The sequence below is a fragment of the Brevibacterium sp. RIT 803 genome (assembly GCF_016892625.1).
GTDB lineage: Bacteria > Actinomycetota > Actinomycetes > Actinomycetales > Brevibacteriaceae > Brevibacterium.
The window spans coordinates 975,313-1,204,230 of sequence record NZ_JAFEMW010000001.1; the positions used below are offsets into that span (position 1 = coordinate 975,313).

Annotated in this window: 210 protein-coding genes, 3 tRNA genes and 1 pseudogene (2 of these 214 cut by a window edge); 85 read left to right on the plus strand and 129 right to left on the minus strand. The window is 63.5% G+C overall.

Annotated elements, in window-relative coordinates; translation table 11 throughout:
* From JTF07_RS04430 to JTF07_RS04450, 5 genes are all read right to left on the minus strand, one after another.
* Window positions 1-989: the 5' portion of a long-chain-fatty-acid--CoA ligase gene (locus tag JTF07_RS04430; RefSeq protein ID WP_204233067.1), read on the minus strand. 643 nt of this gene lie to the left of the window's left edge; only the first 989 of its 1,632 coding nucleotides appear in the window; it begins with the start codon at window positions 987-989; its stop codon lies off the left edge, out of view.
* 160 nt (window positions 990-1,149) lie between these two features.
* Window positions 1,150-1,908, minus strand: coding sequence for an enoyl-CoA hydratase (locus JTF07_RS04435; protein ID WP_204233068.1), 759 nt, complete (start codon window positions 1,906-1,908; stop codon window positions 1,150-1,152).
* 129 nt (window positions 1,909-2,037) lie between these two features.
* On the minus strand, window positions 2,038-2,607 hold the full coding sequence (locus tag JTF07_RS04440; RefSeq protein WP_204233069.1) for a GNAT family N-acetyltransferase: 570 nt from the start codon (window positions 2,605-2,607) through the stop codon (window positions 2,038-2,040).
* Window positions 2,607-3,764: a trans-sulfuration enzyme family protein gene (locus tag JTF07_RS04445; protein WP_204233070.1), complete on the minus strand. Its 1,158-nt coding sequence runs from the start codon at window positions 3,762-3,764 to the stop codon at window positions 2,607-2,609. Before JTF07_RS04445 ends, JTF07_RS04440 begins: the two co-directional genes overlap by 1 nt.
* A 63-nt stretch (window positions 3,765-3,827) precedes the next feature.
* Window positions 3,828-4,745 (minus strand): LysR substrate-binding domain-containing protein, encoded by a 918-nt coding sequence (locus tag JTF07_RS04450; protein ID WP_204233071.1) that lies wholly within the window; start codon window positions 4,743-4,745, stop codon window positions 3,828-3,830.
* 86 nt (window positions 4,746-4,831) lie between these two features.
* On the opposite strand from JTF07_RS04450, the gene JTF07_RS04455 reads away from it, so the two are divergent.
* The 3 genes from JTF07_RS04455 (at window position 4,832) to JTF07_RS04465 (ending at window position 8,995) form a co-directional block, all read left to right on the plus strand.
* On the plus strand, window positions 4,832-5,968 hold the full coding sequence (locus JTF07_RS04455) for a YeiH family protein (protein ID WP_204233072.1): 1,137 nt from the start codon (window positions 4,832-4,834) through the stop codon (window positions 5,966-5,968).
* A 170-nt stretch (window positions 5,969-6,138) separates the two neighbouring features.
* Window positions 6,139-7,479 (plus strand): NAD(P)/FAD-dependent oxidoreductase, encoded by a 1,341-nt coding sequence (locus tag JTF07_RS04460; protein ID WP_204233073.1) that lies wholly within the window; start codon window positions 6,139-6,141, stop codon window positions 7,477-7,479.
* A 148-nt stretch (window positions 7,480-7,627) separates the two neighbouring features.
* Window positions 7,628-8,995 (plus strand): SLC13 family permease, encoded by a 1,368-nt coding sequence (locus tag JTF07_RS04465; RefSeq protein ID WP_204233074.1) that lies wholly within the window; start codon window positions 7,628-7,630, stop codon window positions 8,993-8,995.
* A 127-nt stretch (window positions 8,996-9,122) separates the two neighbouring features.
* Here JTF07_RS04465 and JTF07_RS04470 read toward each other — a convergent pair whose 3' ends face one another.
* A complete protein-coding gene (locus JTF07_RS04470; protein ID WP_204233075.1) occupies window positions 9,123-9,710 on the minus strand; it encodes a GNAT family N-acetyltransferase in 588 nt (195 codons plus the stop codon).
* A gap of 169 nt (window positions 9,711-9,879) precedes the next feature.
* On the opposite strand from JTF07_RS04470, the gene JTF07_RS04475 reads away from it, so the two are divergent.
* A complete protein-coding gene (locus JTF07_RS04475; RefSeq protein WP_204233076.1) occupies window positions 9,880-10,206 on the plus strand; it encodes a GNAT family N-acetyltransferase in 327 nt (108 codons plus the stop codon).
* Here JTF07_RS04475 and JTF07_RS04480 read toward each other — a convergent pair.
* On the minus strand, window positions 10,152-10,658 hold the full coding sequence (locus tag JTF07_RS04480) for a DUF2306 domain-containing protein (protein WP_204233077.1): 507 nt from the start codon (window positions 10,656-10,658) through the stop codon (window positions 10,152-10,154). The genes JTF07_RS04475 and JTF07_RS04480 overlap by 55 nt on opposite strands.
* Before the next feature lie 110 nt (window positions 10,659-10,768).
* On the opposite strand from JTF07_RS04480, the gene JTF07_RS04485 reads away from it, so the two are divergent.
* The 3 genes from JTF07_RS04485 to JTF07_RS04495 all read left to right on the plus strand — a co-directional run bounded on the left by JTF07_RS04485 (window position 10,769) and on the right by JTF07_RS04495 (window position 12,200).
* A complete protein-coding gene (locus tag JTF07_RS04485) occupies window positions 10,769-11,488 on the plus strand; it encodes a MerR family transcriptional regulator (RefSeq protein ID WP_204233078.1) in 720 nt (239 codons plus the stop codon).
* Between the two features lie 218 nt (window positions 11,489-11,706).
* Entirely contained in the window at window positions 11,707-12,039 is a 333-nt protein-coding gene (locus tag JTF07_RS04490; protein WP_252199276.1) for a DsbA family oxidoreductase, read from the plus strand.
* Entirely contained in the window at window positions 12,036-12,200 is a 165-nt protein-coding gene (locus JTF07_RS04495; RefSeq protein ID WP_204233080.1) for a hypothetical protein, read from the plus strand. Before JTF07_RS04490 ends, JTF07_RS04495 begins: the two co-directional genes overlap by 4 nt.
* A 14-nt stretch (window positions 12,201-12,214) precedes the next feature.
* On the opposite strand, the gene JTF07_RS04500 is transcribed toward JTF07_RS04495, so the two are convergent.
* The gene (locus tag JTF07_RS04500; protein WP_204233081.1) at window positions 12,215-12,637 is read right to left on the minus strand and encodes a winged helix-turn-helix transcriptional regulator; all 423 of its coding nucleotides are present in this window, start codon (window positions 12,635-12,637) and stop codon (window positions 12,215-12,217) included.
* Window positions 12,638-12,777: 140 nt separating this feature from the next.
* Between JTF07_RS04500 and JTF07_RS04505 the strand changes: the two genes are divergently transcribed.
* Both JTF07_RS04505 and JTF07_RS04510 read left to right on the plus strand, forming a co-directional pair.
* The gene (locus tag JTF07_RS04505; RefSeq protein WP_204233082.1) at window positions 12,778-13,416 is read left to right on the plus strand and encodes an FMN-dependent NADH-azoreductase; all 639 of its coding nucleotides are present in this window, start codon (window positions 12,778-12,780) and stop codon (window positions 13,414-13,416) included.
* Between the two features lie 337 nt (window positions 13,417-13,753).
* Entirely contained in the window at window positions 13,754-15,211 is a 1,458-nt protein-coding gene (locus JTF07_RS04510) for an NAD-dependent succinate-semialdehyde dehydrogenase (RefSeq protein ID WP_204233083.1), read from the plus strand.
* Window positions 15,212-15,253: 42 nt separating this feature from the next.
* Here the strand turns inward: JTF07_RS04510 and JTF07_RS04515 are convergent, their stop codons facing one another.
* Window positions 15,254-16,354, minus strand: a complete 1,101-nt coding sequence (locus tag JTF07_RS04515) for a zinc-dependent alcohol dehydrogenase (protein ID WP_204233084.1) — start codon at window positions 16,352-16,354, stop codon at window positions 15,254-15,256.
* Window positions 16,354-17,718, minus strand: a complete 1,365-nt coding sequence (gene shiA, locus JTF07_RS04520) for a shikimate transporter (RefSeq protein WP_204233085.1) — start codon at window positions 17,716-17,718, stop codon at window positions 16,354-16,356. The genes JTF07_RS04515 and shiA overlap by 1 nt, the downstream gene beginning before the upstream one ends.
* Window positions 17,719-17,918: 200 nt before the next feature.
* On the opposite strand from shiA, the gene JTF07_RS04525 reads away from it, so the two are divergent.
* Complete coding sequence (locus JTF07_RS04525; RefSeq protein WP_353843871.1) at window positions 17,919-18,716, plus strand: IclR family transcriptional regulator domain-containing protein; 798 nt, start codon at window positions 17,919-17,921, stop codon at window positions 18,714-18,716.
* Between the two features lie 60 nt (window positions 18,717-18,776).
* Window positions 18,777-19,289, plus strand: coding sequence for a putative immunity protein (locus JTF07_RS04530; protein ID WP_204233086.1), 513 nt, complete (start codon window positions 18,777-18,779; stop codon window positions 19,287-19,289).
* A 67-nt stretch (window positions 19,290-19,356) separates the two neighbouring features.
* Here the strand turns inward: JTF07_RS04530 and JTF07_RS04535 are convergent, their stop codons facing one another.
* The 3 genes from JTF07_RS04535 to galU all read right to left on the minus strand — a co-directional run bounded on the left by JTF07_RS04535 (window position 19,357) and on the right by galU (window position 23,011).
* Complete coding sequence (locus JTF07_RS04535; protein ID WP_204233087.1) at window positions 19,357-21,309, minus strand: hypothetical protein; 1,953 nt, start codon at window positions 21,307-21,309, stop codon at window positions 19,357-19,359.
* A 73-nt stretch (window positions 21,310-21,382) separates the two neighbouring features.
* Window positions 21,383-21,979: a GNAT family N-acetyltransferase gene (locus JTF07_RS04540; protein WP_204233088.1), complete on the minus strand. Its 597-nt coding sequence runs from the start codon at window positions 21,977-21,979 to the stop codon at window positions 21,383-21,385.
* Between the two features lie 129 nt (window positions 21,980-22,108).
* Window positions 22,109-23,011, minus strand: coding sequence for a UTP--glucose-1-phosphate uridylyltransferase GalU (galU, locus tag JTF07_RS04545; RefSeq protein ID WP_204233089.1), 903 nt, complete (start codon window positions 23,009-23,011; stop codon window positions 22,109-22,111).
* Between the two features lie 41 nt (window positions 23,012-23,052).
* On the opposite strand from galU, the gene JTF07_RS04550 reads away from it, so the two are divergent.
* A complete protein-coding gene (locus JTF07_RS04550; RefSeq protein ID WP_204233090.1) occupies window positions 23,053-23,733 on the plus strand; it encodes a 5-formyltetrahydrofolate cyclo-ligase in 681 nt (226 codons plus the stop codon).
* Window positions 23,734-23,955: 222 nt separating this feature from the next.
* Window positions 23,956-24,096: pseudogene (locus JTF07_RS20795) on the plus strand (FmdB family zinc ribbon protein); the annotation flags it as partial.
* A gap of 14 nt (window positions 24,097-24,110) precedes the next feature.
* Here the strand turns inward: JTF07_RS20795 and JTF07_RS20800 are convergent.
* A complete protein-coding gene (locus JTF07_RS20800) occupies window positions 24,111-24,374 on the minus strand; it encodes a hypothetical protein (RefSeq protein ID WP_353843903.1) in 264 nt (87 codons plus the stop codon).
* 89 nt (window positions 24,375-24,463) lie between these two features.
* Here JTF07_RS20800 and JTF07_RS04560 point away from each other — a divergent pair, with 89 nt between their 5' ends.
* On the plus strand, window positions 24,464-25,093 hold the full coding sequence (locus JTF07_RS04560; RefSeq protein ID WP_204233092.1) for an SAF domain-containing protein: 630 nt from the start codon (window positions 24,464-24,466) through the stop codon (window positions 25,091-25,093).
* Window positions 25,094-25,357: 264 nt separating this feature from the next.
* The gene (mscL, locus tag JTF07_RS04565; protein WP_204233093.1) at window positions 25,358-25,834 is read left to right on the plus strand and encodes a large conductance mechanosensitive channel protein MscL; all 477 of its coding nucleotides are present in this window, start codon (window positions 25,358-25,360) and stop codon (window positions 25,832-25,834) included.
* Window positions 25,835-26,214: 380 nt separating this feature from the next.
* On the opposite strand, the gene JTF07_RS04570 is transcribed toward mscL, so the two are convergent.
* Window positions 26,215-31,065: a PDDEXK-like endonuclease domain-containing protein gene (locus JTF07_RS04570; protein WP_204233094.1), complete on the minus strand. Its 4,851-nt coding sequence runs from the start codon at window positions 31,063-31,065 to the stop codon at window positions 26,215-26,217.
* A 107-nt stretch (window positions 31,066-31,172) separates the two neighbouring features.
* Between JTF07_RS04570 and JTF07_RS04575 the strand changes: the two genes are divergently transcribed.
* The 4 genes from JTF07_RS04575 (at window position 31,173) to JTF07_RS04590 (ending at window position 34,581) form a co-directional block, all read left to right on the plus strand.
* Window positions 31,173-31,245: transfer RNA gene (locus JTF07_RS04575), tRNA-Arg, on the plus strand.
* Window positions 31,246-31,384: 139 nt separating this feature from the next.
* Window positions 31,385-31,915, plus strand: a complete 531-nt coding sequence (locus tag JTF07_RS04580) for a DinB family protein (protein WP_204233095.1) — start codon at window positions 31,385-31,387, stop codon at window positions 31,913-31,915.
* Between the two features lie 356 nt (window positions 31,916-32,271).
* On the plus strand, window positions 32,272-33,888 hold the full coding sequence (locus JTF07_RS04585; RefSeq protein ID WP_204233096.1) for a hypothetical protein: 1,617 nt from the start codon (window positions 32,272-32,274) through the stop codon (window positions 33,886-33,888).
* A 66-nt stretch (window positions 33,889-33,954) separates the two neighbouring features.
* Window positions 33,955-34,581: a class F sortase gene (locus JTF07_RS04590; protein WP_204233097.1), complete on the plus strand. Its 627-nt coding sequence runs from the start codon at window positions 33,955-33,957 to the stop codon at window positions 34,579-34,581.
* A gap of 39 nt (window positions 34,582-34,620) precedes the next feature.
* Here the strand turns inward: JTF07_RS04590 and JTF07_RS04595 are convergent, their stop codons facing one another.
* The 5 genes from JTF07_RS04595 to pdxH form a co-directional block, all read right to left on the minus strand.
* Complete coding sequence (locus JTF07_RS04595; RefSeq protein WP_204233098.1) at window positions 34,621-35,685, minus strand: universal stress protein; 1,065 nt, start codon at window positions 35,683-35,685, stop codon at window positions 34,621-34,623.
* Between the two features lie 142 nt (window positions 35,686-35,827).
* Complete coding sequence (locus JTF07_RS04600) at window positions 35,828-36,328, minus strand: HNH endonuclease (protein WP_204233099.1); 501 nt, start codon at window positions 36,326-36,328, stop codon at window positions 35,828-35,830.
* Between the two features lie 408 nt (window positions 36,329-36,736).
* A complete protein-coding gene (locus JTF07_RS04605; RefSeq protein ID WP_204233100.1) occupies window positions 36,737-37,552 on the minus strand; it encodes a C40 family peptidase in 816 nt (271 codons plus the stop codon).
* Between the two features lie 465 nt (window positions 37,553-38,017).
* A complete protein-coding gene (locus JTF07_RS04610) occupies window positions 38,018-38,704 on the minus strand; it encodes an iron-dependent transcriptional repressor DtxR (RefSeq protein WP_204233101.1) in 687 nt (228 codons plus the stop codon).
* A gap of 253 nt (window positions 38,705-38,957) precedes the next feature.
* The gene (gene pdxH / locus JTF07_RS04615; protein ID WP_204233102.1) at window positions 38,958-39,629 is read right to left on the minus strand and encodes a pyridoxamine 5'-phosphate oxidase; all 672 of its coding nucleotides are present in this window, start codon (window positions 39,627-39,629) and stop codon (window positions 38,958-38,960) included.
* Window positions 39,630-39,807: 178 nt separating this feature from the next.
* Here pdxH and serC point away from each other — a divergent pair, with 178 nt between their 5' ends.
* Entirely contained in the window at window positions 39,808-40,965 is a 1,158-nt protein-coding gene (gene serC / locus JTF07_RS04620) for a phosphoserine transaminase (RefSeq protein WP_204233103.1), read from the plus strand.
* 165 nt (window positions 40,966-41,130) lie between these two features.
* Here serC and JTF07_RS04625 read toward each other — a convergent pair whose 3' ends face one another.
* The 5 genes from JTF07_RS04625 to JTF07_RS04645 all read right to left on the minus strand — a co-directional run bounded on the left by JTF07_RS04625 (window position 41,131) and on the right by JTF07_RS04645 (window position 45,082).
* Window positions 41,131-41,628, minus strand: a complete 498-nt coding sequence (locus JTF07_RS04625) for a DUF456 domain-containing protein (protein ID WP_143920551.1) — start codon at window positions 41,626-41,628, stop codon at window positions 41,131-41,133.
* Window positions 41,629-41,798: 170 nt separating this feature from the next.
* Window positions 41,799-43,058 carry an MFS transporter gene (locus JTF07_RS04630; protein WP_204233104.1) on the minus strand — a complete coding sequence of 420 codons (1,260 nt, stop codon included), beginning with the start codon at window positions 43,056-43,058 and terminating at the stop codon, window positions 41,799-41,801.
* A gap of 9 nt (window positions 43,059-43,067) precedes the next feature.
* Window positions 43,068-43,976 (minus strand): DUF3027 domain-containing protein, encoded by a 909-nt coding sequence (locus JTF07_RS04635; RefSeq protein ID WP_204233105.1) that lies wholly within the window; start codon window positions 43,974-43,976, stop codon window positions 43,068-43,070.
* Window positions 43,976-44,356 carry a cold-shock protein gene (locus JTF07_RS04640; protein ID WP_143920554.1) on the minus strand — a complete coding sequence of 127 codons (381 nt, stop codon included), beginning with the start codon at window positions 44,354-44,356 and terminating at the stop codon, window positions 43,976-43,978. Before JTF07_RS04640 ends, JTF07_RS04635 begins: the two co-directional genes overlap by 1 nt.
* A gap of 495 nt (window positions 44,357-44,851) precedes the next feature.
* A complete protein-coding gene (locus JTF07_RS04645) occupies window positions 44,852-45,082 on the minus strand; it encodes a hypothetical protein (protein WP_204233106.1) in 231 nt (76 codons plus the stop codon).
* 72 nt (window positions 45,083-45,154) lie between these two features.
* Between JTF07_RS04645 and JTF07_RS04650 the strand changes: the two genes are divergently transcribed.
* Together JTF07_RS04650 and JTF07_RS04655 are read left to right on the plus strand one after the other, a co-directional pair.
* The gene (locus JTF07_RS04650; RefSeq protein ID WP_252199280.1) at window positions 45,155-47,266 is read left to right on the plus strand and encodes a helicase-associated domain-containing protein; all 2,112 of its coding nucleotides are present in this window, start codon (window positions 45,155-45,157) and stop codon (window positions 47,264-47,266) included.
* Between the two features lie 58 nt (window positions 47,267-47,324).
* Window positions 47,325-48,959: a DNA repair helicase XPB gene (locus tag JTF07_RS04655; RefSeq protein ID WP_204233107.1), complete on the plus strand. Its 1,635-nt coding sequence runs from the start codon at window positions 47,325-47,327 to the stop codon at window positions 48,957-48,959.
* Window positions 48,960-48,979: 20 nt separating this feature from the next.
* Here JTF07_RS04655 and JTF07_RS04660 read toward each other — a convergent pair whose 3' ends face one another.
* The gene (locus JTF07_RS04660; protein WP_204233108.1) at window positions 48,980-50,659 is read right to left on the minus strand and encodes an ABC-F family ATP-binding cassette domain-containing protein; all 1,680 of its coding nucleotides are present in this window, start codon (window positions 50,657-50,659) and stop codon (window positions 48,980-48,982) included.
* A 29-nt stretch (window positions 50,660-50,688) separates the two neighbouring features.
* A complete protein-coding gene (locus JTF07_RS04665) occupies window positions 50,689-51,648 on the minus strand; it encodes an EamA family transporter (RefSeq protein ID WP_252199282.1) in 960 nt (319 codons plus the stop codon).
* Between the two features lie 289 nt (window positions 51,649-51,937).
* Here JTF07_RS04665 and JTF07_RS04670 point away from each other — a divergent pair, with 289 nt between their 5' ends.
* The 9 genes from JTF07_RS04670 to pspAB all read left to right on the plus strand — a co-directional run bounded on the left by JTF07_RS04670 (window position 51,938) and on the right by pspAB (window position 60,928).
* The gene (locus tag JTF07_RS04670) at window positions 51,938-52,525 is read left to right on the plus strand and encodes a CGNR zinc finger domain-containing protein (protein ID WP_204233109.1); all 588 of its coding nucleotides are present in this window, start codon (window positions 51,938-51,940) and stop codon (window positions 52,523-52,525) included.
* Window positions 52,526-52,840: 315 nt separating this feature from the next.
* A complete protein-coding gene (locus tag JTF07_RS04675) occupies window positions 52,841-53,596 on the plus strand; it encodes a response regulator transcription factor (protein ID WP_009881891.1) in 756 nt (251 codons plus the stop codon).
* A gap of 30 nt (window positions 53,597-53,626) precedes the next feature.
* Window positions 53,627-55,495 carry a sensor histidine kinase gene (locus JTF07_RS04680; protein ID WP_204233110.1) on the plus strand — a complete coding sequence of 623 codons (1,869 nt, stop codon included), beginning with the start codon at window positions 53,627-53,629 and terminating at the stop codon, window positions 55,493-55,495.
* Complete coding sequence (locus tag JTF07_RS04685; protein WP_204233111.1) at window positions 55,492-57,582, plus strand: trypsin-like peptidase domain-containing protein; 2,091 nt, start codon at window positions 55,492-55,494, stop codon at window positions 57,580-57,582. The genes JTF07_RS04680 and JTF07_RS04685 overlap by 4 nt, the downstream gene beginning before the upstream one ends.
* Window positions 57,583-57,763: 181 nt before the next feature.
* Window positions 57,764-58,051 carry a WXG100 family type VII secretion target gene (locus tag JTF07_RS04690; RefSeq protein ID WP_204233112.1) on the plus strand — a complete coding sequence of 96 codons (288 nt, stop codon included), beginning with the start codon at window positions 57,764-57,766 and terminating at the stop codon, window positions 58,049-58,051.
* A 202-nt stretch (window positions 58,052-58,253) separates the two neighbouring features.
* Window positions 58,254-59,000 carry a PspA/IM30 family protein gene (locus tag JTF07_RS04695; protein WP_204233113.1) on the plus strand — a complete coding sequence of 249 codons (747 nt, stop codon included), beginning with the start codon at window positions 58,254-58,256 and terminating at the stop codon, window positions 58,998-59,000.
* Entirely contained in the window at window positions 58,997-59,281 is a 285-nt protein-coding gene (gene pspAA, locus JTF07_RS04700) for a PspA-associated protein PspAA (protein ID WP_204233114.1), read from the plus strand. Before JTF07_RS04695 ends, pspAA begins: the two co-directional genes overlap by 4 nt.
* A gap of 87 nt (window positions 59,282-59,368) precedes the next feature.
* On the plus strand, window positions 59,369-60,277 hold the full coding sequence (gene htpX / locus JTF07_RS04705; RefSeq protein ID WP_204233115.1) for a zinc metalloprotease HtpX: 909 nt from the start codon (window positions 59,369-59,371) through the stop codon (window positions 60,275-60,277).
* Window positions 60,278-60,328: 51 nt separating this feature from the next.
* The gene (gene pspAB / locus JTF07_RS04710; RefSeq protein ID WP_204233116.1) at window positions 60,329-60,928 is read left to right on the plus strand and encodes a PspA-associated protein PspAB; all 600 of its coding nucleotides are present in this window, start codon (window positions 60,329-60,331) and stop codon (window positions 60,926-60,928) included.
* A gap of 181 nt (window positions 60,929-61,109) precedes the next feature.
* On the opposite strand, the gene JTF07_RS04715 is transcribed toward pspAB, so the two are convergent.
* The 3 genes from JTF07_RS04715 to JTF07_RS04725 all read right to left on the minus strand — a co-directional run bounded on the left by JTF07_RS04715 (window position 61,110) and on the right by JTF07_RS04725 (window position 63,089).
* Window positions 61,110-61,322, minus strand: a complete 213-nt coding sequence (locus tag JTF07_RS04715) for an RNA-binding S4 domain-containing protein (RefSeq protein WP_143920566.1) — start codon at window positions 61,320-61,322, stop codon at window positions 61,110-61,112.
* A complete protein-coding gene (locus JTF07_RS04720) occupies window positions 61,322-62,161 on the minus strand; it encodes a hypothetical protein (protein WP_204233117.1) in 840 nt (279 codons plus the stop codon). Before JTF07_RS04720 ends, JTF07_RS04715 begins: the two co-directional genes overlap by 1 nt.
* Before the next feature lie 178 nt (window positions 62,162-62,339).
* Window positions 62,340-63,089, minus strand: coding sequence for a sulfite exporter TauE/SafE family protein (locus JTF07_RS04725; RefSeq protein WP_204233118.1), 750 nt, complete (start codon window positions 63,087-63,089; stop codon window positions 62,340-62,342).
* A gap of 52 nt (window positions 63,090-63,141) precedes the next feature.
* Here JTF07_RS04725 and JTF07_RS04730 point away from each other — a divergent pair, with 52 nt between their 5' ends.
* Complete coding sequence (locus JTF07_RS04730) at window positions 63,142-63,915, plus strand: DUF1707 SHOCT-like domain-containing protein (protein ID WP_204233119.1); 774 nt, start codon at window positions 63,142-63,144, stop codon at window positions 63,913-63,915.
* Window positions 63,916-63,984: 69 nt separating this feature from the next.
* On the opposite strand, the gene JTF07_RS04735 is transcribed toward JTF07_RS04730, so the two are convergent.
* From JTF07_RS04735 to JTF07_RS04760, 6 genes are all read right to left on the minus strand, one after another.
* Complete coding sequence (locus JTF07_RS04735; RefSeq protein WP_204233120.1) at window positions 63,985-64,368, minus strand: nuclear transport factor 2-like protein; 384 nt, start codon at window positions 64,366-64,368, stop codon at window positions 63,985-63,987.
* A gap of 93 nt (window positions 64,369-64,461) precedes the next feature.
* A complete protein-coding gene (groL, locus tag JTF07_RS04740; RefSeq protein WP_204233121.1) occupies window positions 64,462-66,099 on the minus strand; it encodes a chaperonin GroEL in 1,638 nt (545 codons plus the stop codon).
* Between the two features lie 517 nt (window positions 66,100-66,616).
* On the minus strand, window positions 66,617-66,820 hold the full coding sequence (locus JTF07_RS04745) for a cold-shock protein (protein ID WP_009881874.1): 204 nt from the start codon (window positions 66,818-66,820) through the stop codon (window positions 66,617-66,619).
* Between the two features lie 313 nt (window positions 66,821-67,133).
* The gene (locus JTF07_RS04750) at window positions 67,134-67,721 is read right to left on the minus strand and encodes a LytR C-terminal domain-containing protein (RefSeq protein WP_204233122.1); all 588 of its coding nucleotides are present in this window, start codon (window positions 67,719-67,721) and stop codon (window positions 67,134-67,136) included.
* Window positions 67,722-67,723: 2 nt separating this feature from the next.
* Window positions 67,724-67,990, minus strand: coding sequence for a DUF3263 domain-containing protein (locus JTF07_RS04755; protein ID WP_204233123.1), 267 nt, complete (start codon window positions 67,988-67,990; stop codon window positions 67,724-67,726).
* A gap of 275 nt (window positions 67,991-68,265) precedes the next feature.
* Entirely contained in the window at window positions 68,266-69,732 is a 1,467-nt protein-coding gene (locus JTF07_RS04760; RefSeq protein ID WP_204233124.1) for an aldehyde dehydrogenase family protein, read from the minus strand.
* Window positions 69,733-69,895: 163 nt separating this feature from the next.
* Here JTF07_RS04760 and JTF07_RS04765 point away from each other — a divergent pair, with 163 nt between their 5' ends.
* Window positions 69,896-70,597 carry a uracil-DNA glycosylase gene (locus JTF07_RS04765; protein ID WP_204233125.1) on the plus strand — a complete coding sequence of 234 codons (702 nt, stop codon included), beginning with the start codon at window positions 69,896-69,898 and terminating at the stop codon, window positions 70,595-70,597.
* 117 nt (window positions 70,598-70,714) lie between these two features.
* Here JTF07_RS04765 and JTF07_RS04770 read toward each other — a convergent pair whose 3' ends face one another.
* Window positions 70,715-72,457 carry a threonine/serine exporter family protein gene (locus tag JTF07_RS04770; protein WP_204233126.1) on the minus strand — a complete coding sequence of 581 codons (1,743 nt, stop codon included), beginning with the start codon at window positions 72,455-72,457 and terminating at the stop codon, window positions 70,715-70,717.
* A complete protein-coding gene (locus JTF07_RS04775) occupies window positions 72,454-73,734 on the minus strand; it encodes an amidohydrolase (protein ID WP_204233127.1) in 1,281 nt (426 codons plus the stop codon). Before JTF07_RS04775 ends, JTF07_RS04770 begins: the two co-directional genes overlap by 4 nt.
* Window positions 73,735-73,936: 202 nt before the next feature.
* Here JTF07_RS04775 and JTF07_RS04780 point away from each other — a divergent pair, with 202 nt between their 5' ends.
* Window positions 73,937-74,731, plus strand: coding sequence for an SGNH/GDSL hydrolase family protein (locus JTF07_RS04780; protein WP_204233128.1), 795 nt, complete (start codon window positions 73,937-73,939; stop codon window positions 74,729-74,731).
* Entirely contained in the window at window positions 74,728-75,498 is a 771-nt protein-coding gene (locus JTF07_RS04785) for an alpha/beta hydrolase (RefSeq protein WP_204233129.1), read from the plus strand. The genes JTF07_RS04780 and JTF07_RS04785 overlap by 4 nt, the downstream gene beginning before the upstream one ends.
* 15 nt (window positions 75,499-75,513) lie before the next feature.
* Here JTF07_RS04785 and JTF07_RS04790 read toward each other — a convergent pair whose 3' ends face one another.
* From JTF07_RS04790 to JTF07_RS04805, 4 genes are read right to left on the minus strand one after another with little or no spacing between them, the layout of a single operon-like run.
* On the minus strand, window positions 75,514-76,317 hold the full coding sequence (locus tag JTF07_RS04790; protein ID WP_204233130.1) for a PaaX family transcriptional regulator: 804 nt from the start codon (window positions 76,315-76,317) through the stop codon (window positions 75,514-75,516).
* 44 nt (window positions 76,318-76,361) lie between these two features.
* Window positions 76,362-77,261, minus strand: coding sequence for a tryptophan 2,3-dioxygenase (locus JTF07_RS04795; protein WP_204233131.1), 900 nt, complete (start codon window positions 77,259-77,261; stop codon window positions 76,362-76,364).
* 49 nt (window positions 77,262-77,310) lie between these two features.
* A complete protein-coding gene (locus tag JTF07_RS04800; protein ID WP_204233132.1) occupies window positions 77,311-77,694 on the minus strand; it encodes a hypothetical protein in 384 nt (127 codons plus the stop codon).
* Window positions 77,691-78,815: a M4 family metallopeptidase gene (locus JTF07_RS04805; protein ID WP_204233133.1), complete on the minus strand. Its 1,125-nt coding sequence runs from the start codon at window positions 78,813-78,815 to the stop codon at window positions 77,691-77,693. The genes JTF07_RS04800 and JTF07_RS04805 overlap by 4 nt, the downstream gene beginning before the upstream one ends.
* 93 nt (window positions 78,816-78,908) lie before the next feature.
* Here JTF07_RS04805 and JTF07_RS04810 point away from each other — a divergent pair, with 93 nt between their 5' ends.
* Together JTF07_RS04810 and JTF07_RS04815 are read left to right on the plus strand one after the other, a co-directional pair.
* The gene (locus JTF07_RS04810) at window positions 78,909-79,520 is read left to right on the plus strand and encodes a winged helix-turn-helix domain-containing protein (RefSeq protein WP_204233134.1); all 612 of its coding nucleotides are present in this window, start codon (window positions 78,909-78,911) and stop codon (window positions 79,518-79,520) included.
* A complete protein-coding gene (locus JTF07_RS04815) occupies window positions 79,517-79,861 on the plus strand; it encodes a hypothetical protein (RefSeq protein WP_204233135.1) in 345 nt (114 codons plus the stop codon). Before JTF07_RS04810 ends, JTF07_RS04815 begins: the two co-directional genes overlap by 4 nt.
* 35 nt (window positions 79,862-79,896) lie before the next feature.
* Here the strand turns inward: JTF07_RS04815 and JTF07_RS04820 are convergent, their stop codons facing one another.
* The 4 genes from JTF07_RS04820 to JTF07_RS04835 form a co-directional block, all read right to left on the minus strand.
* On the minus strand, window positions 79,897-81,081 hold the full coding sequence (locus tag JTF07_RS04820) for a low temperature requirement protein A (protein ID WP_204233136.1): 1,185 nt from the start codon (window positions 81,079-81,081) through the stop codon (window positions 79,897-79,899).
* A gap of 108 nt (window positions 81,082-81,189) precedes the next feature.
* On the minus strand, window positions 81,190-82,602 hold the full coding sequence (locus JTF07_RS04825; RefSeq protein WP_204233137.1) for a hypothetical protein: 1,413 nt from the start codon (window positions 82,600-82,602) through the stop codon (window positions 81,190-81,192).
* 11 nt (window positions 82,603-82,613) lie between these two features.
* On the minus strand, window positions 82,614-83,756 hold the full coding sequence (locus JTF07_RS04830; protein ID WP_204233138.1) for an NAD-dependent epimerase/dehydratase family protein: 1,143 nt from the start codon (window positions 83,754-83,756) through the stop codon (window positions 82,614-82,616).
* The gene (locus JTF07_RS04835) at window positions 83,749-84,615 is read right to left on the minus strand and encodes an MTAP family purine nucleoside phosphorylase (RefSeq protein ID WP_204233139.1); all 867 of its coding nucleotides are present in this window, start codon (window positions 84,613-84,615) and stop codon (window positions 83,749-83,751) included. The genes JTF07_RS04830 and JTF07_RS04835 overlap by 8 nt, the downstream gene beginning before the upstream one ends.
* A gap of 161 nt (window positions 84,616-84,776) precedes the next feature.
* Between JTF07_RS04835 and JTF07_RS04840 the strand changes: the two genes are divergently transcribed.
* Together JTF07_RS04840 and JTF07_RS04845 are read left to right on the plus strand one after the other, a co-directional pair.
* A complete protein-coding gene (locus JTF07_RS04840; protein WP_204233140.1) occupies window positions 84,777-85,979 on the plus strand; it encodes a molybdopterin-dependent oxidoreductase in 1,203 nt (400 codons plus the stop codon).
* Window positions 85,976-86,455: a hypothetical protein gene (locus JTF07_RS04845; RefSeq protein ID WP_204233141.1), complete on the plus strand. Its 480-nt coding sequence runs from the start codon at window positions 85,976-85,978 to the stop codon at window positions 86,453-86,455. Before JTF07_RS04840 ends, JTF07_RS04845 begins: the two co-directional genes overlap by 4 nt.
* Here JTF07_RS04845 and JTF07_RS04850 read toward each other — a convergent pair.
* From JTF07_RS04850 to JTF07_RS04860, 3 genes are read right to left on the minus strand one after another with little or no spacing between them, the layout of a single operon-like run.
* Window positions 86,445-87,197, minus strand: coding sequence for a methyltransferase domain-containing protein (locus JTF07_RS04850; protein ID WP_204233142.1), 753 nt, complete (start codon window positions 87,195-87,197; stop codon window positions 86,445-86,447). The two genes, JTF07_RS04845 and JTF07_RS04850, sit on opposite strands and share 11 nt — an antisense overlap.
* Window positions 87,194-87,799 (minus strand): TIGR04282 family arsenosugar biosynthesis glycosyltransferase, encoded by a 606-nt coding sequence (locus tag JTF07_RS04855; RefSeq protein WP_204233143.1) that lies wholly within the window; start codon window positions 87,797-87,799, stop codon window positions 87,194-87,196. The genes JTF07_RS04850 and JTF07_RS04855 overlap by 4 nt, the downstream gene beginning before the upstream one ends.
* The gene (locus JTF07_RS04860; protein ID WP_204233144.1) at window positions 87,796-88,485 is read right to left on the minus strand and encodes a glycosyltransferase family 2 protein; all 690 of its coding nucleotides are present in this window, start codon (window positions 88,483-88,485) and stop codon (window positions 87,796-87,798) included. The genes JTF07_RS04855 and JTF07_RS04860 overlap by 4 nt, the downstream gene beginning before the upstream one ends.
* Window positions 88,486-88,608: 123 nt before the next feature.
* On the opposite strand from JTF07_RS04860, the gene JTF07_RS04865 reads away from it, so the two are divergent.
* The 4 genes from JTF07_RS04865 to JTF07_RS04880 all read left to right on the plus strand — a co-directional run bounded on the left by JTF07_RS04865 (window position 88,609) and on the right by JTF07_RS04880 (window position 93,870).
* A complete protein-coding gene (locus JTF07_RS04865; RefSeq protein WP_204233145.1) occupies window positions 88,609-89,328 on the plus strand; it encodes a response regulator transcription factor in 720 nt (239 codons plus the stop codon).
* Complete coding sequence (locus tag JTF07_RS04870) at window positions 89,328-90,479, plus strand: sensor histidine kinase (RefSeq protein WP_204233146.1); 1,152 nt, start codon at window positions 89,328-89,330, stop codon at window positions 90,477-90,479. The genes JTF07_RS04865 and JTF07_RS04870 overlap by 1 nt, the downstream gene beginning before the upstream one ends.
* A gap of 46 nt (window positions 90,480-90,525) precedes the next feature.
* On the plus strand, window positions 90,526-91,755 hold the full coding sequence (locus JTF07_RS04875; protein WP_204233147.1) for an MFS transporter: 1,230 nt from the start codon (window positions 90,526-90,528) through the stop codon (window positions 91,753-91,755).
* A gap of 99 nt (window positions 91,756-91,854) precedes the next feature.
* The gene (locus JTF07_RS04880) at window positions 91,855-93,870 is read left to right on the plus strand and encodes an ABC1 kinase family protein (RefSeq protein ID WP_252199285.1); all 2,016 of its coding nucleotides are present in this window, start codon (window positions 91,855-91,857) and stop codon (window positions 93,868-93,870) included.
* Window positions 93,871-93,901: 31 nt separating this feature from the next.
* Here JTF07_RS04880 and JTF07_RS04885 read toward each other — a convergent pair whose 3' ends face one another.
* The 4 genes from JTF07_RS04885 to JTF07_RS04900 form a co-directional block, all read right to left on the minus strand.
* Window positions 93,902-94,591 carry a hypothetical protein gene (locus tag JTF07_RS04885; RefSeq protein WP_252199287.1) on the minus strand — a complete coding sequence of 230 codons (690 nt, stop codon included), beginning with the start codon at window positions 94,589-94,591 and terminating at the stop codon, window positions 93,902-93,904.
* A 247-nt stretch (window positions 94,592-94,838) separates the two neighbouring features.
* Window positions 94,839-94,914 (minus strand) — tRNA-Thr (locus JTF07_RS04890).
* Window positions 94,915-95,078: 164 nt separating this feature from the next.
* A complete protein-coding gene (locus JTF07_RS04895; RefSeq protein ID WP_204233148.1) occupies window positions 95,079-95,939 on the minus strand; it encodes a DsbA family protein in 861 nt (286 codons plus the stop codon).
* Window positions 95,940-96,095: 156 nt separating this feature from the next.
* Entirely contained in the window at window positions 96,096-98,249 is a 2,154-nt protein-coding gene (locus JTF07_RS04900; RefSeq protein ID WP_204233149.1) for a serine/threonine-protein kinase, read from the minus strand.
* 65 nt (window positions 98,250-98,314) lie between these two features.
* Here JTF07_RS04900 and JTF07_RS04905 point away from each other — a divergent pair, with 65 nt between their 5' ends.
* On the plus strand, window positions 98,315-99,895 hold the full coding sequence (locus JTF07_RS04905) for an alpha,alpha-trehalose-phosphate synthase (UDP-forming) (protein WP_204233150.1): 1,581 nt from the start codon (window positions 98,315-98,317) through the stop codon (window positions 99,893-99,895).
* Between the two features lie 77 nt (window positions 99,896-99,972).
* Entirely contained in the window at window positions 99,973-100,944 is a 972-nt protein-coding gene (locus tag JTF07_RS04910) for a trehalose-phosphatase (RefSeq protein ID WP_204233151.1), read from the plus strand.
* 44 nt (window positions 100,945-100,988) lie between these two features.
* On the opposite strand, the gene JTF07_RS04915 is transcribed toward JTF07_RS04910, so the two are convergent.
* A complete protein-coding gene (locus JTF07_RS04915; RefSeq protein WP_353843872.1) occupies window positions 100,989-102,098 on the minus strand; it encodes a substrate-binding domain-containing protein in 1,110 nt (369 codons plus the stop codon).
* Window positions 102,095-103,075: a LacI family DNA-binding transcriptional regulator gene (locus JTF07_RS04920; protein WP_204233152.1), complete on the minus strand. Its 981-nt coding sequence runs from the start codon at window positions 103,073-103,075 to the stop codon at window positions 102,095-102,097. Before JTF07_RS04920 ends, JTF07_RS04915 begins: the two co-directional genes overlap by 4 nt.
* 296 nt (window positions 103,076-103,371) lie before the next feature.
* Here JTF07_RS04920 and JTF07_RS04925 point away from each other — a divergent pair, with 296 nt between their 5' ends.
* The 4 genes from JTF07_RS04925 to JTF07_RS04940 all read left to right on the plus strand — a co-directional run bounded on the left by JTF07_RS04925 (window position 103,372) and on the right by JTF07_RS04940 (window position 108,070).
* Window positions 103,372-104,142, plus strand: a complete 771-nt coding sequence (locus JTF07_RS04925; protein WP_143920600.1) for an ABC transporter ATP-binding protein — start codon at window positions 103,372-103,374, stop codon at window positions 104,140-104,142.
* A 3-nt stretch (window positions 104,143-104,145) separates the two neighbouring features.
* On the plus strand, window positions 104,146-105,414 hold the full coding sequence (locus tag JTF07_RS20805; RefSeq protein ID WP_204233153.1) for a DUF4032 domain-containing protein: 1,269 nt from the start codon (window positions 104,146-104,148) through the stop codon (window positions 105,412-105,414).
* Window positions 105,415-105,537: 123 nt separating this feature from the next.
* The gene (locus JTF07_RS04935; protein WP_213018581.1) at window positions 105,538-106,449 is read left to right on the plus strand and encodes an SDR family NAD(P)-dependent oxidoreductase; all 912 of its coding nucleotides are present in this window, start codon (window positions 105,538-105,540) and stop codon (window positions 106,447-106,449) included.
* A gap of 130 nt (window positions 106,450-106,579) precedes the next feature.
* Window positions 106,580-108,070: an amino acid permease gene (locus JTF07_RS04940; protein WP_204233154.1), complete on the plus strand. Its 1,491-nt coding sequence runs from the start codon at window positions 106,580-106,582 to the stop codon at window positions 108,068-108,070.
* Between the two features lie 100 nt (window positions 108,071-108,170).
* Here JTF07_RS04940 and rlmB read toward each other — a convergent pair whose 3' ends face one another.
* Both rlmB and cysS read right to left on the minus strand, forming a co-directional pair.
* Window positions 108,171-109,106: a 23S rRNA (guanosine(2251)-2'-O)-methyltransferase RlmB gene (gene rlmB, locus JTF07_RS04945; RefSeq protein WP_204233155.1), complete on the minus strand. Its 936-nt coding sequence runs from the start codon at window positions 109,104-109,106 to the stop codon at window positions 108,171-108,173.
* A gap of 78 nt (window positions 109,107-109,184) precedes the next feature.
* Window positions 109,185-110,636 carry a cysteine--tRNA ligase gene (gene cysS, locus JTF07_RS04950; protein WP_204233156.1) on the minus strand — a complete coding sequence of 484 codons (1,452 nt, stop codon included), beginning with the start codon at window positions 110,634-110,636 and terminating at the stop codon, window positions 109,185-109,187.
* A gap of 295 nt (window positions 110,637-110,931) precedes the next feature.
* Here cysS and JTF07_RS04955 point away from each other — a divergent pair, with 295 nt between their 5' ends.
* The 5 genes from JTF07_RS04955 to JTF07_RS04975 all read left to right on the plus strand — a co-directional run bounded on the left by JTF07_RS04955 (window position 110,932) and on the right by JTF07_RS04975 (window position 116,261).
* The gene (locus tag JTF07_RS04955) at window positions 110,932-112,500 is read left to right on the plus strand and encodes a sodium-dependent transporter (RefSeq protein WP_204233157.1); all 1,569 of its coding nucleotides are present in this window, start codon (window positions 110,932-110,934) and stop codon (window positions 112,498-112,500) included.
* Window positions 112,500-112,604: a methionine/alanine import family NSS transporter small subunit gene (locus tag JTF07_RS04960; protein WP_143920606.1), complete on the plus strand. Its 105-nt coding sequence runs from the start codon at window positions 112,500-112,502 to the stop codon at window positions 112,602-112,604. Before JTF07_RS04955 ends, JTF07_RS04960 begins: the two co-directional genes overlap by 1 nt.
* Window positions 112,605-112,909: 305 nt before the next feature.
* Window positions 112,910-114,001, plus strand: coding sequence for an S-(hydroxymethyl)mycothiol dehydrogenase (locus JTF07_RS04965; RefSeq protein ID WP_096159742.1), 1,092 nt, complete (start codon window positions 112,910-112,912; stop codon window positions 113,999-114,001).
* Window positions 114,001-114,672: an MBL fold metallo-hydrolase gene (locus JTF07_RS04970; RefSeq protein ID WP_204233158.1), complete on the plus strand. Its 672-nt coding sequence runs from the start codon at window positions 114,001-114,003 to the stop codon at window positions 114,670-114,672. Before JTF07_RS04965 ends, JTF07_RS04970 begins: the two co-directional genes overlap by 1 nt.
* A gap of 173 nt (window positions 114,673-114,845) precedes the next feature.
* Complete coding sequence (locus JTF07_RS04975) at window positions 114,846-116,261, plus strand: amino acid permease (protein WP_502710961.1); 1,416 nt, start codon at window positions 114,846-114,848, stop codon at window positions 116,259-116,261.
* On the opposite strand, the gene JTF07_RS04980 is transcribed toward JTF07_RS04975, so the two are convergent.
* From JTF07_RS04980 to JTF07_RS04995, 4 genes are read right to left on the minus strand one after another with little or no spacing between them, the layout of a single operon-like run.
* Window positions 116,231-117,304, minus strand: a complete 1,074-nt coding sequence (locus JTF07_RS04980) for a hypothetical protein (protein WP_204233159.1) — start codon at window positions 117,302-117,304, stop codon at window positions 116,231-116,233. The genes JTF07_RS04975 and JTF07_RS04980 overlap by 31 nt on opposite strands.
* A 7-nt stretch (window positions 117,305-117,311) precedes the next feature.
* A complete protein-coding gene (gene ispF / locus JTF07_RS04985) occupies window positions 117,312-117,836 on the minus strand; it encodes a 2-C-methyl-D-erythritol 2,4-cyclodiphosphate synthase (protein WP_204233160.1) in 525 nt (174 codons plus the stop codon).
* Window positions 117,833-118,942, minus strand: coding sequence for an IspD/TarI family cytidylyltransferase (locus tag JTF07_RS04990; RefSeq protein ID WP_353843898.1), 1,110 nt, complete (start codon window positions 118,940-118,942; stop codon window positions 117,833-117,835). The genes ispF and JTF07_RS04990 overlap by 4 nt, the downstream gene beginning before the upstream one ends.
* Window positions 118,900-119,382: a CarD family transcriptional regulator gene (locus JTF07_RS04995; RefSeq protein ID WP_009883639.1), complete on the minus strand. Its 483-nt coding sequence runs from the start codon at window positions 119,380-119,382 to the stop codon at window positions 118,900-118,902. The genes JTF07_RS04990 and JTF07_RS04995 overlap by 43 nt, the downstream gene beginning before the upstream one ends.
* A 284-nt stretch (window positions 119,383-119,666) precedes the next feature.
* Here JTF07_RS04995 and JTF07_RS05000 point away from each other — a divergent pair, with 284 nt between their 5' ends.
* Window positions 119,667-120,251 carry a hypothetical protein gene (locus JTF07_RS05000; RefSeq protein ID WP_204233161.1) on the plus strand — a complete coding sequence of 195 codons (585 nt, stop codon included), beginning with the start codon at window positions 119,667-119,669 and terminating at the stop codon, window positions 120,249-120,251.
* Between the two features lie 184 nt (window positions 120,252-120,435).
* Here the strand turns inward: JTF07_RS05000 and JTF07_RS05005 are convergent, their stop codons facing one another.
* Together JTF07_RS05005 and JTF07_RS05010 are read right to left on the minus strand one after the other, a co-directional pair.
* Complete coding sequence (locus JTF07_RS05005; protein WP_204233162.1) at window positions 120,436-121,119, minus strand: response regulator; 684 nt, start codon at window positions 121,117-121,119, stop codon at window positions 120,436-120,438.
* The gene (locus JTF07_RS05010) at window positions 121,116-122,501 is read right to left on the minus strand and encodes a sensor histidine kinase (RefSeq protein WP_353843874.1); all 1,386 of its coding nucleotides are present in this window, start codon (window positions 122,499-122,501) and stop codon (window positions 121,116-121,118) included. Before JTF07_RS05010 ends, JTF07_RS05005 begins: the two co-directional genes overlap by 4 nt.
* A 216-nt stretch (window positions 122,502-122,717) precedes the next feature.
* Here JTF07_RS05010 and phoU point away from each other — a divergent pair, with 216 nt between their 5' ends.
* Window positions 122,718-123,380, plus strand: a complete 663-nt coding sequence (gene phoU / locus JTF07_RS05015) for a phosphate signaling complex protein PhoU (protein WP_204233164.1) — start codon at window positions 122,718-122,720, stop codon at window positions 123,378-123,380.
* A gap of 20 nt (window positions 123,381-123,400) precedes the next feature.
* Here the strand turns inward: phoU and JTF07_RS05020 are convergent, their stop codons facing one another.
* Window positions 123,401-124,351, minus strand: a complete 951-nt coding sequence (locus JTF07_RS05020; protein WP_204233165.1) for an EamA family transporter — start codon at window positions 124,349-124,351, stop codon at window positions 123,401-123,403.
* Window positions 124,352-124,422: 71 nt separating this feature from the next.
* On the opposite strand from JTF07_RS05020, the gene JTF07_RS05025 reads away from it, so the two are divergent.
* The gene (locus JTF07_RS05025; protein ID WP_204233166.1) at window positions 124,423-125,358 is read left to right on the plus strand and encodes a LysR family transcriptional regulator; all 936 of its coding nucleotides are present in this window, start codon (window positions 124,423-124,425) and stop codon (window positions 125,356-125,358) included.
* A 51-nt stretch (window positions 125,359-125,409) separates the two neighbouring features.
* Here JTF07_RS05025 and JTF07_RS05030 read toward each other — a convergent pair whose 3' ends face one another.
* Window positions 125,410-126,153 (minus strand): phosphoglyceromutase, encoded by a 744-nt coding sequence (locus JTF07_RS05030; protein ID WP_143920617.1) that lies wholly within the window; start codon window positions 126,151-126,153, stop codon window positions 125,410-125,412.
* Between the two features lie 129 nt (window positions 126,154-126,282).
* Here JTF07_RS05030 and JTF07_RS05035 point away from each other — a divergent pair, with 129 nt between their 5' ends.
* Window positions 126,283-127,398 (plus strand): bile acid:sodium symporter family protein, encoded by a 1,116-nt coding sequence (locus tag JTF07_RS05035; protein WP_252199294.1) that lies wholly within the window; start codon window positions 126,283-126,285, stop codon window positions 127,396-127,398.
* Entirely contained in the window at window positions 127,395-128,042 is a 648-nt protein-coding gene (locus tag JTF07_RS05040; protein WP_353843875.1) for a GNAT family N-acetyltransferase, read from the plus strand. The genes JTF07_RS05035 and JTF07_RS05040 overlap by 4 nt, the downstream gene beginning before the upstream one ends.
* Window positions 128,043-128,045: 3 nt before the next feature.
* Here the strand turns inward: JTF07_RS05040 and JTF07_RS05045 are convergent, their stop codons facing one another.
* The 7 genes from JTF07_RS05045 to JTF07_RS05075 form a co-directional block, all read right to left on the minus strand.
* The gene (locus JTF07_RS05045; protein WP_252199296.1) at window positions 128,046-128,402 is read right to left on the minus strand and encodes an iron chaperone; all 357 of its coding nucleotides are present in this window, start codon (window positions 128,400-128,402) and stop codon (window positions 128,046-128,048) included.
* The gene (locus JTF07_RS05050; RefSeq protein ID WP_204233168.1) at window positions 128,399-128,917 is read right to left on the minus strand and encodes a YbjN domain-containing protein; all 519 of its coding nucleotides are present in this window, start codon (window positions 128,915-128,917) and stop codon (window positions 128,399-128,401) included. The genes JTF07_RS05045 and JTF07_RS05050 overlap by 4 nt, the downstream gene beginning before the upstream one ends.
* 34 nt (window positions 128,918-128,951) lie before the next feature.
* Window positions 128,952-130,403, minus strand: a complete 1,452-nt coding sequence (locus JTF07_RS05055) for a glycosyltransferase (protein WP_204233169.1) — start codon at window positions 130,401-130,403, stop codon at window positions 128,952-128,954.
* Between the two features lie 9 nt (window positions 130,404-130,412).
* Entirely contained in the window at window positions 130,413-131,258 is an 846-nt protein-coding gene (locus tag JTF07_RS05060; RefSeq protein WP_204233170.1) for an alpha/beta fold hydrolase, read from the minus strand.
* A gap of 21 nt (window positions 131,259-131,279) precedes the next feature.
* Window positions 131,280-131,609, minus strand: coding sequence for a DUF2516 family protein (locus tag JTF07_RS05065; RefSeq protein ID WP_204233171.1), 330 nt, complete (start codon window positions 131,607-131,609; stop codon window positions 131,280-131,282).
* 233 nt (window positions 131,610-131,842) lie between these two features.
* The gene (locus JTF07_RS05070; protein WP_204233172.1) at window positions 131,843-132,340 is read right to left on the minus strand and encodes an AzlD domain-containing protein; all 498 of its coding nucleotides are present in this window, start codon (window positions 132,338-132,340) and stop codon (window positions 131,843-131,845) included.
* Window positions 132,337-133,122 carry an AzlC family ABC transporter permease gene (locus tag JTF07_RS05075; protein ID WP_204233173.1) on the minus strand — a complete coding sequence of 262 codons (786 nt, stop codon included), beginning with the start codon at window positions 133,120-133,122 and terminating at the stop codon, window positions 132,337-132,339. The genes JTF07_RS05070 and JTF07_RS05075 overlap by 4 nt, the downstream gene beginning before the upstream one ends.
* A 65-nt stretch (window positions 133,123-133,187) precedes the next feature.
* Here JTF07_RS05075 and JTF07_RS05080 point away from each other — a divergent pair, with 65 nt between their 5' ends.
* Window positions 133,188-133,790, plus strand: a complete 603-nt coding sequence (locus JTF07_RS05080; protein WP_204233174.1) for a helix-turn-helix domain-containing protein — start codon at window positions 133,188-133,190, stop codon at window positions 133,788-133,790.
* A 14-nt stretch (window positions 133,791-133,804) separates the two neighbouring features.
* Here the strand turns inward: JTF07_RS05080 and JTF07_RS05085 are convergent, their stop codons facing one another.
* Window positions 133,805-134,953 (minus strand): FUSC family protein, encoded by a 1,149-nt coding sequence (locus tag JTF07_RS05085; RefSeq protein WP_204233175.1) that lies wholly within the window; start codon window positions 134,951-134,953, stop codon window positions 133,805-133,807.
* An 84-nt stretch (window positions 134,954-135,037) separates the two neighbouring features.
* Between JTF07_RS05085 and pepN the strand changes: the two genes are divergently transcribed.
* Window positions 135,038-137,866, plus strand: a complete 2,829-nt coding sequence (gene pepN, locus JTF07_RS05090; RefSeq protein ID WP_204233176.1) for an aminopeptidase N — start codon at window positions 135,038-135,040, stop codon at window positions 137,864-137,866.
* Window positions 137,867-138,249: 383 nt separating this feature from the next.
* Here the strand turns inward: pepN and JTF07_RS05095 are convergent, their stop codons facing one another.
* The 4 genes from JTF07_RS05095 to JTF07_RS20810 all read right to left on the minus strand — a co-directional run bounded on the left by JTF07_RS05095 (window position 138,250) and on the right by JTF07_RS20810 (window position 143,919).
* The gene (locus JTF07_RS05095; RefSeq protein ID WP_252199299.1) at window positions 138,250-139,341 is read right to left on the minus strand and encodes a C40 family peptidase; all 1,092 of its coding nucleotides are present in this window, start codon (window positions 139,339-139,341) and stop codon (window positions 138,250-138,252) included.
* Window positions 139,342-139,712: 371 nt separating this feature from the next.
* Entirely contained in the window at window positions 139,713-140,792 is a 1,080-nt protein-coding gene (locus JTF07_RS05100; protein WP_204233177.1) for an LLM class flavin-dependent oxidoreductase, read from the minus strand.
* A 165-nt stretch (window positions 140,793-140,957) separates the two neighbouring features.
* Complete coding sequence (locus JTF07_RS05105) at window positions 140,958-143,264, minus strand: HNH endonuclease signature motif containing protein (RefSeq protein WP_204233178.1); 2,307 nt, start codon at window positions 143,262-143,264, stop codon at window positions 140,958-140,960.
* A 208-nt stretch (window positions 143,265-143,472) separates the two neighbouring features.
* The gene (locus tag JTF07_RS20810) at window positions 143,473-143,919 is read right to left on the minus strand and encodes a cupin domain-containing protein (protein WP_204233179.1); all 447 of its coding nucleotides are present in this window, start codon (window positions 143,917-143,919) and stop codon (window positions 143,473-143,475) included.
* Window positions 143,920-144,168: 249 nt separating this feature from the next.
* On the opposite strand from JTF07_RS20810, the gene JTF07_RS05115 reads away from it, so the two are divergent.
* The gene (locus JTF07_RS05115; protein ID WP_204233180.1) at window positions 144,169-145,254 is read left to right on the plus strand and encodes an NAD(P)/FAD-dependent oxidoreductase; all 1,086 of its coding nucleotides are present in this window, start codon (window positions 144,169-144,171) and stop codon (window positions 145,252-145,254) included.
* A gap of 186 nt (window positions 145,255-145,440) precedes the next feature.
* On the opposite strand, the gene JTF07_RS05120 is transcribed toward JTF07_RS05115, so the two are convergent.
* The 22 genes from JTF07_RS05120 to JTF07_RS05225 form a co-directional block, all read right to left on the minus strand.
* Window positions 145,441-145,836, minus strand: a complete 396-nt coding sequence (locus JTF07_RS05120; protein ID WP_204233181.1) for a universal stress protein — start codon at window positions 145,834-145,836, stop codon at window positions 145,441-145,443.
* Between the two features lie 49 nt (window positions 145,837-145,885).
* Window positions 145,886-147,316, minus strand: coding sequence for an APC family permease (locus tag JTF07_RS05125; RefSeq protein WP_353843877.1), 1,431 nt, complete (start codon window positions 147,314-147,316; stop codon window positions 145,886-145,888).
* Between the two features lie 40 nt (window positions 147,317-147,356).
* On the minus strand, window positions 147,357-148,067 hold the full coding sequence (locus JTF07_RS05130) for a type 1 glutamine amidotransferase (RefSeq protein WP_204233182.1): 711 nt from the start codon (window positions 148,065-148,067) through the stop codon (window positions 147,357-147,359).
* Window positions 148,064-149,107, minus strand: a complete 1,044-nt coding sequence (locus JTF07_RS05135; RefSeq protein WP_204233183.1) for a dipeptidase — start codon at window positions 149,105-149,107, stop codon at window positions 148,064-148,066. The genes JTF07_RS05130 and JTF07_RS05135 overlap by 4 nt, the downstream gene beginning before the upstream one ends.
* Before the next feature lie 96 nt (window positions 149,108-149,203).
* The gene (locus tag JTF07_RS05140; RefSeq protein WP_204233184.1) at window positions 149,204-150,355 is read right to left on the minus strand and encodes a DUF819 family protein; all 1,152 of its coding nucleotides are present in this window, start codon (window positions 150,353-150,355) and stop codon (window positions 149,204-149,206) included.
* Between the two features lie 153 nt (window positions 150,356-150,508).
* Window positions 150,509-150,823: a DUF3870 domain-containing protein gene (locus JTF07_RS05145; protein ID WP_143920635.1), complete on the minus strand. Its 315-nt coding sequence runs from the start codon at window positions 150,821-150,823 to the stop codon at window positions 150,509-150,511.
* An 81-nt stretch (window positions 150,824-150,904) separates the two neighbouring features.
* Window positions 150,905-151,747, minus strand: a complete 843-nt coding sequence (locus tag JTF07_RS05150) for a serine hydrolase (RefSeq protein ID WP_252199301.1) — start codon at window positions 151,745-151,747, stop codon at window positions 150,905-150,907.
* 57 nt (window positions 151,748-151,804) lie between these two features.
* Complete coding sequence (locus tag JTF07_RS05155) at window positions 151,805-152,980, minus strand: S66 peptidase family protein (RefSeq protein WP_204233186.1); 1,176 nt, start codon at window positions 152,978-152,980, stop codon at window positions 151,805-151,807.
* On the minus strand, window positions 152,973-154,628 hold the full coding sequence (locus JTF07_RS05160) for an ATP-binding cassette domain-containing protein (RefSeq protein ID WP_204233187.1): 1,656 nt from the start codon (window positions 154,626-154,628) through the stop codon (window positions 152,973-152,975). Before JTF07_RS05160 ends, JTF07_RS05155 begins: the two co-directional genes overlap by 8 nt.
* Window positions 154,628-155,599, minus strand: a complete 972-nt coding sequence (locus JTF07_RS05165) for an ABC transporter permease (RefSeq protein ID WP_252199303.1) — start codon at window positions 155,597-155,599, stop codon at window positions 154,628-154,630. The genes JTF07_RS05160 and JTF07_RS05165 overlap by 1 nt, the downstream gene beginning before the upstream one ends.
* Window positions 155,599-156,678 (minus strand): ABC transporter permease, encoded by a 1,080-nt coding sequence (locus JTF07_RS05170; RefSeq protein ID WP_204233188.1) that lies wholly within the window; start codon window positions 156,676-156,678, stop codon window positions 155,599-155,601. Before JTF07_RS05170 ends, JTF07_RS05165 begins: the two co-directional genes overlap by 1 nt.
* Before the next feature lie 132 nt (window positions 156,679-156,810).
* Window positions 156,811-158,637: an ABC transporter substrate-binding protein gene (locus JTF07_RS05175; protein ID WP_204233189.1), complete on the minus strand. Its 1,827-nt coding sequence runs from the start codon at window positions 158,635-158,637 to the stop codon at window positions 156,811-156,813.
* A gap of 189 nt (window positions 158,638-158,826) precedes the next feature.
* Window positions 158,827-160,467: an N-acyl-D-amino-acid deacylase family protein gene (locus JTF07_RS05180; RefSeq protein WP_204233190.1), complete on the minus strand. Its 1,641-nt coding sequence runs from the start codon at window positions 160,465-160,467 to the stop codon at window positions 158,827-158,829.
* A 3-nt stretch (window positions 160,468-160,470) separates the two neighbouring features.
* The gene (locus tag JTF07_RS05185) at window positions 160,471-161,931 is read right to left on the minus strand and encodes a Na+/H+ antiporter NhaC family protein (RefSeq protein WP_204233191.1); all 1,461 of its coding nucleotides are present in this window, start codon (window positions 161,929-161,931) and stop codon (window positions 160,471-160,473) included.
* Entirely contained in the window at window positions 161,931-163,364 is a 1,434-nt protein-coding gene (locus JTF07_RS05190; protein WP_204233192.1) for a type III PLP-dependent enzyme domain-containing protein, read from the minus strand. The genes JTF07_RS05185 and JTF07_RS05190 overlap by 1 nt, the downstream gene beginning before the upstream one ends.
* 166 nt (window positions 163,365-163,530) lie before the next feature.
* Window positions 163,531-165,201: a PucR family transcriptional regulator gene (locus JTF07_RS05195; protein WP_204233193.1), complete on the minus strand. Its 1,671-nt coding sequence runs from the start codon at window positions 165,199-165,201 to the stop codon at window positions 163,531-163,533.
* A gap of 249 nt (window positions 165,202-165,450) precedes the next feature.
* A complete protein-coding gene (locus tag JTF07_RS05200) occupies window positions 165,451-166,146 on the minus strand; it encodes a response regulator (RefSeq protein ID WP_204233194.1) in 696 nt (231 codons plus the stop codon).
* The gene (locus JTF07_RS05205; protein WP_204233195.1) at window positions 166,143-167,441 is read right to left on the minus strand and encodes a sensor histidine kinase; all 1,299 of its coding nucleotides are present in this window, start codon (window positions 167,439-167,441) and stop codon (window positions 166,143-166,145) included. The genes JTF07_RS05200 and JTF07_RS05205 overlap by 4 nt, the downstream gene beginning before the upstream one ends.
* A gap of 347 nt (window positions 167,442-167,788) precedes the next feature.
* Entirely contained in the window at window positions 167,789-169,153 is a 1,365-nt protein-coding gene (gabT, locus tag JTF07_RS05210; protein WP_204233196.1) for a 4-aminobutyrate--2-oxoglutarate transaminase, read from the minus strand.
* Window positions 169,154-169,400: 247 nt separating this feature from the next.
* Window positions 169,401-170,537 carry a CAF17-like 4Fe-4S cluster assembly/insertion protein YgfZ gene (ygfZ, locus tag JTF07_RS05215; RefSeq protein WP_204233197.1) on the minus strand — a complete coding sequence of 379 codons (1,137 nt, stop codon included), beginning with the start codon at window positions 170,535-170,537 and terminating at the stop codon, window positions 169,401-169,403.
* 1 nt (window position 170,538) lies between these two features.
* Window positions 170,539-171,138: a nitrobindin family protein gene (locus tag JTF07_RS05220; protein WP_204233198.1), complete on the minus strand. Its 600-nt coding sequence runs from the start codon at window positions 171,136-171,138 to the stop codon at window positions 170,539-170,541.
* Window positions 171,139-171,388: 250 nt separating this feature from the next.
* On the minus strand, window positions 171,389-172,192 hold the full coding sequence (locus JTF07_RS05225) for an ammonia permease (protein WP_353843878.1): 804 nt from the start codon (window positions 172,190-172,192) through the stop codon (window positions 171,389-171,391).
* A gap of 187 nt (window positions 172,193-172,379) precedes the next feature.
* Here JTF07_RS05225 and JTF07_RS05230 point away from each other — a divergent pair, with 187 nt between their 5' ends.
* The 5 genes from JTF07_RS05230 to JTF07_RS05250 all read left to right on the plus strand — a co-directional run bounded on the left by JTF07_RS05230 (window position 172,380) and on the right by JTF07_RS05250 (window position 178,423).
* On the plus strand, window positions 172,380-173,195 hold the full coding sequence (locus JTF07_RS05230) for a class I SAM-dependent methyltransferase (protein ID WP_204233199.1): 816 nt from the start codon (window positions 172,380-172,382) through the stop codon (window positions 173,193-173,195).
* Window positions 173,196-173,360: 165 nt separating this feature from the next.
* Window positions 173,361-174,338 (plus strand): winged helix-turn-helix domain-containing protein, encoded by a 978-nt coding sequence (locus JTF07_RS05235; protein ID WP_502710957.1) that lies wholly within the window; start codon window positions 173,361-173,363, stop codon window positions 174,336-174,338.
* Entirely contained in the window at window positions 174,335-175,303 is a 969-nt protein-coding gene (mshD, locus tag JTF07_RS05240) for a mycothiol synthase (protein ID WP_204233200.1), read from the plus strand. Before JTF07_RS05235 ends, mshD begins: the two co-directional genes overlap by 4 nt.
* Window positions 175,304-175,307: 4 nt before the next feature.
* Window positions 175,308-177,452 (plus strand): RNA degradosome polyphosphate kinase, encoded by a 2,145-nt coding sequence (locus tag JTF07_RS05245; RefSeq protein WP_204233201.1) that lies wholly within the window; start codon window positions 175,308-175,310, stop codon window positions 177,450-177,452.
* The gene (locus JTF07_RS05250; RefSeq protein WP_204233202.1) at window positions 177,449-178,423 is read left to right on the plus strand and encodes an NUDIX hydrolase; all 975 of its coding nucleotides are present in this window, start codon (window positions 177,449-177,451) and stop codon (window positions 178,421-178,423) included. The genes JTF07_RS05245 and JTF07_RS05250 overlap by 4 nt, the downstream gene beginning before the upstream one ends.
* On the opposite strand, the gene JTF07_RS05255 is transcribed toward JTF07_RS05250, so the two are convergent.
* On the minus strand, window positions 178,357-179,286 hold the full coding sequence (locus JTF07_RS05255) for a class I SAM-dependent methyltransferase (RefSeq protein WP_204233203.1): 930 nt from the start codon (window positions 179,284-179,286) through the stop codon (window positions 178,357-178,359). The genes JTF07_RS05250 and JTF07_RS05255 overlap by 67 nt on opposite strands.
* Window positions 179,287-179,666: 380 nt before the next feature.
* On the opposite strand from JTF07_RS05255, the gene pstS reads away from it, so the two are divergent.
* From pstS to JTF07_RS05285, 6 genes are all read left to right on the plus strand, one after another.
* Window positions 179,667-180,767 (plus strand): phosphate ABC transporter substrate-binding protein PstS, encoded by a 1,101-nt coding sequence (gene pstS / locus JTF07_RS05260; protein ID WP_353843879.1) that lies wholly within the window; start codon window positions 179,667-179,669, stop codon window positions 180,765-180,767.
* Between the two features lie 236 nt (window positions 180,768-181,003).
* A complete protein-coding gene (pstC, locus tag JTF07_RS05265) occupies window positions 181,004-181,894 on the plus strand; it encodes a phosphate ABC transporter permease subunit PstC (protein ID WP_204233608.1) in 891 nt (296 codons plus the stop codon).
* Window positions 181,895-181,896: 2 nt separating this feature from the next.
* Window positions 181,897-183,036: a phosphate ABC transporter permease PstA gene (pstA, locus tag JTF07_RS05270; protein WP_204233205.1), complete on the plus strand. Its 1,140-nt coding sequence runs from the start codon at window positions 181,897-181,899 to the stop codon at window positions 183,034-183,036.
* A 64-nt stretch (window positions 183,037-183,100) separates the two neighbouring features.
* Window positions 183,101-183,880, plus strand: a complete 780-nt coding sequence (gene pstB, locus JTF07_RS05275) for a phosphate ABC transporter ATP-binding protein PstB (protein ID WP_143920666.1) — start codon at window positions 183,101-183,103, stop codon at window positions 183,878-183,880.
* A 305-nt stretch (window positions 183,881-184,185) separates the two neighbouring features.
* Entirely contained in the window at window positions 184,186-184,743 is a 558-nt protein-coding gene (locus JTF07_RS05280) for a PadR family transcriptional regulator (RefSeq protein WP_204233206.1), read from the plus strand.
* 63 nt (window positions 184,744-184,806) lie between these two features.
* The gene (locus tag JTF07_RS05285) at window positions 184,807-186,501 is read left to right on the plus strand and encodes an ABC1 kinase family protein (protein WP_204233609.1); all 1,695 of its coding nucleotides are present in this window, start codon (window positions 184,807-184,809) and stop codon (window positions 186,499-186,501) included.
* 49 nt (window positions 186,502-186,550) lie between these two features.
* Here JTF07_RS05285 and JTF07_RS05290 read toward each other — a convergent pair whose 3' ends face one another.
* The 3 genes from JTF07_RS05290 to JTF07_RS20815 form a co-directional block, all read right to left on the minus strand.
* Window positions 186,551-187,663 (minus strand): hypothetical protein, encoded by a 1,113-nt coding sequence (locus JTF07_RS05290; RefSeq protein ID WP_204233207.1) that lies wholly within the window; start codon window positions 187,661-187,663, stop codon window positions 186,551-186,553.
* 103 nt (window positions 187,664-187,766) lie between these two features.
* Complete coding sequence (locus JTF07_RS05295; RefSeq protein WP_204233208.1) at window positions 187,767-188,405, minus strand: response regulator; 639 nt, start codon at window positions 188,403-188,405, stop codon at window positions 187,767-187,769.
* Complete coding sequence (locus JTF07_RS20815) at window positions 188,402-189,703, minus strand: sensor histidine kinase (RefSeq protein WP_204233209.1); 1,302 nt, start codon at window positions 189,701-189,703, stop codon at window positions 188,402-188,404. Before JTF07_RS20815 ends, JTF07_RS05295 begins: the two co-directional genes overlap by 4 nt.
* A 149-nt stretch (window positions 189,704-189,852) precedes the next feature.
* Here JTF07_RS20815 and JTF07_RS05305 point away from each other — a divergent pair, with 149 nt between their 5' ends.
* Window positions 189,853-190,314 (plus strand): DUF4383 domain-containing protein, encoded by a 462-nt coding sequence (locus JTF07_RS05305; RefSeq protein ID WP_204233210.1) that lies wholly within the window; start codon window positions 189,853-189,855, stop codon window positions 190,312-190,314.
* A gap of 4 nt (window positions 190,315-190,318) precedes the next feature.
* On the opposite strand, the gene JTF07_RS05310 is transcribed toward JTF07_RS05305, so the two are convergent.
* From JTF07_RS05310 to JTF07_RS05320, 3 genes are all read right to left on the minus strand, one after another.
* The gene (locus JTF07_RS05310) at window positions 190,319-191,329 is read right to left on the minus strand and encodes an inorganic phosphate transporter (RefSeq protein WP_204233211.1); all 1,011 of its coding nucleotides are present in this window, start codon (window positions 191,327-191,329) and stop codon (window positions 190,319-190,321) included.
* A gap of 3 nt (window positions 191,330-191,332) precedes the next feature.
* Window positions 191,333-191,998 carry a DUF47 domain-containing protein gene (locus JTF07_RS05315; protein WP_235344617.1) on the minus strand — a complete coding sequence of 222 codons (666 nt, stop codon included), beginning with the start codon at window positions 191,996-191,998 and terminating at the stop codon, window positions 191,333-191,335.
* Window positions 191,999-192,276: 278 nt separating this feature from the next.
* A complete protein-coding gene (locus JTF07_RS05320; protein ID WP_252199305.1) occupies window positions 192,277-192,864 on the minus strand; it encodes a hypothetical protein in 588 nt (195 codons plus the stop codon).
* A 195-nt stretch (window positions 192,865-193,059) separates the two neighbouring features.
* On the opposite strand from JTF07_RS05320, the gene JTF07_RS05325 reads away from it, so the two are divergent.
* Window positions 193,060-193,998, plus strand: a complete 939-nt coding sequence (locus JTF07_RS05325) for a hypothetical protein (protein ID WP_353843880.1) — start codon at window positions 193,060-193,062, stop codon at window positions 193,996-193,998.
* Window positions 193,999-194,123: 125 nt separating this feature from the next.
* Window positions 194,124-194,196 (plus strand) — tRNA-Lys (locus JTF07_RS05330).
* Window positions 194,197-194,468: 272 nt separating this feature from the next.
* Here JTF07_RS05330 and JTF07_RS05335 read toward each other — a convergent pair.
* A complete protein-coding gene (locus tag JTF07_RS05335) occupies window positions 194,469-194,720 on the minus strand; it encodes a PspC domain-containing protein (protein WP_143920677.1) in 252 nt (83 codons plus the stop codon).
* A gap of 458 nt (window positions 194,721-195,178) precedes the next feature.
* Between JTF07_RS05335 and JTF07_RS05340 the strand changes: the two genes are divergently transcribed.
* Window positions 195,179-196,507, plus strand: a complete 1,329-nt coding sequence (locus JTF07_RS05340) for a PH domain-containing protein (protein WP_204233212.1) — start codon at window positions 195,179-195,181, stop codon at window positions 196,505-196,507.
* Here the strand turns inward: JTF07_RS05340 and JTF07_RS05345 are convergent.
* The gene (locus JTF07_RS05345) at window positions 196,504-197,814 is read right to left on the minus strand and encodes an FAD-dependent oxidoreductase (RefSeq protein ID WP_204233213.1); all 1,311 of its coding nucleotides are present in this window, start codon (window positions 197,812-197,814) and stop codon (window positions 196,504-196,506) included. The genes JTF07_RS05340 and JTF07_RS05345 overlap by 4 nt on opposite strands.
* A gap of 205 nt (window positions 197,815-198,019) precedes the next feature.
* On the minus strand, window positions 198,020-199,804 hold the full coding sequence (locus tag JTF07_RS05350) for a glycosyltransferase family 2 protein (protein WP_204233214.1): 1,785 nt from the start codon (window positions 199,802-199,804) through the stop codon (window positions 198,020-198,022).
* Window positions 199,805-199,914: 110 nt separating this feature from the next.
* Between JTF07_RS05350 and JTF07_RS05355 the strand changes: the two genes are divergently transcribed.
* Window positions 199,915-200,547 (plus strand): GNAT family N-acetyltransferase, encoded by a 633-nt coding sequence (locus JTF07_RS05355; RefSeq protein WP_204233215.1) that lies wholly within the window; start codon window positions 199,915-199,917, stop codon window positions 200,545-200,547.
* Here the strand turns inward: JTF07_RS05355 and JTF07_RS05360 are convergent.
* From JTF07_RS05360 to JTF07_RS05380, 5 genes are read right to left on the minus strand one after another with little or no spacing between them, the layout of a single operon-like run.
* Window positions 200,444-201,421: a BadF/BadG/BcrA/BcrD ATPase family protein gene (locus tag JTF07_RS05360; protein WP_204233216.1), complete on the minus strand. Its 978-nt coding sequence runs from the start codon at window positions 201,419-201,421 to the stop codon at window positions 200,444-200,446. The two genes, JTF07_RS05355 and JTF07_RS05360, sit on opposite strands and share 104 nt — an antisense overlap.
* The gene (gene murQ, locus JTF07_RS05365) at window positions 201,418-202,368 is read right to left on the minus strand and encodes an N-acetylmuramic acid 6-phosphate etherase (protein WP_204233217.1); all 951 of its coding nucleotides are present in this window, start codon (window positions 202,366-202,368) and stop codon (window positions 201,418-201,420) included. Before murQ ends, JTF07_RS05360 begins: the two co-directional genes overlap by 4 nt.
* Window positions 202,368-203,873, minus strand: coding sequence for a sodium:solute symporter (locus JTF07_RS05370; protein WP_204233218.1), 1,506 nt, complete (start codon window positions 203,871-203,873; stop codon window positions 202,368-202,370). The genes murQ and JTF07_RS05370 overlap by 1 nt, the downstream gene beginning before the upstream one ends.
* Before the next feature lie 49 nt (window positions 203,874-203,922).
* Window positions 203,923-205,107 carry an anhydro-N-acetylmuramic acid kinase gene (locus JTF07_RS05375; RefSeq protein WP_204233219.1) on the minus strand — a complete coding sequence of 395 codons (1,185 nt, stop codon included), beginning with the start codon at window positions 205,105-205,107 and terminating at the stop codon, window positions 203,923-203,925.
* Complete coding sequence (locus tag JTF07_RS05380) at window positions 205,104-205,877, minus strand: GntR family transcriptional regulator (RefSeq protein ID WP_353843881.1); 774 nt, start codon at window positions 205,875-205,877, stop codon at window positions 205,104-205,106. Before JTF07_RS05380 ends, JTF07_RS05375 begins: the two co-directional genes overlap by 4 nt.
* Window positions 205,878-206,026: 149 nt before the next feature.
* On the opposite strand from JTF07_RS05380, the gene JTF07_RS05385 reads away from it, so the two are divergent.
* Both JTF07_RS05385 and mgrA read left to right on the plus strand, forming a co-directional pair.
* Window positions 206,027-206,689: a 4a-hydroxytetrahydrobiopterin dehydratase gene (locus JTF07_RS05385; protein ID WP_204233220.1), complete on the plus strand. Its 663-nt coding sequence runs from the start codon at window positions 206,027-206,029 to the stop codon at window positions 206,687-206,689.
* A 189-nt stretch (window positions 206,690-206,878) separates the two neighbouring features.
* A complete protein-coding gene (gene mgrA / locus JTF07_RS05390) occupies window positions 206,879-207,919 on the plus strand; it encodes an L-glyceraldehyde 3-phosphate reductase (protein ID WP_204233221.1) in 1,041 nt (346 codons plus the stop codon).
* A gap of 26 nt (window positions 207,920-207,945) precedes the next feature.
* Here mgrA and JTF07_RS05395 read toward each other — a convergent pair whose 3' ends face one another.
* The 9 genes from JTF07_RS05395 to JTF07_RS05435 form a co-directional block, all read right to left on the minus strand.
* On the minus strand, window positions 207,946-208,986 hold the full coding sequence (locus JTF07_RS05395; protein ID WP_204233222.1) for a phosphotransferase: 1,041 nt from the start codon (window positions 208,984-208,986) through the stop codon (window positions 207,946-207,948).
* Window positions 208,986-210,233, minus strand: a complete 1,248-nt coding sequence (locus JTF07_RS05400) for a phosphotransferase family protein (protein WP_204233223.1) — start codon at window positions 210,231-210,233, stop codon at window positions 208,986-208,988. The genes JTF07_RS05395 and JTF07_RS05400 overlap by 1 nt, the downstream gene beginning before the upstream one ends.
* Window positions 210,230-212,086 carry an ABC transporter ATP-binding protein gene (locus JTF07_RS05405; RefSeq protein ID WP_204233224.1) on the minus strand — a complete coding sequence of 619 codons (1,857 nt, stop codon included), beginning with the start codon at window positions 212,084-212,086 and terminating at the stop codon, window positions 210,230-210,232. The genes JTF07_RS05400 and JTF07_RS05405 overlap by 4 nt, the downstream gene beginning before the upstream one ends.
* Window positions 212,083-213,318, minus strand: a complete 1,236-nt coding sequence (locus JTF07_RS05410) for a glycosyltransferase family 4 protein (RefSeq protein WP_204233225.1) — start codon at window positions 213,316-213,318, stop codon at window positions 212,083-212,085. The genes JTF07_RS05405 and JTF07_RS05410 overlap by 4 nt, the downstream gene beginning before the upstream one ends.
* Window positions 213,315-214,715 carry a glycosyltransferase family 4 protein gene (locus JTF07_RS05415; RefSeq protein WP_204233226.1) on the minus strand — a complete coding sequence of 467 codons (1,401 nt, stop codon included), beginning with the start codon at window positions 214,713-214,715 and terminating at the stop codon, window positions 213,315-213,317. Before JTF07_RS05415 ends, JTF07_RS05410 begins: the two co-directional genes overlap by 4 nt.
* Window positions 214,705-215,943, minus strand: a complete 1,239-nt coding sequence (locus JTF07_RS05420; RefSeq protein ID WP_204233227.1) for a glycosyltransferase family protein — start codon at window positions 215,941-215,943, stop codon at window positions 214,705-214,707. The genes JTF07_RS05415 and JTF07_RS05420 overlap by 11 nt, the downstream gene beginning before the upstream one ends.
* A gap of 69 nt (window positions 215,944-216,012) precedes the next feature.
* On the minus strand, window positions 216,013-216,672 hold the full coding sequence (locus JTF07_RS05425) for a response regulator transcription factor (protein ID WP_204233228.1): 660 nt from the start codon (window positions 216,670-216,672) through the stop codon (window positions 216,013-216,015).
* Window positions 216,669-218,222 carry a sensor histidine kinase gene (locus JTF07_RS05430; RefSeq protein WP_252199308.1) on the minus strand — a complete coding sequence of 518 codons (1,554 nt, stop codon included), beginning with the start codon at window positions 218,220-218,222 and terminating at the stop codon, window positions 216,669-216,671. The genes JTF07_RS05425 and JTF07_RS05430 overlap by 4 nt, the downstream gene beginning before the upstream one ends.
* Window positions 218,158-218,517 carry a hypothetical protein gene (locus JTF07_RS05435; RefSeq protein ID WP_204233229.1) on the minus strand — a complete coding sequence of 120 codons (360 nt, stop codon included), beginning with the start codon at window positions 218,515-218,517 and terminating at the stop codon, window positions 218,158-218,160. Before JTF07_RS05435 ends, JTF07_RS05430 begins: the two co-directional genes overlap by 65 nt.
* Window positions 218,518-218,665: 148 nt before the next feature.
* Between JTF07_RS05435 and JTF07_RS05440 the strand changes: the two genes are divergently transcribed.
* Window positions 218,666-219,406 carry a DedA family protein gene (locus JTF07_RS05440; protein ID WP_204233230.1) on the plus strand — a complete coding sequence of 247 codons (741 nt, stop codon included), beginning with the start codon at window positions 218,666-218,668 and terminating at the stop codon, window positions 219,404-219,406.
* Between the two features lie 47 nt (window positions 219,407-219,453).
* On the opposite strand, the gene JTF07_RS05445 is transcribed toward JTF07_RS05440, so the two are convergent.
* Genes JTF07_RS05445 through JTF07_RS05455 form a run of 3 tightly spaced genes read right to left on the minus strand, consistent with a single transcriptional unit; the run spans window position 219,454 to window position 221,550 of the window.
* A complete protein-coding gene (locus JTF07_RS05445; protein WP_204233231.1) occupies window positions 219,454-220,296 on the minus strand; it encodes a shikimate dehydrogenase in 843 nt (280 codons plus the stop codon).
* A gap of 55 nt (window positions 220,297-220,351) precedes the next feature.
* A complete protein-coding gene (aroQ, locus tag JTF07_RS05450) occupies window positions 220,352-220,798 on the minus strand; it encodes a type II 3-dehydroquinate dehydratase (RefSeq protein WP_204233612.1) in 447 nt (148 codons plus the stop codon).
* Window positions 220,799-220,800: 2 nt separating this feature from the next.
* Window positions 220,801-221,550: an IclR family transcriptional regulator gene (locus JTF07_RS05455; RefSeq protein ID WP_204233232.1), complete on the minus strand. Its 750-nt coding sequence runs from the start codon at window positions 221,548-221,550 to the stop codon at window positions 220,801-220,803.
* Between the two features lie 160 nt (window positions 221,551-221,710).
* On the opposite strand from JTF07_RS05455, the gene JTF07_RS05460 reads away from it, so the two are divergent.
* The 3 genes from JTF07_RS05460 (at window position 221,711) to JTF07_RS05470 (ending at window position 225,350) form a co-directional block, all read left to right on the plus strand.
* On the plus strand, window positions 221,711-223,033 hold the full coding sequence (locus tag JTF07_RS05460; protein WP_204233233.1) for an MFS transporter: 1,323 nt from the start codon (window positions 221,711-221,713) through the stop codon (window positions 223,031-223,033).
* A gap of 54 nt (window positions 223,034-223,087) precedes the next feature.
* Entirely contained in the window at window positions 223,088-224,965 is a 1,878-nt protein-coding gene (locus JTF07_RS05465; RefSeq protein ID WP_204233234.1) for a bifunctional sugar phosphate isomerase/epimerase/4-hydroxyphenylpyruvate dioxygenase family protein, read from the plus strand.
* Window positions 224,966-225,035: 70 nt separating this feature from the next.
* Window positions 225,036-225,350: an XRE family transcriptional regulator gene (locus tag JTF07_RS05470; RefSeq protein ID WP_204233235.1), complete on the plus strand. Its 315-nt coding sequence runs from the start codon at window positions 225,036-225,038 to the stop codon at window positions 225,348-225,350.
* A gap of 120 nt (window positions 225,351-225,470) precedes the next feature.
* Here the strand turns inward: JTF07_RS05470 and gap are convergent, their stop codons facing one another.
* Entirely contained in the window at window positions 225,471-226,466 is a 996-nt protein-coding gene (gap, locus tag JTF07_RS05475; RefSeq protein ID WP_204233236.1) for a type I glyceraldehyde-3-phosphate dehydrogenase, read from the minus strand.
* A 167-nt stretch (window positions 226,467-226,633) separates the two neighbouring features.
* Window positions 226,634-227,143 carry a MarR family winged helix-turn-helix transcriptional regulator gene (locus JTF07_RS05480; protein WP_204233237.1) on the minus strand — a complete coding sequence of 170 codons (510 nt, stop codon included), beginning with the start codon at window positions 227,141-227,143 and terminating at the stop codon, window positions 226,634-226,636.
* 110 nt (window positions 227,144-227,253) lie between these two features.
* Between JTF07_RS05480 and JTF07_RS05485 the strand changes: the two genes are divergently transcribed.
* Window positions 227,254-228,039 (plus strand): SDR family NAD(P)-dependent oxidoreductase, encoded by a 786-nt coding sequence (locus tag JTF07_RS05485; RefSeq protein WP_204233238.1) that lies wholly within the window; start codon window positions 227,254-227,256, stop codon window positions 228,037-228,039.
* 99 nt (window positions 228,040-228,138) lie between these two features.
* Here JTF07_RS05485 and JTF07_RS05490 read toward each other — a convergent pair whose 3' ends face one another.
* Window positions 228,139-228,918: the 3' portion of a GlxA family transcriptional regulator gene (locus JTF07_RS05490; protein WP_204233239.1), read on the minus strand. The gene runs 258 nt beyond the window's last position; only the last 780 of its 1,038 coding nucleotides appear in the window; its start codon lies beyond the right edge, outside the window; the stop codon is at window positions 228,139-228,141.

A 228,918-nucleotide genomic window follows, 5' to 3' on the forward strand; every position in this document is an offset into this window, starting at 1 on the left:
TGGATCACCTCGGCGCCGGTGATCTCCTTGAACCCGCGCATCATCGACAGCGGCGGTTCGGAGGATCCGGAGACGAGGCGGACTCCGCTCAGGTCAGGCGGCTGAGGCATGTTCTTCATCATCGCCAGCATCGGGGTGAAGATCGCAGGCGCACCATTGGCCAGCGTCACCTTCTCTTCGATGAAGGCCTGGCCGATGGCGCCGAACTCTTCGGCCGCGAACTTGCCAGGCAGGACGAGCTTGGCGCCTGCCGCCACCGCATTCTGCGGGAAGCCCCAGGAGAGGACGTGGAACATGGGGGTGATCGGCATGACGCAGTCGTCGAAGGTTGCCTGCAGTGCAGCCAGTCCGCCCATCGTGTGCAGGTAGATCGAGCGGTGGGAGTAGTAGACGCCCTTGGGTCGACCTGTGGTTCCGGTCGTGTAGCCGGCATAGGCGGCGGTCTTCTCGTCGACGACGGGCCAGTCGTAGGTCTCAGGTTTGTCGGCGATGAGGTCTTCGTAGAAGACGACGTTGTCCAGGGATGTCTCGATCTCTGATGCCGGCTTGTCGGTCATGACGACCCAGCCCTTGACGTCGAGCTTCGGGGCGAGTGCCTCGGCGACGTGGAGAAGTGATTCGTCAACGAAGATCCAGTCGGACTTCGAATGGCTGACCACGTAGGCGAGGTCTTCGGGGGCCAGACGCAGGTTGAGCTGGAGCATGGTTGCGGCCACGCCGGGGACCGAGAAGTACAGCTCGAGGTGACGGCGGGAGTTCCAGTCGATGACGCCGACCATGGAGCCTGCGCCCACGCCGAGTTCATCCAGACCGTGTGCCAGCTGGGCCATCCGCTTGTACTCATCGGCGTAGTCGGAGCGGCCCCAGGATCCGTCCGATCGGCGGTAGACGACCTCTGATTCGCCGAAGAAGGTCGCTGCATGGCGGATCAGGGTGGTGGTGTTGAGCTGGTAGCTGTCACCGAGAGTGGATGGAATGCCTGTAAGCATGAGACTCCTTTGGTCATGGTGGTCGTGCTGAGGTGGAGGTGCCGTGCAGATATCCGGACCATTTTCATCGTCAGACTATCCCGGCAAGTGATTCCGCTCACAACTTTCGCCGCAACGTTACCAATTAGAAACGTGTGGGCGTCGAGTTCCGGGCCGTCGGCTATTCGCCGCTGAAGTTCGCTCCGCGCTTCTCAATGAATGCGGCGACTCCTTCGGCGAAGTCCTGACTCGCCCGCAGGTCCGTCTGTCCTTTGAGTTCCCGATCGAATGAATCGTCGAGTTCGGTCAGTGTCGCCGCGTTGATGGCTTCTTTCGAGGCCGCGAAGGCCAGAGGTGCGCCCTGAGCCCACTGTGCCGCAATCTCCTGTGCCTGGCTCAGGTGCTCACCTGCCGGAGTGACCAGACTGGCCAGGCCCCAATCCGCGGCTTCCTTCGCCCACACCTTCTGTGCTGTCAGTGCCATCTTCATGGCCCGATGCCGGCCCGCCGAGGCTGCCACGAGTGCTGTCGCCCCGCCGTCGGGCATGAGCCCGATTTTGGTGAAGGCGAGCATCAGATAGGACTCTTCGCTCATCACGGTGTAATCGCAGGCCAGGGCCAGGGAGCAGCCGATACCCGCAGCCGGGCCGGAGACCGCGGCGATGGTCGGAATCGGCAGATCGATGAGCGATCGGATGATGGCATTGGCCCGATCAAGCCCGAGCCCTCCCCCTTGCACGGACCCCTGCAGGTCGGCGCCTGAGCTGAAGGACCGGTCATTTCCGGTGATGATGAGCGCACGGGCCGTGGTGGCCGCCTCGGCGACGGATTCCCCGACTCCTTCAAGAGTCTCCCTGGTCAGCGCGTTGAGGCTTTCGGGGCGATTGATCGTGACAGTCACGACCCCATCTCGCAGGTCGGTGAGAACACTCGAGGTCAAAGCGACTCCTCTTAGTTGGCGCTGGGTGACTGATCTTTCACCCCAACTTTAACGCACGATAAGTTGATCTGGGTCACACGTCTCTGCCGCCGACCTCGAGGTGATCAGCCCCCTCGAGCCACGGCCCTCTCAGATCAGCGCAGCCGCCAGCTGGGTCCCGGTCAGGGGCCGGTCGGCGTAGACCAGGCGCATCGCATGCGGATCGGGATTGCCGACATCGGGAGCTCGATGCTGCAGGCTCAGACCGACCTTCTCGACCACTTTCTGTGAGGCCGCATTGTGCTCGAGGAGGTAGGCGATGACAGGCAGTTCAGGTTTGAGTTCCTGGGCCCGAGCCACGGCCAAACGGGAGATCTCACTGGCATAGCCGCGGCCCTGGGCCTCGGGGCGGAAGCGGTAGCCAAGGTTCCAATAGGCCTCGATCCGATCCGGGTTCCATTCATCAGCCAAGGGCATGCGCCTGACACCGCAGCCGCACATCCCCAACACCGGGCCGTCCTCCGACTCACGGACGATCCATGATCCGAGCCCGTCGATCTCCCAATCAGCGATGCGGGTCAGCAGGTACGCCTCGGCCTCCTCCCGCTTGATCATCCGGCCGCTGGGAAAATGTGCCCACACGCGGGGGTCGCTGTATATCTCGAACACATCGTCCAGGTCCTGGAGCCCCGGGCGGTCAAGCACGAATGGCTCTGCCATCAGGCGCCGTGGGCAGCCCGGATGGCCGCGTCGAGGTCGTTCCACAAATCGTCGGCGTGCTCAATGCCCACGCTCAGACGCAGCAGCCCCTCGGGGACCGACTCCGGTTCCGAGGCATTGCGCCGACGCCGTTCGATGAGGGACTCCACTCCTCCCAGGGAAGTGGCCGGCGTCCACACCCGGACCGCCTCGGCGACGGCGGTGGCCTGCTGCGCGGTCTCCGTGCAGAAGGCGACCACCGCACCGAATCCCGACATCTGCGCTGCCGCGCGCTCATGCCCGGGGTCGCCGGGCAGACCTGGGTAACGGGTCTCGACGACATTGGGATGCGAACTCAGCCGTTCGGCGATCAGCGCGGCATTGGCCTGAGCTCGTTCCATTCGCACTGACAGTGTCCGCAGGCCCCGCAGCGCCAACCAGACCTCGAATGGTCCGGCGATGGCTCCGCGCAGTGAGCGTTCACTATGAAGCCGATTGTGAAGGTCTTCGTTGCTGGTCAGCGCCGCACCGAGGACGACATCCGAGTGCCCGGCGAGGTATTTTGTGACGGAGTGGACGACGACGTCCGCGCCCAGATCGAGTGGCGTCTGCAGGAGCGGAGTCGCGAATGTGTTGTCGACGACGGTCAGGATGCCGCGATCACGCGCGGCGGAGATGAGTGCGGGTGTGTCAGCGACTTCGAGCATCGGGTTGGTCGGAGATTCGATCCACAGCACCGCCGAGGCGGCACCAACGTCATCGAGTGCTCTGACGACGGCCGCAGTGTCGGCGATGTCGACGGTGACGAAGCCGAATCCGCTGCGCTCGGCGACCTCGCCCGCGGACTCAAGTGACCCCTGGTAGCAGTGCTGGGGCATGATCAGAGTGCCGCCGCGTGGAACCAGGCTGAGCGCGGCGGCGATCGCTGCCAGACCCGATCCGAAGACCAGTCCGGGCAGTTCGGCATGTTCGAGTTCGGCCAGTGCCTCTTCGAACGGGGTCCAGGCCGGAGTCGAGAATCGCCCGTAGACATGGTCGGAATGGTCGATCTCTCCGCTGCCGACGAAGGTCGAGGACAGTTCGATGGGAGGGTTCACCGACGAACCGTTCGAGCGTTTCGGACGACCCGCTTCGACGAGGACGGTTTCAGGTGCGTGGGAGAAATCTCGTGAGGTCATCATCCCAATATATGCCGAGTGCCGACCGCTCCGCACCGATGTCTCAGCCGAGGCAGTGACGTCTCAGTCGTGCACGCGCATCATGTGCTCGAGCAGCGCCCTGGCTCCGGCTGAGAGTCGTCGCCTGGGTGACCATACCGCGTGCAGCTCGCGTTCGAGGGCGACCTCGGCCTGCACCGGCAGCGGCACTAATCGTTGGGCCCGGAAGTCATCACGCAGCGCCAGCTCAGAGAGCACGACCGGTGCGATGCCGGTGGCCGCTGCGATCTTCAGCGCCGAATTCGACCCGTACTCCCCCGCCACATGTGCCCCACCGAAATGCGCCAACGCGGCGTCGAGAACTTCTCTCGTTCCCGAACCGACCTCCCTGACCAGCAGCGGAACTTCGGCCAGCGCCTCGGCGCTGATCGGGGCAGACCAGGCATCGGCGAAGGCGGGTGCGGCGGCGATCATGAGCCGGTCATGGCCGACCACCTCGGCGGGGAAATCCTGGGGCAAGGATACGGACTCGATGAGGCCGAGGTCGCAGCGCTGCTCACGCACTGCGGCGATGACTGTGGAGGAGTTTTCGACCGCCAGGCCCACATCGATGTCGGGGTGCGTCGCGGTGAACGTCGTCAAGTACCGGGGCAGCAGGTATTCGGCCACGGTCAGCGAGGCGGACACCCGTACAGTGCCGGCCCGCGCGTCTTGGATGGCTCGAGTGCCAGTGTTGAGATCGGCATAGGCGTCGATGACCTTCGTGGCCCACTGGGCAACGGCGTGACCTTCGGCGGTGAGCTGGGTGCCCTGCGGCGAGCGCCTCAGCAGCGGCACCTTGAGGTTCCGTTCGAGGTTGCGCAGACTGCGCGAGGCATTCGGCTGGGCAAGGCCCATCGCCTCGGCGGCCTGACCGATGGACTGGGCGCTCGCGCTCAGCGTCACCAGCAGCCCCAGAGCCGGGAGTTCGGGCCAGTCCTGCATTCTGCTGAGGTCTCGCATGCCCCGATTCTGCCATATCAGCGCCATATGGGTCGGTCGAACAATGCCGTCTACCGAAAACCCAGACCGATTGACAGACTGAACCCATGAACCGCATCGTCCGCCTCCTCCCAGGCTTGGGAGTCGCCGCAGCAGCCACAGCCATCGCGTGGCCCGTCTCGATGGTGGCTCCCATCCTCTCCCCGCTGCTCATCGCCATCGTCCTGGGAATCATCGTCGGAAATGTGCTCCCCGAATTGCCGCAGATCTTCCGTCCCGGTCTCGACTTCGCAGCCAAACCCCTCCTTCGTCTGGGCATTGTGGCCCTCGGCGCGCAGGTCGTGCTCGGCGATATCCTCGACCTCGGCTGGCTGGTCCTCGTTCTCGCCGCGGTCGTCGTCGCAGTCGGCATCGTCTCCGGTCTGCTGTTGGCGCGTCCATTCCGCGTCGATTCGAATCTCGCGCTGCTCATCGGCTGCGGGTTCGGCATCTGCGGAGCCGCCGCGGTCGCCGGGATCGAGTCGACGCTGAAGGCGAAGAAGGAGGATGTGGCCGCGGCGATCGGTCTCGTGGTCCTCTTCGGCACGCTGATGATCGCCGTGATCCCCTCGCTGAGCGTCGCCTTCGGGCTGGCCCAGGACACAGCCGGCATGTGGGGTGGAGCGTCCACGCACGAGGTCGCGCAGGTCGTCGCGATCGGCGGCATCATCGGTCCCGCAGCCCTGCAGGTTGCCGTCCTCGTCAAGCTCTCCCGTGTCATCATGCTCGCCCCGACCGTCGCCGTGCTCAGCATGGTGATGCGCCGCAAGGAGAGCCGCGAGCGGGCAGCGATGGCGTCCTCCGCCGCGATGTCACGGGACGAGGCATCGTCTCATTCCCCCGCCGAGGCGGCCCCTCAGTCGTCGTCGACATCTTCGCCGACAGCCGGGTCGTCGTCGACTCGGGTGCAGTCGACTGCAGGGTCCTCGGCACCTGCGACGAAGCGTCCACCCATCGTGCCGCTGTTCGTCCTCGGCTTCCTCCTCATGGCGGGACTGCGCACCTTCGGCCTGTTGCCGGACTTCGCGGTCTCCGGTCTGGGCTGGATCCAGACCGTGTGCCTGGCCATGGCGATGTTCGCCCTCGGCCGCGGGGTCCAATGGCGGTCCCTGCGCAACCTCGGCGCCGGTCCCATCGGCCTGGCAGCGACGACGACTCTCATCGTCGCCGTGATCGGGCTCGGCGGTGCCCTGCTGCTGACCTGAGCTCAGGGCTGTTCACTGAGCTGATCCGAGCTCTCGATGCTGATCTGAACACCGAACGCCGTCGTGAACGCCGGCTCGGTGCACACATGCTGGAAGCTCCCTCTGCAGACAATCCGTTCTGGTTACGATGATTGCGAAATTGAACCATGATTCAGGCAAAGGGTGCTGCAATGAGAGTGAACGCGATAGTCGTCGGCAGCGGCGTGATGGGGGCGTCGATCGCGTTCTCCTTGGCCAAACGCGGATACGCGGTCACCGTCGTCGACAAGAAATCCGGCCCAGCGCAGGGCTCGACCGGTGCCACCAGCGCGATCGTTCGCTTCACCTATTCTCTGCGGGACTCCATTGCCATGGCCTGGGAGTCGAAGCACCTTTGGGAGAACCTGCGCGACCAAGTTCAGGCACCGGAATCAGAGCCAGTCGCGGACTTCATCCGCACCGGCATGGCCGTCATCGACATACCAGGGCTGCTCCCGAGCACCATCCGCACAGACTTCGTGGATCTCTCGATCCCCTACGCCGACTGGGACGCGGCCGACCTCGCCCGGGAGCTGCCCGGCGTCGATACCTCGAACCACTATCCACCCGTGCGCCCCGATGATCCTGCGTTTCTCGACGACAGCGACGAGCCCGCGACGGCACTGTACACACCAGACGGCGGGTACATCTCCGATCCCGTCCTGGCCACGGAGAACTTCGCTCGCGCCGCGAAGCGACACGGTGCCCAGTTCCTCTACAACGCCGAAGTCATCGGCGTACACCGCAGTGACTCCGACATCCGCCCCGAAGAAGGCATCACCGCACAGCCAAGCGCGGCGTGGACGCTCAACCTCTCCGACGGTCGGGGTCTCGATGCCGACGTCGTGGTCAATGCAGCCGGACCCTGGTCATCGCGATTCAACGAGCTCGCCGGTGTCGGATCCGACCACGGAGTCTCCCTGACTCCCCTGCGCCAAGAAGTCCATACTCTGCCGGCGGAATCGACCGTCATCCGCAGCGACGACACTCCGATTCCTGCGCTCCTCGATGCCGGCATCGGCACCTATATGCGCGCCGAGGTGGGCGGTCAGCTGCTCATCGGAGGCTCGGAACCCGAATGCGATGAGCTGGAGTGGGTCGAGGACCCCGACACCGTATCGATGAGTGTTCGTCCCGAGCAGTTCGAGACGCAGGCTCTGAGAGCTGCGAAACGCTTCAACGACATCACGATTCCGAACCGAGCCCGCGGAGTCGTCGGCGTCTACGATGCCTCCACCGATTGGACTCCTATCTACGATCGCTCCGAGGCGGATGGCTTCTATCAGGCGATCGGGACCAGCGGCAACCAGTTCAAGAATGCTCCGATGGTCGGCGAGGCCATGGCAGAACTCATCGACGCCGTCGAGCGCGGTCATGACCATGACCGCGAACCGGTCCGGATTGCGCTTCAGCACACAGGAGGGGAGCTGAACCTGGGAACCTTCTCTCGCCTGAGGTCTCCGGCTGGAACAAGCGGAAACGTCATGGGCTGATCTCAGCGCTCCACATTCACGTGCCGATATTTGGGAAATTGCGGCCTTCCCCCTGGTGGTAACCGCGCCCGTCGCGACTGAGCTGGTAGTGTCGCTCAGCGAGTCATTCAGTTTCATTCAGCGAAATTTCAGCCTAAATGGGGAAATCATGCTCCTTCAAATCATTGCGTTGTCGATCTTCATCGCTCTGTTCGCAATCGGCGCGATCCGCGGTGTGCAGATCGGCGTGCTCATGCTCGTCGGCGCCGCCGGAACCGGCCTGTTCCTAGCAGACATGGCCGTCGACGACATCATCGCCGAGTTCCCGCTCTCCATCATGATCCTGCTGGCCGGGGTCACCTACTTCTTCGCCATTGCGCAGGAGAACGGGACTGTCGACAAGATCATCGACTGGGCACTGGAGAAGGTCGGGTCCTCTGCCGTCCTCCTCCCGATCGTCTTCTTCGTCATCACAGCCGGCATCGCTTCCATGGGTGCACCCCTGGCCGGTCTCGTGATGATGCCGGTGGGTATGCAGGTGGCCCGCAAGTACGGGGTCGACTATGCACTGATGGGCTTGGCGATCTGCTTCGCCATCGGCGCCGGCGGATTCGCCCCGACCAGCCTCTATGGCATCGTCACCTACAGCACCGCCCATGATGCGGGAATCGATCTGTCGCCGTTCCTGCTCTTCGGCATCGCCGTCGTCGTCTACCTCGTGATGCTCGCCGTCGCCTACTTCATGTTCGGTCGCACGCTCTTCGGGCGTCAGTCCGCCATGACCGCAGCCGGTTCGGCGCACTCCGGTTCGACGATCTCCCGCGGATCCGCCTCCGCGACGAAGGTGGCTTTCGGTGAGGACGAGGACGACGAAGCGCTCTTCGACTCATCCAGCACCTCGGCGAGTTCCGAATCGGGTCCCTTCTCCGCCGTGCAGATCCTCACCGTCGTCCTCATGGTCGGACTCATCGGTTCGGTCGTCGCTCTGGCCGCCTTCGGCAAGGAACCCGATATCGGCCTGCTGTGCTTCTTCTTCGGTGCGATCCTCTCGCTCGCGGATCCCAAGACCGGAAGGGCCGCGCTGCCCAAGATCGACTGGTCGACCGTTCTCCTCGTCGGCGGCATCATCACCTTCGTCGGCGTGCTGCAGACGATGGGTGCCGTGGACCTGCTCGGCGAGGGCGCCGAGGCCATCGGTTCGCCGCTCATCGCGGCCTTCGTGCTCTGCATCGTCGGCGGTCTGGTCTCTGCGTTCGCATCGACGACCGGCATCCTCGCAGCACTCGTGCCGCTGGCGCTGCCCCTCATCGCCGCCGGCGGAGTCCCCGGCTGGGCGCTCATCGCAGCCCTGGGCGTATGCTCGGCCGTCGTCGACGTCTCACCGTTCTCGACGCTGGGTGCCACGGTCGTGGCCACGGCTCCGCAGGATCACAAGGCTCGACTCACGCGCATCCTCGTGAAGTTCGGCATGTCGATGGTCATCATCGGACCCATCGTCCTCGTCGGCGGTCTCGTCGTCCCGGCAATGTTCTTCTGAGACTGTGGTCCGGGCCACTGAGTCACCCGGACCACAGTGACTGTTCTCAGCACGGTTCCCACGATGCAGATGGTGCCCAGCGAAATTCGCTGGGCACCATCTGCATCTGTCGCTGCGTCGATGTCTCTCAGCTCAGCGGCTTGACCAGAACGACGAATTCGAGGTCATCGACGAGCGGCACACCGAAGCGGTCGTCACCGTAGGGGAAGGGTTCGACCTCTCCGGTTCTTTCGTAGCCTCGGCGCTCGTAGTAGGCGATGAGCTCGGCGCGCTTGTTGATGACGCTCATTCGCAGCGAGTGAGCGTTCCAGCGTTCGATCACCCAAGCCTCGGCGAGGTTCATCAGTGCCGATCCCACGCCTTGCCCCTGCCCCAGCGGGGAGACCGCGAGCACGCCGAGGTAGGCGATTCCGTCGACGGGTTCGCGCAGGTAGACGCTGCCGACGGCCTGCCCTTCGGCAGACCGGACGAGGATCATCGACGCATCAGGCTCGGCGAGCATCTCGCGGGCCATATCGGCGTCGAGTCGCTGACCGCTGATCAGATCCGCTTCGGTCGTCCACCCCTGCTTCGAGGGTTCTCCACGGTAGGCGGAGGCGACGAGTTCAACGTAGTCGTCGATGTCGTCGAGGCTGAGTTCGCTGACTTCGAAACCTGTTTCGTGCAGGATCAGCTTGTGAGCATCGACCATGGTAGCGGGTGCGTAAGAGGACATAGGTCGGCTCCTTGAGGATGTCTGACCGTCGCCGTGTACGGCCGAAAGAACGGGTTGCTCAATAGGTTAGTCGCTCGAGGGGGAACCCAACTATAGTTTCATTTATCAGGACTGACTCATCCACGTATTGGCATAGGGATGACCGACACCTTCACCTTCAGGAGCGTTCATGGACCTCGAGATCTCGGACGAGACGTACACCTTTGCCCAGGACATCGCGGCGTCTCGCTTCACGGTGAGCCACGATGACAAGGTCATCGGACACGTCGACTACATCGACCGCGCAGCCAGCCCCGATGACACGTCCGAATCCGCAGTGCGCACATTCACCCACACCGAGGTGTCCCCCGCTTATGGTGGTCGCGGCATCGCCGCACATCTGGTGCGCTTCGCCCTCGAGACCAGCGCCGAGGCGGACCTGAAATTCCGTACAACATGCTCCTATGTCATGGAGTTCTTCCGCAAGAACCCCGAATTCGACGAGCTGCGTGCCTGAGCCGGCACAAATGTGAGAACGTAGCCGACCCAGACCGTAGCTGCGATGACGATTGCTGAAGCGGCGCCCCACAGCAGAACGGGATCGGCCACCGCCAGCTGCGGAATCTCCCTGCCTGGAACGATCGCGGCGAAGGCGCCCGCCGTCAGCGCGCCGAGCCATGATCCGACCATCATCCCGATGTGCCTGTGGATGTTTCCTCTCCGGATCGCGACGACTCCGACGGTGGTGGTGCCGAAGGTGAAGATCGCGAGCGCGTGGAAGATCGTGAAGCTTCCGCTGAGGGTGTAGATGAACATTCCGCTCACGCAGACGAGGTACATGAGGATGACCCATGATCGCCCGATCCATCTGTGCCGACGGTCCTTGGTCCGCCGGATGATCTGGACAGGGGCCAAGAGCACAACGCCAGAGGCGGCAAGAGCGTGGATTGCTATGAACATCGTCGTCATAGACCTAAGATAGTTTCACTAACCAAGGGTGGCAACGTAGATAGCAGAACCCGAATTGCTCACCAAGCCAGTTGCCTCCAGGCTCCTGCCTCCACCGATTGGGGATCCGCATGAAGCTCAGCGCCCTGGCCCGAGAATCCGGAGTCTCGACCGCCAGCATCAAGTACTACATCCACGTCGGCATCCTTCCTCCCGGCCCCAAGCGCAACGCGACCACGGCCGACTACTCCCAAGCTCACGTCGACCGCCTCAGCCTCATCACCTGCCTGCGCCGGGAGATCGGCTCCCCCATCGAGTCCATCACCGCACTCATTCGGGCCATCGATGACGAGTCATTGGAGAACATCGAACTGATGGGCATCTGCCAGAGGCTTGCGCTGGAGGCGAGCACTGTCCTGAAGTCCACAGTCGGCTCATCCTCGCATTCCGAGCCTGAATCTGAACCTCAACCTGCAACGACAGCGGAACTGGCACCGGCACCGGCACCGAAGACTATCGAGAGCGATATCCGTGACGTTCTGCAAGAGCTGGGCTGGCCGGACATCTCACCTACCGCCGTGGCATCGATGGCAGGCGCGCTCGAGGAGTTGAGGGCCTCAGGTTATCCCGTCGGGCGCGGCACGATCCTCCGCCACATTCAGGCATTGGCCGAGATCGCGGCCAGGAACACCACTCCGATCACCGACAGTCTGAGTAGAGATCGGATCTGCGTCGAGGTTGTTCGCGGGATCACGATGCACAACAGACTCCTGGTGGCGACCAGTGCTCTCGTCCATGCTTCACTGTCGGCCATGCCTCGAAACTCGAATTCAACCCCGCCCGGCGACTGAGGCGACCTGGCGGCTGACAACCTGTAGGTGCGGGGTGTTTCCAGCGATGCCGACGCACCTCAAAGTGCCTTTTGTAAGCCCTCCTTACCTCACTGATAATGATGTTACGAACTAATAGTGAGGTGATGAATGTGATTGATCAACCAACCCCGTCAGAGGGGACGCAGATTGTGATCGAAGTGTGGTCCGACCCGGGATGCCCAAGGTGGTATGTCGGAATGCACCGTCGCCAGGCCGAGCGCCAGATGCAGGCGATCGCACGCAAGGAAGGACCCGAGTTCTCCCTCAACCCACACGACCCGACAGCCCGCTCGGATATCGGACAGCCAGTGGGGCTGGACGCACTGCGAATCCGTGAGGTCCTCGCCAACGACGAATTCACCGAACGCGTGCGTGCGGACCGCAGCGAAGGACTCAAGCTGGGCGCGACCGGTGTCCCGTTCGTCGTCTTCGACCGCAAGGTGGCCGCCCCAGGTGCACAGAAGATCGGCGTCAATGCTCAGCTGTTGGACCAGATCGCCGGGTCGGTGTCGAATGAGCGCGCATCATGAACGGAACGACAGATGAGCTCCAGCTGGTGGCGACGCCCGCCCGCGGATGGTGCGACCCAGATACCGGCCTGTGCCACTTCAACGACACCGACGAGGCAGAAGCGGCAGCATCCAGGAGTGAAACAGCCACAGGTGACGCTTCTGAAGCGGCAGAACGATGAGCGACCCTGAGAAGTCAGGTCGTCGCGGCGTCGCCGGCAGCTCTGAGTCGGCCAACTCCAGTCAGTTCGCTGGAGGCCCGATTGCTGGCAATCTCACCGTGATGTTCTGCCGCCCAGCTCGCCATCGCCATCACAGCATCCTGCAAAGACCGGCCCAGGTCGGTCAGCTCATACTCCACACGGGGCGGGACTTCGGCGTAAGCGGTCCGTGTGATCAGCCCGTCGGCTTCCAAGTGCTTGAGTGTCTGGGTCAGCATCCGCTGGGAGATGCCGGGAATACTCGCCTGCAGATCTGAATACCGCAGCGAACCCGGGCTCAAGGTGCTGATGGTCAGCATCGTCCACTTGTCGCCGATCCGGTCGAGGACGTCACGAATGAAGGCGTTGTCCTCTGGCCATAACCGGCACGGACCGCTGATCTGCCGTACTGCCGCCATTTCGCTCTCCTCTCGTTAGGCCTGTAACCGCACTATCAGTATGCAACATCGAAACTACCGCCACCAACCACATCACGGTTCTGGCTCACACTTCGCTCATTCGAGCACACGTCAGAAACACTCCGAAAGGAAAGCCAACCATGTCCTACCTACTCCACATCGACTCATCTTCGCTTGGTGAGGCCTCAGTTTCCCGTCAGGTCGCCGAATCATTCCTTCACGGCTGGACCGGCAAGGTCGTACACCGTGACCTCGCTGCTGATCCTGTACCTCACCTCAGTGCAGCCGGGATCACCGCACGCGACACCGATCCTGCCCAGCACACCGAGCAGCAGGCTGCTGCCAGCGAACTGCAGGACGAACTCATCGACGAATACCTGGGTGCCAGCGCCTACCTGTTCACGGTGCCGATGTACAACCTGACCATGCCGTCCGTGTTCAAGGCCTGGCTGGATCAGATCATCGTCGTCGGTCGAACCGCAAAGTCCTCCCCCGCCGCCGGCCGCTCAGCTGTCTTGATCTCTGCCAGGGGCGGTGGCTATGGACCGGGAGCCCCCAACCATGGCTTTGACTTCGTGGTGCCCACCCTTGAAGCGGTGCTCGGTCGAGAAGAACTCCTGGGCCTCGATGTCTCCACCGTGATCCCCGAGCTGACTATGGCAGATCACGTATCTGCCATGGCGGAACTGAAACCTCTGTACGAGACGTCCTTGGCAAACGCCCACCACCGCGCCCGCGATCTCTCCGTGATCATCGCATCCGACGCAATGGCGGCCTGAAGGCCAACGGCTCAGTCGTCCACGGTGTTCAGGCGCTTCAGAACCTCAACACCGTGGACGACTGCATGTCCAGTCGATTCGGGCTCCCGCGCGTCCGGAGGCCGTGGATGACTGCGGTCCCGACCGACGAGTCCGAGTACACGTCCGCGCTCTCAGGTGAGCTCACGCATCCCGCAACTGGGTTCCCCAGCAGTGAAACGGCCAGTAGGGCACACGTATCCGTACCTCAGGCAACGAAATTCGTATAGTGACAGCGGCGTGATCCCCCTACACTGAACGTGATGCTGATCCAGACGCGCTCAGCCATGTCGTTCATACAACCAAAGGAGGATCTGTCGTGGACATCAACCCAATCATCGACAAGCTCAACACCGGACTGTTCATCAATGGCCAGTGGCGCGAGGCAGAGGGCGGAAAGACCATCGAGGTCGCGAACCCCGCGACCGGTGACCTCATCACCACGGTCGCAGACGGCTCGGCGGCCGATGCCGAGGAAGCCATCAAGGTCGCCGGTGACACCCAGGAATCATGGGCCGCCACCCCGCCGCGCGAACGCGCTGAGATCCTCCGCCGTGCCTTCGAGCTCCTCATCGACCGTGCCGACGACATCGCGGCAGTCATGACCGCCGAGATGGGCAAGCCCTTCGCCGAGTCCAAGGGCGAGGTCACCTATGGAGCAGAATTCTTCCGCTGGTTCTCCGAGGAAGCCGTGCGCGTCGGCGGCCAATACACTCAGTCCACCGATGGCAAGACCCGCGTCATGGTCTCCCGTGAGCCCGTCGGGCCCTGCATCCTCATCACCCCGTGGAACTTCCCTCTGGCCATGGGCACCCGCAAGATCGGCCCGGCCATCGCCGCTGGCTGCACCATGGTGTTCAAACCTGCGAAGCTGACCCCGCTGACCTCCCTCATGCTCGTCGACGTGCTTATCGAGGCCGGCCTGCCCGCCGGTGTCCTCAACGTCGTCACCTCCGAATCCGCTCGGCGCGTGGTCACCCCGTGGATGGAGTCCGGAATCGCCCGCAAGGTGACTTTCACCGGCTCCACCGAGGTGGGCGTGGGCCTGCTCAAGCAGGCTGCCGACAATGTCATGAAGACTTCGATGGAGCTCGGCGGCAACGCTCCGTTCGTCGTCTGCGAGGATGCCGACATCGACAAGGCCGTCACAGGTGCGGTCCAGGCGAAGATGCGCAACGGCGGCGAGGCCTGCACCTCGGCGAACCGACTGTTCGTCCACTCCTCCGTCGCTGAGGAGTTCTCGACGAAGCTGACCGAGCGCATCGGTTCGATGAAGGTCGGCAACGGCCTCGACGAGGGCACCGAGGTGGGCCCGCTTGTCGATCAGGATTCCCTGGACAAGGTCGCCGGCCTCGTCGATGATGCTGTGTCCAAGGGCGCGAAGGTCCTCACCGGCGGGTCGAAGATCGAAGGCAAGGGCTTCTTCTACAGCCCGACCGTCATGACCGAAGTGCCGATGGACTCCGAGATCCGCACCACCGAGATCTTCGGACCCGTCGCACCCATCGTCACCTTCGACACCGATGAGGAGGGCATCGCTTTGGCCAACGAGACCGAGTTCGGTCTGGCTGGCTACCTGTTCAGTGAGAACGTCGAGCGCGCCCTGAACCTGGCCGACAAGATGCAGGTCGGCATGGTCGGTCTCAACACCGGCTTGGTCTCCAACCCGGCCGCGCCCTTCGGCGGCGTGAAGAAGTCGGGCCTCGGCCGTGAGGGCGGAAGCGTGGGCATCGAGGAGTTCCTCGAGGTCAAGTACGTGGCCCTGCCTCGCGCCTGATCCCGCGCAATACCCGCGCACAGACAATGCGCATGTCGTGCATCAGTGCATGGCATGCGCATTGTGTGTGCGCAAGCGCATGTCCACCCACTGCTTGACCTCGGGTCTCGAGGTGACCTCGAGCAGTGGGGTGATCTCGAGCTGCGAGGTGACCTCGGACTGCGGGGAGGCACCCGGCTGGGAGTTCTCGCCCCGGTGCGACCCCTTCCCGGCGAACACCGCAGGCACATCGTCGAGAGCCAGCGCCGGACCCATGATCTTCTCTGTGGGCATCTCGTCGAGCAGCTCCACGGCCTCTGCCATGTCCCGAGGATGTTCGTAGATGAAAGACCCTTTGATGCGCAGCTGCTTCTGCACGATGCTGAAGCTGGAGGCGCCGAGGTGGTGGTGGTCTTCTCCGACCAGTGTGATCGCTGCGAACGGTGCAAGGTGGTCTACGACGGCTCCGAGTGCCTCAGGCACTCCGGCGGCGTCAATGACGACGTCTGGAGCGGGGCACTGTCGCGGTGTGAATACCCGGGCTCCGAGTTCGACCGCCAGCGCGCGACGTCCGCCGTCGGGCTCACTGACATATGGGCGATACCCCTGCGCGACGAGGGAGAAGATCGAGAGCAGCCCCTGGGCACCGGCACCGAGCACGAGGACGGTCTCCGTCCCGTCGAGTCCCGTTCGCCGGATCGCCGAGGCAGCGACGGCGAGAGGCTCGACGCACACTGCTCGTTCGAGCGCCATCCCCGGGGGCAGTCGATGACAGAACTCGCTGGGATGGTCGACCACCTCGGCGAGGAAGCCCGGCTGGGTGAGGACTCCCGCGCTCAGCCGCGAGGTGCAGGCGGAGGTCATACCGAGGCTGCAGTATTCGCACCGGCCGCAGGTGATGTTCGGCTCGAGAGCAACCCGATCCCCGACGGCGAATCCGTGAGTATCAGAACCAACCTCGGCGACTTCACCGATGCCTTCGTGGCCCAGCCGCCACGGAAGCTCGGGTGGTGTGCGCAGGCCGGTGGCCAGGCTCAGGTCGGTTCCGCAGATTCCGACGGCGAGCATCCGGACTCGGAGATCACTGCTGCCCACAGGCCCCTTGGGCAGCGGGCGGTCGAGGACCTCGACGCGGTCCGGTGCTGTGATCTCCGCTGTGAGCATCAGAGCTGGATTGCCTTCGCGTCAGACGTCGAGGTGCGCTCGTCGTTGCGTTCAACGCGCCACTGGTGAACGAGGTACATCGCGATGGCGATCGAGATGAGGCATCCGCCTGCCAGGTACGCGGCGACGAGATACCACGAGCCGTTGCCGACGCCGACGAGGAAGGTCGCGATGAACGGGGTGAAGCCACCGGCGATCGCGCTGGCCAGCTGGTAGCCGACGCCGGCTCCGCTGTAGCGGAATTCCGGGCTGAACATTTCGGCGAACAGGGGCTGCTGGACGCTGACGACGGCGTCGTGGGCAAAGTTGATCAGCAGCACGGCGAAGATGACGATCGCAACGATGTTGCCGCTCTCGAGGGCGAAGAAGAATGGGATCGCGCAGACGAGGCCGACGATGCCGCCGGTGAGGTAGACACGGAGTCGGCCGTACTTGTCGGAGAGATAGGCGAATGCGGGGATCGTGATGATACCGAGTCCGCCGACCAGCAGGGTGATGTTGAGCATCACAGACCTGTCGAGTCCGAGTTCATCCGTCGAATACGACAGGGCGAATGTGGTCACGATGTACATGGTCAGCAACTCGATGAAGCGCAGGCCGATGATCTGGAAGATCTGGGCCGGGTAGCGTTTGAAGGCCTCGAAGATCGGCAGCTTCGCGACCTTGTCCTCTTTGGCGTTCTTCACACGCTCGATATATTCTTCGGACTCCTGGACGCCGGAGCGGATCCAGAGGCCGATGAGGACGAGCACGGCACTGAAGTAGAAGGGAATGCGCCAGCCCCAGGCGAGGAAGGCTTCCTGCGAGAAGCTGGCACTCAAGAGCGCGACAAGACCAGTGGCCATCAGGAGCCCGAAGGAGTATCCGATCTGGACGCCGCTGGAGAAGAAGGCGCGCAGCTTCGAAGGAGCGCTTTCGACGGCCATGAGTGCCGCGCCGCCCCACTCTCCGCCGACCGCGACGCCCTGGACGCAGCGCAGCAGAACGAGCAGCGCCGGTGCCAACCAGCCGACGGTGTCGTAGGTGGGGAGAAATCCGATGAGAGCCGTGGCGATGCCCATGATCGTCATCGTCCAGATGAGCATGGATTTGCGGCCGAGCTTGTCACCGAAGTGGCCGAAGATGATGCCGCCGAGAGGACGGAAGATGAAGCCGACGCCGAAGGTCGCGAATGCTGCCAAGGTTCCCGCATGGGCACTGTAGCCGGGGAAGAAGAGTTCACCGAAGACCAGTGCTGCAACGATGCCGTAGAGGAGGAAGTCGTACCACTCGACCACTGCGCCGATGAAGGAGCCGGCAGCTGCGCGTCTGGCGCGCTTGAGCTCCTCGGTGTTCGCAGCAGTCTGATTCTGTGCTGTGGACATGGCATTCTCCTTCGAATGGTGGAGCCGGAGGTCGATGGCAGTACTGTCGGTTCACGTTAACGCAGATCACATTATCACGATGTACGCTTTACGTACAAATGTGCACTATGCGCACACTCATGAGTCCGTGTGACCACAGCCCGGGTCGTTGCTCCCGTCATCTGCGGACGACGCGTCGCTGCGACCGATACCCTGGAGAGGTGAAGTCAGAGTTGAGTCCCACCGAAGAGCCCTCGCAGAGCCCCCACTACGTCAAGTCCGCCGAGAAGACCTTGGCCGTACTCCTCGCCTTCAACGCCGATACCCCCTATCGCACCGTTACCGAGGTGGCCGCCGCCACCCATCTGACGCGGGCCGCAGCCCGGCGCTTCCTCCTCACGCTCGTCGACCTCGGCTATCTGTCGACGGAGGGCTCGCACTTCGCACTCACTCCTCGAGTCCTCGACGTCGGAGCCGGCTTCCTCGCCGGCTTGGATCTGCCGAAGATCGCCCAGCCGCATCTCAATGAGCTGGCCCTCGACCTCGACGAGTCCGCGACGTTGAGCATCCTCGACGCCGATGACGTCGTCTACATCGCCCGGGCTGCAGCCCCGCGACTCCATGCAGTCACCGTCAACCTGGGCAACAGGCTTCCTGCCTGGGCCACATCCATGGGCCGGATGCTCATCGCCGAACTGCCAGAATCGTTCCAGGAGGAGTTGCTCGAACGCGTTGAGATCTCACCGTTCACCGATCGCACCGTGTCATCGTCCGCCGAGCTCGGTGACGAACTCAGCCGGATTCGCAGACAGGGCTGGTGCTTGGTGTCGCAGGAGCTCGATGACGGTCTCCGCGGTCTGGCTGTTCCGATTCGCCGAGGCGACAACACGCTCGCTGCGCTCAACGTGTCCCTGCATACGTCTCATCTGCGTGGGCTCTCCGTCGAAGACGACCTCGTACCCCGCCTGCAGCAGGTGGCGACATCGATTGCAGCGGACTTCGGTGGACGCTCAGCCTGAGGTGGCCCCGGTGACGGGGACCACCTCGTTCAGGGCAGCCACCCGGACGACGAAGCAGCCATGATTCTGCCCGAGGTCCGCGACCCGACGATGGTGACGATTCGACGAGGCGGCACATTGACCGATGCTGATCATCGACTTCTGGCGCTGTGGGCAGCCGACTGCGCCGAACATGTCCTGCACCTCTTCGAGCACGAAGCACCAGAGGACACACGAGTCCGTGATGCTGTGGCTGCGGCCCGCGCTTGGGCTGCCGGCACCGTGAAGATGATGCGGGCGCGCGCCTCAGGAGGGCACGCCATGGGAGCTGCCCGTCCCTTGCGCGGCGCAGCCCGGTTCGCAGCCTATTCCGCAGGGCAGGCTGCCTGCGTCGGGCACGTCGCCGAACACGATCTTGGCGCTGCCGCCTATGCCATCAAAGCCGTAAGCAGTGCGAATCCCAAGGACCCAGGCGCGGGACAGGCTGAACGCGACTGGCAGAGGGACCAACTGCCCAGTCAGATCCGTCAACCCGTCCTTGCGGATCAGAAGCGACGCAACTCCATCTGCTGGTTCCTCTTCGAGACCGACTGAATCAGCGAAGTACGCCTATCTGCGCAGGCGCAGTTGCCGGCGAAGTCAGGCGCAGATACGTGCGAGGTCAGGCGCGACGTCGGGCGAGCACGTCGTCGACGGCGCCCATCTCGGGGGCCTTGTTCGTCCTGATGGCCTTGCGACCGTGCTCCAGCGGACTGTCATCACGAGCCGAGTCGCTGAACTCGGGACGGTAGCCGAGTTCGGCGGCGAACTGAGCCGCGATGTCTTCACGGCTGCGGGCCTTGGTCTCATACGACGAGTAGGACGAGGCATCGGCTGCCTTCGCCTCGGGGACCGGATGCTCAACCTGTGGGGCATCGACGTAGCTGGGGACCGGCAGCGGTGTCGGTGACCAGGCAGCACGTGCCTGCAGTCGCTGCATGAACGGATCGCGGACCTCGACAGTGTCGACACTCGACGCGGTCGCCACGACCTCGGATTCCTCGGCGGAGTCGCTCTCAGCAACAGACTCATCATGCGGCGCGGATTCAGCTTCTGCAGCCGATTCCGCTTCGTGGGTCGAAGCCGCAGTCGGTGCGAAGTCGTCTGATCTGGTCACGGATTCCGACTCGGGAGCGGTCGGCTTCGGCTTGGAGTCGGAATCTGCGGACGTCGGCTCTTCACCCTGCGCTTCTGCGGCCTCGGGAGCTGCTTCTTCGACGATGGGGATCGGTCCGGTGAGCAGCACCTGACGGGTGGTGTGGCCTTCTGCGGCTTCGTTGCGAATGCGCACGAGCGGAATCTCGCCGGTGTCGGCCTCTTCTTTGCTCTTTTTTGCGCTCACGTTGCGCTGCATCACGGCACGCGCCTGAGCAGCCTTCGTCGATCCTGCTGACCGAGCCTCACTTGGCTTGGTGTCCGGAGCCTTTGATGCGGCTGAGTCCGGGGCCTTCGATGCGGCTGAGTTCGGGGCAGCAGGTGCCGAGGTGGCGGCTGGTTTCGCAGCCGCGCTCGTCGACTGCGTGGTGCTCTTCTTCGGCGCGGTGCGCTTGGCCTTGGGATTCCGGCTTTCGAGCTCCCGGAGACGAGCTCTGATCTCCCGTTTGCGTAGGTTGAGTGTGCGTACGATGGCCAGGGAGACGATCGCGAGCCCGAGGAACACTCCGGTGAGTGCGACATGGACGACCGAGAACATCGCAAGCACGCCCGTCACCAGAATCCCCAGGGTGGATGCGAGGAAGAGCAGTGCGAATCCTCGCGTCGTGGTGCCCAGCGATTTCATCGACTCGCGCAGTGTCGTTGCTTTCTCAGTCATCGAATGGTCCTCATCGGCTCCGACAGTCGGATTGGGAATCTGTGTACCTCGTCTGCTTGTCTCTGTTGTGTCTGTGATGACAGCTTCATCGGATCGGCTCTGCGGCGATCGCGGCTGGGTCCGTCCCGGCCGGATCGGAACTGTCCCGGAACGCTCGCCGAGGCGGCTGGCGCTTCCGGAACCTCTGCTCGCCGTCAAAGCCTGTCCGGTCGCGCTGGGGCCGTTCCCGCTGGTGCCGTTCGAACCCTGTTGCGACTGATTGAACACGGCGTGCACTGCCGGGTGCAGCGTCCGAACGTTGTCGGCCGTCGCCGAGGCGGATGCCTCGTGGCCGCGGTGGCTGTCGAGGTAGGTGGAGCGGGTTTCGCCGACGGCCACAGGAAGGAAGCTGCGCTGGTGCTGCTCGTCCACCTCGACGATGGTGGATTCTGTGTCTGTGGTCGAACTCGAGTCTGCGTGTCCGTCAATGACGGCGAACTCCGGTGCCTGTGCGGAGAGGCTGAGCTTCGGTGTGCCCGCCATCGGGGCGAGGTCGGGTCGCGGGACGGTTGGTTCGATGGTCGCCGAGGAGTGGAAGACTCTTGCGCGTTCGGTGTGGTCGTGGCCAGGGATCTGGGGATCGGCGTCGATGACCTGTGCCTGATCCGGGACGGTGTCGATCTCGACGCGGGAGAGCTCCGTCGCTGATTTGCGGATCATTGTGGGCACGACAACGACGAATACCACGATGATTGCGATAACGACGATGATGCTGGTGTCCACACTGCAACCCTAGAGTGCCCGGTTCGGCAACGACGTGAAGGGATGTGGTGTGTCGGTCAAACAGGTGCTAAGTTCACAGCTTTCTCAGGCTGTGACGGTAGGCGGCGAGAATTCCCTGCGGAACCTCCTCGGCCACCAGGGCGAACGTCCGGTGGTCACACCATCGGCCGTCGATGTGCATGTACTTCTCGCGCAGCCCCTCATCCCGGAAGCCGAGTTTCTCGACCACTCGCAGGCTGGCCGTATTCTCGGGTCGGATGTTGATCTCGATCCGGTGCAGCCCCAGCGCGAAGAGGCAGTGGTCGACAGCCATGGCAACGGCGATGGGAGTGATGCCGCGGCCGGCGACTCTCGAATCGATCCAGTAGCCGATCTGGCCGCTGAGGATGGATCCCCAGCTGATGCTCGACACGGTGAGCTGGCCGCGGAATTCACCGCCGACCTCGATCGCCAGCGGCACCGACTGTCCCCGCTTGGCCTGCTTGTCATACATTCGGACCATGCTTCGAAACCCCGGAAGCTGCTGGCCCGGAACCGGCAGCGTCGCATCCCAGGGACGCAGCCAATTCCGGTTGTGCCGACGGACCTCTCGCCACTGGCTTTCGTCGCGCCTATTCAACGGGCGCAGCACGATGTCGGACTGCTGATCAGTCAGGATGACTGGCCACAAACGGCTGCCTCCGCTCTCGGGTGCTCAATCAGTGATGTCCGCTGGTCAATCGGTGCAGCGGTGCTGGGGTGCTGGCGTGCGGTGAAGCTGGCGCGCGGTGATGCTGGGGTGCAGTGATGCTGACGACGGTCAGGGAAGTGTTGCCACGTACTCCTTGAGCCAACTGTTGAGGTCAGCACCCAGGTCCTCACGGGCGCTGGCGATCTGCACCACGGCCTTGAGGTAGTCGAGCTTGTCACCGGTGTCATAGCGAGCACCCTTGAAGATGACTCCGTAGACCCCGTTGCCGCCCTCCTGTCCAGCGAGGACTTGGAGTGCGTCGGTGAGCTGGATTTCGTTCCCACGGCCCGGTTCAGTGGTTTCGAGGACGTCGAAGATCTCCGGCGCGAGGACGTAGCGGCCGATGATCGCAAGATTCGATGGGGCTTCACTCCGCTCTGGCTTCTCGACCAGGCCGGTGACCTTGACGACTTCGTCATCGGAGGTGGGTTCGACTGCGGCGCAGCCGTAGAGGTGGATCGCCTCAGGAGGAACCTCCATGAGCGCGACGACACTGCCACCGGTCTTCTCAGCAACGTCGATCATCTTCGGCAGAATCGGGCTGCGTTCGTCGATGAGGTCATCGCCGAGCAGAACTGCGAACGGTTCCTGACCCACATGCTGGCGGCCCTTGAGCACAGCGTGGCCCAGGCCCTTCGGGTCACCCTGGCGGACGTAGTGGATGTCGGCGAGTTCGGACGCGTGACGAACAGCGGCGAGTTTCTTTGTGTCGCCCTTCTTCGCCAGTGCGGCTTCGAGTCCGTCGACGCGGTCGAAGTGGTCCTCCAGAGGTCGCTTGTTGCGACCAGTGATCATGAGGAGGTCCTGCAGGCCGGCATCGGCTGCCTCTTCGACGACGTATTGGATGGCCGGCTTGTCGACGACGGGCAACATCTCCTTGGGAGTCGCCTTTGTAGCGGGGAGGAAGCGGGTACCCAGACCGGCCACTGGGATCACGGCCTTGCGCACTGTGCGCTGCGTTTCATCACTCATGTCGCTCATCTTAACCAAAGGATGTGGCTGCGATTAGGCTTATGAGCGTGGATGCAGAAACTTCAAAGGCGCAATTGCGTGCACACATACGCTCCGAACGCGCGGCTCAAGTTGCGGCGGGTGTTGAATCGTCGACGACAGAAGCGAAATCGTCGATCGTTGAAAGCGAGTCGGCGGTCGCCGAGTCTGCCTGGCAGATCATCGAAAGCCAGTGGCCGAGCCTGGACCTGACAGGCCGTTCGGTGCTCGCCTATGCCGCCTTGACCGGCGAGCCCGACCTGGATCCGGTCATCGATCGGTTCCTCGCCCGAGGTGGAACCGTCTACCTTCCTGTCGTCACCACCGTCGGTCATGCCCTCAGGTTCGGTACCGTCACCGAGTCCATGGCCACGCTCCACGCTCGCGGAAGGTGGGGAATTCGTGAACCCTCACCTGTGTTGACGGCCGCAGATCTCATGTCCGCCGAGGTGGCCCCTGACCTCATGTTCGTGCCTGCCCTCGGGTTCGGGCCCGGCGGCGCACGCTTGGGCAACGGCGGCGGTTTCTATGACCGCACGTTCGGCCCGCACGGCGAAGTGCCTCTGACAGGCAGAGAACACGCAAGCGTGGTCTACGGAGTCTGCTTCTCGACCGAACTCGGTCTCCCAGAGCTCACCGCGGAACCCTGGGACCTGCAGATCGCTCGGGCCGTGACCGATCACGGCGTTCATTCCTTCGACTGATTCGCTCCTTCGACGAATCCGAGACTCGGGCAGATGCGAGCACCGATTGCGAGGCGACCAGGCCCGCTCTCAAGCTTCGTGCCGTTCTCAGATCAGGGCCACAGCAGCCGACTCGCGCGTGCGGTCCTGTGGACGACGCGGCCTGCTCGAGCCTCTCACCCCATGCGTTACTCGCGGGCGAGTCCGGTGGACTATAATCTTCTCGTCGAAGAAAGGTCTCGAATGCCCGTTTACTCCTACGCCTGCAAGAGCTGTGGTCACGCTTTTGATATTCATCAAGACTTCAGCGATGACTCGCTCACAGTCTGCCCCGAGTGCCAGGGACGCCTGAAGAAGGTCTTCGGCACCGTGGGGATCAGCTTCAAGGGGTCGGGCTTCTACGCCACTGACTCCCGCGCGAGCAATTCGAGCACAGTCCCCTCTTCCTCGAACTCCGACTCTTCTAGTTCGTCCAACTCATCGGGCTCGTCGAAGGAATCGCCGAGCTCCTCGGACTCGTCCTCGTCGACATCCAGCTCGCCAGCCAAGAAAGCTCCGGCGGCGAGCAGCACTTCCGCCAGCTGACTCCGCCGGCTTTTCCTACCGCAGCCGCGCTCTGTCGACTCGTGCGTGTGATCGCTGTGGATTGACCGATGACTCATGTGCGATTCGCCTGTGGACACTCAACCGCTGTCCACAGGCATTATCTGTCCTCTTGATCTGAGCGTCTGCGCACAACCAGGCTCGGGGTATGGGAATCTTGCGGCGCCTCAGAGCCAGAGCATCGACCTGGTCGAAGTCCTCACGGATCAAACCACAGCGGATAGCCGCCGCTGTCTGCTTCGCCTGTGCGTGTGCTCTCGTGGTCTGGATCCTCACTCCGAATCAGGGCGGAACGTCCATCGTCGTTGCCACCAGAAATCTGCCGCCTGGGTCTGAACTGCGACCTCACGATCTGAGAGTTGTCGAGTTTCCCTCGCAACTCGTCCCGGACAAGGCTTTCACCACTGTCTCGGATGTCGACCACAAGCGCACCTCGGCGGGCTTGTCCAAGGGTTCGCCGTTGACGCAGTCGGCGGTCCTCGATCAGCAGGCACTACCGGAGGGCAGCACTGACCTCCTCATGCCTGTGCGCTTGGCCGATGATTCTTCGGCAGCACTTCTACAGCCAGGACAGCGCATCCGCCTATTCAGCTCACTCCCCGACGGGGGCTCTGATGTCGTCGTGAAGGAAGTGACAATTGCCCGATTGGTCGACAAGGGCGACGGCATTTCCGCTGAATCAGGGCAGCTTGTCTCGGTGATACTGTCCTCCGATGATGCCGAACGCATCGCCGAATTTGCCGGGATGCCGATCAGCTTCGCGATCCTTCCCCGCTGACCCACCGTTGACGTCCCTATGACCTCCGGCCTATTCCACCACGTCGCTCCAGGCCCGGCTGACCGAGACCTCCCCAGCCGGGCTAACTGGGTTGTTCCCAGCTGGGCTCATCGAATTTCTCAGTCGGGCTAATTGGGATTTGCTGCGACAGATGGCACGCATGTCCTCGGGGCAGAGTCGAGTTACCTGTGTGTATCATGTACTCGTAGTAGAAGTAATTCACTCCCCATGATTGTTGACATATACGCCGAAAGGGTTCCTCTAATGCTTAAAGGCTTCAGAGACTTCATTCTTCAAGGGAATGTCGTCGAACTCGCAACCGCGGTGATCATCGGCGGCGCCTTCACTGGAATCGTGACGGCTTTCTCCGATAAGATCATCAACCCGCTGATCGCTGCCGTCGGTGGCGCTGAAGGTCCTGCGCTGGCCTTCCGCATCAAAGAAGGCGTTCCGGAGACGACCATTGACCTGGGCGCTGTGATCACTGCAGCGATCAACTTCCTGATCGTCGCGGCCGTCGTCTACTTCATCATCATCGTCCCGATGAACAAACTCAACGAGCTGCGCAAGCGCGGAGCTCCTGAGGAAGAGGTTCCTCCGACCACCGAGGATCTGCTCGGCGACATTCGCGAAATCCTCCGGACCCAGGCGGCCACAACCGTCGGTGGTCCTGCGGAAGGTCCCGCCAGCACGGGCGGTCCGTTCGACGATACCGAGTCGACAGAACCCCCGCGCCACTGATTGACGCGAACGCAACGAAGGCCCGTTTCCCCATTGGGGAGGCGGGCCTTCGTCTTGGTGGATCTCAGCTATTCACTGCTTCGCTGTTCGCTGCTTCACAGATTCGGCACCACTCAAGAAGGCATCTGACTGCCACCCATCACCAGTGTGGAGGTTTCTGGGACCGGTAATAGTCGGCGCTGAAGCCTCCATTGTCGGCCTCCGCCTCATTGCGCAGCGTGGCACGATACTTCCGCACTGCTGCCTCGAGTCGCGCCCTCTTCTGAGGCTCCGTTTCATGTTCCTCATCGGAAGCATGTTCAGCGGAGTGATCAGCACGATCTGAGTCTTGTGCAGGCTCACCCTCGGGAGGTTGTGCCCCGAGGTCTTCGTCAGTCATCTCAGCGCAAGTCATCCGTGCGGGGCTCGATATCGGCTGCTCTCGGGCGCGCCTTCTCAGCACCCGGCTCACTTGAACCAACCCGCTCCTGCACTCCATCGGTGGACTCGGAGAACTCAGGCGGATTCTCCTGCGTGCCCTCCGGCGCACTCTGCCCGTCAGAGCTGGGCATCTGGTCAGAACTCTGAGCCTGGTCAGAACTCGGTACCGGGTCAGAACTGGGCACCTGATCATTGCTCGCGGTCTCGATCAGTCCCGCCTGACGCAGTTCATCGGCTCTGATCTTGCCTGTGTCGAAGGTGGGAACGACCTCGTCCTCCATCGGACTGTGCTGTGCTGATTCGGGAACCACCACCTCGGCGCCGGTGACTCGTTTGGCCTGTGCATGCCGTTGCCGGTAACGGTCCACGGCCGCCTGCAGCTGGGAGTCTCCACGACCGGAATTGCCCTTCTGAGCCAACGCCGTTCGGAGCAGATCCTTGATCTCACCGTCACCACGGACGACGGCATCGGACTGGACCCAGTCGATCATTGCATCGAGGCCGGAGTCCGAGTACTTGTGCATGGGCAGGCCCGGCACCAGTTTGGGCCGGCTGCCGGTGCGGCCGACGACAACCGAGGCGGCACGAGCCGCATTGAGGACAGCCTGCGGACTCATCTTTTCGACCGTGGACTTCCAGGCCTCGAAGATCTTCTCTGTCTCGGACTGCGGATCGACGAAGGCGTCTGTGGACCACATGCGCACGAACTTCCATCCGCGACGGGCCAACTGCTCGGGAACGACGCGTTCACGCTGGCGCAGGCTGCGGACCGATGCGTATTCGGGTCCGTCTCCGGCGACGGCGATGATCATTCCGTGCTCGTCCTCAGTCGAGTTCGCCACGGCCAGATCGATACCGTTGTAATGTTCGTGAGCGACCACGCCAAGCTGCAGCAGACGATCGGCGATGTCGTTGAAGAGCGGGTCATAGATCTCACCGTGCGGGCCCGGCTGCTTGACGCCGCCGCCTGCCAGCTCGTCGAGCAGTCGCGGCAGCAGCGCCGCTCCCCCGCTGAGCCTGTTCGTGTCGAAGTCATCGGATTCGATGCTGGAGACTACAGTGAGACGCTTGCGTGCCCGGGTCATCGTCGCCGCGAGGATCCGCTCGCCGTCGGGACCGGATAGCACACCGAAGTCGTGGATGACACGACCGTGAACTGTCCGACCTAGGCCGAGGGTGAAGATCACCGCATCGCGGGACATGCCCTGGACGCGTTCGGCATCGGTGACCACAAAGGGTTCCTTGCTCGAATCGTTGAAGAACGCTGCAACATAGGGCAGGTCCTTCATCGCCCGAGAGATCGCGGTGGCAACGCGCTGAGCGTGATGAGCGGTGAGCGCGACGACGGCCAGGGACTCACGCGAACGGTTCCGAGCGTGCCTGAGCACGAGCTCGACGACCCGCTTGACCTCGGCGTCAGGACTCTCGACACGACCGGTGCCGATGTCCGTCGGCCCCCTTCCGTCGGCGACGTAGGAGAACTCGAGTCCGGTGCCCTCCCCCGTGTGCGCGGTCGGCATCGTCGTGATCGTCGAATCGTAGAAGTGCCGGTTCGCCAGATCGATGAGTCCGACCGGTGACTGTCGATAGGAATTCGACAGTTCCATTCGGGGCAGGAACTCGCCGAGGCGCTCCTGCACTGAGCTCGGATGGTTCCCATCGTCCATTCCCCAGCGATCAACCGCGATCGTGAAGGGACGAGGACCAAGCAGTCTGGAGTCGCCCAGTGAGATGACCTGTCGGGCCCGGGTGATGGCGGGGACCACGTCAGGAACCGAAAGGCGTCCCGCATCGGCGATGACCACAGCGTCGAAGAGCGGCAGTGCTGAGAAGAGTTCGGGCACCGTGTACGGGCTGGCCATCCAGACCGGGGCAAGAGTCGTCAGGAGCTCGGGAGCCCTCGTCGACATTGTCTGCACGGAGGTGTGCGGGGAGAGCAGCTCCTGCTTGATGACTCCAGCGGAGATCGGGTCGTTGTCGATGCCCCGCTTCCACGCCTGAGCATGGTTGTAGCGCAATCGGCTCGCACCTGCTGCGACGAAGGCACGGTCATTTTCGCGGAAGCCTTCGGCCACCTGGTGCAGTGCGGCACCGTCGTGACGACCCACCTGGGGATCTTCGCTGGCCATCCTCTGCAGAACCGACGCCCAGTAGGCCAGGTCGAACTCCGGACCGACAAGCGCGGTGTCAACCTTGCGGCGACGCAGGTCAGTGAGCAGATCAGACAGGCCCTCATCAGTCAGTTCGCGCTGGATGCGGGACCGTTCCGGAAGTTCACCGAGATGCTCAGAATCACGGCCCATGGCTTCGGTCCGCGCCTGCAGCTCTTCGATGAGCATCGATCCCAGATCGCCGCCGTCTGGAGTGGTCTCCAGAATAGGTGCGATCTTGGCAACGTCGGCCTCAACGCTCTGGAGGATCTCATCAGCCTCGAGGACACCACGAGGAATCTGTGGACGACCGTCATGCCCGGCGAGGTCCTGGAGCACGATGCGCTGGGACCGGACGTCGATCAGCGCAGAGTGCAGGTCTGTCACCTCGGCGCCGGGACGGAGGAATTCGTTCGCGGACTTCTTCTGGCGCTTGCGCTGAAGCATGCCCATCTCTACGCCGACTTCGGAACGGTATTCTGCAGTTCCGGTCGCGGCGATGAGATCGTCGAGTCGATGATCGTAGATGTCAGGGGCGAAGCTGTCGAGGGTCGCCCGTACTCGCAGCAGTACCTTGATCGCGCGTGACCAGTCATTGAGGTTGCGGCGGGGATTCAGTTTGGCTTTGGACAGGACCGGCTCGACGGCCTTGACCAGATCAGGGATGGTTCGACCCAGTCGCTCGGCGACGGTCCGTGCCGCTTCGGCTTCGTCGACCGATTTCAGGTCCGCGCCGAACCAGACGGTGTCCTCGACGTCGAGAGTGAAGGCGCCCAATGATGCCAGCTCGCTGAGCTTTTCGCGCAGAGCGTTGCGACGGTCATCGCTGGCCTCGAGAAGATCTTCACCGAACCGGACAGGGGTCTGGGGAGAATCGTCGCCGGATGTCAGCTCCGCCAGGTGCTGCATGGTCTCGTAGACGGATACGTCCCAGGGCTCACGCCGAAGATGCAGTGACGAGACATGCTCGTTCAGTGTCTCGCGCTGCTCGTTGAGTTCATTGAGCAGCCCGCTCAGATCGGGGCGCTCGGCATTCTCGGCCGATCCGATGAGGCCGACGAGCTGGTTCCTGATCGCGCCGGTGCCCTGGCGGGTGTCCACGGCGAATTCTGAGAGTCCGACTTCGCCGAGGCGGGAGGAGAAGTCGTCGAGTGCGTCGGCAGTCTGCGCCAGGAAAAGAACGCTCTTTCCTGTGTGGGCAAGTGTTGTAGCCACCGCGACTGCGACCTGTGTGGCCCCGGTCCCTGGCGGGGTGTCGACGACGACCGACTGCCCGGAGACTGCAGCATCGACGACGGCCTGCTGGTCGCCATCGACGTCGATGACGAGGAACTCTTCCTGTGGTTTGCGATCAGGGAGAGGGGTGACAGGTTCCTTGAGTGCGGCCGGAATCACATCATCATCGGACTCGACAGCGTCCGAGTCTGCGAAACTGTCGGCGTTCGTCTCAGCTTCTGCGCTCTGGGGTTCGGCAGTCTGCGGTTCGGCGGTGACTGCCGCTGAGTCATCTGCCTTCGAGCCCACCGACTTTGAGACGGTCGGCTCCGAGTCCGCCGACTTCGAGCCCGTCGACGCTGAGGCGGTCGCGGTGGTCTCGCCGATGCCCTGGTCCGGCTGTACGGGCTCATCACGCTCAGTGCCATCTGCTTCGGCGTCCCTGGCAGAGACTCCCTTAGCTGAGGTGTCCTTGGCTGCCGTGGTCCCACTTACGGTGTCGGCCGAAGTTGAATCGCTTGAGCCTTTGACTGGAGCCTTCGCACCCCCAGGCAGAGACCCGTCTATGATCGGCACCGTCGGCTGAGAGAACTCATCCTCGTCGCCAACGACTGCGTCCGGGGAAGAGGCGCGCTCTTCGTCGGCGCTCGGCGTGGCTTCCTGCCGCGGCTCCGGCTGCACTGCCTGCCGAGGAGTCGGAACGTAGGACGGGCCGCCGAGTGCCCCTCGCACGTCCTCGTCGCCGGCGAGGGCACGGAGGATCGGGTGCTGTGTGGGCAGGTAGTCCGTGGTGAACGGGCTCGCAATGTTCGCGAAAGTCGACACCACGAAACGGTGGTTGATGCGCAGCCCTGGCACTGACTGTGCGAGGTCGCGGAGGCGATCCAGGGCAGGCCCTGGGTCGAAGCCGTGCGGACCTCCGGTGGCGTCGACCCATTCGTCGACAGGCACGTTCAGGTCGTAGGCCTCGGCCAGGTGCTGAACCAAGGCAGGGTTGATCATGATTCCGTTGCCCAGCACGATCTCGAAGTCCTCGACGCGGGAGCCGCGGGGAACGAGAGTGACATGGCGCATCACTACGGGGGCATTGAACTTGTACTTGGAATCCTTTTCGGTCCACGAGGCAAAGCCGATCGCCAGGTGTGCCGTCTGAATTCCTCGTTCGTTATCGAGCTGCTCGGCCTTCGACCGGATCGACTTCGCTCGACGGCGTGCGTCAGCGAGGACCTCGTGGTCGCGGACCAGGCTGGAGAGTCGGGTGGCCCGACCGGCCAGAAGCTGGGCTAGGCCAGACGGGTGCGCTCCGGAGAGATCGATGCTGCCATCACGCGAATCCCGGAAATGGAGCATGGTGTCGCGACCGCCCAGATGGGCAGCCTGCTGTTTCCACTCGGCGTAGACATCGTCGAGTTCCGGGAACTGATCGTCAACTACGGAATCTGGCACAATTCGACCCTAACGAGAAATTTCACATAATAGGCGCTGGCACACCGTGAAACATCCAGGTTTCTTCTACGCTACACTGGGTGGTCGTGGTCGAAGACGGCCACATCGCCCCCGTAGCTCAGGGGATAGAGCACCGCTCTCCTAAAGCGGGTGCCGGCAGTTCGAATCTGCCCGGGGGCGCACTTTCGCCTGTGAAGTCAATTGGCGCATAATCGCACCTGCTGCGACAAACTCCAACGAGGCCGCGGATCGTTGCACGCAGCTGATGCGAGCAGGCGATGAAACGTTGCGACGGTACGGTTAGAGGTGTGACGCTCAGATGGCAACAAACCTGCGAACCATACTGCGCGATCAATGCGATGTCGCCTGGTCACTCTTCGAATATCACGCAGAGGCGCTGACTGATGAGGTTTTGCTCTGGTCACCGTCCGCGCACCAGTGGACGATGCGCCAGGTGGACGACCGCTGGCGTGCGGATCTGGCGAAGGTTGAACCCGATCCAGTACCTGTCACGACGATCGCCTGGCTGACTTGGCACATGGGCTGGTGGTGGAGCACCGCGACTGCTCACCTCGCCCAGACTCCGGCACCCTCACCCGACGAGATCCAGTGGCCGGACAGCGCATCGGAGATCATTCGGTGGCTCGATCGCATCCACGCTGAGTGGCAGCAGGTACTCGCCGACACCGAGCGTCTGGACGACGAAGCCTCTTACCCCTGGCCAGAAGGGTCCGGCAAGACGCTGGCCGACATGGCCGCATGGGTGAATGTCGAACTGACGAAGAATATCGCCGAAATAGGTCAACTGCTCGTGATCCGCCGCGCCAGAGAGTACGCCGGAGACAACTGAGCGTCGCGCCGGTTTCTGTTGAGATCGCGGGTGACGCGCACGACCATTGTCGAGCACTTCGAGTGCGGCAGCACTGGCTGCGAGGTCGAGCCAAGAGCACTCCGGCGAGGCCTCCACGAACGCGCGAACCGATGACAAGCATCTCGGTGGGCTGACCGTCGAACAGGGTCCAGGTGACGTCGAGGTTCGGGCACTCGGTCTCCAGGCGCTGATTGTCCACGACGAGCTTGTCAGCGCGCTCATTGACGAGTCGATCAAATTCCAGAGCCTCGGCGACAAACGGCACCAACACCCGAACGGCGAGACCAATCGGAACTCAACAAGACAATCGTCCTTGCTGCCTCTATACTATCCAGGTGGGAGCGAACGCCGGCAATCTGCCTTGTGCCCAACCACGTGGAGTCGAAGGCCGACACCTCGTGGCGCACCCCAGGAAGGACCAGAACATGCGGCACCTCCGCAGACGACTGCCCGTAGTCGGCACAACGATTGCACTGATCGCCGGGAGCACCCTCCTATCGTCTCCGGCAATGGCCGCGCCCGAAGTCGGCCCCCAACTCAGCGCGTACGAGGGCGAACCAGATTTCACCGGCGTCACCACAAACCCTGAGACGGACAACCAGGGCGGCGTCGACAACGCCACCATGTATGGTGCCTACATTCCCTCCTCAGGTGTCCTCTCCGGCAGTCGTGTCTGGTGCATCGACCGGGGCCTGACCCAACCTATGGGCAACGGTTACGACGAAGGCGGAAAATCATCCGTCGAAGCCCCCGAGCTGGCTTATATCCTCGCGAAATGGGACGAGCCCCGCGACGATCAGGCCGAGCAGATGGCTCATGACATGGCCATCGGCGAGCATGTGCACAGCTCTGATGAAATCGACCACCGTGACATTCTCGATGACCGCAGCCTGCAAGAGGTCACCGATGGAATCGGGTGGAACGAGGACTCTCAGAACCTCAAGGACATCGGTGCAGACGCGTTCTACGATGACGTACTCCCCGACGCCTACGACCTCTCGGCACTCATGGGCGACGAAGCCGCGAAGTATGCCGGAGACGGCACCTATCAGGCCGAGGTCACCATTGACGAAGAATCATCGTCTGCGGTTGTCTCGCTGGTCAACTCCGAGGGCGTCAGCGTTCCCGGATTCGACGGTGAGCTCACTGTCGACGGCGCCACACCTGAGACGACAGAGATCACGTCCGGTGAATCGTCAGTCGAGGTGCCCCTCGAGTTCACCGACGAAGTTCCCGATGTCTCTGTGTCAGTGACCTTCTCGGGATTGCCGACTGGTTCGGTGACTCAATGGAATCCCAAGGACTTCGACGCCGATGATTATGATCGCGCGAGCCTGCAAGCTGTCGTTGAGGGGCAGGAGACAACGGCTCAAGCATCGGATTCCTACCAGGGCCTCTACACCCCGAAGGTGTCTTCGCAGGTCTCGATCACCGAGATCACTGAGCTCCCGGCCAAGGTCACCGACAAGGTTCGCCTTGACCACTGCGCACCGGGTGAAACCATCGAAGATGTCACAGTCGAGGTATACGTCGAAGACGGAACTATCACTCAGTCCGAGACCGTACCCGAGGACGCGGAGCTGCTTGAAACCTTCACTCCCGATGTCACCTGTGATGAAGACGGCACCGTCGACTTCGAGACGGACGAGCTCGCACTCGATGCCGACTTCGCCAAGCCCGGCGAGCAGAAGTCGGTGACATTTGTGGCCTCGGCTCCTGCCTCCGGATCAAACGAAGCCTTCTCGCATGAATACGGTGTGCCCTCGGAGACCGTGGACATCGCCATTCCCGAGGCTGAAAAGCCAGACGACAACCCGGTCGTGAAGACCGGAGCGTACGTTGCCTTCGCCGACGGCGGACCCAATTGGAACCTCATCGGCGGCATCGGACTGCTGACCGTGGCCGGAGGGCTCATCGTCGGAGCACTTCGTCGTCACAGGACGGGCAACTGACGATTCAGTCATGACACGGTGGCGGCCACAGCCTCGGTGGCCGCCACCGACATATGAAAGGAAGCCATGTCGGCACGAATCTTTCGTGACTGGTGGTCAATCCCCGTCGCAATCGTCATCATTGCGCTCATCTGCGCAGGTGCATGGATGCTCACTCAGGGCCTCACCGATGAGCAGAACACCACCGAGGGTCAGACCGATGTTCAGCTGGAAGAGCCGCCAAGCGAAGCCGACGTCGCGGATATGCAGATCGAAGCCCTCGAAGGAGAGTTCCAGATCCCATCGGTAGGGCTTGATACCGGTCTGGAGACCATGTCCGAAGTCAACGGCGCGATCAATCCCCCCGGGCTGCGCAATGGCTACGTTGTGCGTAACCACGGCACCCCTGACCATCCCGAACGCGGCACGACCTACGTCGCCATCCACTCCGTGCAAGGAGCCGAGCTGCCCGGGAACACGCTCATCGATGTCGATGCGGGAGAGCCGACTGTTGACAAGGGCGAGTCGATCACCCTCCAAGACCGGGACTACACGGTGACCGACTCCTACACTGTGCCCAAAAAGGACATCTCCGGTGATGATCGTGTGTGGGCCGACGAACCCGGCCGCCTGGTCATCCTCACTTGTCTGCAGCGCAGCTCGGGCCGATCAGCCGACAACGTCGTCATCGAGGCAATCGCCGACGAGCAATGACCGGCAGAGGATCCAGAGCCAGTGCAGTGGGGCCAAGCATCACAGCCCAGGCTCAGGGATCTCTCCATCGTGTCGCCGCTTGTTGAGATCACGGGTGACGCGCACGACCATGGTCGGGCATTGCGAGTACGGCAGCACTGACTGTGAGGTCGAACCAAGGAGCAGTCCGGCGAAGCCTCCACGGCCGCGAGAACCGATGACAAGCACCTCGGCGGTGTCAGAAGCTCGAACGAGCACCTCGGCGGGCTGACCGTCGAACAGGGTCCATGTGACGTCGAGGTTCGGGAATTCGGCCTGCAGGCGCTGTTTGGCCACGACGAGCTTGTCAGCGCCTTCATTGACCAGTCGCTCGAGATCCGCGGTGCTCGGCAGCCATTCCGGGCCGATGACCGTCGTGGTGATGACGGCGACGATGTGCAGCGGCGATCCCCGGCGCACGGCCAGTCGAGCGGCCTTCCACAGCGCCGGAGACTCGGCACCGAGGGAATCGACGCCGACGACGACCTTGCCGTCGAAACGCAGTCCCTCGATCGCTTCGACATTGGGGTCGGGCTCTTCGACGACGATGCCGTCCTGTCGGATGGGCCGTGAGGAAGTGGGATGTGCGGTCTTCTCCGCATCGGACTGCCACGCAGAGGGAACAACGACGGTCGGGCAGGCTGAATGGGCCGGGAGTGCGCTGGAGACGGTGCCGAGCAGTCGCCCAGCGAATCCACCGCGACCGCGGGAGCCGACGACAGCCAGGCTTCCCGACTTCGATTCGTCGATGAGGACACCGGCTGCGTCACCGATCTCAATGACTGCTTCGACGGGCACACCGGCAGACTTCACCTCAGCAGCGGCTTCCTTGAGTGTGTTCGTCACCGCAGCCCGGATCGAAGTGTCGTCGATAGGAACATAGGAGACATCGATTGCGGCCGCAGCTACGCTCGGGATCGTGTAGGCGCCGACCAGGCGGATCGGCTTGTCCAGGGACTTCGCTTCCTGGATTGCCCACGCCAGAGCATTGCGGCTGGGCGGTGAACCGTCGATGCCGACGACAACTGCTTCGGGCTCCCCAGCGGGTGATGCATCGTCATTCTGGGGTCGGTCTTGCTCATTCATCGCAAGCTCCTCATCTTGAAGCGAACTTCTCTCGCCTCCACCCTAAATCAGAATCGATCGGAGACCGCCGTCTATGTCACATCGTTATCCGAATTGGGCCACAGTTCGGACATTGCGGCGACGAGCAGGGACGATGTCCGCATCAGGCGGCTCTGGAGAGCTCCAGGAACGGACGCCACTGTTCGACCGGCTTGTCGATCCCCCGCATCCAGAATTGACCGGTTCGCGGCTCCTGAGGGTGGAAACTGAGCTTCCACCCGATCTCGGCCAGCGACCTGTCGCCCTTGCGGTTGTTGCACTCACGGCAACAGGCCACGAGGTTCTCCCAACTGTTGACCCCGCCACGTGAGCGTGGAACGACATGATCGACCGTCGTCGCAGGTTTTGCACAGTAGGCACAGCGGTGATTGTCGCGGCGCAGCACACCTCGCCGGGAAAGGGAGACCCGGCGGTCATGAGGAGGCCTCACATACCGTGTCAGCAGAATGACCGATGGCTGGTCCAGATTCAGATGTTCCGATCTCACCGGAACATCCTCGGCGGCCAGGACTGTCGCTTTGCCCGTGAGCACCAGGACCACTGCCCTGGTGAACGGAACGATCGACAGTGGTTCATATCCGGCATTCAGCACGAGAGTCTTCATATCCCGCCCCTCATCTTCGTGTGAGCGTGGGCCCTGCCGAACGACACGGGCCCGGGAAACGCAAAAGGCGCCGTGCCGCAGCACAACGCCTTGAAAGAAGGGACAGACACAGATATGTATTCCGCGCCAGAAACTGGAGCGGCTATTCGCACTATCCGACTGTGGCCCATCTGATTTCCCATCACTTACGCCAACTCAATCGTACTAAGACTAACTCCGACCATCTCCTGTGACCGAATTCATATCGCTCGCGTCACGGATTCTTTCATTGCCGTTCACCTTCCGGCGTGGCCGGCAGCTCAAGCCCATGACCGGCATCGTGTGGATTTCTGACAATCAGGTATGCAAAAACTCCCCGTCTGACTCGAGGACCGTCGAGTCAGGCGGGGAGTTTCTGTGTGAGCTGGATCAGAGAACGCGAATGAAGGTGACGTCACCCATCCAGCTGTAGCTGCGCTTCGAGGTGCCTGACCCTGGTGAGCCGGCATCGTACATCTGTCCGCCACCGGCGTAGATGCCGACGTGACCTGGGTGCCAGATGAGGTCACCGGGCTTGGCCTCCGACTGGGAGACGACCTGACCAGCGGCCTTCTGTGCACCGGAGCTGCGAGGCAGGTTGACACCGACCTTGCTGTAGACCCAGGAGGTGTAACCGGAGCAGTCCCAACCGCTCTGCGAGGTTCCACCGTAAACATATGGAGTGCCGACGCCCTTGGCTGCCCAGCCCATGACCTGCTCGGCTTTGGAGCCGTCGATCGAACCGGCATCGGAGCCGGAGTCTTTGCTCTCGCCCTTGTCGCCGGAATCCGAGGTGCCTGCGTTTGCGGAATCGGAGTCGCCTGAAGTGTCTTCGGCGGTCTCCACGGGTTCTGGCTTCGGCTCAGGCTTCGGAGCAGCCTTGGCGGTGACGGTCTGGACGTCGGCGCTGAAGGAGGAGTCCTGCTTCTTGTCCTTGGAATCGTCGTCAGCATTGACGGTCGCGGTCTGGTTCTTGAATTCGACCTGTGCCTGAGCTTCTGACTCGGCGGAGACTGCGACGTTGTCGTCGGCTCCCTGTCCTGCCGCCGGAAGGACTGCTGCGGTGAGCAGACCACCGCTGGCAGCGACAACGGCTGCACGGCGTCCGAAGACGGCGGAGTTGGCGTTCAGGATTTCTGTCAGTTCGGTCAATGGAGTCTTGACCTTGGCTTCAGCGGCGCGGCGGCCATGCTGCTTAATTGCCACGTTTCCCTCTCGTCACCTATTGGAAAGAATCCCAACCGCCACTCTCGGTCCTTAGAAATTTCGCGTCGAGCGTGGCGCGCGGCTCTCGAGGCGAAGTCGTCACTTTCGTGAACAACCTCCACAACTGTAACCAATCAGTGACCGATTGTCACGTTTCTGTCACGAACCTCGCCCCCCGCCATGGAGGTTTTCCATAAACACCCAGGTCAGAGCCCTAAAATGAGGTAAATATTCGTAACATTGGCGCGTTATACGACACGGCCCAGGGGGTGTTCTGACACTCCCTGGGCCGTGCTCAACGTCATTTTGTAACAAATCGATCCTGATCGAGACCATCGACCGTGACCGGGCCGTCTCTGCTCCGGTTCTGCCAACGAGGCTTGTTTCTCGACGTCGCTTCGTTCTCTCCACGGCCGACCACTCGACCGAGTTCACTTCTTGCCGAGGACTGCCGCTGGAGGGAATCTACTTCTTGTAGGCGAATACGTGTGAAGCAGTGTCCAGCGGCAGGTCGAGCACATCCTGTGCACCCGGAACCTGGACCGTGATGTACTCGCCGTTGCGTGAGATCTCCACATCGCTGTCCGGCAGGACACCTGCGACCTGGAACTGCTGCAGCAGGTGGATGTCGACCTGCAGAGGTTCTGCCAACCAGGCGATCCGAAGCTCCTTCGCCCCGTCGCGAGCAACAGCCGTCGCCAGATCGACGACCTCGGTGCCTGGCGTCTGCTTTCCACCGATCACGTCAAGGCCAGGGATCGGATTTCCGTACGGGCCCGAAGCGATCTCGGGGAGCAGGCTGACGAGTTTGCGTTCGACCTGCTCGCTCATCACATGCTCCCACCGGCATGCTTCGTCGTGGACGAGTTCCCACTCGAGTCCGACGACGTCGGCGAGGAGCCGTTCTGCCAATCGGTGCTTGCGCATCACCTCGGTGGCGATCCGACGCCCCTCGGCCGTCAGCTCCAGATGACGGTCGTTGCTCACATGCAGCAGTCCGTCACGCTCCATCCGCGCCACGGTCTGTGAAACGGTGGGACCGGAGTGATCCAAACGTTCAGCAATCCGAGCGCGCAGCGGCACGATCGACTGCTCCTCAAGCTCGATGATCGACTTGAGGTACATCTCAGTTGTATCAATGAGGTCGTTCACTTCAGACCAGCCACTCCACTCTTCGTCTTCAGGTCCATTCGACCATTTCAGGCGTTCTCTGCATCAATCCTATCCCGCGTGCGTCCAATCACGTATGTTCAACCGACGTTGACGTCTACCGCTGAATGCGCAATAGAGGAATCCTCCGGTCGATCCTTCGACCTCGGCGCCTGGACCACGATCCCGCCTGCCGCCTCAACGCTTGAAGCGAGGCGATTATTTCGCTGCGTCTTCGACTCAGCCGTGGCCGACTTCAAGGGTAGAGACGCACGGCGTCCCACGCGGCCGCCAGTGACAGATCCGCAGGCTCGTGAGTGCCATCTGCACGGCGGAATACCCAGCGATCGTGGAACCGATTCCTCTGTCCCTGCCAGAACTCGATCTCGAAGACGCGGACTCGGAATCCTCCCCAGTGATCGGGTCGGGGCACCTCTTTGTCCGCGTACTCCGCGAAGGCGGCTTCGTATTCTGTCTGCATCTGCTCCCGGCCGCTGACGGCCTGGGACTGCTTCGACACACTGGCCGCAATCTGGGATCCATGGGGGCGCACGGCGAAGTACGCGTCCGAGTCTTCGGGTGCGACCTCCTCGGCGAGCCCCCTGATCCTGACCTGCCGTTCCATGTCCTGCCAGGGAAAGTTCACGGCCACTCGTGGATCGGCGCGCAACTGACGCCCCTTGGCAGAATCGTAGTCGGTGAAGAACATGAACCCCGTCTCATCGATGCCCTTGAGCAGAACGATCCGTGAGGACGGACCCCAATCATCGAGGGTTGAGACCGTCATCGCGTTCGGCTCGCGGACGTGTTCCGCGGCCTCGTCGTACCACTGTCGAAACAGCGCGAGCGGCGAGACCGCGGGATGGTCGAAGGACGGTGACTCGTAGGACTTCCGGGTCTGCGGCAATCGGTCGACTGGCTCACTCATACCTTCACTCTACGGCGAGCCGGTGACACGAGTCATCGGCTGCCTGCACATGTCCTCGCATGAGCGCACAACTCATCACCGAAGCCGCCGCCGGACAGGACGCGATCCAGACCTCACATGTCTCCCCATGACGATGCCGGTCATCGGCCACACGTTGGCGCGTCGTAGAATGTCGATCGTGACTGCCACGAATATAACGATCCCAGACGAACTCCTGCCCGCCGACGGACGATTCGGAGCCGGTCCGGCTCGCATCCGCAAAGCCCAGATCGAGGCGCTGAACTCCGCCGCCGCAGATGTGCTGGGCACCAGCCACCGCCAAGCACCCGTGAAGAAGCTGGTCGGTCGTATCCGCACCGGCCTGGCCGAACTCTTCAACCTGCCCTCAGGCTACGAGGTTGTCCTCGGCAACGGCGGATCCACGGCCTTCTGGGACGTCGCCGCCTTCGGACTCGTGCGCGAGCGGGCCGCACACGCGACCTTCGGCGAGTTCGGTCAGAAGTTCGCCAAGGCCACCGATGAGGCCCCGCACCTGCAGGACTCGCTGATCCTCAAGGCCGATCCCGGCACCTCAGCCATCCCCTCCCCTGCTTCCTTCGCCACGATAGCCGGGACCTCCGATGCCGCGGCCGACGTCTATGCGTGGCCGCACAACGAAACCTCGACCGGTGTCGCCACCACGATCACCCGCCCCGAGGACATCGACGACGACGCGCTCGTCGTCATCGACGCCACCTCCGGTGCCGGTGGTCTGCCTGTCGACATCACCGCGACCGATGTCTACTACTTCGCACCGCAGAAGAACATGGGATCCGACGGCGGCCTGTGGGTCGCGATCATGTCTCCGAAGGCCATCGCCCGTGCCCAGGAGATCAAGGATTCCGGACGCTGGATCCCCGCGTCCCTGGATCTCGTGACCGCGATCGAGAACTCCCGCAAGGATCAGACCTACAACACCCCTGCCGTGACGACGCTGGTGCTCTTGGCCGAGCAGATCGAGTGGATCAACGGCAACGGCGGCCTCGAGTGGGCCACCGCTCGCACCCGTGAAACCTCCGGTTTCGTCTACGACTGGGCCGATGCCGCCGAGGTGGCTCATCCCTTTGTCGAGAACCCTGAGGATCGCTCATCGGTCGTGACCACCATCGACTTCGACGATTCGGTCGATGCGGCCCTCGTCGCCTCGGTGCTGCGCAACAACGGCATCGTCGACGTCGAGCCCTATCGCAAGCTGGGCCGCAACCAGCTGCGCATCGCAACGTTCGTCTCCGTCGATCCCGAGGACGTCAAGGCCCTGCTGGCAAGCATCGACTTCGTCATCGACGCCCTGGCCTGAAACTTCGTTCAGGCCCGGCACTCTGCACCCGCAGCTCCTTAACACCCCTTTGCAAGGAGATGTTTCGGAGCTGCGGGTGTGGGGTGCTGAACTGTCTCTAGGCGAAGTGGCCGGCGACCCCCGACGGTACGGGTGGCCCCGGGCCCTGGCCCTCAGTCCCCGGCCTCAGCCGAGGAAGTGGATGAGGGTTCCGATGCCGAAGGTGATGGCTGCCAGCAGGGCGAGAAGGAACTCGAGAGCGGTGCCGATGCCGATCGCCTTGAGTGATTCCCAGCTGGAGTCCCAGGCTTCCTTAGCGTCGTGAAGGCGCATGTGTTCGGCGAGGTAGAGACCGGCGATGAAGCCGATCGGCAGGCCGACGACGGGAATCACGAAGAACCCGATGATACCCAGGAGACCGGCCACAAGCACGGATCTGTTGGGAACCTTCATCGCCTTGAGTTTTCTGCCCGTGAGCACCAGGGAGGCGCTCATCCCGCCGGCGACGAAGACGGCGACGATGGCGAAGATGATCCAGGCCATCGGCCCGCCGATGACGATCGCCCACACCAGCACGGCAATCGCGATGAGGATGGATCCCGGCAGAACGGGCAGGATGATGCCGAGGCAGCCGACGAGGATCGCCAGTCCGACCAGCACCGAGGTGAGAATGTCCGCGTTCACTGTCTGTCCGATCTGTTGCTCATGGGGCTCCCGATAATCTCATTGGGCTCCCCATAATAAGGGACCAGGCTCTGCGCCGCGCTCAGGATGGCAGAGGACTGCCGACCCAGTTCCCAGTCCCAAACCCAGCCCCAAACCCAGCTGCCAACTGCCAGCCTCAAGCTGGGTACTCAGGGCCTGCCCAGATAGCTCACATGGAGACGGATGCGGGATTTGGGGTCGTAGCTCAGGCGCAGGTTCTTCGACACGATCATCCACACCAGGCCGACACTGAAGGCGATGATGCCCGAGGCGGCTCCGACGCCCATCGCCATCCGCGGTCCGAACGTATCGGCGACCCAGCCGGCCAGCGGGGCACCGATGGGAGTCCCGCCCATGACGACGGCTGCGTAGATCGCCATGACCCGACCGCGATAGTGAGCGGGAGTCGTCGTCTGAACATAGGCATTGGCGGACGTCATCATCGTCAGCGACGCGAATCCGACGAGCATCAGCGAAGCCGCGAAGACGTAGTAGTTGGGTATCAGAGATGCTGTTCCCACTGCGAGGCCGAATCCGCCTGCGGCACCGAAGATGAAACGCAGCCTCGGCTTCTCCCGCTTCGCCGAGGCGAGTGCTCCGGTCACGGATCCGATCGCCATGACGGAGTTGAGCAGGCCGAAGCCGCTGGCGTCCTTGCCGAACTCGATCTTGGCCATCGTGGCGGTGTAGATGTTGAAGTTGAATCCGAAGGTCGCGACGATGAAGAGCACGACCAGCACGATCGTCACATCGGGACGTCTTCGCAGGTATGTGAAGCCGCCCAGAATCCCGCCCTTGCCCCTGCGCCCCGAGGGGTGCAGCCGGTTCTGATCCAGACGGATGAGCACCGTCAGGGTCGCAGCGAACCCGAGCCCGCTGATGAGGAACACCGGGCCGGCGCCGATGAGTGCCGTCAGCACGCCGGCGACGGCGGGGCCGATCATGCGGGCCCCGTTGAACGATGCGGAGTTGAGGCTGACTGCGTTGGGAAGCAGCTTCTCGCCGACGAGCTCAGAGACGAAGGCTTGTCGGGAAGGGTTGTCGAGGGTGGCCAGAATGCCCAGGGCCAGAGCCGTCAGATAGACGTGCCAGAGGACGATGACGTCGGTGATGACGAGCACGAACAGGAGCAGTCCTACGGCTCCCAGCAGCGTCTGAGTGACCATGAGCAGCTTGCGCTTGGAGAACCTGTCGGCGATCGCTCCTGCGAAGGGGAACATGATGAGCTGAGGGCCCATCTGCAGTGCCATGGTGATGCCCAGTGCCGAAGCATCGTTGTTCGTCAGGTAGGTGAGGACGAGCCAGTCCTGGGCCGTCCTCTGCATCCACGTTCCGGTGTTCGAGATCAGTGCACCGGCGAACCAATGTCGGTAGTTCGGTTCAGCCAGCGACCGGAACGTGTGCGCCATCTCTGTGTGTCAGCCCTCCTGGAACTCGAGTTCGCCGGCGGAGTAGTCGTCGACGACGGCTTCGGCAGGATCTGTGCTCTGCCGGCTGACGTCGGTCTCCGAATGGGCTCCGCAGCCGAAGTCGAGTGCGACGACCTTGCCGTCGGCCGGGGACCAGCCGTTCGCGCAGACTCCGAACTTCTGACGCAGCGATCCGGCCAGCGGCATGAGATATCCGCAGCTGGAGCAGTGGGCCGAGGCCTTCGCCGCGAAATCCGATTCAGCGCCGGTCTCCGATTCGGCCCACCTGGTAGCGGCCGATGAGATGCCTTCGGGCGAGAGGACTCGGCGGCGGCCGAGCCCGAACTCAAAATTCGGTATCTCGTCCAGATTGCCATCCGAGGTCTCCTCGACCTGCTCGAAGCCCTGCTGCAGGTTCGGATCGTCCTCGACCTTCGGCAGAGTGTCGCGGGGAGTCAGATCGCCGGGTTCCACACGCTGATCCCAGGGGATCCATTTCGGTGCGACGAGGGAGTCGGGGCCGGGCAGCAGTGCTGTCTCGCAGACCGTGACCTTCTTCGACCGAGGGGCACGGGCGAGAACTGCGACCCAGCGCCAACCGCGGTAGGTCGGATCGGTGCATGCGAAGTAGTGGGTGACCAGGCGGGTGCCCTCGGCCAGCGTGCCCAAGTGATCACCGATCACGGAACTGCCGGCAACCTCGGCGATAGCAGAACGCGCAGTGTCGATGGCTGCGGCCAGCTGTGCATCGAGGACGACCTTCTCGGAGCTCGCCCGCGGCGCCTTGGTCGGCTTCACCGGCGCTGCAGCCTCAGCCTTGACAGGTGCTTCAGCAGCCGACGCCGCCTCGGCAGGCGCAGGGTCGTTCGTCGGCTCGGCACTCTGGCCGGCCAACCAATCACTGAAGAGTGATGACATCAGGACTCCAAATCGTCGGCAATTGCCCGCAGCAGTGAGGCTACCTTGTTCCCGTGGGAAGAATCGGGGTAGCGGCCGTGCTGCAGTCCGTTGTTGAGGTCATCGAGTACTTTGATGACATCTTCAACCATAACTGCCATGTCTTCGGCCGGGCGTCGGCGGACCTTCGCCACCTTCGCCGGGCCGGAGAGCAGCCTGGCTTTGAGGACCTGGGCCCCGCGTCGGGAATCGACGACATCATAGTCGAGGCGGGTGCCCTTGGTGACCTCAGCGTCCTCGGGCAGGACGGAGGAGTGGAGGAAGGCCTGTGAGCCGTCCTCGGCGATGACGAAGCCGAAGCCCTTGTCGACGTCGAACCATTTCACGCGTCCGGTTGGCATGATGTCCTTTCCTGGTGCTGCTCGCAGTTGGTATTGCTCGTCTTTGGTGTTGATGGTCGTTGGTGTTGCTGGTGGTTCGTCAAGCTCGTCCGTGGTGATGCGCAGTGGTGCGTGGCATCAGGATCTGTTCCCATCGCTTCGCCCGGCTGCTGTTCTCGCTGACCGCAGTTGCGCCTGACTGCGGTGTCTTCGCCTGGCTGCAACGACGCGGCCCAGGATCCTCTTCAGAATCTGATCCGGAACCGATCTCGCTGTGTGCTCGTCCGGTGTGCTCACATTCCGTCTCATCGCCCGAACGTCAGTCGAAACGGTGTGCTGGCCGAACAATGACCGGCCGATCAGCCCTAGGTGCCGACGGTGCCGGTGGCCAGCCTCAGCGCGATGCCGTCATGGTGAGGTTGGCGCCCGGCGCTGACTTCGCGACCACCTTGCACGCTGCGAGGCGATCGCTTCAGCGGAAGTGCGTGTGCCGGCGACAGCGCCCGCGGGGGAGTTTCAGCTCTGGCCCACCTCGGTCTGTCTGCGCCTCAGTGCTGCTCTGACCAGGGCCAGGGCGACCAAGGCGAATGCGATCGGGAGGAGGATCATCGGCAGATATGTCAACAGGTGCGACGGGGCGTAGCCCATCCAGGCCTGGCCCAGTACGCCCATGAGCGCGACTGCGCCGATCAGGGCGGCGGCAACGGCTACGACGACGATGGTGGTGTCGACACGCTTGGCTGACAATGCTCGTCCTTTCCGAGATCTACGAAGGTCCTCTACCCATCTATTGTAACCCTCGCGGTAAACTGAGCAGCGATGTCAATGACCTTCAGCCAGTGGCTGTCCCACAGTTCCGATACCGACTTCGAGTCCTTCGTCCGGACCCGTCGCGATCTCCTCCAACCAGAGTCTCCGACGATCCCCTCGCTGGCCGCGGCAGCTTCCTCGCGCATCGGCGTATCCCGGGGCATCGAAGCACTGACGTCAACCCAGCTCGACGTCTTCATCGACATGGCGAAGGCAGCACGCACCTTCGCCGACATCACCGTGGGTGAGAATCGTCATATCGACGACGCCCTCGCCGAGGTGGTCCTCCCCCGACTGCGCGACCTGGGCCTGGCCTGGCCTTCGTCAGAAACCACCTGGCGGATCCAATCGGAGGCCATCACGCTGCTGCCCACCTCGGCGGCCGAATCCGCCCGGGCACGTCCGTGGCAGATTGCGACGTCCGAGCTCGACTCGAGCGCCGAGACGATCCCGACGGCGCTCATCCACAACAGCGAACGTGCTGGCGTCGCAGAGGTCATCTCCTCATTGCGCGGGCTCGTCGATGAATTGGCCAGCTCCCCGATCTCCCGCCTGACCAGCGGCGGCATCTCCAAGCGGGACGTCACTCGGATCGGGAAGACCATCGACCTGGGGCTCGAGCAGACGATCACCCTGCTGCTCGCAGCGAAGTCGCTGAACCTCATCGGCGTGCTCGACGACCCGCTGGATCCTCAGTGGACGGCCAGCGACGATGCGGCCGATGTCCTCGAAGGCGACAGGGCACAGCTGTGGGCTGCACTGATGACGTCCTGGCTGCGCGAACCCCTCGACGTCACCCAGCTGGCGGCCGGGGCGAGCGCCAACGAACGCCTCACCGTTCTCGCCTCTCCGAAGAAGTCCCTGTTCAAGGGATTCAGCCAGTCACAGCCGACGATGCCGTTGCTGCGCTTCACGATCGCAGAGATTCTGCGCGACATCGGGCAGGGATCCTCACGCTCCGCCGAATGGATCCACGCGCAGGTCCTGGCCACCCATCCGCTCATCCCCGCGCACGATTTCGCGATGACCCAAGCGATCCTGCACACCGCCGGCGCCTTCGGTCTGGCGACGACCCCGCTGCAGAATTCCGAGCACTTCGGGCCCAGCCGGTTCGGAGTCCTCCTCGCCGAAGGTCTGCGCGAAGCGATGAGCGACCAGGCCGCCCACGACCCGTCGATCGCGCCGGTGAACTTCAGCCTCGAGGGCCTCGATGTGCCCACCGACGTCGTCGAAGCAGTGCGACTCGGGCTCGTCGATGAGGTCGAGACCGTGCTCATCCAATCCGATCTCACCGCTGTGGCGACAGGGCCCATCGAACCCAGGGTCCATCACATTCTGCGCCGGTTCGCCGTCGTCGAAGCTCGCGGGCAGGGCACCGTGTATCGCATCGACGCGGACACGATCGAAGCGAGCATGCAGGCCGGCGTCAACGCCGAGGATGCCTTGGCCCAACTCGCCGAGATCAGCGCCGAGGCTCTGCCGTCGACGTTGAACTTCCTCGTCGAGAACACGGCCTCGAAGCTGCGCCGCGTCCGGGTTGCCGGTGCCCGCGCCGTCCTCGTCGTCGATGACCCCGTCGACCTCGACGTCATCCTTTCCGACCAGGCCATGATGCCGGCCGGCCTGGAGCGTCTGACGCCGACCGTGGCGATCGGGCAGCTGGGGCCCGAACGCACCATGCACCTGCTCGAATCCGCCGAGCACCATGCCATGCTCCACTCCCCCTCGGGACCGGTGCGCAAGCGCAAGGTGATCACACAGGCCGACCCGGAGGTGCATCTGCGCAAACGCGCACGGGTCGATGATGCCCACCTCGACGATTACATCCGCATCCTGCGCTCCCCCGGGGCCCGCTCGGCCCCGGCCACGAGCACGGACGAGCCGCTGGGACACATGGATCGTCTCCGCGAAGCCGCCGAGGCGGGCCAGCAGGTCACGATCACGCTCGCCGATTCGCATGGGAAGGAGCGCGTCATCGACATGTTCCCGGCCACTGTCAACGGTGGGCGCGTGCGGGGCAAGGTGAAGACCACCGGCGCCGAGGCGTCGCTGTCAATCGCGCGCATCGTCAGCGTCGATGTGGCCGGCGGTCACTCCGACGGGGTGGAGGAACAATCCTGAGGGTGCAGGTGTTGTGCCCTCGGAAGTCACCTCGGCGTGGAAAGAAGCAGGAACTTACATGAACGGTCCGTTGATCGTGCAGTCCGACCGGACTGTGCTCTTGGAGTCAGGGCACCCCCTGGCCGTCGAGGCGGCCGTGGCGATCGCGCCGTTCGCGCAGCTTTCGCGGACGCCGGAGTACATCCACACCTACACGATCACTCCTCTGGGGCTGTGGAACGCCCGGGCCAGCGGACATGACGCGGAGTCCGTCGTCGACGTCCTCCTCGAATTCGCGAAGTACCCGGTACCCCATGAGCTTCTCGTCGACATCGTCGACATCATGGATCGCTTCGGCGTCCTCACTCTCGTCGACAATCCGATCCACGGGCTGACCCTGACCTCGAGCGACACCGATCTGCTCGCCTCGCTCATCAGTCAGCCGGATCTTGTGGGCAAGTTCGGCAAATCTCTCGACGCCGAATCCGTCCTCGTCCATCCTTCGGAGCGCGGTGAGCTCAAACATGCGCTGCTGCAGCTGGGTCATCCCGTCTCCGACCATGCCGGCTATGTCGACGGTGAGGCCCACGAGATCGCCCTGTCCGATGATGCCCATGGCGGGCAGTGGCATCTGCGCGACTATCAGAAGGAAGCGATCGACCACTCCCTGAGCGGGGAATCCGGTGTTGTCGTCCTGCCCTGCGGTGCCGGCAAGACCATCGTCGGGGTGGCCACGATGTCGCGGGTGCAGACGACGACGCTGATCCTCGTGACGAACTCTGTCGCAGCCCGACAGTGGAAGGACGAGATCCTTGCACGCACTTCGCTGACCGAGGACGAGGTCGGAGAGTACTCGGGCTCGACGAAGGAGATCCGGCCGATCACCATCGCCACCTATCAGGTGCTGACCACCCGCCGTAAGGGCTCCTACCTGCACCTGGAACTCCTCGATGCCAAAGACTGGGGGCTCGTCATCTACGATGAGGTCCACCTTCTGCCGGCACCGATCTTCCGTCTGACCGCGAGCCTGCAGGCCAGGCGGCGGCTCGGACTCACGGCGACTTTGGTCCGTGAGGATGGGCGTGAGGACGAGGTGTTCTCCCTCATCGGGCCCAAGCAGTACGAGGTGCCGTGGAAGGAACTCGAACGACTCGGCTTCATCGCCACCGCGTCCTGTCACGAAATCCGCGTGCGCCTCGACGGAGGAACACGCACGGCCTATGCGCGCGCCGATGGTGAGGACCGGTACCGACTCGCGGCCACATCGGATGCGAAGCTCCCGATCGTGCGCGAGCTCGTCGCCGACCATCCCGATGCGCAGATCCTCGTCATCGGGCAGTACCTCGATCAGCTCGAGGAGATCGGGGCCGGCCTCGACGCACCCGTGCTGACAGGGCAGACCCCGGAATCTCAGCGCCAGGAACTGTTCCGCGAGTTCCGCACGGGCCAGATCCCAGTGCTTGTGGTGTCGAAGGTCGCGAACTTCTCCGTGGACCTGCCCGCCGCCTCGGTGGCGATCCAGGTCTCCGGCGCCTTCGGGTCCCGGCAGGAGGAGGCCCAGCGTCTGGGGCGGATTCTGCGACCTAAGGAAGACTCCGGCTCAGCGACGTTCTACACCGTCGTCGCCGCAGACACCGTCGATGAGCACTTCGCGGCCCAGCGCCGCCGCTTCCTCACCGAACAGGGCTACAGCTACGACATCGAGGTCCGCTGAGTGAGCCTGCGCGACATGGCTCAGCCTCGCGAGCGCACCACGCGGCCCTCGTCCCAGACCGGGGTCGTCGACTCGTAGACGTCTCCGTCGGAGCCGAAGACTAAGAACCTGTCGAAGTCCCGGGCGAACCAGCGATCGTGGGTGACCGCCATGACCGTGCCGTCGAAGGCTGACAGCGCGTCCTGGAGCGCTTCGGCCGAGACCAGGTCGAGGTTGTCCGTGGGTTCGTCGAGCAGCAGCAATGTGGCCCCGGCAAGTTCGAGCAGGAGGATCTGGAATCTCGCCTGCTGGCCGCCGGAGAGTGAGTCGAAGGTCTGTTCCGCCGCTCCTGCCAGCTCATAGCGGGCGAGTGCGCGCGAAGCCGGCTCTCGTGGGAGGCCGTTACGGTGCTCATCGCCCCTGTGCAGAACGTCGAGAAGGCTTCTGCCCATCAGGTCAGGCCGTCCATGAGTCTGGGCGAACCATCCCGGTCGGACCCTGGCTCCCAGCCTCGCCAGTCCCTCATGGTCGACGGGTGGGATCTCGACGTCGGAGACCGGCCGATGCTCAGATTCCGGATCGCTGCCGCCGGCGGCCAACAGCCGCAGGAAGTGGGACTTGCCCGAACCGTTCGATCCCAGGACGGCAACCCGATCGCCGTAGCGGACCTCGAGGTCGAAGGGCAGCATGAGATTGCTCAGCTCCAGCCCGGAGGCGACGATCGCGATCTTGCCGGTTCGTCCGCCCTTGAGCCGCATACCCAGGTTCTGCTCGCGTGGAATGGCCTGTGGCGGCCCGACCGCCTCGAAGCGCTCCAGCCGGGTCTGCGCGGCACGATAGCGCGAGGTCATGTCTGAGTTGTAGGCAGCCTTCTGCTTGTACATCTGCACGAGGGTCCTGAGTTTGGAGTGCTCTTCGTCCCACCGTTTGCCCATCTCCTCCAGCCGTTCGAAACGTGATTTCCTCGCCTCGTGGTAGCTGTCGAAGCCGCCGGGATGAACCCAGGCCGTGTTGCCCGCAGCAGAGAGCTCCAAGGTGATGATCTCCGATGCCGCCTGGGCCAGGAGTTCGCGGTCGTGGGATACGAAGAGGACGCTCTTGTCGGTCTCGGCCAGCGCCTCTTCGAGCCAGCGCTTGCCCGGGACGTCGAGGAAGTTGTCAGGTTCGTCGAGGATGAGGATGTCGTTGTGCCCGCGCAGGAGCGCTTCGAGGACGAGTTTCTTCTGCTCCCCTCCCGACAGAGTCGAGATCGACCGATCCCGGCATTGCTCGAAGCCCATCCCCAGCGCCGAGGTGGTGCAGGTGTCCCACAGCACTTCCGCTTCGTAACCTCCCGCTTCACCCCACTCGCCCAGCGCATTGGCATAGGACATCTGCACGGCGGTCGACTCACCCTCGGGCCCGAGCAGCTTCTCCTCGGCCCGTCTCACGACGGATGCTGCGGATCGGATACGTTTCGGCGCCAACTCCTCGAGCGCCTCGGCGACGGTGTCTGCGGTGATGAACTGACGCATCAGTCCGACGCTGCCGGTGTGGGACACGAAGCCTTCGTCGGGTGTGAGTTCGCCGGTGAGGAGTCGCAGGAGGGTGGTCTTCCCGGCCCCGTTGGCACCGATGAGTGCGGCCTTCGTGCCGTCACCGACGCGGAAGGACACCGAATTCAGCAGCGGTCTGCCATCGGCCAGAGTGTAGGAGACGTCATTGATTTCGATGTGGCCCATGCGTTCAAGCTATCAGCTGCCGCCGCACCTCAGACCGAGGTGAACTCCTCCGAGCTGACGACGACCTCGCGGGAGGCAACCCGACGAGCCAGGCGCGACTCGCCCCATTTGATGAATCCGACGCCGCCGACGATGAACACGCCGCCGAAGAGCTGAATGGGTGCTGGCAGCTCGAACAGGACGAACCACGCCACGATCACGGAGAACGGAACCTCGACGAGGTTGAGGAACGAACCGATGGTCGCCCCGATGTACCGAAGCCCCAGAATGCCCGTGATGTAGGCGCCCACGGTGAAGACGACGATCATCGCCATGGGAAGGATCCAGGAGACCGTGAATCCGCCGAAGTCGACATCGGCGGCGACGGCGCCGGCCGGCATCACCCCTGCGAGCACGATGACGGCCATCACGAGCGCCCCGATTCCCATACCCAGACCGGTCAGGGCCACCGGCGGAACGTTGATGGAGTCCTTCGCAGAGACCAGGAAGTAGCTGGCCAGGCAGACTGCGGCAGCGAGTGCCATGATGACACCGAAGACGCTGATGTCAGAGTTGCGGAGGTCGAGCACGAGCAGGAGTCCGACCATCGAGACCACCACGCCGATGAAGGTCACCGTCGCCGGCCGGGTCCGAGTCCGCGCCCAGATCCAGAACACGAGGAGCATCGGCGCCGTCATCTCGAGCAGCAGTGCCACGGCCACAGTGAGGTGTTCGACGGCGACGAAGTAGAAGCCCTGGACGCCGGCCATCGACACGAGCCCATAGATGAGCACTGTCTTCCAGTTGGCCCGCACTTCATCCCATCGCCCACGCAGAGCGATGAGGGTGGGAATGAGCAGCAGAACAGCCGAGCCCGCGAGACGGATGAGCACGACAGACCCCGGCGTCCATCCGGTCAGATACATCGTCTTCGCGATCGGCCCGGACACCGCGAAGAAGAACGCGGAGGCAAGAGTCAGCAGGAACCCCATGACGACGGTGCGATTCATTCTTGACCCCCTGGGACGTATGCGGATTCGACGCGAACAGGTGCCCTCGCCGAGGTGGTGTATGTGGGTGAGTTGTGGTGCGGTTCAGATGTGGTGTGGAACAGGTGTGATGTGTGAGTGAGAGCTGCGGAGATGCGGGTGGCCCGGAGGGACCGAGTTGTGCGGGTCGGCCGCTGACGCGACGCGCGCTGTGCGGGCATGAGCCCTTCTTTATGAAGTATTCACCACTGCCGCGAAATGAGTCAAATGCACTTTGGTCCTTACATCCTGTGGAAGAATGTGACCCACAATGACTTTCGCCAATGACATTCGATCGAACCTCACCATGCTCGTCGACCTGCTGAACACCTCCGGCGCCATCGCCGAGGAGGGAGACGAGCTGACGACTGCCGCCGGACTCCACGGATTCGCGGCCCGGCACGACTTCTCAGGCCCACTGACGGCCACGAAGTCCGATGTCAAAGAGACTCGGGAACTCCGCGAACGCTTCGCCATCGCCCTCGATGCCAGCATCGACGCAGAAACGGAACCCGAGGCTTCGAAGGCCACAGAGCGCATCGTCAGTGAGGTCAATATCACACTCCAATGGGCCGGTGCGCTGCCACAGCTGGTCAGACATGGGGATTGGGATTGGCACCTGCACGCCGTGGGCCAGTCGGCGAGCCTCGCCGATCGGGTCGCCGCAGATGTGGCGCTGGTCCTCATCGACCTGATCCGCAGCGGTGACCTCGACAGGCTCGGGCTCTGCGCCGCCGAGGACTGCAACGCCTACCTTGCCGACTTCACCCGCAATCGTTCGAAGCGCTTCTGCGATTCCGGCACCTGTGCGAACCGGACGCATGTAGCCGCATTCCGCGCCCGCCAAGCTGACTCCTGACCCACCAGCCTGAATCCTGACCCACCAGCCTGAATCCTGACGTACCAGAGAGAACCCTGAGGTGAAGACCCAACCCTCAAGTGAAGACCGACCGGAGAATCACCTCGGCAACCGCTGCCTCCAGGTCCGCCAACTTTCCTGTACTTCACCTGTACGCGAGCGCATATATCCCTCAATTTGTCTGGCGATTCCTGAGAGCGCATGCGGCATTCAGGCGCCTAAAGGACTTTTCTGAGAGTTTTTCAGTGACTTAGATCACAATCGCATTCAGGGAACTACCACTCCACTCTCAGAGTTGAGCTTCAGACTGGATACATGACTACAGCAAACGATACCGACATCGAAGCCACACTCCTCGTTGTCGACGATGAGCCCAATATCCGCGAACTCCTCTCGACCAGCCTGCGCTTCGCGGGCTTCGACGTCGTCTCGGCGGCAAACGGCGCCGAAGCACTTCGCCTGGCCGAGCAGACCAACCCCGACCTCCTCGTCCTCGACGTCATGCTGCCGGACATGGACGGCTTCACGGTCACGCGTCGCCTCCGCCAGATCGGCATGAATGCTCCAGTCGTGTTCCTCACCGCCCGTGACGACACCTCGGATAAGATCACCGGCCTCACCGTCGGCGGCGATGACTACGTGACGAAGCCCTTCAGCCTCGAAGAGGTCGTCGCCCGCATCCGTGCCGTGCTGCGTCGGACCCGCAGCCTCGAAGACGAAGAGAACGCTGTCATCATGGCCGGCGACCTCGAACTCGATGACGACACTCACGAGGTGCGTCGCTCCGGCATCCTCATCGACCTCTCCCCCACCGAGTTCAAGCTGCTGCGCTATCTCATGCTCAATACGAACCGGGTGCTCTCGAAGTCCCAGATCCTCGACCATGTCTGGGAATACGACTTCGGCGGGGACACCGGAATCGTCGAATCCTACATCTCATACCTGCGCCGCAAGATCGACGTGACGCCGGAAACGGACGCCGCCGGACACCCCGTCGAGATGGAGTGGACACCGATGATTCAGACCAAGCGCGGCGTGGGCTACATGCTGCGCACACCGGAATCCAAGTAGTCGGTCAAGCTCAGGCGCTAGATTACTCACGTGGTAAAAGAATCCCGTCCCACCAGACCCGGCTTCTGGGAAGAATGGTCGCTGACTACCAAGCTGCTGGCCATCATGATGCTGCTCATGCTGCTCGTTCTCTCGGGGACGAGCGCCTGGGTGCTCGAGAACCTTCGCGACAGCCTCGTCGAACGCACCGATGAGAGACTCATCAATGCCTCGGAGACGCTTGCGAAGCAGGCCTATCAGGATGTGTTCCAGCCTGCCCAGCTGCAGTCGTCTTCATCGTCGAGCAAGGACCAGTCAGCGGACTCGGACAGCAGTGACGGGACGGAATCCTCAGCAGGCACTCCCACCACCATCGATTCGAGCTCGTGGGACGAGCTCAAGAGCCTCATGCCCGGAGGCTTCTACGTCCAGTTCTATGACACGAGCGGCAAACCGATCAGCGATCCCGTGGCTCCCGAGCCGGGCAACAGCCCGGTTCTGCCGAAGATCAACGAGTCGAAGGTCTACGCGCAGGGCGGTGAGCCTTTCACTGTGCCCGGGAGTACCTCACAATGGCGGGCGCGAGCGATGAAGGTCCAGAACACGGATGTGCTCGTCTCGATCGCAGTGCCCTTCGACCGCGAGATCGACAACATCAACGAGCGGGCCCGCAACACGATGATCGGCATCGGACTGCTCGCATTGGCCATGGTGGCAGGTGTCGGATACTGGGCGATCAACAACACCTTCCGCCCATTGCGCGACATCGAGAAGACTGCTTCACGGATTGCCGCGGGCGACCTGAGTCAGAGGGTGCCGACCTTCCCCCGCAACACGGAACTCGGTCGCCTGTCGGGTGCACTGAACACGATGCTGGGGCGAATCGAGGACTCCTTCGACGGGCAGACGCGATCGGAGAAGCGCATTCGCCAGTTCGTCTCCGATGCCTCGCACGAACTGCGCACACCGCTGGTGACCATTCGCGGCTATGCCGAGCTCTACCGGCAGGGCGCGATCACGAAATCCGATGACATCGGAAACGCCATGGAACGCATGGAGTCCGAAGCCAAACGCATGGGCGTCCTCGTCGACGACCTCGTCGTCCTCGCCCGTCTCGATGAGCAGCGACCCGCCGAGATCGGTCCCATCGACCTCCACCGGATCGCTCGCGACGCCGCCGCCGACGCAGCTGCTCAAGCACCTGACCGGGACATCAGCTTCATCGGCCTCGACGGGGAAGATGCCCAGCCCGTGCCGATGATCAGGGGCTCGGAATCGAAGATCCGCCAGGTCATCGTCAACCTTGCCGGCAACGCTGTCCGCCACACTCCCGAGCACACCGCCATCGAGTTCGCCGTCGGTGTCGTCGGTGGCCGCACCGGGGTGACTGCGGAGTCCACGGATCCGTCGAATGGTCAGGACACCGGCTCCAAGACCGGAGCGAACAAGACGGTGGCGAATAGGGCTGCGGCGAAGGACAAATCCCGCGAACGCGGATTCGTCACCGGCGGTGTCCGCATCTTCCGCCGAGGCGACTCGAACGGCAACGATCAGAACGACGCCCAGGCCCCCACCGGCATTGTGCCCGATATGACTGCGGCCGGGTCCATCACCGTCGACGATTCGCTGCGCGGATTCCCCAACGGACGAGTCAGGCTCGAAGTTCGCGACCACGGCGACGGGATCGATCCCGAGGTCGTTCCTCGGATCTTCGAGCGTTTCTACCGCCTCGACGTCTCCCGGACTCGCGACACCGGCGGGTCGGGCCTCGGACTCTCCATCGTCAAGGCGATCGTGGAGAACCATCACGGCTCGATCACAGTGCACCAGACACCGGGCGGCGGTGCGACGTTCCGCATCGATCTGCCCATCTCAGAAACTGAAGACAGCGCTCCGGACGCACGAAAGGACGAGCGATGAGCAGCAACGACCCTAACAATCAGGGCAACAACTCCGACAACAGGGGACGGCACGGGGATCAGGACCACCGGACGTTCCCCACCGATGGCTCACGCGAATCCTCAGACAACCCCCGCAACTCACCTGCAGGACCCCAGGGCTCTATGGAGGGCTCCCGCCGCTCGGCAGAGGTCCCACGGACCTTCCCGAACGGTGCGAACGGTCCGAACGGCTCGAATGGTCCTGCTCGGGTCAGTCCACCAGTTGCGCCTTCGACCCGCCCGAGCGGCCCTGAACAGAGTCCGAGCCAAAGCGGCAATACGGGTCAGGACCAGGCACCGACACAGAATCAGGCTCCGTGGCAGGGACAGGACCCGAGGCAGGGACAGAATCTTCCTCAGATGCAGCCGACTCGTGCTCAACCCCCTGTGGACCCACAGGCACGGTACCCAGGCGCAACGGGTCAGACCAGGCCATCAGAACAGCCCGGCGCAGCGGGTCAGACTGGCACAGCGAGTCAGGCTGGGCAGCCAGCGTATGGTCCCGGCCAGAACGACAACGGACCCCAGCGCCATGACCACGGGCCCGACAACGGCAGCAACGGTCAGTACAGCCACCCCTATGCCGGAGCCGGCTCACCCGACCGTGCAGCGCAGGCCGGACAGAACTCCCCCTCTGACACGAACCCGTATGGCACTGCGTACTCTCAGGGAACCGGGCAGCCAGCAGCAGGCACAGGCGTTGGTGCGGCGGCAGGAGCGGGTGCTGGTGCGGCGGCAGGCACAGGAGCGACCGCATACGGCCAATTCGGCAATCAGCCGAACCAGAGCGGTTACCCCACGTCCGATTATCCAGGATTCCAGCCCGGACCTGGCAGCCCCGGCGGGCCCGGCGCCCCAGGTTCGCCCGCTGGACCTGGCACACCCGCTGGACCTGGCACACCCGGTGGACCTGGCGCACCCGGATGGCCAGGACCCTACGGAGGCGAAGCACCACCTCGGCGGGAGAAGCGCGGACCGGGTTGGGGTGCGACAATCGCCATCGCGCTGATCGCTGCTCTGCTGGGCGGAGGCGCAGCCTTCGGCGGAAGCTACGCGCTCAGCGCCTTCGGGGGAGAGGATTCGCGCAAGGTCGCCGATCAGACCATCGAAACCCCGGACTGGACCGAGGTCGCCAAGCAGACTTCCCAGAGCGTCGTCTCGATCCAGGTCGGCACCAATGGACAGGTGCAGGGACTGGGATCAGGTTCGATCTACGACGACCAGGGACACGTCATCACGAACAACCACGTGGTCGCCCCGGCCGACACCCCCTCCGGCGAAATCGCTGTGACGATGAAGAACGGGGGAACGATGAAGGCAGAGATCGTCGGCCGCGATCCTTCGACCGACATCGCAGTCATCAAGCTCGACCAAGTCCCGAAGGACGCTGGTCCGCTCCCTGTCGGCGATTCGAAGAAGATGAAGGTGGGAGACCCGGTGATGGCATTGGGCAACCCCCTCGGTCTCGCGGACTCGGTCACCACCGGCATCGTCTCGGCCCTCGACCGCCCCGTCTCCACAGAGAACATCGGCGAGGACGCGACCTCACAGGAGAAGGAGATGACGATCACGAACGCCATCCAGACGGATGCCGCGATCAACCCCGGCAACTCCGGCGGTCCGCTCGTGGACGGTGACGGCAACTTCATCGGCGTGAACTCCGCTGCGGCCTCACTGAGCCAGGCCGGTGAAGGCGGGCAGTCCGGATCGATCGGCATCGGGTTCGCCATCCCCGCCTCACAAGCCGTGATGATCGCCGATCAGCTCATCTCAAGCGGCAAGGCGCTGCATCCCTTCCTGGGCATCACGCTCACAGACGGACAGATCAACAACGGCGGCACCACGCAGGGCAGTGCGAAGGTGCAGTCGGTGCAGTCCGGATCGCCGGCCGACAAGGCAGGCTTCAAGGACGGCGACGACATCGTCTCCGTGGCTGGAACCAAGGTGAACAACGCGATCGCTCTGCGGGCACTCGTCCGAGCACAGCCGACAAACTCCCCTGTCGACTTCACCGTCATCCGCGGCGGCCAGGAGCAGACGTTGAAGACGACGCTCGAGCTGAAGTAGCACCACTTGAGTGCAGATCGTTGTGGATGACGATCTCACTTAAGTGAATTGAGGGTGTGGACAGCCAAGCACTGTCCACACCCTCTTCCAATGGGCTTCTTCGAACACGAGTGAACCGCGATGCTGGGATGAGACCTGGTGCCTCGTTCCGAGCTCCGGTGCCCCACCGTTAGGAGAAGTCATGAGTTTCGAAGTCGATGCCGAACGCGTCTCATCCGCAGCCGCCGCCACAGCAGGGACCTCCCGCACCCTCGTTGCAGAATCCAATACCATGCTGAGGAATCTTCTGGCCCTGCAGGAGTGTTGGAAGGGGAGTGCGGCACAGAACTTCCAGACGGTCATCAACGAGTGGGAAGGCGCTCAGAAGCAGCTGTTCGAATCGCTGACCTCGATCCACGGGGCCCTCAACACGGCGGCCGCGCAGTACTCGGAGGTCGAGGCTGCCAACTCCCGACTCTTCGCTCCGTGAACACCGAACATGCACCCCGTCGTTCCCCGCGAATTCCCGCTGAGGGCATCTGTTCGAGTTCTGTGTCAGCGTCTGGCAAATTGTCAGCCTTTATTAGTAGGCTGATAGCGATAGTTCGCGGCGGTGTCGGCTACGTTTCTCCAGCTTCGGAGACGAGCGGTCAGCACCGTCGGGTCAAGACCAATGCAGGAGTCGACTACGGATGAGCATCTTCCAAAGGATCGCGGCGATCTTTGGCGCCAAGGCCAACAAGGCGCTGGACAAAGCCGAGAACCCCAATGAAACTCTCGATTATTCATATCAGAAGCAGCTTGAGCTGCTGCAGAAGGTACGCCGCGGTGTTGCCGATGTCGCCACCAGCCGCAAGCGCCTCGAACTGCAGATCACTCAGCTCGAACAGCAGCAGAACAAGCTCAGCGGCCAGGCCCAGAAGGCCATGGAGATGGGCCGCGAGGACCTTGCCCGTGAAGCACTGACCCGGAAATCGGGTCTGGACCAGCAGATCACCGATCTGCAGGGCCAGCACGAGGGACTGCAGGGCGAGGAGCAGAAGCTCACGATGGCCTCGCAGCGTCTGCAGGCCAAGGTCGATGCCTTCCGCACCAAAAAGGAGACCCTCAAGGCCACGTACAACGCAGCAGAGGCGCAGTCGAAGATCGGCGAAGCCTTCTCCGGCATCTCCGAGGAGCTCGGCGACGTCGGACTCGCAGTCCAGCGCGCCGAAGACAAGACCGCTTCGCTCCAGGCTCGCGCCGGTGCCGTCGACGAGCTCATCGCTTCGGGCGCACTGGAAGATGTCACTGGTTCTTCGAAGGACGACATCAGTGCACAGCTCGACGCACTCTCAAGCGACAACGACGTGGAGATGGAGCTCAACCGGATGCGTGACTCGCTGCCGGCATCGTCCAACAAGCAGCAGCAGTCGCTTGAAGGCGAGGACAAGCAATGATCATCCGCATCATGGGCGAGGGCCAGTTCGACATCGCCGACGTCGACCAGAACCTGTTGCAGACGTATGACAACCAGGTTGAAGACGCCGTCAACGCCGCCGATGAAGAGGCCGCCCGAAAAGCTCTGCATGCCCTTCACGACTACGTCGTCGGACACGGCAAGCCCGTCTCGGACGACTATCTGGGAACGAGTGAGGCCGTCGTGCCGTTCGTCGATGCGACTCTGCAGGAGATCACAGAGCTCCTCACCGGTGAAGGCTTCATCCCAGATCCAGCCTGATCCACACAGTTTGATATCGGTGACTCCGGCCCACTGCCTTCATCCAAGGCCGTGGGCCGGAACTGCCACACCCAGAGAGGAACCACGATGAAGAATCGTTTCGTCAAGGACAACGGACTCACCATGCGTATGGGGTGGACGATCTTCCTGAACGGACTGATCTACGTGATCCTCATCCTCGCCATCTGGTGGATGCTCGGCGGCAGCACCGGCGGCGTGATCATCGCGGTCCTCGTCAGCGGCGGCGCGTTCTTCTTCCAGTGGTATTTCTCCGACAAGATCGCGATGAAGGCGATGGGTGCACGAGAAGTCTCCCCCGAGGAAGCCCCGGAGCTGCACACGATGATCGACCGACTCTGCCAGCTCGCCGATTCGACCAAACCGCGCGTCGCGGTCTCGAACACGGCCATTCCCAACGCCTTCGCCACCGGCCGTTCGCCGGAGCGCTCGGTCGTGTGCGTGACACGCGGCCTGCTCGAGAAGCTCGACCGCGATGAGGTCGAGGTCGTGCTGGCACATGAGCTCTCCCACGTGGCTCATCGCGACGTCACCATCATGACAGTCGCCGGAGTCACTGGTGTCGTGGCCGCCCTTATGATGCGAGCCGGCTACTACATGAGCTTCGGACGATCGAACAACAACGGCGGCGTCCCCATCCAGCTGCTCTTCATCCTCGTCGGTGCCGTCGTCTACGGACTCTCGTTCCTCCTCATCCGCAGCCTCTCGCGCTACCGCGAGCTTGCCGCCGACAGGGCTGCCGCCATCCTCACCGGTGCACCTTCGACACTGGCCTCTGCGCTGACGAAACTCAGCGGCGACATGAGCAAGATCCCGGAGAAGGACCTGCGTGCCTCCTCCTCGGCGAATCATCTGGCGCTCATTCCCGCCGTCAGCGGCAAAGCGGCCCTCGGACAGCTCTTCTCCACACATCCCTCGCTCGACAAGCGTCTGGAGCAGCTGGCGCGGATCTCCGGGCAGCTCTCACAGCCCCAGTGACCTTCGTCCCGCAGACATCAACCGCACTGATCGACATCCACTAGGAGTTTCATGGGTTTCTTCGACGCTCTGTTGGGCCGTTCCAAACCGAAGCGGGCCAACCTCGACGACCTCTTCGCACTGCCGCCCGCCGCACTGACGCTCGAAGCCGCAACAGGCTTCAAGCCCACCGGAGTCGGGGCCGTGGCGTTCCGCCAGGTCGAAGGTGCGGCGTTCCAGTCCGCTGAAACCGAGAGCGTCGCCCTCATCGGCTCGGACCCCGCCGCGAACGTGACCCAGCAGAACGACGGGTTCGGCTACACCTGGCAGGTGGTCTCCGACACCGACGCCGAGGTGGTCAACCTCGTCACCAATCTGCACGCCGTGAACTCGGCTCTGGTCAGCCAGGGCTTCGACACGATGCTGCTGTGCTCGACCGTCTACTTCGCGAACCCGGATGGGCGCCGCCTGGCACTTGTCTACCAATACAAGCGCGGCACGTTCTATCCCTTTGCGCAGTCGGGTCCCAAGCAGCGCGACAATCCCCTTGAGATCCAGGTGCGCGGCGTGCTGTCCAACGAGCTTCCCTTCGAAGAGGACACGTCCAATTGGTCAGCCCTCTGGGATGCTCCCGGGCTCAATGCCACTCCAGAGGCCAATCAGCAGCCCTGACGTCTTCGCGTCGGCTGCCCTGCGAGTCTCGTTGCAGCGGCCATGAGGGTCTCGCCGGAGATGCAGAGCGTCGCTATGACCCATCAGCATGGCCCATAGGCACTGAGATCAACAACGCAGAAGGGACGTCCCCGCGGGGACGTCCCTTCTGCGTCAGATGCTGTGTTCGTGATTGTCGGGACTATTCGACTGAGACCTCGATGACCTCGCCCAGGGCTTCGACGGTGTCTCCGGGACGGATCGTGGCACCTCGGCGAGTTTCGACCTCACCGTTGACCACGACTTCGCCGTCGGCAATCATGTCTTTGGCCATCGCGCCGTGTTCGGCGACACCATGGAGTTTGAGCAGCTGACCGAGCTTGATCGAATCGCCGCGGATCTCAATCGTCTCCATCAGAACAGGTCTCCAAGATCGAACCCATCGCCGCCGAAGAGACCGCCTCCGTCGCCACTGTCGCCGCCACCGAAGAATCCGCCGCCGTCTCCGCCATCTCCACCGCCGGCATCGCCACCACCGGCGTCACCGCCGCCAGCGTCGCCATAGGCGCCGTCCCAGCCGCCGCCCATACCGCCGAACATCATCGAGCCCATGAGTACACCGGGCAGAAGCCCCGAACCTGCATAGGAGTTGAAGTATCCGCGGTTGTATTCGGCGTAGGCGGGTCCTGCTTCCCAGTAGGCCCGGCGAGTATGCCCGTCACCGGTCACAACCTTGCGGACGGCAGGGTCAGCGCCCACTGCCACGCGCTCGGCGTCGGCGGCACAGACGGGAACAGGTCGCAGCTGGCCGCCAGCAGGCGCCCAGTCGATGTCTTCGACCGAGGGACCGTGCTGCGGGTTGAAGAAGCACGGGGGACGGCGCACGGGCAGTGGCTTTCCGTCAACGCGCGCACGCACGCATTTGGCGGCGTAGCGACCGTCTTCGAGGGCCTCGGTGACACTGCGGATGTCGGAGGGCTCGTCGACGTTGTCGAGCGTCTCCTTGGCAATGTCGTAGGAGTCCAAGGCCTGCTTGTAGTCCTGCGAGCCGCCGGTGTCGAGTTCGACTCCGGCGGTGAGGATATCGAGTTCGGCGACTTCCTCGCCGAAGGACGTGACATCCTCTTCGGCGGTCTTTGTCACCTGCTGGAGCTCGGCGGCGGCGAGCTCCTTCTTACGGTGTTTCTCCTTGCGGTAGCCAACGAAGAAAATGGTGCCGAGCACCACGAGTATTATCAGGAATACTGCTGCCACGATCTATGCCTCCCCAGCAAAACGAGTCACCAATCAGTATGCCGGACGAGTCTGACAAGCGACTGAACCGAAGCCTTGTGTCAGCTCAGTCCGCAGACTCGCAATTCGCTCTCAGATGGTCGCTCAACACACTCACAACAGGCTCCCTTGCCTACAACACAAGAAGTCGGGAAGCCGTTCAGCCCAGGTGGATCAGCCCCTTGACGAGGGTCGCGATTCCCCCGCCGAGGGCAAGGACGATCATGACGACGCGGGCCGTCGAGGAATCGATCTTCTTCGACATCCAGTCCCCGCCGACGAGACCTGCGACGAGTACCGTCGCGATCCCGATCCAGGTAGGTGCTGCCAACTGCGGCCAGGAGCCGTGGTCGAACACGGCTTTGAAGATGATCGCCGAGGTGGTCCCGACGACGAGGAACGGCTGCAGGGTTGCGGCAAATGTCCGCTGATCCCACTTCGTCAGCACAGCATAGGCGCTGACGGCAGGCCCGCCCGCTCCCGCGGCAGCCGACATCGTTCCCGAGAGGAAGCCGGTGGTGAACTTCGTTCCGAAATTCGCGGGCATCGTCTTGCCGATGCGGCCGATGACCATGGAGCTGCTGAGGGAGACGATGATCAGCAGACCGATCAGGATCTGCAGCGGTGGCGCTGGGAGCACTGCGGCCAGGAGGGCTCCGGGAATCGTGCCGATGAGTGCCCCCAGTGACAGCTTCCAGAAACTGCCCCACTCGACTTCTCGCCAGGTGCGGACGAACACCGTGCCGCTGGCGACGATGCCGCAGATGTTGACGAGCACAACTCCGGAGAACGGGTCGAGCAGAAGCACGAGGAACGGGCCGCTGACCAGGCCGAATCCCATGCCGGTGACCCGCTGCGAAACTGCCCCCAGGAACACCGCGAACACGATGAGCACGACGACGGGTTCCATTCGCACCATCATAGTTCAGACCCGCTACCTGGGCGGGGTTACAGTAAGTGTCATGAACAGTTCGCCACTGTGGTCACGATTCAGCGCGGATCCCCGCGCTCATGGACAGGTGCGGGCTTCGGATGCCGATCGCGCAGTCGTGGGCGATGTGCTGTCCGAGGCGTTTGCGCTGGGTCAGATCGACGCCGAGGAATTCGACGAACGCAGCGAGACCGCCAACCGTCTGAAGACTCTGGGAGAGGTCCCCGATCTCGTGCAGGATCTCATCATCGTCGAGGCAGGCGAGGTCGCACCGGGAGAACTCGACGATTCCGCCCGTGCCCAAGCTCTGACCCGCCTGAATGCTGATCGCATCCCGATCACGCCCGAGCAGATCGATGCGGCCGCGCAGAAGTACTACAAGGACCGCGTGCGAAATGCACTCCTGGGGATGTTCGCCGGTCCTGCCGGAATCACACTCGCCATCTGGGCCGCCACCTCATTCGCCGCGGGCGGGCTCATATTCTTCTGGCCGATATTCGTCATTCTTCCGATGCTCTTCGGTGCGATCTCACAGATCTCCAACAAGCAGAGCCTCATCCGCAACCGGAAGCGCGAGCTGACGAAGCGGGCGCGAGCGCAATTGGGCGATGCTGAGGCCAAGCGTGAGCTTGAGGAACGCAGGAACGACGAAGAGGACGAGGATTACGAAGACACATTCGGCAACGGACTGCAGCCTCCACACCCCTTGGCCCCTCCCTTCGCTCCGGGAGAGGTGTCTCCCGATGATGGCACGCGCAGGCGCCGCCGAGAGCGTCGTCATCGACGCAGGAACCCCTGGGACTGACCGACTCGTGACTGGCAGCGACGCGCTGAGGCGGCGTCGCTCAACCTGTCCGTGCCCGGCTGGGGACGCTCAGGCGTGGAAGACCCGGATCTGAGCGAACTCTGTGGCCTTGTTGTTTCGGAACCAGAGCGTATGTGAGAAGTATCGGATATCCTCGCCGTCGCTCGAATAGTCCCATTGGCCCCAGGCCGCAGCTGCTTTGCCGTGAGTGATGGCCGCTTCGAGATGACCGGCCACAGGCTTCGAGTCAGCTACGCGCAGCAGTGCGTCGATGACGTCGTCGCGCCCTGTGCTGGTCTCAACTCCCCCGCCGCCCACGATCTGGAGGATGCAGCCCTCATCGACCACCTCGGCGAGGGCTTGTCTGTCACCGTTGATCAGATTCTCCTCGAACCTGGCGACGAACATGTTCCTCGGGCTGTTTCCGCAGGAGTCTGTGCCTGTGAAGTTCATGCCGTCCAGGGTACGGCACGACCTTCGAACCGAGAAGAGCCGTGCCGGCACCCTTGCGGGCACCGGCACGGCTCTTCGAGCGAGAGAGGCTGATCAGAAGCCCATGCCACCCATTCCGTCCATACCGGCAGCAGCTGCGTCAGCACCTGGTGCAGCCTTTTCAGGCTTGTCGGCGACAACCGACTCGGTGGTCAGGAACAGACCGGCGATCGAGGCGGCGTTCTGCAGAGCAGAGCGGGTCACCTTGACCGGGTCGTTGATGCCGGCGGCCAGCAGGTCCTCGTACTCACCGGTTGCGGCGTTGAGGCCGAATCCGGGTTCGAGGTTGGCGACCTTATCGGCAACCACACCGGCTTCGAGGCCGGCGTTGGTGGCGATCTGCTTGAGCGGAGCTTCGATGGCAACCTTGACGATGTTGGCACCGGTTGCCTCGTCACCCTCGAGAGTGAGGTTGGCGAAGGCAGTCTTGCCCGCCTGGATGAGTGAGACGCCGCCACCGGCGACGATTCCCTCTTCCACAGCAGCCTTGGCGTTGCGCACTGCATCTTCGATGCGGTGCTTGGTTTCTTTGAGCTCGACCTCGGTCGCGGCTCCGGCCTTGATGACTGCAACGCCGCCGGCCAGCTTGGCCAGACGTTCCTGCAGCTTCTCACGGTCGTAGTCGGAATCCGAGTTCTCGATCTCGGCACGGATCTGAGCGACCCGACCTGCGATCTCCTCGGCGTCTCCGGCACCCTCGACGATGGTGGTCTCGTCCTTGGTGATGACAACCTTGCGGGCGGTGCCCAGCAGTTCGGTGGTCACATTGTCGAGCTTGAGCCCGACTTCCTCGGACACGACCTGACCACCGGTGAGGATGGCGATGTCGGCCAGCTGAGCCTTGCGGCGATCTCCGAAGCCAGGAGCCTTGACGGCCACGGACTTGAAAGTGCCACGGATCTTGTTCAGCACGAGAACCGCGAGAGCTTCGCCCTCGACGTCTTCAGCGATGATGAACAGCGGCTTGTTGGACTGCTGAACCTTCTCGAGGACGGGCAGCAGATCCTTCACGTTCGAGATCTTGGAGTTGACGATGAGGATGTAAGGATCCTCAAGGACAGCTTCCTGGCGATCGGTGTCGGTGACGAAGTAACCGGAGATGTAGCCCTTGTCGAAGCGCATACCCTCGGTCAGTTCGAGCTCGAGTCCGAATGTATTGGACTCCTCGACCGTGACGACGCCTTCCTTGCCGACCTTGTCGATGGCCTCGGCGATCAGTTCACCGATAGCAGGATCTCCAGCGGAGATACCGGCAGTAGCGGCGATCTGTTCCTTGGTCTCGATGTCGATGGCGTTCTCGAGCAGGACAGCGGTCACGGCTTCAACAGCCTTCTCGATGCCACGCTTGAGGCTGAGCGGATCAGCACCGGCTGCCACGTTGCGCAGTCCCTCGCGAACGAGAGCCTGAGCCAGAACGGTAGCGGTGGTGGTGCCGTCGCCAGCAACGTCGTCAGTCTTCTTGGCGACCTCCTTGACGAGCTCAGCGCCGATCTTCTCGTAGGGATCCTCGAGTTCGATCTCCTTGGCAATGGAGACACCATCGTTTGTGATGGTGGGTGCGCCCCACTGCTTTTCGAGCACGACATTGCGGCCACGGGGTCCAAGGGTTACCTTGACCGCGTCCGCAAGCTGGTTGAGACCTGCTTCGAGTCCCCGACGAGCTTCTTCGTCGAATGCAATCATCTTTGCCATAGTGGCTTAGATCCTCCCTGATGGAGTGGATTGGGAATCCAGAGCAATCGTCAGCGCCCGCGACGGCAGAGAGTGTGTCCGCATGTTCCATTCCACACATGGACCACGCTCTCGAAACGATTGATGAGAAACCCTAGGTTTTCACCAGTACTAGATTTAGCACTCTCCCCATGCGAGTGCAAATATTGACGCCCTCCCGCACCAGTCGAAATGGCTGCCTCCCGCGTGATCCCGCGGTTCGGCCCAGCGCGAAACTCCTGCGTGTTCCACAGAGCGGACATGTGAGGCGAGTGCGCCAGGTGGATGCGAGGTGCGAACCGCGAGGTGGAAGCACCGGAAAGCAGCTGTAAGGAGGCTGCCCCCGCAGAATAGAGCCGCCCCCGTAGAAGGGAGGCCGCCCCCGTAGAACTAAAAAGCGCCAAGCAGTTGCCTGCTTGGCGCTTTCCCCGCTCAGTAGGATTCCGGCCTGAGCCGCCATCCCGCCGGGGCGGATCAAAAGACTTTATGTAGGTGAGCCTCAGAGGAGGGTGACGGATTCCGCCTGAGGACCCTTTTGTCCTTCTCCAACTTCGAACTCAACCTGCTGGCCCTCTTCGAGAGCGCGGTAGCCATCCATCTGGATTGCGCTCCAGTGAACGAACACATCCTGGTTGTTGCCTTCCAGGGTGATGAATCCATAGCCCTTTTCGGCGTTGAACCACTTGACGGTACCTTGTGCCATTACTTCTCCATACAGTGCAGTGTCATTGACATTCCATCACCCGTTTGCAACCTGTCTGGCCGCGCAGCGAACAACGGAAGCTAGTAAAACTCAACCGACCCCGCGATTTCTCTCATTGACCTCTGGAGAATGATCTCGGTGAAGCACGAATAGAACACAAGGACAGTGCTTGCCTAGCTGATGCAACTCTACCCCAGCGTCGGACAGGTCCCCCGACCACTCGACACTGTTACCAATTTGTTATATGAGGTCATTCGGAGAGTCCATTTCTCCTGGCAGACGAGTGAATTTCCGCTGGGACTCGTGCGAATCCTCACCCTTCAGCTTCGCCCGAACCACCTTCGCCCGAACCGCCTCCGCTGGGTTCGGGTCCGCGTTCGGCGATATCCGAACAGATGACGACGGTGATGTCGGTGTCGAAGTCCGTCGACGACTCGACGGCCTCGATGCCGAGCGCATCGGCGACCATCTTCGCCTGCGAGGCATTCGCCTCATCAGCGTAGTAGACCGTGGAGTCGGTCAGCCCTGTCGAATAGTTGCCGACTTCGCCAAGGCCCCAGCCCTCCTTCTCCACCGCTTCGGAGAACTTCTTCGCGGTTCCGGAGACTCCGGAACCGTTGAGGACGTCAACCGTGAGCGAGGAGTCTGCGACGCTGACTTCGCTCTCGCTCGGCGATGGACTCGCCGAGGAGGTCTTGTCGGACCCGGAATCGGCGACGTCGGACTCGGGGTCCTTCATCGACGAGGTGATGATGTTGATGGCCGCGACCACCAGCAGAACGGCGACAAGGGCGAGGATGATGACCAGTGCGATGGCACCGACATTCGACTGCGCCGCGGACTCCTGTCGATGGGCTCCGCTGCGTCGTCCAGTTTCGATCTCGTCGAATTCGTCAGTCATGTCTACCTCGAGACGCGGGCTTGTGCTCGTTCGCTCTGCCGCGTGGTGCGGATGCGACGCAGGCGTTTGACCAGCATTGGGTCACTGGCAAGAGCGGCTGGGTTGTCGAGCAGAGCATTGAGGATCTGGAAGTAGCTTGTGGCAGACATGTCGAACCGTTCACGGATCGCATGATCTTTGGCTCCACCGTACTTCCACCAGCGCCGCTCGAACTCCAAAACGGACACCTCGAGCTCACTCAGTTCGGGTGCGCCTTGGTTCTGCGGCATAGACGTTGTGCTCCTTCGAGATGAATCGTTGCCTCTATATTATCGCCCGGACGACAGGACTGAAATTCCCGGCGCGCCGTCGCGCGTCCGTCAGCGCGCCTTTCCATCCCCGCCAGCGTGCCTTCGCATCCCTGCCGCCACCTTTCAATGGCAGACAAGCAGACAACCCACCCTGCTGCAGGAGACTGACCGCAGTGGGTGAGTCGCCCACAGCAGAGTGGGTCGAGATTGCCGACCGGTGATCCGAATCGGAGGACCTGTCGAGCGAGAACTGATCAGCGGATGCGGATGTTGACCTGCTTGATCTGGGTGAAGCCTTCGAGCATGCCCTCCAGCGATGCCTCACGACCGAAGCCGGAGGTCTTCATTCCGCCGTAGGACTGGCCGGCCAGCTGGCCACCGCCCTGGTTGACCTGGACCCAGCCGGATTCGATCCGATTGGCCATCGTCAGCGCGGCATCGACGTTCTTCGTGAACACGAACGCTGCGAGACCGAATTCGCTGTCATTGGCCATGTCGATGACCTCGTCGACGTCCTTCCAGGGAATGACGGAGAGGACGGGGCCGAAGATCTCTTCCTGGCTGGTCTGCCATTCGTTCTTGGCCTTGGAGAAGATGACGGGCGCGTGGTAGAAACCGGGTTCGCCGACCTCGAGTGAGTCCGAACCGTCGTAGGCGATCTCAACGCCGTCCATCGACTTGCCCATCTCGATGTAGTCAGACACCTGGTCGTACTGCTTTTCGTTGATGATGCAGCCGATGTCCGAGTCCTCGTTTCGAGGGTCACCGACCTTCATCTTCGACACTGCGTCGACGAGCTTGCCCAGGAAGTCGTCGTAGATGTCCTCGTGCAGGAACAGGCGCGAACCCATCGTGCAGGACTGCCCCTGGCGTGCGAAGCGCGTCGAAAGCAGCACCTGCTGGAGAGTGTCGTCGTCGTTCGAGTCGGGGAAGACGATGTTGGGGCTCTTGCCGCCGAGTTCCATCGAGGAGTGAGCAAGGCGTCCACCTGCCAGTTCGGCGACGTGGCGGCCGACGTTCGTCGAACCGGTGAACGAGACCTTGTCGACGTCGGGGTGGACATTGAGCGCTTCACCGATGACCGAGCCCTTGCCGGTGACGACGTTGAGAACGCCGGCCGGCAGGATGTCGGCGAGCAGTTCAGCCATCTTCAGAATCGTCAGCGGTGCATCCTCGGCGCATTTGAGGACGATCGTGTTGCCCGCGGCAAGTGCGGCCGGGGTCTTGAATGCTGCGATCATCAGCGGTGAGTTCCACGGCAGGATTCCTGCGACGACGCCGAGAGGCACCCGCTTCGTGTACTGCAGCTGACCGTCACCGGCCGGCAGAGTGTTGCCCTTGACCTCGCCGGCGACTCCGCCCATGTAGCGGAACAGATCGGCCAGGATGATCGTCTCCGGACGTGCCTGGGTCCGGATGGCGTTGCCGGTGTCGATCGCGGTCAGCTGAGCCAGTTCCTCGGAAGCGGCTTCGAGTGCGTCGGCGCAGCGGATGAGCATCTTCTGACGTTCCTTGAACGGAAGCGCAGCCCATTCGGGGAATGCCTTCCGAGCAGCTTTGACGGCGCGATCGGCGTCTGCTTCCTTGCCATTGGCCACAGTGGCGATCACAACGTTGCGATCGATGGGGGTGATGACGTCTTTCCTGTCACCGTCGGCAGCTTCGACCCATTCTCCGCCGATGAACATCTTCCAGTTCGTGGCCTCGGGAAATTGCGACATAGTGATCCTTTCACCTACTCAGTTCTGCGATGAACTCTTGTCATCGAGCATATCGCCTGCCCGGGTCCGAACAGAATGGTGGCAGGGTAGGCGATGATGCACACCTGATCTGCGTTGTGTGCACATCGGCACCGAGCCTCACCCGATCGGTAGAATCGCGGCCATGACGTCCACAGCCGAACTGACGAAGATCATGTCTCCCGATTGGGCCACGGCGCTGTCCGGCCAGGCCGATCGCATCCATGCCATGGGCGATTTCCTGCGGGAGGAGATCGCCGCAGAGAGGAGCTATCTGCCCAGCGGAGACAAGGTGTTCCGTGCCTTTGCCGAGCCCCTCGCCGAGGTGAAGGTGCTCATCGTCGGTCAGGATCCCTATCCGACCCCCGGACATGCGATCGGCCTGTCCTTCGCCGTCGATCCCGAGGTGCGTCCGCTCCCCCGGTCGCTGACGAACATCTACAAGGAACTCAACTCCGACCTGGGCATCGAACCTGCCGCCCATGGTGATCTGCAGGCTTGGTCACGGCAGGGAGTCATGCTGCTCAACAGGGTGCTCACTGTTTCACCGGGCGAGCCCGCATCCCACCGCAAACGCGGCTGGGAGGCCATCACCGAAACCGCGATCGCCGCACTCGTCGACCGGGATCAGCCGCTCGTGGCGATTCTCTGGGGTCGTGACGCGAGGAACCTTGCCCCGTTGCTGCGGTCGGGTCGCTCCGAGGTCGCGATCATCGAGTCCGCGCATCCGTCGCCCCTGTCTGCCAGCAGAGGCTTTTTCGGATCCCGACCGTTCTCACGGACGAACGAACTGCTGGGACAGAAGGGCATACCGCCCATCGACTGGGCCCTCCCGCCCCAGGACTGAGCGAGCCGGGACTGAGCGAGCCAGGACCGAGCGGGCGAACACCGAGCGGGCCGCTGCTGAGCATTGTGATGCTGAGCCTGGAAACACTGACCGCGTAGCCAGTGAGAGTGCCGGTCATCAGTCGCGGGGTTCGATCGTGTCCACAGTGATCGTCGATTCATTCGAGCGTGCAGATTCGGCGGTCTTCTCCACGGCGTCTGCCTTGAGGTTCTTCAGCGGCCGGGCCAGGTAGCTGCCGAGCACCGCGCCGACGGCCAGTGCCGCATTGGCAAGAATCGCGGTGAACAGCGAGGACAGTCCCACTGCGAAGGACGTCGTCTCGGTTTCGGCGACGATCTGGTAGACGGCGGTGAAGATCGACAGCCCCTGCAGCAGGGTGTAGATCGCGGGAATCATGAGAACGATGGCAGGCGCGCCCAGCCGCAGGGACAGCGGTCGTGCAAGGAAACCGCTCACGGTTGCCGCCAGCAGACTGGCGAGGACATTGTCGATCTCGAGGACCGTCAGCACCGTGATCGTGATGTAGGAGGCAAGACCGACGAACGCAGCCGGCAGGATGAACCGCCGCGTCGACTGCATGGCGACGACGGCCGCCATCGAGACGACCGCCGCTGCGATCATCGAGGCGATTGCGGTGAGGACGTGTACGCCGGTCTTGGGCACGAGAACTTCGATCGGGTCGAGGCCGATCGCCTCGCCGGTCACCACTCCCAGTGCCAAGCCCGAAACGATGCCGGCCAGGGTCAGGACCACTCCCACCATTCGCCCGGCCGCGGTGAGCGGAAAGTTCGTCAGGGCGTCTTGGACAGACGAATACAAAGACTGAGTCGGCAGAAGCAGCACGATTCCGGCAGCAACAAGGTACTGCGGCGATTCGATGATGCCGAAGTTCCCAGCCACCATCGCCACCAGGGTCGCGATCGCAGCCTGCAGCGTGGTGATGAAGAAATTGGGCAGACTGGTGCGGCCGATGAACTTGCCGCTCTCCCGGATGAAGATCGCCATGACGATTCCGAGGACTGCTGTCACGGCTCCGCCGCCGAGCAGCACGACGAGACTGCCGACCATCAGCCCCCAGGCTCCTGTGACGAACCAGTCCTGATAGGGACGTCGCTGCGACCTGATGGCGTCGAGGCGGTTGCGTGCGTCGTTGAATCCGATGGTGCCCGCAACCAGATCGGTGACGAGCTTGTGCACGGAGCCCAGCTTCGCGAAGTGGATGGATTCGCCCCTGTTGACTCGCATGACGGTCATGAGACGGCCGTCAGAGGTCGAATAGTGCACGGTGAGGGTGTTCGATGTCAGATCCACCTGCGCAGTCGTCAGCCCGAAGGCCGCGCACGCCGCGATGACGGAGACTTCGATGTCGGAGGTGCCCGCACCGGCACGCATCATGATCGCGGCGATGTCGGCCGCGAGGTCGAGGACCATCCTGGCCTCGTCCTCGGCGGGCTCGTTGGCCTGCACCGGAGCCTTGTACGGGCTGCCTTTGAGGGCCGTGACGATCGGCACCGGCTGGGTGTTGACCGAGGCACCGGAGACGAGTCTGCCCACGGTGCGTCTGGCCACGCGCTGTGCGACCCGTTGGGAGGCGCCTCTTTGGTCGGCTTTCGGCTTCGACTTGGCTGTCGTCGCTTTCGGTGACTTCGGGCCCCCGGGATCGACGTCCTCGGACTTCAGCGCTCCTGTCGGTGCTTCGCGCAGCTCCTGCAGTCGCTGCTGACGAGAGAGTTCGAGCAGTTCCTGCAGCGCCGAGGATCCGGCTTCGGCCTGATTCGCACCGTGCTCAGGTCCGGACGACGGCTGGGCGTCGACCGGTACCTCGGCGGTGGGGGCCTCTTCTGTGCTGTCGTCCGTCACGGCTCACTGATGAGAGTCGGGCCGAATGGGTCCGCCACATCGGCAGAACCTGCTGCGGCGTCGAACTCGAAGACCTTGCGGCCGGAGACGAACACCTGATCGGCGCGGGAGTTCAGGTCGAGTGGGTTACCGGACCAGATGACGAGGTCAGCGTCGCGACCCGGTGCCAGTGAGCCGAGACGGTCATCGAGTCCGAAGATCGCGGCCGGGTTGATGGTCAGCGCTTCGAGCGCGATGACCGGGTCGAGGCCTTCCTTGACGGCCAGGGAGGCTTCATGGATGAGGAAGTTGATGGGGATGACGGGGTGGTCGGTGGTCAGGGCGATGCGCACCCCGGCCTTGGCCAGGGCACCTGCAGTGGCCAAGGTGCGATCGCGCAGCTCGACCTTCGACCGGCTGGTCATGAGGGGGCCGAGAATGACGTCGATGCCCTTGTCGGCGATGTAGTCAGCGATCTTGTGGCCCTCTGTGCCGTGGTTGATGACCAGTCGGTAGCCGAATTCTTCGGACAGTCGGATGGCCGTGGCGATGTCATCGGCGCGGTGGCAGTGCTGGTCGAAGACGAGTTTTCGCTCAAGGACATCTGCCAGGGTCTCTTTCGCAAGGTCACGTTCGAAGGGTGTGCCTTCGGCTTCGGCGTGGGCCCGCTTCGCCAAGTAGTTCTGCGCATCGACGAAGGCATCGCGGAAGATCTTCGCAGTTCCCATACGCGTGGACGGGGTGACGTTCCTCTCACCGTAGACGCGCTTCGGGTTCTCTCCCAATGCGGACTTCACGGACAGATCCTGCGTCACGAGCATCTCGTCGACGATCCGACCCCAGGTCTTGACGAAGGCGGTGCGCCCGCCGATCGGATTGCCCGATCCTGGCTTGATGAGCGCCGAGGTGACTCCCCCGCGCAGTGCGTCCTTGAATCCGACTTCGCTCGGGTCGATGCCGTCGAGAGCACGCACACCGGCACCATTGGGATCCGTCATCTCGTTCGTATCGTCACCTGACCAGCCTTCACCATCCTCATGGACGCCGAGGTGGCCGTGGGCTTCGATGAATCCCGGCAGGACCCAGCGTCGACCGGCGTCGATGACCTCTGTGCCGGCAGGCAGATTCTGTGCGGAGTCGGCGCCGGATTCCACCGAGGCGATGGTTCCGTTCGAGACCAGGATCGTGCCGGATTCGATCGGTTCGGCACGTCTGCCGTCGGCGTCTGCGATGGGCACAATCCGAGCATTCGTGATGGCGAAATCAGTGATCTCGGGAACCGGAACCGAACGATACATTGTGCTCCTTCTGCAGTGACCTTCAACGATGAGATCCGTCTCGATTCGAGTCTACGCCAGGCGATCGGCACTGGTCACGACGCGGTGCCGCCGGGGTCTGTTGCAGCCCGATCCGTGTGAGGCAAGGCGGTCCGACCTACTTCAGGCAAGGCCGATTCAGTATAGTTCTGAGTCAGAGAACCAATGAGAGAAGGGCCCTGCGATGCTCCAGACCATCACGTCATATGTCGCGATCGGCGACTCCTTCAGTGAAGGACTGATGGACCATGACCCCAACCAAGAGGACCGATACTTGGGATGGGCCGATCGTCTGGCCGGCAAGCTCGTCGACTCTCCAGTGGGCAGTTCCGAGCTCACCTACGCCAACCTGGCCATCCGCGGGCGTCTCCTCGATCGGATCATCGATGAGCAGGTGCCCAAGGCACTCGCGCTCAAACCCGACCTGGTCAGCTTCTGCGGCGGCGGCAATGACTGCCTGCGCCCGACGGCCGACATCGATGACTTGGCCGATCAGTTCGAACGCGCCGTCGTCGCCTTCCGCGAAGCCGGCATCGAGGTGCTCATGTGCAACGGCTTCGACACGGAGATCAGCTCACCTCTGATCCGCGCGGTCCGTCCGCGCGTGGGCATCTACAACACCCACCTGTGGTCGATCGCGCAGCGTCACGGTTGCCACATGATCGATGTCTGGGGTCTGCGCCCGCTCTACGCCGGCAAGAATTGGGCCGATGATCGGATCCACCTCTCCCCCGAAGGCCACGACCTCGTCGCCGATCAGGCATTGGCCACCTTGGAGAGCGGACACTCGCTGCCCGTAACAGGGTTCGCGATGCCAGCGCGCCCGACGCGGCCGATCCGCGCCGCAGTCAGCGAGGAGTCGAAGTGGGCCCGAGAGCACTTCGCTCCCTGGGTCGGTCGGCGCCTGCGCAGACAGTCCTCGGGCGACAAACTCGATGCGAAGCTGCCTGAACTGACACGCGTGCGCAAACCCGAATGAAACAGGACGAGCGCTTTGCCGCCTTGGGTGACGCCGGTGCCGATCTCGGCTCGAAACGGGCGGCATTCAGGTGTGAGTACGGAACCGAGTCCGATCAGTTCATTGAGGTCTACGGCGACCCGGGCACCGCCTCGGCAACGGTGATCCTCGTCCATGGCGGCTACTTCCGTCAGCGCACGGATCTTGCCCATGCCCGGCCCATGGCCGTTGCCCTCGCCGAGACGGGGGTGCTGTGCGTGCTCATCGAGTACCGACGCGCAGGTGGACAGCCCGACTGCCTCGATGACGTCACCGCCGCCATTGCCTTCGCGAGCGGCTCGCTGTCGGACTGGAATGTGAACGCACGGGCACAAAACCATCTTGTCGTGACGGGCCACTCCGCCGGCGGATGCCTGGTGCTGGCCTGGGCGAGCCACCTCGGCGAGGACGGTCCCAAGGTCCGGCTCAGACCCTTGGCGCCGATCACCGACCTGTTCCGGGAGGTCGAGGACGGGCTGGGCGACGGTGCGGTGCTCGACTACATGGGTGGGCGGCCGGAGAAGGATCCGGTGCCGTATCTGCGCGAGGATCCGCGTTCTCGAGTGCTGCTCATCCCCTCTCGAGTGGACCTGCGCATTCTCCACGGCGACCGGGACCAGACGGTCGACATCGGTTTCTCACGGACGTTCCCGGCCCGTCTGACCATTGCCGAAGGTGCCGATCACGCCGACCTCGTCGATCCCGAATCGCCCTACTTCCCACTCACGGTCGACACGCTTCTGCGCTGAATCGACCCGTGCGGGTCACCTGCCGACGGCAACCTTCCGGACGTGATCGCGTGCAGACTCTGCGTACGTGGCGCGCAGGTCGGCGAAGAGTGTGACGCTCCTCTGACCGGGCCAGCCAGCGGGCAGGGCGCTGGGTGGAAGGCCCGGATCGACGTAGGGGATCATCTTCCAGTCGTCGACGCAACGCAGCCACAGCACGAATGCTTCACGGGGTTCGGGACGTGGCTGCGGGTCTGAGCTCTCTGCCCGCGGCGCGGCGAGTTCGTACCGGTGAAGGAACTCGGTGTGCCGGGCAGCGAGAGTGTCCAGATCCCACCATTTCGCCGCGGTCTGAGCGAAGGGCTCGGCCGTCAGCGGTGTCGCCGTGATGAAGATCGTCGCCCGCTCTCGGACGTCGAGGTGCTCCAGAGCATCCTCGACCTCGGCTCGCAGATGCCCCGGAGCAATCCACAGTCCGTCAGTGACCGCGCCGAAGCCCAACCCTGTCAGCGCTCGGCGCAGCTGAACTCGTTTGGACCGGTCCACCTCGGGCACGGAGTAGGACACGAGGCACCAGGGTTCGTCGTCCTTCTGTCCACGGTAGGAGAAGATCCGGCGATCGCCGCGTTCCAGGTCGGTCACGGCTGCGGGATCCAATCGATACCCGGCCACGGCCTCCCGCTCCTCGGGGAGGAGCAGACCCTTGCCCTTGAGCCTTGAGACCGCGCTGCGGGCCGAGGAGTTCGACACCCCGGCGGTGGCGAGGAGCTCAAGCAGAGCGGCGACCCGAATCCACCCGCCCAGCTCGCGCAGGTAGAGCCCGACGAACGTCCGCAGCAAGGAGGTCGGGTTGCCGGGCGTGTGATCGAGATCGACGATCGGACTCAGAGCCCCGGACCATTCGCGGTGCCGGGGCCGTTTTCGATGCCGGTTCGGATGTCGAAGAGCTCGGGGAAGAATGTCAGGTCGAGTGCCTTCTGCAGGAAGCCGACGCCGCTCGACCCGCCAGTGCCTCGCTTCATTCCGATGATCCGCAGCACCGTGCGCATGTGCCGGTAGCGCCAGAACTGGAAGTTCTCCTCCAGGTCCACGAGCTCTTCGCAGCTCTCGTACTCCAGCCAATAGTCCTGCGGGTTCTCATAGATGATCCGGAAGGTGTCGAGAAGCTCCTCATCGAAGGTGTGCGCTACGCTCACATCCCTGTCCAGAAGTCGCTGCGGAACCGGAAGGCCTCGGCGGGCGAGGGCACGCAGGAACTCGTCGTAGACGCTTGGCTCGTTGAGGTACTTTTCGAGCTGCGCACGGGCTTCGGGCTCACCGTCGAAGACCTGCAGCATGCCGGCGTTCTTATTTCCGAGCAGGAACTCCACGGCCCGGTACTGCCAGGACTGGAAGCCCGATGACTGGCCCAACTCATCGCGGAAGCCGACGTATTCGCTCGGTGTCAGCGTTGCAAGCACCGACCACTGCTCCGTCAGGGTCTTCTGGATGTGCTTGACTCGGGCGATGCGCTTGAGAGCCAGCTGGAGCTGGTCGCTCGCGATGAGGCTGCGCGCGTCGAGAAGTTCGTGGATGACGAGCTTGAACCACAGCTCAGTGGTCTGGTGCTGAATGATGAACAGCAGCTCGTCGTGGTGGACCGGTTCGCTGACGGGGTGCTGAGACGTCAGCAGGCGGTCGAGGCTGAGGTAGGAGCTGTAGGTCATCGTCGACCGCAGGTCCGTGTGGATGCCGTCTTCGAGATCCCGTTCGTTCCTGGCCGCTGTGGAGTCGTCATGAGTCATGACAAGCAGTCTATTGCAATCTACGTCCGCACGGACTGATCCTGCAACATCACTTCGCCCCGGGCCTGCGTCGCTCGGGCGCGGCGATCTCGCGCACCTGCTCGACGAGGCTCTTCCACTCCCCCGGCATCTCGGCCTCGCCGAAGCGCACCAGGCCGAAGCGACTCTCGATCACATAGACATACCTGTCGGCCCCAGCACCAAAACCGCTGGCAGCCTGCGAGGTCGCTTCGCCCTGCCACGGGAGTTCTGCCACTTTCGGGCCGATCTCCTCCCGGTGCTCACTCGAGTCGATATCGAGGTCCCAGACGAGCAGCAGCCCGCCGATCCCACCGCTGCGCTCGACGATGAGATGGCCGAAGCCGTCGCCGCGACCGCTGCTCCCGTCCCTCGCACCGGCGAAGTCGCTCGGGCGGGGCGTCTCCTCACTCACCAGCTGCTCCCCACGTTTCCGCGGCCGGCCCCACGCGTGACGCCCACTGCGTCCCAGCTTTGGACGAGCGCGTCGTGAACGTCGGATCCCTCTCCGAACTGGGCGACAGCCTCGGCGATGGTCAGGGCCGCGAAGCCAGCGAAATCGGTGCGGGTGGTGATATCGGATCCGGTCAGCACGGCGAACCACACCTGCCCCACGGTCTCCCATGCCGGGCCGCCGAGGCGGGTGGCAGCGAGCGCGAAGGCGCGGTTGGGGATGCCGGAGTTGAGATGGACCCCGCCGTTGTCGGACTCCGTGGTGACGAAGCGGTCCATATGGTCAGGCTGCGGGTCTGCGCCGAGGACATCATCGTCGTAGGCGGTCCCGGGCGCGAGCATCGAACGCAGCGCTGCGCCGGTGACCTCGGGGGTGAAGATGCCGGCGCCGATGAGCCAAGTGGCATCCTCGGCGTTCTGCCCGGAATCGTACTGTTCGGTCAGAACTCCGAAGACGTCGGCGCAGTGTTCGTTGAGCGCACCGGGCTGCCCGAGGTACTCGAGGTCGGCGGTATGGCTGATGACGCCGTGACTGAGTTCGTGGCCGATGATCGACAGCGACCCGGTGAAGCCGGTGAAGACCTCGTCGTCGCCGTCACCGAAGACCATGAGCCGTCCATCGAAGAAGGCGTTGTCGTAGTCCTGGCCGTAGTGGACGCTCGCGATGAGCGGCATCCCCTTGCCGTCGAGCGAGTTGCGGTCAAAGGCCTCGGCGAAGAGTGAGTAGGAGGCGCCGAGGCCGTCGTAGGCCTCGTTGACCGCCTCGTCTGAGACCGACTCCTCACCCTCGCTGCGGACGAGGACTCCCGGCAGGGTCTCGGTGCCCTGCGCGTCATGGACGAGTCGGTTCACCCCGGCACTGGCACCGATGACCTGAGAGTGCATCGCACCCTGGGAGTCCCTCGCTCCTTCATCCGGCTTAGTCACCGGCGTGTAGCGCAGGCCCTCGGCGCGCAGGTTGCGACAGAACTCGTCGGAGACCTGACAGCTGCGCGCGGCTCGGGCAGCTCGGGGAAACTTCTCGCCTCCGCGTTCGGCGATCGCATCGAGCAGGTAAGGCGGGATGACATGGCGAAGGCTCATATGACCAGGGTGCCACTTCTGTCCGTGCATCGAATGGGAATTCAATGCAAACTTTTCCTTGCAAAGCTTTCTTTGCAAGCGTATCTTTGCACTATGGCTGAAGAACCAGACTCTCCGACACCGATCCGCACCCTTGGCCCCGATGCACTCAAGGGACTCGCCCATCCGCTGCGTGTCGAAATCTACGACGCACTGTCCAAGTTCGGTCCGCAGACGGCGACGAGTCTGGCCAGCAGGCTCGGCGAGTCGACAGGTTCGACCAGCTACCACCTGCGTCAGCTCGCCCGCCACAACTTCATCCATCAGGTTGAGGGCACCTCCGGCGGGCGAGCGAAGTGGTGGGACCGCTCCCCGGGTGCGATCGACGTCAGCCGAAACGCCGCCAAGGATGACCCCTCCGCCAGCGCTTCGACCGGCTTCATCCTGCGTGAGTGGACCAGAAACCGCACTCGTGCGCTTGAGGACTTCGTCGACGCTCTCAACTCGGACGATCTGTTGCCCGATGCATGGGCCGATGCGGCGGCGATCGATACGAGCAATGTGCATGTCACGCCTGCCCAGCTCCGGGAGATCAACGACCGGGTGCACGAAGTGATCGACGCCGTCGTCACGGAATTCCGCGGCCGCAACGACCCCGGATCCCGTCCCGTGCAGATCCAGTTCAATGCCTTCCCCCTGACCGATGGAGAGGAAACCCCATCATGAGCACCCTCATCACCCCGACCCGCTCCCCGTCACTCAAGCTCGCTCCCGGGCGGATCGTCGAACGTACCACCACCATCACCCGCGAGATCTTCCTCGACGATCCCGCTGCGCGTCAGTCTCAATCGGGCACAGAGACAGTCGACGAACTGCAGCGGACCTCGAGTGTCGCTGCCGACGATATCCACGGAGTCGACCGTGCACTCGTCCGCCTCGGCGTGTGGCTGATTGAAGCAGGCCGCAGGCATGCCCTTCGCCCCTCAGCCAATCCGGACGAGATCGCCCGCAGGGTGGATGCAGCGAAGACTCACGATATGAGGAACTTCATCGGTCTCCCGAACTGAGCTCGATCTCCCGAACTGAGTTCAGGCCTCCGGACTCACGCGCTCACTTCGGCGCCGGTGGACGATTCGTCCCACTTCGGTGTCGCCACGACGAGGGTGATGACGATGACGATCATGAAGAAGGTCGTGAGGAATGTGGGTACCGGGATGATCGGATCGAGAAGCACGAGCACGGCGCAGAGCGGCACGACCGTGTTGACGACCCCTCCCGCATTGGCCCTGATCGCCAGCAGCCATACGCCGAGGACGAAGACCGCGATCGGCACTGACACCGTGAAGGTCGCGAGCAGCGGCTCAAGCGCGCTGTTGCCCAGTTGCGAATCGACTTCGATGCCGACCCCGGCCGAGAATGCTCCGGCGGCAGCGAAAATGAAGTAGTGACCATACCCGTACGTGAGGGTGCCGCTGATTCCACCGATCGCCCGGTGGTGGGGCGGCCAGAAGTATATCCACCACATGGCGGCAGTGACGAGGAGACTGAGGATACCCAGCGAGACCAGCGAGACGATGTCCTCACTGTCTTCGAATGCCCCGAACACCGCGTTCGCCGAGGCCAGCATGGACTCGCCGAGGACGATGATCGTGAAGCAGCCATAGCGTTCGGTGATGTGCTCCGGATGCCAGGGCGTCGTCCCCCGCGCTTCCGCAATGACGGGGATGGCCACCTCGGCGAGGACGAGAATGAGGAACCCGGCCAGTGAGATCGCCGGCGCATCGATGCTCATCCACACCACCCACAGCACCTGCACTATGCCGATTCCGCAGGCGTAGGTCAGCGTCGCCCTTCGCGCCTTGCCCGCATGCCGTGCCGCGCGCAGCCACTGGGCGATCATGACCACGCGCATGAGGATGTAGCCGAGGATGAGGACGAGGAAGTTCTCGTCTTCGAAGACCGGTCCAATGCCCGCGGCCAGGATGAGCACCCCGCCCATCTGCACGATCGTCATCACACGGTAGAGCCAGTCGTCGGTGTCGAATGAGGTCGCGAACCACGTGAAGTTCATCCACGCCCACCAGATCGCGAAGAAGATCATGAGGTACTTACCCAGACCGGCGCCGAGGTGGCCGGCCGTGACGGTGTCATGCAGATTGGACGCGGCGATGGACACCGCGATGACGAACACGAGGTCGAAGAACAGCTCGAGCGAACTGGCCGCACGAGAGTCCTCGCCTGGGTCTCGGGGTCGCATCGGGGTCAGTCGGAATCGGCTGGGGCTCATGCTATTCACGTTGAGGGCCTTCGTGCTTGGGAACCGGGCACCGGCAGGTCAATCACCGGATGGCTGGGAACAGCTTAGGGTCAACGCCTCGAACCCACCAGACGGGTGTCACCAAGCACTCTGCGCAATATGGGCCAGACCCAGTCCGAAGACGAGATTGAGACCGAGCAGCCACGACCTGGCCCGGACAGGAACAGCGGCAAGCGAGATGAGCAGCCACGGCACCATGAACAGCCAGATGCGCTCGACCTCCGCCCGGCTCATATTCGACAGATCGGCGACCACAACCATGACCACAGCTGACGAAGCAAGAAGAACCACCACACGCAGATGGCGGTGAGCGTCGTTCGAGTGCTCGGCGTCGTTCGAGTGCCGTGAGAACATCGCCCGACGGGAGCCCCTCATCATTTCGACGAGTCCCGCCCCGATGCCTGGACCTGTCGCGCAGATGAGAGCCGCGAGATTCGCCCACATCCAATATGTGGGAGGCCGAGAGGACGCGAACCCGTCCCAGTACCGCTGATTGAGGACCGGGTAGGCCTCCCACCAGAAGAATCCAGCGACGGTGAAGATGACGACGACGAGCAGCGCCCCACCGATGACCCACGGCAGCAGGCGAATGGACCGTGCCACGGCGAACACGGCGAGGACCACTGCCCCGAGGAGCGGGAAGCCGTAATTCATGGAGGTCCCCACTCCGAGCATGAGACCCGACACCGCTGACCAACTGACAGCTGGCCACCCGGCACGAATGCGCGACGTCACCGCCCTGCGTCCCCCGTCCAACCGGGAACGCACCGCCACGGCAGCGCTGAGCGCAGCGATCGCCCACGTGCCCACGGCCGCGAACACAGCGTCGGCAGACACGGCCAACCAGATCGCGGCGGGCGCCGTGGCAAGGAAGGGTGCGAGGGTTCGAGCGTGGGCCTCGATGCCGAGGTTCCTGCACGTGCACATGATCGCGAGAGGAATGGTGGCCGCAATGAGGGTGACAACGAGTCCGATGGCGTAGGTCGAGCTCAGCCCCAGAGAGACGAGGAGAGCGAAGAAGAGCACAGCACCCGGCGGGTGACCTGCGAGGTGGACGGGAAGGTTATGGGCACTGGCCAGGGGGATCCTGTCGACGTACCCGGTGAGCAGTGACGATGCACCGGAGAAGAAACCCTCGTCCGCGATCTGACGTGCGGTCGGCAGATACTCCTCGGCGCTCTCAAGCTCTCCACCAAGACGAGAGAGCCCATCGATCGCATCCAGGGCGAGCATCCAAGCCACGGAGACGAGAGCGGTGAGCATCAGAAGCATTTGCCACGGCAACCGTTGGGCGGCCCGGAATCCCCAGACGACGACGGATGCCGCGATGGCCACCGCGGCAATGCTTCCGATTCCCACTCGAGGCCGGAATTCGGCGAACAGAGGCGGGAAGCTCAACACCTTGACGTCCACCCCAGTCACGAGTGGGAACGCGATCGCGGCGGCCACGAGGACCAGTGCCGCCAGCACACCGCCGAGCCCTGGCCTCACACCCCCGCGCTTCACTCTCGGGGCGCTTCCCCTGTCGCAGGCTCCTGCGACACGTGGGCATCGCGCATCGGGGCCCGCGCGAATTCGGCCATGCCTTCGGCGAAGCCGATGCGCGGCACCCAATCCATCTCGGTCCGGATTCGTGCCGCAGAGGCCGTGACATGGCGGACATCGCCGAGGCGGTACTCGCCGGTGACGATGGGTGCGTCACCGCCCAGGGTCTCGGCAAGGGCGAGCGCCATCTCTCCCACGGTGTGGACGTCTCCGGTCGCGACGTTGAAGGCTCGCACCGTCCCCGCTGCCTGTCCCCGACACCAGTCGAGACCGGCGAGATTTGCGCGGGCGACGTCGCTGACGTGGATGAAGTCGCGGCGCTGCTTCCCGTCCTCGAACACTCGGGGCCTGTTGCCTGCTTTGAGGACGGAGCGGAAGATCGACGCCACTCCGGCATAGGGGGTCCCCTGCGGCATATTGGGACCGTACACATTGTGATAGCGCAGGAGAACGGCCCGGCCTCCAGTGGCGCGGGCCCACGAGGCGGCGAGGAATTCCTGGCCGAGCTTGGTCACCGCGTAGACATTGCGGGGATCACAGGCCCCGTCCTCGGTGATGAGATCCGGGAGCAACGGTGTGCCGGTGCGCGGTGACACGGGATCGAAGCGTCCGGCGGCGAGATCGGCGGGAGTGCGCAGGCCGGCGCCGATCGGCCCCTTCTCGTCCCGGTACGCCCCCTCCCCGTAGATGACCATGGACGAGGCGAGGACGAGGTTCTTCACGCCATGTCGTGCCATCGCTGCGAGCAGAACGGAGGTGGCCAGTTCGTTGCTCGCGACATAGTCGGGACTGTCGGAGAAGTCGACACCCAGACCGACCTTCGCAGCCTGATGACTGACAGCATCGACGCTCGGGAGGACACGGTCGAGGACATTGGGATCCGCGACATCGCCGCGGACGATGCGGACGTGGCAGTCCGCGAACTCCGTTCCGAATCGGGCGAGCAGCCGTGCCGAGGTCAGCGCAGATGCATGAACGTCGGAGCGGAAGCTGTCGAGGATGGAGACCTGCCAACCGGCGCGCAGTGCCGCGGCGACAACCTCGGCGCCGATGAATCCGGCTCCTCCGGTCACGAGCAGGTGCGGGGCGTTCTCATGCATCGGAGACCACCGTTTGGGTCAGGATCGCTCGGATGGTCTCAGCGGGCACAAGCTGCGGCGGCCTGTAGTCCACGCCGATGGCCGCGACGATCGTGGACAGGGCGGCGATGATTCGAGGTTTGGCCGCACGCAGGCGGTCGAGGACCACGCTCGCGTCGACCGCCTCGGCGAGATTCTGCCCGGCGTCGAAGTCGGTGACGAACGAGAGGTTGACGATCCCCATGCCGAGCTCCCCCGCGAGGGCGGCCTCCGGGTATTGGGTCATGTTGACGATATCGCCACCGGATTCGCGCAGGAGCCGCGACTCTGCCCGAGTGGAGAACCGAGGGCCCTCGATGACGGCGGTGGTCCCGGAGTCGGCGACCACCTCGCCGAGCGCGCGGACAGCCGTTCTGGCTTCGGCAACGAGCTCGGGGGTGAAGGGATCGGAGAACGGCAGGTGGACGACGAGGCCACCACCCGAGTAGGTCGAGGCCCGGCGAACAGTGCGGTCGAGCATCTGATCAGGGATGACGAAACTACCGATGGGCATGTCGGGGTTGAGTGAACCCACGGCACTCGACGATACGACGGTTCTGATTCCGAGTGAGGCCAGCGCCCACATGTTCGCGCGGTAGTTGATCTCGTGCGGGGCGAGCGAATGCCCGGCTCCGTGGCGGGAGAGGAAGGCGATGGGTGTGCCGTCGAAATCACCGAGAGTGATCGTGCCGGAGGGCGGGCCGTAAGGGGTATCTATGCGACGATCGATGCGCTTTGATGGGGCGAGGAGCTCATAGAGACCCGATCCGCCGATGACGGCGATGCGCGGTCGTGTCTCCGCAGTCTCAGCCTCGCCGAGGCGGTCCTCGGTGGGATTCATATGTGCTCCTTCTACTCGCTCGTGTCCGCTCATTGTGTCGCGGCCGCGAGTGGGCCCGAGGTGGGAAATGCTTACGAGACGATGACAGTCTGGTCACCGCTGTCCTCGGACCGTAAGAAAATCCGCACACGGCGCCGACGGTGCGTCCCTAGTCTCAAACCATGTCCGCTCACGATCCTCGAATTCCCGAAGATGAACAGCCGCCGGTGACCACCGACTCGAGCAGAGGCTCGCGCTTCGACCGTGCTCGGATCGCAGTGTCGTCGACGCTTGCACCCTCCGACCCGGTCCGCGGTCCCCGCACCGCAGTCGTCGTCGGGCGTCTGCTCGGACTCGCCTTCGCGGTCTGCTTCGTCACCGGCCTCTTCAGCCACTTCCTTCAGGATCCACTCTCCTGGATGCGCTTCCCCACCCGTCCTGTCACGATCTATCAGATCACCCAGGGCGTGCATGTGGCGGCGGGCCTGGCATCGGTCCCCCTGCTGCTGGCGAAGCTGTGGACCGTCTTCCCACGTCTCTTCACCTGGCCGCCGATCACCTCGTGGGTCCATCTCCTCGAACGAGCTCTCATCGGGGTGCTCGTCTCTGCGAGTCTCCTCGAACTCACGATCGGCGTCATGAACATCTACCACTGGTACGGCTGGCCGTTCTCATTCCGCTCCACCCACTATGCGCTGGCCTGGGTGATCGTCGGCTCTCTGCTTGCCCACATTGCTTTCCAACTGCCGCGGATCATCGAGCACTGGCGGGTGCGGCCCAGCACCGTCGAGCTCGATCGTCGTATCTTCCTCGCCTCCATCTTCACCGCGGCGGGGGCCATCCTGGCCACCACCGCAGGGCAGTCGACGAAGCTCTTCGCAGGCATCAACCTCTTCGGTCCACGCCGATACGGAGAAGGGCCACAGGGACTGCCGGTCAATCGCACCGCCGCCGCGGCTGAAGTGCTCACCACCGCTGTCGACCCCGAATGGAGGCTCGACGTCAGCGGACCGGGGGTGTCGCGGCGCTTCACCCGCGACGAGCTGCTGGCGTTGCCGCAGACACAGGCGGTCATTCCGATCGCCTGTGTCGAAGGCTGGTCGACCGCCGCTTGGTGGAGGGGCGTGGCACTGCGTGAGGTCCTCAGCCGTACGGGAATCGACCCGAATTCGCGGATCAGAGTCTCGAGCCTGCAGACCAGGGGCGGTTATGCCACCAGCGTGATGGGCCCGGAATTCGCCTCCGACGATCTCACGCTCATCGCCTTAGAGCTCAACGGTGAGGTCCTCGACCTCGACCACGGGTACCCCGCTCGCATCATCGCGCCCGGTCGACCCGGTGTCCTGCAGACGAAATGGATTTCGACCATCGAGGTGATCGCATGAATGTGGCTCTGAGAACCTCTCTTGTTCTCATCGGTATCGGCATCGCATCCTATGGCGCCTTCCTTGTGCTCACCCGCTTCGGACTCGACCAGATCATCGGGCTCGCGATATGGCTGGCGGCGGCCGTCGTCCTCCACGATTTCGTCCTCGTGCCCGTCGTGACGCTCATCGCTCGGTTCGCCTTCGGCCAGAAGACGAGGTCTCTCGCTGAGCCAGGCTCTGCTGGGTCAGGCTCTGGCTTCCGGCTGATTCCTGGTTCTCGCCGGCTCGCGATCACCCGCACACTGCTCGTCGCGGCGTGCCTCATCTCGGTCGTCGTCGTGCCGGAGATCGTAGCGTTGGGCCGCGGTGTTGCGAATCCGACGATCCTGCCCGGCGACTACGCCCACAATCTCCTGTGGCTGTGGGCGTTCGTCGTCGCGGCTGTCTTCACCGTCCTCGGCGTCGGCCTCATCGCCGCACGTCTCAGGCGCTGAGAGCCAGGAACGTGCGCACGCCACCCCCTTCGCCGTCGGCTCCACGTTCATCTTCGCCCCCTTCGGCCTCGGACTCTACGTCTTTGCGGGCTTCAGCCTCGTCTCCCACGCTCCAACACGCCTCCACCTGCAGCCCCAGCTCGGCGGCGATCCGGATGAGCGGACCCGCACCGATCTGAGCCCAAGGGAAGGGTCCGCTCGATCGACCGCAGCGGTCGCGCACTTCGGCGAGGAAGCAGCGTTCTTCCCCGTCCGCAGCCGAGGTCTCGACGATGACGAGCCCCTTTGGGTTGACGAGGAGGCGGGCTCGGTTGAGCAGGGCATGTGGGTCGCCGCCGATGCCGATGTTTCCGTCGAGGAGCAGCGCGGTCCCCCATTTCCCTTCCAGAGGCAGGGTGTCGTTGATGTCGTGGCGCAGGACCGGCAGCCCCGAATCGTGGGCCATCGCCACTGCGGTCGCTGACACATCGATCCCCAGGGCGAAGCGCCCGGACACAATCGCGGCGCGGACCATCCGGCCGGGACCGCAGCCTAAGTCGATGACGGCTCCGACACTGTGTTCGATGACGCTGAGGTCGGCTGCATCAGCGTCCGCGGCATACCGATCGACGTCCATGATCGTCGTCGCGACAGAGGTGTCACCGACTGCGCGGAGGGTCAGTGCCCCGCCGCCCAGCAGCGAGCGCTCGTACGGGTGGGTTCCTCCGTGACCGAAATACGTGGACTGCGCCGTGAGCGTCATGATGCCCTCATTCCGAGTACCGTTCCGGGCAGCAGTCGGGCCGCGGCATCGAGGTCATCGATCGTGTCGATGTCACGCAGGCTCGGCAGAAGCGTCGTCGCCAGGCCAGCGTCGATGAGCCGTGCATGCTGGATCGCCCCAGTGTCGTCGCGCGACATCGGCACTCCGCGCACAAGGTCACCGTCGGGTTTGCGCAGTCCCAGAGCCCAGAATCCACCGTCGACGGCAGGACCGAACCAGGCATCACACCCCTCTGGCCATGCGCGACTCACGGTTTCGAGCACCAGGGGATCCAGATGTGGGGAATCCATTCCGATGAGGACGGTCGGTCCGCTGCAGACGTCGAACACCGCCCCGATCCGCTCATCGAGTCCGCCACCAGCCTGCTCGATGACATCCCAGCCGTCGAAGTCGCGGGGCAGAGAGTCTCCGTCGAAGCAGAGGATCTTCCGCGTCCATTCGAGGGACTCGACGGCGGTGGCGGTGATGTCGATGCAGGCGGCGGCGATATCTGCGGCGGCCTCGAGGCTGAGCGGCGGGTGCAGGCGGGTCTTCACCTTTCCCGGACTGCATTCCTTCGCGAGCATGATGATTGTGGTCATGCGGGGATCTCCTTGAGCATTCGGGTCATATCGGCGATCGCGGTGAGCGTGCCCTTCAGCGTGCCGGTCACCTTCGAACGCCCGATTCTCGGGCGGTAGCTCACGGGCACCTCGTCGACTCGCAGACCGGTCAGGTGGGCGCGCAGCACCATTTCAAGCGGGTAGCCGCTGCGAGGATCGTGCAGGTCGAGATCGAGCAGTGCCGCTCTGCGTATGGCGCGCATGGGCCCGAGGTCGTGGAGTTCCAGACCGGTGCGTACGCGGATGAGACCGGACAGCACGTGGTTGGCGATTCTCGCGTGGACCGGCCAGGCCCGCAGATTTGAGGCGCGGCGTCGACCGAGCATGAGATCGGTCTCTCCTGCCACTACAGGTCCACTCACCCGACCGAGCTCGGCGAGGTCGAAGGACCCGTCCGCGTCACAGATCGCAATCACCTCGGCCGTTGCCGCCATCACCCCGGCCTGCACGGCCGCTCCGAATCCCCGCCGGTATTCGACGATCACCTGGGCACCCGAGGACCGGGCGACCTCGGCGGAGGAATCGGTCGATCCATTGTCGACGACAATGGCACGCACACCGGGCGGAAGGCTCCCGAGAACTTCCGGCAGGGCACGCGCTTCGTTGAGACACGGCAGAATGAGGTCAATGGGCGCCGCTGAGGTCGGCTGCGAAGATTTCGGCATAAGTCGAGACTAGGTATCTGGCCCCTCCGCAGACGGTCGAGAAATCTTACGAACCAGGGACAAACTGCCCTCTCGCACCGGTTTCGGTGCTCGGCCGGGGGTTCGGGTTCTTAGACTGAGGCCATGACTCATGCACCCGCGAGTTCTCCCCTGCGCGACCGCAGGCTCCTCCTCGTCGAGGACGACCCGACCGTCGCCGAGGTTGCCCGCAACTATCTGCGCGCCGCCGGATTCCTCGTCGACGAGGTCACCGATGGGTTCCAAGCCCTCGACGCCGTCGCCGAGGGGGTCCCCGACCTCGTCGTGCTCGACCGGAAGCTGCCGGGCATCGATGGGACAGAGGTGTGCCGTCGTCTGCGGACCTTCTCAGACGTTCCAATACTCATGCTCACTGCGCTCTCGGCCACGGAGGACCGGATCGACGGTTTCGAATCCGGGGCCGACGACTACCTGACGAAGCCGTTCTCCCCGCGAGAACTCGTGCTGCGCGTGGGGTCGATCCTCAAACGCACCGTCGACGAGGCGGCACCAGAGGTCCCCTTCAGGCTGGGCCCGTTCCGGCTCGACGTCTCCGCCCGGAAGGTGAGCCGCAACGGGGTTCCCCTCGAGCTTTCGGCACGCGAATTCGATCTCCTCGCCTTCTTCCTCAAGCACCCGCACCAGGTCTTCGATCGTGAGGCCCTTCTCAAGTCCGTCTGGGGATGGGAGATCGGCGACCTGTCGACCATCACCGTGACCGTGCGACGGTTGCGAGCGAAGATCGAAGACGACCCTTCCCAGGCGAAGCACCTGGCCACGGTGTGGGGAGCCGGCTACCGCTTCGACGTTGAGAAGGAGAGCTGATGCTCCTGCCGTTTCCGGAGATGTCCATCATCTTTCTTGTCGCGATCGGCTGTTCTGTGGTCATCGGTGGACTCGGCGTCTTTGCACTGTGGCTGTTCCGGCGTCGATCGCTGAGAGTTCGACTCGTCATCATTGTGGCGACGACGCTGTCGTCCGTGCTCGCCGGCATGATCGCTATCTCCGCGGCCATGTATCTGTCTGAACACGACCTCTACGTGTTCTTCACCGTCGCCTTCGCCTCCTTCCTGTCGACGATGGTCGTGACGTGGGTGCTCGGCCGGCTCATCGCCCGGGAGTACCGCGACCTCAAGACCCTGACGGCCGAAGTCGGTGAGGGACGTCGCCTCGGTGCCAGCCCTGACCCCAAGGACGTCTCCGAGACCGCTCAGGTGAAGGCCGAACTCATCTCCACGAGCCAGAAGCTCGCCGATGCCAGAGACGAGGTGGCAGCCCTCGACCGTTCGCGCAGAGAACTCATCGCATGGATCGCACATGACCTGCGGACTCCGATGGCGGGGCTCAAGGCCATGGCCGAGGCGCTCGAAGACGGAATGGTCGACGATCCCACCAGATACCACGAGAAGATCAAGCTGCAGGTGGATCGGCTCTCACATATGGTCGACGATCTGTTCGCTCTGTCTCGGATACAGTCGGGCAACCTCGAACTCGACAGCGTTGAGATCAGCCTCTATGACCTGGTGTCGGACACTGTGGCCGATCTGCGTCCGATCGCCGAGTCGAAGGGAATCTCGGTGGAGGCGCTGGGCCTCCAGGACGTCGTGGTGACCGGTGATCCCAGGGAGCTGACCCGCGTGGTCGAAAACCTGTTGATGAATGCCCTGCAGCACTCTCCCAAGAATGCCGAGGTCGTGCTCGAGACGAGTCGGAACGGTCAGCAGCAGGCTGTGCTCACGGTCAGCGACGCCGGCGGAGGGGTCCCAAACGCGGCACTGACCGAAATCTTCGTCACCGGTTGGCGCGGCACCCCTTCACGAACTCCGGAAGACGAGGTGCTCACCGCGGGTGCCGGCCTGGGACTGGCCATCGTGCGCGGAATCGTCGAGGCCCATGCCGGCACCGTCGGAGTCAGCAACACACCGGCAGGAGCGCGCTTCGAGGTTCGACTCCCCGCAGCAGCACCCCTGCTCTAGGCGCCTGCACGAATTCCTGCGATCGGTCGTCAACTAGACTGATCAGGTGCTCAAACCCATCCTGTGGCCGGTCCTCGCACCGTCCCTTCTCTTCGCCGTCGGTGTGGGCGCAATGCTTCCGGTTCTGGTCCTCGGTGCGCTCGACCTGGGCTCGAGTTCATCCTTCGCCGCCGCCATCGTCGGCATCATGGGCGCAGTGTCCCTTGTCGCGACTGTGCCGGCCGGGATCCTCATCGACCGCCTCGGCGACTTCCGGGCGATGCTCGTCGCCACGATGACCGCGGTCGTCGTTCTCGGCGGGATCGTCGCGTCCTTCCTCTGGGACTCGCCTGCCTCGCTTGTTCTCTACACGGTGGCGCTCATGCTCTTCGCCCCGGTCGCCGATGTGTGGAGCCTGGCCCGGCAGGCTGTGGTCGCCGAGGTGATGCCGGCGAAGGACCTGGCCAAGGCGATGACGGCGCTGGGTGGAACTCAGCGGGTGGGCAACCTGATCGGCCCCATCGCCGGCGCCGGACTCATGTTCGCCTTCCCGCTGTGGTCGGTGTTCGTCTTCGCTGGAGTCGCGGCCGTCGCCGCCATCGTCGTCATGGCCCTGCCCATCGCCCACATCCCCGGCTACTCGGGCCGCGGGAACTCTGGTGCTGGTGCGTCCGATTCACGTCAGGCGCTGACAGTACCAGAGCAGCCCCGCCCTCGCCTCGATGTGAGGTGGAAGGCTGTGGTCCTCGTGGGGATCTCGGTCGCTGCACTGACTGTGGCTCGGTCGGCTCAGCCCGTGGTGATCCAGCTGTGGGGCGTCGAGATCGGGATGCACGAATCGTCGATCTCGCTGCTCATCGCCTTCGGCGCCGCCCTCGAACTCGGCTTCATGTTCCTCGGCGCCTATATCAAGGACCACCTCGGGCGGACGACGACGTTGGTGGTGTGTCTGACGATCTTCGGGTCCGGCTTCATCGTCATGGTGCTGCGTCCGGATCTGACCGGCATGATCGCGGCCGCAGCAGTCATGGCCTTCGGCAACGGTCTGGGTGCGGGTGTGAACATGACCATCGGTGCCGATCTGTCGCCGGCGATCGGACGCGCCCGTTTCTTGGGCATCTGGGCGATCTTCTCCAACGGCGGCAAACTGGCCGGACCGACCCTCATCTCACTGGTCATCACGGTCGCCTCACTGCGCTTCGGGATTCTGTTCCCGGGGCTCTTCGCCATCTTAGGCGCTGTGTGGGCTCTCATCTGGTCCCAGCAGATCCGCCTGCCCAGTCGACGCCGCCGCTGAAGACCGGTCGAACTCCCCTGAACCGTCTAGGCTGGTGACAACCCACCTTCAACGCCCGGACTGCCCCACCCAGACACCCCCGTGGAAGGAGAGGCGGACATGGTCGCCCTCGATTTCGGAGCCTTTGCGCTGCTGAGCATCGCTGCCCTGCTGTTCCTCCTGCTTCAATCATGGCTGGCTGCCACGGTTGTGCGACGCGTCGTCGGTGTCCCGACGGGCTGGCCGCGAACCATCGGCGTAGGCCTGGTGATGAGCGCGGTCATGGCCGTGACAGTGCAGTACCTCTATCGCGCCGGGACAGGACAGAATCCTGGCGGTCTCGACGTGGCCCCGGGTGTCGCACTCATGCTCCTGCTGCTGGCGACCGGCTGGATCTTCGCCCTCGGCGTCGGTGCTCTCGTCGTCATCGAAGCTGCCTTCCCGACAGGATCGGTGCCCGGTCCGCAGACGCTGTTCTTCGGCTGGAAGGCGCGCAGGCGACGCGGTCGACGCTACGCCGAGGTCGTCTCGATCGCCGTGCGTCACGGCCTGGGTGCACAGATCCGCGGCTTCGGTCGGGGCACGGCCCCTGGGCGCGAGGCGAAGACGGCCCGAGCCCTGAAGAACTCACTGTCCGAAGCCGGAGTCACCTTCGTCAAGCTCGGCCAGATGCTCTCGACTCGTCGTGATGTGCTGCCGCCCGAGTACATCCGCGAACTGGAGATGCTGCAGACTCAGGTCTCTCCCGAACCCTGGTCCGTCATCGAACCGGCGATCGTCGAGCGCATGGGCAGGCCGCTGAACGACGTGTTCTCCCGCATCGACGCAACACCCCTGGCCGCGGCCTCGGTGGCGCAGGTCCATGAGGCCACACTGCTCGACGGCACCGACGTCATCGTCAAGGTCCAGCGCCCGAAGGCTCTCAACCAGGTCAATCAGGACCTCGACATCATTCTGCGTTTGGCCAGATGGCTGAACAAGACAACCGTGTGGGGCCAGGATCTGGGAATCGAGGCCCTTGCCACGGGCTTCGCCAACTCCCTCGAAGAGGAACTCGACTATCGGATCGAACTCGGCAACATGCGCACCATCGAGGACAGTCTGAAGCGGTCGGGCAAGTTCTCCGTGACGGTGCCCCACGGCTATCCGCAACTCTCGAGCGAACGACTCCTCATCATGGACAAGCTGCCGGGACAACCGGTGTCTTCGGCCGGGGCCCTCCTCGCGGAGCTCTCGGAGAAGGAACGGAAGGCTTTGGCCACCACTCTTCTCGGCGCCACACTCGAACAGATCATCACCGATGGCGTCTTCCACGCCGACTTGCACTCGGGCAACATCTTCATCATGCCCGACGGCGGATTGGGCCTGCTGGACTTCGGCGCGGTCGGCAGACTCGACCCGGGAACGCAGACGGCCCTGGGACTCATGCTCTACTCGATTGATCAGAACGACAGTGCAGGAGCCACCGACTCCCTCATCGAACTCCTCGGACGCCCCGAGAACCTCGACGATCGGGCCGTCGAACGTGCGGTCGGCGAGCTGCTCACCCGCTACGGCGGCGGAAGCCACTCGTACAACGGGCAGAAGCTCTTCGACGATCTGTTCAACCTTGTCCTGGCCCACCGGTTCTCAGTCCCGGCCCCGATCAGTGCAGCATTCCGTGCCCTGGCATCGGTCGAAGGGGCCCTCCTCGTCATCGACCCCACCTTCGATGTGGTCGCCGTCGCCCGCAGCGAGGGCAACCGACTCATGCGCAGCAAGCTGAAGTCCACGAAGATCACCGACGAACTACAGCGCCGTGCGATGCAGATCCTGCCGATGATCGACCGCCTGCCTCGGCGGCTCAACAAGATCACCGAGGACCTCGAGCAGGGCCGCTTCTCGATGAATATGAGCGTACTGGAGAACACCTCCGATCGACGATTCCTCACGAGCCTGTTCCAGCAGCTCATCGTCGCTGTCCTCGCCGGCGCTGCGGTATTGGGCTCGATCGTCCTCATCACCAGCGAGGAAGGGCCGCTGCTGACCGAGGGCATCCACCTCTACGCGTTCTTCGGCTTCGTCCTGCTCTTCGGCGGCTTCGTCCTCAGCATGCGATCGCTCATGCTCGTCTTCAAACGCGACGTCGACCGTTAGCGCGTGCGTCCCAGGCGCCCACCTGTCAGGCTCAAGAAGCCGGGATCTCGAATTCAGAGGTGAATTCGGGGATCTTCTTGTCCTCGCCGAGCACCTTCGCCTCGGGACGGAGGTAGGTTCCCTTGAGCTCGTCGGCCGTTTCACTCACGTAGATCGGAATGTAGCCCGTGTGCTCTCCATCGCGACGTGGCGCCAGGTCGAAATACTCATAACCGGCATCCTCGATTTCGGCACTGGCGCTCGATGCGTAGTTGGCCTCTTCGCCGGCGCTGTCGAGGTAGAAGTCCGCTGAGCTGATGGTCCCGCCGTAGCTCTCGCCTGGTTCCACCTTCACTTCGATGTAGACCATCTCTCCATCAGGGTTGTCGGCGGCTTCGTAGTACTCGGTGGGGTTGTTACGCACCGCAGATACGACGGTGATGACATCCCCGGTCTCCTTATCGGTGAACTCTGCACCGACCTTCACCTCGGTGCCCTCGGCCTTGTCGCTCGCGCCTTCGGCATCGTCCGTCTCTGTGGTCTTGTCTGCTGTCTCTTCTGCTTCGAGGGCTTCGCCCTGCGCTTGGGTGGGCTCTGCGCCCTCGGGGGCTGTCTCCGCCGCCGAGTCATCGGTGCCGCAGGCTGACAGCGCCAGCACGGCGGCAAAGGCCAAGGCTGAGGTCTGCGTGAGGATTCGGGCTGAGTGGCGTCCGGTGCGGTTCATCGGGTTCCCTTTCGACATGATGGGCACTGCATGAGCTGTGTGATTGACAGCTGTTTGGCCCTGACAAGGAAATACTCTATGGTCAGCGACCCCGGATGCGGGTGATGATAAAAGCACACCTCGTAGCAGATCTGCCACAACTCCCGAGGACGTTCGCGCGAGTCTGCACATCGCCGCACCCAAGCCAGTGCCCGAGCCGGTGCCCAAACCGGTGTCCGAGCATGAAGAAACCAGGCCAGACAATTCACTGTCTGACCTGGCTGAGTGGAGCCCCCCATCGGACTCGAACCGATGACCTTCGCTTTACAAGAGCGGTGCTCTACCAACTGAGCTAGGGAGGCGTGGCGGCGAAACGATGTCGTCGGCGCCTACACGATAGTAGTCCATTTACCGTCGCGGCGACAAAACGGGCGCGAGGCAGACTTCGCTCACGAACATCGGTCGACCACCACCTTCGCGTCGGTCGACCACCTCGGCGGCGGTCGACCGATGCTCGTGAAGCCGATCAGCCCTTGATCTCTCCGGTGGCCTTGAGGATCTCCAAGGTCAGCGCCTGCGGGTCGCTGGTCTTGTCGGTCTGCTTGCCGTTGATGAGCACCCACGGAGTAGCTTCGACTCCGTTGTCCAGAGCCTCCGTCGAGGTCTTCTCGACGAAGTCCTTGAACGACTGATCCGTGACGCAGCTCTCGACGGTCTGCTCGGGATCGGACTGGAGCTTCTTCGAGGTGTCGACTCCGGCATCCTCAGCGACCTTGAGCAGTTCCTCATCGGTGCGGCCGTTGCCCTGCTCTTCGGGCTGCTGGGCATACATTGCGGGGAAGAAGTCCCTGACGGTTTCGGGCTGCGAGTCGACGACGCAGGCTGCCGAGTTGGCCGCGCGAGTCGAGTATTCGTTGCCGCTGGACATCCGGTCGAGGATCGACACCGGTTTGTACTCGAGCACGATCGAGCCTTCGTCGGCGAGCTTCTCCAGAGTCGGGGTGTTCGCGTCCTCGAATGCCTTGCACCCTGGGCATTGGAAGTCCAGGTAGACCGTCACGGTTGCAGCATTCTCCTTGGCACCGGCATCGGCCGGAGTCGGCAGATCCGACTCCTCACCGTCGGGCATCTGCTTCGGCTGCACCACTTCGCCGTCCTTGGCCATGCTGACACCGCCGGCGACGAAGTTGGCCGGAGTCATCCCCGGCTTGCTCTGCTGGAAGATGAGAACAGCGACGACCGCGGCCACGACGACGACGACAACACCGATCCCCACGTAGAGGATGGTCTTGGCGGTCTTCTCCTTCTTCTCCTGAGCCGCTGCGATCTGGCGCGCGTTCTCACGTGCCTGGTTCCGCCGATTGTCACCGGAATTGTTCTTCGCCATTGTTCCTCACGTTGCGATCGTCTGACGTCGGCCCAACCTCGGACCGTGGGGAATCGGGTCGACATACGAGTCCCGACCGTCCCACCTTACCCAAACAGGTGGTGCCCCGACTCCCAGTGAAATTCAAGGATCAACTACGCCGGGGCTGAAAGGTGCCTATACAGGTTCGGGCAGATAGGTGAATGGGTTCGTCGGCAGGGGCCACCAGGACATGCCGGAACCCGTCTGGATGACCATGATCGCGATGATGATGAGGAGCGCGATCGCTGACAGGGCGATGAGCCGGCCCAGCTGGTTGCGCGTCACCCCGGAGACCATGAGCCGTGATCCGAATCGCAGGCTGCCCGCACCTGGCCCCAGCCACAGAACCAAGCCACCGGCGGCACCGGCTGCCCACACCGAACACTGCTCCGAGTATCCGCTGGGCACGATTCCCGCAATGTCGAGACGGGTCAGCACGAGCATCGCGACACCCGCGATCGCCGGCAGGACGAATGATGTGATCGAGGTCAGCACCGATGCCAGAAGCGCACCCGGCGCCGAGGCGAGCGAACGCAGGAATCCCCTGCCATTCGTTCCGCGTTCGAACCGGTGCTTCTGGGCCTTGCGGTCCAACCGTGTGCCGGTCCGCGCCAGGATCGACCACAGGAACACGATGAGTGTGACGAGCAGCGGGGCCAGCGGCATGATCGCGATCGCCAGCAGGATGAGGGCGAACACCACCCATCCGCCGGTTCGGATCGTCCGGTAGGTCATCGGCCCCCAGCCGTAACCCTGCTGGTCCGGCTGGCCCGGTCGGCTCTGCTGTCCTGACTGGATTCCTGTGCCGGTGGGCTCGGGTCGGGCAGTGCCCTGACCTGCTGCCGGACCGCCGCGAACGGTCGGAGGTCCACCGAGTCCGTACCCTGTCCCGCCGAGGTTGGTCCCGGCCATCGCTGATCCCGGAGCGGCCTGGATGCCGCCGTTGGGATTGCGCACGGGCGGTGCGGTTCCCCGGTTCATCTGGCCCGGGTTCATTGTGGGCGGGTTCCCCTGCACGCCGGGCATCATCCCGGATCGGGCCTGCGGCTGCTGGCCCTGCACCTGTGGGCCCTGTGGGCGCTGACTCTGCGGACGCTGGCCCTGTGGAGAATAGCCCTGTTGTGGGTATCCCTGCGGGTCAGTTCCGCCGGTCCCCGCGCCTCCGGGTCCCATTCCACCGGGCGCGTTCGGGGTCGGCGCTGAACCCGGGTAGCCTCCGCGCGGCGATCCGTGCCCGGTGGCACCGTAGCCGGAAGCGTCGTATCCGGCGGCTCCGATGCCTCCGCCAGAGGCTGCGGCACCACCGACAGCAGCACCAGCCGCGGCTCCGCCGGCACCAGCGGCGGCTCCGCCGGCAGCAGCGCCGAAGGCTGTGCCCAAGGCGTTGCCGTAGCCTGACCGGCTGCCCGCACCGCCGTCGACCGCGGGCATCCGGGCAGTCCCGGTCGGCGATGCCTGGTTCGAACTCCCGGCAGCCGGACCGGATCCCAGCTGCGGTTCGCGTCCGGACTCGATGTCGACGAGTGCGTCGAGGATCATCTGACCGCTGGGTCTGCGTTCGGGCTTCGGGTCGAGGCAGGCCGCGATCAGGGGAACGAAGTTGCGGGGAGCGTTGTCGAGATCGAACTTGCCCATGGCCACTCGCCCCAGCACCGCTTCGAGAGGACCAGAGCCGTACGGGTTGCGGCCGGTGGCGGCATAGGCCATCGTCGCGGCCCACCCCCACCAGTCGGTCTTCTCACTCGAAGTCTTGCCATCGGCGATCTCAGGGGACAGGTATCCGGGCGTTCCCATCACCAGGCCCGTCGCGGTCACCCGCACCTCGTCGGCGACCTGGGCGATGCCGAAGTCGATGACCATCGGCTCGCCGTCCATGATCATGACGTTCGCGGGTTTGAGGTCGCGGTGGATGACACCGGACTCGTGCACAGCATTGAGGGCATCGAGGAGGGCATGGCCGAAATGGACGAGTTCATCCTCGGCGAAGGGACCGTTGTCTCTGACATCATCGGACAGCGTCTGCCCGTCGACGAATTCGGTGATGATGAAGGGCTGCGCGGATTCGAGCTCGGCGTCGAGCACCTCGGCGATTCTGGGATGCTTGATCCGTCGCAGGGTCCTGACCTCGCGTCCGAGGCGTTTGCGAGCGGTCTCATCATTGGCGATATGCGGGTGAAGAACCTTCACTGCGACAGGGTTGTTTCCGCCGTCGACACCGAGATAGACGACACCCATGCCGCCCGAGCCGAGCTCCTCGATGAGGCGGTAGCCTCCCAGATCCTGAACCATCACCCTCCCAAGCGTAGTCGAGCGAGTACAGTTCGTTCTAAGGACCGACACAGGAGGAGGCGCAGATGAACACCGTCAACTCTGCCGAAACCACTACCGCATCCGCGTATGGTGACAGCGATTTCGTCGTCGTCGCGAACCGTCTGCCCGTGGACAGGGACCCTGCTGAGAAGAGCCAAGGATGGCGCACCTCACCTGGGGGTTTGGTCACTGCAGTGGCGCCGGTGATGAAGTCTCAGGAGGGTGCGTGGATCGGCTGGACCGGGGTGCCCGACGTCGATTTCGACCCGTTCACGATCGACGGGATGAATCTGGTTCCCGTCACCCTGTCGAGTGAGGATGTCCTCAAATATTATGAAGGATTCTCCAATGCGACATTGTGGCCGCTCTATCACGATGTGATCGTCCCGCCCGAGTTCCACCGCACGTGGTGGGACTCGTATGTGCGTGTCAATGAGCGCTTCGCGGCCAAGGTCGCCGAGGTGGCTGCCGAGGGCGCCACTGTCTGGGTCCATGACTATCAGCTCCAGCTGGTTCCGCAGCTGGTGCGCCGGATGCGTCCCGACCTGGCGATCGGGTTCTTCAACCACATCCCCTTCCCACCCTACGAACTCTTCGCACAGCTGCCCTGGCGCGATGAGATCCTCCGCGGCCTCCTCGGCGCGGATCTCATCGGATTCCAACGTCCTGCCGATGCCGCGAACTTCCGACGTGCGGTGCGCGGACGTCTCAATTTCACGACGAAGGGTTCAACGGTCAACGTCCCGGCCGGGGATTTCCTGCCGGAGCACATCGTGCGCGCCGAAGCCTTCCCAATCTCCATCGACACCCCTTACCTCGAGGAGCTGGCGCGTGATCCGAAGATCATCGAACGTGCCCGGCAGATCCGCGAAGAGATCGGCAACCCGAAGGTCGTCATGCTCGGCGTCGACCGGATGGACTACACGAAGGGCATCCGACATCGGCTCAAGGCCTTCGGTGAGCTGCTCGCCGAGGGCAAGCTCGATGTCGAGGACGTCGTCCTGATCCAGATCGCCACGCCCTCCCGAGAACGACTCGAGCAGTACAAGATCATCCGTCACGATGTGGAGCTGGCCGTCGGTCGGATCAACGGCGAGCAGGCCGAAGTCGGGTCCATCGCCGTCCACTACCTCCACCATTCCTACCCGCGCGATGAGATGACCGCCTTCTTCCTCGCCGCGGACGTCATGCTCGTGACGGCACTGCGGGATGGGATGAACCTCGTGGCCAAGGAGTACGTGGCTTGCCGCAGACGTGATGACGGCGCCCTTGTCCTGTCCGAGTTCACCGGGGCCGCCGATCAGCTCAAGGGTGCCGTGATGGTCAACCCCCACGACATCGGCGACGTCAAGGCTGGCATCCTCGACGCCGTGCAGATGGATGAGAAGACACGCTCACGGCGGATGAAGCAGATGCGCAAGAAGATCGCCACGGATACGGTGAGCATCTGGTCGAAGAAGTTTTTGGCCGAACTCGAGGCCATCCACACGAACCCGGAGGCGATCATCCCCGACCGTCCAGCCGCCCTGCCCGAACGGCCGACGACGGCATCCGATCGCATCACCTCCACCGTCGCCGCACAGGACTCCAGCCCGGCATCTGCACCCGGCGAGGGCCGTCGGTGACATCGGATCCGGCCTCCATGCCGCCTTCCCAGCCCCGCCCCGGTCAGTCCCGCTCAGAGCGGCCTCGACCTGAGGCTGTGCCACCCGAGCCGCTGTCACCTGAGCAGGCACCCTCACCACGATCGACTCCCGATTACACGCCGTCGGCCGACCTCGATCTCAGACAGATCACCGGCACCGGTTCAGTCCTCATCGCCCTCGACTTCGACGGTGTCCTCGCGCCGCTGCAGGACAATCCCGACCTGTCCCGGCCGCTCCCGGAATCGGCACAGGCGATCGTTGATCTCAGCACCCTGCCCGCGACCCGGGTGGCACTGGTCTCCGGTCGAGACGTCACCACCCTGCGGCGCCTTGCCGACCCGCCCCCGGCGGTGTGGCTGGTCGGTTCGCACGGCGCCGAGGTGGACCTGGGCTCGTCATCGCCGGCCTCGACTCCCTCACCTGAGGTGACGATGGATCAGCCCCAGGTCAGCGTCGCCGAGCAGCGGATGCTCACCGCGATCGATGCCCATATCGAGTCTTTCGAACACGACCTGTCCTCGGGATCAGGCACGAGTTCGGAGCCTGGCTCGGGCTCGGAGCCTGACTTGGACTCAGAATCTGGCTCGGCCTCAGAGCCTGGCTCTGGCCCGGTCACTGAGGTCAGGGTCGAGCGGAAGCCGTTCTCCCGCACGGTGCACACGCGTGGCCTCGACTCGGAGTTCGCGTCCGCGCTGCACGCCCATGTCATCGCCGTCCAGGCCGAACATCCAGGAATCCGCGTCATCGAGGGCCATGACATCACCGAGCTTGCAGTGAAGACGGCGACGAAGGGCGATGGTCTGCGGGCGCTCATCGCCGCCGGTTCACCCGCCGCGGTCCTCTACCTCGGCGACGATGTCACCGACGAGGATGCCTTCGCCGAACTCGAAGATCTGCCGACGGGCCTGAGCATCAAGGTCGGACCGGCCCCGACCCGCGCGCCGTGGCGGATCACAGATCCCAGCGCGGTCGCAGAACTCCTCACACGACTCGCAACCGAACGCCGCGCACAGCTGCCACAGCCCTGAAGCGCCTCGCCGGCTGCATTCTCAGCGTCGCTGCGGCGGCACTATCAGCGTCGCTGCGGCGGCACTGCGCTGGCCCGCAGGACGAGGTCCGGGGTCATCGAATAGTCGATGGCCGCCGCCTCGCCGGGATTGGCCATCATCGCCCTGACCTCGTTGAGCGCGGAGACGGCGATCGCCTCCCAGTCGTAGCTGACCTGCGACAGGGGTGGTGCGATGACATCGGCATCGGGCATGTCCCCGACGGTGAGCAGCGAGAGGTCCCGCGGAACGTCGAGGCGAGCGCGCGCGGCAGCTTCGAGAATGCCAAACGACAGCGATGGTGCGCAGGCGATGACGGCTGAGCACTGCAGGTGGAGCAGCTCCTCGGCCGCGGCGACTCCGGCCATGGTGCCTCCTGCAGCTTCGACCACGGGCGCCTGGTCACGGGTGGCGGGAATGTGGAGGACCTGGGCCATGGACTTGCGGAATCCGGCGATGCGCACTGCCGCGGCTGAGTCGCGGAGCACGGCGAGCCCGATGCGACGATGCCCCAGGTGTACGAGGTGCTGCACCGCGGTCGCGATGCCGTCCGTGGCGTCAAGGACGATGCGAGAGATCCCGTCCTCGTGCCGGGCATTGGAGACCCTGATCTGCGGCAGGTTCCGCTCGGCCAGTTTCGCGGCGAGTTCACCGGCCGCTCCCCCGCCGAGGACGATCGCTGCCTGGACATGAGGGTCGCTTCCAGCCGGGCCGAGCAGAGATTCGGCCAGGGCATCGGCCCGGTAGGCTGCGGCCTCAACATGCACAGCAGCAATCCCCTGGGCGAAGACTTTGCTGGTCAGAAGGTCGAACAGGCGTCCATAGGGGTCGACGTTGCCTGCAGGAGCGGCAGGCCTGACCAGGGCGACCATCTGCCTCGACGGTGTGTCGTGACTGCCCGAGTCCACGCCGAGGATGGCCAACGCCCGGCGGACCTTGGCCAATGACCCCGGGGACACTGTGTCCGGGTGGCGCAGTGCCCGCGAAGCAGTCGCCTTCGACACTCCTGCCGCACCGGCGATGGCACCGAGTCCGACATGTCTGTGCTCACCGGGTTCGGGCACGGTGGATGCATGGAGTGCCTCGGCTGCTGTGGAGGCACCGGCACCGGGGTGTGAGTCGGCGCTCGGGGTCACTGTCGCGCCGCCGTCGTCGAGGCCCTGGCCAAGAGCCGGGGCCGAAACACCGGCGGGACCGATTTCAGGTCCTCACCGGAGATCTTCAGCGTCGACAGGGTGGCTGCGACGAGCGCCTGCGAGAGCCCCTCGACGTCGATGCCGAGAACGGTAGCCGGTGGCCCGGTGAACTTCATCGTCGGCGAATCGCCGAAGCCAACGATCGACATGTCCCGCGGGACCTGCAGGTGCCGGTTGCGCAGACCCTGCAGAGCCCCGTGCAGCTGCAGGGCCGACTGCACGATCACCGCGGTGCAGGTCGCATCCTTGAGGTCGAGGACGGCGCGCGAACCGCCGGAGAAGGACTTCGGAACCTGCGAGATCCAATCATCGAGCTTGACCCCGAAGTTGCGCGCGGGATGCTCGGCGCGGAAGCGTCTGATCAGCTGCACCGCAAGCTCACCGCTGTCATTGCAGATCAGACCGATGCGTCGGTGGCCGATGGCCTGGAGATGTTCGAAGGCCGTCGTCATTCCCCCGCCGAGGTCGAGGCGTGCGGCGATGATGTCGCCGCTGACATCACCGGAGTCCACCGCCGACTGCTCGTCGACGCGAATGCAGGGGATGTCGGTGTGCAGACTCGTCAGCGTCGGCGTCACGAGGGCAACGGCACCGGCGTCGACGGCGACCTTCAGCGGCGTGGTCTCGGTCTCGACCGGCGGACGGGTGATGAGCAGACCATGTTCCTGCAGAGATGCGGCGACGCGAGTACAGACCTGAACCTGCCAGTACTCGGGATTTCCGGGCGCGCTGACGGCCACCAACCGCTTCGGTGCCTCATGGAGGAGGGTGGAGCGAGAGTAGCCCAAGGTGTCCATGGCTTCGAGCACTCTTGCCCGGGTCTCTTCGGCCACAGCACCGCGCCTGCCGAGGACGCGGGACACTGTCGCCAGGGACACGCCCGCCCGGGCGGCGACATCGTCGAGCTTGACCTTCATACTGGGAAGTCTATCGGGGCCGACCCCACCGGCGACCACCTCAGCGGCGGTGTCCCTCGATTGCAGATTCGGCTGACAGCCTCGGCTGTGTCCGACACGCCGCCTGCGCACACAATTGCACAAACAAACTTGTCTGTCAGTTCGGCGCGTGAGAACCGTTGAACAATCGCTGAACCCGCGGTTTCTCACCCAGCATCCGCCCAGGTGTGCGCCTGCGCGCTGGCACAGTGCTGAGAATCACTCTACGCTTCGTCGAATAGGCTGTCACAGAGCGCATTCAACGGCTTAGGATGTGAATGACTGAGCATCCCCGCCAGGTCACCGACGACCAGCTGCTCACGAATACTTTAGGAGGAAACATGTCAACAGTGTCGTTGAATGGCCTCAGTCATGCCTACGAGAACACCGTGTCCCCCTCGGTGCACCCGTTCAATCTCTTCATCGACGACGGCGAGTTCGTCGTCCTCTACGGACCATCCGGATCCGGCAAATCGACCATCCTGCGGATGCTCCATGGCCTCGAGGCCCCCAAGACCGGCACGATCCTCATCGACGGAGTCGACGTCACCCACGCCGCGGTCAACGATCGCGACGTCACCCTTGCCCTTGAGAGCTACGCCCTCTACCCGCACATGAGTGTGCGCGACAACCTCGGCTTCGCGCTCCGTGTCGATGGTCTCCCGGCCGAGGAGATCCGTGAACGCGTCGAGTCCGTGACCTCGAAGATCGGGCTCAGCGACATCCTCGATGCCGTGCCCGGTGATCTCTCCGCCCTGCAGCGCCAGACGATCGCCCTGGCCCGCGCCGTGGTCCGTCAGCCCAAGGTCCTGATCATGGACGAACCGGTCGTCAACCTCGTTCCCGAGTACCAGGCCGACACCCTGCGCCTGGTCAAGGATCTGCAGCAGGAATTCGGGCTGACCACCCTCTATGCCACGGCCGATCTCGATGACGCGAAGGTCCTCGGCGACCGCATCGCCTTCCTCGACCATGGGCGTCTGATCGGGGTGGAGAAACCTGAAGTCGCCGAGGCGCTCGTCGCCTCGATCGCGGACGTGGACTCCTGATCGGTGCCTGAAACCTCAGCACCGCAGATCCACGCGGTCCACAGTGCCGATCACGACGCGATCGCAGGACTTCCGTGGCATCTTCCCCTCGGTGAGTGGCCCCAGGATTTCCTCGGTGGTCTGCCCCGCGGCATCTCCCGCCATGTGGTGCGCTTCGTCGAGATCGGTGATGAGGTCCTCGCCATCAAGGAGACCGACGACCGTCGGGCCCTGCGCGAATTCGACATCCTCGGCGTGCTCGGAAACCTCGCCGTACCCACGGTCGAACCGCGCGCCTATGTCACCAACCGATCCACCGCCTCGGCGACGGAGCTGCCTGGGGCACTGCTGACCGCCTACCTCAACTTCTCACTGCCCTACCGTGCTCTGTTCTCCCGGTCGCTGGCCGCGGACGCAGCCGACCGCCTCGTCGACGCACTCGCGGTCCTGCTCGCCCGGCTTCACCTGGTCGGCTTCTACTGGGGCGACGTCTCCCTGTCGAACACCCTGTTCCGGCGCGATGCCGACGCCTACGCGGCCTATGTCGTCGATGCGGAGACCGGTGAGCTCCACGATCAGCTCTCCGACGGTCAGCGGCAGATGGATCTGCGCATCGCGCGCACGAACATCGCCGGTGACTTCCTCGATCTGCAGGCCGCAGGCCTCATCGAATCGACGGTCGACCCGATGGCCGCCGGCGAGCGTCTCTTCGAGGCCTACAACGGGCTGTGGCGGGAGCTGACTCGGGTCGAAGAGTTCTCCGTCAACGAGCGCTGGCGCATCGACGAGCGCATCCGCCGCCTCAACGACTTGGGCTTCGACCTGGGCGAGTTGACCGTGACCACCGACCTCGACGGCGTCAGCCTGCTGGTCGAACCGAAGGTCGTCGAGCCCAACCACCATTCCCGCAGACTCCTGCGACTGACATGCATCGGTGCCAACGAGAACCAGGCGCGGACCATGCTCAACGACCTCGACTCCCACCGCAGCGCACCCGGCTTCACCGGCGGAGCACACGGCTCGGGCGAGCAGCCCGTCGAACTCGACGAGGACCAGGCCGCGCGGCTGTGGCTCGACGAGGTCTACAAGCCCCTCATCTCCGCCATCCCTGAGAACCTCACCCATAAACTCGAACCTGGCCAGATCTTCTATGAGTTCATCGAGCACCGGCGCGTCATGTCCCGGGCCAGGCAGCGCGACATCCCCACGATGGAGGCCATCGCCTATTTCATCGTCGACTACCTCTCGAACCTCCCCGACGAAGCGCTCTACGTCGACAGCCAGAAGTTCTGAGAACGTTAGCGCTGGGATTCCACCAAGTGGAACGTGGACCCGAGCACCACCTCGGCGGGCATATGTTTGAGGACTATGAGGCGATCCCCGCCTGAACTGCCAGTGCTACGCAAAGGACCTTCGATGTCGCAAGTCCCGCAGAACTCATCACCCTCGACGCAGAATTGTGTGCCGACGAATGAGAACAACCCTTCGATCCCCTCCCTCTTCGACCTCAGCGGCCGCACCGCCGTCGTCGTCGGAGCCGGTTCCGGACTGGGCCAGGCCAGCGCGATCGGCCTCGCCGATGCCGGTGCCCACGTCGTCGTCGCCGACCTCAACCTCGATGGTGCCGAGGAGACCGTGCGGATCATCACCGAACGCCAAGGCGATCCGGGCGGCACAGGAAGCACGGGCGGCACAGGCAAGGGCGGACACAGCGCGGCCTCGTCGCCGGGGGCCGAGGCCGCACGCGTGGACATCACCGATACCGAATCGGTCAATGCCCTAGTCGCGGCCCACCCGGAGGCCCAGGTTCTCGTCATCACCCCTGGTGCGAACGTGCGCAAGCGGCTGTTGTCGACGACCGACGAGGAATTCGACCGGGTCATCGACATCAATCTCAAAGGCACCTATCGCCTGATGCGCGGATTCGGCGTCGAAATGGCTGAGCGCGGCCGCGGTTCGATCGTCACCTACTCATCATTCCGGGCTCTGGCGATCGAACCTGGCCAGGGCATCTACGCCGCGGCCAAGGCCGGTGTCGTCCAGTTGACGAAGACCCTGGCCAGTGAGCTGGGGCCACAGGGCGTGCGCGTCAACGCGATCCTGCCCGGTCCCTTCGACACTCCGCTGACGCAGCAGATCAAGGCCGATGATGAGTGGTGGACCGCCTATGCGGAGAAGACCGCGCTGGGCCGCTGGGGGCACCTCCACGAGATCGCCGGACCCGTGCTGTTCCTCGCCTCCGACGCCTCGACGTATGTCACCGGACACTCGCAGCTCGTCGACGGTGGCTGGATGGCCCAGGACGGTCGCTTCTCCCCTCGCCTGTAAGGCTCCGATGTAGGTCTCCGCTGCTGCTCTCGGGCAGGTGCTGTCGCGTGCGGCGGTCGGGCGCTGTCGCGTGCGGTCGCAGCACGGAGGCACGTGCGACCGTGGTGGGTGCACGTGCAAGAATATTCGCATGACCGTTCGAGACAACCCCACCTCCCCGACAGCGACCGATCGACCCCGGCTGGCCAATCAACTGGTCCGTCGCAAGTCGATCAGCAGCATGGTCGAGGACTCCCAGGATGCGTCCACCGGCGGTCTGCGCAGAACCTTCGGCGTCTTCCAACTGACGATGATCAGCGTCGGCGCCACCTTGGGCACGGGCATTCTCGTCATCCTCGGCGAGGCCGTGCCTATCGCCGGGCCTGCCGTCTGGTTGGCCTTCATCCTGGCCGGAATCACCGCCCTGCTCTCCGCCGTCAGCTATGCGGAGATGGCGGGCATGGTCCCTGTGTCGGGATCGAGCTATTCGTATTCCTATGCGACCCTCGGCGAGGGCGTGGCGTGGATCTGCGGTTGGTGTCTCGTCCTCGAGTACGCGGTGTCCGTGGCTGCGGTGGCTGTAGGGGCCGCCGACTACGTCAATGAGACGCTGCGGATCTTCGGAATGTCGCTGCCGCCGTCACTGTCGGCCGGCCCCGATGGTGAAGGCGGAGTCATCAACCTCTCGGCCCTCATCGTCGTCCTCCTCGCCACGGTGCTGCTCATGCGCGGGGCCAAGGAATCAGGCATCGTCAACACGATCATCGTGTTCGTCAAGCTCGGCATCCTCGTCTTCTTCGCCATCGTCGCGTTCACCGCGTTCAAGGCCGGCAACTTCGCACCGATGCTGCCCATGGGCGCCGCCGGAGTCACCGCCGCGGCCTCGAGTGTGTTCTTCTCCTACATCGGCTTCGACGCAGCCTCGACCGCCGGCGAGGAGGCGAAGAACCCCAAGCGGGACCTGCCCCGGGCGATCATCCTCTCCATGGTGATTGTCACCACCATGTACGTGCTCGTCGCCGTGGCCGCGATCGGTGCCCGGGAATGGCAGTGGTTCGGTCTCGATTCGACCACGGCTCCCCTGGTCCAGATCGTCCACGAGCTCACGCAGTCCAATCTCGCGGTCTTCATCTTCGCCATCTCCGCGGTGCTCGCGATCCTCTCGGTCGTCATCACCGTCCTCTACGGACAATCACGCATCCTGCTCACGATGTCGCGCGACGGTATGGTTCCGAAGGTCTTCGGCATCGTCTCACCCCGGACCGGCACTCCCCTGGTGGGAACCCTGGTCACCGGCGTGCTCGTGGCGATCACCGCGGCACTGATCCCACTCGGCGAACTCGCGAATGCCACGAGCATCGGCACCCTGTTCGCCTTCTGCCTCGTCAACATCGCGGTCATCTATCTGCGCGTCAGACGCCCGGACCTGCCACGCTCATTCACGGTGCCCTTCGGCCCGACGATTCCCATCCTCGGGTCCCTGGCGTGCGCCTTCCTCATGATCAACCTCGGCGGGACCACCTGGCTCGTCTTCGGCCTGTGGATGCTCGTCGGCTTCGTCGTCTACCTCACCTACAGCCGCCGCCACTCCCGCGTCGGTGCCCTCAGCAACAGCGACTACCGCGCCAGCATGGACGCCTGAGCGCCGATACGGTTCGCTCAACCTCCCCGACGTCACAAAACCTCCCCGGCGCCGGGCGTTATTAGTGACGTCGGGGAGGTTGAGCGCGGACTGATCGGCCTCAGCCGCGGCGGGTGCGGGCGACCTCGTAGAGGGAGACGGCTGCGGCGATTCCCGCGTTGAGGGACTCCGTGGTCGCAGCAATGGGGATCGAGACGATCTGATCGCACTTGTCGGCGATGAGGCGAGAGATGCCCTTGCCCTCAGAGCCGACGACGATGCACACCGGGTCACGGCTGAAGGTCAGCTCCGGCAGCTCGACGTCTCCGTCCATGTCGAGCCCGACGACGAAGACGTTCTGCTTCTTGAGCTCGTCGATGGCACGCGCGAGGTTGACGACCTGGGCGACTTTGATGCGGGCCGCAGCACCGGCGGAGGTCTTCCATGCGGCTGCCGTCATTGAGGCGGCACGACGCTCGGGGATGATGACGCCGTGGCCGCCGAAGGCAGCCGCGGATCGCACGATGGCACCGAGGTTCCTGGGGTCGGTGATGCCGTCGAGAGCGACGAGGAGCGGAGCCTCCCCCTGGTCGGCTGCGACCTCGAGCAGGTCACGGGGCTCGGCGTAATCGTAGGGCGGGATCTGCAGGGCGATGCCCTGGTGGATCGCGTCGTCGGTGAGCCGGTCGAGGTCGGGCTTGCTCGCCTCGAGCATCGAGATGCCGCGCTTGGTGGCCAGGGTGATGGCCTCCCGGACACGGTCATCGGAGTCGATCCGGCCGGCGACGTACATCGCGGTTGCGGGTACGTCCTCGCGCAGGGCCTCAAGCACCGAGTTGCGCCCGGCGACCATGTTCGGACCGTTCTCCTTCTTGCGGCGTCTGGCCTGATTGGCGCTTGAGGCCTTCTTCGCCGCTGCCGTCTTGTGTGCCTTGTGATAGACACGATCCTCGGCCTTGGGCGTGGGGCCGCGGCCCTGCAGGCTGCGCTTGTTCTTGCCGCCGGAGCCCTTGGTCGGGCCCTTCTTCGAGCCGGCGGCGCGTGGGTTGGAAGCCATGTGAATCCTTAAGAGTCGTAAGTGGTCACGAACCGGAGTCCGTCACCGGGAGAGATTTTCCGAGCAGAGAGTCGTGGGTCAGCTGTCCTTGACGTGGTAGCGGTAACCGTCGGCTGTGTCCTCGATGACGATTCCGGCGGATGCCAGATTGTCGCGGATCGCATCGGCGGTGGCGAAGTCCTTCTCCGCCTTTGCCGCGGCCCTTTGTGCGGCGAGGCCATCGACGAGGGAATCCAGCGCCGATTCCACCGTCGCATTCGTTCCTGAGCCGGCCCACGCCTCGGCGCTGGGATTGACTCCCAGGATATCGAGCATCAGCTCCACCTCGGCGACGATCTGCGTGAGAGTGTTCCGGTCCTGGCCGGAATCGAGGAGCTTCGCACCCTCGGTGACCTTCGCGAAGACCACGGACAGTGCACGGGGCACGCCGAGGTCGTCGTCGAGTGCCGCTGCGAACTCCGTGGGTACGTCGACGCTGCGACCGCGGTAGGAGTCGCTGACATCGGGCAGTGCGGGTGCGCCGTCTCCGAGCGTCTGCCGGGCCCGCTGGAGGAAATTCGCCAGGCGGTCCAGCGAGGCCGTCTGCCGGTCCATGGCCTCGGGTGAGAACTCGAGGATCGACCGGTAGCTGGCACCGGTGAGGAAGAAGCGCACGGCCAGCGGGCTGTAGCGGTGGAAGAGTTCGGAGGCGAAGACCGAGTTGCCGAGCGACTTCGACATCTTGTCCCCGCCCACATTGAGCAGGCCCGAATGCATCCAGATATTGGCGAACCGGTCACCGGCCGCGCGTGACTGGGCCAGCTCGTTCTCATGATGAGGGAAGCGCAGGTCAAGCCCGCCCCCGTGGATGTCGAAATTCTCGCCGAGGTACTTCGTCGACATGGCCGAGCACTCGATGTGCCAGCCCGGTCGGCCCCGACCCCAGGGAGCCGGCCACGAGGCGGTGCCGGGCTCACCGGGCTTGTGCGCCTTCCACAGCGCGAAGTCCCGGGCATCCTTCTTGCCCCGCAAGTCCGCATCGTTCGCAGGCTCCATGTCCTCGAGGCGCTGGTTGGTCAGTTCCCCATAGTCCGCCCACGAGGCGGCCGCGAAGTAGACATCGCCGCTGTCATCGAGTGCCGGGTAGGCATACCCCGCTGTGATGAGTCGATCGATGAGCTCGATCATCTCGGTGATATGTCCGGTGGCGCGGGGTTCGTAGCTGGGCGGCAGCACATCGAGGGCGGCATAGGCCTGAGTGAAGGCCCGCTCGTACTTGAAGGCGTGGGCGAACCAGGGTCGACCCTCCTCGACGGACTTCGACAGGATCTTGTCGTCGATGTCCGTGACATTGCGGACTAAGGTGACGCTGTAGCCGCGATACATCAGCCAACGACGAAGCTGGTCGAAGACCGAGGCCGAGCGCAGGTGGCCGATATGGGGCTCGCCCTGCACCGTGGCACCACAGACGTAGATGCCCACATGCCCGGCATTGACGGGGCGCAGTTCGTCGGTGGTGCGGCTGGCGGTGTTGTACAGAGCGATAGTCACGCACACAAGTCTACCGGGGACAAGCGTGATGCTGTTGGCTGCGCGGGCATCATGACTCAGGGACGACTATGAGGTGTCCGACATTTGATACGAGAGTGTTACACAGCTCACGTGACTTGGGGCACGTTTCACAGTGGCCTCCCATTATGCTGGGGAGCAAGTCAACGCGACCGTGTCTGCTTCATCATGAGGAGACCCTCGTGGGCGGTACGCTCGCTTGCCGGCGACTACGTCACAGCAGACCGTCATACCGGCATCAGCCTCACAACAATGTGGTTGGACAGAAAGGAACACCGTGTCTTCCACCAAATCACCCCAGAGGGAGGTCTTCGCCACCCGCGGCGCGTTCATCTTCGCAGCCATCGGATCGGCAGTCGGCCTCGGCAATATCTGGCGCTTCCCGTACATCACGTACGACAACGGCGGCGGCGCCTTCATCATCCCCTACCTCGTCGCTCTTCTGACAGCCGGCATTCCGCTGCTGTTCTTCGACTACGCAATGGGCCACCGGTCCCGCGGCTCAGCGCCGCTGGCGTTCCGGATGGCGTCGAAGGTCGCCGAGCCCATCGGCTGGTTCCAGACCGGTGTGGCCTTCTTCATCGGCATCTACTACGCAGCCATCATCGGCTGGGCCGGCTGCTACATGTTCTTCTCCCTCAACCAGGCCTGGGGCGATGACGCGACCGGCTTCTTCACCGAGACGTTCCTTCACGCCAGCGACCCGGGCATCTCGTTCGAGTTCGTCCCCGGCATCCTGATTCCGATCATCCTCGTGTGGGTCGTCACGCTGGGAATCCTCCTGGCCGGCGTGCAGAACGGCATCGCGCGATTCTCGAAGATCTTCATCCCGCTGCTCGTCGTCCTGTTCCTCGCGCTCGTCGTCCGGGCCCTGTTCCTGCCGGGCGCCTTCGACGGCATCAACGCACTGTTCACCCCGGACTTCGCTGCGCTGACAGATCCGGCAGTATGGATCGCGGCCTATGGACAGATCTTCTTCTCGCTGTCGATCGCCTTCGGCATCATGATCACCTACGCCTCTTACCTGAAGCGGAAGACGAACCTGACCGGTGCCGGCCTCGTCGTCGGCTTCTCGAACTCCGCGTTCGAGATCCTCGCGGGCATCGGCGTCTTCGCAGCCCTCGGCTTCATGGCCGCGGCACAGAGCACGCAGGTCTCCGAGGTCGCCGACAGCGGCATCGGACTCGCGTTCATGGCGTTCCCGACACTGATTTCGGAGATGCCGGGAGGCGCGCTGTTCGGCTTCGCCTTCTTCGCCTGCCTCGTGTTCGCCGGACTGACTTCGATCATCTCGATCGTGCAGGTCCCGATCCAGGCAGTGCGTGAGAAGTTCGGCCTCGGCGACAAGGCCTCGACCTTGCTCGTCGGCGGAATCATGGCGGTCATCTCGATCCTGCTCATGCCCACCGTCACCGGCCTCTACGTCCTCGACACGATCGATGCCTGGGCCAACAACATCGGCATCGTCGGCGGTGCCGTCGTGGCGCTCATCTCCATCGGCTGGATCGCCCGCAGGCTTCCTGTCCTGCGAGATCACCTCAACGCGATCTCGAGCTTCAAGGTGGGCTGGCTCTGGATGATCATCCTCGGCGGTCTCACGACCATCGTGCTCATCTACATGCTCATCACCCAGATCATCACCTACTCGACCGAGGGCTACGAAGATTATCCAGTCGTCCTCACGGGCACCTTCGGCTGGGGCATGATCGGACTGCTCATCATCGCCTCGATCGTCCTGACCCTGATCAAATGGCCCCAGAAGACACTCGACGCGGCTGAAGCGGCCGTCGCCGATTCTGTGGCCGAAGAGAATCGTACAAACACCACTCACGGAGGAGCACACTGATGGGTACTTCAGCAATCGTCATGATGGTCATCGCCATGGTCACCGTCTGGGGCGGCCTCATCGCCGCAATCATGCACCTGCGCAAGCATCCGGACGGGGAGTGATCACCACCGACAGATGGTGACCTCACACCCGAGATCTGTTCCGACGAAGGCGGTTCGACACCTGGCAACAGGCGGCGAACCGCCTTCGTCGGTTCGTCGCTCGTCTCGTCGCTCGTCTCGCTGCTCGAACCGACCGACTGCAGGCCTCTCGTATGGCCCGACTTCGGACCTGAATTCTCATTCGGCGGGCGCACTGGTCGTGAGCGCCATGCCTGGTTAGGGTGGGGGCTGTACGAACTTTTCGATGGGCGCATATGGCCTTTGCCAATGCACAGAGCACAACGCCCAGAGCACTAGGAGACGCAATGCCACAGACGGTCAAAGGTGTCATCTCCCGCAGCAAGGGGGCGCCGGTCGAACTCACAGACATCGTCATCCCCGACCCGGGTCCCGGCGAGGTCATCGTCGATGTGAAGTCGTGCGGCGTCTGCCACACGGACTTCCACTACCGCGAGGGCGGGATCAGCGACGACTATCCGTTCCTGCTCGGCCACGAATCGGCCGGCACGGTCTCGGAGATCGGCGAGGGCGTCACCGACGTCGAGGTGGGCGACTTCGTCATCCTCAACTGGCGCGCCATCTGCGGTGAGTGCAGGGCCTGCAAGCGCGGTGAACCCTGGTACTGCTTCGACACCCATAACGCTTCGCAGAAGATGACCCTGCCTGACGGCACCGAGCTCGAAGCCGCACTGGGGATCGGGTCATTTGCCGAGAAGACCCTGGTCGCGGCCGGACAGTGCACCAAGGTCCCCGAGGCTGATCCCGCTGTCGTGGGTCTGCTGGGCTGCGGTGTCATGGCCGGTATCGGTGCCGCCATCAACACCGGCGAGGTCACCCGCGGCAAGACCGTGGCCGTCATCGGCTGCGGCGGCGTCGGCTGCTCGGCCATCGCCGGTTCTGCGCTGGCCGGTGCCGGCACGATCATCGCCCTCGACCTCGATGACACGAAGCTCGACTGGGCGAAGGATCTCGGAGCCACCCACACGGTCAATACCCGCGGCAAGAGCGAGGACGAGGTCGTCGAGGCCATCCAGGAACTCACCGGAGGCTTCGGCGCCGACGTCGTCATCGACGCGGTCGGCCGTCCGGAGACCTGGCGACAGGCCTTCTACGGCCGTGATCTCGCGGGCACCGTGGTGCTCGTGGGCGTGCCGACCCCCGAGATGGAGCTGAGCGTTCCGCTGCTCGACGTCTTCGGCCGCGGCGGTCGCCTGAAGTCCTCCTGGTACGGTGACTGCCTCCCCGAACGAGACTTCCCGATGCTCGTCGACCTGTACCAGCAGGGACGCGTGCCGTTGGAGAAGTTCGTATCTGAGCGCATCGGGCTCGGCGACGTCGAGGAGGCATTCGAGAAGATGAGTCAAGGCAAGGTACTGCGATCGGTGGTGGAGCTCTGATGACGGCAATCGAACATCTGGTCACGTCTGGAACGTTCTCGCTCGACGGCGGAACCTGGGACGTCGACAACAACGTATGGATCATCGGCGACGACTCCGAAGTCATCGTCATCGATCCCGCGCACGACGTCAACGCCATCGCGGAGAAGGTCGGTGCGCGTGAGGTCAAAGCGATTCTGCTGACTCACGGTCACGATGATCATGTGGGAGTCGTCCGCGATTTCGCGCACCGCGTGGGCAACCCACCCGTTCATCTGAACCCCGAGGATCACGTCCTCTGGGACATGACCTATGACAGCTACCGCCCGGACACGGAGATCTCCGACGGAGATACCTGGAACGTCGGGGGCGTGCGGATCAAGGCCCTGCACACTCCTGGCCACTCCCCCGGCTCCACCTGCTTCTTCGTCGAGACCGGCTTGCCGATCCCGGCATCTGCAGGTGCCGGCAGTGCTGTCGGACCTGTCCTCTTCTCCGGAGACACGCTCTTCAACGGAGGCCCCGGTGCAACCGGTCGGTCGCATTCGAGCTTCGAAACGATCATCGAATCGATCAGGGACGCCCTGTTCAAGCTGCCCGACGCCACGATCGTCCTGACCGGACACGGCGAGCCGACCTCCATCGGTGCCGAAGCTCCGTCGCTGGAGGACTGGGTCAAACGCGGAGCGTGAGGTCCGCACACCGCTGATTCGCCGAGGTGGCGCTCGGGTCGGTGATCACACTGATCACCGCTCGGGTCAGGGTGACAGCTCGACTGAGGGCCCGCACAGCGGATTCCGGTCGGAGATGCCGTGGTCGCAGATTCGCGACCACGGCATCTCTTCGTCTCGGGCGTTAGAATCGTCTGGTGCCTGAATCTCAATCATCGCAGTCCCCTGTACCCGCAGACTCATCATCAGAGCCTCTGACACCAGAGACGTCGCGGGGCGGTACGGGCCTCAAGATCGGAATGAAGCCCCGCCATCTGGTCATGATGAGCCTCGGGTCGGCGATCGGAGCCGGCCTGTTCGTCGGCTCGGGTGCCGGTGTCCAGGCTGCCGGGCCAGCCGTCCTCATCTCCTATGTGGTTGCCGGGCTCATCGTCATCTTCGTCATGCGAGCTCTGGGAGAGCTCGTGGCTGCCGACCCGAATCCCGGCGCCTTCTCCCACTACGCCGGTCGGGCGATGGGTCCTGCCGCCGCATTCGCCGTCGGCGCCCTGTGGTGGGTCCAACTCTGCCTCGTCGTCGCAGCCGAGGCTACTGCCGCCGCACAGATCGCGGCCAGCTATGTGCCGTCGATCCCGCAATGGGTCATCGCTCTGACCATCATGGTCATCTTCACCGCGATCAACCTCACCACCTCGGGCAGCTTCGGTGAGTTCGAGTTCTGGTTCTCCCTCATCAAGGTCGCCTTCGTGACCCTGTTCCTCGTCCTCGGCGCCGCATTCCTGTTCGGCTGGACCCCGGCACAACCGCCAGAGACCATCTTCGCCGATGGATTCATGCCCACAGGTCTCCCCGGCGTTGCGGCAGGCCTCCTCGTTGTGGCGTTCGCCTTCGGCGGGATCGAGATCGTGGCGGTCGCCGCTGCCGAGACCGCGAACCCGAGTCGCAGCGTGACACAGGCGATCAAGACCATTGTGTGGCGAATCCTGTTCCTCTACATCGGCTCCGTGGCGATCATCGTCCTCGTCCTCGACTGGAAGGACGAACGGCTCACCGAGTCACCCTTCGTCGCGGTCCTCGACACCGCAGGTCTCCCCGTCATCGCCTCTCTCCTGGCCGCAGTCATCGTCATCGCACTGCTGTCATCGATGAATGCGAACATCTATGGTGCTTCCCGAATGGCGTTCTCCATGTCCGAGCGGACGATGCTCCCGGCAGGACTGAGCCGTACGACGAGACGCGGCGTCCCGATGGTCGCGGTGCTGGCCACCTCGGCGTTCGGATTCGTGGCAGTGGCCCTGAACTACTTCTGGGCCGCCGAGGTGCTCGGTGTGCTGCTCAACATCGTCGGGTCCACGCTCATCGTCACCTGGGTCGCGACACTGGTCTCCCAGATCATCATCCGCCGCCGCTCCGAGGCCGCCGGCGTAGAGCTGCCGTTGAAGATGTGGCTCTTCCCTTGGCTGTCCTATGCGACTCTGGCCGGCATCGCCGTGATCATCATCCTCGGTCTGACCGTGGAGTCCGTGCGCATCCAGATACTCGGCACCCTGGTCTTCACCGCAGCACTCTACGGAATCGGCTACCTGGTCACGCGTAAGCGCAAGGCCTGAGCCAGTTCGCGAAGTGCCGACGACTGCGCCGGGACCGGCGACCGTCCGGTCACCGGGGTGGGAGTCGGTGATCGTCGCATTGCCGGGGTGGGAGTCGGTGATCGTCGCATTGCCGGCGTAGGCCGTTGGGCCCTCGCGGCGGTTCGCTCGGCTGCTCGGCTGAGCCATCCGTCAAGCATGTCGAGTGTCTGGCCTTCGTGGCGGCCGAAGTGTCGGCCCGCATACTCGCTGACGTCGATGGGCACGAATCGTTCCAAGGCGTCGAGGACGAGCCCGGCTGCTCGGTCCGACATCGGCATCCGGACACCGGTCACGGCATGCACCGCCTCCGCGGCAGCCCGCGAGGGTCGTCGCAGATGCGACCTCAGGCTGGCCCAGTTGCCCTCGCGAGCACTCAGTTCAGCAACGTAGGGAATGAACACCGCCGGCGGAGCGGAGATCACAAAGGCCGGTACACCGACGATGAGGCCACCGAGCCTGCGCCGCAGGCCCCGCACAGTCCCCCTGCGGCCGCTGGCCATGAACACAGGCATCCCGGGTGGATGCCAGTAACTGACCGTGCGTCCCGTTGTTCGCTCTGACAGGAGCACTGGTGAGAAGACGAGGATCTCGGAATCAGGGAACATGGACGCAGCGATGGACCGGTCCCCATCGACCTGGCTGGTGATCGCGATGATGCCCGGGCGAAGAGCGACTATCGACGCGGCAACCCCATCGTCGAGGTCACCCGGCCGTGTCGTCAGCACCACGAGGTCCCAGGATTCCGAACTCACTGCAGCCCAATCGACCACGCTCACCCGGCGTGCAGGGCCTGTCCCCTGCACAGTACCCCGACGCGCTGGACTCTGACCGAGCACGGCTTCCCGGCACATCGGCCGGTTTCCGAGGGAACGCACCCGTCTCGGATATGCGACGCTTCGGGCCCGCACTGCGTCTGAGGTCGAACTCTCCGACCGTGAGACGACGACCGCTTCGTGTCGTCTGCCGAACAGCGCCGCAGCTGCGAGGCCAATCGCCCCGGCCCCTTGGAACACGACCTTCATGCACTGCTCACTGCGGTCTCGGCGCTGCCACCGGCGCGTCATCGCCCGCAACGGGATAGACCAGAGCATTCGCGATGGCGGCTACTCCTTCGCCGCGCCCAGTCAGACCGAGTGCATCGGTCGTCGTCCCGGACACCGATACATCGGCCCCAGCAGCCGCCGACAGCGCCTGCTGAGCATCGAGCCGCCTCGTGCCGATCTTCGGGCAGTTGCCGATGACCTGGACGGAGACATTGCCGATCTCGAAACCTGCCGCACGGACCTGTCGTGCCGCCTCGGCGAGGAGAACGGCTCCGGAGGCACCGGCGAACTCGGGCCGGTCGACGCCGAAATGCTGACCCAGATCGCCGATTCCTGCGGCAGAGAACAGCGCATCACAGCACGCATGGGCGGCAACGTCGGAATCGGAATGGCCTTCGAGCCCCCGTTCACCGGGCCAGTTCAGACCTGCGACCCAGAGTTCCCGCTCGGGATCGTCGGAATAGGCGTGTACGTCGACTCCGATGCCGGTACGCGGAATGACCATGGTCATCGTCGCTGCTCTCCTTCGCTCGCGGGGTTTTGTTTCTCGCCCTCGTCAAGAGTCGCTTGCGCGTCGAGAGTCGCCGACTCCTGCTGCGTCGCGTCCCGAGTCGTTTCCGCGTTCCGCTGCGTCGCGTCCCGAGTCGTCTCCGTGTTCCGTTTCGTCGCGTCCCGAGTCGTCTCCGCGTCCCGTTTCGTCGCGATGTGCTCACCGAGTACGAGGTCGAGGGGGTAGGTGATCTTCAGTGCTTCCTCGTCACCGTCAACGGCGACGACTTCGATGCCGAGGCGCTCGACGAGTCCCGCATCATCCGTGGCCGCAAGGGATCCAGGTTCCGAAGCAGCCAGATCGTCTTCGTATCTCTCGTGTGCTCGACGCAGGGTGCTGGCAGTGAATCCCTGTGGAGTTTGGACCCGGCGCAATCGCGAACGGTCAAGATCGCCGTGAAGGACCTCAACGGTTGGTAACTTCTGGTCGTTCTCAGCTCCAGATTCGACCACAACTTGCCAACCGTCTGCGTCTGGCTGCGATCGAGGCGCCCGTGGCCCGTCGTTCATGGTGGGATGATGATCGTTCGTGGCGGGATGGTGATCCGAGTTCACTGCGGGGCGACTCTCCACACGGCGCACGGTGTCGGTCATGGGCAGGACGGGAACGACCGCCTCGGCGCCGGCACTGACAGCATCGGCTACTCGCCGGAAGACCTCGGACGGCGTCAGTGCCCGGGCGGCATCGTGGACCAGCACGATGTCTGCGTCACCTGCATATTTCAAGGCTAATTGCACGGATTCGATTCGATCTTGTCCGCCTGCTACAGCTGTGATTCGCATTCCCGAAATACTGGACTCCGAATCTTTCGCACCCGATTCTGCAATGGAATCGATTTCATTGCGGGCACGCGTTAAAAACTCCTCGGGAGCGGCAACCACAATTGTGGAAGCAACTCCCGAGGAGATGATCGTCTCAAGGCTGCGAGCCAGAAGGCTCTTCCCGTTCAGCCGCACTAGGGCCTTCGGGTCCGCACTGCCCAAGCGTGTTCCGGACCCTGCGGCCGGAACGATGACGCAGATATTCAGGACGCGAGCACTTCGTCCAGAATGGCCTCGGCCTCGGATTCCTCTTTCTTCTCAGCCAATGCGAGTTCGGAAACGAGGATCTGACGGGCCTTGGACAACATGCGCTTCTCACCGGTCGACAGGCCGCGGTCCTGCTCGCGACGCCAGAGGTCACGAACGACTTCGGCAACCTTGATCACGTCGCCGGACTGCAGCTTCTCAAGATTCGCCTTGTAGCGACGAGACCAGTTCGTGGGCTCTTCGACGAATTCCGCGCGGAGGACGTTGAATACCTTCTCAACACCCTCTTCACCGACGACATCTCGCACACCGACGAGGTCGCAGTTCTCCGCAGGAACCTCGATCACTAGATCACCATGGGCGACCTGGAGCTTGAGATACAGTTTCTCCTCACCTTTAATGGTTCGTTTCTTGATATCTTGGATTGTCGCTGCACCGTGATGTGGATAGACAACTGTGTCGCCGACCTCGAAACTCATATTCTCTTCAAACCCCTTTCGCGGACTTCCAGTTTACCATGAGGCGCGCCACAGAAATCATTCAGGCTGCGGATTCTTCGTGCTAGGCTCCGCTGCGCGGTTTGTCGAACATGGGCTGATCTGAGGCGATGCCGAGGTTCTCCCGGCCAAAACCCATCCCACCGGCTGGGGCTCGATTGGAGTTCTCACCACGTGAACCCGTCTGGCCCCGTTCCGGGTTCTACGGCCGGTCAAAAACCGGGTAGTATACAGATTGATCTTGTATTGCCACTTCAAGGAGCACAATGAAACGGCACAACCGCGCGGCACTCGCAGTTGCCGCACTCGCTCTCGTCATTCCCGTCAGCGGATGTGCAAGCCTGCTGTCACCTCACCAGACCGCCGAGTACCACTACAACGCCGGTGACGGTGCCTGGGGATCGGTCGGAGACGTCGAGGTCCGCGGTCTGATGCTCATCATGGACGAGTCCGGTAAGGGCCCGGCCCAGTTGTTCTTCACACTCATCAACAAGGGCGATTCCTCTGCCAAGGTGTCCCTGGACGTCGGCGGGAAGACGACCACCGAGTCGGTCAAGGCCGGCGAAACCTTCGTGCAGGACCCGGAGAGCTCGGCCTCGACATCATCGAAGCCGGTCATCGTGGACAGCCTCAAGGCGAAGCCCGGCGACCTGGCCGACGTCACCGTCAAGGTCGGCAGCGACGAGAAGACGATCCGGACTCAGGTCCTGTCGAATTCCCTGCCGTACTACGAACAGTACGTACCGACCGAAAAGCCCTCGGAGTCACCCAGCGAGGATGCTTCTCAGCCCGGCGAAGACGCATCGCAGTCCGGCGAGCAGGGCGAGGCAGCCACTGGCATCAACGGCTGAGTCCGGCCGCGCAAGTCCCGAATACAGCAAGGAGCCGCCCACACGATGTGGGCGGCTCCTTCTGCGTTACCTGTGTGTCGCTCGTTCTGCGTGACCTGTGAGTCTCTTCAGCGCAGGTGCCGTGAGTGCTCCCGCTGCCGGCGATCAGGCTCTGCGCGCAGTCACGCTCTGCGGGTGGTCGTGGTCAGGCTTCGAACTTGTAGCCGAGTCCGCGCACCGTGGTGAGCAGGCGCGGCTCCGAAGGATTCTGCTCGACCTTGGCGCGCAGACGCTTGACGTGGACGTCGAGGGTCTTCGTGTCGCCGACGTAGTCTTCTCCCCAGATCCGATCGATGAGCTGACCGCGTGTCATCACTCGACCGGAGTTGCGGATGAGGATCTCGAGCAGCTCGAACTCCTTCAGCGGCATCGACAGCTCTTCGCCGCGGACGCTGACGACGTGACGTTCGACATCGATGCGGACTCCCCCGGCCTCGAGTACCGACTCATCATCGAAGGCTTCGGATTCGACGTTGCGTCGCAGCACCGCTCGCACCCTGGCCAGCAGTTCTCGCGAGGAGTAGGGCTTGGTCACGTAGTCGTCTGCGCCGAGTTCGAGTCCCACCACCTTGTCGATCTCAGAGTCCTTGGCCGTGAGCATGATGATCGGCACACTGGACTTCGCACGCAGCTCTCGGCAAACCTCGGTGCCGGAGACTCCCGGCAGCATGAGATCGAGCAGAACGAGATCGGCGCCGTTGCGGTCGAACTCCGCGAGAGCCTTCAAACCGTCATCGGCAACCGTCACCTCATATCCTTCTTTACCGAGCAGGTACGACAGTGGGTCCGAGAACGAATCCTCGTCCTCGACAAGCAGAATTCGAGTCACGTTGTGAGCTTCCTTTGTTCGCTTCCGGTTTTCAGAACCTGGGTTGTCTCATTCTCATTCTCCCCTGTGCTGACGCCCTTGTCATCGTCAGGGTGATGTTCGGTGCTGTCATCGGCAACCGCGCCATCAGCAGCTGCGCCCTCTGCCTCTGCCTCTCCCGCGGCGTCTGCCTCAACCTCAGCTTCGTCGGCATCAGCCTGTGCCGAGTGCTCGAGCAGGACCCCATCCGGCGCCGAGGAGGATGCTTCGTCATCGGAGACGTTGCCTGCCAGCGGAAGCACGATGGTGAAGGTCGAACCCTTGCCGAGGCGGCTCCAGACCTTCACCTGTCCGCCGTGTGTGGCGATGATGTGTTTGACGATGCTCAGCCCCAGCCCGGTTCCGCCCGTGATCCGCGAACGCGCCGGGTCCACGCGGTAGAACCGTTCGAAGACACGCTCGGTGTCCTGAGTGGAGAGACCGATGCCCTGGTCGGCGACGGAGATCTCGACACGCTCGTCGACCAAGTCGACACCGACGCCGATGCGAGTGCCGTCGGGTGAGTAGTTGATGGCGTTGTCGATGAGGTTGCGCACCGCATTGACGAGGAGTTCGTAGTTGCCCTCGATGAGCATTGTGCCCGGCGGCGAGACCTCGATGTGGATGTTCTTGCTCTCGGCACGCGTGCGGGCACGGTCAGCGGCATCGTCGACCACCTCGGCGGCGGAGATCTTCTCCGTCGCAGACGGAGCGGTGTGGTCCTGGACGCGGGACAGGTCGATGATCTCCTGCACCAGCTGGGTCAGCCGCTTCGACTCCCGCTGCATGCGGCCGCCGAAGCGTTCGACGGCCTGCGGGTCATCGGAGAAGTCGGTGACTGCCTCGGCGAGGAGGGACATCGCGCCGATGGGGGTCTTGAGTTCGTGGGAGACGTTGGCGACGAAATCTCGCCGAATGGAGTCAACGCGCTTGGACTCGGTCTGGTCGTCGCAGAGGACGAGGACGAAGGCCGTACCCAAGGGCGCCACACGAGCGTGGAGGAACCGCAGGATCGAATCCGTCTGCTCGCGCTTCTGTTCGAGTTCGATCTCCTCGATGAGGCCTCTGGAACGGACTCGGCCGACCATGCGCAGCATCTCGGGAGAGGCAAGGGAGTGCCCTCTGACCAACCCGAATGTGTACGCGGCCGGGGATGCCTTGACGACATCATCGCCGGCGTCGAGAACGATCGCAGCCGAGGGCAGCACAGCCAGTACCTCGGCGATGCCTTCGGGCAGGTCGTCCTCAGAATGCAGATCGGCAGCATCACGGGAGCGTTCGCTGAAACGAAACGCCAGAATTCCCGCTATACCCAGTCCCAGACCGACGATTCCGGTCAGGACCGCTACGATCAAGAGGTCCACGTCATCAAGCTTATGCGCAGTCTGCTTCAGAGACGCGCAGAATCGACCCCAGGACGCTGCTTTTGCCGAGGAATTCACCTGCATGCCAGACAACGTTCACCGAATGGTGTCAAGCTGACACAGTGTGCCTATCCTGACCGGAGGGTTGTCCGCACCCAGGACGATCTCAGGCACCTCCCCTTGCACAAGATCCACGAGATTAAGGAACCGCTGTCAATGCGCGAAGTCTTCAGAAATGAGCTGGACGAGCTGGCCACGCAGCTGGTCGACATGTCTGTCAAAGTTCACGAGGCGATGCGCCTGGCGAACCAGTCCCTGCGCAGCAACGACCTCGAGCTGGCCGAAAAGGTCATCGAAGCCGACGCCGTGATCGACCACATGCAGTACGCCCTCGACCAGCAGGCCGCTGAGATGCTGGCCCTGCAGGCCCCCGTCGCCGCCGACCTGCGCGCGGTCATCGGCTCACTGCGGATGTCCGCATCGCTCGAGCGCATGGGCGACCTAGCTCGCCACATCGCCCAGCAGGTCCGCATCCGCTACCCGGAGTCAGCGATCCCCGACCACTTCACCGAAACCTTCACCCGCATGGGCGAATCCGGAGAGAAGATCGCCGAGGCGACGGAGAACCTGCTGTCGAACCCGGGCCTGACCGCCGTGCCGACGATCAATGCGATCGACGAAGAGCTCGACGAACTGCACCTGAGCATCTTCTCCAAGCTCGCCGAGGCGCCTGCCGGTTCGCTGGCACCTCGCCACATCGCCGACGTCACCCTGCTCTCGCGCTACTACGAGCGCTTCGGCGACCACGCGGTGTCCGTGTCCCAGAAGGTCGAATACCTGCTCACCGGCAACTGGGAACCGTACCTGTCGAAGAAGTAATATTCGCCTGAAACACCGAATCAGCCCGAGGCCGACGAATGTTCGACCTCGGGCTTTTCGCTGGCGATGACCTTTCGCCGCCTCCGGTTCGTTCCTCTGATGCTGCGTGCGATGGTCTTCAGCACTCCCGTCGTGACAGCGACCCCCAGAAGCAGGAGGGCTCCGCCGACGAGCTCGGGAACGGTGGGACGGTCTCCGAGGACGAGCCAGGCCGAGAGCACCCCGACCAGGGGAACCAACAGTGAGAACGGCGCCACCTGCGATGCCGGGAACCTTGCAAGCAGCGAATTCCAGATGACGTAGCCGACGAGTGAGGCGCAGCCAGCGGTGTAGACGACCGAAGCAAGGACTCCCCAGGTCGGGTTCGCAAGGGCGTGAGAAACCTCGGCGGGGCCGTCGACGAGTATCGAGAGCGCGAACAGCGGCACGGGGACCACGATGGCCGACCACACGGTCATCTGCACGCCATTGGTGCCCACCTTGACTCCGCGGGCGATGACATTGCCGATCGCCCAGGACAGAGACGCGGCGAGCGCGACGAGGAAGGCGACGATCGGCACCGATGCCTGGAGGCTCAGGCCGATGACGCACAGTCCGGACAGACCGATGAGGATGCCGATGATCTGGCGTCGACTCGGGAATTCTTTGAGCACAAGGGCCGCAACGAGCACCGTGAAGGCGGCCTGAATCTGGATGACGATCGACGTCAGGCCCGCAGGCAGTCCGAGGAACATGGCTGTGTAGAGGAGGCCGAACTGACCGGCGGACATGAACACGCCGATGAGGAGGATGCGGCGGAAGTTCCCTCTGGGGTACTTGACGAAGAAGATCGCCGGGATCACGACCAGCGTGAAGCGGGCGGCGACGAGGAGCAGCGGTGGCCAGTCCCGCAGTCCGAAGTCGATGAAGATGAAGTTGACGCCCCAGAGAACGACGACGAGCAGGGCGAGCATGTAATGGACGGGACGCATACTTCCAGGATCCCAGCCATTGCATCAAAATTCCATTGAATATAAATGCGTGGTTTCGTTAGAATTATTTGATGATTGACACTCTCGCCCTGCGCACGCTCGTTGCCCTCGACTCGGCCGGCTCCGTCACAGCGACTGCCGATGCACTCGGCTACACCTCGGCGGCCATCAGCCACCAGCTGCAGAAGCTCTCGCGCTACCTCGGCTCACCGGTCACCGAGCGCACCGGACGGGGGATCGCATTGACTCCGATGGGCCGTGAGCTCAGCCGACGCGGCGCCGAACTGCTCCAGGACCTCGAAAGCCTCGAGACCGACGCGCGGGCAAGGTCGGGCGAACCTCGAGGTCGGATCACGGTGGGCGGGTTCTCGACCGGCATCCGCGGAGTGCTGGTGCCATCCCTGCCGCTGCTCAAGGACACCGCGCCGGAGCTGACGATCACCAACATCGAAGAGGAACCCGATGAGCTCATCGACATGGTCACGGCCGGCCGGATCGACGCCTCGCTGATCTTCGACTGGCGGGAGGGTCCTCCTCAGCTGCCCTCGACGCTGAATTCCGAGCTCATCACCGTCGACCGGGCCGATATCGTCATGCATCGTGACCACCATCTGGCATCACGCAAGCTGGTGACCCGGCAGGATCTCCTCCGCGAGGTCTTCGTCTCGGCACCGCGCAACGGCGTATGCCATCGCTGGCTCACCGCGCTCTTCGATCCCCTCAACGCCGAACCGCGGATCGAGTACTGGGCGATGGAGTATGACACCCAGATCGAGTTCGTCCGGGCTGTCGGGGCTCTCGCGCTGGTGCCGCGGCTGGGACGGCCGCACCTGCCCGCCGACGTCACCGTCGTCGAACTCGACGATCCGAGCATCGCCCGTTGGATCTACCTCGTGTGGCGGGCCTCGATGAGCGCATCCCCGGCGATCTCCCTTCTCCTTGAGCAGATGAAGGCGGTCGCCGAGGTGGCGGCAGGTGAGTGCGAGCCTGAGCGAGTGCGAGCCTGAGCGAGTGCGAGCCTGAGCGAGTGCGAGCCTGAGTCAGAAAGAGCCTGTGCCTCAGCGCCCCTGGTTGGCGACCTGACCGATCGCGGCCTCTGCGGCAGCAGCGTCGAGGTAGGTGCCACCGGGCCTGACCGGAGTGAAGTCCTCGGTCAGCTCGTAGTGCAACGGGATGCCTGTGGGAATGTTGAGGCCGGTGATATCGGCATCGGAGATTCCGTCGAGGTGCTTGACCAGGGCACGCAGCGAGTTGCCGTGGGCGACAACGAGCACGGTGCGTCCGACGGTGAGCTCGGGGACGAGCCGGTCGTACCAGTAGGGCAGGAGCCGGTCGATGACGTCGGCCAGGCATTCCGTGCGAGGCAGGGAACCGCCGAGGTTGGCATAGCGAGGATCTCCAGCCTGCGAGAATTCGGAGGCGTCGCCGAGAGCTGGCGGCGGGGTGTCGAAGGAGCGGCGCCAGGTCATGAACTGCTCCTCGCCGAACTCCTCGCGGATCTCCTTCTTGTTCTTGCCCTGCAGCGCACCGTAGTGGCGTTCGTTGAGTCGCCAGCTGCGATGGACGTCGAGCCAGGAGAGATCGGCGGCCTCGAGCGCCAGATTCGAGGTGAGGATGGCCCGCTTGAGGCGGGAGGTGTAGACGACGTCGGGGATGAGGTCGGCCTCGCGCAGGAGCTCGCCGGCCCGCTGGCCCTCAGCCCGCCCTTTGTCCGTCAGGGTCACGTCGACCCAACCGGTGAACAGATTCTTCTGGTTCCATTCGCTCTCGCCGTGGCGCAGCAGGATGAGGTTATGCGTCATGCCACCATTTTTGCACGACCGTGCCGGCGCCCACAGAGCCGCCCACCCTCTGGTCGACGAACTACCGAGATCTTTCTCACCATTCGGCACTCGATCTTGCATCCCGATATGCCCCGATAGCCTGAACTCATGTCTGACACCCCTACGCCGCCGCCGTCGAGCTCGCAGCCTCAGTCGTCGTCCCCAGAGCCTTCATCGTCGAGCTCACAGTCGCCGACCCTGCCACCGCATGCGGGAGGCTCATCGGCTCCGCAGCCCCAGCAGCCGAACTCCGACCGCAGTTCGATCATCGCCGTGACGGCACTGCCGGTCCTCGTCGTCATCGCCGGAGTCCTCGGGTTCCTCAGTCCCGACACGTTCACTCCTCTCGCACCCTCGATCACCTGGGCGCTCGGAATCGTCATGTTCTTCATGGGTCTGACGCTGACGCTGCCGGACTTCGCTCGGATCGCGAAGAAGCCATGGATCGCCGCCCTCGGTGTCGCAACGCAGTTCGTCGCAATGCCCCTGCTCGGTCTCCTGGTCGTCACCCTCTACAGCCTTCCGACTGAGATCGCTGTCGGCGTCATCCTCGTCGGATGTGCCCCTGGAGGGACTGCTTCGAACGTCGTCACCTACCTGGCCAAGGGCGATACCGCTCTGTCGGTGTCGATCACGACCCTGTCGACCCTCCTCGCCCCGGTGCTCACGCCCCTGTTGACCCTGTGGCTGGCCGGCTCATACATGGACGTGCCGTTCTGGTCGATGTTCGTCTCGATCTGTCAGACGGTGCTCGTGCCCGTCATCGTCGGGGTGATCGTCAGGCTCGTGGCCTCGAAGCTCGTCGACAAGATCTCACCGATTCTGCCCTGGTTCGCGTCCATTGCCATCGCCTACATCGTGGCGGTCGTCGTCGCGGGTTCCGCCGGCTCCATCGCGACCGCCGGAATCCTCGTGCTCCTGGCAGTCATCACGCACAACGTCCTGGGACTTGGAGTCGGCTACGGAGTGGCCGCGGCCTGCCGGTTGGACACTCCGACCAGACGAGCGATGACCTTCGAGGTCGGGCTGCAGAATTCGGGGCTCGCATCCACTCTCGCGACCACGTACTTCTCACCGCTCGCAGCTCTTCCCGGCGCTGTGTTCAGTGTCTGGCACAACGTCTCCGGTGCACTCCTGGCCTCGGTGTTCGCACGCCGCCCCTACGGCAAACCGCCGCGTGGGCAGGTCACCGGAGACAGTCGCACACAGGAGTCGGGACTGTGATCGGGCCCTCGTCCCCGTCGGGCTTCTCCACCTTCGAGACAGAGACGATCGCTCTCGCGAACAGGAGATTTCTGATTCGGCGGGCACGAGACACCGATGTGCCCGACCTCGTGTCCCTGCTTCGCGATGACGCCCTCGGTGCTGCTCGTGAGAGTGCCGGCGCCGACGAGGTGGCCGACTATCAGCGTGCCTTCGGTCTCATCGATTCCGATCCCAATCAGCTTCTGGTCACGATCGACGACGTCACCAACTATGCTGCGAGACAGCACGAAGATACCGAGAGCCAGCACGAAGGTACCGCGAGCCGTCATGACGGTTCTGCGAACTACGATGAGGGTGAGCGGGCATGCCCTTCCGACACCGGATCGGCTGCCGTCGTCGGCACCCTGCAGCTGACGCTGATCCCGAGCCTGTCACGGCGAGGGTCGACGCGGCTGCAGATCGAAGCGGTGAGGATCGGGCCTGATGCGCAGGGTCTCGGACTGGGCACGGCGGTCTTCGAATGGGCCCATGACTGCGGGCGTCGATTCGGGGCATCGCTGGCTCAACTGACGACCGATAAGTCGCGCACGGATGCGCAGCGGTTCTATGCACGGCTCGGCTACGAAGCCAGTCACGAAGGGCTCAAACTGGACCTGAGCTGAGACTCACATCCACTTCACGCCGTCGACCTCGAACTCACGGATGCGGTAGGCGATCATGTCCGCCAGCAGGCCGGTGGGGATCTCGCGATCGTAGTAGAGCTTGATCGACCCCTTTCCGGTGTCGAATCCGCTCAGCCGATCGGCAAAGGCTTCTTTGGTGCTGGGGGTGAATACGAAGTTCGCGTGCTTGGCATAGCCGGCGAAGGCAAAGAGGATCGTGCCCACGAAGTAGGCAGGGTTCCCCCACTTGAGGCCCTCCTCAGCAGTGGGCGCAGCGGCGCGGCTGAGGTCCCGAAGGCGGCTCAGGAATTCCCGCTTGTGCACATCGTCGAAGCCGGCGATGTAATCGTCGACGTTCAAGCCTGCTCCAGAAATTCGTTGTCCGGTCCGCTGAGGACGTCTTCGAAGGCGGCGAGGTTCCGCGTCGACTCCCCGCGCCTGATCCTCCAGGCCCATTCCTTCTTCATTCCGGTGAGGAAGCCGATGAGCAGAAGTTCGTTGAACGAGGAGTCGGCGGTCGCCAGAATCGCCCCGAGCAGCGAGTCGAGTTCCTCGAGAAGTCGGTCCCGGGGAACGCTGGCTCCCAGATACACATCGCCGAGGGTGTCGATGCCGAACGACACCGGGCCTGGTTTCATGTTCTTGATGAGCAGCCAGCGGTTGAACTCCTCGGCATTCTCATCCGGATGGCGAATGACGAACGCCTGCAGCTGCACCGTTCGCGCGCAGACGGTGATCGACACGGTCGTCTTCAGCTTCTTCTCTCCCGGCAGGACTACGGCGATCTGCGTATCCTCAACGGCGTCGACTTCGACCTCGTTCTCATTCGCCCACCGCCTCACACCGGCCAGAATCGTCTCGGTGTCGGTCGTCATCATGTGTCCTTCCGTCGGCAATCCATGGAGTTCTTCAGCAGCCGCGCCCGACCAGTCGCGACTTCGGATTCAGTTCTTCCGTGTTCGGCATCTCTTCCGGGGGCACAGTCTCTCCCGCAGTCATTGCTTCTTCTGCGGTCGCCATCTCTTCTGTGCCCGTCATCTGCTCGGTGCCCGTCATCTGCTCGGTGCCCGTCATCGTCGTGGTCAGGGCCAGGTCCGGCACGTCGAGGGTGCCGAGCACACTCGCCGCCGTGGCCGACCAGTCGAACCGAGTTGAGCGCTCGACGGCATGAAGTGCGAGTTCGCGTCGCAGTTCGTCGTCGAGGAGCATCCGTTCGAGAGCCATGGCCCAATGCCGCGGGTTGTGATCGGCGATGAGCACGCCCGAACACCCGTGTTCGACGATGTCGGGCAGGCCGCCCACCGCCGAGGCGATGGCGGGCAGGCCCGATGCCGAAGCTTCGGCCGCGACCAGTCCGAATGACTCGCTGCGTGAGGGGACGAGAAGGATGTCCGCCGCGCGGTAGTAGGTGACGAGTTCATGAGCGGGGACGGGACGTCGCACCTCGACGCTGGGTTCGGCGGCGATCGCTGAGTTCAATTCGCGCAGGTACGGCGAGGATCCAGTCGGAGCCTCTTGGCCCGAGACTGCGCCGAGGAGGATTCCACGCGTCCGAGACGCCAGGTGCGGGTTGTTCTCTCGCAGGCCGGAGATCGCATCGACGACGACATCGGTGCCCTTGATGAACTGCATCCGCCCCACATAGAGGACGACGAATTCGTCGGGAGCAAGACCCAGAACTGTTCTGGCCACGGCTCGATCTCCTGGGGAGAACAGGTCGTGGTCGACGCCGGGCCTGGCCACCACTACGGCGTCGGCATCGGCGCCGAGTTCGTGGATGAGATCGCGACGCTCTGCCGGAGTGTTGGCCACGATCAGGTCCACCGCCGAGGCGATTCTCTCCTCTGCTTCCAAGCGCTGAGGTCGTTCGTGGCTGGTCTCTGAGTCGCGGTTCTTCACCGCGCCGATCGTGTGCATGCTCACGACGATTCGAGGACGGTCACCCGCCCTGGTCGCGTCCTCGCCGACCGCCGACGATGACTCCTGGGAGCGAAGTTCCTGAGCCAGCAGTGCCGCCTCGGCCGAGATCCAGTAGTGAGCCCAGATCAGGTCGGCTGAGATGAAGCTCGGCTCGGCCAGGAGGAGCCGCGCGAGCTCGTCGATGGCATCGGCAAGCTCGTCCTTGTCGGCCGCATCGATCGGCAGCTGATGGAGTCGGACGCCCTCAGCGATCTGCAGGGTGCCGGCGCGCCCGCCGAGGCCGTCAATGCCGCTCGGGTCGGCGGTGAAGACGTCGACCACATGGCCAGCTGCTGCCAATGCGCGCACCGACTGGTCGACGTAGACATTCATACCACCGGCATCGCCCTGGCCCGGCTGAGCCGCGGGCGAGGTGTGGAGTGAGAGAACGGATATGCGCACTGTGACAGTTTAGCCAAAGAACTCGCCGAGGATCCGGCGGACTTCGTGGCGCCCGCGCCACAGGATCGATCCTGCTGGCAGGACTTCCAAGTGGGCCTCGGGAATCGCGGCCGCAATCGCCTCGGCGACCTCGACCGGATGGGCAGGGTCATCCTCGTGGGTGAGCACGAGCACCTCCCCCGGGAACCGAGCCAGAGCACTCAGCGGGTCATTGCCTGGGCTCACATTGCTCGTGCTCACATCGCCTGCGCTCTCCTCGACGGCGATCTCAAGAGCCAAGCCGAGCCCGTCGGACATGTCCGTGTTGACGAGATTCTCGGCCTTCGTCTTCGTCCAGGCTCTGGCCGGCAGGAGCTCGGCGACCTCGGCAGGTTCGCGAGAAAGCATCAGGTCCGTGATGGACTCGACGTCACCGGCGGCCACCAGATCACGCAGTCGCTTCAGGTAGCCGCGGTTCGCATCGGCCACCTCGGCGGAGAATCCGGTGAATGATGCCGGGAGAACAAGCGCGACCTTCTCGAGGTTCCGGGTCGCGGGATGAGTGGTGCCGAGCAGTCTCAGGAGTCCGCCGGCGGACATGGAGACTCCGAGGGCCCGCGTCGCCGAGGTGGACGTCAGCGCCCGTGCCAGCACCTCGGCGATGTGGCCGTAGTTCCATCCCGGTCCAGGTGAGGGGCGTCCGCCGTGGCCGGGCAGGTGGAGGAAATGCTTGGTGCCGGTGATGCCTGTGCCGAAGGGACGGGTGTCGCGGATTGCGCCGGCGAATCCGTGGCCGAAGAGCGTGTGGGGCTCACTGCTGCCGAAGGTGGCGATGTAGTCGGAATCTGGGCCCGGGAGATTGAGGTCGTCTGTCATCTGCGCGTGTTCGTCGCTGCCTCAGCGCCAGTGGTTCCGATTCTGTTTGCGATTGCGCGGGTCGATGGCCTTAATCTTCGGACGGACGTCGGTGAGGTAGACGATGCCGGCGACGAGTGCGATCAGGTTGAGGAAGATGATGCGCATGCCCATGGGCGGAAGCGCGATGAGTGCGAGCGCGAGCCCGACGCCGAGGAGGATGACCCAGAACTTCTTGCTCTGCTTGTCAACGGCGCGGTAGTTCTCGTCCTTGTAGCGGAGGCAGTCGATGAACGCCCACAGCTGGAGGCCGAAGGCGGCGACGGCCAAGGCGAGAAAGACCATCTGCTGAACGCCGGCAATTATTTCCATAGCATCTACCCTAGCAATCGCAGCTCTTCGGGGCACGGGGACGGCTCCGATCCTGGGCGAATCCTCATCGTCGGATCACCCTCCGCACATGAACTGCCTCAGCGCTTGCGACGACGCGGTATTGAGGAGGTCCGGCGCTCTGAGCGTCACACGTTCTCATACGCTGGCTGCCACCAGTCTGACCCTGACTGGGTCTGACTCTGGCCGCCACACTTTCGCACCTTGGCCGGCGTTCACAGGATGCCTGTCATTCGGATGCCTGCGCAGACACACATGCCCAGCAGCACACAGATGAGCATCGGCACTCGCAGAATCGCGGCCAGAACTCCCGCACCGACGCCGATGAGCCGTGCGGGGTCCGCGATGTCCTGGCCATCGAAGATCGCAGTCGTCGCGAAGACTGCACCGATGAGGACGACCGTCGCCCGATCCATCCACTTCGTCACCGTCGCCGTCGAGTCGCCATCCGACTCCCCCACGAGTTCTGCGGTGTCGCTCGGTCCCGAGGGACTCGTCGGTCCTGCGGGGCTGTTCGTTCCCGCAGCAGTGCTGCTCGGTCCCGCAATGCGGTTCGGTCCCACGATTCCGTCTGCCCCAGCCGAGGCGGTCGCGAGCTGTCGGCGTCTGCCCTTCGTTGCAATCGCCGCCCCGAGCTTCACACCGGCGAAGCGCATGGCATAGGTTCCGATGCTCAGCGCGGCGAGTGCGATGAGAAAACTGATCGGACTCATCGGCTTCCCTCCTGTCGATCGAGATCGTCAACATCGCTGCGATCGCCAGCGTCACTTCGATCCGCACGGTCAGTGCCACCTCGGCGCTTCCTGATGACTGCCCTGATCGACCAGCCGGCTGCCACGAACAGGAACACCGACAGAGAGGTCACGGCTCCGAGTCCAAGCGGCAGGAGCGGGGTGAGCAGGACCGAGATGAGGATTCCCACGACTGTGAGCGACAGTGTGGTCCTGCTCTTCAGATCGCCGCGGATGAGGCAGAAGAGGATGATCGGGAAGGCCGCATCGAGACCGAGGAGATCGGCGTCGATGACACTGCCGAGCCACTGGCCGAGCATCGCCCCGCTCGGCCACATGAGTGCGATTGCCGCACCCATGAGCAGGAATGCATGCCACCGTGCTCGGTCGGTGCTGACCGTTCGCGATACGGCGACAGATTCGTCGTTGATCCAGTGCGCCGCGATGAGTGCGCGCCAGTCCTGCGGGAAGAACGGCCCAACGGCCATGCCGAAGGCGAAGTTCCGTGAGTTGACCAGCAGGCCCGCCAACACTGCAAGGACCGGTGCTCCGCCTGCTGCGATCACGCCGACGAAGGTGAATTCCGCTGCACCGCCGAGGGCGAACATCGCCAGCAGCAGCGTCTGCCACCACGGGAATCCGGACACCGCGGAGATGGCCCCATAGGACAGGGCGACCGCGATGATCGTGATCGTGACGATGACGACGTCACGATAGGTCGAGCCCGGAAGGACCCGATCCATCGTGCGAAACACAGAACTCATGTTCTATATAGTGCACATTGGAGAATCGTTCGTCAACCAGAACGCTATGTCGCTATAGTGAACTCATGAGTTCTCAACCACGAGATGAGGCACCCACCGGATCCAGTGAGCCTCCGACCGGACCGACGCCGCGTGAGCAGATCGCAATCGCAATCAGACGAGAGCGGATGCGCGCGGACCTCTCGCTGTCCGAAGTTGCCCGCCGGGCGGGGATCGGAAAATCGACCATGTCCGGGCTCGAGGCAGGCACCGGCAATCCCAGTGTCGAGACGATGTGGGCTCTGGCCTCCGCGCTCGACATCCCTCTGGCCAGACTGCTCGATCCCCCGCAGCACGAAGTCGCGCTCCTGCATGCCAAGGATCTGCCCAGTCTGCCGTCGAACACCGCGAACTATGCGGCGACCCTGCTCTCAGCATCGCCGGCGAATGCGCGACGCGACGTCTATTTCATTCAGGCCGAACCGGGTCAGCCGCGAAACTCGCAACCGCACCCTGTCGGCACGATCGAGCATGTGATCCTGGGGCAGGGGGCGGCACGCATCGAGGTGCTCGGACAGTCCTACGAACTACACGTCGGCGACTACCTGACCTACCCGGGCGACCAGCCACACGAGTTCACGGCGCTCAGACCGGAGACGACAGTCGTGTTCATCGTCGAGAGCCGCTGAGGTCCGCGACTTCATCACTCCGCGGGCGGCTCATCTGTCTCTCGCGTGTCTTCGCTGAGCGAGGGAAGTCGGTTCTGGGCGGCTTCGTTCGTCAGCCCGCAGGCTTCGAGGAGGTCGACCGCCACGGGACGCAGCAGCAGCACGAGGGACTCGTCGTGGATATCCCAGCTCTCCTCCGCACGGGGATCAAGACTGGAAGCGGCCTCGGCCAGCGCGGCTTCTGCCAGTGCCCGATCGGTCCCTCTGCGCAGCGCGACTTCAAGCTTCTTCGACCCCTCAGACAGCGAATCCACGTAGCCGGCGATGATCGGCTTCTCCACACCGAATTCGGTGATGCCCACGACCCTGCGAGCGATGACGCGAATGGTGCGCATGGCACGATCGGCATGGGTGTGTGCACGAGACAACCTGGTCACCTCGGCGGAATGACGCCTGCCTCTGGCATTGATCTTCGCCGCTTCCCTCGAGATCTTGAGCGAGGAACCCCACGAATCGATGATGTCCTGGGTCTCTCGAGCTCGCGTCAGTGCCCGCTGAGCGAGTGCGACATCGGAGTCCTGCAGCGCCCGCGCCATCATCTGCAGGACTGCACTGATCTCGTCGAGCATGCTCGCGGCAAGGCCGCGCGGGACCTTGCGGGCATCGCGCGGAAGGATGAGGGCGAGAAGGATTGCACACACGGACCCGGTGAGGGCGTCGAGGGTGCGGGGGAACGGCAAGGTGGTGGCGGTGGCAGGAACTACGACGACGTAGACGGATTGGACGGCGATCTGGGTGATGAAGATGCCACCGGAATTCAGCATCGTGCCGATGAAGAGGCCGATGGCAAGCGTCAGTGTGAGCTGCCAGATCCCTGTGCCGTAGACGTTGACGAGGAGCTCACCCACGAGCACACCGAAGGTCGCACCGAAGCCGATCTCCATGGCTCGGCGCAGACGACGGTCGGCGACCGGCCCGATTCCGACGGCAGAGGCGACGGCTGCGAGGAACGGATATGGGTGGCCGAGGACGTAGACGCAGAAGGCATAGGCCGCGGTGGCGGCGATCGGGATCTGGATCAGCTGTCCGGCGTTGGCCTGGACACGCTTGAGACCCATCCGAGATCGATGCACCAGAGTGTTGAAGGCGCGCTGGGGCAGTTCTCTGACCTCGGGCTTCGCCATCAGACTCCCTTCGTGCTCGCCTTCGCTGTACCCAGCGTACCGGAATTGTGACATGCTAATGTCTGTGCGCCGAGGAGGCTATGAATGACAACTAACCTGACCCGAGATGAAGCGCAGAGCCGCAGTCAAGTGCTCGATGTTTCGACTTACACCGTCGATATCGACGTCAGCAATGCTGAGACCGGAACTCCGACGTACCTCTCCCGTACCGTCGTCGAGTTCACCGCCCGAACCGAGTGCCGCACATTCATCGACCTGATCGCAGACTCGGTCACATTCGCTGAGATCAATGATGAGATCCTCGACCCCGCCGAGGTGTTCGACGGAGCAAGGGTGGGACTGCCCATCCGCACGGGGAAGAACACCCTGACGATCGAGGCACAGGCCTACTACTCCACCTCGGGAGAAGGACTGCACCGCTTCACCGACCCTGCCGACGGCAAGGTCTATCTCTACACTCAGTACGAACCGACCGATGCCCGCCGCGTGTTCGCGAACTTCGACCAGCCGGATCTTAAGGCAGAGTTCATCTTCAACGTCACGGCCCCCGAGCACTTCCAGGTTCTGTCGAACCGCCCCGAGACGAGTCGCGGACCGAGTCAGGAGACGAACCAGGGGCCTGTCGATATGGACTCCCCCGCGATCACTCATCATTTCGCCCCGACGCTGCGACAGTCGAGCTACATCACGTGCATCACTGCAGGCCCCTACGAGGGCGCAACCGACCACTGGACGGATCCCTCGACCGGTGAGGTCGTGCAGTTGGGCGCATGGACGCGCGCCAGCCTCGTCGACCACCTCGACGCCTCCGACATCTTCTCGATCACGAAGGCCGGGCTGGACTTCTTCACTGGCGAATTCGACTATCCCTACCCGTGGGGCAAATACGATCAGATCTTCGTTCCGGAGTACAACCTCGGCGCCATGGAAAATCCGGGTCTGGTCACGTTCACCGACAGTCTGATCTTCCGGGACAAGGTCACCGACGCGAACTACGAGTCGCGGGCGAACGTGATCCTGCACGAAATGGCGCACATGTGGTTCGGTGACCTGGTGACCATGAAATGGTGGGACGACCTGTGGCTCAAGGAGTCGTTCGCCGACTACATGGGCGGGCTGGCGCTGGCCGAGGCGACCCGCTTCACCGACGGCTGGGTGACCTTCGCACTGCGTCGCAAGGCGTGGGCGTACACGCAGGACCTGTATCCGACCACGCACCCGATCGTCGCCGACATCCCCGACGTCGAGGCCGCGAAGCTCAACTTCGACGGCATCACCTACGCCAAGGGTGCGTCCGTGCTCAAGCAGCTCGTGGCCTTCGTCGGCCGGGAGGCGTTCTTCGCCGGCTCGCGCCTGTACTTCAAGCGCTTCGACTACCGCAATACCGAGCTCGCCGACTTCCTCGAATGCCTCGCCGAGGCGGCTCCTGACCGTGACATCGCCAGTTGGGCCGGTGCGTGGCTGGGCACCTCCGGTGTCTCCGAACTGTCGTTGGAACTGACGACGTCCGACGATGCCTCATCGTCTGTGCGCGGCTCAGCACGAGCAAGCATCACCAGCGCGAAGATCACACAGGCCGATTCGGCACGCGGTGCCGAGCTGCTGCGTCCGCACACGCTCGAGATCGCCACGTTGGGACGAAAGGGACGCAAGCTGGTCCCGATCGATTCCTTCTCCTTCGACTTCTCCACCCAGTCGGCTGAGGTGGAGCAGCTCGCTGGACGCACCCTCGGCGACATCACGCTGGTGAACTACTCCGATCACGATTATGCGCGCGTGCGCTTGGATCCGTCATCGACGGAGGCCGCAATCCGGTCGGTGTCCCGGATCGCGGATCCGCTTTCACGGGCGTTGGTGTGGTCAGCCTTGGAAAATGCTGTTCGCGATGGCCTCCTCCCCGTGCAGCGATATCTCACGGCCTATGCCCGGAGCCTGGGCAAGGAGAGCCACGCCGGCATCATGGCCGGGCTGAGCCAGACGGCGCTGACCTGCCTGGACCAGTGGGTCTCGGCGAGGAATTTCGAGACCGCAATCGCCGGGCTGCTGGGCGCTGCCCTTGACGCATTGGCTACGGCCAGGTCAGGCTCGGACGCTCAGCTTCATCTGGCGAACCTGGTTCTTGCTCTTACCTCGCGCACTGCGCGTTGCTTTGGGGCAAGTGCCGCGATCGCGATGGGCCGCAGCTTCGCGTCGCAGATCCTCGCAGTTCCCGTCGGCGAGGAAATCGACCATCTGACCTCGAGTGCACCGTCTGAGCCTGCTGGGGCTGGGGCTTCTGGAGCTGGGACTTCTGGAGCTGGGACTTCTGGAGCTGGGACTTCCGGAACTGGGGCGTCCGGGGCTGCATCTGATGCTCCGGACCACGCTGCGGCGTCTCTGCCCTTCAAGGGACTGCTCAATGATCATGCTCTGCGGTGGAATGCTCTGACCGCGCTCGTGTGCCTGGGCTGGGCCGACCAGACCGACATCGCGCGAGAGAATCAATCGGATCCCAGTTCATCGGGCCGTCTCCATGCCGAGACTGCGAGTGCGGCCATGCCGCTGCCGATCGTGAAGATCCGCGCATGGGAGGTCATCAACGAGGCGGCGGCGTTGAGCAACGATGTGCTCAGTGCCATCATCTCCGGTTTCGTGGCCCCCACGTCGGTGCCGCTCATCGAAAACTATGTCGATGAGTACTTCTCTCGGCTTGCCGGCTTCTGGGCCGACAATTCGATCGAGATTGCCAAGCGCCTGGTCCTCGGGCTTTACCCTCGTTGGTCGGTTGACGAAGGGTCTGTGGTCGAGAAGACCGATTCTTGGTTGGCCGCGCACAGCGATGCTCCGGCGGCGCTGCGTCGGCTGCTCATCGAACGCCGCGACGATCTGGCCCGGGCGATCTATCTCAAATCGACCCAGAGCTCACGCCACTGAGCTGTCCCCTCAAGCGGGCCCGTCTGTCTCTTCGGCGGGCCACCGGTCGAATCAGTGGCTCTGACCTGGCGGCTCAGCAGGCCGGACCGGGCTGTTCAGCGGACCGGACCAGGCGACTTACTCAACAGACCTGACCGGGCGACTCAACGGACCTGACCTGGCAGCTCAGCTAGCCGGACCGGGCGGCTGTTGCCGCTCAACCAGTGCCACGACTGCTGACTCTGCCGCAGCGGTCGGGCAGGCATATGACGAAACAGAGCGAAGGCCGATTCCCCGTTTCATGTGGGGCTTCGGCCTTCGCTCTGTCCTGCGACGTCAGTGCTTGCGACGTCAGTGCTTGCGACATCAGTGTCGGCCGGAATCAGCCAACCGCTCAATGTCGCTCAGATGATTCGGCGAGCTCCGGAGAACTCATTTCCGGTGTCCCACGACTTCCAGTCGGTGACATAGACGTCTTTGGACGCATTGGGCGAATGGATCATCTTGCCGTCGCCGACGTACATTCCGACGTGATGGACGGTTCCCGAGGTGGTCGAGAAGAACAGCAGGTCGCCTGCCTTGAGGTCACCCTCGGAGACCTTCTTGCCGGCGGTGGCCTGTTCTCCCGAGTCACGGGGAATGTCGATGCCGTGGGCCCGGTAGATGCTGTAGGTGAAGCCCGAGCAGTCGAAGCCGTAGGGCGAGACTCCGGCCCACAGGTAACGCAATCCGTCAAACTGCTTCGCAGTCTTGACGAGGTCAGATCCACTGGGCTTCGCTGGCTTGCCACCGGTGTCATAGACGGCGACGTCGTCGAAGTCGATCCACGCTGCACCTCCACCGGGGAGCGCCACGCGTACGTCATCGACGTCTTGGGCGATGAGCGGAAGATCGACGTTGAAACTGACATCCGCACCGGTGTCCTTGGTGAACTCGATACCTTCGAGTTCACTCTTCTTCTTCGTCACGACCGCGCGGGGCTGGTCGTCCTTGAGCTGCCCGAATCGGTCGTTCTCGACAAGCTGCCTCTTCGGCACCCAGCCCGGGTAGCCCTTCTTGTTCTTAGACGTTGATTGGTCTTTGACCGCAACCTTGGCCCAGTCGCCTTTGGTTTTGAGGACAGTGACTTCGGAACCGTATGCGGCTTGGGTCTCGACCTTTCCGGTCAGATCGCGTCGCACATCGGTCTTCTTGAGATTCTTGTTCCATTTGTCGAGGTCGACGGGATGGCCAAGGGCAGGTTTGTCGACCTTCCTGGGGGCTTTCGAATCGGTCCACAGGGTAGCGACAGTGACATCGACGTAGGCCGTTTCGCCCTTTTCGATCTTCCCGTCGGTGATCCGCTCAAGCTCCTGGCCCGGGACGACTGCAGCTTTCAAATCGCTTGCAGATTCTTCATCGGTCGACATCAGGTTGCTCGACAGCGCAGGAGCTCCTGCGCCGAATACAAGTCCGAGCCCAAGTGCCGCCGAAACAGCAATTTTGGTACGCATCATTTCTCTTTCGGTCTGCGGGTGTCACTCCCGCGTGGGGGAAGTCTCCGAAGGTCATTCGGTATGCGTGCTCCGCCACCCATGGCATCGACCGGTATCGAAATCTGTGGTCGACATCGATCGAACCCATGCGCATCGAAGCGCCGCACGGTGCCAATATTACCGCCAGCTCAGCAGCAGACGACAATGTCGACACTGTGGCAGGATATCGCGATGCCACGGTGAAAAGAAGTGCCCTTGCCCCAATCGATACAGAGCTGAGACTTCGGACGAACATTGCAACTGAAGGCGGCGTCCCAATTTCAAAGCGCCGCCTTCAGGTCACGATCGAGTGTTCAGGCCGGGCCGTTGATGTCAGCTCAGACCTGGTGCTTTCAGTTGAGGAACTCGGCGGCCAACAGCTCGAGAGATTGGATCCTCGCATCATCCTGGCGGAGGCCCTCGCCCTCCATCGCTCCTGCGACGGGCTGGATCATGATCTCGTCGACCTCGAAACGACTGGCGAGCTCCTCGAGCTGGGCTTTGGCGGATTTGGCATCGCCGATAATCCAGTTCTCAGACATCTCTTCACCGACCATACGTTCCTGGTCGGTCCTGACTGATCGCACGTCATCGCCGGCCAAGCGCAGAGGTTCCAACCGCCCACCGGTCCGCAGGCGAGACATCTGCAGCAGGAAAGGCTCGGAGCGCAGCTGCGCTTCTTCCTCGGTCGGCGAGACCACAGCGTTGACTGTGACGAAGGTCTGCGGCTTGTCACCGTAAGCACCCGGGGTGAAGTTGTCACGATAGATCTTCATGCCAGTCGTGGCGCCCGCCGCGAAGTGGTTGGCGAACACGTAGGGCATGCCGAGCTGGGCAGCCAGTCGGGCGGAGTAGCCGGACGAGCCGAGCAGCCACGGCAATGGCTGTGTTCCCGGCACGGCGGCAGGAGTCGCATGCAGGACGTGCTCAGAACCACCATGGAGCGGAACACGCAGTCCTTCCGGCTTCATCAGGGTCAACGTGTCTATGACGTGCTGCGGGAATTGTTCGACGGGATCGACGGTTCGTCCCTCCCGGTCGACCATTCGACCTTCGCCCAGGTGTCCCCTCATAGCAGCCGAGGTGATCGGATCGGTGCCGGGTGCCCGTCCGATCCCCAGGTCGATGCGGTCACCGTAGACCGCCGAGAGGAGGGAGAAGAGTTCCGCTACTGCCAGCGGAGCGTGGTTGGGCAACATCACGCCGCCGGATCCGAGGCGAATGCGCTCGGTTCCCTGGCCGAGGTACATGAGCTCGGCACCGGGCATCGTTGACGCGATCGATGGCATGTTGTGGTGTTCGGCAACCCAATAGCGGGTGTATCCCAGTTTGTCCGCAGACTGAATCAGTTCGTGGGAGGCAGCGAATGAATCTGAGGTGCTCTGTCCGACACGGACCGGCACAAGGTCAAGAATAGAAAGCTCCATAACCATGGCAACAGCTCTCTCGACAGCTTCATTCCTCATTCCCCACGTCGACTGGGGACGGCACCGCTTCACCTTGCTCACGGCCTGCTGACCGTACCCCTGGAGTGTCTGGCAGAGACAGAGGCAGACTTCAGGCGACGCACACCTCTCCCCTGCCCCGCTAAGCCAGCTCTAGTCGAAGAGGGTATCGGTGATCTCTTGTGCAATGAATCGTGCGTGCAAGATCGGGCGTCTGGCAGGATCGATCGTCGCAGGAGGAACCCAGGCCGGGCGCCCATCCTTGAGCATCACGGTGTGCCAATCCGAATCGTCGATCAGGTGGTGATGGGATCCACACGCCAATGTCAGATTATTGACATCGGTTCTGCCTTCGTTCGCCCACGGAACTATATGGTGTGCATCGCACCATCCGGGTGGGGTGTCACAGCCGGGGAAGGTGCAGCCTTGATCTCTGCTGGACAGTATCGCCAATTGCTTCGAGGTGGCGAACCGCCTCTCGGTGGCAAGCTCCATGCTCTTCGTCTTCTCTCCCATGAGGTGGAAGAACACCGAACCGTTCAGGCCTTCGTAGGAGGCTGTCTGCATCGGAAATGATGCCTCGGCGTCGGTGACAGCACGACCAGACTGCTGTGCAAGGTCCTCAGCTTTCGCTGTGACCACGAGCGCGAAGGGCGCACCCGCCATCACTCGATTCATTTCGATCCGGCCGATCATTGTGGCGAACCGTTCATAGATCTTGTTCTTCACGCTCGGCTGGCGACCGGCCATCGCCACCGTGGAGCCGTCTTCCCTCACCCCATATCCGGACGGAACATCACGGCCACCCGTGGTGGGTTCATCGTTCGCCTCGCGCTGCCAGCCACCGATTTGATGGTCGAAGCCGAACTCAAGCGAGGGGTCAACTGCGTCTGAGCGATCGCCTCGCAGAACCTGGCTGAATACATCGACCACCTCCTGGTCCGCCGCCGAGATACTTCCCGCGGGTATCGCGCCTGAGTCTATGGCCGAATCTTGCTGCTGGTCAGAGCTTGACGTCTCTCTGTCGTCTGCTTTGATCCTCGAGGTGAGGTGTCCGCTCATGATGCCGCCCGTTACGGGATCGAGGACTCCCTTGAGCGCCCAGGTTCCGTCTTTGCGCTGACGCAGACTGACTGAGAGCTCGTCACGCTTCAGGGCCTCACTTGGAAGCTCGCCATCCGGGTCGAGCCAGGCGAGGATCTCATTGAATAGCTGCTGGATGTCCTTCACACGCACTTCCGGAGCCTTTTCAACCAGAATTCTTTCCGCCTCGAACTGATCCTCCAGACTCACTCGAAGTGGCAGGTCTTTCAGGCAGCCGATGATTGTGCTCGCCTGTGTTGACGAAAGCGATCCGCGCCGCAGGGCCTGGGACACCACAGGGAACTTCGGCCCGATCGACTGGCCACTGAAATTGACCTGATTGCCCAGCTTCTCAGCCAGTTCAGCTCGACGGTAAGCCTCTCTTTCGGAGAGGTTGAGGCGGTTCTGGACCAGCGCCTTCGTCGACTTCGCCCCATAGTCGCGAGGGGTTCCCACCCGTTCGAAGACGGACAGAGTCACGACTGAGAGTGATTCGACCAGCCGGTTGACTGTCTCCAGACCATCCAACACCGTCATCGCATCGTCGGGGCCCATCGGACGATTGAACGACTCGAGGTCACCGACGAGGGACCGAAGTCCGTGGATGCTATCCGCGACCTCTGGAGCGATACGCTCCAAACTCAGCCAGGCGTGCTCGTCAAGAAGAGGATGCCCCGAAGCGGGGACACCATCTGAATCGGAGCGACCAACCGGAGCAGAGCCGGAAGCCCCACCTCGATCCACCTCAGAGTCGGTCTCTCTCGTGAGTCTTGAACGGTTCGGTGATCCTCCGCCATTCGATTCATCCGTAGACTGCTGACCCAGGGAGGCTGCCCAGTCGCTGTCTTCGCTATTTTCCGAGGCGTCCTCACTGGCACTGCACTCGGCCTCAGCTTCCTCGGACTTCTTCTGCATCCACTCTTCTTTTTCAGCGTCGATCTCTGCTGCACGACGCTTGAGTTCGGCCTGCGCATCCGGATCATCAATGCTGGCCTCCCACAGGTTGCGGCCACTCCAACGGGCTCGTCGCGCAGCGTCTGTGAACTCATCCGACTGTGTAGGATCGATTGACTCACGAAGCTCGTAAGGCTCTGGCCGTTCGGAGGATTCCGCAGATTCTGTCGATTCGGCGCGTACCGCAGGCTCGGCAGGATGATCCGCGTCGGCGAATTCGAAATTGTTCGGCGGCGGCGTGGCTACTTCATCGAAGCGATCCGCCAATGGGTGACCATCGAGGTCGAAGCCAGCATCGCGCAGAAGCTCTCGATAGGTGGGAGAGTCCTCGCCCACCTCGTCTTCCCCGCCAGGCACAGCAGAAGAGGCTGGGTCGTCATGCCCGTTCTTCTTGTGGCGCTTGCGGTCGGGGGTGAGAGTCATGATCTCGGAATCCGTTCGTCAACTGCTGTGTTGTCCGCTTGTCTCCAATTTTACTCTCACCACAGACAATCTGTCTATAGTTTTGTTCTATTCTTTTAGGATCGTCATCTAAATATACGATAGTATTCTCTACCTTGACCCTTTATGTCCGAGATCAGAGCAGATGAGTCCGTTGATCGACCGGCCCTCCTGGGCGCAGCCCGGCCCTTCAGACGCCTCTGCGAAGCCATTTCCTGAGGTGGACGCGCTGTCCCTCCGGTCCGAAAAGGCTCAGATACTCGCCGCCAGACCCCTCCGCGCTTCCGAGCCAGTGCGGGATTCGGGTGTCGAATTCAGCGGCTTCCCCTGCGTCCAGGGTCATCGATTCGTCACCCAGGGTCAGACTGAGCCTGCCCCTGATCACGTAGCCCCATTCGAATCCGGGGTGTGTTTTCAATGCGCCGAGCTTCGGCGTCTGCTTGCCGTCGACGATGCGCTTGAACGCTTGGTCGCCGCTAGCACCTCGGCACAGCGGCAGGGCGGCCTGACCATTGATCTTCTGTGGCGTGATGTGTATTCGCGGGTCTCCTATCGGCGGCGTTCCGACGAGCTCATCGAGTGGCAACCCGGAGACGTCCGCCAAGGGCAGGAGAAGCTCCAGGCTGGGCGCCCACACCGGCGAGTGACTACTGAATAGCCTCCTGCGGGCTGACCCCCTCAGGTTTCACACAGAGCCGCCGAATGCCCAGCGGCCCCGAACCGTCGCTCGCCCATCTGCCCGTGCTCGATTCCTGCGGCGCAGCCTCAATCTTGGGTCACATCCTGCCATAATTTGCCAATTCGGCAAACATGCTTGCGCTTCGGTAGCTTGAAGGGTCAGACTGCAGAGGTACCCGCTTACTCACCCGACGAGCCAAGGACTGCTATGTCAGAATCAGACCACACACCGCAGAATCAGTCACACGCATCCCAGCGGAGTCAGTCACACGCCTCCGAGCAGCGTCAGCCAAACCAGCCCAGCCAGCAGAGGCTCATCGCCGAGGTAGCCGTCATCGGCGGAGGCGCCGGTGGTCTGGCCGCATCGATCGCCTTGGCTCGTTCGCTTCGCAGTGTCATCGTCATCGACGCCGGTTCCCCGCGCAACGCGGCGAGCGCTCACGCTCACAACGTCCTCGGCCATGAGGGCGTCAATCCGCTCGACCTCCTCGCCAAGGGGCGTCAGGAGGCCGAAGCATATGGAGTCCAGTTCATCGACGCCACAGTCCTCAGCGCCAACAACAGGACGCAGGCACCAGAGACTCCTGGCTTCGATCTCGAGACATCGGTGGGAATCGCCATCGAGGCGAAGCGAATCATCATCGCAACCGGGCTCACCGACGTGCTCCCAGATATCCCGGGGCTGGCCGACGGGTGGGGCGAGACCGTCCTTCACTGCCCCTACTGCCATGGTTACGAGGTTCGCGGGCAGAACATCGGCATCATCGGCACAACCGCCATGTCTTACCACCAGGCGATGATGTTCTCCCAGCTCAGCGACCGCGTCACCTTCCTGCGACACAATGCTCCTGCACCGGATGAGGCACAGAGGAGAATGCTCAGCTCACTTGGCATCGCCTACGTCGACTCGGCAGTCGAAGCGGTGGAACGCACCGAGACCGGAACCGTCGTCACGTTGCGCGACAACGACAACGACGGCGAGACCACCCTCCACAGCAACCAGACGGACGCCGATGCCGGGCCCTCGCACATAACTTTCGACGCTCTGGCCGTAGGGCCCTACTTCCGGGCGAACGGCGAGATCTTCGAGCAGCTCGGCGGCACTGTCGTCGACCATCCGACCGGCATGGGATCGTCCTTAGCCGCCGAGGCGAACGGCGCCACAGCTGTACCCGGAGTTTGGGCGGTGGGAAACAGCGCGGACATCTCGGCCATGGTGGTGGCGAGCGCGGCCAGCGGTGTCCTGGTCGGTGCGCAGGTCAACGCCGAACTCATCATGAGCTCAGTGTCGTAGCAATCGCCCCTGTCCGATTTCAGCTGCCGAACACGGTCACCGCCGATGTGCTCAGGCCGTCGAGTCACCCGGGCAGCCGAGTTCCCAACTCGCCGAGGCGGCCCGACCACCGAGTCACCAACCACCGAGTTCCCAACTCGCCGAGGCACCCTCTGTCGTGGGATGTCCCAGGACAGCGGGCTCAACTCAGTGGCTGGCCTTCACACAGAGGACAGGGCAGACGGCTTCGAGGATGACGCGTTGGATCGTCGACCCCAGGAGGAACTTTCCAACCGGGGTCCGCTTCCGAGTGCCGAGCACGATCAGCTGAGCCCCCACCTCGGCGGCGGCATCGAGAATCTGCTCGGCGGGGTCATACTCGCTGCCACGCGTCAGCACCTGCGCCTGCACACCGGAGCGCGACAGATAGTCCTGGACCGACTTGATCTCACCTTCGCCGAGGCGGTAGGAATCTCTGCGATCAGATGATCGGGAAGCGTTGACGACGACCAGGCCCCGGTTGTCCTTCTTCGCCTCTTCGATCCCCTTGTCGAGGGCCGCGTGGCCCGCTGGATTGTTGACATAGCCCACGACGATGGTCATGTTTCACCTTCATTTGTTGAGACTGATTGAAACCCTGTGCGTCCCGCGGTCATGTGAGTTCCTCGGGGTTGCGGAACTTGGTGCTCGCACCTTTGACCGAGCGATTCCACAGCCAGGTGATCGCCCAGAGGACAACGCCGATCCCGATCAGCGCCACCGCAATCTGGTATTGGATGAGTTCGTCGAGGCGAGCCCACGGTCCGACGAGGAAGGAGCAGGAGAACAGTCCGATCCAGGGCAGATAGGTCGGTGCTTTGAAGTGCTCGTGCTCAACCGGCTTCTTCCGCAGGATCAGCACAGCGACGTTGACGACGGCGAACACTGCGAGCAGCAGCAGTGATGTCGTACCGCCCAGGGACGCGGTCACCGTCTCCGGCAGCAGCGTGGTCACAGCGATGATGAGAGCGAAGGCGATGAGAGTCGTGAAGAGGATCGACACCCAGGGCGAACGACGGCCGCGCAGCACCTTCGCGAATACGGGCGGAAGCACGTTCTGCTTCGACATTCCATACAGCAGACGGCTGGCCATGAGCATGTTGATGAGTGCGGAGTTCGCGACTGCGAACATCGTCATGAACGGGAAGATCAGATCAATAGGAAGCCCTGGAGCACCGGCTCTGACGACCTCCAGCAGCGGCGTCTCGCTCTCGGAGAGTTTGCCGATCGGCACCGCGGCCACTGCCACCAGCGAGACGAGCACGTAGATCACGCCGGTGATCGACAGCCCGGTGAGCATGATCTTCGGAAAGACTCTCGGGTCCTTGGTCTCCTCGACCATGTTCACCGAATCCTCGAAGCCGACCATGGAGAAGAAGGCCAACGAGGTCGCACCGGTGATCGCGAGGAACACGCCCTTGTCGTCCGCGGTTTCGAAGATCAGCACACGCGAGAAATCGGCACTGCCGGATCCCAGTGCGAAGAAGCCGACCAGGATGACGAGCAGCAGGCCGCTGAGTTCGATCATCGTCAGCACGACGTTGAACCAGACGCTCTCGCCCACACCGCGCAGATTGATCGCGGCGATGACGGCCAGGAAGCCGAGCGCGATCCACATGACTCCAGTGCCGGAGACGTCCCAACCGAAACCGGCCACCATATTGGCCGCGAAGACATTCGAAGCTGTCGACGCCGAGGTGATACCTGAGCTGAGGACGGCAAAGGCGACGAGGAACGTCACGAAGTGGATCCCGAACGCCTTGTGCGTGTACAGCGCGGCACCGGCTGCGGTCGGGTACTTGGTGACGAGCTCCATATAGGAGAATGCCGTGATCAGCGCAACGGCGAACGCCAGGATGACCGGAGCCCAACCGGCACCGCCGACCTGCCCTGCCACCTTGCCCGTCAGAGCGTAGACACCTGTTCCCAGGATGTCTCCGACGATGAAGAGAAGCAGGAGCTTGGGCCCCATGACCCGCTTCAAGGTCTCCGGTTGATGCTCGGCCCCCGGGCCCGCCGCAGTGGTGTTCTGGCTGTGACTCACGATGTTTCCTCCGTGTTCGCCCGTGATCGCAGCCGTGCGATCACTGGTGTTTGCTGCGGACCACGTCGAGGAAGGCCGTCAGGAGCGCCTTAGCCTCCCGCTGACTGTCCTCACCGCGTTCCTCTGCTTGTTCCAACAGGGTCTCTTTATTAAAGCCCAATTCTTGCAGTTTGTCCGCGTCCCAGTTGCGTATGTTCTGCCCTGACGACTCGGGATGGAACTGCGTGCCCCATGCGTTGCCGATTCTAAATGCTTGGAACCGGCAGGCGGTGCTGGTTGCCAACAGTGTCGCCTCGGGCGGAAGGTCGACAATCCGGTCGACATGACTTTCAACGAAGGCCGCGCGATTGCTGATCGCGGAGAACACCGGATCCTGCGCCGCGTCTGCGGTCATATCGATCCAGGTGTACCCCTTCTCCGGCGCGCCTGTCTGCGCCCGCACATCCCCGCCGATGACATGGGCGATGAGCTGTCCGCCCAGGCAGATGCCGAACTGCGGCAGATCCGTCTCCAGCGCGTGTCGTGACAGCCGCGCCTCGGCCTCCAGCCAAGGCGCCCTATCAGTTTCATCGGGCATGTATCCGCCGCCGAGCATGATCAGACCGTCGTAGTCGCTGAGCTCACTCGGTTCCGGCAGGTGCGAGACACCGCCGATGCGCAGATCGAACTCGATGTTCTCGCTGATCATCCACTGTGTGAGCAGTCCCGGCTGGGATTCGATGTGGTTGACGATGACGAGGAGCCGAGTCATGACGCCTGCCCCGCCGAGGTCCCCAGGAAGCGGGTATAGGCGTCCTCGTGTGCTTCGAGGACCCGCATCGCATTGTCGAAGCCGAGCTTGTGCAGATCGGAGGCCGACCAACCACGAGAGCTCAGTTCCGAGAACAGTGCCGGGTACTGCCCGGCGTCGCCGAGTCCGGTCGGCAGCTCATCGACACCGCAGATGTCGCCGCCGAGGCCGATATGGTCGACTCCGATCCGTTCGCGTACGTAGTCGCAGTGATCAGCGACATCGGCCACGGTCACTTCGGGGGCGGTGCCGTTCTCCCCGGCATCCGCCCATTCGCGGCGCGCGTTCGAGACGAAGGAGGGCACGAAGGTCATCATCGCCACTCCCCCGTTGCCGGGCACCCGGTCGAGGACGTCGTCGGGAATGTTGCGCGGATGCGGGTTGAGCCCGAACGCGCACGAATGGCTGAAGATCACCGGCAGGGTCGTAATGTCCAGGGACTGGTGCATCACGCTGGGCGCGACGTGGGAAAGGTCGACGATCATGCCGATCCGATTCATCTCTGCCACGACCTCACGGCCAAAGGCACTTAAGCCCCCGTGCTGCGGTTCGTCCGTGGCCGAATCCGCCCAGGAGTGAGTCGTCGACCAGGTCAGGGTCATGTACCGGGATCCAGCGCGCGCATAGGAACGAAGCACGGCCAGGGATTCATCGATCTGCTGTCCGCCTTCGACGCCCATCAGGGAGGCCACCTTTCCGGCCTCGCGGGCGGCGACCACCTCGGCGGCGGTGCGGGTGAACTGGAGTCGTTCCGGGTAGCTCGTGACGACGCGCTGCACTGCGTCGATCTGTTCCCACGTCGCCTTGATCGCGTCCGCGCCGGTGATCGAGGAATGGACGTAGACCGACCAGTACTGTGCGGCAACGCTGCCCGCGCGCAGCTGGTCCATCGTGGTGAAGGGCGAGACACTGGGGTCGTTGAGTCCCTCAACGCTGTAGTCGCGCTCCTCCCGCAGATACCAGGCGAGGTCGTTGTGCCCGTCGAAGACGTCGATTGTCATGAGTGTGCTCCTTCAGTTCGGATGATCGTCCTGTTCGGATGATCGTCGGTGGGTTGGGTGGAAATCTGTGCGGTCTCAGGCACCGAATCACGCTCATCATCCGATACCCGACATCAGCTGCGCCGACCACAGTCCGAGGAAGGTTCCGGAAAACGTTCCGATGAGTGCGAAGAGCACGCCCACCGGCACCAGCTGACGGTTGAAAGCACCCGCGACCACCGGCGCCGAGGCGATTCCTCCGATGTTCGCGGTGCTGGCCACGGCAATGCTGAACAGCTCGGTCTTCGTCAGCTTCGCATAGACGAGCATGATGATGATGTGGACGAGGAGCACGATCACGCCGGCGACCAGATAGATCGGGGCTTCGGCCAGCGAGGTGAAGTCGGATCCGGAGGCGATGATGCCGATGATGAGGTAGAGCATTATGGTCGCAAGCTGATTCGAACCCGCGGCCCGCCCCCACCGAGTCGACCCGATGAAGAGGCCAAGGATACTCACGATGAGGATCGTCCAGGCCGAGGCATTGATCACCGTGCCCACTTCCGGAAGCATAACGCCGGCCTTGGCCGCCAAGGCGGAGACCAGCAGGGAGAAACCCAGCAGACCGAAGATCGAGGACAGGGTCATCGGCTTCTCCTCCTCGTCGGTCACCCGATCGGCGAAGTCGAACTTCGAGGTGTCTGCCTTCGTCCATCTGTTGAACTTATCGGAGACGGCGACCGAAGAGAAGATGAGGAGCAGCCAGAAGGAGTAGAGGACGGTGTCGACGATGAGCACATAGCCGAAGATGGCCTCCGGAGCCTCAAGAATATTCTGAACGGCGACCATATTCGCCGAACCGCCGGTCCATGACGCATTGAGCGCACCGAGTGCCTTCCATGATTCGGGAGCCACAGCCGAATGCACGATCAGGTAGGCGACGATGAAGCCGATCATGATGCTCGCAGCCGTCACCACGAAGGTCAGCAGCAGTTTCGGTCCGAGCCGGATGATCTGGCGCACATCGCATTTGAAGAGCAGAAGCAGGATCATCGCCGGCAGCAGTGCGTCCTGCAACCCGTCGCCGACGCTGTCGATCGCGTCGTGGTCGAACATGCCGACGGTGTTGAGCAGGGCCGCCACGATATAGAGGAAGACGAACCCGGGGACATACTTGAATACTTTGAACTTCCCGCTGCGATCGGCAACGACGAGAACCGCCGAAATCGCCAGCAGCAGGCTGATGAATAGAAAACCGTCCGTAATCACAAACGACACTCCTTCAGGTGGATTGGACCGCGTCGGACTGCCCTCGGTCCATTCCACGAGGTGCAGGCGCAGTGCGCGGTGAAGCCATGTGCGGTTGTCGATTGGATCCGGTCCGGTGGGGACCCAGGCAATCTTGGTGGTCGAGGAGTCGTCTCAGCTAGAGGTTGGGAGCTCGTGGTACTTCTTCGCGGCGTTGTTCACCGCGACGATGAGTGCCTTCTGGGAGGACCCGTGATACCTGGCTGTGATCGAATCCGTGAGTCGACCGGTGTCCCTGATGTCTGCGTCGATGAACAGGCTCCTGATGAACTTCCTTGTCAGGGCCAACGTCGCCGAGCAGTCGACATCGAGGACTCGATGTGTCTCCGCCTCGATCTCGAAGGCGATGTAGAACAATCCGTACTGTGCCATGATCGGGTTGTTCGACGGTGCTTTCGCTTCGCCTGTGAGGTAGATCGAGGAGGTCATAGGACATCAACGATACTCGAGGAACGGCGTGTGAGCGTGCGTATTCTCGAGCCGACTGAATGCTCATCGATGTCCGGTTTCTCAGAGGAATCGGTGAATCGCCTCCCCCGCTTCGCGCATGATGGGCATGACGTCGACGACCCGGTCCGTGCCCTTCTCCCAGTTCGCGAACACGGCGTAGGCGACCCGCCGGGTCGGTGTCATGGCGATCCCGGAGTCGGCGCGGATCGTCCCGTTCGTGCCGGTCTTGTTCCAGACCCACACGTCGCGCTGATAGTTGTAGTGGGCCAGAGGATCGAGATCGAACGCCGAGGCGACCATCGAGGTGTCCGCGCCGGCTCCCAGCCAGCGACGGTAGATCTCGTTCGTCGACTCGTCCCAGAATTCGTCCTCTGCATGACGGGCCATGAAGTCGCTGAGCTCGGCCGCAGTGCCCGTCGACAGTGTTCGCGGCGCCTTGGCCGGTCGGGGCCAGCGGAGGAAATCATGGAGGCCTGAGTTCCGGTATCCCAGATCCTCGACCTGGCGGGCGACGTTGTCGAGGCCGATGCGACGGATGAGGACGTTGGTCGCGAAGTTGTCGCTGAAGGCTCCGACGAGCACAGCCACGTCATAGACGCTCAGATCGTCCTGTTCCATGAGGTACCAGATGCCGGACTCGTCGACTCGCTCCGAGGGACGCCTGGACAACCGCTCCTGCAGATTGAGATGGCCGTTGACGTGCATCTGCAAGGCCGTGTGCAGGAGGAACACCTTGCCCATGCTGGCGGTGTCGAGTTCATCGTTCTCATTGTGGGCGAATACGCGTTCGCCGCTGTCGGTGTCGAAGGCCAGGGCGCTGAAGCGCACCCCCGGCAGCCGGTCGAAGCCCACGCTGCCCATGTTCGACGGTGTCCCTTGGTGCCACGGTGTCCCTTGGTTCATGCTCTCACTCTTCACGTTCATGTCATCTGTCACCTCATCTGTCATCGTGCGATTTCCTCATCTCCATCGACAGCTGCAAGCACCACGGGCCGCCCATGCCTCGTCGACCCACATTTGTGGTCTGCCCCGGGCCGGAGCCTCGAGCGTGACGGATACTCCCAGTGGAGTGCTCGGAGCATCGGGGTCATGCCCGAAGCCCATCTCGCTCACGATCGGTATGCCCGCCTCGCCCAGATAGTCCATGATCAGGGCCTCGACCTCGTCGACCTCCGCACAGTCCTGCCAGGAGCCCAACACCACTGCGTCGGCCGAGTCGAACCAGCCGCCGCGAACGAGCTGCACCAGCAGATTGTCGAGTCGGTAGAGCTCCTCCTCAACATCCTCGAGCATGAGGATCGAAGGCCCACTGCGTTCACGCAGCGCACGCACCCCTGCCAACTCCGGACTTCCCATCCCGGCCGCGACCAGACTGAGGTTTCCCCCGCCGAGGCGGCCCCTCGCCGTCCCCGGAACCAAGGTTCGCGCCCGGCTCAGCGGGCGAGGGGACGCCGAGCTCGCGTCGATCGGCGCCGTCCTCTCGCCTGCCTGCGGTTGCCCCGCAGGGAACCCGAGTTCGCGGCCACCCCAGGGTTCAAACAGCCAGGCAGCCACCTCGGCGGGGACGACCGTGGAGTTCTTGAACGGATCGTTTCCGACCATCGGACAGAACAGCGTCGCCACCGACATGTGATGGTCCCAGGCCTGATGCAGCGCTGTGATGTCCGAAGAGCCGGTCAGCAGCTTGGGGCGGCCGTCGGGTCGCAGGGCATGCTTGCGCATGAGGGCAAAGTCGATGCCGTCGAGCAGACGCATCGCTCCGAATCCGCCACGCAGTGCAATGACCGCTGCGGCGTCCGGATCGCACCATGCCTCGACGAGGTCAGTTCGGCGCTGTTCGTCTGTTCCCGCCAGGTACTTCACGCGTGGGTGACGAGCGCGGACGTTGTCACCGACGACCACACGCAGCCCCCAGGATTCGAGCTGGGCGATCGCCCGCAGCAGCGACTCTTCGTCTGTGGGTCCCGACGGTGCGATGAGACGGACGGTGTCGCCGTCCTGCAGCGGAGCGGTGTCGAGGTACGGGCTGACGCTCGCCTGCGCCAGCCCACTGCTACCTTGCGCCGGGCCGCTGGCTGCCGACGCGGGCGGACGCGAGACAGAACTTGAGGTTGAGCTAGGGCTAGGGCTATTCATGCGTGACCAGACTCTGACTTCCCAATCGGGGAACTGCGGCGAGGAGTTCCTGCGTGTATGCGTGCTGCGGGTTCGCCAGCACGGTGTCAACAGCGCCGTACTCGACGATCTCGCCCTTCTTCATCACGGCCACGGTATCGGCGATGTTCCACGCCAGACCGAGGTCGTGGGTGATGATCAGGGCGCTCATCCCCAGGTTCTTCTTCAGCGCCAGGAACAGGGAGAGGATCTCCCCGCGCACGGAGGCATCGAGGGAGGCGACGGGTTCATCGGCGATGAGCACCTGCGGGTCGAGGGCGAGCGCTCCGGCGATGACGACCCTCTGCCGCTGTCCACCGGAGAGCTCCTGCGGAATCGACTCCAGGTAGTCGGCCGCGGGAGTCAGCTCGGCGGCTTCCAGCGCCCCGATGACGCGCGCGTATTCGTCGTCGGTGAGCTTCTGCACGCGCAGGCCTTCGACGACGGCCTCATAGACGCTGCGCTTCGGGTTGAGCGAGCCCGAGGGGTCCTGGAGGATCATCTGCACCTGTCGACGGAAGGTCCGCAGCGCCTTCGCCTTCTTCGGCAGGGCTTTGCCAGCGAACTCCATCTGCGAGCCCGAATCCACCTCCTGCAGACCGAGCAGAGACCTGGCCAGGGTCGTCTTGCCTGACCCGGACTGGCCGACGACGGCGAGGATCTCGGCCTTGTGCAACGCCAGATCGACGTCGCGCACGGCCCGTTCCCTGCCCTGGCGGGTGTCGAAGGAGACGTTGAGGTTCTTGGCCTCGAGGACCACCTCGTCGGTCATCGTGAACGGTTCGGCCCGGCGCACCTCGGCGGGCTTGAGGGTTCGGGGATTCATCCGCGACTCCACGTCGCCGATCTGCGGGAACGCACCGGCCAGCTGCTTCGTATACTCCTCCTGCGGCGACAGGCACACCTGGTCGCTGGGACCGTACTCGACAAGCCTGCCATAGCGCATGATCGCGAGATTCTCACACACTGCGGAGAGCACGGCGAGGTCGTGGCTGATCATGAGCAGCGAGATCCCGCGTTCGGCCACCAGCTTCGCCAGGCCCACGAGAATCTGCTTCTGCACGATGACGTCGAGGGCGGTGGTCGGTTCGTCGGCGATGATGATGTCCGGTTCACAGGCCAGGGCCATGGCGATCATGATCCGCTGCTTCTGCCCACCGGAGAGCTCATGCGGATACGCCACGGCCTTGCTCGGATCGAGGTCGACCTCCTCGAGGAGTTCGAACATCCGGTCTCGCCGTCTTGCCGGCGTCGTCCAGGTGCCCTTCGCATGGTGTTCGAGGGCCTCGATGATCTGTCCGCCCACCTCGCGCACGGGGTTGAGCGAGTGCAAGGCGCCTTGGAAGACGATCGAGGCCTGCGCCCAGCGCACCGCCCGGATCTCACCGAAGCTGAGATCCTTGATGTCCTTTCCGCCGAGGCTGACCTGCCCGTCGATCTGCGCGGACTTGGGCAGCAGGCGCAGGACCGACATGATCAACGTGGACTTGCCCGAGCCGGACTCCCCGGCGATGCCGAGAGTGGCCCCGGTGGGCAAGTCGAGGCTGATGTCGCTGACGGCGGTGACGTCGCCGCGGGCCGAAGCCGAACGATAGGTGATCGAGACCTTGTCAAAGCTGAGGTCGGTCATCAGCGGCTCCTCAGGGCTGGGTTGATGATGGCTTCGAACGCGCGCCCGACCATCGTGAAGGCGAGCACCACGAGCAGGATCGCGATGCCAGGTGTGAGCACGTACCACCAGTAGCCCGAGGTCGCGGCGGAGATGTCCATCGAGTTCTTCAGAATCGTTCCCCACGACTCCTTGCTCGTGTCCCCCAGGCCCAGGAAGGACAGGGTCGATTCGGCGATGATCGCGCTGCCGACCGTCAGTGTCGTGTTCGCCAGCACCAGCGGCATCACCGCGGGCAGCATGTGCTTGAACAGGATGTGGCTATGCCCGGCGCCGAGGATGCGCGCCCTTTCGATGTAGAGCCGAGACTCAACGCTCAAGGTCTGGGAGCGCACGATGCGTGCCGTCGATGCCCAGGAGGTCAGCCCGATCGCGATGACGATTGTGAAGACGCCCCGTTCGAGGACCGAAGACAAGACGATCGCCAGCAGCAGCGAAGGCAGGACGATGAAGAAGTCGATGATGCGCATGACGATTGCGCCGAAGAGTCCGGAGAAGTGTCCGGCCGCCAGACCCATCACGGTGCCGATGACCATCGACATCACCGTGGCGGCGACGCCGACGAGGATGGACACTCGGGCGCCCCAGAGGATGCGGACCCAGAGTTCGCGGCCCAGATCGTCGGTTCCCAGCGGGTGGGCAAGGCTCGGCGGGGCGTAGCGGGGCACGTCGAGCTGCTTCGTCACATCGAGCATCGAGGCGGGGGCGATGAACGGGGCGAAGATCGCGATGAGGATGAAGAAGACGAGCACGATCGAACCGACCATCGCGGGGATGTCGGAGCGGAACAGGGACCAGTTCTTCTTGGCGTTGTTGAGTCGGCGTTCACGGACGAGCTTCGCGCCGTCGATGACGGGAGGCTGCGTCGCCGAGGAGGTGCGTGGGTTCGGTTCGGGGGCGTTCGCCTCGGCGGTGGTGTCGTTCTCAGGCATCAGGCCCTCCTGACTCGTGGATCCAGGAACCGGTAGACGATGTCGGCCGCCAGATTCATGACGATGATGATGGCCGAGAACACCACGAAGGTGCCCTGCAGCAGAGGCAGGTCCGGCCCGCTGATGGCTTCGAACGTCAGCTTGCCCAGGCCCGGCCAGGAGAATACGGCCTCGACGGTGACCGCACCGGCGATGAGTCCGCCGATGTGCATGAACACGACGGTGACCGTGGGCAGAAGAGCGTTGGGTACGGCGTGTTTCCTACGCACTTCGTCCTCGGTCAGGCCCTTGGCCCGAGCTGTGGTCAGGTAGTCCTCGCTCATCTCTTCGATGAGGGAGGCGCGCATGACCATGAGGAACTGTGCGTAGACGACGGCCACCATGGTGATGACCGGCAGGATCAGGTGCTTGATGATGTCGACGATGCCGGCCAATGACCAGGGGTCCAGTCCGGGCGTGATCATGCCGCCGGTGGGCAGCCATTGCAGGGTGCCGCCGAAGATCATGAGGAGGATGAGACCCAGCCAGAAGGTGGGCACCGACCAGAACACGAGCGAGGTTGAGGAGGCGATCTTGTCGAAGAGCGAATTGCGGCGCCAGGCCGAGAGCTGGCCCAGCCACAGGCCCAGTCCGATGGCGATGACGGCGGCCGTGGCCGTGAGCAGGAGCGTGGGTCCCAGGTACTCGCCGATGAGCGCGGCGACGGGTTTGCGGTAGACGTAGCTTTCGCCGAAGTCACCGGTGAAGATGCCGACCAGGTAGTCCCAGAATTGGACGATGACCGGCTTGTCGAGACCGTACTGGCTACGCAGCTCGGCGATCTGTGCCGGGCTCATCGGGCGTTCCTTGGCGATCTTGAGGACCGGGTCGCCGGGCAGCATACGGAAGGCGAAGAAGCCGAGGACGATGACAAGGATCATCGAGGTCAGTGCGCCGCCGAGCTTGCGCAGGAGATAGCTGACGAACGAAGCGCCCTTCGGCGGTTCGTCCATGTCGCGGCCGGGACCTCCGGAGATGCCGGAGCCTCCTGGGTCGGGGCCGCCCGCAGGGGTGGGGAGATCGTGCGTCGGTGTTGTCACTGGGAAACTCCTGGTCTCACTGAGGAAGCAGGTGGTGCAGGGAACATCGTCGGGTGGGTTGGGATGACGGGGACCATCGTCGGCGAGCGCCATGGGTACGACACTCGCCGACGATGGTTGTCGGTGCTGGGACTATTCGCGATCGTCGGACTTCTTGCGACGGCTGATCAGGAAGCCGCCTCCGCCGATGACCACGATGGCTGCGACGGCGATGCCGATCCAGCCGCCTGCTCCCATGCCGCCGCCCTCACCGGAAGCATCCTCCGCACTGGCAGGTTCGACCGAGGAGTATCCCCAATAGCCGACCTGGTTGGCGATGATGCCGCCTTCGGACGGCTGCTTGGTGAAACCGGTGAACCGGTCGGAGCGGAAGGCCTCGAGCTGGTTCGGGTACCACAGCGTGATCGAAGCAGCGTCCTCGTAGTGCTGAGCCAGCGCCTGGTGGACCAGGTCGGCGCGTTTGCCCTCATCGAGTTCGACGTGCTGCTGCTGGTAGAGCTTGTCGAAGTCCTTATTGCAGTACCCGTCCTGGCTGGTGCCGCCGTTGCCGTCGGCGTCGGGGCGCGAATCACAGGTGTTGATGAACAACTGGTAGTCGGGGTCCGGGCCGAGCGACCATCCCGAGTAGTACATGTCGTAGTCACCCTTGGTGGTGCGTTCGGACACGGTGTCGACGTCGCTGGCCTCATTCTTGAGACTGATGCCGATGTCCTTCATCCACGGCTTGAGGAACTTCGCCGTGTTCTGTTCGACCGTGGCGTCGGAGTCGGTGAGGAAGCGCAGCTGAAGCTTCTCGCCGTCCTTCTCGCGGATGCCGTCGGAGCCTTCCTTCCAACCTGCGTCGTCGAGGAGCTTTTTCGCCTTCTCGACGTCGAAGCCGGAGATCGCCGGATCGTCTTTGGGCAGCGCCCACGTCTCGTACACGGATGGCACGAAGCTTGTGGCAGGCTGTCCGTAGTCCTGCAGCACCTGATCACGCAGTGTGTCGATGTCGATGCCTGCACGGATGGCTTGGCGGACCTTCTTGTCCTTCAGCGCCTCATTGCCGGTGCCGAATTCCTTGTCCTCGGCGTCGGCCAGTCCTGAGTTGATGGAGATTCCCTGGAACCTGCGCCCGTTGCCCACGTTGGTCTCGACGTTGTCGGCGCCTTCGATGGCCTTGAACTGCTCGGGAGTCAGTCCGGTGATGAAGTCGACCTCACCAGAGCGGATCGCCTGCACCTGGGCGTCGGAATTCGTGTAGTAGCGGTATTGGATCTCGTCGAGCTTGGGCTCACCGCGCCAGAAGTTGGGGTTGGCCTTGAGCGTGACGGACTTGTTCGCCTCGTAGCTCTCGAGTTGGAAGGGCCCCGAGCCCACGGTCTTCTCATCGTTCTTGAACTCGCCGGGCTTATCGACCTTCGACCAGATGTGTTCGGGAACGACCGGAATCTCCTGGCCCGGGTTGTTCGCCTGCGGGTCCTTCAGAGTGATGACCACGGTCTGGTCGTCCGGGGTTTCAACCTTGTCGAAGTTCTCGACGAGGGCGCCATTGGCAACCGACAGTTCCTCCTTCTCCATCATCTGGTTGTATGTCCACGAGACGTCCTTTGCTGTCAGCGGTTCTCCATCGGACCACTTCATATCGGGACGTATCTTGTACGTCCAGACCTTGCCCTCGGAATCGGTGTCCCATTCGGTGGCGAGACCTTCCGAGACCTGCGTGTCTTCGGCACTGTTGCCGACGAGGTTCTCGTACATGTATTTGAACGTATTCGTCGGCATCAGATAGAACGAGGTGAACGGATTGAACGAGTCGATGAAGCCGTCGGTGGCGATCCTCAGCACCTTGGCATCGTCGGCGGCTTCTGTGGTCTCTGCTTGAGCAGGGGCGGCGGCCATCGAGCCGACGAGTGCCATTGCCGCAAGACCGGCAAGGCACGTTCCCAGCCGCCTGCGCAGCTTATGTTGAGCGAACATCGTTGTCCTTTTTCTCGATTTGGTGATTCAATTATCAGTCGTTGCAGGTGAGAGCCTGCTCACACTTCATCTTAAGTTCTCGGATCGTCAATTCGGGGCAAGCGCGCCCTGTCGTTTCGCGCCATTCTCACCTCCAAGCATCCACGTTGAAAAATGTTTCGGTCTTCCTCTGTCCTCGTCCCCGGGGAATCATCCCTTCCGCAGAACTCGACCACATCTGCGACGAGCTATCGAGCCGTCCTCCACTGCTGCATTTCCATGGATGAGAACTGTCGATACCCCTGTCGCAAGTTGCCAAGGATCGTCATATGTTGCGTTCTGGCGAATCGTGTCGGGATCGAAGATGACGATATCGGCGATTCGTCCGACTTCGACAACGCCTCTGTCAGTGAAGTCCAATCGCTCGGCGGGTTGACTGGTCATTTTCCGAACTGCTTCCTCCAGCGAGATGAGTGCGTCTTCACGTACGTATTTGCCCAATACATGAGCAAAGGTTCCGAAAGATCGAGGATGCGGTTTGCCTGTTCCTGTCGCACTCATCGTCCACCCGTCGCTTGCAACCGATACCAGTGGATGGGCCAGCACCGAGGCGACGTCGTCAGGAGACATCGCGTGGTTGACGATTCCGACGGATGCGTCGTGCGCGACCAGTACTCGTATCGCGGCTTCCTCCGCACTGCAGCCTTCCTGGCGGCCGATCTCAGCTAAGGATCTTCCGATCGTCCAGTAGTATTCAACACCGGTCGAGCCAGGTTCGCCTAGCGAAGCGATCACCACTCCTTCGGGGTCGATATCTCGGCCGAAACGCGAGGCCATGTCTCGTCCGATGCTGAGACGCTGCTGCGGGTCAACGAGCCGTTCGAGGAGCGCCTTCTTGCCACCGTCCAACGCATAGCCAGGCAGTCTGGAGGTCAATCGAGTGCTCGAGGCAGTGTACGGATAGACGTCGGCTTTGATGTCCAGCCCACGTTGCCGGGCTTTTTCGATCCGACTCAGAGCCTCGGCGGTCAGACCGTAATTCTCGGGGCCCATCGACTTAAGATGTGAGATCTCGAGCTTGGCTCCAGCGCGGTCCGCCGTCTCAATCGCTTCTTCCACAGCGTCCAACAGCATGTTCGACTCGTTCCGCATGTGGGTTGAATAGAGCAGACTGTGCTTCGCTGCCTCGGTGACGAGCGCCTCGACTTCCGCAGGACGTGCGTACGAACCAGGGGCGTAGATCAAGCCGCTTGAGAAACCGAAGACTCCCGCGTCCGCCGCGACAGCAACTTGATCGGTCATCTCTTTCAGCTGTGCATCGTCGGGAGCCTCGTCAACTGGTCCCATGACGTAGTTGCGGATGCTCGACAATCCCACCTGCAGGGCGAGATTGATTCCAGGCACAAGTGAGGACACTTCATCCGCGTATCCTTGGGCGTCGCTCCACTCACCGGAGAGGACTGCATCCAGATGGGCGTTATCCCGCTGAACTGCATCTACTGAGCGGGCTGGGAATGGCGAAGACCCGCAATTGCCGACGAGCGCAGTCGTCACTCCTTGCGCAAGCTGGGTCTCAGCTGCAGGAGACGACATGATCGAAAAGTCTGCATGAGAATGAAGATCGATGAATCCGGGAGAGAGCACCTGGCCTCTGGCGTCGAGCACGCGTTGTGCCCGTTTCGACTCGGCATCCGACTTCGCGACAGATCGGTGGCGGTCGTCACCCATCTCGGGGTCGAGTGCCCGCTCAACGAGGGTAATCCGGCCAGCCTCTATGCCCACTTGGCCGGGGAAGCCGGGCCGCCCCGTTCCGTCGACTATTCGTGCGTTGGTGATCAGAAGGTCGAGCATTTCCTACCTGGTTTCGACGAAGAGAATGATGAAATACAGGACACAGGCGGGGACCAGCAGCATCCAGCCGGTGATGAGCATGTTGCGCAGATTGGTCGACCGAGCCAACCCCATCACACCGATCATGTTCCCGTTCGGGAAGGGGCCGTAGGTATCAGCCTTCGATGCGAACAAGAGGACAACGACCCACGAACCCGCGGTGACACCCAGGGTGGCCCCCAGATCACCGAACACCTTATCGAGCAAGACGACCTGTGCGGCGGTTGCCCCCGGAACCCCGACCCATCCCAACAGAGCGATGATGACTGTGAATACGAACGGAGAGGCTGACTGAAGTTGGGAGCCGAACAGGTCCATCACAACATCGAACGGGGCCAGAAGATCGATCACGATGAACAACGCAGCCAGAAGCCAGAAGAGGAGGAAGATGCTGATGACTTGCGAACACCCTCGATAGATCGTCGAGACGATGTCCTGAGGACGCATTCGACTCGCGACAGCGGTGGCGATGCCCAAGACTGGGAGAGCCAAGAGAGGGAAGGTGGTTCCAGCGGAAGTGACGGCGGCGAAGACGACCGATATGGCAAGCAGCACCAGGAAGACTGCGGTGGGAAGCCTCGAATTCGATGACACCGTTTCGGCCCCACCGACTTCTTCGGCAGAGTAGAAATCTCCCTTCTTCGCAGTCCATCGTTGCATCAGCGAAACGATCGGGATCCCGAGGGCCAAAGACAGCAGTGCGATTGGTCCGGCGCCATAGAGAATATATTGACCGTAGTTGACCTCGGCAGCTTCCATAATGGCCACGTTCGAGCCTGCGAATGGAGCGATAGCGAGACCAGCACACCCTCCGATGAAGAGCATCGACGCAGTGGCCGATTTCGTGAAGCCCAATCGCGCGGTGATCGGCAGCAGTATCGGAGCCGCAATGGCGATCGCACCAGCGAGGGTGCCAAGAGATGCCACCAGAATGAGACATGAGATCATCACTCCGAAGACAACGGCATTCTTGCCGCTGCGGCCGAAGACGTGCATGACGGATGACACGATGCTCTGAGCAACCCCGGTTACTTTGAGCACTTCCCCGACTCCGGCGCCGAGCATGATGATGAGGCCAATGATCGTGATCTGATCGGCCAGTGAGTCGCCCAGCAGTGTGCCGATTTCAAGGACACTCATCTTGCCGATGATGAGCCCCGCAGTCACTGAGACGACGGTGGCGACGACAATGTCCATGCCGAGTATCGCCAGGACCGCATATAGGACGATGGGCAGCAGTCCCCACAGGGTGGGACCGTCCGAGACGAAGGCCGCCACGATGGCCAATACGATGCCGAGTCCGGCAAGGGACCATATCAGGTGAGAACGGCGGGGCGACAAGGAAATCTCATAGGCGTTGGAAGATTCGTTCTTGTCGGAACGGAGTGAAGCGGCTTCGTTGCTCGCTTCGTTGCTGTCGGCCATCAAACCCCCAAGCTCTGTGTCTGCCAATCGCTGACCTCGCCCGCTTCGGCGAGAACATCTGCGATGGTCTGTCCGCGCCGGATGAGCGAGAACTCGACCTCTCCCTCGCCGAGGTGGCGGTGGGCATCGGCGCTCACGTCGGGCCGTACCCGGTACCCGAAGACCGGGACCCGCGGGAGCAGGTTGTAGGAGAACGGATTCGAGAAATAGTAGGCGCCGGTATCGGGCACGGCCACGATGTCACCGGCGTCGAGGCGCGGCAGCATTCGGTCGCGGGCCAGGAGGTCACCGGCGAAGCAGGCGGGGCCGGCGACATCGGTAGGTACCGCCTCGGCGGATTTGGGACTGCCGTCTGGGTTGAAGGGCAGGATCCGCAGCGGCCAGTCCGCGGGGGCATAGGCCGTGCGGGTCGCGACCTGGACGCCCGCGTGGGTCATGGCGATGCGCCGACCGCCGGTGACCTTCGCATACTCGACATAGGTGAGAATGGTGCCGGCCTTGGCCAGGAGGGCCCGACCGAATTCGGTGATGATATCAAAGTCGAACAGGCCCGGGACCTGTGCTTCGAGCACGGCCCGGTATTCGGCGAAGGTCGGGGTGATGTCCTCGCCTGCGAAATTCACGGGCAGTCCTCCGCCGATATCGATGCGGGTGACCTGACGGTCGCGTCCGTGGGTATGCGCGGCGCGCGCATTGATCTCCAGTGCCAGTTCGACGACCGCTTCGATGCCTGCAGCGGCCTGGTCGAGGCTGATCCCCTGGGAACCCGAATGGACGTGGATCTGGCTGAGCCAGGGACGTGCCAGATAAGCCTCGATGAGTGCCTCGCGAGCCCCGGGGTCGGCCAGTCCGATGCCGAATTTCGAGGTCTGCGTGGCAGTGGACAGCGCACCGATCGTGCCCGTCCCTGACTGCGGATTGATCCGAACGCCCACCCTCGCCGAGGTGATCCCGGTGGAGCCGCCCACCGGCGCCGAGGTGGTTTGTCCGTCAAGAAGCCCGTCGAGTCGCTCGAGCTCGGCGAAGTTGTCGATGTTCATCGAAACCCCGAGTTCGACGGCGCGCTTGAGCTCACTCATGGTCTTCGCCGGGGAGTCGAAGACGATGTTCTCCGGCGCGAAACCTGCGCTCAGAGCCAGCTCGAGTTCTCCCGGACTGGCAACCTCGCAGCCAGCGCCGGCCTCAGCGTAATAGCGCAGCAGGGGCTGCAGGGGCACGGCCTTGCAGGCAACCGCGTGGAGGACGTCATGATCTCCGGCGAAGGCAGATGTCAGATGCTCATAGGCTGTTTCGATCTGGTCGAAGTCGATGAGCCCGATCACCGGGGTCGAATCATCGAGCTGCGGGATCTGGTCCACTGTGCTGTTCGCGACTGCCTTGATAGCTTGGTCCCGGCTGGCCTGGACCGATGGTCCCGACTGGTTGCTGTGCATACTGTCCTTCGTTCGTGGTGTGCTGCCACTGTAGAACGCGAGCACCAGGATGAACGGACAACAATCTGCCAAACTTTACGGTGGAACCTTGTGAGAATCTCACAGTCCCCAGCCTCGGCGATCAAGAGACGACTGCTGAACGCGAGTAAGCGACGTCAGTCTCGACTCAGGGTCGTTCTCGGTCGAAGACGAGCACCGCGAGCTCAAGCCACAGACGTCCGGACCGATCGGCAGTCGACAGTCCGGTGATCTCTTCGATCCGGCTGAGACGATGCCGCAGCGAATTCGTGTGGACGTGCAGACGACGGGATGCCTCGGCGGAATTGCCGACCGTGGCAAAGTACACCCGCAGGGTCTCCAGCAGCTGCCCCTGGTGCTTCGCATCATGCTCGGCAAGCAGTCGGGCAGGCTCGGTGATGCGAGGCCCTACGGAGCGCAGGGCATCAGCAGCCTCGAGTCCGACGAGCTCGGCTGCGACATCCTCGGCTGTCGCACCGCGGACCATGCTGTGGTCGTCGGCACATGTGGCGCCCGCAGGCTGGTTGCCTGCAGACTGGTTGCCCGCAGTCGTACTGCCTGCAGCTGTGGTCGCGCCACTCTTCGACCGTGTCAGCAGCGCATCGATGACGTACACCGCCTCAGTCCACGATCGATGCACAAGGTCGAGACGTTCGACCGCGACGCCCACCCCGAAGTGCAGCGGCTCGCTCGGAGACAGGGACCGCTGCAGAGCCGAGGCGACATGAGACCTGATGTCGGCGGCTTTCATTTCTTCGCTCATGTGCACGAGCACGGCCAGATGACCGTCCGATCCGACGTGGGCGAGCACGGCGTCGGCGAAGGCGGCCCGCAGATGAAACCTCAGCACGGGCTCTCGGTCGGGGACCACCTCGGCGAAGGCCAGGGTTGCATAGTGCCCGGAGAATGGCAGCGCGAGCAGGGTCGCGGCCGGCCCGAGGTCCGGGGAACCACCGAGGATCGAACCGAGGGCCTCGCGACGGATCCGCTTCTCGAACGGGGAACGTCGCAGGGTCCGCAGCATGACCGGCAGTGCGGCTCGGGCCGCATCGCGGAGGACATCGCGCAGTGACGCGGGATCCACCGAATCCGGGTAGGCAGCCCAGATTGTGCCGAGCAGCTCGCCCTCGCTGCGCAGTGCGATCACCGAACGGGCAGGAGTGGAGCCCGCGGCTTGTCTCTCGACGACATCGGTCGAGTGGCGGACGACGTCGAGGAATCCGGACTCCTCAAGCTCAGCAATCCGCCATTGAGGAATCGCGCCCGAGAGGATCGTCTCTCGTCGAATGTCATCGATCTCATCGCCGAGGTTGGAGTGCGCGAGCACACGCGACGCCGGGTCCTCGATCGTGATCGACGCACCCGTCATCTCCGCGATGACCGCGGCCAGCGCGCTGAGATCATCGACGTCGGGCCAAGCCAGGGCGCTCGCGGCACCCTCGTTGAGCTGTCGCAGATGGACGAGGACCTCGGACCAGGTCACGCCCGTGGACCGCTCGAGCAGAATGGGCAGCCCTGAGGCAGATGTCCCCTCACCGAGGTGGGTATGCGTTCCCGGCGGCACAATGAGTGCCGCGGCACCGGCCAATCGTGAGCGGATCGCGTTGAGTCCGGCCACACCGTCTACGGCTTCGGTGACGAGGACGACGGCCCCCGCGAGTCCAGCAGGAGACCCGAGAGCAGCAGCCGAGCTTCGCAGGTCGAGGTCGAGTTCGATGCGAGTCACCTCGACGTCGATTTCGGTCTGAGTCAGGGGAAGCAGAAACCCCGCGGTCTCCCGCAACAGGCGGGAGACACGTAGGGCATTCGTTTCACTCATACACCCACTGTAGTCAACAGTGCACCCGCACACCCCGCGGGCCGGTCATCTGCCGACCTCGTGACCCGGTCGTCTGCCGAACCCGCTTGCGCTTCAGATATTCCGCAGTTGGACGGGGATCGATCGCCGAAGAATTCGAATCGGCGAATTCCGGGAAGTTCGTGACCGAGTCCTCGCGCCTCACTCCTTCGGACGAGCCTCATCATTCGTGGGCGTAGGACTGGTGTTGGATGGCACGGACGAGCCTCGTCATTCGGGAACGTAGAACTTGTACTGGATGGCACGGATGACGACCTGCGCCAGATTCTTCGCATCCAGTTTGATGCGCAGGTTTCTGGCATGGGACTTCACTGTATAGACGCTGACGACCTGTTGTTCGGCGATCTCCGAGTAGTCCATCCCCTCACAGATCTGCCGGAGCAGGAGCTTCTCGCTCGGAGTCAGAGCCGGCACCGCGCTCGAACCATCAGCGGCGATATCGCCGCTGATCATGATGTCCTCTGCCAAGGACCGCAGCAGGGCCGGAGACTCACCTGCGACTGCCGCTCGCGCGACGCGAACGAGTTCGGCGTCGGTAGCGGATTTGTTCACCGCCGCTATCGCACCGGCCTCGAGAGCACGTGTGATTCCCGGCCCGGGCGAGACAGTGGTCAGCACAACGATCGTCGCCTCTGGGTCGAGACACATGATCTCCCGGGCCGCATCCACTCCGCTCATCCCCGGATGCATGTTGACATCCATCAGGACGAGGTCCGGGCGATGACGATCGAACGCTTCGACGGCGTCTTCACCGGAGTGCTGAGGTTCGAGAACTGAGAACCCTCCGTCATCGAATAGAGCTGCCGCCACGGCCCTCGTCGTCCACGAATCGTCGTCGACGACGAGCACGACGATTCGATCGTCTGCTGGTGAGCTGTCGATCTCCGACCCGGCCGAGCCGCTCATACTCTCTGGCTCTTCGTCGCTGATACGTCGCGCTCGGCTTTCGCTTCAAGACCCGCGGAAGGATCCGCAGCGGTGAAATCGTCGCGGACACAGACAGCGTCGGCCTCGCCCCCATCGGCCGAGTCGTTGAATCGCAGCGGCTGGGAGACTTCGACGACGACGCGGCCCTGGGGATTCGATCCCGTGGTGCATGCCCCGCCCAGGGCCTGAGCCCGCCGACTGAGAGATCGAGGCGGACGCGTCAACGACGCCGCCGCCTCGTTCTCCGTGCGGAATCGCAGGACGGCCGCGTCAGATCCCTCACGATCCACGTTGACGGTCAGACTCGACTCGGTCCCCGGCAGCGAGTGTCGGATGACGTTCGTCGCCAGTTCTCGCATGATTGCGGTAAAATGTGCGCCAAGCACCGGGGATGCGTATCGGGGCAGAGTACCGACGCTGAGCGTCAACGCCACACCGCCGGCGGCACAGCCGTTCTCAATGGACGTGGCCAGTGCTTTCGCCTCGGCCTGCAGCCGAATCCTGGGCTGCCGCTCGTCTCCTTCACTGAGTTGTGTGACGAGTTGCCGCAGGCGCTTCGACGCCTCGGTGTTGACCAGCGACAGCTCGGCGAGCTGACGGTTGGTGCCGAGATCCCGCGACCCTCTGGCCAGTGCTTTGATGATTGCGCCCTCTGTTGCAAGTGAGTTCGAGATGGTGTCGTGCATATCGCTGGTGAAGCGTGCACGCAACGACTCCACCGCCTGCTGATGTTCCACGGCGGCGCGCTCCCGGCGATGGATTTCGCGTTGGATCCTCAGCTCGACGATTCCAGCAGCCAAGCCGATCAGTGAGTACGTGACCCAGCCGTACCCCAAGTCGATGAACCCTGCAATGCCACCGTCGTAGGCTGCCAGCTCGGTGCAGGTGATGAGATAGGCAACCAGTCCCACGGTGGCGATGGCTGAGCCGACCCACCGCCGCTGGCTGAACAGCACCGCCGTGGCGAAGATGAGCGACTCGGGGAACATGTTCTCCAGGTCGGGGTAGGGCACGACGAAGACGAGGCTCAGCCCGGTCGAGACGAAGACCGTCGCCAAAGGGAAGAACGGGGAGAGGACGAGCAGAGCATAGGCACAGACGAGGAGGACCATGTAGCGAGGCTCTGCGATCTCGAACGATCCGGGAATCAGCACGGTCAGCCCCATGATGAGGGCGAGGAGCCGCATGGGCAGATCCACGAAGCGCGGTCCACGGAATACGAGCCACAATCTGTTGAGCGCACTCATGGTGCCGTCGTCTGCCGCTGATGCCATGGAATCTATTGTGCTATACCCGCGTCCCTGCCGAAGCAGTCGGATCTCATACTTACGTGCGATGCCCGATTGCGGCAAGCAGGATAGCGTTGCAACAGCACTCCCCGCAGCAGCACACCCCTCGTGAAGACCCGGACCATCCCCATGGAAGCGGTGACATCGTCGCGTCCCTATGGAAGCGGTGGCATCACCCCTCCTCTTGGACCTGGCGATATCACCGCCCTTTGAGCACCACTCTCACCCTGCTCCACAACGACTGACGGCGGCGTATCGACCGTGCATGAGGTCGATACGCCGCCGTCAGAATCCGCGAACGCTGCCCCGCGAGCGGGGCCGGGTTCGAACTGTCAGGCCACGGAAGCGGCAACTGCCTCTTCGATGACGTCGAAGGCATCACCCAGGAGTTCATCGGAGATCGTCAGCGGGGGCAGGAAGCGCAGGATATTGCCGAAGGTTCCCGTAGTGAGCACGAGGACCCCGTTCTTCGCGCAGTAGTCGGCGATCTTCTTGACCAGGTCAGGGTTCGGATCGATCGAGTCGTGCTGGACGAATTCGGCAGCGATCATGGCGCCGCGGCCGCGGATGTCACCAACCTCCGGGTGCTTGCTCTGCAGCTGGGTGAGGCGGTCGGTGACGACTTCGCCGATGTGAGCGGCGTTCTCAACGAGTCCGTCTTCCTCGTAGGAGGCGATGGCGCCGAGCGCTGCCGCACAGGCAACAGGGTTGCCGCCGTAGGTCCCGCCGAGGCGACCCGGTCCGACCGAGTCCATGATCTCCGCGCGACCGGTCACGGCCGAGAGCGGCAGACCGCCGGCGATGCCCTTCGCAGTGGTGATGATATCGGGGACGATGTCTTCCCACTCGGAGGCGAACATCTTGCCAGTGCGGGCGAAGCCGGCCTGAACCTCGTCGGCGACGAAGACGATGCCCTTCTCCTTCGCGAACTCAACCAGCGCAGGCAGGAAGCCCTCGGCGGGGACGATGAAGCCGCCCTCACCCTGGATGGGCTCGATGACGATCGCAGCGACACTGTCAGCGCCGATCTGCTTCTCGATCATGGTGATGACGCGCTTGGCCGCTTCCTCGCCGCTGACCTTGGTGCCTGCAGCATCGTTGTCGCGGTAGGGGTAGGACATGGGTGCGCGGTAGACCTCACCGGCGAACGGGCCGAAGCCGGCCTTGTAGGGAGTGGCCTTCGCCGTCATCGACATGGTCAGGTTGGTACGGCCGTGGTAGGCGTGGTCGAAGACGACGACGGCGTCGCGACCGGTGTGGGCACGGGCGATCTTGACGGCGTTCTCGACAGCCTCGGCGCCGGAGTTGAGCAGGATGGAGCGCTTCTCGTGATCACCCGGAGTCAGACGGTTGAGCGCCTCGGCGACCTCGACGTAACCCTCATAGGGGTTGACCATGAAGCAGGTGTGGGTGAAGGACTGGAGCTGCTCGGTGGCGGCCTTGACCACGCGGGGGTTCGAGTTGCCCGCCGTCGTCACGGCGATGCCGGCTCCCAGGTCGATGATCTGGTTGCCATCGACGTCTTTGAGGATTCCGCCACCGGCGGCCACAACATAGGCGGGCAGGCTCGAGCCGACTCCCGGTGCCACTGCCGACTTGCGTCGTTCCTCGATCTCACGGGACTTGGGCCCGGGGATCTCGGTGACGAGTTTACGTTCCTGCGGCAGAGCTTCGCCGCCAATTTCCAAAGCTGTCATAACGAGAAGATTAGAGCCTTTCGACGGTTCTTGTCACTTACCGTCCGCAGGCTGGTCAGATCACGCCTATCGCAGATCCAGACGGTGCGAAATCCGTTGCCGTCGGTACAACTCGAAAACCGTGCAGAATACGCTCACAGGGCGCTTCAGCACGAGCTTGAGAGTCAGGCCGGAGAGCCGTCGATGCGGATTCGCTCGCCGATTCGACTGCTTCCGCTGCTTCCGCTGCTTCCGCTGAGGGAGGAAATCAGCGTTGCTGATTCCGCATGTCGGTGTCCTTGTTGCGTCCCGGAAGTTCGATGTCATGGTCGCGCACGGGCGCGACGATCGTCTCCTGGGCTCCGGCCACACGGGGTGCGTCATCGCCCAGATCGAAGCTGAGTTCAGCCTCGGCGGAGAGATTGCGCTTGATCACGGCCAGGCCGATCGGACCGAGTTCCCAGTGCAGCGCGACCGAGGTCAGCTGGCCCACGGACCGTTCGGACCCGCGGACCTCAGCGAGCACCTCGGCGCCGGACTCGGGCTGGATGTGCCCGGATCCGTCGAGGTGGACGAAGACGAGCCGGCGAGGCGGCTGGCCCAGGTTGTGCACGCGGGCCACGGCCTCCTGACCGCGGTAGCAGCCCTTGGCCAGGTGCACCGAGGTGCGCAGCAGGTCGAGTTCGCCGACGAGCGACTTGTGGTCGATCTCGTTCGTGCCCGGACGCCAGGCGGCGATCCGCACGGCTTCCCAGGCGTCGAACCCGGCCATGGTGAATTCGCTCGCCGAGGTGGCCTGCAGGTCCGTGCGCGCGATGATACCGATGACGAACTGGGTCTCGAGCCCGGGGTGGTCCTCCCCCGCCACCTCGAGTCCGAGATCGACCTGCGCGTACGAGGCCGAGCCGGTCCCGATGTGCGGCCAAGGATCGGACCACAGTTGGGTCACGGGCAGGGTGTCGGGGAGCTTCACGACGGCGCCGATGCATTGGAACTCATCGCTGACGTCATCGATCGTCACTCGCATCATGAAGACCATCTTGCGGAGGAATTCGAGAGTCTCGTCGGTGCGCAGCTCACTGATCGCCCACAGCGATTCGCCATCGTCGACAAGCTTCAGCCAGCCTTCGATGCGGCCGTTCGGGTCAAGGACGAGAGTCTCTGTGGACACTCCCGGGGCCAGGGTATCGAGTTTCTGCGTGGTGATGGAGTTCAGCCAGGTAAGGCGATCGGCTCCGCTCAGACGCAGGATTCGCAGGTGGGGCAGATCGACGATCGCGCCCTTTTCGAGCAGTGCCCGCTGCTCGCGCAGCGGCGAACCGTAGTGGGCCGGGGTGTGCTCGAGTCCTTCGCCGCCGAATACCGCGGTGGAGCTCAGTGGGCGATTCAGCGATGAGGCAGTCATATCAGGCAATCTTCTTCAGTCGGGCTGAGGAGTGGGTGGCGAGTTCGTGGCCCAGTGCGGCCATGTCCCAGGCCCACATGAGCTCCCCGCCGACAAGGCCGTACATGCGGGTCGAGGCCGTGTACTCCTTCGCAGTCTTGGTCCGGGCGACGACATCGGTGGAGAGGTCGATGCGCGGTCCCTTGACGTGGCCTGCGTAGAGCTCCATCACGCCGTGCGGGTGGACGATCTCAGCTTCGATCTCGAATCCGTCATCATTCGTGCGCAGAGTGTCGACGGCGGCCGCCGAGGTGAAGCTGGGCTCTTCGGTGGGCACGAGCATTCCCGGGCCCACGTCACCGGCATCGCGCGGACGCACCAGCTGCCAGATGCCTGTCTCCAGAGTCAGCGTCGAGTCCAGTTCGCCGTCCTCGGTCAGCAGCCACGCATGCGCGGTGTACTGCAGGAACGGCGTTCCCGGGTGGGCGATGAATTCGACGCGCTGCCCGAACTGCTTCTCGGGGGTGTCCGCGTAGCCGACGACTCCGACGCCTTCCCACGAACCGATCAGCCAGGACAGGGGAACGAGCTCGGGGTGAACCGAGGAATCAAGTTCGATCATTGAGTTCAGCGATTGTCTTTGAACAGCGCCGTGACGACCTTGACTCCGACGCCCAGGGCGCCGAGTGCGGCAATGCCGACGAGACTGGAGAAGACGATTTCGAGAGCGACAAGGTTATCCATGCTCCCAGTCTACATTTCCCGTCTGCGGTATGCGCACTCAGTCCGAGCTCTGAGCACCGATACAGCACGACTCTGGCCACGGCATCAACGCCGAGTCGCACTCACAGTGTCGGACCTCATAGCCGAACTCAGAAGGCGATGCGCTCCAGCGAATAGACGACGACACCGCCGAGGGCGATGGGAGCGGCCCCGAGCGCGAGCTGAACGGCAAAGCTGCGGGCCTTCTCCACGTTCTTCTTCAACTCGATGTTCTGGGAGAGTTCAAGGCTCACGGCTTGGTACTTGCTGTGGGCGATGAGTCCGAGCATACGGTCGACGCCGGCGACCAACAGCCCCATGATGCCGCCGAGGACGAGAGATACAGGCACGCTGATGGCGTCCTTGAAGATGAGGACCGAAAGGATCCCGGCGACCGCCACCGGCATCGCAATCGCCAGCGGAGACGTATATATCGCGGGCCAGGGCAGGGCTGTCATGCACCCGGCGACGATGAGCGAAACGAGGCCGACGACGATGGCCTCCTTGTCGCCGGGCACGGTGATCGCCGCGACCCAGGTGCTTGCGGACAGGACGATGACCACGCCGGCAACTTGGGCTGAGACGTTGGCAACGGCATCAGAGGCACCCATTCCGCGGGTGAGATTCTGCACGAAGGTCCAGAGCAGGCCGAGACCCGCCAGGACAGGAAGCCAGTCAAGATAGGGTGCTGCGTCGTCGCGGAACGCTGCGAGCAGCCCCGCCACGCCGAAGAGGCCGAGCATGATCGACGTCGCGCGAGGCTGCGGTGAGTCCGTCAGTCGCGGCCAGCCGTAGGCGACACCGAAGACGATGAGCCCGGTCGCCAGCAGGAACAAGGTGTAGCCCCAGTACACGGAGGCACTGAGGGCCAGCGCCAAGGCCAGCGCGACAACTACTCGAATCCATCTGATCACAGCACTATCGTGCCCTATTCGCCCGAGGCGACGCGATTTGGGCCAGTGTCGGCGATCCCCGCCGACGTCACCGGCACCGCTCACCGTCTGTCCTTGCGGGCATCTGCTGAGTCACAGCCGACCCTGTTCACTCCTGACGCAGCGACCTACGCTGATGCGAACCTGCTCACTTCTGATGGAGAGTCTCATGACCAATGTGCTGACAACAGGCAAGTGCACCGCCGACGAATACGAGCTCAGCTGCGGAACTGGAACCGATCTGGGCACACAGCAGCACACCCTCCTATCGGCACTCCTCGACCCGACGACGCGTTCGGTGCTGAGGTCGCTTCAGCCGAAGGAGAACGCAAGGTATCTGGAGGTCGGAGCCGGAAACGGCTCCGTCGCCGACATGATGGCAGCAGACTTCGGCGGCAGCGTCGTGGCCGTCGACAAGGACGTGACGCACCTGGTTGCGTCGCCGGGTGTCGACGTCGTCCGTCACAATGTCCACAACGGCGTCCCCATCGGGCCGTTCGACCTCATCCATGCGCGCCTGGTCCTCGCCCACCTGCCTGCCCGGAGACGGGTCTTCGCCCAGCTCGTCGAGCAGTTGACTCCAGGAGGATGGCTCGTCATCGCAGATGTCGGTGTCGCCGCGGAACTGCTCGTGGCACCGGAGGAATCCGACCACGCGGTATGGCGGAGATACACCCACGCGGCGTATCAACGGTTCGGCCCGGAAGTCGACTGCGACTACGGCTGGGCCGACCGGACCGAGGTCGAGATGTTCGGAGCCGGGCTCGCGGATGTCGCCGCGCAGCACCTCGTTCCCCTGGCCCGCGGCGGTGGCCCCTGGGCGAGCTACCATCTGAACCTCAGCCTGCAGAATGAGCAAGGTCTCCTCGCCACAGGCCTCCGTCGCGACGACCTGGACCGCTACCGCACCATGCTGACCGACCCCGAGTTCCGTGCGCGCTTCTTCTCACTGACGTACACGACAGGGCGCAAACCGACCGCATGACCGGCGTCCTCCGCCTTCCCCTGAGGTCTGTTCTCTCCTGTCACCCGTTGACCCTTCCCCTGTGACCTGCTGCCCTCCACTAGGTGTCGGTAAAGCAGCTGGGCACCCTCGGTATACTTTTCTCAGGCTGCTACTTCAGCGGCCGAGCCGAGTCCGAGGAGGTGGATGGAGCATATGCGAATCCTGCACATCTGTCCTGCACCCCGCCTCGACTCCCCCGTTGCCCCAGAGTCTCTGCAGTATCTCGGCCACCAGATCGAACGCCTCAGCCTCGATCAGCTGGGCCGGGCAGACTCCAACTCGCTCACTGCCGATATCGTCGTCGCCGACGCCTGCCTGGACCTGTCCTTGGCACCTGCCATCGCCGAGGCGGTGGCGCAGACGCGCATCGCAGCTCCGATCATCGTCGTGCTCAGCGAAGGCGGACTGGCCACCACCTCGGCGAAATGGAATGTGGCCGACATCGTCCTCACCACTGCCGGCCCAGCCGAGGTGGAGGCCCGCTTGCGGCTGGCACGTGATCACCACCTGGCGCAGGCCCCACACGGTGCCACCTCGTGGGGAGGCGGGGCCGGCGTGAGCGCAACCGGCTCGACAGCCACCACCGGAGGATCGCGGCCCGACCGTCCATCCTGGAACACCAGCGGCCCCTGGACGAGCGAGGGCGAGCCCATGATCGTCGTCAGCGGCGCCCTGCGCATCGACGAGACAGCGTTCACCGCGCACCTGGGCGAGCGCAGCCTCGACCTGACCTACCGCGAATTCGCCCTGCTGAAGTTCTTCGCGATGCACCCCGAACGTGTCTTCACCCGCGATGAGATCCTGCTCGCGGTGTGGGGCGATGACTACTTCGGAGGCACCCGCACCGTCGATGTGCATGTCCGACGAGTGCGTGCGAAACTCGGCAAAGACTTCGAGAACGCCATCCACACCGTCCGCTACGTCGGCTACCGTTTCAGCCCCGACTCTGCGGCCGCACACGGCGACGGTGATGAGGCAGAGTCGGACGCCGAAGAGACGCCAGACACCGATGCAGCGATGGAAACCGACGAAGCGGCGGTCGCTGACGAGGTCGCGAAGCATGAACAGCCAGAGCACGAAGAGTCAGAAGCAGAGTCGAACGAGGAGGACGTGAAGGTATGAGAATCGAAGCCAGCGGAGCTGTGACCGGGACCCCGATCACCACCCTCTCCGAGGCGGAACTGGCCTTCCTCGACCGCGTGACAGCAGCCGATGGGTCCGCTGAGATCTCCGGCGGACTCCTGGCCATCGCCACCGGCGAGGACGAATCTCATTCCGCGCAGACGGCGTCCAGCGTATGGCGAATCTGTGCCGACGACTCAGCAGACTCGAACGACGACGACCGCGCTCTCGTCGGCTTCGGCATCCGCGCACTGCAGGGTGATCGTCATGCGGCTGAATTCCTCATCGCCCCCGATCACCGCGGTCAGGGCCTGGGCGAAGAACTCCTGTCAACGATCCTTCAGGAAGAGCCCGACTCCTGGTGCTGGTCACACGGCGACCACCCGGGAGCCCAGGCACTGGCGAAGAAGCACGACCTCGGTCGTGATCGCGTTCTCTATCAGATGCGCACCGATTCGGGTCTCTCACTCGATGATCTGCCGCAGACCTCGGCGCCGGAAGGTGTCACGATCCGCTCCTTTGCCCTCGGTGACGAGGACGGTTGGCGGCGAGTCAACAATGCGGCCTTCGACTGGCACCCAGAGCAGGGATCGCAGACGGCTGAGGACTTCGCCGAGATCATCCAGGCACCCGACTTCGACCCGGATTCGGTGATCCTCGCCATCCGGGATGATCAGGTCATCGGATTCCACCAGACCAAGCTCACGGACACGGCCGCTGAAGGCAGCCTCGGCGAGGTCTATGTCGTCGGGGTCGACCCGAGCATCCATGCCAAGGGCGTGGGCAAGGCGCTGACGATCGAGGGCATGCGCCGGATGGTCGCCGCCGGTGCGAGTGTGATCGAACTCTACGTCGAATCCGACAATGCGCCGGCGCTAGGCTTGTACGAGCGGCTGGGATTCCATGTCGCGGTGGCGCACGTGTCCTACGCGCCGGCTTCCTCGACCGAACGCAATCAGGAGTAGAGCGATGTACGACATCACTGCAGTCGGAGCGGAACTCGGTCTGCCCGATCCAGAGGATCGATTCCTCGACCGGGAGCTCAGCTGGCTGGCGTTCAACGAGCGAGTCCTCGATCTCGCCTCCGACCCTGAAATGCCGCTGCTGGAAAGAGTCCGATTCCTCTCCATCTTCGCAACCAACCTCGACGAGTTCTTCATGGTCCGCGTCGCCGGCCTCAAACGCCGCATCAACACCGGTCTGGCCGTGCCCAGCGTCACCGGTCGGATGCCGCTGCAGGTCATGCACGCGATCAGCGTCCGGGCACATGACCTCATGACCCGCCACGCCGCCCTACTCAAGGACGACATCGGTCCTCGCCTCGATGCGGAGTCGATCACGAAGGTCCAGGTGGACGAGCTCACCGAGGACGAACGCGCCAGAGTCGACGAATTCTTCGCCGGCCACGTCTTCCCCGTTCTCACCCCACTTGCGGTGGACCCGGCCCACCCGTTCCCCTACATCTCCGGACTCTCACTCAACCTCGGCGTCCTGCTGCGCTACCAGGATTCCGGCAAGGAGCTCTTCGCCCGGGTCAAGGTGCCGCCGCGCCTGCCCCGGTTCTTCAATGTCGCCACGGCCACGGATCGCCCCGCTGGCCGCGACGTCCCCGCCCGCTTCGTCGCGCTCGAAGACATCATCGCCGAACACCTCGACACGCTCTTCGAGGGCATGGAGATCATCCACCACTCGACCTTCCGCGTCACCCGCAATGAGGACCTCGAGGTCGAAGAGGACGATGCGGAGAACCTCCTCAAAGCTCTGGAGAAGGAACTCCTGCGCCGCCGCTTCGGCCCTGCAGTGAGGTTGGAGATCACCGAGAACATCCATCCACGGGTCCGCGAGATGCTCAAGGACGAACTCGGCATCGACGAGAACGAGATCTACCAGCTGCCCACCCCCCTCGACCTCTCCGGCATGTCAGACATCGCCGACGTTGCCCGCGATGACCTGCACTTTCGGAAAATGGTCCCGCAGATGAATAAGGACCTGTCGCTGCGTGAATCCAGCGACCAGGTCGACGTCTTCGCGGCAGTTTCGAACCGCGACATCCTGCTCCACCATCCTTACGATTCGTTCTCCACGAGCGTGCAGGCGTTCCTTGAGCAGGCGGCAGCGGACAAGAACGTACTCGCCATCAAGCAGACCCTCTACCGCACTTCCGGCGACTCCCCGATCATCGATGCCCTCGTCGACGCCGCACAGGCAGGCATCCAGGTGCTCGCGGTCGTAGAGATCAAGGCCCGCTTCGACGAGGAGGCCAACATCACGTGGGCACGCAAACTCGAACGCGCCGGCGTCCACGTCGTCTACGGAATCGTCGGGCTCAAGACCCACGCGAAGCTCTCCCTCGTCGTCCGCCAGGAGGCTGAAGGTCTGACCCGCTACTGCCACGTCGGCACCGGCAACTATCACCCGAAGACAGCGCGAGGCTACGAGGACTTCGGGCTGCTGACCAAGGACAAGAGCGTCGCCGATGACCTGACGAAGCTGTTCAACCAGCTCTCGGGCTATGCGCCGCTGGCCGAGTACTCGCGCCTGCTCGTCGCCCCCACCCGGGTCCGTTCGGGATTGACCGAACTCATCGACAAGGAGATCGCCATCGCCGAGGCGGGTGGTGCCGGCATGATCCGGATCAAGGTCAACTCCATCGTCGACGAGGCGATCATCGATGCCCTCTACATGGCATCCCGGGCCGGAGTCCAGGTCGAAGTCTTCGTCCGCGGCATCTGCGCCCTGCGACCGGGTATCCCCGGCGTGAGTGAGAACATCACGGTACGATCCGTGCTCGGCCGTTTCCTCGAGCATTCGCGGACCTTCGTCTTCGGCAACGGCGGAGATCCTCTCGTCTACATCGGATCAGCTGACATGATGCACCGCAACCTCGACCGCCGCGTCGAAACCCTCGTCGAGCTCGTCGCGGCGAATCACAAAGCGGAGATCATCGAACTCTTCGACCTCGCCTTCGCCGACACCACCTCGGCGTTCGTGCTCGCCGCCGACGGCAAATGGACGCGCAGCACCCACGACGATGAGGGCAACCGGCTCACCGAATACCAGACGGAGCTCATCCGCCGACATCGCAAGCGCCGACGGATCGGGGAAGAGGCTTGAGTGCGAAATCGGTCGGTTCCGCGCAGGCGTCCTCACGCGTCACCGCCGATATCCTCGCCGCCGGCGCCCTGTGCTGGCGCAACGGCAGCGAAGGACTCGAAGTCGCTCTCATCCACCGTCCCCGCTACAACGACTGGTCCTGGCCCAAGGGCAAGGTGGAATCCGGCGAGACCCTTCCGGAGACGGCGATTCGGGAGGTCAAGGAGGAGACGGGACTCGACATCACCCTCGGCGTCCCCCTGCCTGCGGCGGAATACATGGTCGGCGGAAAGTACCTCAAGAAGGTCTTCTACTGGTCAGCGCAGGTCAAGGGCGAGCACGCCTTCACACCGATGAATCAACGCGAAGTCGACGACGTGAGGTGGTTTCCCGTCGGTGAGGCGCGAACGAAGCTGAGCTCCTACGCGGATCGCGACCAGCTCGATGCGCTGGAGAAGTTCGATTCGACCAACGCACTGCGCGCCTGGCCGCTGATCCTCGTCCGCCACGGGAAGGCATTTCCCCGAGCGAAGTGGCATGAGACGGAGCATGTGCGCCCGCTGCTGGCGCTGGGGACCCGCCAAGCCATGGCACTGACCGGACTGCTCTCAGCGTGGGGGACGAAGAGGCTGATCTCGAGCCCCTGGAAGCGGTGCATGGCCACGCTCGCTCCCCTGTCCGCGGCGACCGGCAAGCCCATCCGCAGGGCTTCATGCCTGAGCGAGAAGGCGAGCTCTGCGAACCCGGACAAGACCACCAGATTCATCGAGAAGCTGCTGGAGAAGGGCAGGCCGGTCATCTACTGCACCCACCGGCCCGTCCTGCCGCTGATCCTCGCCGTCTATGCGAAGTACGCCCCCCAGCGCATCGCGGAGAAGCTGCCGCGCGAAGACCCCTACCTCAAACCCGGTGAGATCCTCGTCGCCTATGTGCGTCCGGGCGCAGTGCCGCGCATCGTCGAATTCGAACGGATCCGCCCGATCGACGCCTGAGCCTGACCCGCAGAAGAGTCCCCACCATCAATGGTGCACGTCGCACCGTAGAGAATCGGTCCGAGAACAATGCCGTCGGCGGCGTCGATCTCCGCGCAGAGCCTTTCGGTGAGCGTAGCGATGTCGATCTCATCGGCAGTCGCGATGCCGAGCTTCCCGATGATCGGCACCAGAGCCTCGACAACATTGGCCCAGCCGAAGGTCGGAAGTTCGTCTCCGCCGCCGACGGGCGCGTCCACCGTCAGATGGGGGTCGGGCAGCCCAGCCCGGCGAAACGCTGCGAAGAGATCCGGACCCATCCGCATGTGGACGCCGGAGGTGCCGAAGACTTCGAAGATCCACGATCGCACCTCCGCCCACAGTGGGGTGCTCACACTCGTCCACTGGTGTGTCACATCCAGTTCGTGCATGCAGAGCAGTCCGCCGGGACGAACGTGGTCAGCTGCGCGGCGCAGGACCGCGACCGGATCGGGCAGGTGCATGAGAACAGCTCGGCCGATGACTGCGTCGAATTCCTCGTCGAGGTCGAGATCGCGAAGATCCATTTCGGCGAATTCGACCTGGGGGCGCTTCGACAACGCTCGTTGCGCGGCCTCGAGGGCGTTCGCGTCGCGGTCGACTGCCAGCACTCTGCCTTCCTCGCCGACAAGATCAGCAGCGATCGCGGCCACCGATCCGGCGCCCGTGCCGAGATCGAGCACGCGCATTCCCGGACAGATCTCTGAATCCGCGAGGAATAGCCTCGTGAGCGGATCGAGAACGACCGCCTGATCGCGCAACCGCTGATGCTCGCCTTCGGATTCGCCGAGCAGGTATCGGCTGTTGTGGTCACTGGGGCTGGTGGGGTGAGCTGGGGTGTGCATGATCTCTCCTCGTCGCTGAGTCCATGATCGGTTCTGCTCTGCGGATGCCCCTGCCGCTGAGGGTGACCACGGTACGGGCTGTGAAGACCACAGTATTGAGCGGCCATCTGGGCGACAAGAAGTCGACGAACCTCAGCGCGCGGCCCCGCGAAAGCAGGCCGATTCAGCCCTGCGAAATCGGGACAAAGTCGTCCCGACAAGCATCCTTTCATGAATTCGCAGGTTCCTGTGATGGAGCACTCACCCGGACCTGAAGCCTTCAGGATCCATTCACCCTCCATTCACTTAGCGACTCCCAGGGCTTTACACACGATACTTAGCGTGTAACACGAAAGATCGAGCAATCTCGAACAGTGTTCTCATATTCGAAAGGCATCTTCGTGAAGCTGAAGCACCTGGCACCATCCGCTGCAATCCTCGCAGCCGGCGCACTCACCCTGTCGGCCTGCGGCGGAACCTCAGCCACTGGAGAAGAAGCAAGCGGCGGCGACAGTGACCTGCAGGGCACACTGACCGGAATCGGCGCCTCATCGCAGAAGGCCGCGATGGACGCATGGACCGCTGACTTCGCCTCAGAGAACTCCGGCGTGACCGTCAACTACTCCCCCGACGGTTCAGGTGCGGGCCGTGAGCAGTTCCTGGCCGGAAACGCTCAGTTCGCCGGTTCAGACGCTCACCTCGATGACGACGAAGCCAAGCAGGGCAAAGAGGCCTGCGGCGCCGATGGAGCCTACGAGTTCCCTGTCTACATCTCCCCCATCGCAGTGACCTTCAACGTCAAGGGCGTCGATGAACTCAACCTCTCACCCTCGACGATCGCGAAGATCTTCAAGGGCGAGATCAGCAAGTGGAACGACAAGGCCATCAAGGCAGACAATCCTGATGCCAAGCTTCCTGACACGAAGATCACCGCCGTCCACCGTGCCGATGACTCCGGCACCACGGAGAACTTTGCCGAGTACCTCAAGGCCACGGCCGAGAAGGACTGGGTCGCTGAGGTCAGCGGGGACTTCCCCAAGGACTTCGGTGGTGAAGCCGCACAGGGCACCGACGGTGTCGTGCAGACCGTCTCCGACACCGATGGAGCCATCGGCTACGCAGACGCCTCAGCCGTCGGATCACTGAGCAAGGCCAAGGTGAAGGTCGGCGACGAATACGTCGAGCTCTCCGCCGATGCGGCCTCCAAGGTCGTTGACGCCTCCGAAAAGGTCAAGGGCCGCGGCGAAGGCGACCTCGCCTTCGACCTGGCTCGCGACACCACTGAATCGGGCGCCTACCCGATCGTCCTCGTCTCTTACCACGTCGTCTGCTCGTCCTACAAGGACCAGGAGACCGTTGATATGGTCAAGGCCTGGGAGAAGTTCGTCGTGTCCGAAGAAGGACAGAAGTCGGCAGCGGATTCCGCCGGCTCTGCACCACTGTCCGACGATCTGCGTTCGCAGATCGAAACCGTCATCGATTCGATCAAGGTTGAAGGCTGATTCTTGGCCACTGACCTGCAGAATTGATAAGTCCAAGAGCGGCGCAGCGACCCTGCGCCGCTCTTCGGTGCCTAGGGATCCGTCCACCGGATCCACCGCAAGTTTCATGAGGAGCACTTGTGCCGACCAGCACACAGACCACAGTGTCCGGCCCTGCCGGAGCACCTGAGCCGGACTCACATCCCAAGTCCGGCACGGGCCAGAGACCCAAAGCCGTCGTTCGTCCCGGTGACCGAATCTTCTCGGCAGCGACGCTCATCGCCGGAATCCTGATCCTGCTCATCCTGGCAGGAGTCGCCCTGTTCCTTCTGGCACAGTCCAAGGACACCATCGAAGCTCAGGTCAATGATCCGAGCTCGATCACCGGCGGCAACGGATTCTTCTCCTACGTCTGGCCGCTTGTCATCGGCACACTGATCTCCTCCGCCATCGCCCTGCTCGTGGCCACACCGTTCGCACTGGGCATCGCACTGTTCACCACGCACATGGCGCCACGGAAGCTGGCGCCAACACTCGGCTACGTCATCGACCTGCTCGCTGCGATCCCCTCGGTCGTCTACGGCCTCTGGGGAATTGCCCTTGCCGGCAGCCTCACAGATTTCTACCTGTGGCTGTCGAAGTGGTTCGGGTGGATCCCGATCTTCGCCCCCGATGCGAACGGCGATGTGTCGAACACCGGCCGCACTCTGCTGACGGCCTCTCTCGTGCTCTCCATCATGATCCTGCCGATCATCACCTCCCTGACTCGGGAGATCTTCCTGCAGACTCCCCGTCTGCAGGAAGAAGCTGCGCTGGCACTCGGCGCCACACGCTGGGAGATGATCCGCATGTCGGTGCTGCCGTTCGGAAAGTCCGGCATCGCCTCGGCGACCATGCTCGGCCTCGGTCGTGCACTCGGCGAAACCATGGCCGTGGCCATGATCCTCTCCCCCGGTCTGCTCACCGCGTCCTTGGTGGTCAGCGGCAACCAGACCATCGCGTCTGAAATCGCGCAGAACTTCCCCGAAGCCGCCGGACTGCGACTGTCCGAGTTGATCACAGTCGGCCTCGTCCTCTTCGTCATCACCCTGCTGGTGAATATGGGCGCACGTGCAATTGTTGCCAAGACCTCGGTGAAGGGCAGTTGAGAATGTTGACTACTACGAACAATTCGACGACCACGTCCCGCACCCTGACCTCGAAGCAGCTGCCCAAGGCCACACCATGGGTGGTTGCAGTCGCCTCGATCATCGTCGCGATCATCATCAGCTTCATCGCCTTCGGCGGGTTCAACATCCCAGTCGTCGCGGTTCTCGCCGGGCTCATCAACGTGGTGGCCGTGTTCGCGATCTCTGCGTCCTACGAGGGCCGCCGCAAGGCCACCGACCGGGTGGCCACCACCGTCGTCACATCCTCATTTATCCTCGCCTGTGTTCCCCTCATATCACTGCTCTGGATGACCATCTCCAAGGGCGGAGCCGCTATCAGCTTCGACCTCCTCTCCCGCACGATGCTCGGCATGAAGGGCGTCCTCGACCAGCAGTACGTCGCGGGTGAGGCAACGATTGCCGGTGGCTTCTACCACGCGATCGTCGGCACCGTGCTGATCACGGCCATGGCCTGCATCATCTCGATCCCCATCGGTGTGCTGACCGCGATCTACCTCGTCGAGTACGCCGAGAAGAACAGGCTGGGCAAGGCCATCACGTTCCTCGTCGACGTGATGACCGGCATCCCCTCGATCGTCGCCGGACTCTTCGCCTTCGCACTATTCTCCACCATCGCCGGGTTCATCATGCCGGACGCGGCAGGCATCGCGAAGACAGGCTTCACCGCCGCCGTAGCACTGTCGGTGCTCATGATTCCGATCGTCGTGCGCAACACGGAGGAGATCCTGCGCCTGGTCCCGATGGATCTGCGAGAGGCGTCCTACGCACTGGGCGTGCCGAAATGGAAGACGATCGTCAAAATCGTTCTGCCCACCTCGGTGTCGGGCATCCTTTCCGGCATCACCATCGCGATCGCCCGCGTCATCGGCGAAACCGCACCGATCATGGTCACCGCCGGATTCGCCAAGGCTCTCAACTGGAACCTGTTCTCCGGTTGGATGTCGACTCTGCCGACCTTCATCTACGATTCGCAGCTGCGACCGGTGTCTCCCGGCGATGCCGCACTGGCCAGCTCCGAGCGAGCGTGGGCAGCAGCCCTCGTCCTCGTCGCCCTGGTCATGCTCCTCAACCTCTTGGCCCGCGTCATCGCGAAGGTGCTGGCTCCGAAGGCAGGACGCTGATGAAGCGCTGAGGCCCCGCCGCACGTCATACTTGTTCCAGACATTCCACAGATAGGGAAACACATTGTCCAAGCAGATCGACATCAAGGATCTCGACATCTTCTACGGCGATTTCCGCGCCGTCGATGGCGTCCAGATGCAGATCAAGCCCCGCTCGGTCACGGCCCTCATCGGCCCCTCGGGCTGCGGTAAGTCCACAGTGCTGCGCACACTCAACCGGATGCACGAAGTGATTCCGGGTGCCAGCGTCTCCGGTCAGGTCCTCATGGACGGCAACGACATCTACGGAGCAGGAGTCGACCCGGTCAACGTGCGCCGTGAGGTCGGCATGGTCTTCCAGCGTGCGAATCCGTTCCCCACGATGAGCATCAAGGAGAACGTGCTGGCCGGTGTGCGTCTCAACAGCCGCCGCATGACCAAGTCAGAGGCCGATGACCTCACCGAGCGTGCGCTGCGCGGCGCCAACCTCTGGAACGAGGTCAAGGACCGCCTCAGCCTGCCCGGCTCTGGACTCTCCGGCGGTCAGCAGCAGCGCCTGTGCATCGCTCGCGCGATCGCCGTTGAGCCCGAGGTCCTGCTCATGGACGAACCGTGCTCCGCGCTGGATCCGATCTCCACACTGGCCATCGAGGATCTCATCAACGACCTCAAGGACCAGTACACGGTCGTCATCGTCACTCACAACATGCAGCAGGCCGCTCGTGTGTCCGACAAGACCGCGTTCTTCAACATCGCAGGCACCGGCAAACCGGGCAAGCTCATCGAGTTCAACGAGACCTCGACGATCTTCTCCAACCCAGAGAAGGAAGAAACCGAGAACTACATCTCCGGTCGCTTCGGATGATCTGAAGCCTGGCCTGCGGCTGCGTGGGCGGCAACCGCAGTCCTCAGCGAGAATGTCCAACGGTTGGTAACTTCGTCGCGACCCAAGAGCTCGGATCGCGGCGAAGTTACCAACCGTTACCTGTTTTCACGGCTCATAGTGGTTAAGGGGCGAGGTCTCCACCCCAAGAGACCTCGCCATCACGCCCCGGCCTGAACATGGTCTGCGAGTTGCCTCCGCAATCGACAGAACGACCTTCCCAGCAACCCATCGCCGATATATCGTTATATATCGTCAAGGCGATTCGATCAGACCTGGAGGTCATCATGAACGAGCCATTCAATCACGGAGGTTTCTCTCGTCGGAACGGCGATTGGGGCGGGGCGAATATCTGGGAAGCAGTGGAGCAGCTGCGCTCATCCTTCAACCCCAAACAGCCGTTCCGCATGAACCGCGGGGATGTCCGCGCCGGAATCCTCACGCTGCTGGCCGAAGCCCCGATGCACGGCTACCAGATCATTCAAGAGATCGAAGAACGCAGCGGCGGCAGCTGGAAGCCCAGCCCGGGATCGGTCTATCCGACGCTGCAGCTGCTCACGGATGAGGGCCTCATCAGCTCCGAGTCCTCCAGCGGACGCAAGACCTATTCACTCACCGAGGCCGGACGCGAGCAAGTCGCATCCGAGCCGGAGTCCAATGCTCCATGGGAATCGGCGAAGAAGCCCGAAGCGCCCAGGGCCGCAAATCTGGCCAAGGCCGGCGTCGAGCTGGCGCAGGCAGCAGCTCAGGTCGGCCGGTCCGGCAGCAAGGAGCAGGTCGCCGAGGCGGTCACCGCGCTCGAGGACACCAAGCGCAGACTGTATTCGATCCTCGCCGAGGACTGAACAGTGACGGCGCGAACCCTTCGGGCTCGTTACGGTCGGATCCTCCGCTTCGCCGCGGCCCAGATGGTCATGGCCTGGTGGTTCGAGATGACGCTGCCGCGAATCGGCCTGGGTCGTCTCGCGGCAAGAGGTCGGGTGGCGCGCTGGCGTTCCACGGCCAGGCGATTTCGCACTCTGGCCGTGGAACTCGGCGGTCTGATGATCAAGGTCGGTCAGTTCCTCTCCTCGCGCATGGATGTTCTCCCGCCCGAGATCACCAAAGAACTCGAGGGCCTGCAGGACGAAGTCGCCCCGGTCCCCTTCGACCAGATCCGCGACCTTGCCGAAGCACAGCTGGGGACGGCACTCACCGATGCCTTCTCCTCCTTCGAACCCCGCCCATTGGCCGCGGCATCCCTGGGTCAGGCGCACTCAGCGATCCTGACCCCGGAGATCGCCGCAGAGATCGGTTTCGCCGAGGTGGTCGTCAAGGTCCAGCGTCCGAGCATCGCCGATATCGTCGAGGTCGATCTGCGTGCACTGCGCCGGATCGCCGGATGGCTCTCCCGCGTCCAGTTCGTCTCCCGTCGCGTCGACATGCCGGCGCTGGTCGAAGAGTTCGCCCATGTCAGCCTCGAAGAGATCGACTATCTCCATGAAGCGGCGAATGCGGAGGCCTTCGCCGTGGATGCGGCTGAGTCGGCCAGGGTGAATGCTCCGCAGATCGTCTGGGAACAGACCACACCACAGGTGCTGACCTTGGAAGACGTCACAGCGATCAAGGCCAACGACGTCGCTGCGCTGCGTCGAGTCGGGATCGACCCCCACGAGGTTGCAACGACCTTCGCGCACACAATGTTCGATCAGCTCTTCCGGACCGGCTTCTTCCACGCCGACCCCCACCCGGGCAACATCTTCGTGACACCTGCAAACCCGGGGACAGCCTCGGCGGTCAGTCCGGCGGCGATGGGGTCGGGCTCCGCGCCCACCTCGGCGGGGGTCGACTGGCATCTGACCTTCATCGACTTCGGGATGATGGGGCACGTGCCGGAGAATCTGCGCGCGGGTCTGCGGGAGCTCATCATCGCCGTGGCGATGCGGGACTCCCGCCGCCTCGTCGCCAGCGTCGGACTCATCGGAGTTCTGCTCGAGGGCGCGGACACGGAAGAGCTCGAACGCTCTCTCACGGGACTCTTCGCACGGTTCGGAGGCATGGGGTTCGCCCAGCTGCGCGACGTCGATGAGAAGGAGCTGCGAGCCTTCTCCACGGATTTCGAATCGGTGGTGCGGGATCTGCCCGTGCAGCTGCCGGAGAACCTCTTCCTCATCATTCGCTCGCTGTCCATGGTCTCGGGTCTGTGCAGTTCGCTCAATCCCTCGTTCAACATCTGGGAGGTCGTCGAACCCTATGCGAGCGAGCTGATCGAAGAGGAGAAGGGCGGCGCCGCCGGCACTGTGGCGAAGGAGGCAATCAACCTTGTGCGCCTGACGCTCGGCCTGCCGGGACGCCTCGACGGCCTGGTCCAGAGGCTCGAGAACGGTGAGCTCTCGGTGGCTACGCCCAAACTGGACCGCCGGGTCGCGGGCCTCGAACTTCTGGCCCGCGGGGTGATCTCGGCCGTGCTGTTCACCGGTTTCGTCATCGGCGGTGCAGTGCTGCTGTCCATGACCACACTGGGTGGCATCCTGCTGCTCATCGCCTCAGCGCCGGCGCTCATCCACAGCCTGGTCACTCTGCTTCGACACAGGACGCTCAGCCGCCGACACCGCCGCATGTGAGAGCACACGGTCATCCGATCCCACCAGCAGCGCATGCTGAAACGACCTGTCACTGCCGCCTGGAAGCGCGGGCATCAAGTCGTCTGGCACGGTAAGCATAGGTGGCCCAGCCGAGTGCCAGAGCCCACAGCGGGAACAGGAGAGTCGGGCCGATCGTCACCCAGTTGCCATTGATGCTGACACCGTTGAGCAGGACCGAATGGATCATGCCCATGCCTCCGGTGAACATCGCCAATGTGACGATGCCGGCGGGAATCGTGGCGAGGAGGATGGGCACACGTCGTCCTGCCAGCGGCCCTGTCCAGCGCGGAAACCTCTCTCCCCATTTCTGCACCAGCCCCAGGGTCAGCAGTGCTCCGGCCAGTCCGGCGATCGCCAAGGCGAGACCTGAATGCCACATCCCGACCTGGAGGCCTGCGGAATAGAACTCGGAGCTGAGCCCGAACGGGATACCCAGTGCCCACAGAATACGAGTGGATGCATAAATGACGGGAACCGCCACGGCCACGCCGACGGCGATCTTGGCACTGACCTGGACGGGCCGGTGATCTTCGGCAGCCTTCGCAGAGGTCGCCCCCGCGGCGGAGGCATCGCCGACACAGGCATCGCCGACAGAAGCGTCCATGGCCGCACCATCGGCGTCTGCCCGGCTGCGTCGCCGGCGGCCCTCCAGCGATGCCCACACCGCCGCCCACAGCCCCGGGCCGAGCAGCATGAATCCCTGCCAGAGCACGGCGATGGGAATCGGCGGGAACTGCAGGCTCAATGTGTAGCCGAGGTATGCCAACACCAAGGTGTCGGTGAAGACCAGGGTGGTGACGAGGGCGAGGAAGACCGCGAAGCCTCCAACTGCTGCGACGGCTCTGCCGCGCAGTCGTGGCAGGGTCAGGAGGGCCGATGCGAGGGTCAGGCTCAGCAGCGCACAGGACCCGACCAGTGCTGCTCCAGCAGGGATGGAGAGATAGTCCAGCAGTGTGCTGTACTCACCCGGTTCCGCATGACCGAACGGAGAGACGAGCAGTCCGCTCCCCCACAGCACGGAGACGACCAGCATGGTCAGTGACCAGACCGCGCTCAGGCCGAGCATAGTGACACCCAGATCGAGTGCGTGCGTCGATTGAGATGGATGTTCTGACTGTGTACAGCTCTGTGTTGTCTTCATGCTTCAACACTCGCGCCGAAGCCGTCTCGGCAGGCTCCCCCGAACGGGTGAACGGCATCCCTCAGAGGGTGAAGCATGCCCCTCAGAGGGTGAAGCATGCCCCTCAGAGGGTGATGAATCCCGATTCGAAGGCTCTGATGACGGCTTGGGTCCTGTCCCTGGCGCCGAGCTTGCCGAGCAGCGAGCTGACATAGGTCTTGACCGTCTCACTGCCGAGGAACAATTCACCGGCGATCTCGACATTGCTCAGGCCGCGCGCCATGAGTGAGAGCACCTCCTGCTCGCGACTGCTCAGCTGGGCAACACCGGCCAGGTCTTCGCGCCTCCCCGCCTGAGCCGCCATCTCACGCACCTTCTGCGGATACAGGAGCACTTCCCCACCGGCCACGACGTACACGGCGCGGAGGAGTTCCTCCGGCTGGGCCCGCTTGAGGACGAAGCCATCGGCACCGGCACGCAGCGCTTCGAAGACGTAGTCGTCGCTGTCGAAGGTGGTCAGGATGAGCACACGTGGAGGGTCCTGCCGCGCGACGAGCAACCGAGTCGCTTCGAGTCCGTTGAGCTGCGGCATACGCACGTCCATGATGACGATATCGGGCTGCGTTCGCTGGACGAGGTCGATGGCGTCGACACCATCGCCGGCTTCGCCGACCACTTCGAGTCCGATGTCCGAGTCGATGATCGCCGCGAGCCCGGCACGGACCAACGGCTCGTCATCGATGAGGACCACCCTGATGCTCATGTCTGTCTCTCCTCGTTCGCAACTCGTACAGTGCCGCTGTCTGTCGGCAGCACGGCCTCAAGCGTCCACGAGCCACCATCTGCAGTCCACCGAACTTCCCCGCCGAAGAGCTCAACACGCTCCCTGATCCCCTGCAGTCCACGGCCTGCACCCGCATTGCTCCTCGCACCGCTGGTGCTCACCACGCAGGCGTTGCTCACCGTCAACGTCACGAATCTCGCATCGACGCTGATCGACACCGAGGCCCCCGGGTCTGAGGCATGGCGAAGCGAGTTCGTCAGAGCCTCCCGCATGATCCGATGCAGCTCGTGCGCCACGGCTGACGGCATTGACCCCAGGTCGCCGCGGGTTCTCAATTGAGTCGGGTGCCCCACTGATCTCGCCTCCTCGGCCAGGACCTCGAAATCCTCGATCGCTCGCCGAGGTGGTTGTGCCGTTTCCGCACTGATGACGGAGTCATCATCTGCCTCCAGATCGGCCTCCGTGCGGAGCAGCGCGAGAACGTGGTCCAACTCGGCCACCGCCTCACGTCCGGTGCGGGCGATTTCGTCGACTGCCGCCTCGGCGACGGTGGGGTCGGTCTGCAGTGCGCGCTTGGCGACTGCTGCCTGCATCGTCGTCACGGTCAGTGCGTGGCCGATCGAGTCGTGGACCTCGCGGGCAAGCACCGTGCGGCGGAACCGGCGGGCCCGCTCGCGGCCAGCGAGCTCCGCGCGGTCGGCCGCCGACGGGCCGAGGAGAATGAGCGCATAGTTCGGCAGGAAGTATCCCTCCACGACGATGCTGATGATGCACATCAGCAGGATTCCCACGGCGAGGGCTTGGATCAGCCCTGCGGGCAGCACGGTGGCTGCAGGGCTCGTCGCGGTTCCGATCAGACCGCTGGAGAGTTCGTGAGCCTGCCCGGGGTCACCGACGAGAACGATGGCGGCGGGGATGAGGACGACGATCGTGAATAGAAGCAGTGCGCCGGCGAAGGTGTGACCGAAGTAGAACAGGGCACCGCGCAGTCGATCGGCCGGTCGGGGCCGCCTCGGCGGGATGGGGATGCTCAGTTCGAGCAGCTGCTCGGCCAGTGTGCGTTCGAGGGCGCGGATGACGGCGAGGAATGCTGGAATGCACAGCAGCGCGAAAGCGATGATTCCGACGACGATGATGGTCAGCGACTCGGCGCGGTTGCCGACCTGGTTCGAGGCAGTCACGATCCAGATCACGACCGCCGCGTAGGGCACGGCGATGACGCCGCCGATCAGCAGGACCAGCAGCCTGCGCCACAACTTTGCTACGCGAACCTTCACCGTCACCAGACTACCGTCGCGGCACCCGATCAGCCCGGAATACCGGGTGCATTCGAAAGCCACGGCAGAAAAGACTCGACCGAACCCATCCACGCCACAATCCGCTCCGAATCAGATGATGTACGACGAAAGTCTTCGAAAGGATCGTCATGAGCACTCACACAGTTTCATCATCAGCTCACACTGGCCGCACCAGCGTCCAGATCGTCTCAGGCATCTTCGGGGCCGTGTTCCTCCTGGTGGGCATCCTGGGCTTCGTCCCGGGCATCACCAAGGACTTGGACACGATGATGTTCGCCGGGCATCATTCGCAAGCCGCGCTGTTGGGGATCTTCCAGGTCTCGGTGCTGCACAACATCGTCCATCTGCTTTTCGGCGTCGTCGGCCTGCTCGGGCTCAAGTCACGCCGACTGGCCAAGACCTACCTCATCGTCGGAGGCATCATCTACGCCGTGCTGTGGATCTACGGCCTCATTGTTCCGATGGAGTCCATGGGAAACTTCGTTCCGCTCAACACCGCTGACAACTGGCTGCACTTCGTCCTCGCAGCAGCCATGATCACGACAGGGATCGTCTTCGGTCGGAAGGCTCACACTGCCGCACAGCGGTGACGTCTCAGCCGGTGAAGATCCTGACCACCAGGCCGATGCAGATCGCCAACGCCGCGGCCGCGGGAATGGTCAGCACCCAGACTCCGGCGATGGGAACGATGAAGCGGGCCCGGGCGCGACCCTGACGTCCGGCGAACTGGGTTCCGAGAATGGCAGATCCGAGGATGAAGGTCAGCGACACCGGCACCCGCATGATGAGCGCCGCCGTGTACATGAGCACCGTGGCGGTGGCATCTGCTGTCGCGGACTTCAGCGGGTCGAGACCGGCCATGCGGACCGACAGTGTGCGGACGACTCTCCACCCGCTCAGGCCGGTGCCGAGCGCCAGCGCTCCGGCGATGATCAGCCGCACCGGCCAGGAGATCTCGACGACGGAGAGCTCGGTGTACGGGTTGGCGTCCACGGCGAGGAGCCCGACCATGACCAGGGCCGCGATCTTCTGTGCGTCCTGAATGCCGTGGACCAGTGACAGCGAGGCGGTGAGCACCGAGTCGACCATGCGCGCACCGCGGAAGAGCGGTTTGGGCGGTGAAGCGGCAAAGGTCTTCGACAGCAGAGCTGTCAGGCCCCAAGAGAGCACGAATCCGAGGATCGGTGAGATCACGAGGGGCAGGATCACCGAGTTGACCGCCTCGGCGGAGTTGACTGAGAACCCCAGCACGATCCCAGCACCCAGGAGACCGCCGATGAGGCAGTGCGTGGAGGACACAGGCAGCGCGAGGTAGTAGGTGAACAGACTCCACGCCGTTGCGGCGACGAAGGCGATGATCAGGGAGGTGAGGATGACCTCGGGGTCGCCGTCGAAGTGGACGATCTGGTTGGCCACGACTGAGGCGATTCCCTCACCCAAGAGTGCGCCGATGAAGTTGAAGACGACGGCTAGGCCCAGGGCCCACCGTGCGTTGATGGAGCGTCCGACGACGGCGTTGCCGATCGTCAGCGCAGCATCATGGAAACCGTTCGAACCGGCGAAGATCACCGCGGTGACGATGACTCCCGCCAAGAGCAGCTCCACGGACTACGATTCCTTGATCGCGATGGCGGCGACGACCTTGCCCAGCTCGGTGAAGCCGTATGCGGCACGCACGAAAGCCTGCCCCAACTGGGAGACCGCGGCCATGTACGTCAGGCCGCGCTTCGAGTTCGGCACGGCGTCAGACATCCGCCATTGCAGGGCCTCGACTTGGTAGGTGAGGCGGTTGATGGAGTCGACGTAGTCCCACTGATCGAGCTTGCCCGGCAGCCGAGTGACCATCCGCGAGGTGTGGTCGGTCTGGTTGGACAGGACCGCGAGGGTCTCGAGGACACCGGAAGGCAGTTCGTCGAAGGCCTCCGAGGCGAGGACGAATCCGGCACCGTGGAGAAGGTGGCAGATGTCGCGCATGTGATGACCGAGCAGGTAGAGGTCATTGCGGTCGAACGGGGTGATGTAGTTCTCGCGCAGCGCGCGGAGCACGGCTCCCATGTCCTCATCGGCTTGATCGCCGATCTCGCGGAGGCGGTCTGCGACCTGCCGTCGTTCGCTGACTTCGATGCCGGAGAGTTCGGCAAGCACCAGGTTGCACTGCCGCATCTGCCCGACCAGATCGGACAGGCGTTCGTAGAAGACAGTGTCCTGCGGTACTCGTTTGAGCCGCATGCGTTCCTCCTGCCCGGGGCCCGGTCGAGCCGGACGAATGTGCATGTTGCTTCAATTGTATGTGCCGGACGCTGAACCGAGAGCGCCTCTCGGCGGTAGGCCGCTCGAAGCGGCTGAATTTGGAGCCCGGGGCTTCAGATCCAGCGTCCGGTGGCCACGAAGGCCACCCACAACGATACTCGCTCACGCTCATGAGTCCACCGCCGAGGCGGGTGAACGAGAGTTGAAAATCTCACAGTCTGCGTACGTGGCCCAGTTCCATCTCGGAGGACGAGCCCTCGTATCAGCGAGGCGGCCGGAACGTCAGTCAGGAGGTGAGACTGTCAGTCCAGTCCGCCGTGACGGTGGGAGATGGCGGCGTCTTTGAGGTCCTTCGCGAACTGGCGCAGCCGCGTGGCGGTCTCGGAGCTGTCGGTGCCTTCGGCACACATGCCGACGAACGCTGCGGCCCGGAGGAGGGCGATGACGACGTCCCCGCGGAAGGCTCCAGCGAGGATCTCATCAATGGCACGGGCAACCTCGTCGGGGCCCGCGGGAAGCTCGACGCCGGCAAGGATCTCATCGAGTCCGAGGCCGTCGGTCATCCTGCGCTGCCCGGCGGAGAACATGTCGGCAAGCTCACGCGGAGCGGTGAGGATCCATTCACGCAGTGCATACAGACGCCAAAGCGCTCCCGGCGCTGAGACGGCAGGTGCAGCAGACCACATCTCGGCGATGACTTCGAGACCGATGTCGTCGGCCAACTCCACGAACCGCTTCGTCGCGGCCTCATCGCGCCGTCCGAGCGAGTCTCCGAGCAGAAGTGCGGCGGTCGCGTGAGAGGTCTCTGATCTGGTCACTGGGTCATTCGAGGCACTGACCGAATCGGGATCGGCCAGGGGTATCGGGCGGTGAAAGCGTGGCTGTGTCATCGTCAGAGCATTCTAGTCCCCTGATCTGACCGGCGCTCCACCATGTACGGGCTTTCGCCTCCCGCCGGTCAGACCAGGCTTTCGTCTCCCGGTCAGGATTCATTCGTCAGGTTCACAGTGGCAACTACTAAACTGGTGACAAATTCGGGCCTGCGACCAGCAGGTCGCGAGTGCAGACAACGAGGAGGAACTCCCGTGGCAAAATCATCAGTGGCGAAGAAGGGCCTGGACAAGGCGGCGAAATTCGCTGTCAACGAGGACGGGTCCCTCAACCCCCGCGCCCAGTCGATGCTGTCGAAGCTTCTGTCGGTCCAGCGCCCAGTGGCCCTTGCCTATGTGCGCAGCCTGCGTCGCCGGAATCCGGATGCGACTCCGGAAGAGCTCATCAAGATCATTCGCCGGCATTACCTCGCGCTGACCACTTCGGGTGGCGCTGCGGTCGGTGCCACCGCTGCAGTCCCGGGACTCGGCACGACAGCTGCACTCGGTGTGGCCACCGCTGAGACCGCCGGATTCCTCGAAGGCACGGCACTGTTCGCACAGGCGATCTCGGAGATCCACGGCCTTCCGGTTCAGGACTCCAAACGCGCGAATGCGCTGGTGCTGGGGCTCATGCTCGGCAAGGACGGAAAGAACCTCGTCCAGAAGTTCAGCAAGCAGTCCGGCGGCTCGGAGTCGATGTTCGGCAACTGGGGCTCTACCGTGACGAAGCAGCTCCCTGCCCCGGTCGTCGACCTGCTGGTGCGGAAGCTGCGCAAGACCTTCATCCGCAAGTTCGCCGCTCGTGCCGGTGGCTCGCTGGTCGGTCGCCTGCTGCCCTTCGGCATCGGCGCGATCATCGGCGGCGTGGTCAACGCTCAGATGGCCCGCAAGGTCGCCAATGAGTCGACCGAGGCCTTCGGCGCCGCGCCTACGATCTTCCCGCTGGAGACCGATCCTGAGTATGTCGCTCCGAAGAAGGATCGCAAGCTGCTGGCAGGCCTGAAGAACATCGCGGCTCTGCGCGGCACGATCAAGAAGAACAAGGCCATTGAGTCCGATGTCATCGACGAGGCGGCCGATGAGGATCCCACCGCACCGGATGCTCTCCCGCGCACCGACACCGGTGACGAGCGCCCTGAACTCGGAAAGTGATCAGCGGGTGAAGCCGACCGGTTGCCACCGCTAACCGGTTTGAGTATTCGGGCTCCTTACCTCTAATATTATTGAGTCTCCAACAACTCCGGTGTGACGCTTGTCCACGCGGCTGAGTTGGGGCGGGGCCTCTAGCTCAGTTGGTAGAGCAACGGACTTTTAATCCGTGGGTCGTGGGTTCGATCCCCACGGGGCCCACCCACATGCGAAAGCCCCGCAATCCCAGTAGACATCAGGGATTGCGGGGCTTTCGCTTCTCTCAGTCGGATGAGATCTTCTGCGGTCCAGCAGATCTCTGGCGTGAAATCCTCTGCGCGAACTCCGGCTCCCGGCGCGCGGCGCCCAGGCAGATGAGCTCGAGTCCAGGACTGGTCGGTCGCACGAGGTCAGACACCGCTGCATGGATCAGCCCGGAATTTTACCATCGAGTCAGCGAATCGGACGTGAAGCTGCCGACACCAAATGTTCACTTACCGTTCAAGGCGGCCGCCGAACGCCTGCTCAACTGGAATACTTCCGTCCTGCCATGGGGTGAGGACCCAGGCGACGAGATAGGCGCCGATCCCCAGGACCGGAAGCAGGAACGAGATGAGGACCAGCAGGCGCATCAGCCACACGTTCATCCCTGTGGCCTCGGCGAGACCGGCGGCAATACCGCCGAGAATCCGGTCAGGACCGCGACGGAAACCAACTTTGCGAATGGAATCAAATAGTTTTCTCATACCCTCAACAGTACGCAGATTTCGCTGCCTGCACAGGGGTGCTGACCGTCTAACCGGACTGAGGGAAACCGGAATGGCATCCGAGGGGGCGCTGGCAGGGGAACGGTCACCTCGGCGGCGATGTGATTGCAATTCTCGGTATATGAGATGACGATCACAGGTTTTGGGCGCGCCTACTCCGAGGCACCCAGCAAGGGCGGTTACGATTAACGGGTTGTGCAACCAATTGTCCGCATCCGCCTTCCCAGCGACGCGGCAAAGAGGAGTCCATTGTGAAGTGGGTAAAAAAGGCCGTCCTCACGCTCGTCGTCATATTTGTGGCGTTCTATCTGTTCAGTCGGCCAGAAGATTCAGCCGATGCAGTGCGGAACGCGTTCGAGGCAGTGGGAACCGGTGTCGGCTCATTGGTCACTTTCTTCACTACTCTGTCCTCGTAATCGCGCCGGAAGCAGCCTGACGTGTTCAGGGGACTGATCGATCCGAGGGTCGAAAATCACCTCATCGCCGAAGAAGGTGAGCTCATTGTCGACGAAGTACGTCGCCATTTCCTCGCCTTCGTCGCCCCCTCGCTCATCATTGCGCTTGGATTGGCCGTCGCAGCCATCAGCTTCGCGGTCCCAGTTGACTTCGCCCCGATCCCGCTTGGCATCGGCGCCGCCATTGCCCTGTTCGGCGTCTACCGTGCACTGTTCGTGCATATGGACCGGTTCGTCATCACGAACATGCGGGTGTTCAGAATCCACGGGCTCTTCACCCAGCACAAGGCGACGATGCCGATGTCGCGTATTCTCGACATCTCGGTGCACAAACCGCTCATGGGTCGGATCTTCAGATACGGGCATTTCGTCTTCGAGTCAGCCGCTCAGGACCAGGGCCTGCGCGATATCCGTTTTGTCGGACGACCGGACGAAAGGGACCTCACCATCCAGACGGTGATTCAGCGCTCCGGACTGCGTTCAGCCATCAAATCCTTCAATGACAAGAACAAGGAGGATGACGCTGAGGAACCGGATACTGACCTGGAGACAGACGCGGACCTCCACGCCGATGTCGAGGGTGGCTCCGATTCCGACGATGCCTACGGCTACGAATACGACTACGACCGCGGCGACGGCCTCGAACCACACCCTGAGCCAGCTGTTGTCGACAGTGAGCCTCGTTTCAATGCGGGAGCGAGAACCGATGGTCACTCGACCGTGCGCACTGGGGCAGGTCCTGACGTGGACACCGGAGAGTGGTCGACCATGGAGCTCGATACCGGCCACGGCTTCAGCAAGTCCGAGGAATTCAGAATCGGCAGCGCACTGCCTGCGTTGAACGACCCTGTTGCCAGGGCTGCAAGCTCATGGGAGCTGCGGTGGCCCGAACGCGACCGCATGCAGACGGCGACGGAGCTGATGCGTGCTCACCGACGTCTCATCTCCGACCTCGACGAGAAGCTTCGTCCCTTGGGTCTGACCTATGCCCGCTACGAGGTGCTGCTCCTCCTGTTCTTCGACCAGCAGGGCGCACTCCCTCTGGTCGAGCTCACGGACCAGCTGCAAGTTGAAGCCAGCTCGTCCTTCTCATCGGTCAGGTGGCTCGAAGACAATGGGCTGATCGAAAGAGTCATGGAGCCCGGTGACGACGGTGAAGTCTTCGCCGAGATCACACCGCGAGGTCGGGCACTGACCGATCGAGCCAGTCAGATCGTCGCCGATGCCCGCTTCGGTCTGGATTCGATGACCGAAGCAGAGTGTCACCAACTGACCACACTGCTGGCGCGGCAGCGTCGGTACCGGGACTAGGCTTCCTGCGCGGTCCGGCTCCGGCCCTCCGCCCTCCGACCCTCTGCCTTCCGGTCGATGCCATCGACTGTACGTCGAGCGAACTCCGGAGCATGTTCGGGGGTGACGCCCAAGCCGAGGATGTGCGCCGGAATCACAGTCAGCGCGGGGAACGTCTTCAGCAGCCACAGGATCGGTACTGGCGGGCGGATGACTCCGCCGTTGTGGACGACCGGCTCGATCATCCGGTGAATGCCGCCCTGCAGCAGCTCGACGGCCTTCGTCGTCAGCAATCGTCGGCGCTGGACCCGTTTGAGATCGCGGGTGGACACACTCCCTGAACGCAGGGCCTCGGCCAGAAGACGAGCCGTGGCCACACCGTCCTGAACCGCCAGGTTGACGCCGACTCCGCCCAACGGACTCATGGCATGGACGGAGTCGCCGATGCACAGCAGCCCGTCGATGAACCAGCGTTTGGCTTCGTTGCGGCGCACATCGAGGAGTTTCACGTCATCAAGCTGGAGTGCTCCGACATCGTCTGCCAGCGCAGGGAATGTCTCTGCGACCGCACGACGAAGAGACTCGATCCCCCGCTCACGGAAGCGTGCGTCCTCACCCTTCGGGATGAGACGAGCCATCTGGACGTGCCCGTCGCGCGGAATCGCGACGAACACATTGCCGCCCTTGGCTCGGGGAGCAATAGATTCGGTCAGCTGCGCCTGGGTGTCGATCCGGAACCACCATACGTCGATCGTGGACCGCAGCTCCCGCATCGACAGCTGCGCCTCGTCCCGGGCCTTCGACCAGCGTCCGTCGGCAGCGACGACGAGTGGTGCGCGCAACTCGGTCTCACCTTCGGAAGTCTGTGCGCGGACGCCGACGACCCTGTCGTCGTCCCAGACCAATGAGGTCATCTCGACTCCCGTCCGCAGATCGAAACCAGGTTCAGCCTCCCCCGCCTTTGCCAGCAGATTGAGGAAGTCCCACTGTGGTGCGAGCGTCATGAACGGATGCGCTGTGTTCAGTCTGGACAGGTCGCCGAGGATGTAATCCCGACCGTCATCGCCGACAAGACTGATATTGGTCACCCTGCGGTGAGCGATCTGCGCGAACTCGTTGTAGAGTCCGAGCTCGTCGAGGAGCCGCAGCGTTGACGGGTGGATGGTGTCACCGCGGAAATCTCTGAAGAAGTCAGTGTGCTTCTCCAGCACCACAACGCTGACGCCTCCGCGTGCCAGGAGCAGCCCGGCGACGATTCCGGCGGGCCCACCTCCGGAGATGATGCAGTCGTATTCGACATCGAACTGGTCGTGCGCGGCGTCTGTCATGACACGCTCCTCAGCATTGTGTTCCTCAGCATTGCGGGCACAGAGTCGATGCTAGTCCACGGGCGAGTCGAAAGACATGATGCGGCCAGACTCAGCACCGGTGGCTGCGAAGTGTGTTCGGATCACCGGTGGCTGCGAAGTTAAGAACTGACCGCGGGCGAGAGTCGACCGCGGGCGAGAGTCGACCGCGGGCGAGAGTCGTCTCTCACACCGTTCTGCGGGAAGTGCCGGAGACCTTTTCAGTGACATCGAAGCGTTCACGGTAGCGACCGGTGAGCAGACGCCATTGTGAGTGCAGCGCCGTCGATGAGTTGAAGATGAGCAGAGTCAGCGGATAGAGCAGCCACTGCAGCCAGATGGTCAGACGCCGTACCTGCGGAACATGAACCGGACGAGGCGGCAACAGCGACTTGAAGACGAGGATGGATGCGATGAGGGCGATCATGCTGACCTGCTGCACCAGACCAACCGTCATCGGCATCCGCTCGATGAGACTGGTGACCTGGCCGGTCTGTGACGCAACGACAAAGGGGATCCACCCGCCGACGGCGATGATGACGGAGATCGAGGCCAGACTGACATGACCCTCGAGGAGGGAGAAGAAGCGCAGGACTCCTGGCCAGAACGGTGTCCGAGCATCACCGGCGAACACTCTCACCCCCACATAGGGCACATCGCTGGCGCCATAGGACCATCGGCTGAGCTGCTTGAACTGTGCGACCATCGTGTCCCTGAATCCGCCGGCGAGCACTGCGTCCTGATAGATCGGGACATGGATGGGAACGACGCGATAGTCTCCATCGAAATGGAACCAGCTGCGCCAATACTGATGGCCGTCCTCGACGATGGTCCGTGTCGACCAGAACCCCATGTCGATGAGAGCGGTCAGCGGCTGCGTGTGAGAGGCGAAATTGCGCAGCGCGAGAGGACGCACCGTTGTGGTGAGATTCCAGAAGCAGTTCGCGCTCGCGACGACACGCGACGGCGCGGGCGCCTCCCAGATGTTCGTGATGTACAGGCTGATGGGTTGGAACGAGAGGTGGGAGCGATCGGGAGCGAGCGCGTATTCGTATGCGACGGAGTCGAAATACGCCTCATGGGGTGTGTTGTCGCAATCGAGACTGGTGACGAGGACCGACTCCGGATCGATGCCGTTGGCCTTCACCCAATGAGCCAGTCTGTGCCCCGCATAGGTGATGTTCGCTCCCTTTCCTGCGATCTCTCCCGGGATCCCAGTTGGATGTTCGACGAGGACGAACGCTGCGAATCCGTCACCGTACTCGGCTGCCAGACGTCGTGCTGTCGCAGCCATCTGTGGGCCGCCGCGTTCCTCATAGGCGAAGAACACGACGATCTTCGATGGTGAGGTCGAGGTGTGCAGGAGCGATCGGATTCCGTCGGCGACCACCTCATAGGGTTCGTTGTAGGCCGCGACGACGACAGCATGGAGCAGTGTCGAAGGGCGCGCCACCGCGCCCGGGAACTCACGCACACGGACAATGGACGCGGCATGCTCCTTGGCCTGAAACCCCGTCCAGGGATACGGTCGCGGCGGGAGCCCATCCATCGCCCGTTCGATGTCGAGCAGTCTGGCCCCCCAGTCAACCCGAGAGCTGCGCCGGTATCGCACGAAGCCGCGTGAGACGTCGACCGCACCGCGCATCGCTCGTATCAGCGTCAGACCGACGACGATGAGCACATAGACCGCCCCAGCCATCGCGTTGATGAACGGCAGGATGAACACCAGTCCGATGGCGGAGAAGCTGACGATCGCCGGCAGCGCTTCGAAGAACCGATAGGCCCGCGTGCGCGGCCCGGTGGGAAGTTCGAGTTCGGCCGATACCGGATCGGTCGCCGGCAGGGAGTCGACCGACGACGGTGCTTGACCAGCCGAAGGTGAGGCGGTTGCCTGAGGCAAGTCGGTTGCCGATGGTGGTGAAGCCACAGCGGAATAGACGGCTGCCGAGGGCGATTCGCGATTCAATCTCACAGAGTCGATCCTGGTTGAGGATCCTGACCAGCGGTTGGTCCTGGGATGCCGGCCAGATGAACATTCGGTGCGCAACAGGGGCTCCCGCATGCCTGCTGTAGCCTCGTCGTATGTCCTTCGCGATTCGACCTCCCGTCATCGACGACGTCGAGGCGGTGGCACAGGTCCATGTTGAGGCCTGGCGAGAGACCTATCGCGGACTCATGCCCGATGAGCTGCTCGATTCCCCTGAAATGATGGGCAAGCGCAGGAAGATGTGGTGTTCGCTCATCACGCCTGAGAATCATCCGGACCATATCTCGGCGATCGCCGACCAGGACGGCGCCATAGTCGGAATCGCCTTGTCAGGCCCGTCCGCAGCTGAAGATCGTCCCGGTGAGCGACAGCTGTTCGTCCTCTACACATATGCTGCTGTCCACGGCTCGGGCATCGGACAACAGCTTCTTGACGCTGTCGTCGGTCCCGAAGAGCGAACTTCTCTGTGGGTGGCCGACCCGAATCCGCGTGCTCAAGCCTTCTACCGAAGAAACGGCTTCGATTTCGACGGTGCCGTAGAAACAGATGAATACGACGGAGTGCGTGAACTTCGGATGGTCAGAGACCCGGCAGAGGCTGAGTGCCTCACACGGCTGCAGAATTTCACAGCCACAGCACAGAGTTCTGGGCGCGAAGCTTCCCTTGCGCAGCCAGAATGCCAAGCCTCACAGATCCGGCCAACGGATCACCGGCGGCCTCCTCGATGATGACACCGGCATGGAGACGAGCGGCCTCTTCTCTGAACCCGGAGACGAGTGCTTCACCAGCCCGGACCAGTCCCCCGGTGAGTGCGATGCACAGTGGACTGTTGAAGCTCTTCGCTGCGGCGAGAGCACTGCGAGCAGCTTCGACACCAGCCTCACGAAGCAGTCCAGCGGCAACGGCGTCGCCGGAGTCTGAGAGTGCAGCGACCTCGACAGCGAAGTCCGCAAGCAACCCTGCTCTATTGTCGCGAGTGTAGAACTGAGACGGCCAGGTGCCTGGTGAGCCGAAGAGCCGGGTCGCGGACTCGAGCAGTGAGCGCCCACTCGGGTCAACCCCGTCATGGGTGCGCAGCGCGAGTTCAAGAGACCGTCTCCCCAGCCAGGCTCCTCCCCCTCGATCTCCGAACAAGTGCCCCCAACCATCGGTTCGAGTCCAATTCGGGGACATGATTCCGTGCTCGCCTGGCCCCGGATGTGCAATCGAGATCGCCCCGGTGCCCAAGACGGTGACCGCGCCTCCCCTTCCTGAGAGTGCCCCGAGATGAGCAGTGACCGCGTCGATCGCCGCGGCAGCGGGGGCCCCTGCCCTGCCCGCGATCTCGGCGATCGCGGACGCTGGGTCTTCGGCCAACGAGGCAATTCCAGTAGCGCCGATTCCAATGCCGGCAATCTGGTCGAGACGTTCGCCCCACGTCTCCTGCGCTGAGGCGATGAGGCCAGAGGCAATGTCGAGAACATTGCTGCCGGCGGCACTGATCTCTACCCCAGGTCCGGTCATGATCGCGACGACGGTCAGGTTCCGGGTGGCATCGACCTTCGCCAGTGCGACCCGACTGCCGGTGCCGCCGATGTCGATCCCGAGGACGAAGGCGCTCATGTGGTCTCGCGCTCCGAGGCAGTTCCGCCCTCGGTGCCTGCGGCGATCGCAGCTTTGACTGACCCGTCATTGTCCGCGAGGTGCTTGGCCGCAGCCGAAGGGGTCACCGAAGTGAAGGAGACGACCAGGGCTGTCTTGAGTTCGCCGCCGCAGCGCTCCAAGAGGTCTCGTGCCTTCGCCTCTGAGAGATCCGCAGCTTCGCAGAGGATACGCACGGTCCGCTCCCGGAGTTTGTCATTGGTGGCGACGACGGAGACCATGAGGTTGCGCCAGGTGCGGCCGAGGGCGATCATCAATGCCGTCGAGAAGCCATTGAGGGTCAGCTTCTGTGCTGTGCCGGCTTTGAGGCGGGTTGACCCCGTCACCACCTCGGGCCCGGTGTCGAGCACGATATGGTCAGCAGCCGCCTCGGCGACGGGGGCCTCGGGGTTGTTCGAGATGAGCACAGTGTGCGCGCCCTCCTCACCGGCGGCCTCCAGCGCACCGCGGACATAGGGCGTCGAACCGCTCGCCGCGATTCCGATCGCCACGTCGTTCGGGCCCAGCTCTGCCCCGACTCTGCGTCCGTCATCGACGGAGTCCTCGGCGTTCTCCACAGCGTTGACCAGTGCTGCCTGGCCGCCGGCGATGTGTCCGACCACGCGACCTGGTTCGAGATTGAACGTCGGCAGGAGTTCGCTGGCGTCGAGGACTCCCAAGCGACCGGAGGTGCCGGCTCCGAAGTAGTGAACCGCACCTCCTCGGCGCATCCGCTCGGCCGCGATGTCGACGAGTTCCGCCAACTGCGGCAGGGCGTTCGCGACCGCGGTGAGGACGGCTTGGTCCTCGCCGTTCATCACCTTCAGGACGCCGAGGGTGTCGAGCTCGTCGAGTCCCTCGCTGCGGGGATTGCGCTGCTCCGTCGGCGACAGCGGGCGCTGGGTCGACGGCTGTTGGGACTGCGTCATCAGCGGTTGCTGCCTTCCACCTCGGCGACGGTGTTCCGATTCTGCGTCTTCGGGTGGCGCAGGGACAGGAGCCCGCCGACGCCGACCATGACGATGACGCCGAGCAGCGGGTACCACTGCCAGGCGACCCAGACCTCGCCGGTGACGTACTTCTCCATGACGAAGAAGAAGGCGTTGACAGCGACCGCCAGCGCGAACGTGATGTTCGCATCGACTGCTGTGGCGCGCTTGTTGACGATGCCGAAGACGAACGCTCCCAGGAGCCCGCCGTAGGTGATGCCCGCGACGCCCAACGCGAGGATGACGATGTTGCCCTCATCGGATTGGAAGACCGTGGCCGGGAGGATGAAGGCGATTCCCCAGCCGATGGTCGCCCAGCGCCCGACCTTGAAGCCCTCGGCGTCGGTCATCGGCGTCCTCTTCAGCCGTGCGTAGACATCGTTGACCGTCGAGGAGGACAGAGCCGACAGCGACGAGGACAGGGTCGACATGGCCGCTGCGAGGATGCCGGCCAGCAGCAGCCCCGAGACGCCGGGCGGCAGACCTTCGATGATGAAGAGCGGGAAGATCTCGTCATCGCGGCTGAGCCCCAGGTCAGCAGGCAGGGCGTGGTCGTAATAGGCCCACAGTGCCAGGCCGACTGCGAGGAAGACCGCGAACTGAACGAAGACGACGATGCCCGAGACGATGAGTGCCTTCTGCGCCTCGACCTTGGACCTGCAGGACAGGAGACGCTGGACGATGAGCTGGTCTGAGCCGTGCGAGGCCATGGCGAAGACCGCACCGCCGAGCAGCGAGGGAATGAACGAGTCTGGGGCCGAGATCGGATTGCCCTCGAAGATGAACATATTGAGCTTGCCCGCCTCGGCGGCATCGGCCACCCAGCCGCCGCCGAAGGTCGCGGTGATGACGATGATGGTGAGGAGACCGCCGACGACGTAGAGGCACATCTGGGCCACGTCGACCCAGACCACGGCCTTGATCCCGCCGATGAAGGTGTAGGCGATCGTCACCAGCGAGAGGACGACGATGATGACGAAGTAGTTCGTGTGGATGCCCAGACCGTCGAGGATCACCTTGACGGGAATCGCTGCGGCGAGGACCCTGATGCCGTCGGCCAGGAGACGGGTGAACAGGAAGGTCACACCCGCAGTCGTCTGGGTCGAGGTGCCGAAGCGTTTGCCCAGGTAGGCGTACGCGGTCAGCATCTCACCGTCGTAGTATTTCGGGAGCATGAAGAAAGCGACGATGACTCGGCCGAGGATGTAGCCCAGCCCCAGCTGCAGATAGTTGATGTCGCCGAGGTAGCTCATGACCGGGATGCCGATCACCGTCAGCGCGCTGGTCTCGGTCGCGACCACGGACAGACACACCGCCCACCAGGGTATGTTCCGGCTACCCAGGAAGTAGCCCTGGAGGTCTTTCTGCTTTCCGCTGAGCTTCAGACCCAACCACGCCGTGGCGGCAAGGTAGGCGATGATCACCAGAAGGTCGATGATCTGCATGGTGTGTCTCCTTCGTACAAGGGGTGTGCGTTGCTTCGAGAGGTGTGCTTCAGTGCAGGATTCTCAGATGAGTGGGTCTTCGGTGCAGCGGTTCCGGCAGCCGCAGTGAGCCTTTGCCCGGGCTCAGTCTCCCAGCGATGCTCGGGTGCCCGGCACCGGTGAGGCTCGGTTCTGTTCCGGCCAGCCCATTCCAGGTCAGCCATCCCAGAAGTGCCATGAGGAGTGCTTCCTTGCCGCCCTCGGGGAGGCCGAATTCCTCATCGGTGCTGGTCAGAGTGACGGCATCGCCGAGCTCGGTGCGCAGGCGCTGCATCAGCGTCGGATTCCGCGTTCCGCCACCGGAGGCGATGACCCGGGTGACGCCGTGTCCTCGACAGGCCTCGGCAACCGTGCGTGCGGTCAGTTGAGTGACAGTGGCGATGGCATCATGCTCGCCGAGGTGGGTCCTCGTGGCGAGGAAACCGTCGAGGTAGTCGGTGTGGAAGAGTTCCTTGCCCGTCGACTTCGGCGCCGGAAGCCGGTAGTACGGATCGGCCAGCAGCTCGGTGAGCAGCTCCTCGTCGACGCGGCCCCGTGCCGCCAACGTGCCGTCACGGTCGAACGTGTCTTCTCCGCCGCTGATCCTGCCGGCAAGGATATCGATGAGGGCATTGGCGGGACCGGTGTCGAAGGCGAGCGGATCGTTCTCGGGCGCGAGGACTGTGATGTTGGCGATCCCGCCGAGGTTGAGCACCGCGGTCGGTGTTTCGACGTCACCGGCAAGGAGTCTGTCAAGGATCCCGACGAGCGGGGCACCCTGGCCACCGGCGGCGACGTCGCGGGCACGGACGTCGGAGAGGACGGGTGAACCGGTGGCCTCGGCGATCCAGGCGGGTTGGCCGATCTGGAGGGTCGAGGTGACGGTACCGTCGGCGATGTCGTGGCGCACCGTCTGCCCGTGGGAGACGACGAGATCGCAGTCGACTCCGGCTTCGGCGCACACCTGCTGCACCGCCCCGGCGCTGAACCGTCCGAGGTGAGCATCGACGCTGGAGACCAAGGACAGGGGAACGTCGCGGGGTTCGAGGAGGCGCAGGATGTCGGCCCGCAGCTCGCGATCGAATTCGAGCTCCCGGCTGGCCAGGATGCGGACTCTCAGGTCGGCCTCGGTGCTCTGCGGATCGTAGGCGAATTCGGCGAGGAGAACGTCGAGGGCGTCGGCGGAGGTTCCTGTCATGAGGCCGGCGATGATCATGAGCGGCCTCCTTGAGGCTGTTCGTCTGCGGACTGCTCTGACTTCGGCTGCGAAGCCGCGGCGGGCTGCTGGTCGGGCAGGGTGAGTTCGGTGCGGATCTTGTAGCGGTCGCCGCGGTAGACCGAGCGGACGAATTCGAAGGGAATGCCCTCGGCCCCGCGTGAGGTGCGCTCGAAGAGCAGCGCCGGGGACTGTTCGGGGACGCCGAGAACCTTCGCCTCATCGGCGTCGAGGAGGGTCGGTTCGATGGTCTGCACGCTGTGGTTGAGAGCGATGTCGAAGCGCGAGCGCAGCAGTTCGTAGAACGAACTGTTCTCAAGGTCTTCAGCGCACAGTCCGGGAACGAGGGCAGAGGGGATATGGAGCTCTTCGAGCGCGAGGGGCTCATCGTCGGCGAGGCGCAGACGCAGGATCGTGATGACCTCGGCGCTTTCGACGATGTGCAGCCTGCGCCCGATGTGGGCTCCGGCCTTCGTCACGTCGAAGGAGAGTACACGAGATCCGGGGCGCATGCCGCGAGCGAGCATGTCTTCGGTGAAGGAGCTCGCAGCCAGGGGCTGATCGAGCTTGGGACCGAGGGCGAATACACCGGCACCGTGGCGGCGTCGCACCACGCCCTTGGCGACCAGTTCGTCAATGGCTCGGCGCAGGGTCATCCGTGAGATGCCCAGCGCCTCGGCGAGCTGGCGTTCGGGCGGGAACTGCTCGCCGGCGGCCATTGACTCAAGGCGGTCGAGGAGCTGATCCCGAATCGAATGGAATTTAGTCACGTGACTATTGAGGCATAGGACACACGAGAAAATCAAGACCACTGGTCTGACTTTCTGTGTCGCGTGTCCCGGGAAAGAGGTTCGTGAGACGCTGATATCGGAACCGTCGACCACTTCACAGGCACCGGTCCGGGTCCTAGCATGATTGCATGACTGCATACACCGGACAGAAGCTGCTCGACACTCTCGATGCGCACGGTCTCGCCGATTGGCAGGGGCTGCCGGACTGTCTCGGCGCCCGCTTCCTCACCGGCGACTTCGCGACCGGGCTGGACCTCGTCGCACGCATCGGTGCCGCCGCCGAGGAGGCGAACCACCATCCGGATGTCACCCTGACCTTTCCTCATGTCGATATCCGTCTGACCAGTCACGACACCGGAGCCGTGACTGAACGCGACCTCAAGCTCGCGGCGCAGATCAGCGAGCTCGCCGCCTCGGTGGGGGTGACCGCGGATCCGAAGGCACCCGCGCTGCTCGAGCTCGGCATGGACACAGCGAACCCGGACGCCATTGCCCCGTTCTGGGCCGCCCTGCTCACCGGCGATGCGAGCAATGTCTCCGGCCCCGATGTCATCGACCCCGCCGGGCAGATGCCGTTGCTGTGGTTCCAGGACTGCGAAGAGCACGAGGTGCCGCATCAGCGCCTGCACGTCGACGTCTCGGTCCCCGGCGCGGTCGCACCCGAGCGCATCCGCGCGGCCGTCGCGGCCGGTGGCACGGTCGTCGATGAGTCCCATGCGCCGTCGTTCACCGTCCTTGCCGATTCCGACGGCAATCGCGCATGCGTCTGCACCCTGGAGAATCGTCCCTAGCGTCTGCCGGAGACCGCCACCGAGGTGTCGCACTGGCAGGTGCACGATGCCTGCCGGGCCAGCAGGGCCAGCCGAGCCAGCCAGTCCTGGCAGGCCAGCCCGTCCCGCCGGGCCTGCCAGCGAATCGTTCCTCGTTCTCGCATAAGCTGAGCTGAGCATCTCGAGTCTTTTCACGCCGCAGGAGGCACCGTGTATCAAGCAGCCGATGACCGCTATGAATCGATGACCTATCGCCGGGTCGGCAGATCCGGTCTGGTTCTTCCCTCTCTGTCTTTGGGGCTGTGGCACAACTTCGGCGATGACGTCGCCTTCCAGAATCAGCGCGACATCGTGCGTCGGGCCTTCGATCTGGGGATCACCCATTTCGACCTCGCGAACAACTACGGACCGCCGCCCGGCTCGGCCGAGACGAACTTCGGTCGACTGCTGCGCGAGGACCTCCATCCGTATCGCGACGAGCTCATCATCTCGACCAAGGCCGGCTGGGCGATGCATCCAGGACCATACGGTGGTCCTGGCGGCAGCCGGAAGTACCTGCTCGCCAGCCTCGACGCCTCGCTGAAGCGGTTGGGCTTGGACTATGTCGACATCTTCTACTCCCACCGCCCCGATGCCTCGACACCGCTGGAGGAGACCATCAGCGCGCTCGACACCGCGGTGCGCTCGGGACGTGCCCTCTACGCAGGCATCTCCTCGTACTCGGCAGCCGACACCGCCAGGGCCTCGACGCTGGCGAAGGACCTGGGCACACCGCTGCTCATCCACCAGCCCTCCTATTCGATGGTCAACCGCTGGATCGAATCCGATGATCTGCTCGAGACCACAGGGTCCGAGGGCTTGGGCGTCATCGCTTTCTCCCCTCTCGCGCAGGGGCTGCTCACCGACAAATACCTCGGTGGCGTCCCCGACGACTCGCGCGCAGGCAAAGCCACCCCGTCGTTCAAGGACGGGTTCCTCTCCGAGGACAACCTCGAGCGCATCCGCGGACTCAACGAGATCGCGGCGGCGCGCGGTCAGTCGCTGGCACAGATGGCCCTGAGCTGGGCACTGCGCGACGATCGTGTGTCCTCGCTGGTCATCGGGTCCAGCCGTGTCTCGCAGCTCGAGCACAATGTCGCCGCCCTCGACACAGATCCGCTGAGCGCAGAGGAACTGACCGCAATCGATGAGTTCGCCATCGATTCCGGCGTCGACATCTGGGCAGACGCCCGCCGCAGCACGCAGGACTGAGACCCCGGCAGCCTCCTGCTGAAGAGTTACTCGTGCGCGGCGTCAAGCAGAACGCCAGTCAGCGAGCTCCACCGCGGCCGGAACGCATAGACGCAGGCCAGCCGCACAAGTGCTGAGCGCTCATAGGTGCGCACCCGCCGTGGACCGAGTCCGCTCGCCGAGGTGACGCGGGAGATCTCCTGGACCACCGCCTCGGCGTCGTCTGGCGTCCAGATCCCCTGCTGAGTGCGCCACCGTGCGTGGGCGCGCAGATTGCCGAGGTCGAGTTCGCGTTCACCCAGGCAGGCGGTGTCGACGTCGAGCAATCCTGGTCCCGCAACCGGGTCCCACATGATCTGCTTGTCGTGGAGGTCCCGATGGATCGGCCCCCAATTCCTTTCGCCCGCGTTCTCTTCGCCCGCCGAGGCGGCCCTGGAATCGAGGAGGTCAGCGCGCACGTCCTCAATCAGGGAGTCGATCTCGGGAAGCTGTGATCCGAGGAACTCGTAGGCGCGATCTCGCCACTCCTCGAGCACCTGCACCTCCGATGCTGCCGAATGAACAGGCATCGAGCTCACAGCCTCTCCGGCGGCGAGCGCCCACGCGTCGAGGGCATCCGTCCAGGCACGCGACCACTCAGCACCAAGACGCTGCGGATCGTGAAGTTCAACGCCCGGCAGTGCGCTGAGCACCACTGCTGAGTCATCCGCAGACACCACATTCGGCAGTGCGAAGCCGTTCCGGAAGGATTCGGCCCGGTCCTGGCCGGCGATGATGTCTGCCGCCCGTGCCGACCGCACACATTTGGCGAAGCCTCCGTCGGCCAGTCGGATCACTGCTCTCTTGCCTGGCCGGTGCGAGATCAGCTGGTTTCCGGCAGAGGCGAGGAGCCGTTCGAGTCCCGGGAGCTTCGGATCTCTGCCCGCGTCGAGCATGTCCACATGCCCGGCACAGAGGAATCCGGCTCTGATCGCCGAGTTCTTCTTCGCCTCGATGGCGATCCGGTTGCGGCTGGCCGGCCAGGCGCGGCGCACTGCCCATGTCTCACCGTCGACCGTGACGACGTCGGAGATGATGCGTGACGTCATCACGAGACCCGGCGTTCGCTTGCGGTCAGCGCCTGCTGCGCATCGCCGATGGCCCGCAGCGTGGCCTGCTGCCAATCCGGTCGGCACTCCCGCCACGGTTCGAGGGCCGTGACGAGCATGGCCCAAACGGCCCACGCTTCCACGTCGACCTCGGCCCCTCCAGCGCTCCGATAACCGTCGAGGAAACCGGCTTCGAGGGTTTCGGCCGCCACATCGGTACGTCGCCGACAGGCGGCCACCCACCTGCCCAGATCCATTCCGACGTGCCCGACGCCGGCCCGATCGAGGTCGATGATGCGACATTCCGAATGTCCGATGAGCACCTGGTCGGGGCTGAGGTCACCGTGAATCGCGCGTGCACCCAGGCCGGCTTCGGCGCCGACCACCGTTCCGCCCTCGTTCCCGACACGATGGTGAAGTCGCCGGACGAGGTCTTCCGTCGCGCCGCCGACCTCAGGCAGCAGCTGCGACAACACGTCTGCGGCCGCAGCTGCTTGATCGATCGGCGATGTCGAGAAGCCAGGGACACCCTCGGCGGGGGTGTGCCGGTGGAGTTCTGCGATGATCACTCCTGCTTCCTCTGCCGCTGCCAGATCCGGGTGGGTCTCGAGGTCACCGGTCCCCCACCACGGGGAGCGCACAGCCGTGCCCCTGCTGCCGACGGACTCGACGGGAAGAGTCGGCAGACCCCACCTGGCCCACTGTGCGGTGGTCCTGACCAGGTGCTGCTGGGAATGGGTGCCGATGCGGATGAACTCGGGGTCGCCCGAGGTCTGCCCAGTGTGTTTGAGCAGCACGCGCCGGCCCGGGTTGTAGCGGATCACTTCGAGGGCGTCTGCGCCGGACAGGCTCTGCGTCGCTCGGGCGATCTCCTTGCCCAGCTTCGAATCGGCCAACACCGATCCGCTGAGCAGCACGCTGCCCGTGGCACCGGCGGATCTCGGCTCGCTGCATTCGTGAACGACCACCGGCTCACCTGCGCGGGCGGCCCTCCTGCGGATATTGGCGAGTTTGTCCGCGCTGGTCACAACCGCGCTCCACCCCCAGCTCTGGAGTCCGCCGAGGCTGCCCTCACCCTTGCGCCGCCAGGAGACGATGGCGCTGCGGCCGCGTTTGACCCGAATCCGGGTCGGGACGACGGCAGATCCCACACGCTGAGACAGTGCTTCGGCTGACCTGAGCTCGGTGACATACGGCAGGCCTGCGAATTCTGCGGTTGCCTCATCCATGTCCTGGAGATTCGTCATCCCGCCACCTCCTTGAAAGTGTTCCCCATCTGGGAATCCTCGGCCTGTGTGCGCATCCAGCGAGCGATTCTGGTGTTCGGGTCACTGGCCAAATCGCTCAGCGATCCGTCTTCGACGATCTGGCCGTCCTCGAGCCACAGCACTCGGTCGAGGTCGCGGATCATCGCCAGGTCGTGAGTGATGACGATGCTCGTCCGGCCTTCGGTCAGCTTCGACACCGAGCCCGCGACCTGCCCACGGGTCTGCGGGTCGAGACCGGAAGTCGCCTCGTCGAAGACCACGACAGGTGCGTCACGGACCAATGCCCTGGCGATGGCCAGACGTTGTCGCTGTCCACCGGAGAGCGTGTCACCTCGGTTGCCCAACACGGTGTCATACCCCTCGGGCAGTCCTAAGATGAACTCCTCGGCCTGGGCCGCACGAGCCGCGTCTTCCACCTCGGCGTCGGTGGCGTCCAGACGGCCGTAGCGGATGTTCTCCCGCACGGTCGCGGCGAACAGAACCGATTCCTGCAGAAGCACCGACACGTTCGAGCGCAGGGAGGACCTTGTGACGTTGTGCGTGTCGTAGCCGTCGATGAATATCGATCCCGATTCCGGCTGTGAGAGCCGCAGCAGGTAACTCATCAACGTGGACTTCCCGGCTCCGGAGGCGCCGAGGATCCCCACCTTCTGCCCCGCGGGGATCAGCAGATTGAAGTCATTGAACAGCGGGTTCCCATGGCCGTCCGCCGAGGTGATGCGGTCGAATACAACATCACCGACGACGGGCCCCATGGTCAGGGCGCCGGGAACATCAGCGATCTCGATCGGTTCGTCGAGGAGATCGGCGATCCGTTCCCCGGACGCGGTGGCTCGGGCGATGCGGCCGGTGTATTTGGCCATATCGCGCAGCGGCTTCATCGCGATCTTGAGGTACATGAGGAACAGCACCAGGTCCCCGGGGGACATGGCCCCGCGCAGCACCTGGTAGCTGCCGAAGATGAGCACCAGCGCCTGGGAGACACCGACGAGCACGTCGGTTGATCGTTCCAGCCCCGCGGCCAGACGGCGGGCACGCACACCGGCCTTGAGTGCGCGTTCGTTTCCATTGGAGAATTCGCGTGCCACGGTGCCCTCGAGACCATAGGCCTGGACGACGCGGATGGCGCCCAGCGCTTCGGCGGCGGAGCCCACGAGCCTGCCTTCTCCCTTGCGGGTCGAGCGAGAGGCTGTCGTGATCTTCGGGGTCGCGAACTTCGACAGCACCCCGTAGATCGCTGCGGTGATGAGCACGATGGCGCTGAGCACCGGGTCGAGGATGACCATGACGACGAGGAGGACCGCCAGGGTGATGACGTTGCCCACCAGCGGAAGACCGGCTGTCACTGCCACTTCCTGGAGGCGTCCGATATCGCCGACGAGGCGCTGGGAGGTGTCTCCGATCGAGGCCCGCGAGTGGTACCTCAGCGACAGAGCCTGCACATGTTCGAAGACCCGCGAGCGCAGCTGGGTCGCGACTCGGGCGCCGACGAGCGCGAAGCAGATGGTCGAGGCATAGTTCGCCACGGCTCTGCCTGCCACGATGACCGCCAGACCGATCGCAGCCGCGGCCAAGGTCATCCCGACGTTCGATCCGACGCCGATGGTCGGCCCGATCTCTGCGCCCAGGGCAGAGGTCACGGCATCGATGGCGATCTTGAGCGGCCATGGTTCGAGGATGCGGAAGATGACGTCGCAGAACAGTGCGGCCAGCCCGCCGAAGATGAGCCACTTATGCTGGCCCAGGTGCGGGGTGAGGATCCGCAGGGTTCGCTTCAGCGCCCCGGGCGAGATCGTGGACCGGGACTTCTTCGCTTTCGAGGTCTGACTCATACCGGCTCCAACACGAACGGCGCCAGTATCTCCTGGCACCGACTGGTCCACGAATGATGGGCAAGTGCTTCGGCACGGGCGGCAGCACCCATTCGCTGCCTCGCCTCGGCGTCGTCGATGAGGTTCTGCAGGGCACCTGCCAGCGCACTGGAGTCGCCGGCAGGCACAAGCGCCGCCGCACCGGTGCCGTCGAGGACCTCGGGAATCGAACCGATCGCCGAGGCGACGATGGGCAGTCCCGCTGCCAGGTACTCGTAGATCTTCAGCGGCGAGAAGTAGTTCTCCCCTGCCGGGTACGGGGCCACAGCAATATCGAAGGTGCGCAGTCGGTCAGGGATCTCTGCGGGGGCGAGCGCCCCGTGGAAGGTCACGCGGTCACCGAGGCGAAGAGCCTGCGCCTGCTTCTGCAGAGCCTCCGTCTCCGGTCCGTGCCCGAGGATATCGAGATGGAAGTTCCCGCGCAGATCGGCACAGGCCTCGATGAGCCGGTCGGTGCCGTGCCAGGGTTTGAGGGTTCCCACGAAGCCGATCCGCACAGGTTGATCGCGACTCGGAACAGGTCGTTCGTGACGTGGGTCCTCGCCGTGAGCTGTTTCCTCGCCGAGGCTGCCCCTCCCTGCAGACGACTGTGCCGGTGTGATCCGCTGCGTGTTCACACCGTTGGGGACCACCGCGACATCGCGCAGCCCCGGGTAGTCCCGCTCCACCCAGGCGGCAACAGCGGAACTGACACAGACGATCCGCTCGGCTTCGACGAAGCTGTGGGCTGTGGTCCGAGCGGCATGCGCATCGTGGACGAGACCGCGATGCTGCTTCTGCTCAGCGAGCAGCGGTGCGTTGACCTCGAGGACCAGAGGCACGCCGAGGCGGCCGCTGATCTGCGCTCCGGCGGTGGAGAACAGCGAATACCGTTCGTAGACGAGGTCGAAGGCCTGGCCGGCTCCCGCATCCGGAGCAGACGCGGTGTGGACGACCATATCAGCGAGCATGTCGGAGAGGCGCATGAGCGCCATCTCCCGTTGGCTTCGATCAAGGCCGCCGGGCACCTTGAGGCGGGTGACGTTGAGATCGGCGAGGTCGCTCGGGACGTCGTCATCGGTGCGGGTGCAGAAGACGCTGACATCATGGCCGAGGCTTCTGAAGGTGCGGATGACTTCCTGCACGTGGACGCTTGCGCCCTTGGTGCCGAATACTCCGATGCCCGGGTCGAGCAGAATGTAGGCGATTCTCATGACACATGCTCCAGTTCTCGGTCGGCGTTCGGCGTGGCTTCGCCGGAGAGCGGCGCTGGGTGACCAGTGTTCGATGCGACGTGACCGAGCACGTCTGCCGCCGGAGTCTCGGTCGCGATTGCGCCTGTCACCAGGTCGGCAAGTTCTCGGGCCTGGGCGCGCGAGTCGTGCTCTCGGCACACGAGGCGGCGAGCAGCATCGGTGATCTCTCGTACGGAAGCAGGATTCTCCCGCAGCCGATGGGCCACCTCGGCGATGGTGGATGCGATCTGATCGGGGGCATCCCCCTCGACCAGCCACCCGGTCTCATCGTCGATGATGACCTCGGGCACGGCCGTGACTGTGCCGGCGATGCACGGGATTCCGGTGGCCATGCCTTCGAGCAGGACGGTCGGCAGGCCATCGGCATTGCCGTCTGCGCCGATGACGAACGGGGCGACGAGGACGTCGTGGCTGACGAACATCTCGCGGACTTCGGACTGGGTCAGCGCTCCGTGCATGTCGACGAGCTCGGTGAGGTGGCTCGTGACGATGAGTTCGCGCAGCTCGTCCTCAAGCGGACCCGTGCCGACAAGGTCGAGGTGACAGGGCAGGCCGCTGTCGCGCAGCCGGGCGAGCGCGGCGAGCAGGTGTGCGAATCCCTTCTTCTCAACGAGGCGCCCGACGGCCAGAAGCGAGGGGATCGCCTGCGCCGCACCGCTCGGTCGCTCAGCGATGTCGGGACGATAGGGGAAGCGGTCGAGTTCGAGACCGTTGCGCACAACGACGATCCGCTCGCTGAGCTCAGGGCCGAGGGTGCGACGCAGATAGCTGTGGTTGTAGTCGCTGATGGCGATGACGTGGTCGGCGTCGGCGACCTTCCGGCTCAGATCGTCGAGTTCGACGCTCTCATGGAAGATGTCCTTCGCATGCGTGGTGAACGAATAGGCGATCCCCGTCAGCGCCGAGGCGGCCCGAGCCACCGTCGTCGCCACCGAAGCGAAGTGGGCGTGGAGGTGGGTGACCTCGTGTTCGAGCGCCAAGCGGGCCACGGCAGCGGCCTGGACGGCATCGTCGTGGCTCAGCTCTGTGATGTCGCCGAGGTGGGTCTTGAGACCAGCGGCGATCCTCGGTTCTTGCATGCTCTCCTGCCAGGTCTGCCAGAAGCTGCGGGCGCTCGAAGGCCGTTCGACGTGGATGACCGGGGCCTTGACCCTGGCCAGCTCTGGGTGGAAGCGGGTATCGGTGCTCGGCCGCAGGGAGAAGATGATGAGCTCCTCCCCGGCAGCCTCTCTGGCGAGGATCTCGGAGACGATGAAGGTCTCGGAGAAGCGCGGGTACATCTTCAGGACGTAGGCGCGTTTGGTGCTCAGGTGCGCAGATGTCGGTGCGTGTGTGGGTGCGTGTTCAGCCTGCATAGCTGGCCTCCTCGATTGAAGCGACGGCGCCGAGGGCCGAGGGACTGTGGTCAGGGATGATGGCGGTGACGTGCGGGCCGATGAGTTCGGCAGCGAGGTGCGCGACCGAGGCCAGCCCTGCCAGGTCGATGTGCGAGCGGTCGATGGAGTGATCGACCTGCCGGTTGAACCAGTCGCTGAGCGCCGTTGCGCTCATGCGATCAATGGACAGTGTGTCGATCGCGCCGACGGCGGCAAGCGCAGATGCCCGCCGAGGCTGCTCGGCACGATGCCCGTTCCGGGGGACGACGAGGGCCGGAGTCGTCGTCGCGATCACCTCGCTGATGGTGTTGTATCCACCCATGCACACGAGTGCGGATGCCCGGTCGATGAGGCCTGGAACGTCGTCGCTGTGGCGGATGACGATGGTCGACTCCGACGCGGATCGTTTGAGAGCTTCGAACTCGGCGAAGTCCATCTGGGGACCCGTCACGACCAGGTGGGTGTGGCCTGCCGGTGGACGTGCACGTACCGCGATCGATGCGAGGTCGGCCCCGTCGGAGCCTCCCCCCAGGCAGGTGAGGACGAACCGTCCGCGCATTGTCGTCGCACGATCCACGGAATGTTCCACGGGGCGTTCCATGGCCAGGTATCCGGTGCACTCCGAGATGCGCGCAAGCTCCTCAGGCACTTCACCGGTCGCCCTTGGGTCGTAGACGTCCGGGTCACCGTAGATCCAGACCTCGTCGAAGGCATCAGCGACGACGCCGGCTCCGCCGACCCGATCCCATTCGCGTTCGATCACCGCGGGTGTGTCGAGGACCTCGCGCAGGCCGAGGACCGTGCGGCACCCGCGTGCCCTGACATGGTCGAGCGCTTCGTTCAGTTCGCCGTCGATGCCGAAGGGGTGACGATCGACGATGAAGAGTTCAGGGTCCTGCTGGTCGAGGATCGCGGTGATCGCGGCGGCCCGCAGGGCGCTGAGCCCTTCCATCGATGAGGCCAATGCCCGGGGCTCGTAGCCTCCAGCAGACGGGGTCACACCGGGCAGAATCACCCAGTCCCATCCAGCGGGGAGATCGAAGCGTGTGGCCTCGGGGTTGCCTGCGATGAGCAGCCCGCTCACTCTGCGTCCGGTCAGTGTGGGAAGGTCCTTGGCCAGGGCGAAGGCCAAGGCACGGTTCCGGCGGATGTGTCCCAGACCCAGGGAGTCGTGGGAGAACAATGCGATTCTCAGAGTGGAATTCATACTCTTCATCCTGGTCTGCCTGATTAAGGTGGAGTTAAGACGCAGATGAGAAGACTCTTAGGCTCGCATTCAGTCCACGCGGTAGCCGAACCCGCGCACGGTGGTGACGAAGTCGCTGCCCAGCTTCTTGCGCAGATAGCCGACGTAGACGTCGACGACATTGGAACCGGGATCGAAGTCGAAGCCCCACACATGTGAGAGCAGCTGTTCCCGCGAGAGCACATTGCCGCGGTTCTGCAGCAGGATCTCTGCCAATGACAGCTCACGGGCAGAAAGGTCGACGATCTTCCCAGCCACCCGCACCTGTCGCCTGAGAAGGTCGATGTGCACATCTGCGCGAACGAGTTCTGTCTTCGGAGCTTCGATGATCGTCTCCTTGAGCCGCAGTCTGATGCGGGCCAGCAGCTCGCCGAAGCGGAAGGGTTTGATCATGTAGTCGGCAGCGCCGGACTCCAACGCGAAGATCGTGTCGTCTGCATTGTCACGTGCGGTGAGCACGAGGACCGGAAGGTCGGGGCGCTGTGTGCGCAGCTGGCCGAGAACGCTGAATCCGTCGAGGCCAGGCAAGCCGATGTCGAGGACGAGCAGGTCGAAGTCTCCTGTCAGCGCCAGGTCTCGACCCGAGATCCCATCTGCAGCGATCTCTGTGCTGAAGCCTGCGGCTTTGAGCCCCTTGGCGATGAAGGCGGAGATCCGCTCCTCATCTTCGACAACGAGAATTCTGTTCACTGCGGTCCTTTCGGCAGGATCATTCGGAACTGGGCGCCCCTGGACACGTGATCGAGGACGACGGTCCCTCCATGCGCCTCGGCGATGGCCATGATGATGGACAGTCCGAGGCCGAACCCGTGTCCCTCGGTCGACCCTCGGCTGAATCGTTCGAAGATGTCGGCTGCGATCTCATCCGGGACACCGCTTCCTTCGTCGCGAACCCAGAGATGGACGCTGTCACTGTCGACGCCGGCGCCGAAGGTGATCGACTGATCGGCCTCGGTGTGCTCGAAGGCGTTTGCGGCCAACTGCAGCAGAGCCTGCGTCAGCCGCTGTCGATCAGCGGTGAGGACGACGGCCGGTGGAGTCTCGACCTTCCAATCACGCTGTCCCAGCCCTTTGGCCTTCGCCAGGGTCTCATTGAGCAGCGAAGGGATGTCGACCTGGCCCGGTCGAACGAAGTCGGGGCGACGAGAACGCGCCAGAATGAGCAGCTCCTCGACGAGGCGGGCCATCCTGTCGGTTTCATCGAGCAGCATCGTCCGAGTCTCATCGACATCATCGACGTCGCTGGAGTCCATGGTCTCAAGATGGCCGCTGAGGATGGTCAGGGGTGTGCGGAGCTCATGACCGACGTCGTCGAGGAAGCGCTTCTGCGTCTCGAAAGAGGCTTCGAGGCGGTCGAGCATATCGTTGAATGTTCGTCCGAGCTCGGCGATGTCGTCATTGCCTCGTGTGGCGAGCCGGCTGCTGAGATCGCCGCCGGAGATCGACTGCGCGGTCTGTCGCAACTCGGTGACCGGAGCCAGAAGCCGCCTGGCCAGCACCGAAGAGATCCCCGAGATGAGCAGCGCAGCGGCCAGCGCGACGACGACGTAGATCTGCATGACCTGCGAGAGATCGGCGTGGCTGGCGGTGACGTTGTGCACGACGACGAACGACCCCAGGCCGTTGTCCGCATCTGACGTGGAACCGCCGGCACTGTCGCCGCCGGCCGTGTCTCCGCCGGCTGTGGCTCCACCGGGCGTGCCTCCACCTGGCGTGCCCTGTCCGGGTCCGGAGGTGATCGGCAGTACGTAGCCGTCGTATTCGTCGCCGTCGATGGTCAGGTTGATCTCGCCGCCGTCAGCGGACATTCCGGCCACGGCCTTCTCGAACTCCGCGGAACCGTTCACCGCGGAATTCGGCTCTCCTTGGTACAGGACACGACCATCGGTGAGGAAGGCGAACAGGGTCTCATCTTCGTCTGGCCGATTCTGGGCGAGGAACTGGCTGAGGATCTGGTCGACAGAGGTGAAGCGCTCCCCTGTCTCGGGGTCGACGCCGTTCTGGGCGAAGGAGCGCATCTCTGCGATCTCCTGCGCCATGGCGGCCGTATTCCGACCCTCGACGTTGTTCGCTTCGACGGTGTAGAGGACGAGTCCGACGACAGTGAGAGCGAGGACGGAGAGAATGGCGACCGTGATCGTCAGTCGATTCTGAACGGTCATCCGGATGCGACGTTCAGTCGTCATCATCGTCGCCGTCGTCGCCGTCATCGTCGTCGCCATCATCGTCGCCGTCGTCATCGTCGGAATCGGCGGGCACTTCGCGCGGCGGGTTGGGCACCGGCTCATAGGAATGTTCGAGTTCGTCGGGCACAGTTGACTCGCCGGAGGAATCGGAGGACTTGGTCGACTCGGTGGGCCTATCGGCAGATCCTTCGGCGTTCGAGGGTGCCGAGGTCTCGGGGGTGACTTCGACCGGGGTGAGATCTGGCGGCTCCGGCTGAGCGGAGCTCCTGACGATGATGACCGTGAGAACTGCGAGCACGATCACCAGAGCGGCTACCACCGAGCCCAGAATCTTCGATCTTCCTTCCACGCTCTCAACACTGCCCAAGGCCGGAGGGTTTGTCGAGCGATCAGCGATGAGAGTCTTCTTAGACAGATCAGCCGTGCACTGCCAGGGATCACCTGAGTCGCTGTGATACCGTGAGCGCCGACCGCACAGCCCCATGCAGGAGCATTTGATGAGTGAGAACCGTCTGCCCGATGACGAGGCCCGGTTCGAGGAATCCGAAAGCGCTGATTCCTCCGACGCGAGCCCCTGGGCCGCGCTCAAACCATGGCAGGGCAAGGCCTCGCGCCTGGACAAAGTGCTGCTCTTCCTCATCATCGGCGTCCCCCTCGTCTACCTGGGACTCATGCCGCTGCGCCCTTGGATGCTGGTCAATGCACCGGTCCTGCAGGAATTCATCAACGGCGCGAAGACCGCGGTCGTCGCGGCCGGAGCCTACGCCCGCATCGGCGAGATTCCACTGTGGCTCGTCGTCGTTGCGGGATTCATCGGAATGGCGAAACTCGACTGGGCATTCTGGCTGGCCGGCCGACGCTGGGGCGACGGAATCCTGCGGCTCTTCGCCCAGAACGAGCGACAGCTCAAGCGAATCGAATCCCTCAAGCGGATCCCCAACTGGGCCCTGTTCCTCATGACCATCGTCTCCCGGTGCCCGGGAGTACCGGGAACCCTCGTCTACCTCGTCGCCGGTTGGACGCGGATGCGACTGTCACTGTTCCTCATCGCCGACCTCCTGGGGTGCCTGCTCTTCACCATCATCTGGACGACCTTGGGCTATCAGCTCGGTGAGGCCGCCGTCGATGTGCTCAAGGTCGTCGACAAGTACGCGCTGTGGCTGACCTTGGCGATCATCGTCGGCATCTTCGTCATCACCTATATCCGGGAATACCGCAAGCAGAAGAACGCGCAGTGAGCCGCCGTTTCACGCCTCGGTGATCGCGGGCTCAGCGGAGGTCGAACTCAGGCGCCGAAGGACAGGAAGGTCTCGCGCATCCGCCTCGGATCGGCCTTGCATCCGCTGAAGAGTTCGAAGGCGTCGATCGCCTGGTTGACGGCCATACCTGAACCGTCGAGAGTCCGGCAGCCCTTGTCCATGGCCTCCCGGAGCAGTTGGGTCTCGAGTGGGAAGTACACGACATCGGCGACCCAGGTCTGCGGATCCAGCAGCCCGGTGTCGAAGGGCGTTCCAGGAAAGGCCGCCATGCCGACCGGGGTGGCGTTGACGATCCCGTCCGCCGAGGTGATGGACGGTTCCAGCTCTTGTGTTGAGATCGCGCGGACGTGGTCGCCGATCTCGGCGGCCAGATCCTGAGCTCGCTGTGCACTGATGTCGGCGATGACGAGGTCCTTGACCCCCAGCTCTGACAGCGCGAAGGCGACGGCGCGTCCTGCTCCGCCCGCGCCGATCTGCACGACGCGATTTCTTGCGGCACCGTCGAGTCCTGCTTCGAATCCTCGTGCGAATCCGGTGACGTCGGTGTTGTGACCGGTCGTCCGTCCAGCTTCGTCGATGACGACCGTATTGACCGAGCCGATCCGGCGAGCGCCGGGGGCAACCTCGTCGAGGTGGTCGATGACCTGCTGTTTGAAGGGGTGGGTGATGTTGAGTCCGTCGAAGCCGAGGTTCACCGCCGATGTCAGCAGCTCAGTCAGCGGCACAGAGGCCAGTCGCTCCTCGGCGATGTCGATCGTGCGGTAGATCGTGGTCAGGTCGTGCGCAGCGCCTTCGTTCTCGTGCATGCGCGGGGTGCGGGAGGCGGAGATGCCTTCGCCGATGAGTCCCAGGAGCAGTGACCGGGTCATTGTCTCACTTTCGTGTGGTGCGTGTGGTGTTCGTGTCTGACGTGCTCGCCGCTGTTCAGCGGGCCGCGGTGCCGAGCTTGTCGGCCAGGATCTCCATCGCGTGCACATACCCCTTGGCGCCGGCACCGGCGATCACCGCGGCTGCCACGGGTGAGAGGTAGGAGTGGTGACGGAATGATTCGCGGGCATGCGGATTGCTCAGGTGCACTTCGATGATCGGATGATCATAGGATTTGAGTGCATCGTGGAGTGCCAGAGACGTGTGTGTATAGGCGCCGGCGTTGATGATGGCACCCACAGTGGTCTCTCGGGCCTCGTGCACGGCATCGATGAGCTCGCCCTCGTGGTTGCTCTGGATGCAGCGGACGCCCAGGCCAACCTCGGCGGCGCTTGCGGTGCACATGTCCTCGATGTCGGCCAATGTGGTGTGGCCGTAGATCTCGGGTTCGCGCACGCCGAGGAGGTTGAGGTTGGGTCCGTTGAGGATGAGGACGGTCTGCATGGTCACCTGGGCAATCTGGCGGCGATTGCGGCCGCCGTCTCGGTCAGTTGGGGGACGAATTCGATGAGCTCGTCTAAGGTTCGGCGGAACACCGGTGCGGCCAATGCAAGGGCCGCCAGCAGGCGACCGTCGAGGTCGAAGACTGGTACGGCCAGGGCGTTCATGCCGATGTCGTTCTCCTCGGACTGCCCCGCCCAGCCGGCGACGCGGATCTGATCGAGCTTGGATCGCAGCTGTGCAGGATCGGTGATGGAGTTCGGAGTCCGCGGCTCCAGTTCGAGCTCACCGATCGTGTCATCGCTGTTCGGGTCGTGGGCGAGGAGCGCCTGCCCCAACGCCGAGGTGTGCAGCGGCGAATCGTCACCGGGATCCGTCGTGGTCCGGAACTGCGGGCCGTCGACGGTGATCACCGTGAGCGCGGCATTGCCGCGGCGAACGGAGAGGATGCTCGACTCCCCCGTGGACGCCGTCAGCGCCTGCAGCAGGTCTTTGGACGACCCGGCGAAGCCGCGACGATGCGCAACCTTCTGCCCGAGACGGAAGACCTCCAATCCCAGGGTGTAGGCCTTGGTTGAGGGCTCGTAGTCCGCGTATCCGGTCTCGACGAGCCCTCCGAGCAGCCTGTAGGCGGTGCTGAAGGGATGGCCGGTGAGCTCTGCGGCTCTGGCGGCACTGATGCCCTCTGCATGGTCACCGAGGAGTTCGAGCATGTCGAAGGCCTTGGTCACGGAGTTGGATCCCTTTGCCGGCATTCTTCGCCTCCTTGGCTCGACTGAGTGGCTCGATTGAGTGAACTGGACGTCGCTCATTGACGTGAACTGAACGTTGACAGACTATGTCATCTCGATCACACTGTAAACCATACTGTAACAACAACTTCCATATTATGGCAATAGAGAGATGCGAGGAAGCATGATCAACGCGACCGATGACGCTCGTCCCGCCAAGACCCCACTGAGGGCGGCACTGTCGAGTTGGACGGGCTCGGCTCTCGAGTACTACGATTTCGCGGTCTACGGAACCGCCGCAGCTCTGGTCCTCAACGTTCTGTTCTTCCCAGACACGACTGCTCCGGGTATGGCCATCCTTCTGGCGATGGGCACCGTCGGCGTCGCATATGTGGTTCGCCCACTGGGTGCCCTCGTCATGGGGCCCCTGGGAGACCGGTTCGGACGGAAGTTCGTCCTCATGCTCACCTTGTTCCTCATGGGGTTCTCGACCTTCGTCGTCGGCTGCCTGCCCACCTTCGACCAGATCGGATATCTCGCGCCGGCGCTGCTGGTGCTGTGCCGAGTGGTGCAGGGGCTCTCCGCTGCCGGCGAGCAGGCGAGCGCGATCAGCGTCTCCCTCGAGCACTCGGAGGAGACCAAGCGCGCCTGGACGACGAGCTGGACGCTGCACGGCACCCAGGCTGGCACCCTGCTGGCCACTGCGGTCTTCATCCCCTTCACCGCCTTCCTCCCCGAGGAGGCGCTGTTCAGCTGGGGCTGGCGCATACCCTTCTGGCTCTCGGCACTCGTGGTGCTCACCGCCTGGCTGATTCGCCGCGGCCTGGACGAGCCGCCTGCCTTCAAGGAAGCCCGCAATGAGCATCCTCCCCTGATGGCGGTCTTCCGTTGGCACAAGGCCGCAGTCCTGCGGGTGGCGGCCTGCGCCATGGTCAACACCGTGAACATGGTCTTCACTGTCTGGTCGCTGTCATTCGCCACCTCGATCGTCGGCCTCGAACGGTCGACCATGCTGCTGGTCTCGGTCATTGCCAACGGGGTGGCCCTACTCGCAATCCCAGCCGCCGCGATCCTCTCTGACCGCATCGGCCGCAAACCCGTCTTCATCATCGGAGCCCTGGGCGCCGGGCTGATGATGTTCCCCTACCTGGCTGCGGTCTCCAGCGGAAACTGGACCCTCATCTTCATCTGCGGCGCGATCATGTCCGGCTGCGCCTACTCGATGTCCAACTCGATCTGGCCCTCGTTCTACGCGGAGATGTTCCCCACCACCGTTCGCGTCACCGGACTGGCCCTGGGCACGCAGATCGGCTTCGCCGTCTCCGGCGGACTCGCACCGGTGCTGGCCTCGGCCGTCGCCGGCGCCTCCGGAGAGAATTGGATCTCCGTCGCCGGGTTCACCGCCGGTGTCTGCGTCTTCACGGCACTGGCCGCGATGACGGCAAAGGAGACCAAGAGCCTGAGCCTCGAAGAGATCGACACAGTCCACGCGGCACGCTCACACTGAGAAACGTATCGCTGATGAAGAACTGCCGGTGATGAGAAGCAAGGAAGGACGTCCATGCGAACGTCGATAGCAACAGTCTGCCTGTCAGGAACTCTGGAAGAGAAGCTTCGGGCCGCAGCACGGGCCGGCTTCGACGGAGTCGAGATCTTCGAACAGGACCTCGTCGTCTCCCCCGACTCCCCCGAGGCCATCGCGACGTTGGCTGCCGATCTTGGCATCAGCCTCGATCTGTACCAGCCCTTCCGGGATCTCGAGGGTGTCGACGAGGCGCAGTTTCAGAAGAACCTGAGGCGGGCGGAGACGAAATTCCAGCTCATGGCCCGGCTCGGGATCGACACCATCCTGCTGTGCTCGAACGTCGGGACTGCCACCATCTCCGATGACGGCGTGGTCGTGGAACAGCTGCGTCGCCTCGGCGACCTGGCCGACCGCCATCGCGTGAATATCGCCTACGAAGCTTTGGCCTGGGGACGGTTCGTCTCCGAATACGACCATGCCTGGGACCTGGTGAAGGCCGCCGACCACCCTCGGATCGGGACCTGCCTCGACAGCTTCCACATCCTCTCGCGCAACACGGACCTGAGTCGCATTGCGGAGATTCCCGGAGACAAGATCTTCTTCCTCCAACTGGCCGACGCTCCCGCACTGACCATGGACGTCCTCAGCTGGTCCCGCCACCATCGTGTCTTCCCCGGTGAGGGCGCCTGGGATCTCAGCGACTTCCTGACCAGGATCGCCGCCACAGGCTACACCGGGCCAGTATCACTTGAGGTCTTCAACGACTCATTCCGGCAGGGCGATACCAACCGGACCGCAGTCGACGGCCTACGCTCGCTGCGCTGGCTCGAAGCCAGCATTGCCGATGCATCTGCGGACTCTGCGGCTCCGGGCTCGGGGCTTGATCTTCAGCCTCTGCCAGAGGTGGAGGAACCGCGCGGCATCAACTATGTCGAGCTGAGCACCGACGACCTCGGCGCCCTGACTCGCCAGATGCACCAACTCGGGTTCCAGTTCATCGGCTATCACCGCAGCAAACCCCACGTGCAGCTGTGGCTGCGGGGGAAGGCCCGCATCATCGTCAGCGAGGTGACGGAGGAAGCGGGCACCTCCTCGGCGCCGGTGAACCCTACGTTCCTGCGCGGAATCGGATTCGAAGTCGCCGACTCGAAGTCGGCCATGGAACGCGCCGCGCTGCTGCACGCGAAGGAGGTGCCACGCGATCAGGCGCACAACGACGAGGTGCTGCGCGGAGTCTTCGCCCCCGACGGCTCCGAGGTCTTCTTCCACCAATTCAACGAGACGACACCGGCGTGGATCAGGGAGTTCGGCCATGATCACGACGAGCAGATCTCGCACATCGAACATGTGAACCTGGCCCAACCGTCGAACCACTACGACGAGGCAGTTCTGTTCTACACCTCGCTGCTGGCACTGCACGCTCAGTCCTCACAGGACGTGCCGAGCCCATCAGGGCTGGTCAGGTCGCAGGTCATGTCGAGCACCGACGGATCAGTTCGGATGCCGCTCAACGTCTCTCCGCAGCCGAATGCCGAAGCCGTCGCGGGCCGTGGAATCGGCTCAGTGGCCGAGCCCTACCCGGAGCACGTGGCCGTGGCCTGCGAGGACGTCTTCCATGCCGCCGCCACCGCGCTGTCACGCGGATTGGACTTCCTTCCTGTACCTCAGAACTACTACGAGGACCTCGATTCCCGCTTCGATCTCGACCCGGAGTTCCTGCAGCGCCTGCAGGCCCATCATGTCCTCTACGATCGCGACGAGCACGGCGAGTTCCTGCACTTCTACACCTCGACGATCGGCTCGGTCTTCTTCGAGATGATCGAGCGCCGAGGCGACTACCTCGGATTCGGCGCACCCGACGCTCCCGTTCGGCTGGCTGCACAGCATCGGAAGAACGTGCAGCTGTCCGCGTAGTTGGGGTGGCGAGCCGACCGCCCAACGGGGCCTTCTGGCAGGTTCCAGGTTCTTCTGGCAGGGTGAGACCATGAGCAATGAACAGATTTTCGACGGGCCGTTGGCTCGTGCGGCCCGTGCCCTGGTTCGAGTCTCTGCCAGTGACATGGCATCCAAAGCCGATGTGAAGAAATCCGAACTCAAGGACTTCGAGAAGGGACGCGACGACCTCACCGAACAGCAGGAGCACCGCGTGCTCGAGGCCCTCGAAGAATTCGGCGCCCGGTTCGTCCGCGATGACTCCCAGGGCGGCTATGGAGTGCGCCTGAAGTTCAACCGCGCCAAGGTTCGCGCCATCGAGCGCTGGGAAGACGAGGGCGGAACACCCGCCGACGACGATGTCTGAGACTAACTGTGCGGACAGAAGCTGCCCCGACCGTGCGTTGTGCACGATCGGGGCAGCTTCTGTCTTGCGCGGGGGTCAGCTGATGATCCAGCTGGAGGTTCACCTCGCCTTGCTGGACTCTCAGCCTTCGGCGATGAGCTCCAGATTGTCGACGACACGGTTCGAGAAGCCCCACTCGTTGTCGTACCAGGCGGTGACTTTGACCATCGTGCCTTCAACACGGGTCAGGGCGGAGTCGAAGATCGAGGATGCGGCCTGCCCGACGATGTCGCTGGAGACGATCGGTTCGGTCTCGTACTCGAGGATTCCCTTGAGTTCCCCGTCGGCAGCCGTGCGGTAAGCCTCGAGCACCTCGTCGCGGGTGACCTCACGGGACACGATGGCGTTGATCTCGACGATCGAGCCGACCGGCACGGGCACGCGCAAGGCGTCGCCGCTGAGCTTGCCGTCGAGCTGCGGGAGCACGAGGCCGATGGCCTTGGCAGCTCCGGTCGACGTCGGGATGATGTTCTCCGCGGCGGCCCGGGCACGACGGGGATCCTTGTGCGGTCCGTCCTGGACCATCTGGTCGCCGGTATAGGCGTGGACCGTGGTCATGAAGCCCTGTTCGATGCCTGCCAGGTCATCGAGAACCTTCGCCAAGGGCGCCAAGGCGTTCGTCGTGCATGAAGCGTTGGAGATGATGGTGTGTTCGGGCCTGTAGGCCTCGGTGTTCACGCCATGGGCCAGCGTGACATCCGCACCCTTGGACGGGGCGCTGACGAGGACCTTCTTCGCGCCGGCTGTGATGTGCGCCCGTGCTTTGTCTGCCTTAGTGAAGCGTCCGGTGGATTCCAGGACCACGTCGACGTTCATCTCAGACCAGGGCAGGTTCTCGGGGTTCTTCTCGGCGAGGACCTTGATCGGCTTTCCATCGATGATGATCTCATCGCCGGAGACCTCGACGGGAAATCCGAAGCGGCCCAGCGTGGTGTCGAACTTGAGCAACCTGGCCAGGTCTTCGACGGGGCCGAGATCATTGATGGCGACGACCTCCAGGCCACTGCCGCGTTCAATCAGAGCGCGCAGTGTGCTGCGTCCGATACGACCGAAACCGTTGATGGCGATGCGAGTCAATGTCACTCCTTGGGAGGGGTTCTGCTGGTGGGTACATCTCTATGGTCTCGTGTTCGCACAGACAGCAACAGTGGCCAGAGAGACATTCTACGCAAGGTTCCAGCCAGACGTATTGCCAGATACCGAAAGTATCTGGCCAGCATCGATTCGACCCACTCAGTCGTCGATCAGCAACGCCCGCCAAGGGTCGATTCACCGGAACGCCACTCGCCGTCAGCACGGATGGCGGCGGTGATTCGTCGACTGCTGTCGCGCAGCTGGCGAGCCTGAGTGCGGGTCAGCGAATCGAAGACGAGCTTGCGCACAAGAGCAACATGCCCGGGCGCCGCCGCACGCACAGCCTCCTGTCCATCGTCGGTCAGCGTCGCGATCGTGATGCGACCGTCGCTCGGATCCGGAGCCCTGCGCACCCACAGCTTCCGCTCCAGCCGCGCGACCGCGCGCGACAAGCGGGACAGGGTGCTGTTGGCGTAGCCGGCAAGCTCACTCATCCGAAGCGATTGCCCCTCAGCCCCCGAGAGGGCGAAGAGGATCCCGAATTCGAAATGACTGATCCCCGAATCACCCTGCATCTGCGCATCGAGCGCCGCAGGAAGCCACTCAAGAAGCGTCGCCACTGCCGACCATGCTTCAAGCTCATCGGGGTCGAATTTATCAGCGGACTGGTCATCGATCATGAGCGACAGTCTAGCATTTCACTTGCCTGGGAAAGTTAAACCATCTAGGATTCACTTACTCAGGAAAGTAATTGCTGCCGTCGACAGCGGCACGAAAGGACACATGCTCCATGGACACAGAGATCTCAGGCAAAAGGGCGTTCATCAGCGGCTCCACCCAGGGCATCGGATTCGCAGTCGCCGCGAGCCTGGCAGCAGAGGGCACCACCGTAGTGATCAACGGTCGCGATGAGCCCCGCGTGTCCGAAGCCCTTGAGCGTCTTCGCTCCTTGGTGCCCGGCTGCGATGTCTCGGGGATAGCCGCTGATTTGGCTGACTCAAGCCAAGTCAGTGCACTCCTCGAGGCACTCGAACCCGTGGATGTGCTGGTCAACAATGTGGGTCACTTCGAGGTGTCTGCGTTTGAGGAGATCTCGGACGCGGAGTGGTCGCGGCTGTTCGAGATCAATGTGATGAGTGGGGTCCGCCTCTCGCGTCACCTTCTCACGCCGATGCTGAAGCAGGGATGGGGCCGAATCGTCTTCGTCGGCACCGAGTCCGCCGTGGATGTGCCCGGCGACATGATCCACTACGGGGCGACCAAGGCCGCTGCACTCGCGCTGAGCAATGGTCTCGCGAAACTCACCCGGGGCACCGGTGTCACGGTCAACACCGTTCTGGGCGGTCCGACCTATTCCACCGGCGTAGCAGACACGGTCGAGCAGATCGCTTCCGCACAGTCGCTCTCTCCCGAGGTGCTGAAGTCCACACTCGTGCGTGAGTCCTCACTCATCCAACGCTTCATCGAACCCGAGGAGATAGCGAATCTGGTGACCTATCTGGCCAGCGCGAAGTCGTCGGCAACGAATGGCGCCGCGCTTCGTGCCGATGGTGGCGTCCTCCCCACCGCCGTGTGAGGCAACTACGCGTATGAGCCACCTACGCGCGTGAGACACCTACGCGCGTGAGACATCATCGGCGCACAGGCGAGACCTCCGGCCGAACGTTGCCCAGCATCACCCGGAGAACGTGTGCCGGTATTCATTGGGAGAGGTCGAGAGGATGCGCTGGAAGTGCATGCGCAGATTCGCTCCGGTGCCGAGTCCCACCTGGTCAGCAATCTGCTCGATCCCCAAGTCGCTGTTCTCGAGGAGTTCCCTGGCCAGATCGACGCGGGCTCTGAGCACCCACTGCATCGGCGTGTACCCGGTATCGTCGACGAAGCGCCGCGAGAAGGTGCGTACGGAGACTCCCGCATTTGCCGCGAGGTCAGTGAGCGTCAGTGATTCACCGAGGTGCTGCAGGGCCCATTGCCTGGTGTCGGCGAAGACCTCGCCGAGAGGGTCGGGCACGCTGCGCGGCACATATTGGGCCTGCCCGGCACTGCGGTAGGCGGCCGCAACCAACCGGCGGGCGACCTGGTTGGACAGGCCCACTCCGTGGTCGCGGCGGATGAGGTGGAGACAGAGATCGATCGCCGAGGCTGCTCCCGCCGAGGTCAGCAACGGTCCTTCATCGATGAACAGGACATTCTCGTCGACCTCGATCGAGGGATAACGTCGGGCCAGTTCCTTCGCCGTGGACCAATGAGTCGTGGCACGCCGGCCTGCGAGCAGACCGGTGCGTGCGAGGACGAAGGTCCCGGTCGAGATCGCGGCGATCCGAGCGCCGCGTTCGAACGCGGAGAGCAGAGCGCCCACGACGGCTGCCGATGGCTCATCGTCGACGACCGAGGTGGCGCCGGGTATGACGATGGTGTCTGCCGATTCCAGCGCGTCGAGGCCGACATCGACACA

Bases quoted from the DNA above. Each gene is read 5' to 3' on its own strand.
- JTF07_RS05190 (WP_204233192.1), bottom strand. From the start codon at position 163,364: ATGCACAGCAACCAGTCGGGACCATCGGTCCAGGCCAGCCGGGACCAA.
- JTF07_RS04470 (WP_204233075.1), bottom strand. From the start codon at position 9,710: ATGTCCTCTTACGCACCCGCTACCATGGTCGATGCTCACAAGCTGATC.
- JTF07_RS05120 (WP_204233181.1), bottom strand. From the start codon at position 145,836: ATGACCATCGTCGTGGGCTATGTCAACAATCCAGCGGGCCACGCGGCC.
- JTF07_RS04515 (WP_204233084.1), bottom strand. From the start codon at position 16,354: ATGCTCACAGCGGAGATCACAGCACCGGACCGCGTCGAGGTCCTCGAC.
- mshD (WP_204233200.1), top strand. From the start codon at position 174,335: ATGAGAATCGAAGCCAGCGGAGCTGTGACCGGGACCCCGATCACCACC.
- JTF07_RS04480 (WP_204233077.1), bottom strand. From the start codon at position 10,658: ATGACGACGATGTTCATAGCAATCCACGCTCTTGCCGCCTCTGGCGTT.
- JTF07_RS04750 (WP_204233122.1), bottom strand. From the start codon at position 67,721: ATGACTGACGAATTCGACGAGATCGAAACTGGACGACGCAGCGGAGCC.
- JTF07_RS04455 (WP_204233072.1), top strand. From the start codon at position 4,832: ATGAACCGCATCGTCCGCCTCCTCCCAGGCTTGGGAGTCGCCGCAGCA.
- JTF07_RS05485 (WP_204233238.1), top strand. From the start codon at position 227,254: ATGGACACAGAGATCTCAGGCAAAAGGGCGTTCATCAGCGGCTCCACC.
- JTF07_RS04835 (WP_204233139.1), bottom strand. From the start codon at position 84,615: ATGAATCCCACCGAGGACCGCCTCGGCGAGGCTGAGACTGCGGAGACA.
- JTF07_RS05320 (WP_252199305.1), bottom strand. From the start codon at position 192,864: ATGACACAGCCACGCTTTCACCGCCCGATACCCCTGGCCGATCCCGAT.
- JTF07_RS05360 (WP_204233216.1), bottom strand. From the start codon at position 201,421: ATGAGCGCCTTCGTCCTCGGGATCGACATCGGCGGCACCGGCAGTCGG.
- JTF07_RS04775 (WP_204233127.1), bottom strand. From the start codon at position 73,734: ATGTATCGTTCGGTTCCGGTTCCCGAGATCACTGATTTCGCCATCACG.
- JTF07_RS04490 (WP_252199276.1), top strand. From the start codon at position 11,707: ATGCACCGTCGCCAGGCCGAGCGCCAGATGCAGGCGATCGCACGCAAG.
- JTF07_RS05095 (WP_252199299.1), bottom strand. From the start codon at position 139,341: ATGATGCGTACCAAAATTGCTGTTTCGGCGGCACTTGGGCTCGGACTT.
- JTF07_RS04735 (WP_204233120.1), bottom strand. From the start codon at position 64,368: ATGAACTTCACAGGCACAGACTCCTGCGGAAACAGCCCGAGGAACATG.
- JTF07_RS20800 (WP_353843903.1), bottom strand. From the start codon at position 24,374: ATGAGTCATCGGTCAATCCACAGCGATCACACGCACGAGTCGACAGAG.
- JTF07_RS05115 (WP_204233180.1), top strand. From the start codon at position 144,169: ATGTCAGAATCAGACCACACACCGCAGAATCAGTCACACGCATCCCAG.
- JTF07_RS05145 (WP_143920635.1), bottom strand. From the start codon at position 150,823: ATGACCTCCTCGATCTACCTCACAGGCGAAGCGAAAGCACCGTCGAAC.
- groL (WP_204233121.1), bottom strand. From the start codon at position 66,099: ATGGCAAAGATGATTGCATTCGACGAAGAAGCTCGTCGGGGACTCGAA.
- JTF07_RS05200 (WP_204233194.1), bottom strand. From the start codon at position 166,146: ATGAGCGGCTCGGCCGGGTCGGAGATCGACAGCTCACCAGCAGACGAT.
- JTF07_RS05445 (WP_204233231.1), bottom strand. From the start codon at position 220,296: ATGACCCGGTCACTGCTCCTGGGACTCATCGGCGAAGGCATCTCCGCC.
- JTF07_RS05070 (WP_204233172.1), bottom strand. From the start codon at position 132,340: ATGAGTCCGATCAGTTTTCTCATCGCACTCGCCGCGCTGAGCATCGGA.
- JTF07_RS05410 (WP_204233225.1), bottom strand. From the start codon at position 213,318: ATGAGAATCGCCTACATTCTGCTCGACCCGGGCATCGGAGTATTCGGC.
- JTF07_RS04900 (WP_204233149.1), bottom strand. From the start codon at position 98,249: ATGGTTCAGGATCTGGGAGGCTACCGCCTCATCGAGGAGCTCGGCTCG.
- JTF07_RS05075 (WP_204233173.1), bottom strand. From the start codon at position 133,122: ATGAGTTCTGTGTTTCGCACGATGGATCGGGTCCTTCCGGGCTCGACC.
- pdxH (WP_204233102.1), bottom strand. From the start codon at position 39,629: ATGAGTGAGCCAGTCGACCGATTGCCGCAGACCCGGAAGTCCTACGAG.
- JTF07_RS05400 (WP_204233223.1), bottom strand. From the start codon at position 210,233: ATGACGAATCTCCAGGACATGGATGAGGCAACCGCAGAATTCGCAGGC.
- JTF07_RS04690 (WP_204233112.1), top strand. From the start codon at position 57,764: ATGAGTTTCGAAGTCGATGCCGAACGCGTCTCATCCGCAGCCGCCGCC.
- JTF07_RS05280 (WP_204233206.1), top strand. From the start codon at position 184,186: ATGAACGAGCCATTCAATCACGGAGGTTTCTCTCGTCGGAACGGCGAT.
- JTF07_RS05155 (WP_204233186.1), bottom strand. From the start codon at position 152,980: ATGAATAGCCCTAGCCCTAGCTCAACCTCAAGTTCTGTCTCGCGTCCG.
- JTF07_RS05460 (WP_204233233.1), top strand. From the start codon at position 221,711: ATGATCAACGCGACCGATGACGCTCGTCCCGCCAAGACCCCACTGAGG.
- JTF07_RS04590 (WP_204233097.1), top strand. From the start codon at position 33,955: ATGTCGGCACGAATCTTTCGTGACTGGTGGTCAATCCCCGTCGCAATC.
- JTF07_RS04765 (WP_204233125.1), top strand. From the start codon at position 69,896: ATGACGTCCACAGCCGAACTGACGAAGATCATGTCTCCCGATTGGGCC.
- JTF07_RS05205 (WP_204233195.1), bottom strand. From the start codon at position 167,441: ATGGCATCAGCGGCAGACGACGGCACCATGAGTGCGCTCAACAGATTG.
- JTF07_RS05135 (WP_204233183.1), bottom strand. From the start codon at position 149,107: ATGACAATCGACGTCTTCGACGGGCACAACGACCTCGCCTGGTATCTG.
- JTF07_RS04925 (WP_143920600.1), top strand. From the start codon at position 103,372: ATGACTGAGCATCCCCGCCAGGTCACCGACGACCAGCTGCTCACGAAT.
- phoU (WP_204233164.1), top strand. From the start codon at position 122,718: ATGCGCGAAGTCTTCAGAAATGAGCTGGACGAGCTGGCCACGCAGCTG.
- galU (WP_204233089.1), bottom strand. From the start codon at position 23,011: ATGAGTGATGAAACGCAGCGCACAGTGCGCAAGGCCGTGATCCCAGTG.
- JTF07_RS04635 (WP_204233105.1), bottom strand. From the start codon at position 43,976: ATGTCATCACTCTTCAGTGATTGGTTGGCCGGCCAGAGTGCCGAGCCG.
- JTF07_RS04995 (WP_009883639.1), bottom strand. From the start codon at position 119,382: ATGAGTTTCGAGGTCGGCGACACAGTTGTCTATCCACATCACGGTGCA.
- JTF07_RS05405 (WP_204233224.1), bottom strand. From the start codon at position 212,086: ATGAGTCAGACCTCGAAAGCGAAGAAGTCCCGGTCCACGATCTCGCCC.
- JTF07_RS04485 (WP_204233078.1), top strand. From the start codon at position 10,769: ATGAAGCTCAGCGCCCTGGCCCGAGAATCCGGAGTCTCGACCGCCAGC.
- JTF07_RS04815 (WP_204233135.1), top strand. From the start codon at position 79,517: ATGAGCACCCTCATCACCCCGACCCGCTCCCCGTCACTCAAGCTCGCT.
- JTF07_RS04965 (WP_096159742.1), top strand. From the start codon at position 112,910: ATGCCACAGACGGTCAAAGGTGTCATCTCCCGCAGCAAGGGGGCGCCG.
- JTF07_RS04670 (WP_204233109.1), top strand. From the start codon at position 51,938: ATGACTTTCGCCAATGACATTCGATCGAACCTCACCATGCTCGTCGAC.
- JTF07_RS04940 (WP_204233154.1), top strand. From the start codon at position 106,580: ATGACCGTTCGAGACAACCCCACCTCCCCGACAGCGACCGATCGACCC.
- JTF07_RS05080 (WP_204233174.1), top strand. From the start codon at position 133,188: ATGAGTTCTCAACCACGAGATGAGGCACCCACCGGATCCAGTGAGCCT.
- JTF07_RS05175 (WP_204233189.1), bottom strand. From the start codon at position 158,637: ATGTTCGCTCAACATAAGCTGCGCAGGCGGCTGGGAACGTGCCTTGCC.
- JTF07_RS04870 (WP_204233146.1), top strand. From the start codon at position 89,328: ATGCTCCTGCCGTTTCCGGAGATGTCCATCATCTTTCTTGTCGCGATC.
- JTF07_RS05395 (WP_204233222.1), bottom strand. From the start codon at position 208,986: ATGACGTCACGCATCATCTCCGACGTCGTCACGGTCGACGGTGAGACA.
- JTF07_RS04685 (WP_204233111.1), top strand. From the start codon at position 55,492: ATGAGCAGCAACGACCCTAACAATCAGGGCAACAACTCCGACAACAGG.
- JTF07_RS04840 (WP_204233140.1), top strand. From the start codon at position 84,777: ATGTCCGCTCACGATCCTCGAATTCCCGAAGATGAACAGCCGCCGGTG.
- JTF07_RS05150 (WP_252199301.1), bottom strand. From the start codon at position 151,747: ATGAACCAAGGGACACCGTGGCACCAAGGGACACCGTCGAACATGGGC.
- JTF07_RS04695 (WP_204233113.1), top strand. From the start codon at position 58,254: ATGAGCATCTTCCAAAGGATCGCGGCGATCTTTGGCGCCAAGGCCAAC.
- JTF07_RS04445 (WP_204233070.1), bottom strand. From the start codon at position 3,764: ATGACCTCACGAGATTTCTCCCACGCACCTGAAACCGTCCTCGTCGAA.
- JTF07_RS05385 (WP_204233220.1), top strand. From the start codon at position 206,027: ATGACTGCATACACCGGACAGAAGCTGCTCGACACTCTCGATGCGCAC.
- JTF07_RS05035 (WP_252199294.1), top strand. From the start codon at position 126,283: ATGTCTGACACCCCTACGCCGCCGCCGTCGAGCTCGCAGCCTCAGTCG.
- mscL (WP_204233093.1), top strand. From the start codon at position 25,358: ATGCTTAAAGGCTTCAGAGACTTCATTCTTCAAGGGAATGTCGTCGAA.
- ispF (WP_204233160.1), bottom strand. From the start codon at position 117,836: ATGACCATGGTCATTCCGCGTACCGGCATCGGAGTCGACGTACACGCC.
- JTF07_RS04760 (WP_204233124.1), bottom strand. From the start codon at position 69,732: ATGTCGCAATTTCCCGAGGCCACGAACTGGAAGATGTTCATCGGCGGA.
- rlmB (WP_204233155.1), bottom strand. From the start codon at position 109,106: ATGGCTTCCAACCCACGCGCCGCCGGCTCGAAGAAGGGCCCGACCAAG.
- JTF07_RS04830 (WP_204233138.1), bottom strand. From the start codon at position 83,756: ATGCATGAGAACGCCCCGCACCTGCTCGTGACCGGAGGAGCCGGATTC.
- JTF07_RS04640 (WP_143920554.1), bottom strand. From the start codon at position 44,356: ATGCCAACCGGACGCGTGAAATGGTTCGACGTCGACAAGGGCTTCGGC.
- JTF07_RS04970 (WP_204233158.1), top strand. From the start codon at position 114,001: ATGACGGCAATCGAACATCTGGTCACGTCTGGAACGTTCTCGCTCGAC.
- JTF07_RS05220 (WP_204233198.1), bottom strand. From the start codon at position 171,138: ATGATCGAACTTGATTCCTCGGTTCACCCCGAGCTCGTTCCCCTGTCC.
- JTF07_RS04475 (WP_204233076.1), top strand. From the start codon at position 9,880: ATGGACCTCGAGATCTCGGACGAGACGTACACCTTTGCCCAGGACATC.
- aroQ (WP_204233612.1), bottom strand. From the start codon at position 220,798: ATGCAGACCGTCCTCATCCTCAACGGACCCAACCTCAACCTCCTCGGC.
- JTF07_RS05245 (WP_204233201.1), top strand. From the start codon at position 175,308: ATGTACGACATCACTGCAGTCGGAGCGGAACTCGGTCTGCCCGATCCA.
- JTF07_RS05415 (WP_204233226.1), bottom strand. From the start codon at position 214,715: ATGCAGGCTGAACACGCACCCACACACGCACCGACATCTGCGCACCTG.
- JTF07_RS04505 (WP_204233082.1), top strand. From the start codon at position 12,778: ATGTCCTACCTACTCCACATCGACTCATCTTCGCTTGGTGAGGCCTCA.
- JTF07_RS05315 (WP_235344617.1), bottom strand. From the start codon at position 191,998: ATGCACATTCGTCCGGCTCGACCGGGCCCCGGGCAGGAGGAACGCATG.
- gabT (WP_204233196.1), bottom strand. From the start codon at position 169,153: ATGACAGCTTTGGAAATTGGCGGCGAAGCTCTGCCGCAGGAACGTAAA.
- JTF07_RS04595 (WP_204233098.1), bottom strand. From the start codon at position 35,685: ATGAATGAGCAAGACCGACCCCAGAATGACGATGCATCACCCGCTGGG.
- JTF07_RS04935 (WP_213018581.1), top strand. From the start codon at position 105,538: ATGTCGCAAGTCCCGCAGAACTCATCACCCTCGACGCAGAATTGTGTG.
- JTF07_RS05295 (WP_204233208.1), bottom strand. From the start codon at position 188,405: ATGAGCATCAGGGTGGTCCTCATCGATGACGAGCCGTTGGTCCGTGCC.
- JTF07_RS04460 (WP_204233073.1), top strand. From the start codon at position 6,139: ATGAGAGTGAACGCGATAGTCGTCGGCAGCGGCGTGATGGGGGCGTCG.
- JTF07_RS04655 (WP_204233107.1), top strand. From the start codon at position 47,325: ATGAACGGTCCGTTGATCGTGCAGTCCGACCGGACTGTGCTCTTGGAG.
- JTF07_RS05455 (WP_204233232.1), bottom strand. From the start codon at position 221,550: ATGCCGGCAAAGGGATCCAACTCCGTGACCAAGGCCTTCGACATGCTC.
- JTF07_RS04850 (WP_204233142.1), bottom strand. From the start codon at position 87,197: ATGACGCTCACGGCGCAGTCCACGTATTTCGGTCACGGAGGAACCCAC.
- JTF07_RS05195 (WP_204233193.1), bottom strand. From the start codon at position 165,201: ATGAGTGAAACGAATGCCCTACGTGTCTCCCGCCTGTTGCGGGAGACC.
- JTF07_RS05165 (WP_252199303.1), bottom strand. From the start codon at position 155,599: ATGCCTGAGAACGACACCACCGCCGAGGCGAACGCCCCCGAACCGAAC.
- JTF07_RS04745 (WP_009881874.1), bottom strand. From the start codon at position 66,820: ATGGCACAAGGTACCGTCAAGTGGTTCAACGCCGAAAAGGGCTATGGA.
- JTF07_RS05030 (WP_143920617.1), bottom strand. From the start codon at position 126,153: ATGACGCATAACCTCATCCTGCTGCGCCACGGCGAGAGCGAATGGAAC.
- JTF07_RS04440 (WP_204233069.1), bottom strand. From the start codon at position 2,607: ATGGCAGAGCCATTCGTGCTTGACCGCCCGGGGCTCCAGGACCTGGAC.
- JTF07_RS05305 (WP_204233210.1), top strand. From the start codon at position 189,853: ATGAGCACTCACACAGTTTCATCATCAGCTCACACTGGCCGCACCAGC.
- JTF07_RS04905 (WP_204233150.1), top strand. From the start codon at position 98,315: ATGAACACCGTCAACTCTGCCGAAACCACTACCGCATCCGCGTATGGT.
- JTF07_RS04920 (WP_204233152.1), bottom strand. From the start codon at position 103,075: ATGAAGGTCAAGCTCGACGATGTCGCCGCCCGGGCGGGCGTGTCCCTG.
- JTF07_RS05480 (WP_204233237.1), bottom strand. From the start codon at position 227,143: ATGATCGATGACCAGTCCGCTGATAAATTCGACCCCGATGAGCTTGAA.
- murQ (WP_204233217.1), bottom strand. From the start codon at position 202,368: ATGACGCAGTCCCAACAGCCGTCGACCCAGCGCCCGCTGTCGCCGACG.
- JTF07_RS05185 (WP_204233191.1), bottom strand. From the start codon at position 161,931: ATGGCCGACAGCAACGAAGCGAGCAACGAAGCCGCTTCACTCCGTTCC.
- JTF07_RS04820 (WP_204233136.1), bottom strand. From the start codon at position 81,081: ATGAGCCCCAGCCGATTCCGACTGACCCCGATGCGACCCCGAGACCCA.
- JTF07_RS04980 (WP_204233159.1), bottom strand. From the start codon at position 117,304: ATGAAGGTCGTGTTCCAAGGGGCCGGGGCGATTGGCCTCGCAGCTGCG.
- JTF07_RS04465 (WP_204233074.1), top strand. From the start codon at position 7,628: ATGCTCCTTCAAATCATTGCGTTGTCGATCTTCATCGCTCTGTTCGCA.
- JTF07_RS04660 (WP_204233108.1), bottom strand. From the start codon at position 50,659: ATGGGCCACATCGAAATCAATGACGTCTCCTACACTCTGGCCGATGGC.
- JTF07_RS04810 (WP_204233134.1), top strand. From the start codon at position 78,909: ATGGCTGAAGAACCAGACTCTCCGACACCGATCCGCACCCTTGGCCCC.
- JTF07_RS04865 (WP_204233145.1), top strand. From the start codon at position 88,609: ATGACTCATGCACCCGCGAGTTCTCCCCTGCGCGACCGCAGGCTCCTC.
- JTF07_RS05105 (WP_204233178.1), bottom strand. From the start codon at position 143,264: ATGACTCTCACCCCCGACCGCAAGCGCCACAAGAAGAACGGGCATGAC.
- JTF07_RS05160 (WP_204233187.1), bottom strand. From the start codon at position 154,628: ATGACCGACCTCAGCTTTGACAAGGTCTCGATCACCTATCGTTCGGCT.
- JTF07_RS05235 (WP_502710957.1), top strand. From the start codon at position 173,361: ATGGAGCATATGCGAATCCTGCACATCTGTCCTGCACCCCGCCTCGAC.
- JTF07_RS04500 (WP_204233081.1), bottom strand. From the start codon at position 12,637: ATGGCGGCAGTACGGCAGATCAGCGGTCCGTGCCGGTTATGGCCAGAG.
- JTF07_RS04580 (WP_204233095.1), top strand. From the start codon at position 31,385: ATGGCAACAAACCTGCGAACCATACTGCGCGATCAATGCGATGTCGCC.
- ygfZ (WP_204233197.1), bottom strand. From the start codon at position 170,537: ATGACTGCCTCATCGCTGAATCGCCCACTGAGCTCCACCGCGGTATTC.
- JTF07_RS05355 (WP_204233215.1), top strand. From the start codon at position 199,915: ATGTCCTTCGCGATTCGACCTCCCGTCATCGACGACGTCGAGGCGGTG.
- pstA (WP_204233205.1), top strand. From the start codon at position 181,897: ATGTTGACTACTACGAACAATTCGACGACCACGTCCCGCACCCTGACC.
- JTF07_RS04860 (WP_204233144.1), bottom strand. From the start codon at position 88,485: ATGCCGAAATCTTCGCAGCCGACCTCAGCGGCGCCCATTGACCTCATT.
- JTF07_RS04600 (WP_204233099.1), bottom strand. From the start codon at position 36,328: ATGAAGACTCTCGTGCTGAATGCCGGATATGAACCACTGTCGATCGTT.
- JTF07_RS04725 (WP_204233118.1), bottom strand. From the start codon at position 63,089: ATGGAACCCGTCGTCGTGCTCATCGTGTTCGCGGTGTTCCTGGGGGCA.
- JTF07_RS05020 (WP_204233165.1), bottom strand. From the start codon at position 124,351: ATGCGTCCCGTCCATTACATGCTCGCCCTGCTCGTCGTCGTTCTCTGG.
- JTF07_RS05335 (WP_143920677.1), bottom strand. From the start codon at position 194,720: ATGAGAAAACTATTTGATTCCATTCGCAAAGTTGGTTTCCGTCGCGGT.
- JTF07_RS04805 (WP_204233133.1), bottom strand. From the start codon at position 78,815: ATGAGCCTTCGCCATGTCATCCCGCCTTACCTGCTCGATGCGATCGCC.
- JTF07_RS04730 (WP_204233119.1), top strand. From the start codon at position 63,142: ATGAACAGTTCGCCACTGTGGTCACGATTCAGCGCGGATCCCCGCGCT.
- JTF07_RS04880 (WP_252199285.1), top strand. From the start codon at position 91,855: ATGGTCGCCCTCGATTTCGGAGCCTTTGCGCTGCTGAGCATCGCTGCC.
- shiA (WP_204233085.1), bottom strand. From the start codon at position 17,718: ATGTCCACAGCACAGAATCAGACTGCTGCGAACACCGAGGAGCTCAAG.
- JTF07_RS04550 (WP_204233090.1), top strand. From the start codon at position 23,053: ATGAGCGTGGATGCAGAAACTTCAAAGGCGCAATTGCGTGCACACATA.
- JTF07_RS04780 (WP_204233128.1), top strand. From the start codon at position 73,937: ATGCTCCAGACCATCACGTCATATGTCGCGATCGGCGACTCCTTCAGT.
- JTF07_RS05370 (WP_204233218.1), bottom strand. From the start codon at position 203,873: ATGCAGATCATCGACCTTCTGGTGATCATCGCCTACCTTGCCGCCACG.
- JTF07_RS05065 (WP_204233171.1), bottom strand. From the start codon at position 131,609: ATGGAAATAATTGCCGGCGTTCAGCAGATGGTCTTTCTCGCCTTGGCC.
- pspAA (WP_204233114.1), top strand. From the start codon at position 58,997: ATGATCATCCGCATCATGGGCGAGGGCCAGTTCGACATCGCCGACGTC.
- pepN (WP_204233176.1), top strand. From the start codon at position 135,038: ATGACAACTAACCTGACCCGAGATGAAGCGCAGAGCCGCAGTCAAGTG.
- JTF07_RS05025 (WP_204233166.1), top strand. From the start codon at position 124,423: ATGATTGACACTCTCGCCCTGCGCACGCTCGTTGCCCTCGACTCGGCC.
- JTF07_RS05085 (WP_204233175.1), bottom strand. From the start codon at position 134,953: ATGGCGAAGCCCGAGGTCAGAGAACTGCCCCAGCGCGCCTTCAACACT.
- JTF07_RS05420 (WP_204233227.1), bottom strand. From the start codon at position 215,943: ATGAATTCCACTCTGAGAATCGCATTGTTCTCCCACGACTCCCTGGGT.
- JTF07_RS04630 (WP_204233104.1), bottom strand. From the start codon at position 43,058: ATGGCGCACACGTTCCGGTCGCTGGCTGAACCGAACTACCGACATTGG.
- JTF07_RS05470 (WP_204233235.1), top strand. From the start codon at position 225,036: ATGAGCAATGAACAGATTTTCGACGGGCCGTTGGCTCGTGCGGCCCGT.
- JTF07_RS04960 (WP_143920606.1), top strand. From the start codon at position 112,500: ATGGGTACTTCAGCAATCGTCATGATGGTCATCGCCATGGTCACCGTC.
- JTF07_RS05180 (WP_204233190.1), bottom strand. From the start codon at position 160,467: ATGCTCGACCTTCTGATCACCAACGCACGAATAGTCGACGGAACGGGG.
- JTF07_RS04495 (WP_204233080.1), top strand. From the start codon at position 12,036: ATGAACGGAACGACAGATGAGCTCCAGCTGGTGGCGACGCCCGCCCGC.
- JTF07_RS04715 (WP_143920566.1), bottom strand. From the start codon at position 61,322: ATGGAGACGATTGAGATCCGCGGCGATTCGATCAAGCTCGGTCAGCTG.
- JTF07_RS05255 (WP_204233203.1), bottom strand. From the start codon at position 179,286: ATGCACACCCCAGCTCACCCCACCAGCCCCAGTGACCACAACAGCCGA.
- JTF07_RS04650 (WP_252199280.1), top strand. From the start codon at position 45,155: ATGTCAATGACCTTCAGCCAGTGGCTGTCCCACAGTTCCGATACCGAC.
- JTF07_RS04895 (WP_204233148.1), bottom strand. From the start codon at position 95,939: ATGGCGAAGAACAATTCCGGTGACAATCGGCGGAACCAGGCACGTGAG.
- JTF07_RS05290 (WP_204233207.1), bottom strand. From the start codon at position 187,663: ATGAAGACAACACAGAGCTGTACACAGTCAGAACATCCATCTCAATCG.
- JTF07_RS04665 (WP_252199282.1), bottom strand. From the start codon at position 51,648: ATGAATCGCACCGTCGTCATGGGGTTCCTGCTGACTCTTGCCTCCGCG.
- JTF07_RS04795 (WP_204233131.1), bottom strand. From the start codon at position 77,261: ATGACTCATGACGACTCCACAGCGGCCAGGAACGAACGGGATCTCGAA.
- JTF07_RS04675 (WP_009881891.1), top strand. From the start codon at position 52,841: ATGACTACAGCAAACGATACCGACATCGAAGCCACACTCCTCGTTGTC.
- JTF07_RS05430 (WP_252199308.1), bottom strand. From the start codon at position 218,222: ATGACGACGGCGACGATGATGGCGACGACGATGACGGCGACGACGGCG.
- JTF07_RS05060 (WP_204233170.1), bottom strand. From the start codon at position 131,258: ATGACAGACGACCTCAATCTCCCGGGCCCAGATTCCGACTACATCGCC.
- JTF07_RS04845 (WP_204233141.1), top strand. From the start codon at position 85,976: ATGAATGTGGCTCTGAGAACCTCTCTTGTTCTCATCGGTATCGGCATC.
- JTF07_RS04785 (WP_204233129.1), top strand. From the start codon at position 74,728: ATGAAACAGGACGAGCGCTTTGCCGCCTTGGGTGACGCCGGTGCCGAT.
- JTF07_RS05375 (WP_204233219.1), bottom strand. From the start codon at position 205,107: ATGATCATCGCCGGCCTCATGACAGGAACCTCCGCCGACGCCCTCGAC.
- JTF07_RS05000 (WP_204233161.1), top strand. From the start codon at position 119,667: ATGAAACGGCACAACCGCGCGGCACTCGCAGTTGCCGCACTCGCTCTC.
- JTF07_RS05345 (WP_204233213.1), bottom strand. From the start codon at position 197,814: ATGACAGACGCCGCGCACGACCAGTTCGATGTCGAATACGACTGCATC.
- JTF07_RS05050 (WP_204233168.1), bottom strand. From the start codon at position 128,917: ATGACGACCGACACCGAGACGATTCTGGCCGGTGTGAGGCGGTGGGCG.
- JTF07_RS04450 (WP_204233071.1), bottom strand. From the start codon at position 4,745: ATGCGAGACCTCAGCAGAATGCAGGACTGGCCCGAACTCCCGGCTCTG.
- JTF07_RS05285 (WP_204233609.1), top strand. From the start codon at position 184,807: ATGGTCATGGCCTGGTGGTTCGAGATGACGCTGCCGCGAATCGGCCTG.
- JTF07_RS04560 (WP_204233092.1), top strand. From the start codon at position 24,464: ATGGGAATCTTGCGGCGCCTCAGAGCCAGAGCATCGACCTGGTCGAAG.
- JTF07_RS05100 (WP_204233177.1), bottom strand. From the start codon at position 140,792: ATGGTTATGGAGCTTTCTATTCTTGACCTTGTGCCGGTCCGTGTCGGA.
- JTF07_RS05130 (WP_204233182.1), bottom strand. From the start codon at position 148,067: ATGACTCGGCTCCTCGTCATCGTCAACCACATCGAATCCCAGCCGGGA.
- pspAB (WP_204233116.1), top strand. From the start codon at position 60,329: ATGGGTTTCTTCGACGCTCTGTTGGGCCGTTCCAAACCGAAGCGGGCC.
- JTF07_RS04530 (WP_204233086.1), top strand. From the start codon at position 18,777: ATGATTCTGCCCGAGGTCCGCGACCCGACGATGGTGACGATTCGACGA.
- JTF07_RS04755 (WP_204233123.1), bottom strand. From the start codon at position 67,990: ATGCCGCAGAACCAAGGCGCACCCGAACTGAGTGAGCTCGAGGTGTCC.
- JTF07_RS04855 (WP_204233143.1), bottom strand. From the start codon at position 87,799: ATGACCACAATCATCATGCTCGCGAAGGAATGCAGTCCGGGAAAGGTG.
- JTF07_RS05465 (WP_204233234.1), top strand. From the start codon at position 223,088: ATGCGAACGTCGATAGCAACAGTCTGCCTGTCAGGAACTCTGGAAGAG.
- JTF07_RS04885 (WP_252199287.1), bottom strand. From the start codon at position 94,591: ATGTCGAAAGGGAACCCGATGAACCGCACCGGACGCCACTCAGCCCGA.
- JTF07_RS05230 (WP_204233199.1), top strand. From the start codon at position 172,380: ATGACCAATGTGCTGACAACAGGCAAGTGCACCGCCGACGAATACGAG.
- htpX (WP_204233115.1), top strand. From the start codon at position 59,369: ATGAAGAATCGTTTCGTCAAGGACAACGGACTCACCATGCGTATGGGG.
- JTF07_RS05440 (WP_204233230.1), top strand. From the start codon at position 218,666: ATGAGTGAGAACCGTCTGCCCGATGACGAGGCCCGGTTCGAGGAATCC.